The sequence below is a fragment of the Desulfomicrobium salsuginis genome (genome assembly GCF_054657795.1).
Genome location: NZ_BAAHYA010000001.1, coordinates 1 through 226,377, shown reverse-complemented (window position 1 = coordinate 226,377; position 226,377 = coordinate 1). Strand labels below are relative to the sequence as shown.

General features: G+C 62.8%; 195 protein-coding genes, 2 tRNA genes and 1 pseudogene (1 of these 198 only partly in view). 96 read left to right on the top strand and 102 right to left on the bottom strand.

What is annotated here, in order from left to right; genetic code table 11:
- The 4 genes in view from ACYQ3G_RS00990 to ACYQ3G_RS00975 are tightly spaced (at most 46 nt apart) and all read right to left on the bottom strand, a layout consistent with a single transcriptional unit that may run on beyond the window.
- Positions 1–1,040 carry the 5' portion of a sigma-54-dependent transcriptional regulator gene (locus ACYQ3G_RS00990; RefSeq protein WP_459821516.1) on the bottom strand. It extends 301 nt beyond the left edge of the window, so 1,040 of the gene's 1,341 nt are visible here — the first part of the coding sequence; its start codon is at positions 1,038–1,040; the stop codon falls past the left edge of the window.
- Positions 1,037–2,347 (bottom strand): sensor histidine kinase, encoded by a 1,311-nt coding sequence (locus ACYQ3G_RS00985; RefSeq protein WP_459821514.1) that lies wholly within the window; start codon positions 2,345–2,347, stop codon positions 1,037–1,039. The genes ACYQ3G_RS00990 and ACYQ3G_RS00985 overlap by 4 nt, the downstream gene beginning before the upstream one ends.
- A 46-nt stretch (positions 2,348–2,393) precedes the next feature.
- On the bottom strand, positions 2,394–3,185 hold the full coding sequence (locus ACYQ3G_RS00980) for an ABC transporter ATP-binding protein (RefSeq protein ID WP_459821512.1): 792 nt from the start codon (positions 3,183–3,185) through the stop codon (positions 2,394–2,396).
- On the bottom strand, positions 3,182–4,066 hold the full coding sequence (locus tag ACYQ3G_RS00975) for an ABC transporter permease (RefSeq protein WP_459821510.1): 885 nt from the start codon (positions 4,064–4,066) through the stop codon (positions 3,182–3,184). Before ACYQ3G_RS00975 ends, ACYQ3G_RS00980 begins: the two co-directional genes overlap by 4 nt.
- 323 nt (positions 4,067–4,389) lie before the next feature.
- On the opposite strand from ACYQ3G_RS00975, the gene recQ reads away from it, so the two are divergent.
- The 3 genes from recQ to ACYQ3G_RS00960 are packed head-to-tail and all read left to right on the top strand — an operon-like array spanning position 4,390 to position 8,749.
- Complete coding sequence (gene recQ, locus ACYQ3G_RS00970) at positions 4,390–6,651, top strand: DNA helicase RecQ (protein ID WP_459821508.1); 2,262 nt, start codon at positions 4,390–4,392, stop codon at positions 6,649–6,651.
- On the top strand, positions 6,651–7,796 hold the full coding sequence (locus ACYQ3G_RS00965; RefSeq protein WP_459821506.1) for a tRNA nucleotidyltransferase: 1,146 nt from the start codon (positions 6,651–6,653) through the stop codon (positions 7,794–7,796). The genes recQ and ACYQ3G_RS00965 overlap by 1 nt, the downstream gene beginning before the upstream one ends.
- Entirely contained in the window at positions 7,793–8,749 is a 957-nt protein-coding gene (locus ACYQ3G_RS00960) for a TolB family protein (protein WP_459821504.1), read from the top strand. The genes ACYQ3G_RS00965 and ACYQ3G_RS00960 overlap by 4 nt, the downstream gene beginning before the upstream one ends.
- On the opposite strand, the gene ACYQ3G_RS00955 is transcribed toward ACYQ3G_RS00960, so the two are convergent.
- On the bottom strand, positions 8,703–9,167 hold the full coding sequence (locus tag ACYQ3G_RS00955) for a hypothetical protein (RefSeq protein WP_459821502.1): 465 nt from the start codon (positions 9,165–9,167) through the stop codon (positions 8,703–8,705). The two genes, ACYQ3G_RS00960 and ACYQ3G_RS00955, sit on opposite strands and share 47 nt — an antisense overlap.
- A 10-nt stretch (positions 9,168–9,177) precedes the next feature.
- Positions 9,178–9,927: a hypothetical protein gene (locus ACYQ3G_RS00950; RefSeq protein WP_459821500.1), complete on the bottom strand. Its 750-nt coding sequence runs from the start codon at positions 9,925–9,927 to the stop codon at positions 9,178–9,180.
- A gap of 189 nt (positions 9,928–10,116) precedes the next feature.
- Between ACYQ3G_RS00950 and deoC the strand changes: the two genes are divergently transcribed.
- From deoC to ACYQ3G_RS00930, 4 genes are all read left to right on the top strand, one after another.
- Entirely contained in the window at positions 10,117–10,881 is a 765-nt protein-coding gene (deoC, locus tag ACYQ3G_RS00945) for a deoxyribose-phosphate aldolase (protein WP_459821498.1), read from the top strand.
- A complete protein-coding gene (locus ACYQ3G_RS00940; protein WP_459821496.1) occupies positions 10,863–12,104 on the top strand; it encodes a phosphopentomutase in 1,242 nt (413 codons plus the stop codon). Before deoC ends, ACYQ3G_RS00940 begins: the two co-directional genes overlap by 19 nt.
- 9 nt (positions 12,105–12,113) lie before the next feature.
- A complete protein-coding gene (locus ACYQ3G_RS00935; protein ID WP_459821494.1) occupies positions 12,114–13,286 on the top strand; it encodes an AI-2E family transporter in 1,173 nt (390 codons plus the stop codon).
- A 78-nt stretch (positions 13,287–13,364) separates the two neighbouring features.
- Positions 13,365–13,781: a response regulator gene (locus tag ACYQ3G_RS00930; RefSeq protein ID WP_459821492.1), complete on the top strand. Its 417-nt coding sequence runs from the start codon at positions 13,365–13,367 to the stop codon at positions 13,779–13,781.
- A 352-nt stretch (positions 13,782–14,133) separates the two neighbouring features.
- Here ACYQ3G_RS00930 and ACYQ3G_RS00925 read toward each other — a convergent pair whose 3' ends face one another.
- From ACYQ3G_RS00925 to ACYQ3G_RS00900, 6 genes are all read right to left on the bottom strand, one after another.
- Complete coding sequence (locus ACYQ3G_RS00925; protein WP_459821490.1) at positions 14,134–14,514, bottom strand: response regulator; 381 nt, start codon at positions 14,512–14,514, stop codon at positions 14,134–14,136.
- On the bottom strand, positions 14,511–15,935 hold the full coding sequence (locus tag ACYQ3G_RS00920; RefSeq protein WP_459821488.1) for an ATP-binding protein: 1,425 nt from the start codon (positions 15,933–15,935) through the stop codon (positions 14,511–14,513). The genes ACYQ3G_RS00925 and ACYQ3G_RS00920 overlap by 4 nt, the downstream gene beginning before the upstream one ends.
- Positions 15,925–17,163 (bottom strand): GspE/PulE/PilB domain-containing protein, encoded by a 1,239-nt coding sequence (locus tag ACYQ3G_RS00915; RefSeq protein ID WP_459821486.1) that lies wholly within the window; start codon positions 17,161–17,163, stop codon positions 15,925–15,927. Before ACYQ3G_RS00915 ends, ACYQ3G_RS00920 begins: the two co-directional genes overlap by 11 nt.
- The gene (locus ACYQ3G_RS00910) at positions 17,153–18,715 is read right to left on the bottom strand and encodes a DUF202 domain-containing protein (RefSeq protein ID WP_459821483.1); all 1,563 of its coding nucleotides are present in this window, start codon (positions 18,713–18,715) and stop codon (positions 17,153–17,155) included. The genes ACYQ3G_RS00915 and ACYQ3G_RS00910 overlap by 11 nt, the downstream gene beginning before the upstream one ends.
- Positions 18,716–18,980: 265 nt before the next feature.
- Positions 18,981–20,198 carry a TFIIB-type zinc ribbon-containing protein gene (locus ACYQ3G_RS00905; protein ID WP_459821481.1) on the bottom strand — a complete coding sequence of 406 codons (1,218 nt, stop codon included), beginning with the start codon at positions 20,196–20,198 and terminating at the stop codon, positions 18,981–18,983.
- 2 nt (positions 20,199–20,200) lie between these two features.
- The gene (locus tag ACYQ3G_RS00900) at positions 20,201–21,340 is read right to left on the bottom strand and encodes an SPFH domain-containing protein (RefSeq protein ID WP_459821479.1); all 1,140 of its coding nucleotides are present in this window, start codon (positions 21,338–21,340) and stop codon (positions 20,201–20,203) included.
- A 104-nt stretch (positions 21,341–21,444) separates the two neighbouring features.
- On the opposite strand from ACYQ3G_RS00900, the gene pyrR reads away from it, so the two are divergent.
- On the top strand, positions 21,445–21,975 hold the full coding sequence (gene pyrR, locus ACYQ3G_RS00895; protein WP_459821477.1) for a bifunctional pyr operon transcriptional regulator/uracil phosphoribosyltransferase PyrR: 531 nt from the start codon (positions 21,445–21,447) through the stop codon (positions 21,973–21,975).
- A gap of 77 nt (positions 21,976–22,052) precedes the next feature.
- Here the strand turns inward: pyrR and dapA are convergent, their stop codons facing one another.
- The 10 genes from dapA to ACYQ3G_RS00845 form a co-directional block, all read right to left on the bottom strand.
- Positions 22,053–22,931, bottom strand: a complete 879-nt coding sequence (dapA, locus tag ACYQ3G_RS00890; RefSeq protein ID WP_459821475.1) for a 4-hydroxy-tetrahydrodipicolinate synthase — start codon at positions 22,929–22,931, stop codon at positions 22,053–22,055.
- Between the two features lie 48 nt (positions 22,932–22,979).
- The gene (gene dapF / locus ACYQ3G_RS00885) at positions 22,980–23,819 is read right to left on the bottom strand and encodes a diaminopimelate epimerase (protein ID WP_459821473.1); all 840 of its coding nucleotides are present in this window, start codon (positions 23,817–23,819) and stop codon (positions 22,980–22,982) included.
- A gap of 74 nt (positions 23,820–23,893) precedes the next feature.
- Positions 23,894–24,745 carry a UshA-like (seleno)protein family 2 gene (locus tag ACYQ3G_RS00880; protein ID WP_459821471.1) on the bottom strand — a complete coding sequence of 284 codons (852 nt, stop codon included), beginning with the start codon at positions 24,743–24,745 and terminating at the stop codon, positions 23,894–23,896.
- Positions 24,746–24,753: 8 nt separating this feature from the next.
- Complete coding sequence (locus ACYQ3G_RS00875) at positions 24,754–25,560, bottom strand: MinD/ParA family protein (protein ID WP_028577651.1); 807 nt, start codon at positions 25,558–25,560, stop codon at positions 24,754–24,756.
- Between the two features lies 1 nt (position 25,561).
- Positions 25,562–26,416 (bottom strand): GGDEF domain-containing protein, encoded by an 855-nt coding sequence (locus ACYQ3G_RS00870; protein ID WP_459821468.1) that lies wholly within the window; start codon positions 26,414–26,416, stop codon positions 25,562–25,564.
- Positions 26,403–27,513, bottom strand: a protein-coding gene (gene prfB / locus ACYQ3G_RS00865; RefSeq protein WP_459821466.1) for a peptide chain release factor 2 whose coding sequence is annotated in 2 segments (ribosomal slippage) — positions 26,403–27,437 and positions 27,439–27,513 — 1,110 coding nt in all. Because the reading frame shifts where the segments join, the coding sequence is not laid out codon by codon here. Before prfB ends, ACYQ3G_RS00870 begins: the two co-directional genes overlap by 14 nt.
- 13 nt (positions 27,514–27,526) lie before the next feature.
- Positions 27,527–29,089, bottom strand: coding sequence for an apolipoprotein N-acyltransferase (gene lnt, locus ACYQ3G_RS00860; RefSeq protein ID WP_459821464.1), 1,563 nt, complete (start codon positions 29,087–29,089; stop codon positions 27,527–27,529).
- Entirely contained in the window at positions 29,046–29,861 is an 816-nt protein-coding gene (locus ACYQ3G_RS00855; protein ID WP_028577653.1) for a hemolysin family protein, read from the bottom strand. The genes lnt and ACYQ3G_RS00855 overlap by 44 nt, the downstream gene beginning before the upstream one ends.
- A 51-nt stretch (positions 29,862–29,912) precedes the next feature.
- The gene (locus ACYQ3G_RS00850) at positions 29,913–30,959 is read right to left on the bottom strand and encodes a PilZ domain-containing protein (RefSeq protein ID WP_459821461.1); all 1,047 of its coding nucleotides are present in this window, start codon (positions 30,957–30,959) and stop codon (positions 29,913–29,915) included.
- A 140-nt stretch (positions 30,960–31,099) separates the two neighbouring features.
- Positions 31,100–31,981, bottom strand: coding sequence for a radical SAM protein (locus ACYQ3G_RS00845; protein ID WP_459821459.1), 882 nt, complete (start codon positions 31,979–31,981; stop codon positions 31,100–31,102).
- A gap of 196 nt (positions 31,982–32,177) precedes the next feature.
- Between ACYQ3G_RS00845 and ACYQ3G_RS00840 the strand changes: the two genes are divergently transcribed.
- Both ACYQ3G_RS00840 and ACYQ3G_RS00835 read left to right on the top strand, forming a co-directional pair.
- Positions 32,178–33,671, top strand: a complete 1,494-nt coding sequence (locus tag ACYQ3G_RS00840; RefSeq protein WP_459821457.1) for a DUF2868 domain-containing protein — start codon at positions 32,178–32,180, stop codon at positions 33,669–33,671.
- A complete protein-coding gene (locus tag ACYQ3G_RS00835; protein ID WP_459821455.1) occupies positions 33,668–35,071 on the top strand; it encodes a GTPase/DUF3482 domain-containing protein in 1,404 nt (467 codons plus the stop codon). The genes ACYQ3G_RS00840 and ACYQ3G_RS00835 overlap by 4 nt, the downstream gene beginning before the upstream one ends.
- 17 nt (positions 35,072–35,088) lie before the next feature.
- Here the strand turns inward: ACYQ3G_RS00835 and ACYQ3G_RS00830 are convergent, their stop codons facing one another.
- From ACYQ3G_RS00830 to ACYQ3G_RS00820, 3 genes are read right to left on the bottom strand one after another with little or no spacing between them, the layout of a single operon-like run.
- Positions 35,089–35,811, bottom strand: coding sequence for a 16S rRNA (uracil(1498)-N(3))-methyltransferase (locus ACYQ3G_RS00830; protein WP_459821453.1), 723 nt, complete (start codon positions 35,809–35,811; stop codon positions 35,089–35,091).
- A complete protein-coding gene (gene gcvT / locus ACYQ3G_RS00825; RefSeq protein WP_459821451.1) occupies positions 35,811–36,893 on the bottom strand; it encodes a glycine cleavage system aminomethyltransferase GcvT in 1,083 nt (360 codons plus the stop codon). Before gcvT ends, ACYQ3G_RS00830 begins: the two co-directional genes overlap by 1 nt.
- A 32-nt stretch (positions 36,894–36,925) precedes the next feature.
- Positions 36,926–38,638: a hypothetical protein gene (locus tag ACYQ3G_RS00820; RefSeq protein ID WP_459821449.1), complete on the bottom strand. Its 1,713-nt coding sequence runs from the start codon at positions 38,636–38,638 to the stop codon at positions 36,926–36,928.
- 201 nt (positions 38,639–38,839) lie between these two features.
- On the opposite strand from ACYQ3G_RS00820, the gene ACYQ3G_RS00815 reads away from it, so the two are divergent.
- Positions 38,840–39,871, top strand: a complete 1,032-nt coding sequence (locus tag ACYQ3G_RS00815; protein WP_459821447.1) for a GAF domain-containing protein — start codon at positions 38,840–38,842, stop codon at positions 39,869–39,871.
- Between the two features lie 15 nt (positions 39,872–39,886).
- On the top strand, positions 39,887–40,912 hold the full coding sequence (gene mreB / locus ACYQ3G_RS00810; RefSeq protein WP_028577658.1) for a rod shape-determining protein: 1,026 nt from the start codon (positions 39,887–39,889) through the stop codon (positions 40,910–40,912).
- Here mreB and ACYQ3G_RS00805 read toward each other — a convergent pair.
- The gene (locus ACYQ3G_RS00805) at positions 40,905–41,423 is read right to left on the bottom strand and encodes an NUDIX hydrolase (protein ID WP_459821444.1); all 519 of its coding nucleotides are present in this window, start codon (positions 41,421–41,423) and stop codon (positions 40,905–40,907) included. The two genes, mreB and ACYQ3G_RS00805, sit on opposite strands and share 8 nt — an antisense overlap.
- A gap of 33 nt (positions 41,424–41,456) precedes the next feature.
- Between ACYQ3G_RS00805 and rimI the strand changes: the two genes are divergently transcribed.
- From rimI to ACYQ3G_RS00710, 19 genes are all read left to right on the top strand, one after another.
- Positions 41,457–41,918 carry a ribosomal protein S18-alanine N-acetyltransferase gene (gene rimI / locus ACYQ3G_RS00800; protein ID WP_459821442.1) on the top strand — a complete coding sequence of 154 codons (462 nt, stop codon included), beginning with the start codon at positions 41,457–41,459 and terminating at the stop codon, positions 41,916–41,918.
- A 50-nt stretch (positions 41,919–41,968) separates the two neighbouring features.
- On the top strand, positions 41,969–42,454 hold the full coding sequence (locus ACYQ3G_RS00795; RefSeq protein WP_459821440.1) for a peptidylprolyl isomerase: 486 nt from the start codon (positions 41,969–41,971) through the stop codon (positions 42,452–42,454).
- A 3-nt stretch (positions 42,455–42,457) separates the two neighbouring features.
- On the top strand, positions 42,458–43,444 hold the full coding sequence (locus ACYQ3G_RS00790; RefSeq protein WP_459821438.1) for a YheT family hydrolase: 987 nt from the start codon (positions 42,458–42,460) through the stop codon (positions 43,442–43,444).
- A 135-nt stretch (positions 43,445–43,579) separates the two neighbouring features.
- A complete protein-coding gene (locus ACYQ3G_RS00785) occupies positions 43,580–45,001 on the top strand; it encodes a DegQ family serine endoprotease (RefSeq protein ID WP_459821436.1) in 1,422 nt (473 codons plus the stop codon).
- A gap of 43 nt (positions 45,002–45,044) precedes the next feature.
- Positions 45,045–45,929, top strand: coding sequence for a 4-(cytidine 5'-diphospho)-2-C-methyl-D-erythritol kinase (gene ispE / locus ACYQ3G_RS00780; RefSeq protein WP_459821434.1), 885 nt, complete (start codon positions 45,045–45,047; stop codon positions 45,927–45,929).
- A gap of 94 nt (positions 45,930–46,023) precedes the next feature.
- Positions 46,024–46,099 (top strand) — tRNA-Gln (locus ACYQ3G_RS00775).
- 20 nt (positions 46,100–46,119) lie between these two features.
- Positions 46,120–47,064: a ribose-phosphate diphosphokinase gene (locus ACYQ3G_RS00770; RefSeq protein ID WP_028577663.1), complete on the top strand. Its 945-nt coding sequence runs from the start codon at positions 46,120–46,122 to the stop codon at positions 47,062–47,064.
- A gap of 50 nt (positions 47,065–47,114) precedes the next feature.
- Positions 47,115–47,705 carry a 50S ribosomal protein L25 gene (locus ACYQ3G_RS00765; protein WP_028577664.1) on the top strand — a complete coding sequence of 197 codons (591 nt, stop codon included), beginning with the start codon at positions 47,115–47,117 and terminating at the stop codon, positions 47,703–47,705.
- A gap of 79 nt (positions 47,706–47,784) precedes the next feature.
- Entirely contained in the window at positions 47,785–48,381 is a 597-nt protein-coding gene (gene pth, locus ACYQ3G_RS00760; protein WP_459821431.1) for an aminoacyl-tRNA hydrolase, read from the top strand.
- Positions 48,382–48,477: 96 nt separating this feature from the next.
- A complete protein-coding gene (locus ACYQ3G_RS00755; RefSeq protein WP_028577666.1) occupies positions 48,478–49,008 on the top strand; it encodes a CarD family transcriptional regulator in 531 nt (176 codons plus the stop codon).
- Positions 49,009–49,263: 255 nt separating this feature from the next.
- Positions 49,264–50,511, top strand: a complete 1,248-nt coding sequence (gene rho, locus ACYQ3G_RS00750) for a transcription termination factor Rho (protein ID WP_028577667.1) — start codon at positions 49,264–49,266, stop codon at positions 50,509–50,511.
- An 8-nt stretch (positions 50,512–50,519) separates the two neighbouring features.
- A complete protein-coding gene (nadE, locus tag ACYQ3G_RS00745) occupies positions 50,520–51,422 on the top strand; it encodes an NAD(+) synthase (RefSeq protein ID WP_459821428.1) in 903 nt (300 codons plus the stop codon).
- A complete protein-coding gene (locus ACYQ3G_RS00740; protein ID WP_459824150.1) occupies positions 51,422–52,837 on the top strand; it encodes a beta-barrel assembly-enhancing protease in 1,416 nt (471 codons plus the stop codon). The genes nadE and ACYQ3G_RS00740 overlap by 1 nt, the downstream gene beginning before the upstream one ends.
- An 81-nt stretch (positions 52,838–52,918) precedes the next feature.
- The gene (gene yajC, locus ACYQ3G_RS00735; protein ID WP_459821426.1) at positions 52,919–53,269 is read left to right on the top strand and encodes a preprotein translocase subunit YajC; all 351 of its coding nucleotides are present in this window, start codon (positions 52,919–52,921) and stop codon (positions 53,267–53,269) included.
- 149 nt (positions 53,270–53,418) lie between these two features.
- Positions 53,419–55,014, top strand: a complete 1,596-nt coding sequence (gene secD / locus ACYQ3G_RS00730) for a protein translocase subunit SecD (RefSeq protein ID WP_459821424.1) — start codon at positions 53,419–53,421, stop codon at positions 55,012–55,014.
- Between the two features lie 10 nt (positions 55,015–55,024).
- Positions 55,025–56,098: a protein translocase subunit SecF gene (gene secF / locus ACYQ3G_RS00725; RefSeq protein WP_028577671.1), complete on the top strand. Its 1,074-nt coding sequence runs from the start codon at positions 55,025–55,027 to the stop codon at positions 56,096–56,098.
- A 369-nt stretch (positions 56,099–56,467) separates the two neighbouring features.
- Positions 56,468–57,760: a sulfite exporter TauE/SafE family protein gene (locus tag ACYQ3G_RS00720; RefSeq protein WP_459821422.1), complete on the top strand. Its 1,293-nt coding sequence runs from the start codon at positions 56,468–56,470 to the stop codon at positions 57,758–57,760.
- Between the two features lie 49 nt (positions 57,761–57,809).
- Positions 57,810–58,340, top strand: coding sequence for a hypothetical protein (locus ACYQ3G_RS00715; protein ID WP_459821420.1), 531 nt, complete (start codon positions 57,810–57,812; stop codon positions 58,338–58,340).
- A gap of 112 nt (positions 58,341–58,452) precedes the next feature.
- Positions 58,453–60,159: a PEP/pyruvate-binding domain-containing protein gene (locus tag ACYQ3G_RS00710; RefSeq protein ID WP_459821418.1), complete on the top strand. Its 1,707-nt coding sequence runs from the start codon at positions 58,453–58,455 to the stop codon at positions 60,157–60,159.
- A 66-nt stretch (positions 60,160–60,225) separates the two neighbouring features.
- Here ACYQ3G_RS00710 and nadB read toward each other — a convergent pair whose 3' ends face one another.
- From nadB to nadC, 3 genes are read right to left on the bottom strand one after another with little or no spacing between them, the layout of a single operon-like run.
- The gene (gene nadB / locus ACYQ3G_RS00705) at positions 60,226–61,812 is read right to left on the bottom strand and encodes an L-aspartate oxidase (RefSeq protein ID WP_459821416.1); all 1,587 of its coding nucleotides are present in this window, start codon (positions 61,810–61,812) and stop codon (positions 60,226–60,228) included.
- Between the two features lie 10 nt (positions 61,813–61,822).
- Complete coding sequence (nadA, locus tag ACYQ3G_RS00700; RefSeq protein WP_459821414.1) at positions 61,823–62,842, bottom strand: quinolinate synthase NadA; 1,020 nt, start codon at positions 62,840–62,842, stop codon at positions 61,823–61,825.
- On the bottom strand, positions 62,839–63,711 hold the full coding sequence (gene nadC / locus ACYQ3G_RS00695) for a carboxylating nicotinate-nucleotide diphosphorylase (RefSeq protein ID WP_459821412.1): 873 nt from the start codon (positions 63,709–63,711) through the stop codon (positions 62,839–62,841). The genes nadA and nadC overlap by 4 nt, the downstream gene beginning before the upstream one ends.
- Before the next feature lie 176 nt (positions 63,712–63,887).
- Between nadC and ACYQ3G_RS00690 the strand changes: the two genes are divergently transcribed.
- The 7 genes from ACYQ3G_RS00690 (at position 63,888) to tnpC (ending at position 72,073) form a co-directional block, all read left to right on the top strand.
- A complete protein-coding gene (locus ACYQ3G_RS00690; RefSeq protein ID WP_459821410.1) occupies positions 63,888–66,491 on the top strand; it encodes a tetratricopeptide repeat protein in 2,604 nt (867 codons plus the stop codon).
- 64 nt (positions 66,492–66,555) lie between these two features.
- Positions 66,556–68,088 (top strand): glycosyltransferase family 9 protein, encoded by a 1,533-nt coding sequence (locus ACYQ3G_RS00685; protein ID WP_459821408.1) that lies wholly within the window; start codon positions 66,556–66,558, stop codon positions 68,086–68,088.
- Between the two features lie 61 nt (positions 68,089–68,149).
- Positions 68,150–68,767: a DUF8043 domain-containing protein gene (locus ACYQ3G_RS00680; protein WP_459821406.1), complete on the top strand. Its 618-nt coding sequence runs from the start codon at positions 68,150–68,152 to the stop codon at positions 68,765–68,767.
- Positions 68,760–69,110 carry a hypothetical protein gene (locus tag ACYQ3G_RS00675; protein ID WP_459821404.1) on the top strand — a complete coding sequence of 117 codons (351 nt, stop codon included), beginning with the start codon at positions 68,760–68,762 and terminating at the stop codon, positions 69,108–69,110. Before ACYQ3G_RS00680 ends, ACYQ3G_RS00675 begins: the two co-directional genes overlap by 8 nt.
- A gap of 691 nt (positions 69,111–69,801) precedes the next feature.
- On the top strand, positions 69,802–70,128 hold the full coding sequence (gene tnpA / locus ACYQ3G_RS00670) for an IS66 family insertion sequence element accessory protein TnpA (protein ID WP_459821402.1): 327 nt from the start codon (positions 69,802–69,804) through the stop codon (positions 70,126–70,128).
- On the top strand, positions 70,122–70,472 hold the full coding sequence (gene tnpB / locus ACYQ3G_RS00665) for an IS66 family insertion sequence element accessory protein TnpB (RefSeq protein WP_459821400.1): 351 nt from the start codon (positions 70,122–70,124) through the stop codon (positions 70,470–70,472). The genes tnpA and tnpB overlap by 7 nt, the downstream gene beginning before the upstream one ends.
- A gap of 47 nt (positions 70,473–70,519) precedes the next feature.
- Positions 70,520–72,073 carry an IS66 family transposase gene (gene tnpC / locus ACYQ3G_RS00660; protein WP_459821398.1) on the top strand — a complete coding sequence of 518 codons (1,554 nt, stop codon included), beginning with the start codon at positions 70,520–70,522 and terminating at the stop codon, positions 72,071–72,073.
- 154 nt (positions 72,074–72,227) lie between these two features.
- Here the strand turns inward: tnpC and ACYQ3G_RS00655 are convergent, their stop codons facing one another.
- Together ACYQ3G_RS00655 and ACYQ3G_RS00650 are read right to left on the bottom strand one after the other, a co-directional pair.
- Positions 72,228–72,965 (bottom strand): purine nucleoside phosphorylase YfiH/LACC1 family protein, encoded by a 738-nt coding sequence (locus ACYQ3G_RS00655; protein ID WP_459821396.1) that lies wholly within the window; start codon positions 72,963–72,965, stop codon positions 72,228–72,230.
- Positions 72,962–73,558 (bottom strand): 5-formyltetrahydrofolate cyclo-ligase, encoded by a 597-nt coding sequence (locus tag ACYQ3G_RS00650; protein ID WP_459821394.1) that lies wholly within the window; start codon positions 73,556–73,558, stop codon positions 72,962–72,964. Before ACYQ3G_RS00650 ends, ACYQ3G_RS00655 begins: the two co-directional genes overlap by 4 nt.
- A gap of 66 nt (positions 73,559–73,624) precedes the next feature.
- Between ACYQ3G_RS00650 and ACYQ3G_RS00645 the strand changes: the two genes are divergently transcribed.
- Genes ACYQ3G_RS00645 through ACYQ3G_RS00635 form a run of 3 tightly spaced genes read left to right on the top strand, consistent with a single transcriptional unit; the run spans position 73,625 to position 75,668 of the window.
- Positions 73,625–74,293 (top strand): metallophosphoesterase family protein, encoded by a 669-nt coding sequence (locus ACYQ3G_RS00645; RefSeq protein WP_459821392.1) that lies wholly within the window; start codon positions 73,625–73,627, stop codon positions 74,291–74,293.
- The gene (locus ACYQ3G_RS00640) at positions 74,290–75,060 is read left to right on the top strand and encodes an exodeoxyribonuclease III (RefSeq protein ID WP_459821390.1); all 771 of its coding nucleotides are present in this window, start codon (positions 74,290–74,292) and stop codon (positions 75,058–75,060) included. The genes ACYQ3G_RS00645 and ACYQ3G_RS00640 overlap by 4 nt, the downstream gene beginning before the upstream one ends.
- A 32-nt stretch (positions 75,061–75,092) precedes the next feature.
- Positions 75,093–75,668: a TetR/AcrR family transcriptional regulator gene (locus tag ACYQ3G_RS00635; protein ID WP_342663420.1), complete on the top strand. Its 576-nt coding sequence runs from the start codon at positions 75,093–75,095 to the stop codon at positions 75,666–75,668.
- A gap of 181 nt (positions 75,669–75,849) precedes the next feature.
- Here the strand turns inward: ACYQ3G_RS00635 and ACYQ3G_RS00630 are convergent, their stop codons facing one another.
- Positions 75,850–76,200, bottom strand: coding sequence for a DsrE family protein (locus ACYQ3G_RS00630; protein WP_459821387.1), 351 nt, complete (start codon positions 76,198–76,200; stop codon positions 75,850–75,852).
- A gap of 199 nt (positions 76,201–76,399) precedes the next feature.
- On the opposite strand from ACYQ3G_RS00630, the gene ACYQ3G_RS00625 reads away from it, so the two are divergent.
- From ACYQ3G_RS00625 to ACYQ3G_RS00615, 3 genes are read left to right on the top strand one after another with little or no spacing between them, the layout of a single operon-like run.
- A complete protein-coding gene (locus ACYQ3G_RS00625) occupies positions 76,400–77,815 on the top strand; it encodes an RtcB family protein (protein ID WP_459821385.1) in 1,416 nt (471 codons plus the stop codon).
- A 9-nt stretch (positions 77,816–77,824) separates the two neighbouring features.
- On the top strand, positions 77,825–78,934 hold the full coding sequence (locus ACYQ3G_RS00620; RefSeq protein WP_459821383.1) for an aspartate kinase: 1,110 nt from the start codon (positions 77,825–77,827) through the stop codon (positions 78,932–78,934).
- Entirely contained in the window at positions 78,931–79,629 is a 699-nt protein-coding gene (locus tag ACYQ3G_RS00615; protein WP_459821381.1) for a TVP38/TMEM64 family protein, read from the top strand. Before ACYQ3G_RS00620 ends, ACYQ3G_RS00615 begins: the two co-directional genes overlap by 4 nt.
- Before the next feature lie 48 nt (positions 79,630–79,677).
- On the opposite strand, the gene ACYQ3G_RS00610 is transcribed toward ACYQ3G_RS00615, so the two are convergent.
- The 5 genes from ACYQ3G_RS00610 to hybA all read right to left on the bottom strand — a co-directional run bounded on the left by ACYQ3G_RS00610 (position 79,678) and on the right by hybA (position 87,081).
- Positions 79,678–80,544 (bottom strand): universal stress protein, encoded by an 867-nt coding sequence (locus ACYQ3G_RS00610; RefSeq protein ID WP_459821379.1) that lies wholly within the window; start codon positions 80,542–80,544, stop codon positions 79,678–79,680.
- Positions 80,545–80,632: 88 nt separating this feature from the next.
- Entirely contained in the window at positions 80,633–82,738 is a 2,106-nt protein-coding gene (locus ACYQ3G_RS00605; protein ID WP_459821377.1) for a transglutaminase-like domain-containing protein, read from the bottom strand.
- A gap of 101 nt (positions 82,739–82,839) precedes the next feature.
- Positions 82,840–85,026: a tetrathionate reductase family octaheme c-type cytochrome gene (locus tag ACYQ3G_RS00600; protein WP_459821374.1), complete on the bottom strand. Its 2,187-nt coding sequence runs from the start codon at positions 85,024–85,026 to the stop codon at positions 82,840–82,842.
- Positions 85,023–86,186, bottom strand: a complete 1,164-nt coding sequence (gene nrfD / locus ACYQ3G_RS00595; protein ID WP_459821372.1) for an NrfD/PsrC family molybdoenzyme membrane anchor subunit — start codon at positions 86,184–86,186, stop codon at positions 85,023–85,025. Before nrfD ends, ACYQ3G_RS00600 begins: the two co-directional genes overlap by 4 nt.
- Positions 86,187–86,190: 4 nt before the next feature.
- Positions 86,191–87,081, bottom strand: coding sequence for a hydrogenase 2 operon protein HybA (gene hybA, locus ACYQ3G_RS00590; RefSeq protein WP_459821370.1), 891 nt, complete (start codon positions 87,079–87,081; stop codon positions 86,191–86,193).
- A gap of 124 nt (positions 87,082–87,205) precedes the next feature.
- Between hybA and ACYQ3G_RS00585 the strand changes: the two genes are divergently transcribed.
- The 4 genes from ACYQ3G_RS00585 to ACYQ3G_RS00570 all read left to right on the top strand — a co-directional run bounded on the left by ACYQ3G_RS00585 (position 87,206) and on the right by ACYQ3G_RS00570 (position 91,638).
- A complete protein-coding gene (locus ACYQ3G_RS00585) occupies positions 87,206–87,877 on the top strand; it encodes a Crp/Fnr family transcriptional regulator (RefSeq protein WP_459821368.1) in 672 nt (223 codons plus the stop codon).
- Positions 87,878–88,010: 133 nt separating this feature from the next.
- A complete protein-coding gene (gene murJ, locus ACYQ3G_RS00580) occupies positions 88,011–89,546 on the top strand; it encodes a murein biosynthesis integral membrane protein MurJ (protein ID WP_459821366.1) in 1,536 nt (511 codons plus the stop codon).
- Between the two features lie 75 nt (positions 89,547–89,621).
- The gene (locus tag ACYQ3G_RS00575) at positions 89,622–90,845 is read left to right on the top strand and encodes an LL-diaminopimelate aminotransferase (RefSeq protein ID WP_459821364.1); all 1,224 of its coding nucleotides are present in this window, start codon (positions 89,622–89,624) and stop codon (positions 90,843–90,845) included.
- A gap of 1 nt (position 90,846) precedes the next feature.
- A complete protein-coding gene (locus tag ACYQ3G_RS00570; RefSeq protein WP_459821362.1) occupies positions 90,847–91,638 on the top strand; it encodes a tRNA1(Val) (adenine(37)-N6)-methyltransferase in 792 nt (263 codons plus the stop codon).
- 33 nt (positions 91,639–91,671) lie between these two features.
- On the opposite strand, the gene ACYQ3G_RS00565 is transcribed toward ACYQ3G_RS00570, so the two are convergent.
- The 3 genes from ACYQ3G_RS00565 to ACYQ3G_RS00555 all read right to left on the bottom strand — a co-directional run bounded on the left by ACYQ3G_RS00565 (position 91,672) and on the right by ACYQ3G_RS00555 (position 93,491).
- Positions 91,672–91,812: a hypothetical protein gene (locus ACYQ3G_RS00565; protein WP_156902583.1), complete on the bottom strand. Its 141-nt coding sequence runs from the start codon at positions 91,810–91,812 to the stop codon at positions 91,672–91,674.
- Between the two features lie 93 nt (positions 91,813–91,905).
- Positions 91,906–92,571 carry a CBS and ACT domain-containing protein gene (locus ACYQ3G_RS00560; RefSeq protein ID WP_028577694.1) on the bottom strand — a complete coding sequence of 222 codons (666 nt, stop codon included), beginning with the start codon at positions 92,569–92,571 and terminating at the stop codon, positions 91,906–91,908.
- 107 nt (positions 92,572–92,678) lie between these two features.
- Complete coding sequence (locus ACYQ3G_RS00555) at positions 92,679–93,491, bottom strand: carbon-nitrogen hydrolase family protein (protein ID WP_459821359.1); 813 nt, start codon at positions 93,489–93,491, stop codon at positions 92,679–92,681.
- A 26-nt stretch (positions 93,492–93,517) separates the two neighbouring features.
- Here ACYQ3G_RS00555 and larC point away from each other — a divergent pair, with 26 nt between their 5' ends.
- On the top strand, positions 93,518–94,678 hold the full coding sequence (gene larC, locus ACYQ3G_RS00550) for a nickel pincer cofactor biosynthesis protein LarC (protein ID WP_459821357.1): 1,161 nt from the start codon (positions 93,518–93,520) through the stop codon (positions 94,676–94,678).
- A 62-nt stretch (positions 94,679–94,740) separates the two neighbouring features.
- On the opposite strand, the gene ACYQ3G_RS00545 is transcribed toward larC, so the two are convergent.
- From ACYQ3G_RS00545 to ACYQ3G_RS00525, 5 genes are all read right to left on the bottom strand, one after another.
- Positions 94,741–95,208: a YaiI/YqxD family protein gene (locus ACYQ3G_RS00545; protein ID WP_459821355.1), complete on the bottom strand. Its 468-nt coding sequence runs from the start codon at positions 95,206–95,208 to the stop codon at positions 94,741–94,743.
- On the bottom strand, positions 95,205–96,461 hold the full coding sequence (locus ACYQ3G_RS00540; protein ID WP_459821353.1) for a peptidase U32 family protein: 1,257 nt from the start codon (positions 96,459–96,461) through the stop codon (positions 95,205–95,207). Before ACYQ3G_RS00540 ends, ACYQ3G_RS00545 begins: the two co-directional genes overlap by 4 nt.
- A 2-nt stretch (positions 96,462–96,463) precedes the next feature.
- On the bottom strand, positions 96,464–97,333 hold the full coding sequence (locus ACYQ3G_RS00535; protein ID WP_459821351.1) for a PHP domain-containing protein: 870 nt from the start codon (positions 97,331–97,333) through the stop codon (positions 96,464–96,466).
- 104 nt (positions 97,334–97,437) lie between these two features.
- On the bottom strand, positions 97,438–97,656 hold the full coding sequence (gene infA / locus ACYQ3G_RS00530; protein ID WP_028577699.1) for a translation initiation factor IF-1: 219 nt from the start codon (positions 97,654–97,656) through the stop codon (positions 97,438–97,440).
- 115 nt (positions 97,657–97,771) lie between these two features.
- Entirely contained in the window at positions 97,772–99,946 is a 2,175-nt protein-coding gene (locus ACYQ3G_RS00525; protein WP_459821348.1) for a response regulator, read from the bottom strand.
- A 441-nt stretch (positions 99,947–100,387) separates the two neighbouring features.
- On the opposite strand from ACYQ3G_RS00525, the gene ACYQ3G_RS00520 reads away from it, so the two are divergent.
- On the top strand, positions 100,388–103,006 hold the full coding sequence (locus ACYQ3G_RS00520) for a PAS domain S-box protein (protein WP_459821346.1): 2,619 nt from the start codon (positions 100,388–100,390) through the stop codon (positions 103,004–103,006).
- 135 nt (positions 103,007–103,141) lie between these two features.
- On the opposite strand, the gene ACYQ3G_RS00515 is transcribed toward ACYQ3G_RS00520, so the two are convergent.
- Positions 103,142–104,620 (bottom strand): protein adenylyltransferase SelO, encoded by a 1,479-nt coding sequence (locus ACYQ3G_RS00515; protein ID WP_459821344.1) that lies wholly within the window; start codon positions 104,618–104,620, stop codon positions 103,142–103,144.
- Between the two features lie 180 nt (positions 104,621–104,800).
- Here ACYQ3G_RS00515 and ACYQ3G_RS00510 point away from each other — a divergent pair, with 180 nt between their 5' ends.
- The 3 genes from ACYQ3G_RS00510 to ACYQ3G_RS00500 all read left to right on the top strand — a co-directional run bounded on the left by ACYQ3G_RS00510 (position 104,801) and on the right by ACYQ3G_RS00500 (position 108,731).
- A complete protein-coding gene (locus ACYQ3G_RS00510) occupies positions 104,801–105,082 on the top strand; it encodes a hypothetical protein (protein WP_459821342.1) in 282 nt (93 codons plus the stop codon).
- Between the two features lie 249 nt (positions 105,083–105,331).
- Entirely contained in the window at positions 105,332–107,125 is a 1,794-nt protein-coding gene (locus ACYQ3G_RS00505) for a diguanylate cyclase (protein WP_459821340.1), read from the top strand.
- A 79-nt stretch (positions 107,126–107,204) separates the two neighbouring features.
- Positions 107,205–108,731: a mercuric reductase gene (locus ACYQ3G_RS00500; RefSeq protein ID WP_459821338.1), complete on the top strand. Its 1,527-nt coding sequence runs from the start codon at positions 107,205–107,207 to the stop codon at positions 108,729–108,731.
- Positions 108,732–108,766: 35 nt separating this feature from the next.
- On the opposite strand, the gene ACYQ3G_RS00495 is transcribed toward ACYQ3G_RS00500, so the two are convergent.
- From ACYQ3G_RS00495 to ACYQ3G_RS00475, 5 genes are all read right to left on the bottom strand, one after another.
- Positions 108,767–111,274 (bottom strand): response regulator, encoded by a 2,508-nt coding sequence (locus ACYQ3G_RS00495; RefSeq protein ID WP_459821336.1) that lies wholly within the window; start codon positions 111,272–111,274, stop codon positions 108,767–108,769.
- A complete protein-coding gene (locus ACYQ3G_RS00490; protein WP_459821334.1) occupies positions 111,264–113,063 on the bottom strand; it encodes a sensor histidine kinase in 1,800 nt (599 codons plus the stop codon). The genes ACYQ3G_RS00495 and ACYQ3G_RS00490 overlap by 11 nt, the downstream gene beginning before the upstream one ends.
- A complete protein-coding gene (locus ACYQ3G_RS00485) occupies positions 113,047–113,748 on the bottom strand; it encodes a cobalamin B12-binding domain-containing protein (RefSeq protein WP_459821332.1) in 702 nt (233 codons plus the stop codon). The genes ACYQ3G_RS00490 and ACYQ3G_RS00485 overlap by 17 nt, the downstream gene beginning before the upstream one ends.
- A complete protein-coding gene (locus tag ACYQ3G_RS00480) occupies positions 113,732–114,148 on the bottom strand; it encodes a hypothetical protein (protein WP_459821330.1) in 417 nt (138 codons plus the stop codon). The genes ACYQ3G_RS00485 and ACYQ3G_RS00480 overlap by 17 nt, the downstream gene beginning before the upstream one ends.
- A gap of 263 nt (positions 114,149–114,411) precedes the next feature.
- Positions 114,412–115,305, bottom strand: coding sequence for a YitT family protein (locus tag ACYQ3G_RS00475; protein ID WP_459821328.1), 894 nt, complete (start codon positions 115,303–115,305; stop codon positions 114,412–114,414).
- Positions 115,306–115,786: 481 nt separating this feature from the next.
- Here ACYQ3G_RS00475 and yjjJ point away from each other — a divergent pair, with 481 nt between their 5' ends.
- The 3 genes from yjjJ (at position 115,787) to ACYQ3G_RS00460 (ending at position 117,992) form a co-directional block, all read left to right on the top strand.
- Positions 115,787–117,106: a type II toxin-antitoxin system HipA family toxin YjjJ gene (gene yjjJ / locus ACYQ3G_RS00470; protein WP_459821326.1), complete on the top strand. Its 1,320-nt coding sequence runs from the start codon at positions 115,787–115,789 to the stop codon at positions 117,104–117,106.
- 248 nt (positions 117,107–117,354) lie between these two features.
- Positions 117,355–117,681: a type II toxin-antitoxin system RelE/ParE family toxin gene (locus ACYQ3G_RS00465; RefSeq protein WP_459821324.1), complete on the top strand. Its 327-nt coding sequence runs from the start codon at positions 117,355–117,357 to the stop codon at positions 117,679–117,681.
- A complete protein-coding gene (locus tag ACYQ3G_RS00460) occupies positions 117,678–117,992 on the top strand; it encodes a helix-turn-helix domain-containing protein (protein WP_459821322.1) in 315 nt (104 codons plus the stop codon). Before ACYQ3G_RS00465 ends, ACYQ3G_RS00460 begins: the two co-directional genes overlap by 4 nt.
- A 128-nt stretch (positions 117,993–118,120) precedes the next feature.
- Here the strand turns inward: ACYQ3G_RS00460 and ACYQ3G_RS00455 are convergent.
- Positions 118,121–118,197, bottom strand: a tRNA-Arg gene (locus ACYQ3G_RS00455).
- A 172-nt stretch (positions 118,198–118,369) separates the two neighbouring features.
- On the opposite strand from ACYQ3G_RS00455, the gene ACYQ3G_RS00450 reads away from it, so the two are divergent.
- The 4 genes from ACYQ3G_RS00450 (at position 118,370) to cmk (ending at position 122,986) form a co-directional block, all read left to right on the top strand.
- A complete protein-coding gene (locus ACYQ3G_RS00450) occupies positions 118,370–119,596 on the top strand; it encodes a bifunctional folylpolyglutamate synthase/dihydrofolate synthase (RefSeq protein ID WP_459821320.1) in 1,227 nt (408 codons plus the stop codon).
- Positions 119,597–119,758: 162 nt separating this feature from the next.
- Positions 119,759–121,165, top strand: a complete 1,407-nt coding sequence (gene selA, locus ACYQ3G_RS00445; protein ID WP_459821318.1) for an L-seryl-tRNA(Sec) selenium transferase — start codon at positions 119,759–119,761, stop codon at positions 121,163–121,165.
- A gap of 62 nt (positions 121,166–121,227) precedes the next feature.
- Positions 121,228–122,343, top strand: a complete 1,116-nt coding sequence (hisC, locus tag ACYQ3G_RS00440; RefSeq protein WP_459821316.1) for a histidinol-phosphate transaminase — start codon at positions 121,228–121,230, stop codon at positions 122,341–122,343.
- On the top strand, positions 122,321–122,986 hold the full coding sequence (gene cmk, locus ACYQ3G_RS00435) for a (d)CMP kinase (protein WP_459821314.1): 666 nt from the start codon (positions 122,321–122,323) through the stop codon (positions 122,984–122,986). Before hisC ends, cmk begins: the two co-directional genes overlap by 23 nt.
- Before the next feature lie 396 nt (positions 122,987–123,382).
- On the opposite strand, the gene mazG is transcribed toward cmk, so the two are convergent.
- Both mazG and ACYQ3G_RS00425 read right to left on the bottom strand, forming a co-directional pair.
- Positions 123,383–124,162 (bottom strand): nucleoside triphosphate pyrophosphohydrolase, encoded by a 780-nt coding sequence (mazG, locus tag ACYQ3G_RS00430; RefSeq protein ID WP_459821312.1) that lies wholly within the window; start codon positions 124,160–124,162, stop codon positions 123,383–123,385.
- Positions 124,149–124,721, bottom strand: coding sequence for a CvpA family protein (locus ACYQ3G_RS00425; protein ID WP_459821310.1), 573 nt, complete (start codon positions 124,719–124,721; stop codon positions 124,149–124,151). Before ACYQ3G_RS00425 ends, mazG begins: the two co-directional genes overlap by 14 nt.
- Before the next feature lie 168 nt (positions 124,722–124,889).
- Between ACYQ3G_RS00425 and ACYQ3G_RS00420 the strand changes: the two genes are divergently transcribed.
- The gene (locus ACYQ3G_RS00420; protein ID WP_459821308.1) at positions 124,890–125,237 is read left to right on the top strand and encodes a hypothetical protein; all 348 of its coding nucleotides are present in this window, start codon (positions 124,890–124,892) and stop codon (positions 125,235–125,237) included.
- 89 nt (positions 125,238–125,326) lie between these two features.
- On the top strand, positions 125,327–127,873 hold the full coding sequence (locus ACYQ3G_RS00415) for a TIGR03960 family B12-binding radical SAM protein (protein ID WP_459821306.1): 2,547 nt from the start codon (positions 125,327–125,329) through the stop codon (positions 127,871–127,873).
- A 36-nt stretch (positions 127,874–127,909) separates the two neighbouring features.
- Here the strand turns inward: ACYQ3G_RS00415 and ACYQ3G_RS00410 are convergent, their stop codons facing one another.
- Positions 127,910–128,302 carry a Ros/MucR family transcriptional regulator gene (locus ACYQ3G_RS00410; protein ID WP_028578663.1) on the bottom strand — a complete coding sequence of 131 codons (393 nt, stop codon included), beginning with the start codon at positions 128,300–128,302 and terminating at the stop codon, positions 127,910–127,912.
- Positions 128,303–128,462: 160 nt separating this feature from the next.
- Between ACYQ3G_RS00410 and ACYQ3G_RS00405 the strand changes: the two genes are divergently transcribed.
- The gene (locus ACYQ3G_RS00405) at positions 128,463–128,945 is read left to right on the top strand and encodes a hypothetical protein (protein ID WP_028578662.1); all 483 of its coding nucleotides are present in this window, start codon (positions 128,463–128,465) and stop codon (positions 128,943–128,945) included.
- An 87-nt stretch (positions 128,946–129,032) separates the two neighbouring features.
- On the opposite strand, the gene ACYQ3G_RS00400 is transcribed toward ACYQ3G_RS00405, so the two are convergent.
- The 8 genes from ACYQ3G_RS00400 to ACYQ3G_RS00365 form a co-directional block, all read right to left on the bottom strand.
- A complete protein-coding gene (locus tag ACYQ3G_RS00400; protein WP_459821303.1) occupies positions 129,033–129,530 on the bottom strand; it encodes a hypothetical protein in 498 nt (165 codons plus the stop codon).
- Between the two features lie 16 nt (positions 129,531–129,546).
- Positions 129,547–130,143, bottom strand: a complete 597-nt coding sequence (locus ACYQ3G_RS00395) for a hypothetical protein (RefSeq protein WP_459821301.1) — start codon at positions 130,141–130,143, stop codon at positions 129,547–129,549.
- A complete protein-coding gene (gene thrB / locus ACYQ3G_RS00390) occupies positions 130,140–130,661 on the bottom strand; it encodes a homoserine kinase (protein ID WP_459821299.1) in 522 nt (173 codons plus the stop codon). Before thrB ends, ACYQ3G_RS00395 begins: the two co-directional genes overlap by 4 nt.
- Before the next feature lie 72 nt (positions 130,662–130,733).
- Positions 130,734–131,459 (bottom strand): ABC transporter ATP-binding protein, encoded by a 726-nt coding sequence (locus tag ACYQ3G_RS00385; protein ID WP_028578659.1) that lies wholly within the window; start codon positions 131,457–131,459, stop codon positions 130,734–130,736.
- Complete coding sequence (locus ACYQ3G_RS00380; protein WP_459821297.1) at positions 131,456–132,223, bottom strand: ABC transporter ATP-binding protein; 768 nt, start codon at positions 132,221–132,223, stop codon at positions 131,456–131,458. The genes ACYQ3G_RS00385 and ACYQ3G_RS00380 overlap by 4 nt, the downstream gene beginning before the upstream one ends.
- A gap of 1 nt (position 132,224) precedes the next feature.
- On the bottom strand, positions 132,225–133,241 hold the full coding sequence (locus ACYQ3G_RS00375) for a branched-chain amino acid ABC transporter permease (protein ID WP_028578657.1): 1,017 nt from the start codon (positions 133,239–133,241) through the stop codon (positions 132,225–132,227).
- 3 nt (positions 133,242–133,244) lie between these two features.
- Positions 133,245–134,171, bottom strand: coding sequence for a branched-chain amino acid ABC transporter permease (locus ACYQ3G_RS00370; RefSeq protein WP_028578656.1), 927 nt, complete (start codon positions 134,169–134,171; stop codon positions 133,245–133,247).
- Positions 134,172–134,244: 73 nt separating this feature from the next.
- Positions 134,245–135,411 (bottom strand): ABC transporter substrate-binding protein, encoded by a 1,167-nt coding sequence (locus tag ACYQ3G_RS00365; protein ID WP_459821295.1) that lies wholly within the window; start codon positions 135,409–135,411, stop codon positions 134,245–134,247.
- 439 nt (positions 135,412–135,850) lie between these two features.
- On the opposite strand from ACYQ3G_RS00365, the gene ACYQ3G_RS00360 reads away from it, so the two are divergent.
- From ACYQ3G_RS00360 to hemC, 3 genes are read left to right on the top strand one after another with little or no spacing between them, the layout of a single operon-like run.
- The gene (locus tag ACYQ3G_RS00360) at positions 135,851–136,474 is read left to right on the top strand and encodes a D-sedoheptulose 7-phosphate isomerase (RefSeq protein WP_459821293.1); all 624 of its coding nucleotides are present in this window, start codon (positions 135,851–135,853) and stop codon (positions 136,472–136,474) included.
- 10 nt (positions 136,475–136,484) lie between these two features.
- Positions 136,485–136,727, top strand: a complete 243-nt coding sequence (locus ACYQ3G_RS00355; protein ID WP_028578653.1) for an FmdB family zinc ribbon protein — start codon at positions 136,485–136,487, stop codon at positions 136,725–136,727.
- 16 nt (positions 136,728–136,743) lie between these two features.
- Positions 136,744–137,679, top strand: a complete 936-nt coding sequence (hemC, locus tag ACYQ3G_RS00350; RefSeq protein ID WP_459821290.1) for a hydroxymethylbilane synthase — start codon at positions 136,744–136,746, stop codon at positions 137,677–137,679.
- 51 nt (positions 137,680–137,730) lie between these two features.
- Here hemC and cobT read toward each other — a convergent pair whose 3' ends face one another.
- Positions 137,731–138,795: a nicotinate-nucleotide--dimethylbenzimidazole phosphoribosyltransferase gene (gene cobT, locus ACYQ3G_RS00345; RefSeq protein WP_459821288.1), complete on the bottom strand. Its 1,065-nt coding sequence runs from the start codon at positions 138,793–138,795 to the stop codon at positions 137,731–137,733.
- Between the two features lie 67 nt (positions 138,796–138,862).
- Between cobT and ACYQ3G_RS00340 the strand changes: the two genes are divergently transcribed.
- The 3 genes from ACYQ3G_RS00340 (at position 138,863) to ACYQ3G_RS00330 (ending at position 140,084) form a co-directional block, all read left to right on the top strand.
- Positions 138,863–139,324: a 2-thiouracil desulfurase family protein gene (locus tag ACYQ3G_RS00340; protein ID WP_459821286.1), complete on the top strand. Its 462-nt coding sequence runs from the start codon at positions 138,863–138,865 to the stop codon at positions 139,322–139,324.
- Between the two features lie 80 nt (positions 139,325–139,404).
- Entirely contained in the window at positions 139,405–139,731 is a 327-nt protein-coding gene (locus tag ACYQ3G_RS00335; RefSeq protein WP_281168298.1) for a PilZ domain-containing protein, read from the top strand.
- Between the two features lie 17 nt (positions 139,732–139,748).
- Entirely contained in the window at positions 139,749–140,084 is a 336-nt protein-coding gene (locus ACYQ3G_RS00330) for a hypothetical protein (protein ID WP_459821284.1), read from the top strand.
- Here the strand turns inward: ACYQ3G_RS00330 and ACYQ3G_RS00325 are convergent, their stop codons facing one another.
- The 9 genes from ACYQ3G_RS00325 to ACYQ3G_RS00285 form a co-directional block, all read right to left on the bottom strand.
- Positions 140,085–141,161, bottom strand: a complete 1,077-nt coding sequence (locus ACYQ3G_RS00325; RefSeq protein ID WP_459821282.1) for a hypothetical protein — start codon at positions 141,159–141,161, stop codon at positions 140,085–140,087. It lies immediately after the preceding gene.
- The gene (locus ACYQ3G_RS00320) at positions 141,158–142,483 is read right to left on the bottom strand and encodes an ATP-dependent 6-phosphofructokinase (protein WP_028578646.1); all 1,326 of its coding nucleotides are present in this window, start codon (positions 142,481–142,483) and stop codon (positions 141,158–141,160) included. The genes ACYQ3G_RS00325 and ACYQ3G_RS00320 overlap by 4 nt, the downstream gene beginning before the upstream one ends.
- 106 nt (positions 142,484–142,589) lie before the next feature.
- Positions 142,590–143,495, bottom strand: a complete 906-nt coding sequence (locus tag ACYQ3G_RS00315) for a TIGR01777 family oxidoreductase (RefSeq protein WP_459821279.1) — start codon at positions 143,493–143,495, stop codon at positions 142,590–142,592.
- A gap of 17 nt (positions 143,496–143,512) precedes the next feature.
- Entirely contained in the window at positions 143,513–144,115 is a 603-nt protein-coding gene (locus ACYQ3G_RS00310; protein ID WP_459821277.1) for an iron-sulfur cluster assembly scaffold protein, read from the bottom strand.
- Entirely contained in the window at positions 144,116–145,300 is a 1,185-nt protein-coding gene (locus ACYQ3G_RS00305; protein ID WP_459821275.1) for a cysteine desulfurase family protein, read from the bottom strand. It abuts the gene before it with no gap.
- Between the two features lie 44 nt (positions 145,301–145,344).
- Positions 145,345–146,100, bottom strand: a complete 756-nt coding sequence (locus tag ACYQ3G_RS00300) for an arginyltransferase (RefSeq protein WP_459821273.1) — start codon at positions 146,098–146,100, stop codon at positions 145,345–145,347.
- Between the two features lie 89 nt (positions 146,101–146,189).
- Positions 146,190–147,860, bottom strand: a complete 1,671-nt coding sequence (locus ACYQ3G_RS00295; RefSeq protein WP_459821271.1) for a glutamine--tRNA ligase/YqeY domain fusion protein — start codon at positions 147,858–147,860, stop codon at positions 146,190–146,192.
- A 9-nt stretch (positions 147,861–147,869) separates the two neighbouring features.
- Positions 147,870–148,472 carry an NUDIX domain-containing protein gene (locus ACYQ3G_RS00290; protein ID WP_459821269.1) on the bottom strand — a complete coding sequence of 201 codons (603 nt, stop codon included), beginning with the start codon at positions 148,470–148,472 and terminating at the stop codon, positions 147,870–147,872.
- Positions 148,469–148,990, bottom strand: a complete 522-nt coding sequence (locus tag ACYQ3G_RS00285) for a nitroreductase family protein (RefSeq protein ID WP_459821267.1) — start codon at positions 148,988–148,990, stop codon at positions 148,469–148,471. Before ACYQ3G_RS00285 ends, ACYQ3G_RS00290 begins: the two co-directional genes overlap by 4 nt.
- A 134-nt stretch (positions 148,991–149,124) precedes the next feature.
- Here ACYQ3G_RS00285 and ACYQ3G_RS00280 point away from each other — a divergent pair, with 134 nt between their 5' ends.
- A complete protein-coding gene (locus ACYQ3G_RS00280; protein ID WP_245578374.1) occupies positions 149,125–149,568 on the top strand; it encodes a DMT family transporter in 444 nt (147 codons plus the stop codon).
- 11 nt (positions 149,569–149,579) lie between these two features.
- Positions 149,580–149,924, top strand: coding sequence for a cytoplasmic protein (locus ACYQ3G_RS00275; RefSeq protein WP_459821264.1), 345 nt, complete (start codon positions 149,580–149,582; stop codon positions 149,922–149,924).
- On the opposite strand, the gene ACYQ3G_RS00270 is transcribed toward ACYQ3G_RS00275, so the two are convergent.
- On the bottom strand, positions 149,914–150,114 hold the full coding sequence (locus ACYQ3G_RS00270; protein ID WP_459821262.1) for a DUF2905 domain-containing protein: 201 nt from the start codon (positions 150,112–150,114) through the stop codon (positions 149,914–149,916). The genes ACYQ3G_RS00275 and ACYQ3G_RS00270 overlap by 11 nt on opposite strands.
- Before the next feature lie 66 nt (positions 150,115–150,180).
- Between ACYQ3G_RS00270 and yjjX the strand changes: the two genes are divergently transcribed.
- The 7 genes from yjjX (at position 150,181) to ACYQ3G_RS00235 (ending at position 154,449) form a co-directional block, all read left to right on the top strand.
- Positions 150,181–150,696, top strand: coding sequence for an inosine/xanthosine triphosphatase (gene yjjX, locus ACYQ3G_RS00265; RefSeq protein ID WP_459821260.1), 516 nt, complete (start codon positions 150,181–150,183; stop codon positions 150,694–150,696).
- A 38-nt stretch (positions 150,697–150,734) separates the two neighbouring features.
- Positions 150,735–151,145, top strand: a complete 411-nt coding sequence (locus tag ACYQ3G_RS00260; RefSeq protein ID WP_028578636.1) for a hypothetical protein — start codon at positions 150,735–150,737, stop codon at positions 151,143–151,145.
- Positions 151,146–151,181: 36 nt separating this feature from the next.
- Positions 151,182–151,628 (top strand): DUF3124 domain-containing protein, encoded by a 447-nt coding sequence (locus ACYQ3G_RS00255; protein ID WP_028578635.1) that lies wholly within the window; start codon positions 151,182–151,184, stop codon positions 151,626–151,628.
- Between the two features lie 25 nt (positions 151,629–151,653).
- The gene (locus tag ACYQ3G_RS00250) at positions 151,654–152,064 is read left to right on the top strand and encodes a hypothetical protein (RefSeq protein WP_459821257.1); all 411 of its coding nucleotides are present in this window, start codon (positions 151,654–151,656) and stop codon (positions 152,062–152,064) included.
- A 57-nt stretch (positions 152,065–152,121) separates the two neighbouring features.
- The gene (locus tag ACYQ3G_RS00245) at positions 152,122–153,102 is read left to right on the top strand and encodes a glucokinase (protein WP_459821255.1); all 981 of its coding nucleotides are present in this window, start codon (positions 152,122–152,124) and stop codon (positions 153,100–153,102) included.
- A gap of 122 nt (positions 153,103–153,224) precedes the next feature.
- A complete protein-coding gene (locus tag ACYQ3G_RS00240; protein ID WP_459821253.1) occupies positions 153,225–154,175 on the top strand; it encodes a hypothetical protein in 951 nt (316 codons plus the stop codon).
- Positions 154,176–154,197: 22 nt separating this feature from the next.
- On the top strand, positions 154,198–154,449 hold the full coding sequence (locus tag ACYQ3G_RS00235) for a hypothetical protein (RefSeq protein WP_459821251.1): 252 nt from the start codon (positions 154,198–154,200) through the stop codon (positions 154,447–154,449).
- 4 nt (positions 154,450–154,453) lie between these two features.
- Here ACYQ3G_RS00235 and ACYQ3G_RS00230 read toward each other — a convergent pair whose 3' ends face one another.
- Positions 154,454–155,734, bottom strand: coding sequence for a 4Fe-4S binding protein (locus tag ACYQ3G_RS00230; protein WP_459821249.1), 1,281 nt, complete (start codon positions 155,732–155,734; stop codon positions 154,454–154,456).
- Between the two features lie 182 nt (positions 155,735–155,916).
- Here ACYQ3G_RS00230 and ACYQ3G_RS00225 point away from each other — a divergent pair, with 182 nt between their 5' ends.
- A complete protein-coding gene (locus tag ACYQ3G_RS00225; protein WP_459821247.1) occupies positions 155,917–156,714 on the top strand; it encodes a sulfite exporter TauE/SafE family protein in 798 nt (265 codons plus the stop codon).
- Between the two features lie 106 nt (positions 156,715–156,820).
- Here ACYQ3G_RS00225 and ACYQ3G_RS00220 read toward each other — a convergent pair whose 3' ends face one another.
- The 6 genes from ACYQ3G_RS00220 to ACYQ3G_RS00195 all read right to left on the bottom strand — a co-directional run bounded on the left by ACYQ3G_RS00220 (position 156,821) and on the right by ACYQ3G_RS00195 (position 163,806).
- Entirely contained in the window at positions 156,821–157,555 is a 735-nt protein-coding gene (locus ACYQ3G_RS00220) for a 3'-5' exonuclease (protein WP_459821245.1), read from the bottom strand.
- A gap of 5 nt (positions 157,556–157,560) precedes the next feature.
- Positions 157,561–159,474 (bottom strand): DUF294 nucleotidyltransferase-like domain-containing protein, encoded by a 1,914-nt coding sequence (locus ACYQ3G_RS00215; protein ID WP_459821243.1) that lies wholly within the window; start codon positions 159,472–159,474, stop codon positions 157,561–157,563.
- 48 nt (positions 159,475–159,522) lie between these two features.
- Positions 159,523–161,298, bottom strand: coding sequence for a sodium:solute symporter family protein (locus ACYQ3G_RS00210; RefSeq protein ID WP_459821241.1), 1,776 nt, complete (start codon positions 161,296–161,298; stop codon positions 159,523–159,525).
- A gap of 24 nt (positions 161,299–161,322) precedes the next feature.
- A complete protein-coding gene (locus ACYQ3G_RS00205; RefSeq protein WP_028578624.1) occupies positions 161,323–161,574 on the bottom strand; it encodes a DUF4212 domain-containing protein in 252 nt (83 codons plus the stop codon).
- Positions 161,575–161,969: 395 nt separating this feature from the next.
- Positions 161,970–163,124, bottom strand: a complete 1,155-nt coding sequence (locus ACYQ3G_RS00200; RefSeq protein ID WP_459821239.1) for an HD domain-containing phosphohydrolase — start codon at positions 163,122–163,124, stop codon at positions 161,970–161,972.
- Positions 163,125–163,137: 13 nt separating this feature from the next.
- Complete coding sequence (locus ACYQ3G_RS00195; RefSeq protein WP_028578622.1) at positions 163,138–163,806, bottom strand: response regulator; 669 nt, start codon at positions 163,804–163,806, stop codon at positions 163,138–163,140.
- 1,228 nt (positions 163,807–165,034) lie between these two features.
- Here ACYQ3G_RS00195 and ACYQ3G_RS00190 point away from each other — a divergent pair.
- On the top strand, positions 165,035–165,511 hold the full coding sequence (locus ACYQ3G_RS00190; protein WP_459821237.1) for a tetratricopeptide repeat protein: 477 nt from the start codon (positions 165,035–165,037) through the stop codon (positions 165,509–165,511).
- On the opposite strand, the gene ACYQ3G_RS00185 is transcribed toward ACYQ3G_RS00190, so the two are convergent.
- The 5 genes from ACYQ3G_RS00185 to ACYQ3G_RS00165 all read right to left on the bottom strand — a co-directional run bounded on the left by ACYQ3G_RS00185 (position 165,477) and on the right by ACYQ3G_RS00165 (position 171,870).
- Positions 165,477–166,259 carry an Hpt domain-containing protein gene (locus ACYQ3G_RS00185; RefSeq protein WP_459821235.1) on the bottom strand — a complete coding sequence of 261 codons (783 nt, stop codon included), beginning with the start codon at positions 166,257–166,259 and terminating at the stop codon, positions 165,477–165,479. The genes ACYQ3G_RS00190 and ACYQ3G_RS00185 overlap by 35 nt on opposite strands.
- 58 nt (positions 166,260–166,317) lie before the next feature.
- On the bottom strand, positions 166,318–166,980 hold the full coding sequence (locus ACYQ3G_RS00180) for a response regulator (RefSeq protein ID WP_459821233.1): 663 nt from the start codon (positions 166,978–166,980) through the stop codon (positions 166,318–166,320).
- Between the two features lie 511 nt (positions 166,981–167,491).
- Complete coding sequence (locus ACYQ3G_RS00175; RefSeq protein ID WP_028578619.1) at positions 167,492–168,148, bottom strand: response regulator; 657 nt, start codon at positions 168,146–168,148, stop codon at positions 167,492–167,494.
- Positions 168,149–168,202: 54 nt separating this feature from the next.
- A complete protein-coding gene (locus ACYQ3G_RS00170; protein ID WP_459821230.1) occupies positions 168,203–169,654 on the bottom strand; it encodes an HlyD family type I secretion periplasmic adaptor subunit in 1,452 nt (483 codons plus the stop codon).
- Between the two features lie 2 nt (positions 169,655–169,656).
- Complete coding sequence (locus ACYQ3G_RS00165) at positions 169,657–171,870, bottom strand: type I secretion system permease/ATPase (protein WP_459821228.1); 2,214 nt, start codon at positions 171,868–171,870, stop codon at positions 169,657–169,659.
- A 338-nt stretch (positions 171,871–172,208) separates the two neighbouring features.
- Here ACYQ3G_RS00165 and ACYQ3G_RS00160 point away from each other — a divergent pair, with 338 nt between their 5' ends.
- From ACYQ3G_RS00160 to ACYQ3G_RS00115, 10 genes are all read left to right on the top strand, one after another.
- Positions 172,209–172,592: a response regulator gene (locus ACYQ3G_RS00160; RefSeq protein ID WP_459821226.1), complete on the top strand. Its 384-nt coding sequence runs from the start codon at positions 172,209–172,211 to the stop codon at positions 172,590–172,592.
- Positions 172,593–173,151: 559 nt separating this feature from the next.
- The gene (locus ACYQ3G_RS00155) at positions 173,152–173,502 is read left to right on the top strand and encodes an Hpt domain-containing protein (protein ID WP_459821224.1); all 351 of its coding nucleotides are present in this window, start codon (positions 173,152–173,154) and stop codon (positions 173,500–173,502) included.
- Positions 173,503–173,543: 41 nt separating this feature from the next.
- Positions 173,544–176,342, top strand: a complete 2,799-nt coding sequence (locus ACYQ3G_RS00150) for a hybrid sensor histidine kinase/response regulator (protein ID WP_459821222.1) — start codon at positions 173,544–173,546, stop codon at positions 176,340–176,342.
- Positions 176,335–179,136, top strand: coding sequence for a hybrid sensor histidine kinase/response regulator (locus ACYQ3G_RS00145; RefSeq protein ID WP_459821219.1), 2,802 nt, complete (start codon positions 176,335–176,337; stop codon positions 179,134–179,136). The genes ACYQ3G_RS00150 and ACYQ3G_RS00145 overlap by 8 nt, the downstream gene beginning before the upstream one ends.
- 371 nt (positions 179,137–179,507) lie before the next feature.
- The gene (locus ACYQ3G_RS00140) at positions 179,508–188,405 is read left to right on the top strand and encodes a cadherin-like domain-containing protein (RefSeq protein ID WP_459821217.1); all 8,898 of its coding nucleotides are present in this window, start codon (positions 179,508–179,510) and stop codon (positions 188,403–188,405) included.
- 225 nt (positions 188,406–188,630) lie between these two features.
- On the top strand, positions 188,631–191,492 hold the full coding sequence (locus ACYQ3G_RS00135; RefSeq protein WP_459821215.1) for a hybrid sensor histidine kinase/response regulator: 2,862 nt from the start codon (positions 188,631–188,633) through the stop codon (positions 191,490–191,492).
- Between the two features lie 241 nt (positions 191,493–191,733).
- On the top strand, positions 191,734–193,152 hold the full coding sequence (locus tag ACYQ3G_RS00130; RefSeq protein WP_459821213.1) for a TolC family outer membrane protein: 1,419 nt from the start codon (positions 191,734–191,736) through the stop codon (positions 193,150–193,152).
- A gap of 250 nt (positions 193,153–193,402) precedes the next feature.
- Positions 193,403–194,638 (top strand): glycosyltransferase, encoded by a 1,236-nt coding sequence (locus tag ACYQ3G_RS00125; RefSeq protein WP_459821211.1) that lies wholly within the window; start codon positions 193,403–193,405, stop codon positions 194,636–194,638.
- A gap of 563 nt (positions 194,639–195,201) precedes the next feature.
- The gene (locus ACYQ3G_RS00120) at positions 195,202–202,278 is read left to right on the top strand and encodes a cadherin-like domain-containing protein (protein ID WP_459821209.1); all 7,077 of its coding nucleotides are present in this window, start codon (positions 195,202–195,204) and stop codon (positions 202,276–202,278) included.
- 327 nt (positions 202,279–202,605) lie between these two features.
- Positions 202,606–204,048: a TolC family outer membrane protein gene (locus tag ACYQ3G_RS00115; protein ID WP_459821207.1), complete on the top strand. Its 1,443-nt coding sequence runs from the start codon at positions 202,606–202,608 to the stop codon at positions 204,046–204,048.
- 710 nt (positions 204,049–204,758) lie between these two features.
- On the opposite strand, the gene ACYQ3G_RS00110 is transcribed toward ACYQ3G_RS00115, so the two are convergent.
- From ACYQ3G_RS00110 to ACYQ3G_RS00045, 14 genes and pseudogenes are all read right to left on the bottom strand, one after another.
- Entirely contained in the window at positions 204,759–204,965 is a 207-nt protein-coding gene (locus ACYQ3G_RS00110; protein ID WP_459821205.1) for a hypothetical protein, read from the bottom strand.
- An 809-nt stretch (positions 204,966–205,774) separates the two neighbouring features.
- On the bottom strand, positions 205,775–207,427 hold the full coding sequence (locus ACYQ3G_RS00105; protein ID WP_459821203.1) for a diguanylate cyclase: 1,653 nt from the start codon (positions 207,425–207,427) through the stop codon (positions 205,775–205,777).
- 410 nt (positions 207,428–207,837) lie between these two features.
- A complete protein-coding gene (locus tag ACYQ3G_RS00100; RefSeq protein ID WP_459821201.1) occupies positions 207,838–208,299 on the bottom strand; it encodes a hypothetical protein in 462 nt (153 codons plus the stop codon).
- A 56-nt stretch (positions 208,300–208,355) separates the two neighbouring features.
- Positions 208,356–209,453 carry a tyrosine-type recombinase/integrase gene (locus tag ACYQ3G_RS00095; RefSeq protein ID WP_459821199.1) on the bottom strand — a complete coding sequence of 366 codons (1,098 nt, stop codon included), beginning with the start codon at positions 209,451–209,453 and terminating at the stop codon, positions 208,356–208,358.
- Positions 209,454–209,507: 54 nt separating this feature from the next.
- On the bottom strand, positions 209,508–210,065 hold the full coding sequence (locus tag ACYQ3G_RS00090) for a tyrosine-type recombinase/integrase (protein WP_459821197.1): 558 nt from the start codon (positions 210,063–210,065) through the stop codon (positions 209,508–209,510).
- 275 nt (positions 210,066–210,340) lie between these two features.
- Complete coding sequence (locus tag ACYQ3G_RS00085) at positions 210,341–210,700, bottom strand: hypothetical protein (RefSeq protein WP_459821195.1); 360 nt, start codon at positions 210,698–210,700, stop codon at positions 210,341–210,343.
- 1,238 nt (positions 210,701–211,938) lie between these two features.
- Positions 211,939–212,184 carry a hypothetical protein gene (locus tag ACYQ3G_RS00080; RefSeq protein ID WP_459821193.1) on the bottom strand — a complete coding sequence of 82 codons (246 nt, stop codon included), beginning with the start codon at positions 212,182–212,184 and terminating at the stop codon, positions 211,939–211,941.
- A gap of 26 nt (positions 212,185–212,210) precedes the next feature.
- On the bottom strand, positions 212,211–213,707 hold the full coding sequence (locus ACYQ3G_RS00075) for a hypothetical protein (RefSeq protein ID WP_459821191.1): 1,497 nt from the start codon (positions 213,705–213,707) through the stop codon (positions 212,211–212,213).
- A 104-nt stretch (positions 213,708–213,811) separates the two neighbouring features.
- Positions 213,812–214,699, bottom strand: coding sequence for a hypothetical protein (locus ACYQ3G_RS00070; protein ID WP_459821189.1), 888 nt, complete (start codon positions 214,697–214,699; stop codon positions 213,812–213,814).
- Positions 214,700–214,746: 47 nt separating this feature from the next.
- Positions 214,747–215,880 (bottom strand): hypothetical protein, encoded by a 1,134-nt coding sequence (locus ACYQ3G_RS00065; protein ID WP_459821187.1) that lies wholly within the window; start codon positions 215,878–215,880, stop codon positions 214,747–214,749.
- Positions 215,881–216,003: 123 nt separating this feature from the next.
- Complete coding sequence (locus tag ACYQ3G_RS00060) at positions 216,004–217,923, bottom strand: sigma 54-interacting transcriptional regulator (protein WP_459821185.1); 1,920 nt, start codon at positions 217,921–217,923, stop codon at positions 216,004–216,006.
- Between the two features lie 89 nt (positions 217,924–218,012).
- Positions 218,013–218,192 (bottom strand): hypothetical protein, encoded by a 180-nt coding sequence (locus ACYQ3G_RS00055; protein WP_459821183.1) that lies wholly within the window; start codon positions 218,190–218,192, stop codon positions 218,013–218,015.
- A 495-nt stretch (positions 218,193–218,687) separates the two neighbouring features.
- Positions 218,688–219,581: a LamG domain-containing protein gene (locus ACYQ3G_RS00050; protein ID WP_459824147.1), complete on the bottom strand. Its 894-nt coding sequence runs from the start codon at positions 219,579–219,581 to the stop codon at positions 218,688–218,690.
- Positions 219,582–219,788: 207 nt separating this feature from the next.
- Positions 219,789–220,211, bottom strand: a pseudogene (locus ACYQ3G_RS00045) (flagellin N-terminal helical domain-containing protein); the annotation flags it as partial.
- Between the two features lie 193 nt (positions 220,212–220,404).
- Between ACYQ3G_RS00045 and ACYQ3G_RS00040 the strand changes: the two are divergent.
- Complete coding sequence (locus ACYQ3G_RS00040; RefSeq protein WP_459821181.1) at positions 220,405–220,734, top strand: helix-turn-helix domain-containing protein; 330 nt, start codon at positions 220,405–220,407, stop codon at positions 220,732–220,734.
- Here ACYQ3G_RS00040 and ACYQ3G_RS00035 read toward each other — a convergent pair.
- Both ACYQ3G_RS00035 and ACYQ3G_RS00030 read right to left on the bottom strand, forming a co-directional pair.
- Positions 220,715–220,942 (bottom strand): hypothetical protein, encoded by a 228-nt coding sequence (locus ACYQ3G_RS00035; protein WP_459821179.1) that lies wholly within the window; start codon positions 220,940–220,942, stop codon positions 220,715–220,717. The two genes, ACYQ3G_RS00040 and ACYQ3G_RS00035, sit on opposite strands and share 20 nt — an antisense overlap.
- 1 nt (position 220,943) lies before the next feature.
- On the bottom strand, positions 220,944–221,324 hold the full coding sequence (locus ACYQ3G_RS00030) for a DUF6573 family protein (RefSeq protein ID WP_459821177.1): 381 nt from the start codon (positions 221,322–221,324) through the stop codon (positions 220,944–220,946).
- 417 nt (positions 221,325–221,741) lie between these two features.
- Here ACYQ3G_RS00030 and ACYQ3G_RS00025 point away from each other — a divergent pair, with 417 nt between their 5' ends.
- The 5 genes from ACYQ3G_RS00025 to ACYQ3G_RS00005 form a co-directional block, all read left to right on the top strand.
- A complete protein-coding gene (locus ACYQ3G_RS00025) occupies positions 221,742–222,134 on the top strand; it encodes a hypothetical protein (RefSeq protein WP_459821175.1) in 393 nt (130 codons plus the stop codon).
- 171 nt (positions 222,135–222,305) lie between these two features.
- Complete coding sequence (locus tag ACYQ3G_RS00020; protein WP_459821173.1) at positions 222,306–223,043, top strand: class I SAM-dependent methyltransferase; 738 nt, start codon at positions 222,306–222,308, stop codon at positions 223,041–223,043.
- Positions 223,040–223,999 (top strand): phosphoribosyltransferase family protein, encoded by a 960-nt coding sequence (locus ACYQ3G_RS00015; protein ID WP_459821171.1) that lies wholly within the window; start codon positions 223,040–223,042, stop codon positions 223,997–223,999. Before ACYQ3G_RS00020 ends, ACYQ3G_RS00015 begins: the two co-directional genes overlap by 4 nt.
- The gene (locus tag ACYQ3G_RS00010) at positions 223,996–225,498 is read left to right on the top strand and encodes a lipopolysaccharide biosynthesis protein (protein WP_459821169.1); all 1,503 of its coding nucleotides are present in this window, start codon (positions 223,996–223,998) and stop codon (positions 225,496–225,498) included. The genes ACYQ3G_RS00015 and ACYQ3G_RS00010 overlap by 4 nt, the downstream gene beginning before the upstream one ends.
- A 302-nt stretch (positions 225,499–225,800) precedes the next feature.
- The coding region (locus tag ACYQ3G_RS00005) for a glycosyltransferase family protein (protein WP_459821167.1) at positions 225,801–226,377 on the top strand (577 nt) is incomplete at its 3' end.

Genomic DNA, 226,377 nt, shown 5'->3' with positions numbered 1-226,377 from the left:
CCGGGCCAGGGGTGGTTCTGCAGGGCCTGCGCCGCCGCGCGGGACAGGCGTCGCGCCTCGGCGGCCCCTTTGTTCAGGAAGAACCTCGCCAGGGGGGCGATGTCCTCGGGGCGTTCGCGCAGGGGGGGGATGTCGATGGTGATGACGTTCAGGCGGTAGAAGAGGTCCTGGCGGAAGCGGCCCTGCGCCACGTCCTCCTCCAGGTTGCGGTTGGTGGCGGCGATGAGCCGGCAGTCCACGGCGACCTCCCGGTCCGCGCCCACGGGCGTGATGCGCCCCGTTTCCGTGGCGCGCAGCAGGGACGCCTGCAACTCAAGGGGCATGTCGCCGATCTCGTCGAGAAAGAGGGTGCCTTCGTGGGCTTCGCGGAAAAATCCCTTGCGCTTGGCCACGGCGCCGGTGAAGGCGCCCTTCTCGTGGCCGAAGAGTTCGCTGGGCAGGAGGGTCGGTGCCACAGCCGCGCAGTTGACCGTGACGAGGGCCTTGTCCCGCCGCGCGCTGTTCACGTGGATGAACTGGGCCACGACTTCCTTGCCGCTGCCGCTTTCGCCCGTGAGCAGCACCGTGGCGTCGCTGCCGGCCACGCGCCAGGCGTCGCGCAGCACGGCGCGCATGGCCGGGCTCTCGGCCACGATGCCCTCCAGGGCCGAGGCCGGCACGTCCGCGTCGCCGTCCCCGTGCACGCCGAGGGCGTCCCGCACGGCGGCCAGCAGTTCGTCAAGATCCACGGGCTTGGCCAGATAGTCCACGGCGCCGAGCTTGAGGGCGTCCACGGCTTCGCGCACGTCGGCGTAGGCCGTGACCAGGAGGAACGGCAGGCCCGGCTGGTCGGCCCGGGCGCGGCGCAGGAGGTCCAACCCGCTGGCGCCGGGCATGCGCACGTCGCTGACGACCATGGCCGGTGCATCCTTCCCGATGGACTTCAGCGCGGCGGCGACGTCCTCGGCTTCCAGGACATCGAACCCCGCGTCCCGCAGCACGCGGGCATAGAGGTCCCGGTAGCGGGCCTCGTCGTCGACAATCAGGATGGTCGTGTTCATGCGCGCTCCTGGGCGTTTCTGATTCCGGAAATGGTCATGGCGGTGCCTCCGGCCGGGACGGAGGACGCCTGGATCTTCCAGCCGTGGGACTCCACCAGGCGTTTGACGATGGCCAGCCCCAGACCGTGGCCCGAGGCCGAACCCGACACGTAGGGCTTGAAGATGTTGGGGAGCAGCTCCGGCGCGATGCCCGTGCCCTGGTCCTCGACGACGAGCTGCCACCGGCGGCCCTGGCGCTGCATCCGGATGCGCACGACGGTGCCCGCGGGCGAGGCGTGCAGGCTGTTCAGCAGCAGGTTGACGAGGATCTGCCGCAGCAGGGCCTCGTCGGCCAGGACGACGGCCCCGGGCACAATTGATTCCAGTCCCACCCCGGCGAGGTCGAAGTCGGGCCCCATGACTTCCGTCAGCTCCCGGCAGAGGCGGTCCACGGCCACGGGACCGGGGTTCACGGTGCGTTGCCGGGCGAAGTTCATGAAGTTGCCGAGCCTGGAGGTGGTCTTGTCCACCTCGTCCATGATGTGTTCGAGCATCGTCCGGCTCTCGGCCGGGATGTCGCGGCGGGCCGCGATCTGCTGGGCCATGCCCATGATGATGCCCAGCGGGTTCTTGGTCTCGTGGGCCAGGCCCGCCGCGGCCAGGCCGAGCTCTTCCAGGTGGGCGCTGCGCAGACGTTCGGCGGCGAGTTCACCGGCCAGAAGCCTGCGCCGGTTGCCCGCGATCCACGCCGCCGTGACGGCCAAGATGCAGGCCAGGGCCAGGGCGTAGATGGGCGCCTGGCGTTGCCAGTACCAGGAGGTCGAGAAGGTTTCGGTGCGGCTGCGGAAGCCCAGGTACATGACCGGGTTGCTGCGCATCCAGAGCCCCAGGCCGAAATGCGGGGATTCGAGGGCCTCGGCCCAGGTGGACGGCAGGTTGACCTGCTGCAGCGGGGCCCAGACGATGAGCATGGACTCCGTGGCCATTTCGCCGCGGTCGCCGCCGGTCACCAGCAATTCCGGGACCTCGCCGGTCTGGACCAGGCGCCCGTGCCGTGCTTCGACCACGACGAAGGCCGTGCGGGAGTCGCGGGTGATGCTGGCCAGGACGCGCTCGATCTGCTGCCAGTCCGTCAGCACCCCGTTGCTCATGGTGGCGATGATGGCGTTCAACGTCTGAAATGTCTCCTGGGCGCGCTGCCGACGCCACTCCAGGGACCGGTCGCTGTAGCCCTGCCAAGACCACAGGCCCCAGAGGGAGAGGGCCAGGATCATGGCCGCCGCGGCCAGCAGGGGCGCGCGGTAGATGCTGCGGGTGGCGTGCTTCATGTGTCCTCCTTGCGGGCTATCGCCAAGCAAAGAGCGTGCTGGATGTTCAACCCAGGAGCATGCGGTCCGAAATTTCGGCGTCTTCCTGGCCGTGGAATTTCTGCAGCAGGTCCTCGACCCTCAGGGCCGCCTTTTCCTGGCCGCGGACGTCGAAGATGATGCGGCCGCGGTGCATCATGATCAGCCGGTTCCCCAGGGCCAGGGCCTGCTGCATGTTGTGGGTGACCATGAGGGTGGTCAGGCCGCCGGCCGTGACGATGTTCTCGGTCAGTGCGAGGATCTGGGCAGCGGTCTTGGGGTCCAGGGCCGCCGTGTGCTCGTCCAGGAGCAGCAGTTCCGGGCGCACCAGGGTGGCCATGACCATGGTCAGGGCCTGGCGCTGGCCGCCCGAGAGCAGCCCCGCCCGGTCCTGGAGCCGGTCTTCGAGGCCCAGGCCCAGCACTTTCAGGTGTTCGCGGAAAAGCTCCCGGTCGGAGGGCTTGACGCCGCGCGACAGGCCGCGCCGCTGTCCGCGCCGCAGGGCCAGGGCCATGTTCTGGGCGATGGAGCCGCCGGCGCAGGTGCCCATGAGCGGGTCCTGGAAGACGCGGCCGATGAAGCGGGCGCGCCGGTGCTCGGGCCAGCGGGTCACGTCGGTGCCGCCCACGGCGATGGTGCCCGAGTCCAGGGCGTGGGTCCCGGCCAGGCAGGACAGGAAGGTCGACTTGCCGGCCCCGTTGGAGCCGATGATGGTGATGAAGTCGCCCTGTTCGATGTCGATGGACAGGTCTCGGATGCTGTGCACTTCGTTCACACTGCCCCGGTGGAAATACTTGTTCAGTCCGGTGGCGCGGATCATCGTGCGAACCTCCTTTTGATCATGGGCAGGCTCAGGGCGATGATGACCAGGAAGGCGGTGATGAGATTCAGGTCGCTGGGCGTGAAGGAGAAGCCGCCGAGGTCGAGGCCCAGGGCCAGGGCGATGGCCGTGCGGTAGACCACGGAGCCGACGATGACGGCGATGCAGGCCCGGGCGATGGTCGCCTTGCCGCAGATCGTCTCGCCGAGGATGACCGAGGCCAGGCCGGCGACGATGGTGCCCACGCCCATGTTCACGTCGGCCGCGCCCTGGTTCTGGGCGATGAGGGCGCCGCTGAAGGCCACCAGGGCGTTGGACAGGCCGACTCCGAAGATGATGACGTTGTCCGTGTTCACGCCCAGGGCCGTGATCATCTGGCGGTTGTCGCCCGTGGCCAGCATGGCCTGGCCGTACTCCGTGTGCAGGAACCAGATGAGGGCCGCCGTGACGGCCGTGGCCACGAGGAAGAAGAAGACCGGCGTGACCTGGAAGAGGGGCAGGCTAAAGGCCTCCAGGTCTGTCAGCACCGAGGGCGTGCCCAGCAGGGCCACGTTGGGGCCGCCCATGATGCGGATGTTGATGGAGTAGAGCGAGATCATGGTCAGGATGGAGGCCAGCAGGTGCAGGATCCTGAGCTTGGTGTTCAGGAGCGCCGTCACGGCCCCGGCCGCGAACCCGGCCGCCGTGGCCAGGGCCAGGGCCAGGTAGGGGCTGTGCCCGGCCGTGATGGTCACGGCGCTGACCGAGGCCCCCAGCGGCAGGCTGCCGTCCACGGTCAGGTCGGGGAAATCGAGGATGCGGAATGTCAGGTACACCCCGAGGGCCATGATGCCGTAGAGGAAGCCCTGTTCCAGGGCGCCGAGCAATGCGTAGAGGGTCATGTCGAGTCAGTGGTAAGAATGATACGGGAAGACGCCGCGCGTCCGATGTGCGGCACATACATGGGGCCGGCGGCGAGGACAAGCCGCAGGGTGGGGTGGCGGCAGTCCGGTACCTTGCCCGCCAGGGTTTCCCCCGGCGGGGTTCGCTACGGACTCTGTCGCCGCAGCATGCCCCGCGAACTCCGGCCGACTCCCGAGCCGGAGGCGGCCGCACATCAGGTCGCATCGGCATTTTTGGAGCGCGCCGTCTGCCCGCTTTGACAGACGCTTCGCGCTTCCTGTAGGCCAAGGCCCGATCCCAACAGTCTTCCCGAGGTTTTTCCATGCCCACGCCCCTTGAAGTCCTCCGTTCGGTTTTCGGCTACGACGCTTTTCAGGGCCCGCAGGAGGCGGTCATCGAGACCGTCCTGGCCGGCCGGGACGCCGTGGTCCTCATGCCCACGGGCGGGGGCAAGTCCCTGTGCTACCAGATTCCGGCCCTGGTCCGTCCCGGCACGGCCGTCGTCGTCTCTCCGCTCATCGCCCTCATGCGCGACCAGGTGCAGGGCCTGACCCAGAACGGCGTGCGCGCGGCCTGCCTCAATTCCTCCCTGGACCCGGCCCGGGCCCGCGAGGTGGAAGCCGAACTCATGGCCGGGCGCCTCGACCTGCTTTACGTCGCCCCCGAGCGCGTCTTCGCGCCGGGCTTTCTGGACCGCCTCGCGCGCGTCCCCCTGGCCCTCTTCGCCATCGACGAGGCCCACTGCGTGTCCCAGTGGGGCCACGACTTCCGGCCCGAGTACACCCGCCTGGGTGAACTGGCCGATCTCTTCCCCGGAGTGCCGCGCCTGGCCCTGACGGCCACGGCCGACGACATGACCCGCGCGGACATCATCCGCCAGCTGCGTCTGGACTCGGCCCGCGTCTTCGCCTCGGGCTTCGACCGGCCCAACATCCGCTATCTCGTGACCCTCAAGGACCGGCCCGAACAGCAGCTCCTGGCCTTCCTGCGCTCCCGCCCTGCGGGTGAGGCCGGCATCGTCTACCGCATGTCGCGCAAGAAGGTCGAGGCCACGGCCCAGGCCCTGGGCGCGGAAGGGTTCACGGCCCTGCCGTACCACGCCGGCCTTTCCGCCGCCGCGCGCGAGGCCAACCAGGAGCGGTTCATGCGCGAGGAGGGCGTGGTCATGGTCGCCACCGTGGCCTTCGGCATGGGCGTGGACAAGCCCAATGTCCGTTTCGTGGCCCACGTGGACCCGCCCACGAGTCTGGAGGCCTATCACCAGGAAACGGGACGCGCTGGCCGCGACGGCCTGCCCGCCGTGGCCTGGATGACCTACGGCCTGGGCGACATCGCCATGCTGCGCCGCCTGGTGGCCATGGACGACGCCTCCATGCCCGCGTTCCAGGGCGACGGCGAGGCCCGCAAGCGCCACGAGCGCCTCAAGCAGCAGAAGCTGACGGCGCTGCTGGGCTACTGCGAAACGACAGGCTGCCGGCGTCAGGCGCTGCTGCGCTACTTCGGTCAGGATCTCCCGCAGCCCTGCGGCAACTGCGACACGTGTCTGGACCCCGTCGAGACCTGGGACGGCACCGTGGCGGCCCAGAAGGCCCTGTCCAACATCTTCCGCGTGCGCGAAGGCTTTGGGGTCGGGCACCTGGCCGACGTGCTGGCCGGCAAGGCGACGCGGGCCGTGGAGCGCTGGGGGCACGCGCAGCTCTCGACCTTCGGCGTGGGCACGGAGCTCTCAAGGGCCGAATGGCTGAGCGTCTACCGTCAGCTGGTGGCCGCGGGCCTGGCCGACGTGGACCTCGAAGGCTACGGCGCGCTGAAGCTCAACGCCCGCAGCTGGGAGGTCATGAAGGGCCGCCTGCCGGTTCACCTGCGCCGTGACCCCGTCCCGGCCGCACGGAGCCGCAAGGCGGGCGCCGCGCAGACCGGCCCATCCGGCGAGTCGCCGGCCGGAGGGTCGCAGCCTGCCTCAGAGGAGGAACGGACCCTGTGGGAGAGTCTGCGCGCGTTGCGGCTGCAGATATCCAGGGAGCAGGACGTGCCGCCCTACGCCGTGTTCGCGGACAAGACGCTCCTGGAGATGGTCAGGTACAGGCCCGGCAGCATCGAGGATCTGCTGTGCATTGCCGGCGTCGGACGCATGAAGCTCTCGGCCTACGGGGAACGATTCGTGGAGGCCTTGCGACTGCACGAGGACGGGCACGGCCGACCGGAAGGGCTCCCGCCCTTGCCTGCGCCGCGCGTGGAGAAGGTCCGGGTCCGGGAGGAAGGCCTCTCCTCAACGGAGCAGGCCAGCCTGGACTGCTTCCGGCAGACCGGGTCCGTGCAGGGCGCTGCGGACCTGCGGGGGCTCAAGCCCGGCACGGTCTACGCCCACCTGACCAAGGCCGTGTCCCTGGGGCTCGCTTCGGCCGCGGAGGTCACGGCCTTGACCAGGGCGCAGTTATCCCGCATCGAGGAAGAACTGGAGTCCCCGCGGCGCAAGGGTTACGGTGGGCTGTCGCAAGTGGCCGAGGCCCTGGGCGGCGAGTTCGATTTCGACGTCCTGCGCTGCGTGCGCGCCGGGATGCAGCGGGAACGCGCGGAGGGTTGATGCGGATCTATCTCGTGGGCGGCGCGGTGCGCGACAAGGTCCTGGGGCTGGCCCCCGTGGACCTCGACTATGTGGCCGTGGGCGGGACCGAGGCCGAACTCCGGCGGCGTGTCCCCGGCCTGACGCGGGTCGGGCAGGGCGTCCCTGTCTTTGTGCGCGGCGGCAGCCAGTACACGATCTCCGAATATCCGACCATCGAGGAGGACCTGGCCTCCCGCGACCTGACGGTCAACGCCTTGGCTGAGGACGAGGGGGGCCTTCTCCTGGCCCATCCCCTGGCCCTGGCCGACCTGCGCGACGGCATCCTGCGCCCCGTGGCCCAAGCCAATTTCCTGGCCGATCCCTTGCGCGCCATCCGTGCGGCCCGGTTCGCCGCCGCCTTTCCCGGTTTTTCGGTCCATGCGGATCTTCTGACCGCCATGCGGACCGTTTCGGCCGAACTGGGGCGGGTCGCGGCCGAGCGCGTCGGGCAGGAGGCCTTGAAGGCCTGCGCCGCGCCTGCGCCGGGCAATTTCCTGCGCGTCCTGCGCGATGGGCGCTGTCTCGGGCCGTGGCTGGCCGAATTTCTGGATGCCGACGCCATCCCCGCCGGGCCGCCGGCCTTCCACGAAACGGACGTGCTGGAGCACACGGCCCGCGTCATGGACCGCTGCGCCGGCGAAACCCTGGCTGCGTGGATGGCCCTCTGCCACGACCTGGGCAAGACCCTCACCCCGCCGGACACCCTGCCGCATCATTTCGGGCACGAGGACACGGGCCAGGAACTGTCCGAAGCCCTGGCCCTGCGCCTGCGCCTGCCGAACCGTTTCCGCGCGGCCGGGCGCCTGGCCGCGCGCTGGCACATGGCCGCGGGGCGGTACGGTGAACTCCGGGCTTCCACCAGGGTGCGGATGCTCCTGGAACTGGACAAGGCGGGGATCGTGGAACCGTTCTTCAGGCTGGTCGTCGCCGACGGTGGCGGGGACGTGCGGGCGCGGGCTGTGGCCGACCTGCACCTGATCAAGTCCGTGCGACTCCCGGAAAAGCACCGCGACCAGGGCCCGAAAAGCGCCGAAGTGCTGCTGCAACTTCGCTGCGAGGTCCTGACGCGAGCTGTCGGCGACGCAGACGACGGGCCGGCATTGCGTTCGGGGGAGGAGATATGAGCGTGAGAATGGCGGCTCTGTTCATTGCTTGGCTGGCCTGCGCAGGGCTGCTGGCCTGGCCGGGCGATGTCCGCGGCGGGTCGGGGGCGCAGCGGGATGTGCTGGCGTTCGCCCGTGCGGGATCGATCTGGGTGTGTTCCGGCGACGGCGGCGGCAGGCGGGAGCTCTGTCCGGGCTTCCTGCCGGGTGTCGGTCCAGACGGTCGTACCGTGGCGTTCTTCAGGTCCGGCGGCGGCAAGGGCCAGGACTCGGCGGACGAACTCTGGCTGCACGATCTGGTTTCGGGCGGGGAACGCAGGCTGGCCGCCGGCCTTGCAGCGTACTCGCCGCCGGTCTGGTCCCCGGACGGGCGGACCGTCGCCGTCCTGGCCCGCGACGGGCGGGGCATGACGCAGATCGTTGCCGTGCGCGCCGACGGTTCGGGGCGGAGGGCCCTTTTTGCCGAGGGGGACGGCGGTGCAGGCTTTCTCTGCTCCCTTTCCTCGAGCCCGGACGGCGCCCTGGTGACGCACGACATGGTCGCGGCCTACTGGATCGGGCCGGACGGGGAGTTGAAGGAGCGGGTGCCCCTGGACAAGATAATGGGGAACCTCGCGGGCGGGGTCACCAGCGCGCACCGTCTGGCCGTTTGTCCGACGGACCCCGGACTGCTGGTCTTCGGCCACAGCGCACCCGGTACGCCGCAGTTCGAGCGCGTCATGCGCGAGCCGAACTCGGCCCTTTCCGTCCATGACCGCTGGACCGGCAAGGGCAAGAACATGCGCATCACCCCGCCTGAAATCACGGCCTTCGACCAGGTCTGGTCCATGGACGGCAAGCGCGTCTATTTCATCGGCTACAGGGATGCGCAGGCCGCCGAGGCGGATTTGTTCAGGGTCTGGCGGGTGGAGCGTTTCGGGGGCGGGCTCAGGGAGCTGACCCTCGGGGAGAACGTGAGCGCCGGCGCGAGGTGAGGCCCGGGCCTTTGAAGGCCACGAAGCACAGCAGTGCTCCGGCGGCCACCATGACGGCCTTGCCCAAGTCCGGACGGGTGTCGCGTTCGAGGGCGTTCACCCATGGCAGGGACGGCAGGTAGTGCGCGACGGCTGGGCCTTTGGCAATCCCGGCGCTGTAGGATGACCCGATGACCTTGGTGTTTCCGTGCACCACCGTGCCGCCGGGCAGGACGAACTCGTAGCCGACGGCCCAACTGTAGCGGTTCGCCATCGGGTCTTGGCGGTCGCCCAGTTCCCGGCGCACCGTGGTGATCTCCGCCTCGGTCCGCGCTCCTGCGAACGGCAGGATGGGCATGACGACGCCGTAGAGGACGAAGGCCGTTCCGACCAGGAACAGCATGGACCGCGCCGCCAGACTTTTCGTTTCCGAGGACATGGGATGCCCCTTAGCGCTGGTAGACTCTGGGCATGGGCAGCTTCCATTTTTCGTAGATGGGCAGGAGCTTCCCCTGTTCCGCCAGGGCGCGCATCCCCTGTTCGAAGGCGTCCCGCAGTTCCCGACCGCGCGGGCTTGCGGAGAAGACGGGGGCGTATTGGCGGAAGCCGACGGACTCGATGCGGAAGTTTCCGGAGTCGAGGGGCGGCTGGTAGGCGTTCACGGTTTCCGTGATCAGATGGTAATCGTCGATGTAGCAATCCGAGGATTCGCGGACCACCCGCTTCAGGGCCTCGGTGCCGGTCGTGGTTTCGTCGAACTGCACCGGAACCGGAAAATCGTGCGGCGAATAGTAGCCCAGCCGCCACACCAGCCGTTTGTTCTCCAGGGACGCCACGCCGTTCCAGTGCGGAAAGGTCCTGCTCAGGAACAGGGCGTGGAACTCCCCCTCGTACATGGGCAGCCGTGCGAGTTCGAGACCGTCCTCGGCCTTGGCCTGGCAGGTGTAGATGTCGGCCTGCCCTTCGCGCACCATGATCAGCCCCCTCTTGGCCGGTGTCTCCAGGTGCCTGACCGTGTCCCCGCGCCGGGTGAAAACGGCGTTCATCAAATCATGGTAGAGACCCCGGCCGTCGGGTCCCGTAAAGCCTTCCCAATACGGCGAGACGGTGATTACCTCCCCGGCGAAGGCGCTGAACGAGGGAATCAGGGCGAACAGGACGGCGGACAGGAGCAGGGCGTGGAGGCGTGGTCTGGTCATGGGACAGCACCATACCCGACCGCAGCGCTCCGAACAAGTGAAAACAAGGCGTTCGGCAGGGAATGCGTACGGGCTTGCGCCCGAGGGCGCTCCGTGTTTTTGTCGCTGTCGGTGGTCACGGCATAGGCGCATGCATGAAGCCTTGTTGGCCCGACCGGAATAATCAACCATACGCCCGGGAGGGCATCCATGCGGGACAGATATGAGCGGGCCGTGCAGATTGTATCCCTGTTGGACCTGACCTCGCTCTCCGGAACCGAGAGCGAGGCGGACATCGATGCGCTCTGCGCCAAGGCCGTCGGGCCGTGCGGCCATGTGGCCGCCCTGTGCGTCTTCGCCAGGCACCTGCCGCGCGTCGCGGAGAATCTGATCCGGATGGGCCTGATCGGCGTCGAGGCTGCCACGGTGGTCAATTTTCCAGCCGGCCGGCTTGATCCGACGGTCGCCGCGGATGAGATTCGAGCGGCATTGGGACTCGGCGCCACGGAAATCGATCTCGTTTTCCCCTACGCCGCCTTTCTCGAAGGACGCGAGTCCGACGTGCGCGGCTTTATGGTCGAGTGCCGCGCGGCCTGTCCCGTGCGGCTCAAGGTCATCCTGGAGAGCGGGGTCCTGGCGCGGTCGGACGTGATCCGGGCGGCCAGCCGTCTGGCCCTGGACTGCGGCGCGGATTTCCTGAAGACATCCACGGGCAAGGCGGCGGTGCACGCCACGCCCGAGGCGGCCATGGTCATGCTCGAAACCATCGCCGAGAGAGGCGGCACGGCCGGATTCAAGGCCTCGGGCGGGTTGCGCACCATGGCCGACGCCCTGGCCTATCTTGAACTGGCCGAGGACATCCTCGGCCCCGGCTGGGTCGGCCCGCGCACGTTCCGCTTCGGGGCCAGCGGCCTGCTGGACGACGTGCTGGCCGTGGCCGCCGCGGGAGGGGCTGCGTGCGCCGCGCCTGCCTGATTGTGCTCGATTCCCTGGGCGTGGGCGGGGCTCCCGACGCGGCCCGCTTCGGCGACCAGGGGGCCGACACGCTGGGGCACATCGCCCGGGCCTGCGCCCGCGGGTTGGCCGACGATGGCCGCTTAGGGCCCCTGCGCCTGCCGAACCTGTGCGCCATGGGGCTGGGCCTGGCCGCAGGGCTTGCCACGGGATGCGTCCCCGACGGCCTGGCCCCGGCCGGTTCCGTCACGGCCGCGTACGGCTGCGCCACCGAGATCAGCCGCGGCAAGGATACGCCCAGCGGGCATTTCGAGATGACGGGGGCCCCCGTGCTCTTTGACTGGGGCTATTTCGAGCCCGCCGAGGAGTCTGTCCCGCTGGCGCTGTTGGACGAACTTTCGTCGCGCGCGGGCCTGCCCGGAGTGCTCGGCAACTGCAAGGCCTCGGGCACCGAGATTCTGGTTCGTCTGGGCGAGGAGCACCTGCGCACGGGCAAGCCCATCGTCTACACGTCCGCAGACTCGGTCCTGCAGATCGCGGCCCATGAAACCCGTTTCGGGCTGGAGCGGTTGCTGGCGGTCTGCGCCGTGGCCCGGACCCTGGTCGACGGCCTGCGCATCGCCCGCGTCATCGCCCGGCCCTTTGTCGGCGAGGATGCGGCGACGTTCAGGCGCACCGGCAATCGCCGAGACTTCTCCATCCCGGCCCCGACGCCGACCCTCCTCGACGGTCTGGCCGAGGCCGGCGCAGCGGTCTTGTGCGTGGGCAAGGTTGCGGATATTTTCGCCCATCGCGGCGTGACGCGCAGCATCCGCGCCCACGGCCAGGACGGCCTCATGGACGCGACCCTCGCGGCCTGGGACGGGGCCGGGGACAGGACCCTCGTGGTGACGAATTTCGTTGATTTTGATTCCGTTCACGGCCATCGTCGGGATGTGGCCGGGTACGCCCGCGCGCTGGAATCCTTCGACGCCCGCCTGCCCGAGTTGCTCCGGCGGCTTGCGCCCGGCGACCTGTGCATCCTGACGGCGGACCACGGCTGCGACCCCACCTGGGCCGGCACGGACCACACCCGCGAGCGGGTGCCAGTTTTGGCCACGGCCCCCGGAATCGCATCCGGGAGCATCGGGGTGCGCCCCACGCTGGCCGACATCGGCGCGACGCTGGCCGGCTTTTTCGGTCTGTCCGGCACCGGTTACGGCAGGCCGTTTCTCGACGGGGACGGCCTGCGCATACTCCCTTGAGGTATCTTCATGAACTTGCAGTGCAGTCCCGACCCGTGCAGCCTCTCCGAGAGGGCCAAACCCACGCTCATCAGGATCATGGTCTGGGGCGGCGTCTTCGGGGTGGTTTTCATCCTGCGGTCATTTTTCCTGCTGCTCTTTTTGACCTTCGTCTTCGGCTACGTGCAGAACCGCGGCGTGAACCGCCTGCAGAACCTGATTCCGCACCGCGCCACGCGCGTGGTGCTGGTCACGACGCTCTTTCTCGGTGTGCTGGTTGCCGTTGGCGTCTTTCTCGTGCCCCGAGCCAAGGACCAGACGGTCCTTTTCGTCACGCAGCTGCCGCAGTACGTCCAGCGCCTGGACCAGGAACTCGGAGCCCTCGGTGAACGCTACCCGCTCATGGCCAACGCCATCCCGGAGCTGGGAGCCAGCGGGGAACACGGCACGTCGGTCATGGGCAAGTCCAGGGTCGCGGCCCTGCTGCAGCAGGTCTTCAATCTGGCCGAGCACCCCGAGGGACAGAACAAGGTCAACCAGCTCCTCGACCTCGTGCGGGGCGTGGGCGGGCGCGTCGCGGCCATCGCCTCGGCCTTTCTGCTGGCCTTGCTCTTTTCCTTCCTCATCGTCCTCGATCTGCCGCGCCTGAGTTCCAGCGTGCGTTCCCTGGAGACATCCAGGCTCGATTTCGTCTACCGGGAGGTGGCCGGCAGCATCCGCGATTTCGCCACGGTCCTGGGCAAGTCCCTGGAGGCGCAGTTCGTCATCGCCGTGTTGAACGCCATCCTGACGGCCGTGGGCGTGTCTTTGCTGGGACTTGGTTCGAGCATGGCATTTCTGACGGTCATCGTCTTTCTGTGCAGCTTCATTCCCGTCCTGGGCGTTTTCATCAGTTCCGTGCCCATCTGCCTCATCGCCCTGCAGGCGTCGGGCCTGACGACCATGCTCCTGGCCATCGTCATGATCACGGTCATCCACCTCATCGAGGGGTACGTGCTGAACCCGAGGATCTACGGCTCCTACATGCGCATCAACCCGGTCATCGTGCTCTTCATCCTGACCATCGGGGCCAAGCTTTTCCATATCTGGGGACTGATTCTGGGCGTGCCCATCTGCACATACATCTTCGGGCACGTCATCCAACGTTCTCAATCAGACGAAAAGGTTGCCGAGTCGGCGCCTTCGGAGCCGGCGCAGGGCTGAACCCCCGGCAATGAACCGGTCCTGTGCGGCGAGCGCCGCGGACCGCAAGGACATGAACACGATTTGCAGGAGGAGAGCGTGAACAAGGGGCCCATCATCGTGATCGTCGAGGAGGCGTGCCTGTCCCGCAATGTGCTGGTCAAGGCCTTGCGGGCCTGGGGGTACGGCTGCGCGCTGGCGGAGTCCGAGGAAACGGCCTGGGCCGCGCTCAAGGCCGCCGCGGAACCGAGGATCGTCCTGGCCGACTGGCACGCCGACTTTCTGGACTGCGAGGAGTTTTTCAGCCGCCTGCGCTCCGACGAGTCCCTGCGTGGCGCCTTTGTCATGGGCGGTGTGCCGCGCGGGGCGGTGGGCGCCATCCGGCGCTGCATCGCCGCCGGAGCCGACGACTACGTCTCCAGACCCTACGATCTCGACGATGTGCGGCTGCGGCTGCACAACGCAGCGAAGATGATGGGACGTGCCCCCCGTGGGCCCGTTTTCCCTCAGGACTGAGACCTTCCCGGGATCGAGCAGCCGGCCGGCGCCACGTCGGCAGTCACGACCGTCCGCTTCCACGACACGTCAACGCCAAGCCGCAGCGATTCGGCCTGCGCTGTGAGAGTGCCTTTCGCCCTCCTGACTTTCATCATTTGAGTCCAGGCCTTTCATGATTTATGTGTTGACGTCTTCCGTGCCATAGCCGCGTCATGCGCTTGGCAGGAAAATCCGATGCGCGGGCGGGCCTTATCCGCACACGGGTGGCGGAGGAGCACCACGATCCCCGCTCCGTTCCCGTTGCGGGGAACGTGGCTGGCGTTGGGGCGGGCAGAACTTCCTCATGCCCGCCGTTTCGATTCGGTACGTGTTATCCTTGTTGTGGGGCGCATTTCAGGGCGCGGTGGATGGACGCAATGAGGTCCTTGACCTTGAACGGCTTCGGGAAGAAGTCGTGCACATCCCCACGGAACGCCTCCATGGCCGTATTGAGGTGCGCGAAGGCAGTGATCATTATGACGCGAACGTCCGGGTGCTTCTCCTTGATGGAGCGCAGGACTTCCATGCCGTCAATGCCTTTCATTTTCAGGTCCGTCACGACTACGTCGAAGGGGGTCTCGTCGAGACGTTCCAGTGCCGGAGCGGCGCTCAGGAACGTCTCCACGGCAAAGCCTTCGCGCTGCAGGTGCATTTTGGTCACATCGACCACGATCTTCTCATCGTCGATGACCATGATTCTCGGGGTGCTCATTGCTGATCCTCCTGTGACGACGGCGCGTTCATCTTGTGCGACGGGAGGTCGATGGTGAAGATCGAACCCCCGCTCGGAGCGTTTTCGGCCCTGATTCTTCCGCCGTGGTTTTTGATGATGCCATAGCTGACGGAGAGGCCGAGCCCTGTGCCGTCCACTCCTTTGGTACTGAAGAACGGATCGAAGATGTGCGGCAGCAGTTCCGGCGGGATGCCCTTGCCCGTGTCGCTGATCCTGACGGCCATGAAATCATCGGTTTCCCCCCGCCGCGTCGCGATGCGCAACCGCCCGCCCGGCCCCATGGCTTGTATGGCGTTGGTGATGATGTTCACGAGAACTTGATGAATTTGGTTCACATCAACGAAGACGGGCAGGAGGGTGTCGTCCAGGTCGAATTCGACTTCGATGTTGGAGACATCGAGCATGTTCCGCACCAGGCGCATGGTCCCGGTCAGAATCTCGTTCAGGGAAACCATGCGCTGATCCGCCTTCTTCGGTTTTGAGAAATCCAACAGCCCGACGACTATCTGCCTGATCCGTTCGACTTCCATCCCGACCTTGCGCATGAAATCGACATGATCCTCCGGGCTGAGGTCCCCGTACAGCGTCTCGAACGTTTCGGCGAGCATGGAGATGTTGTTCAGGGGGTTGGTGATCTCGTGAGCCACGCCTGCGGTCAGCGTGCCAATGGACGCCAGCTTCTTGGATTGAAGGAGCTCGCTTTCCCGGGAACGCAACTCCTCGGACATGGAGTTCATGGCATGGATGACCGAGCCGAGTTCGTCGTTGGGAACCGGACCCTCGATGCGTCGGAAGCGCCCCCTGGAGATGGAGCCTGCCAAGTCCGCCACCGCTCGCAGAGAGCGCAGGATGCGAGAGAAGACCAGCGGGCCGGCGAGAACCGCCGTGATCAGGATGGCCAGGAACGAGACGAACATCCGTTGCTTGGAGGCGTTGATGATACGGTTGACGTCCTCCCGTTCTACCCGAATCAGGTGTTCGGAGAACTCCCGCAGGCGTCGTCCGGCTTCGCGCAGGGCCGTTTCCGCACTTTCGTCCCGTGCGCCGGCGTGGGCCGTCGCATCGGCGATGTTTGCGTATTCGGCGAGATAGGTGCGTAGCGTGGCGATGTTATCAGGTCCCGTCGGACTGAGGATGTCGGGTTTGACCTGGTCAAGGATGCTCTTGATGCTCCGGGTCTTCTCCGTGATCTCGTTCAGGGCCCGACTGTCGTCGAACAGCAGGTAGTTCTTTTCGGCCAGGCGCATTTCGAGGAAGGAAGCGTTCAGATCGTCCGCCAGTTCCACGAACTTCAGCCTGGCGATGACGGCGTTCATGTCGTGGGCCGCGAAGGCCGACATGAGGATGATGAGACCAATAGTCAGCACGGCACTGCTGACGAGCTTCTGTTTAATCTTCATCGCCCCCCCATTCGATGCATCGCGGGGTTCCCGCCTGCTCGAACCTGACCGGCCAGTACCATGCCGTTCCATCGCAGATCATGAGCAGGCCCGAGATGATGAGGATCGCATCGAAGAAAGTCAGTGGCCCGATGTCGAAATAGCGGAGCAGACCGATACCCAGGCAGGATACGCTGACGCCGGTGCGCAGGAGCGACAGCCCGGTTCGCGCCCGCGCCGCGACTGTGCGGTAGCAACCGCAGACCGTGCGCTGGGCTGCCAGGACATTGCGTTCGCGGGCGAGGTGAATGCGTTCCCGGAAACCCGATTTCGTGTCGAGGATCGTCGAGTGCAGAGTCAGGAAGTCCCCAAGTCGGCCGAGCATGGTGGGCTTGTCGGGCTCGAACGGTGTGAAGGGGACCGCCGGCTTTTCCTCGATGTCGTGAAAGGTCTCCAAAAATTGGATGGTGGCAGCGGTCGTCTCGACCAGCGTCTGGAGTGGCGGGAGCGAAGATTCGGGCCTTCGTACCTGGAAATAGGACCAGAAGCTTGCGCCTGCGACGGCCAGGCCTGCGGCCAGAGTCGCCCAGAGCACGAACTGTGGGGCGTGGGCGCCGGGGGTGCGCATCAGCGCGTTGGACAGGGCGACCAGGCCGAGGCCCCAACGCATGATGTTGAGGCTGGTTCGTGCCCTGGCCATGTCCGTGCGGTAGCAGGCCATCTTGGTGCGCCAGTGGGCCATGGTGTTTCGCCAGAAAGCGAGCATGGTGCGTTCGGCACCGATCTGTTTTCCGGAGGAGCGTCGAAGCAGGTCTTCTACGAACCAGCGAATGTCCCGGCGCAGGGCGACACGCCACTGGATTTCCTTGCCTGGGAAATGCTCGGCGACTTCCTTCGCGGTGCAGGGATCGCCCGGGGCGCAGGATGCGACGACGACGGCACCTCCGTCCGTAACCGCGCAGGGGAACCAGCGGCCGTCGGCGAGCAGCGCGTGGTCGATCTCCCGGACCAGTTCGGGAGGAACACATAGGCGCTCGTCGTAGGAGACGGAGGCGAGTCCGTGATGGCGGGCCAGGGCTTCGAGGATGTCCGAGGCGGGAACGCCCGCCTCAAGGAGGGCGTCACCGAGGTCGCGGCCGCAGTCTGTCTGCTCCATCAGGGCGGACATGGACCGTGTATCGAGCCTGCCTGCTGCCAGCCCGGCGAAGGGTTCGGGGATGTGCCTCGTGCGGGGGGTGTCAGTCGGCATCGCTGAAAACCGCCTTCGGCCATTCACAGACCGGTGTCGCGTAGTCGGGGAGGGCGATGTCCATATCGGCGGAGCAGTACGGCAGCCGCTTTCTCATCCGGTCCGAAGGGATATACCAGTACAACCCATCGGCCACGAGCAGGACGCCCAGGACGAGAACGAATGTTTCCAGGATGGTCCAGTAGGGATTGGCCGTCCCGAAGGAGGCCAGAAGACCCAGTCCCACCGCGGTGAAGTTCATGCCCGTGCGGATGAACGACAGGCCGGTTCTGGACCTGGCCAGGTGGGTGCGCAGTCGGGCCATGACGTTGCGGCGCTCCGCCAGGAGCGTACGCTCCAGGGCCAGCCCGGTGGAGCCCCAGATGCCGGGCTTGCCGCCGGACAAGGGTTCGGGCCTGACGTTGTTTTCCGCGTTCTCCGGTTTGTGGGGAAGGACCAGACTCCATGCCGTGTCACGGCATTCGGCGCCCCGAATGGCCGCGATGCTTTCGCGGCCGGCTCGGCGTCCGGGGAAATACCAGTACAGACCCTCCAGGGTCATGATCACGCCAACAGCGATGAGCGACAGGGCGAGGTAGTCCCATTGCCCCTGATGGAACTGTCGCGCCAAGGCGGAACCGATGCCGGCCAGAGCTACGCCCGTGCGTCCCAGGGCCATGCCCGTGCGCGACTTGGCCATGAGGGTCCGGAAGTAGGCCAGAAGGGTGCGCTCCTCGGCCAGATTTGTCCTGTCCAGGGCCAGAAAGCGGCGGCGCATGACCGGGGTCAGGGTGTCCCAGGAGGAGCGCATGGCCTCGGCGCCGGCGACGGGCGCAGAACGTTCGAAGACAGGAAGCATGTCTACCAGCTTCACACCGAGGACCGTAACGCCGCGCCCGGGATCGGGTAGCCCGCGCGTCAGACGCCGTCCTGACAGCCGTCTCGCGGGGAGGTACCAGAGGAACCCTTCGATCATCAGGAAGACGCCCGCGCAGAGGAGTGCAAGTTCGATGAAGGATGTCCAGCCGAGCCCGAAGACGCGGATCAGGAGCAGCACGGCGGTGACGAAGGCCAGACCTGTGCGGAACATGGCCAGGCCGGTTCGCCCTTTGGCGAAAACAGTGCGGCGGCTGACCAGCAGGGAGCGCCTGTTGGCGAGGTACGTTCTGACCTTGGCCAGGGTGGTCCTGTTGGCCGAGGATGGGAAGCCCGGATTGACGTCCTCGTTGTTATAGATGGTCTTGGCGAGGTCTTCAGGGGAGATGCGCACAAACTCGATTTGTTCGGCGTCGAGGGTGCGTCGGATATTTTCGCCCACGGCGGGGTCCTCGGGCGCAATCGCCGCAACCCTTGCCGTGCCGTCCTGCATGGACAGGGGCACCCATCCCTCGGTTTTCAGCCGTTCCAGATCGACGCGGCAGAGCAGGGCGCGGGGGATGAGCAGTGCTTCATCGTAGACGATGGTCCTGACGTCGTCGGGGACAAATCGGCGCGGTTCGAGCCTGGCGTCCCGTTCCCGGTGCATGGCGGTGCCGCCCGACAGATCGAGGTAACTGAGTGATTTTTCTTCCATGATGATAGTGTGTCGTTGAGCAAGGGGCCGCTGGAATCCGTTAGCCGAAAGTTGTTGGCGCGGGGTCCGTTGGCGTGTGCGCAGGCCGACCCTGCGCGTTTGTTTGCTCCTCGCATCGGGACATGTCAATGAATCTGGCGGGATGGAGGCCGCGTATGCTTCATGTCTGGATACTGCGCGGGCTCGTAGCGATCGTTTTCGACCAGTCCAAACGATGTTCGTAAGGTGGATGTTTTTCGACGTTTTGACGTGGCAGGGTGAAATTTCAGAGCGTCGCTGACCAGAAGAGGGCGTTTTTCTGGATGGCCATGTTCATTTCCGGCTGTATGAACTCGTGGCCCGCATCGACAAAGGGCAGGTATTCGATGTTCGCCTCCAGGGGGTGCAGCGAGCCGCCCCGGATTTTGGGGAAGAGGTTCTTGCGGGCCGGGGCGAGGCGGCCGAGGACTACGGGGACGGCCTGGAAAGCTTCTTTCTGCGGCAGTGTGACGGGATGCAGCGGGGTCTTCGGCAGCGTCTCCAGCACCGGGGCGTCGGGCTGGTAGAGGCTGACCTGGGCGCTCAGGTTCAGGAAGAGTTCCGGCCTGATCTTGAAGGCCGGGACCCGGAAGGAGAAGGCCGTTGATTCCATCCAGGGCAGCAGGGCCCTGGGCAGGTTGGTCAGCCGGATCAGGTCGGCCCAGGTCTCCAGGCGGAAGCCCTTGGCGCGGAAGCGCAGGTTCCAGAAGGGCAGGTACAGGGCCGGCTGCTCCGGCGTCTGCAGGAAGTGCGGCGTGACGCGCGACCCGCCCTCGGGGCCGGGCTCCCAGGCCGTGTCGCAGTGGGGGCAGGTCTGGACCAGGCTGCTGCGCTCGCCGACCAGATCCCAACCGCACTGGGGGCACAGCGTCGAGGAGAAGCGCAGGTGGCTGCACGCCTTTTCGAGCCGGGTCTCGTCGATGCAGGCCGGCCCGAGGAGCTTGCCCGTGAGGCCGTCCACGAGGTTCTTGCCCTGGAAGACCGGCAGATGGATCAGGGACATGACATCGCCGACGCAGGCCGTGAGGCTGGGGCCGGACGCCGTGGCCAGGCCGGGAACGGCCTTGAGCAGCCTGGCCTTGAAGTCTCCGTTGCCGAAGGCCGGCGCCAGGAAGAGGCCAAGCGTGGTCGGTTCGACAAAGGACAGTTTCATGGCCTGGGTGCGCAGGCCCAGGGACGGGGGCAGGGCCGGCATGTCCACGGCCAGCAGGCTCGAATCGATGATCTTGTGGCGCAGTGCCTGCGGGTCGAGGACGAAGGCGTTGCCCCGGAAGCGCCAGTATGGGACGTAGACGAGTGTGTCCGGGCTTTCGATGCGCGGCTTCATGCAGTAGCTGAAAGGCCCGTCCGAGTGGATGAAGAGGCGGACCTGACAGAACGGACAGGCAAAGATCCTGTCCGTTTCGTCAAGCTCGACCGGCGCGCCGCACTGCGGGCATTGATGGGAGAGCAGGGCCTCGGTCATGCTCAGGCCATGCGCTCACCGCAGTGGTTGCAGAACGTGGACGAGGCCAGGTTCTCCTGGCCGCAGGACGGGCACTTGACCGTCTCGCGGGCGCTTCCGGCCGGCTGGCCGCAGCGCGGGCAGAAGCGCGTGCCCGGCGCGAGGTTCTTGCCGCAGCCGCGGCACTGCTCGAAGACCACGAGCTGATGGCCGCAGGACGGGCAGAATCTGTCGTCCTGGCGGATGGGCTGGTGGCATTCGGGGCACTGCAGGCCCGGGGCCTGCGGCGCCTGGGGCGCCTGCGCCGTCTGGCCGGCCATCTGCATGGCCTGGGCCATGAGGGCCGGCATCATGAAGCCCACGCCCATGCCCATGGCATCCCCGGACGCGCCGGGGTTGGCGGCGGCCTTCTCCATGGCGCTGGCGGCCTTGAGCTGCATGAGCTTGTTCATGTCCTCGAACATGCCGAGCTTGGTCTTGTCGTCCATGGCCTTCTGGACTTCGGGCGGCGGCGTGATGGCGTTGATGTAGAGCTGGTTCAGGGACAGGCCGAAGTGGCGGAAATCATCCTGCAGGCGCTGGCGCAGGCCGTCGGACCACGACTCGTAGCGGCTGGGCAGGTTCAGGATGGTGTCCATGTTCTCGCCGAGGAAGTCGTTGAAGCGCGAGACGATGACCTTGCCGAGGTATTCGCTCAGGTCGGCCACGGAGAAGGAGGCCATGGTGCCCACCAGGGAATTGATGAACAGCAGGGGCTGCACGACCTGGATGTTGAACATGCCGTAGGCCCGCAGGCGGATGAGCCCCAGTTCCGAGTCCTTGAAGGCCACGGGCTCCCGCGTGCCCCACTTCAGGTTCGGGAAGACCTTGGTGTTGATCATGTAGGCTTCGGCCCGCAGGGGACTTTCCAGACCCCAGGGGATGCCCATGATCTTGTTCAGGATGGGGATGTTGGCGGTCTTGAGGGTGTGCCGGCCGGGGCCGAAGACGTGCACGGCCTTGCCGTTGTAGAAGAAGATGCCGGCCTGGGACTCGCGCACGACCATCTGCGCGCCGTATTTGATCTCGCCGGACCCTTCCTGGGGGAAGCGGCGGGCGATTTCCTGTCCGCTGTCGTCAAACCATTCGATGAGTTCAAGAAAGAAGACATTGTTGGCGCCCATGGGCCCTCCGTGGCTGCGGTGTCGATCGGGCTTCCTTAGGACGAATCCCTTGCAATTACAACTTGGGACCCTTAGTGAACAGGGCACAATCCATGGAGGTCTTCATGCACACCGGCAAGGAAATCATGTCCGCGGCCGACATCGAGCGCTGCCTCGACCGCCTGGCCTGCCAGATCCTGGAACAGGTTCCCGAGCACGAATCCATCGCCCTGGTGGGCATCCAACGCCGCGGCGCGGACCTCGCGGCCAGGCTGTGCAACCTGCTGTCGGAGCGCGCCGGCCAGAGCCTGCCCTGCGGCGAGCTGGACATCAACCTCTACCGCGACGACTGGACCACATCCAAGTCCACCCCGAACATCAACGCCACGCGCATCGATTTTCCCGTCGAGGACAAGACCATCATCCTCATCGACGACGTCCTCTTCACCGGCCGGACCATCCGCAGTGCCCTGGAGGCCATCCTCGACTTCGGCCGGCCGCGGTGCGTCAAGCTCCTGGTCCTCATCGACCGCGGGCACCGCGAGCTGCCGATCCAGGCCGATTTCACCGGCAAGACCGTGTCCACCGAGCGCGACCGCCAGATCAACGTCTTCCTCAAGGAACGCGACGGCCTGGATCAGGTCGTGCTGAACTGATCTCCCTTCCGCCGCAAACAACGAAGGCCGCCCTCCCTTGTGGGAAAGGCGGCCTTTTTTGCGTGGAAACGACCGGGCTAGATGAGTCCCTTGCCGGCCAAAAAGGCGCGCAGGCTCTCGGCGTTGGCCGGGCTCATGGGCACCAGCGGCAGCCGCAGCTCCAGCTTGATGCGACCCATGAGGGCCAGGGAGGTCTTGGCCGGGATGGGGTTGGTCTCCAGGAACATCATGCGCGAAAAGGGCGCCAGTTCGAAATGCAGCTTCTGCGCCGTGGGCAGGTCGCCGGCGAACCAGGCCGCGCACATGCCGCTCATCTTGTCCGGCAGGATGTTGGAGACCACGGAGATGACGCCGCAGCCGCCTACGGACAGGAGCGGCAGGACCGTGAAGTCGTCGCCCGAGAGAACCTGGAAGTCCGGGCCGCAGTATTCGAGCACCTGGGAGACCTGGTTCAGGTCGCCCGTGGCCTCCTTGATGCCGATGACGTCCTTGATGTCCTTGTTCAGGCGGGCCACGGTGGCCGGCAGGAGGTTCACGCTGGTGCGGCCGGGCACGTTGTAGACGATGAAGGGCATGGACACTTCGGAGGCGATGCGCTTGAAGTGCTGGTACAGGCCCTCCTGGGTCGGCTTGTTGTAGTAGGGGGTGATGAGCAGCGCCCCGTCGGCCCCGGCCTCCTTGGCGTACCGCGTCAGCTCCACGGCCTCGGCCGTGTTGTTGGACCCGGCCCCGGCCAGGACTGGCACCCGCCCTTTGACCTGGTCCACGCAGATGCTGATGACGCGCTTGTGCTCCTCGTGGCTCATGGTCGCGGATTCGCCGGTGGTGCCGCAGGGCACGACGCCGTTGATGCCGCTCTGCACCTGCCATTCGATCAGCTGCCGGTAGGCTTCCTCGTCGATCTGGCCGCCTGAGAACGGAGTGACCAGGGCTGTGAAGGCTCCTTTGAATTGCATCGTTTCCTCCCGGGTTTGGGCTGTGGTTGTTGCGTGTGCCTGGGGGCTTCAGAGGCCCATGGCGGCGGGGCTGAACTCGCCCTGGTAGACGACGGTGGCCTTGCCGCGCAGGAAAATGTCCGATCCGTTCACGGTGATCCCGAGCACCTCTCCGCCGGAGGTGGTCACGCGGGCCGTGGCCCCGCACAGGCCCAGGGCGTGGGCCACGGCCACGGAAGCCGCGGCGCCCGTGCCGCAGGCGTAGGTCTCGTTCTCCACGCCGCGTTCGTAGGTGCGCAGCAGAAGTTCTTCGGGGCCGACCACCTGGATGAAGTTGGCGTTGGTCCCGGCCGGGGCGAAACGCTCGTGGTAGCGCACCTTGGCGCCCAGGCCCCTGACGTCCAGGGCCTTGACGTCGTCCGTGACGATGACGGTGTGGGGCACGCCGGTGTTGGCGAAATGGGCGGTCCGGGTTTCGTCGCCGAGCTGCAGCGGGAAGTTCAGGGTCAGGTCCCGGGCCGGGGTCAGCTGCACCTCGACCTCGCCGGCTTCGGCAAAGACCTTGGCGTGGACGGGGCCGGCGTCGGTGAGCATGAAGTGCTCGGCCGGGGCCATGCCCAGGCGGTGGGCCAGCAGGGTCGCGCAGCGCGAGCCGTTGCCGCACATCTCGGCGCGCGAGCCGTCGGCGTTGAAGAAGTGCCAGCGCGTGGCGGCGCGGCCCGAGTCGTCCGCTTCGAGAAAGATGATGCCGTCGGCGCCGATGCTGAAGGCGTGGGGGCACAGGGCCCTGGCCCAGCCGGGCATGGCGTCGGGGGATATGGAGCGGGCGCGGTTGTCGATGACGATGAAGTCGTTGCCGCTGCCCTGCATCTTGTAGAAGGGCTGGGTGGGCCCGGAGAAAATGGACATGTCGTATCCTTGGGGCAATCTATTATGAGTTTTCCGTTAGGGGGAATCGGCCGAAAATGCAAGAAATTGGCGTGTTACTGGCTGAAGATGGCCTGGATGTCCGGGGCCGAGGCGATGTTGTCGCCCAGGGGCTGGGCCAGGGTCCGGACGGACTGCTCCGGCGCCCACACGACCTTCTCCCCCGGAGCGGGCAGGGCGGGGATGGTCACGGTGTGCACGTTCTTGCCCTTGGTGAAGGCTCGCACCCACAGCACCCGGTTGTCCCGCAGGTACAGCCCCGAGTAGCCCGGGCCTTCGCCCGAGCCCAAAATGATGTCGAACACGGGTTCGACCTTGTCGATGAAGGCGTTTTCCCGCGCCGCGCCCCAGGTGCTTACGCCGATGACGAGGTTGTACTTTCCCTTGGCTCGCAGTTTTTTTGCGTAATCGACCAGCCGCTCCTCCATGGCCGGGTCGGCCCGGCCCGAGTCGGGGAAGAGGACGAAGGCCAGCCGCCCGCCTGGCACGTTCCGTTCGACCAGGGCCGGCTCGTCGAGGGGCGGATGCCATGTGCGCGGGGCCTGCACCTTCGTGCCGCTCAGCACCGCCGCGTCGGCCGGGCTCAGCAGGAAGATGTCGTAGCCCAGCTTGCCGTAGGCCTGCTTGAGCTGTTCCACGGCCGCCGGATGCCGGTCGCCCTCGGTGCCGGGGACTGCGAATTCGTATCCGCCGTCGATGAACACCGCGCCGCCGTTTTCACGGACGGTCTTGAAGAAGGTGGCCCGCCGGGCCAACCCGCCGTAGGACTTGCCCCCTCAGGAGGGGCAGGGCGAGTGCTCGCCGTAGGTGTTGGCGGTGAAGACCAGGGCGGTTTCGGTCCCGGCCGTGGCGGAAAGGGGGGCGGCCGCCATGACCATGAGCAGCGCAGCGAGGAGGAGGTGTTTCATGGGCGTGTTCACATGTTTGATTTGAGGATGGGGCTGCGGGAGATGAGGTCCCGCAACCGGTCGCGGCGCTCCAGAATCTTGCGGGCGATCTCGCGGATGTCCTGGGCGGCCTGGCAGTTGGGGGCGAATTTGAGCAGTGGCACCTGGTGCCGCACGGATTCCGTGACCATGGGGTCGCGGTGGACCGCGCCAAGAAAGTTGACGGGCAGGTTCAGGAAATGCTCGCAGGCCTGGGACAGCCGGGTGAAGGCGTTCTTGGCCTCCTTGTCGGACTCGGCCATGTTGACGACGATCTGGAAGTTGCGGATCTGATGCTGGGTGCAGAGCACCTTTATGAGGGCGTAGCTGTCCGTCAGTGACGTGGGCTCGGGCGTGATGACCACGATGCGCTCCTGCGGCATGGCCGCAAAGGACAGCACCGTGGGGCTGATGCCCGCCCCGAGGTCCAGGAGGAGGAAGTCGTACTGCCGAAAGAGCGCGTCGAGCTTGTCCAGGAGCAGACTCTGCACGTCCTCGTCCAGTTCGACCAGTTCGGCCACGCCCGAGGCCGACGGCAGGAAGACGAACCCGTCCTTGGCCAGGGGTACGACGACGCTCTCTGCGCTCGTGCCGGCCAGGAGGTCCTGGATGTTCTTCTCCGGTGAGAGGCCCAGCAGGACGTCGAGGTTGGCCAGGCCCAGGTCCGCGTCCAGCAGGACCAGGGTCTGCCCCAGTTCGTGCAGGGCGAAGCCCAGGTTCAGGGTCAGGTTGGTCTTGCCCACGCCGCCCTTGCCGCTGGCCACGGAAATGCTGAAAGTCTTGTTCGAGTCGGTCATGTCAGTCCCTGTCCTCCCCGGTTTGCGGGGACGGAGCGAAGAATGAGGAGAAAAGGAAGCGCTTCTCGTTCTGGTGGACCAGGGAGCGGTCCTCGCCCAGGGAGAGGTCCAGAATCGGGGCGGTCTCGATGCGGTTCTTGCCCGCCCGCTTGGCGCGGTACATGGCCTGGTCCGCCTCCTCCATCAAGAGGGTCGCGTCCGGGACCTGCCGGCCGCGATAGCTGGCCACGCCCATGGACATGGTCACGGACAGCGCCGCATCGCCGCAGTGGATTCGGGACGAGATGATCGCGGCCTGAATCCGCTCCATCAGTTTGCAGGCCCGGAGCAGACCCGTTCCGGGCAGGAGTATGGCGAACTCCTCGCCGCCGATGCGGGCCGTCGTGTCGATCAGGCGCGTCTCGGCCTGCAGGACCGAGGCGATGGCCTTCAGCACCGTGTCCCCGCAGATGTGGCCGTAGGTGTCGTTAACGGCCTTGAAGTCGTCGAGGTCCATGACGCACAGCGTCAGCGGCGTCCTGAACCGGCCGCTGCGCTCCACCTCCAGGGCCATGGCCTGGTCGAATCCCCGGCGGTTGACCAGTCCGGTCAAAGGGTCCTGGCCCTGCAAGGTCGCCAGTTCCTCCATGTGCCGCTTGAGTTCCGCCAGCGCGGGGTACGCGCCGTCGTTCAGGGGCAGCACGAACCACTGCTCCATCCGTTTGCGCCTGAGCGCCTGGGGCCAGGCCGGGTCCGAGCGGATCAGCCGGACCAGGGCCGAGACGTCCCCGCTCGTGGCGTGCAGCCGCAGTTCCCGTTCCAGGGTCTCCAGTTCGCCCAGGAGCGCCTCGTCCGAGGGCAGGTCAGGCAGAAGCATGGAGGTGCAGGAGGTAATTGTGGATGAATGCGTCGATGTTGCCGTCGAGCACCGCGTCGACATTGCTCGTCTCCGTGCCCGTGCGGTGGTCCTTGACCAGCCGGTAGGGCTGCAGCGTGTAGGTCCTGATCTGGGAGCCGAAGGCGATGGCGCCCTTGGCCACGTACTCGGCCTGCCGTTCGCTCGCGATCTTCTGCAGTTCCAGTTCGTAGAGGCGGGCCTTGAGGACTTTCATGGCCGCCTCCTTGTTCTTGTGCTGGGACTTCTCGTTCTGGCACTGGGCCACCAGCCCCGTGGGGATGTGCGTGATGCGCACGGCCGAGTCCGTGGTGTTGACGGACTGGCCGCCGGGCCCGCTGGAGCGGAAGATGTCCACGCGGATGTCCTCGTCGCGGACCTCGATCTCGATGTCCTGTCCCGCGTCGGGGTAGACGTCGACCGAGGCGAAGGACGTGTGCCGGCGGCCGCTGGAGTCGAAGGGCGAGATGCGGATCAGGCGGTGGGTGCCCTTTTCGCCCTTGAGCTGTCCGTAGGCGTAGGGACCGTGGATGTGCAGGGTCACGCTCTTCACGCCGGCCTCGTCGCCGGGCAGCAGGTCCAGGAGTTCGACCTTGAAGCCCGTGCGTTCGGCGAAGCGGCGGTACATGCGCAGGAGCATCTCGGCCCAGTCCTGGGACTCGGTGCCGCCGGCGCCGGGATGGATCTCCAGGATGGCCTCGCTGACGTCCTCGGGGTCGCTCAGCAGGGTGCGCATCTGCGCGCCCTCGAGCTTGAACTCCATTTCCGACAAGGCGTCCTCCAGGGCTTGGAGCATCTCCTCGGTCTGTTCGCCGCCCGCCATCTCCACCCATTCCTGGGAGTTGTCGCGAGCGCGCGCCAGGGCTTCCCATTCCTCCACCCGGCCTTCGAGCTGGGTCTTTTCCTGCAGGACCGGGGTCAACAGGTCGGGCTTGTCCCAGACCCCGGGCGTGGAGAGCTGTTTTTCGATCTGCGCCAGGCGCTCCTTGTGGCCGCGAAGGTCAAAGACGCCTCCAGAAGTCGGTGAAGCGTTCGTCGAGCTGGGCTGCCTTGGCCTTGAGTTCCGAATATTGCAACATGGTGTGTGTCCGATCAGTGTCGTTTTCTGCCCCACTTGAGCCAGGCCAGGGTCAGCAGGACCAGGCCCAGGATGGGGAAGGTGGTGTGGATCAAAAGCATATGCTCGTGGTAAAAGGTCGTCTCTGTCAAGAGCGGCACGGCAGGGTCGTGAACGACCAGCGTGGCGAAAAGTTCCGAGGCCCCCTTGAGGCTCCCGTCGGGGCCGATGACGACGCTCACTCCCGTGTTCGTTGCACGGATGATGGCGCGGTTCTGCTCCACGGCGCGCAGCACGGCCATGTGCAGGTGCTGCAGCGGGGCCGAGGATCGCCCGAACCAGGCGTCGTTGCTGATGTTGACGAGCACGTTGGCCCCGGACTCGACCCTGGCCTGGGCCAGTTCCGGGAAGATGGCCTCGTAGCAGATCAGAAGGCCCATGGCCATGGCGCCCGATGACAGGGGCGCGGAGTTGATGCCCGGCCGGAACTCGAACTGTCCCGGCACCAGCTTGGTGATGAAGGGCAGCCACTCGCCCAGGGGTACGTACTCGCCGAAGGGCACCAGGTGCTCCTTGTCGTACCAGGAGACGACCTCGCCCCCCCGGTTCAGCAGGTAGGCGCGGTTGTGCAGCACGAACTGGGGGGCGCCGGGCTCCGTGGGCACGGAGTAGGCCGGGGATCCGGCCAGAAGCGGGACGCCTGCCTGCTTCACGGCCGCACGCACGGCGGTGGAGAAGTCCGACGGATCCTGGAAATAGATCGGCATGGCCGTCTCGGGCCAGACTACGAGATCCGGAGCGCTGCGTTCCACAGCTTCCCGGGTGAGTTTCACGTAGGTCGACAGGATCGAGGCCTGCAGGCTTTCGTCCCATTTGAGGCTCTGGTCGATGTTGCCCTGGATCATGCTGACCGACGCCGTGCCCGCGGGTTCGGCCGGCGTGCGCAGGTAGGCTGGCAGCAGGCACAGGGCCAGGAGCGGCAGGAAGGCCAGGCCGGTGCGCAGGCGACCAGACGCCAGGACGTGCCCCATGGCGGCGACGACTCCGGACAGGCCGAAGCCGCCGATCCAGGCGGCCAGTCCCATCGTCGCCGGCCACGGGGCCAGGGCCGAGGCCAGGGTGATCCAGGGGAAGCCCGTCAGGAGGTGGTTGCGCGCCAGTTCCAGCGACGCCCAGAGGAGCCCGCCCAGCAGCACGGCCAGGGGCGTGTGCAGCCGCGTGCGGACCACGTACATGGCCATGCAGAAGAGCCCGGCGTAGGCGGCCAGCACGGCGCCGACAAGGACCGGGCAGGGCAGGGCCAGGGCCCAGGGCAGGCCGCCGAAGTCGTGAACCGGAATGGCCAGCCAGTAGAGGCTGGCCGCGTACCCGGGCAGCGCGGTCAGCAGGCCCGTGCGGAAGGCGTGGCCGTAGCCGCGCGCCCTGGACGTCGCGAGGATCAGGGCCGCCGGCAGGAGCAGGACTGCCGGCGGGAAATGCGCCAGGGGGTTGGCAAAGCCGAACCACGCGCCGATGAGCGCCAGGCCCGCCGGTCCGAAACGGTACAGGAAGGAATCAGGACGGCTTGGTGACGAGAACCCACTGGATCTGTTTGACATCGGCTTCCTTGATGAGAAACGTGTGACCCTGCAGCTCCAGGGATTCGCCGGCTTCGGGGACGCGGCCGAGTTGTTCGCTGATGTATCCGCCGACGGTCTCGACCTGTTCGGACTCGAGCCGGATGGAGCATTCCTCGAAGAGGTCCTCCAGGCTCGTCCGTCCGGAAACGAGATAGGAACCGTCCTCTGCGGGCTGGATTTCCTCGGGGCGGACGGGGTCGTATTCGTCCTCGATGTCGCCGACGATCTCCTCCAGGACGTCCTCCAGGGTCAGCAGGCCGGCTGTTCCGCCGTACTCGTCCAGGACGATGGCCATGTGCTGCTTGTTGGTCTGGAAGTCCAGGAGGATGTTTTTGACGTTCTTGGTCTCCGGGATGAAATAGGGGGTGCGCAGGACCTCGCTCATGCTTTCGGGGTGCTCGGCGCCCACGAAGAAGCGCAGGAGCTCCTTGCAGTGCAGGATGCCGACGATCTGGTCCTTGGTCTCCTTGTAGACGGGCATGCGCGAGTGCCCGCTCTCGAAGAATTTCGTGGCGACCTCGGTGATCGTCTCGTCGATTTCCGCGCAGACGATGTCCGTGCGGGGGATCATGATTTCGTATGCCTGTTTGTCATCGAGCTGCAGCACGTTCAGAAGCATGGACATTTCGTCGTTCTGCAGTTCGCCGTCGTTCTTGGCCTCCTGGATCGCCTCTTCGAGATGGCATTCGCCCCTGCGCGAGAAGAGGCGCCGTAGCGCGGTCCAAAGTCGACTGTCCGAGCCCTCATCCATAAATACGTCGTCCTCCCAAAATCAGGTTTCAGAGTGAAAAACGTCTGGCCTCTAAACGATTTCGCGTTCCCGGTAAAGCTCCAGATGCCGCTTGAAAACCCAGGTGACCAGCTCGTCGATGCCGTTCTCGGGCTCGATCTTGACCCAGTCGATGGTCTCCCCGCCGTCCGAGGAGCAGCACTCCACGAACTCGTAGCCGAGCATGTACTGGCCGTTGTCCAGGTCCTGCGTCTTGGTGCGCAGGCGCGCGGCCAGAAAGTAGGGGGGGACGGACAGGCCGCCGACGGGTTCGAGTTCCAGGCGCATGAAGAGCACAGGGTGCTTGGACACGAAATCCTCCAGCCCCGCGTAACGCGTCGGGTCGAAGGACAGCTTGATGCCGCCGCCCGAGAGATCCAGCACGTGCATCCCGTCGTGCTCGCCGCGGATGTACGTTGCCAGGGGCGCGGGCCATTTCTGCGGGTCCGGCTCGAAATGGAAGGAACCGTCCTCGGCGGCGGGCCAGACCCGGAAATCCTTGATGTCGCGCGGCGGCAGTTCCAGGCGCAGGTGGCGGCGCTTCTGGCCGAGTTCCACCCTGGGCGGGATTTCGAGCACCAGATGATGGAACTCCCCCTTGCGGTGCACGGCCTTCACCTCGGACACGAAGGTGTAGAAATAGGGTTCCCTGTTTTCGCGCGGGATGCGGAAGTAGCAGGCCATGAGCCTGCCGATCCAGCTGGACGACGGCGTCACGCCCAGCGGCATCTCGAGGGTGACGCCGTCGGGGGCGAGATCGACGAGGGAACAGGAGATGGTCTGGCGGGATGCGGCGATGGGGTGGAAGCTCGCGTCCACGCGGCTGCGCATGAGCAGGGCCTGTTCGAGGATGGCCGAGATTTCCCGCGGGGCGGTGGTGATCCCGGAGCGCTGCCTTCCGCCGTCCGCGCCCCCGCGACGCCGCCACAGGGCGTAGCCCAGGAAGGCCGCCGCCACCAGCGCCGCCGTGGTCATGAGGAAGCTGCCCTCCGGCTGGTGCCCGCCGGGTTCCATCGCGTTGGCGGGAAACTGCCGCATCAGGCCGTCTGTCGAGGCCTGGAGAAAGTGGAGGTCGATCATCGTTTCAAGCTCGGTGGAGGTTGTTCCGGACGGCGGTCCGGCTTTTCGCCCAAGGACACGTCTTCATCGTCTACATGAAGGTCGGCCGAAGAGAAAGAGGCCATCCGACCGTCCTCCGGATTCGTCCGCTGTCAGGCATATCAGAGCAGGGGGGGCATGGGGCCGGGGCCTGAAGCGTCCAGCACGTCACAGCCCAGCAGTTCGTCGAGTTCGGCCAGCAGGGCGTCCCGGTCACGGGGCAGCCGTCCGGCCATGGGCAGGACGTTCGAGCCGTGGTCCGCCCGGAAGACCGTGCGCCGCAGGTCGAGGCCGGCCAGGATGGCGCGCGTCTCGCGCACGGCCTCTTCCTCGGTCAGCTGCCGGAACCGGCCGCTTTCGATGCGCCGTTCAAGGGGCGTGCCCGGCACCGGGACCAGCCGCAGGAACGACAGCAGGTCGGGCTGCATGGCGTTGACGGCCGCGGCGGTCTCCCGCGCGTGGACTACGGACAGGTCCCGCCCGCCGAGTCCCACGAGCACCATGGCCGACACGGCCAGACCCGCCTGCCGGGCCCGCTTGCAGCCCCGGACCATGTCCGCGACGGTCCCGGCCTTGGCCATGTTTGCGAGCACCTGCGGCGAACCGCTTTCCAGGCCCAGGTAGATGGTGTGCAGGCCCGCGCGGCGAAGCCCGGCCAGTTCGGCATCCGTTTTCGCCTCCAGGGCTTGGCCCGAGGCGTAGCAGTTGACGCGGGCCAGGCGCGGGAAGGCGGCATGCAGCCTGTCGAGAATGAAGGCGAGGGTCGGCGCGGGCAGGGCCAGGACGTCGCCGTCGGCCAGGAAGACGCGACGGGCGTCGGGCCGAAGCGTGGCCGCCTGCGCGACGGCCGTCTCGATCTCGGCCGTGCCGTGCTCGCGGTAGGGCACGCCCCGGTACATGGCGCAGAAGGCGCAGGATTTGTGAGGGCAGCCGTCGGCCACGCGGATGAGGACGCTGGCGGCTTCGGCCGGGGGGCGGAACATGGTGTGTCCGGAATTCGTCATGGCGTCGTCCGGGCCGTGCGGCCGCGGCAACGGCGGCGCATGGCCATTTTCGGGGATTGATCCCGGTGGGACGCTGGAAGTCGCCGCCCTGCCGGCAGGCCAGTGCTAGCGGTTCGCACGTGTGTTGACAAGGTCCGGCCGGAGCGCCTTCGTCTGCTTTTGCCAACCCGGCTCCGTGCTGGTATGGCTGACCGTCATGAAACACGGCATGCGCCTCGGCGACTTTCTCGATCTGGAATGGTTCCTGGAACAGGACCGGCTGGCCGACCCCGCCGCGACCTTGCGGCGCGACCGCAGGCTCGGGCTGGAGGCCCAGGCGGCCTCCGTGCCTGCGGAAGGCTTCGGCATGTTCTGGCTGCTCCGCCGCCGCGCCGACGCCGGGACGACGCCGGCGTCGGTCCTGGCCTCGGGACTGAACGTCCTGCGCCTCGTCCTGGCCGTGGCCGGACTGGCCGCGGGGGTGTCGCTGGTCAGGGGCCTGCTCGCGTACGCCGGCGCGGAGCCCGTCAACGTCTCGGTCTTCCTGCTTCTGGCCGTCTTCCCGCAGGCGGGGCTCTGCCTGCTGGCCGCGCTGCTTCTGGCGGCCAGGGCCATGGGGCTGGGGCAGTTCCGCATCCCGGCCCGACCGCTGTTCAGCCTGCTGTGGCGCAGGCAGGGGCGGCTCGGGGCGCAGGCCGGTTTCCTGCGCACCCTTTTTCTGGGGCAGGGCTGGCCGGCGCGCATGCTGGCCTGGGAATGCCTGGGACTCCTGCACCTGGGCGGGCTGAGCCTGGCCATCGGCTCCCTGGCGGCGCTGCTGGTCGGCGTGACGGTCACGGACCTGGCCTTCGGCTGGCAGTCGACCCTGCAGGTCGGGGCGCAGGGGATGCACGCGCTGGTGTCCCTGTTTGCGCTGCCGTGGTCCTGGCTGCCCGCGCAGTGGGGCCTGACGCCGACCATGGGGCAGATCGAGGGCAGCCGCATCGTCCTCAAGGAAGGCATCTCGACCCTGGCCAGCGCGGACCTCGTCGCCTGGTGGCCGTTTCTGGCCATGTGCCTGCTGACCTACGCCCTGCTGCCGCGGCTCGTCCTGCTGGGTTTCACCCGCCGCGCCCTGCGGCGGCTGGAAAGGGGCTTTGCCCACCCCGCCCTGGGGCGCATCGCGGACCGCATGCGTTCACCCCTGGTCGCAACCCCGGATTCCGCGGAGGCCGTGTCCAAGGCGCTGCCTCTCCGGACCGCGACGCCCGGAGATGGTGTCGCGCCCGACGGCCAGGCCGGAGCTGACGGCGCCGGATGCGTGTTTCTGCTGCCGCCCGAGCTGGAGGGGCGCGTCGCCGGGGAGGACCTGGTCGCAACGGCGCTGCGCGTCGGCGGCGAAGCCCCGGTGCGCATCGTCTCCGCCGCCCTGGAGAGCGGCGACGTGCGGCGGGTTCTGGCCGAGTGCGCCGGGTTGGAATGGACCGGCGGCCGTGAACGCTACGTCGTGCTGGTGGAGGCGTGGCAGCCGCCCATCAGGGAGAATCTCCAGGCCCTCGAAATCCTGGGGCGCGACGAGGGGGGAGGGCGCAGCCTGACACTCGTGCTCTGCGGCCGCCCCGCCAAGGGCCGCTGGCTGACCGCGGCGTCCGCGGTGGACCGGGAGGTCTGGTCCGCGGCCGTGGAACGCCTCGCGCCGCTCAGAATCGACATCTTCGGAGCTGAAAGATGAGCGACATGCCGGTATTCGCCGTCATCGGACACCCCAACGAAGGCAAGTCCTCGGTGGTGGCCACCCTCGTCGAGAACGACGCCATCCGCGTGAGCCCAAGGCCGGGGGAAACCGTGGAGGCCAAGGCCTACCCGGTGTCCATCGACGGCCGGGAGGTCATCACCTTCGTCGACACGCCGGGCTTCCAGAACCCCGTGCAGACCCTGGGCTGGCTGCGCAAGTTTTCTGGTTCCGAGTCCGAACTGCTGCCGGCCTTTTTGGCCGAGTTCGCCGACGACCCGGGCATGGCCCACGAATGCGAGCTGCTGACGCCGGTCATCGCAGGCGCCGGCATCATCTACGTTCTCGACGCCTCGCGGCCCATGCGGCAGGTGGACAAGGCCGAGATGGAGATCCTGCGCCTGACGGGCCGACCGCGCATGGCCATCCTGAACTGCAAGACGGGCGAGGAGGAATTCCTGGAGGAGTGGAAGGCCGAGCTGCGCAGGCACTTCAACATGGTCCGCGTCTTCAACGCCCTGCGGGCCACCTTCGCCGAGCGCCTGCGCCTCCTGGAGAGCCTGCGCGCCCTGGAGCAGGACTGGGAGGGGGCCCTGGGCCGGGTCGTGGACGCCTTCGCCCGCGACTGGAAGCGGCGCAATGCCGAATGCGCGTCCCTGGCCGTGGAATTTCTGCGGCGTGTCCTGACCATGAGCGAGTCTGCCCCCTTGGCCGAGGACGAGGACCGGGCCGACAAGGAGGCCGTGCTGGCCAGGCGGCTGGAGGAACGCATCCGGGCCGAGGAGGGGCGGCTGCACGACCAGGTCTGCCTGCAGTTCCGCCACGACAGGCGCTCCTTCGCCCTGCCGGAGCAGTCCGTGCTGCGCGAGGACCTTTTTTCGACCACCACCTGGACCGTCTTCGGCCTGAGCAGGACCAGGCTCGTGGCCGCGGCCGTGGCCGCCGGCGGCGCGGCCGGGGCGGCCCTGGACCTGGCCACCCTGGGTCACAGCCTGGGGCTCTTCGCCGGCGTGGGCGGCGCGGCGGCGGGGCTGGCTGCACTGTTCAAGGGGGAAGGGCTGGTCAGGGGGCGGCTCATGGGCATGGGCATCGGTCGGCGGCGCGTGCAGGTCGGGCCTCTGGGGGCGGTGCAGTGGGTCTACATTCTGCTGGACCGCCTGCTCATGCACTACTGGTACGTCATCCACTGGTCCCACGCCGTGCGCGACAAGGATTTCCTGCCGGTCCCGGCAGACGGCGGCAAGCAGGGCCTGACCGGCACCTGGGACCGCGAGGCCCGGGCCCTGTGCGCGGAGTTCTTCAAGGCGGTCAGGGACGGCGGCACGGACAGGGCCATGGACCTGGAGGAGGATTTGCGCAGACTGCTGGAGGGGGAACTGGACCGGATGTCGCGGCTGTAGGCCACGGCGGGCGGGGGCTATCTTCTGTTGGCCGCCCAGAGATGCAATGACATGACGAAGGTCGCGGCGGTCTCGAAGCGCAGGATGCTCGGGCCCAGGCCGACCGGGGTGAAGCCGTGCTCCACGAAGGCGCGGGCCTCCGTGTCCTCCAGTCCGCCCTCGGGTCCCAGAACCGCCACGCAGCCCCGGGGGTGGATCAGCGCGTCGGGCTCCACGAGGCGGCTGTCCTCCTTTTCCCAGCACAGCACGTTCGAACCCATGCCTGCGGCGGCCAGGGCAACGTCCCCGGGTCCGGCGAAAGTCCGGATCTCGGGCAGCCAGGCCGTGCCGCACTGCTTGGCCGCGGCGATGAGCTGGCGTTCCCAACCTTCCTTCCCGTCCTCGGGAACCTCGCCCTGGGACCTGGCGGCCTGCCAGAACCACACGGCCGCCGCACCGAGTTCCACGGCCTTTTCCAGCAGAAAGCCCCGCCGCAGCCCCTTGGACCAGCCTACGGCCAGGGTCAGGGGAAAGGCCGACGCGGGCGCGGCATGCTCATCGACGAGGACCAGGCCCGCATCCCGCTTGCCGATCCGCTCGATGCGGAAGATCCCCCACCGTCCGCAGCCGTCGAAGAGGCGCACCGTGTCGCCGACCCTGGCGCGCAGCACGCGGGTCAGGTGGCGGGCCTCCTCGCCGTCCAGAACGAAAGGCTCCCGCCACAGGGCGGGAGCCAGATGGAAGGAGTTGAGGCGCGACATCAGCCCAATTTTCTGCGGGCCGTGCCGGCGGTGAAGAAGGGCATGTCGACGCGCTCGGCCTCAAGGCTGGTCCGCGCGCCCTTGATGGTGAAGGCCGTCTGCTCGGCCATGTCGGCGCGCACGTAGGCCATGGCCACGCAGCAGCCCAGGCTCGGCGCGATGGAGCCGCTGGTGACGATGCCGACCTTGGTCTCGCCGACAAAAACCTCGTCGTAATGACGGGCGCTACGGCGTCCCTCGATGCGCAGGCCGATGAGCCTTTCACGCACCGTATCGAGCCCCGCCTTGCCGATGAAGTCGGCCTCGCTCTTGAGCATGGCCCCGTAACCCGCCTCGACGGGCGTGTGCTCGGTGTCCAGGTCCTGGCCGTAGAGGGGCAGGCCCACTTCCAGGCGCAGGGTGTCGCGGGCGCCAAGGCCCGCGGGGCGCACGTCGGGGTCGGCCATGAGGTGGTCCCACAGGACCTGCGCCTTGGCCCAGGGCAGGTAGAACTCGTAGCCCAGCTCGCCCGTGTAGCCCGTGCGACTGACGATGAGCCTGAAGCCGTCGACCTCCGCCTCCCGGAAGCCGAAATAGCCCAGAGTCGCCCAGTCTCCGGGGATGACCCTGGACAGGACGTCGAAGGATGCCGGGCCCTGCAGGTCGATCTTGGCGATGCCGAAGCTCTGGTTGACGAAGGTCAGGTCCTTGGGGAGATGCGAACCGATCCAGGCGAAGTCGGAGTCGATGCAGGCGCCGTTGACCACGAGCATGTACTTGTCCGTTTCCAGACGGTAGACGATGAGGTCGTCCAGCACGCCGCCCTTCTCGTTCAGAAGGAAGCCGTAGCGGCACTTGCCCGGGGCCAGGGTGGCCAGGTTGTGGGTCACGATCCGGGCCAGGGCGTCGGTGGCGCCGTCGCCGGCCAGGAGAAACTCGCCCATGTGGGAGATGTCGAAGATGGAGGCGGCGGCCCGGGTGTGCTTGTGCTCCTCGAGGATGCCCACGTACTGGACCGGCATGTCCCAGCCCGCGAAGGGGACCATCCTGGCGCCGTTGTCCTTGTGCCAGGCGTGAAGGGGGGTGGTCAGCAATTCGGACATAGGTGTATCCCGCTGTTAAAGGATGAGGAAAATCATGTTTCGGCCCTTGTTTTGCGTATGGCCCTCAGTTCGTCAACCAGGGAGACGAGCCTGCGGTAGAGCTTCTTGATGCGCAGCCCGTTCTCCGTGAGTTCCTCGTCCTTTTCCCGGACGTAGGTTCGGATCAGGTAGCGGTCGTTGAGCATGGCTTCGGCGAAGTGGATGGCCTGGTTGATGAGGGGCTCGAAAAAGGTCGCGAACTCGAACTTGAGCTCCGAGATGAGCGTCGTGACCAGGGTCAGCGCCTCAAGATACGAGATTCTCCTGCCCTTGTGGAGCCGGTCCTTGAGGTCTTCGAGCTGCTTGATCTTGCGGGCCTGCTTGATGAAGCTGTAGGACCCCCAGACCTCCTGGTAGAGGTCGCGCAGGCCCTCGAATTCGTCGGTCAGTTCCGGGTCGGCGAGGTAGCCGTCCAGGACGTGCACGATTTCGGCGTAGAATTCGTCGGAGTAGGCGATCATGCGCCGCTGGTGCTTGCAGAGCCACGAGTGCAGGAACTTCAGGCGGTTCGCGTGGCTCTCGGTGTTCTCCACGAGCTCGTTGCGCTTGTACACGGCCGTGCCGACGAACTCGCCGCGCACGATGTCGTTGAGCTTGAGGCTCATGGTGTAGGTGTCCTTGACCAGGTTGACCGACGTGCAGACCCGGCCGGTCAGGGGGTGCACGATCTCCTGCCGCAGCACGGACAGGGCGCGGTCCTGGCGGACGTTGTTGGGGTCGAACTTGTGCTGGCTGTAGACCACGCGCAGGATGACCGCCCGTTTCCTGCGGTCCAGGAAAAACCCCTCGCTTTCGAGGAAATCGAGGGTCTCCGCGGCCTTGGTCTCGACCGGCACCAGGGCGACCTTCTCCACCTGCGGGTAGGGCTGGCCCGGCCCGGTGCTGAAGATGGAGGTCAGGGTGCGGTCCGACTGGCCCAGGGCCTTGATCAGGAAGCGTTCGCCCATCTTGTGCAGGCGCCGGGCGAAGATGGCGGCCGAGGTCTTGCGCTCCGAGGAGATGGGGTAGCCGTACAGCTCCATCAGGAACTGGTACACGAACTCGCGGTTGCGTTCGTACAGGACGTTGTCGTCGGGACGGAACTTGCGCGCCTTGAGCCCGAATCGCTTGAGCTCCGTGTCCAGGTCCGAGGGCAGGGACGCGTAGATGCCGGAAAGATAGAACTGCCCTTCCCGGTCCAGGGACATGACATGGGCGCGGTCCATGCGCGAGAGGTAGCCGACGAGCAGGCTGTAGCTGGCGATGTCCGAGATCTGGCGGTCCTGGGTGTCGGCCTGGAACTGTTCGCGCAGTTCACGCGGCAGATGGTCCAGGAACGCGTCCAGGTTGCTGCCGTGCAGGGGGCTTTCCAGGACGCAGGTGTCACCTGTCGCCCGAAGGTCGGGGTCGCGGCAGGTGTGCAGGAGGTCGAACTGGAAGACCTCGTTGAAATAGTCCAGGGGGCGCTCGAAGGCGACCATGGAGAAACCCGGGAGCTCGGGGTATTCCGTCAGGTTCGGTTCGAAGGAGGGGAGCAGGTCGCGTGCGTAGACGAGGGGATAGTTGCGTTGTTCGGCATACGGTTTGAGCAGGCAGTGCCGGATGTGAACGTAATCAAGAAAAGTCCGCAGTTCACCCAGGCTGCGTAGGGGTGCTTTCGGCAGCAACTGTCCGTTCTTCAGGGCGGCCAGGGACGGAATTTTCGAGAAGGCTTTGTGCCAGGACATGCGGACGTCCAACTATCCCATTGTGTTTGTTACCGTTGTGTGTAGACTGTGTGGCATGTTTTGCCCTGTCCGTAAACTGGATTTTCCAGATGATCCGACCCGTGCCGGCATGGTTGCCGCCGGTCACGTTTCCCTCTATGTCCGTCTGACCGGACTCGCGTCCGGCTTCGTCCCGGAACGCAGCACGAGCGTACGCATCACATGACCACGACAAAATATCCGTCCCTGAACAGGCTGCTGGAAAGCATCGGAAGCGTCTTCGACGCCTATTCCGTGGTGCTGTTCTGCCGCAATTCCGAAGGCCGCTTCGACCTGAGCGCGTCCTTCAGCCTGGGGGATTCCATCCGCAAGGACTTGTGCATCGACCCGGGGTACGGCCTCGTCGGCTGGATCCTGAAGAACAACGCGCCCCTGTCCGTGGAGAAGTTCGACGAGAAGAACACGTTCCTGGGCTATTACGGCTCGGAGCAGGAAGAACAGATCAAGGTCTTCGTGGGCTGCCCCCTGCCCGGGGGCTTGGGCGCCCTGTGCATGGACAGCAAGAAGACCTACGCCTTCACCTCCAAGGACCAGCGCGTGCTGTCGCTGTTCGCCGGGGTGGTCGCGGCCATCGTCGACGACGTGGGCGCGGCCGGGGTGTCCAGCCGCGAGCAGGCCCTCTACGGCATCCTGCAGAAGGTCTACGCCCTGCGCGAGCAGCACCCTCGGTGGTCGGACTTTCTGAACCGCTACCTGGCCCTGCTGGCCGGGGCCTGCGGCTACGAGTACTCCTTTCTCGTGGTCAGCGACGAGTGGGGCGACAACTATCTGCTCGAAGGCAGCAACAAGCCCTTCATGCCCGAGAACGTGGCCGCCCGGCAGACCTTCAGCACGGGCAGCGGTCTTCTGGGCTGGGTCTTCAAGAAGAACCGGTCGATCTTTTTCGGCGACGGCAAGAGCGAGTTGGGGCGCACCCCGCTTTTCGGGCGCGACGTCCCGGGCCCGGCCCTGAACACGCTGCTGGCCCTGCCCCTGAAGGTGCACCGGCGCTGCCGCGGCGTGCTGGTCTTCGGCGACCGCGAGTGCCGCGTCATCGACGAGGAAATCCGCGCCTTCGCCAGGATGGCGGCCGACTACCTGGCGCTTTTCCTGGAGAACCTGTATTTGAAGAACAAGGTCAAGCAGCTCGCCCCGCCGATCCTGGCGGAATTCGACGAGCCCTCCGAATCCGACAACCCCGACTCACATCCGTAAGCAGGTAGGGCCTTCATGTTTTTCAGCAAGCTTTTCGGCTTTCTCGGCAAGAATCTGGCCATGGACCTCGGCACTGCCAACACGCTTCTCTACTCCCCCAAGGACGGCATCGTGCTCAACGAGCCCTCGGTGGTGGCACTCGACGTGCGCAACGACTCCATCCTGGCCGTGGGCCGTGAGGCCAAGGAATACCTCGGCCGCACCCCGGACCGCATCAGGGCCGTGCGCCCCTTGAAGGACGGCGTCATCGCCGACTTCGAGGTGACCAAGGCCATGATCTCCTATTTCGTGCGCAAGGTCATCACGGGCATGCGCATCGTCAAGCCGCGCATGGTCATCTGTGTGCCGGCCGGCATTACCCAGGTCGAGAAGCGGGCCGTGGTCGAGTCGGCCCTGCAGGCCGGCGCACGCGAGGTCAAGCTCATCGAGGAGCCCATGGCCGCGGCCATCGGCGCTGGGCTGCCCATCCACGAGCCGCGCGGCAACATGGTCGTGGACATCGGCGGCGGCACCACGGAGGTGGCGGTCATCTCCCTCTCGGCCGTGGCCTACTCCGAGTCCGTGCGCATCGCCGGCGACGAGCTCAACGACGCCATCCAGCGCTACGTGCAGGACGAGTTCCAGCTCCTGATCGGCGAGAACATGGCCGAGGCGGCCAAGATCCAGATCGCCTCCGCCGTGCCCCTGGCCGAGCCCCTGCAGTACCGCGTGGCCGGCAAGAATCTCGTGGACGGCAACCCCAAGTCCGTGGTCCTGACCGACTCCCATGTGCGCGAGGCCATCAAGGAGCCCGTGGCGGCCATCGTCGCCGCCGTGCGCCGGGCCTTGGAGAAGACGCCGCCCGAACTGGTGGCCGACATCGCCACCAACGGCCTCCTGCTGGCCGGCGGCGGGGCGCTCCTCAAGGGTCTGGACAAGCTCATCACGCAGCAGAGCGCCCTCATGGTGCACATCGACGACGACCCGCTGACCACGGTGGTGCGCGGCACGGGCCGTTCCCTGGAGGACGAGGCGACCTTCTCCAAGGTCTACATCAACTAGGCGCGTTCGTGAGGCGGGTCCGCCAGACCGTCAGCAGGTCCGGCGAGAGCTGTTCGGGGAAGGAGGAGACCAGGGCGTCGAGTTCGTCCCGGTCCACGAAGAGGAAGGAGAGGTCCCCGGCGAGGGCCTGGACGGCCTTGTCCGGCAGTTCGGCCTCGAAGACCTCGACGATCTCGGCCCCCGTGCCGGCGCCAGCGTTCAGCGTGCGCACGTGCCGCAGGCTGTCCCCCAGATCGGCCGCGGCCGCGGGCAGACGGTTCTGCGCCGCCTCCTCGGCCGCCTCCTCGGCGCCGATATGGCCGCTCCCGGCCACGTCCCAGCGCCCGGGATGCAGGGGATGGTCGGCCGGCAGCCTGCGCAGGGCGAGGCGCCCGCGGCGGTCCGTGAGCAACAGCAGGACGCCGCGGTGCGCAAGACCCTGCGCATGGACCTCCTCGGGGGACATGATGGCCAGGGGGCGGTTCTCGGCATCCACCACATAAATCCTGTCCGGACTCGATTCCGTCGACATGGGCACCCGCACTTTTTTTCAGGATTGAACACGATGCACGAATCCGGCCTGCACACCCGCCTGCTCGGACCCGAAGACGCCCTGGCCCTGGCTGGCCTGGAATCCTCCGTCTTCGACGACCCCTGGGACGCCGGGCGGTTCGAAACTCTCCTGGGGCAGGACCGCTTCTTCGCGGTCGGGGTGTTCGAAGGTCCGCGCATGGTCGCCTATCTGACCGCCTACATCGTGGCGGGCGAACTGGAAATAGTCAACGTTGCCGTGGACTCGTCCCGCCGCGGGCAGGGAATCGGCGGGACGCTCTTGCGGTACTGCCTGGATCGGGCGCGCCTTCTGGGCGCGCAGCGCGCGGTGCTGGAGGTTCGCAGCGGCAACGCGGCGGCCCGGGCCCTTTACAAAAGCTGCGGTTTCACGCAGGCCGGGCTGCGCAAGGGCTACTACGCCGACAGCGGCGAGGACGCCCTGGTGCTGGAGTGGTCGGCCCCGCACGCGCCCTGAGGCGCCGGGTCGGCGTGCAACGAGCGAAACACAATCAAGGAGAAACCATCATGATAGTCATGGAAACGTCCATGGGGACAATGAAGATCGAACTGTTCGAGGACAAGGCCCCCATCACCTGCGAGAACTTCCTGAACTACGTGCGCGACGGGTTCTACGACGGGACCATCTTCCACCGCGTCATCCCGAACTTCGTCCTGCAGGGCGGCGGCATGACCGAGGGCATGCGCGAGAAGCAGACTGGAAAGCCCATCAAGAACGAGGCCGACAACGGCCTGAAGAACCTGCGCGGCAGCCTGTCCATGGCCCGCACCCAGGTCGTCGACAGCGCGACCTCCCAGTTCTTCATCAACCTGCGCGACAACGCCTTCCTGGACCACGGCGCGCGCGACTTCGGGTATGCCGTGTTCGCCCGCGTGACCGAAGGCCTGGAGGTCATGGACGCCATCGCCGCCGTGCCGACGGGCAATCACGGTTTTCACCAGGACGTGCCCAAGGAACCGGTCCTCATCACCCGCGTGTATATAGAGGAATAGGCCGTGGTGCGGCTGCGGACCGCCTTCCCCTTTTCCAGCGGCCACGTGCAGACGCTTTTCCCGCACGTTTTCCGGGTCCGGGCGCGGGTGCCGTACGAGCGCCAGCGCCTGGAGACGTCGGACGGGGATTTCGTCGATCTGGACTGGTCGCGGACGGGGTCGGACCGGCTGACGCTCGTCCTGCACGGTCTGGAAGGGCATTCGCGCAGCAAGTACGTGCTCGGCATGGCCAGGGCCGCCAGGCATCACGGCCTGGATGTCCTGGCCATGAACCACCGCAGCTGCGGCGGCGAGCTCAACCGCAAGCCGACCATGTACCATTCGGGATGGACCCGGGACCTGCATGAGGTCCTGCTTATGGTCGAGTCCCTGGGGCGCTACCGCAGCGTCGACCTGGTGGGCTTCAGCCTCGGCGCCAACGTCGTGCTCAAGTACCTGGGCGAGGACCCGGCGCAGGTCCCGGGTATCGTGCGCCGGGCGGTGGCCCTGTCCGTGCCGTGCGACCTGGAGGACGCGGCCGGGGCCCTGGAGCGCCCGGAATGCGCCATCTACATGCGCTACCTGCTTGACCTGCTGCGAAAGAAGATTATCCGGAAGAGTCGGGTCTTTCCCGGCGTGTTCGACCTGACGGACATGCACAGGCTGCGGACCTTCCGCCAGTTCGACGACAGGTTCACGGCGCCCATGCACGGGTTTCGGGACGCCCTCGATTACTGGCGGCGTTCCAGCTCCAGGCAGTTTCTGGGCAACATCGAGCACAGGACGTGCCTCATCAACGCCGCCAACGACCCCTTCCTGGGTCCGCGCTGCTTTCCCGTGGACGAGGTCCGCGCCAGCCAGACCGTGTCCATGGTCATGCCGCAGACCGGCGGGCATGTCGGTTTCGTGGGTTCGGGAAGTCCTGGGTGGATGTACTGGTCGGAGTGGATGGCCATGCGCTTTGTGCAGTACCCGGATTGTCCTGATGTGCAAAATTGCGTCGTCCGCTGACGCGCTGAGACGAATTTGTGCACTATTGTGCGCATTCGTGCGCGTCGGCTGATGCGCTGCAGTGTGCGGCCGGGCAATGGAGAAGATGGCACGCCCTATGCTTTCGCCTTCACCTCGTAGCAACGGAGGTATCTCATGAAATACGCGATTCGTTCTCTGGCATTGCTTTGCCTGATCCTGGCGTCGGCCGCCACGGCCGCCCAACTGCCGGACTTCACGGATCTGGCCGAGACATCGGGCCGGGCCGTGGTCAACATCAGTACGGTCAAGGTGGTCAAGGGACAGCCGAACATGCAGCAGTTTTTCCGGCAGGCCCCGCGCGGCCAGCACCCCTTCGGCGACTTTTTCGACCAGTTCGAGCGCTTTTTCGGCGAGCAGGGGCGGGTGCCCCGCGAGCAGCGCTCCCTGGGTTCGGGCTTCGTCATGTCTGCCGACGGGTACATAGTGACCAACAACCACGTCGTCGAGGGCGCCGATTCCATCAAGGTCAACCTGCGCGCCGACGGTAACGGCGAGGTGTCCTACGACGCCGAGGTCGTGGGCACGGACAAGGAGACGGACCTGGCCCTGCTCAAGATCGCGCCAAAGGGGACCCTGCCGTACCTGGCCTTCGGCGATTCAGACGTCCTCAAGGTCGGCCAGTGGGTCATGGCCATCGGCAACCCCTTCGGCCTGGACCACACCGTCACGGCCGGCATCGTCAGCGCCAAGGGACGGACCATCGGCGCAGGCCCCTACGACAACTTCATCCAGACCGACGCGTCCATCAACCCCGGCAACAGCGGCGGGCCGCTCATCAACCTCGACGGCCAGGTCATCGGCATCAACACGGCCATCATCGCCTCGGGGCAGGGCATCGGTTTCGCCATCCCCAGCAGCCTGGCCCGGCAGGTCATCGACCAGCTCAAGGAATACAAGACCGTCAAGCGCGGCTGGCTCGGCGTGTCCATCCAGGACGTGGACGCCAACTCCGCCAAGGCCCTGGGCCTGAAGGACGCCAAGGGCGCTCTCGTTTCCTCCGTCACCCCCGGCGACCCGGCCGACAAGGCGGGAATCAGGGCCGGCGACGTCATCACGGCCGTTGACGGGGCCCAGGTGGCCGATGCCGGCGACCTGACCCGCAAGATCGGCGACCTGCTGCCCGGCGCCAAGGTCGGCGTGACCGTGTGGCGCGACGGCAAGACCGTGAAACTGACCCTGGTCCTTGGCGAGCGCAACGCCGAGAAGGTGGCCCAGGCCAGCCCGGGCGGCTCCCCCGAAGCCCCCGGCGAGGCCGTGCTGGGTCTGAGCGTGCGACCGGTGACCGAAGCCGAGGCGGGTGCCCTGGATCTCGATCGCGCCATGGGCCTGCTGGTGGTCGAGGTGGCGGAAGGTTCTCCCGCTGCCCAGAGCGGCCTCGCCCCCGGCGACGTCGTCCTCGAGGCCAACGGAAAGCCCGTGAACACCACCAAGGCTCTGCAGGACGTCATCGCCGGCGACGCCAAGGACAAGGGCGTGGTCATGCTCCTTCTCAAGCGCCAGGGACGCAACGTGTTCCGGACCATCCCGTTGTCATGACAGCACAAAGCGCCCGAAAGGGCGCTTTTTCGCGAGGACGGACATGACGCAGGAACTCACGGCCGGGTGCAAGGTGAACCTCTACCTGGACATCGTCGGGGTGCGGGAGGACGGCTACCACGAGATCGAAAGCCTCTTCTACCCGTTGCCCGCGCCCTGCGACGTCCTGACGGTGAGCGAGGGCGGGGAGGGCTTCCGCCTGACCTGTTCGGACCCTTCCCTGGCCGCGGGGCAGAACATCCTGACGCGGGCCTACGAACGCTTTGCCGCGGCCACCGGGTTCGCACCCGGCCTGGCCGTGCACCTGAACAAGGGCATACCCATGGGCGCGGGCCTCGGCGGGGGCAGCAGCGATGCCGCGACACTGCTTACATGGCTCAATGGCAGGGCCGGCCGCAAGGCTCTGGGCTCGAATGCACTGGCGGAACTGGCCTTGACCCTGGGGGCCGACGTGCCCTTTTTCCTGGCCAACGTTCCGGCCTGGGTCACGGGCATCGGGGAAGGGCTCGAACCCGTGCCCATGAACCTGGACGACTACGTCGTGCTGGTCGTCTGCCCGCAGGTGCACGTCAACACGGCATGGGCCTACAGGCGTTACGACGAGATGCTGGCGCAGGGACTGGTGCAGTCAAGAAAAGAGTTGACACTGAATTTTAGCCCTATTAAGAATCTTTGCTTCACGAAACCGCCCGAGCTCTGGAATAGCTTTGAGAAAGTTGTTTTTCAAGAATTTCCGGTGCTTTACGGTATCAAAGAGCTGATTCTGGATGGTTTTGCCGAAGCATGTGTCATGAGCGGCAGCGGCTCCAGCTTCGTGGCTCTTTTTTCGTCTTCCGGGAATGCCGCGCGTTGCGCCGGCAGGCTGCGCTCCCTCGGGCACGCCTGCTACGGCATTCATTCCGGGAGGCCAGTGCGGCTGGATTCGTGAGGGTTTTCTGGTCGGGCTGCGGGTCCACAAACCTGGCGGTCTTTTTGTTTTACTCGGGGGAGCCGTAGGCCTGACAAGGCCGGGCGACCTGTGTTGGGGCGTCGCCAAGCTGGCAAGGCAACGGGTTTTGGTTCCGTCATTCGGAGGTTCGAATCCTCCCGCCCCAGCCATACACTCTGAAGGAAAGACTATGCCACGCGTCGGTGAACTGAAAATCGTCACGGGGACCGCGAACCCCGCCCTGGCCGCCCGCATCTGCGATCATCTGGGCTGCAAGATCACTCCGTCCCTGGTCGACGTTTTCAGCGACGGCGAGATTCGGATCGAGATGGGTGACAACGTGCGCGGCGACGACGTATACGTGGTCCAGTCCACGTGCTACCCGGTCAACCACAATCTGATGGAACTGTGCCTCATGCTGGACGCCTTGAAGCGCGCCAGCGCAGGTCGCGTAACCGCGGTGGTGCCCTATTTCGGGTACGCCCGGCAGGACCGCAAGGTCGTGCCCAGGGTGCCCATCAGCGCCAAGCTGGTCGCGGACTTCATTTCCGTGGCGGGCGTGGACCGCGTGCTGACCATCGATCTGCACTCGGGACAGATCCAGGGATTTTTCGACAAGCCCGTCGACAACCTGTACGCCGCCCAGGTGCTGCTCGAATACATCCGCAAGCTCGGCGACAACCTCATCGTCGTTTCGCCGGACGCCGGCGGCACGGAGCGGGCCAGGGCATACGCCAAGCGCCTCGGCGTCGGCCTGGCCATCGTCGACAAGCGTCGCGAAGGTCCCAACAAGGCCCACGCCATGCAGCTCATCGGTGACGTGAAGGGCAAGATCGCCGTGGTCCTGGACGACATGATCGACACGGCCGGCACCATGACCGAAGCCGGCAACCTGCTGGCCGAGAACGGCGCCGAGGATGTCGTGGCCTGTGCCACGCACCCGGTCCTGTCGGGTCCGGCGGTGGAGCGCCTGATGAGTTCGGCCTTCTCGCAGGTCATCGTCACGGACACCATCCCGCTCAACCCCAAGGCCGCGGCGAGCGACAAATTCAAGGTTATTTCCGTTGGCAGTCTCATTGCCAAGGCGATTCACAATATCCATTCCGAATCTTCGGTGAGCGTGCTGTTCAGCTGAACCCGTTCGGAAAAGACCTATTTTTTAGTTGATGAATAAAGGAGAAAAGCATGTCTGAAGTCACTAGTTTGCAGCTGAAGCAGCGCGAGGAAAGGGGAAAAGGCCCGTGCGCCCGCTTGCGTTCCAATGGGTTGGTTCCCGGTGTTTTCTACAACTCCAAGGGTGAAAACATCTCCTTTACCGTAGACAACATGGCTTTGGGCAAGGTTTTCGAGAAGGTTCGCTACTCGAAGATGCTCGAACTGCACATCGATGTCGATGGCCAGGTCGAGAAGCGCAACGCTCTGTTCAAGAAGCTGGTCTCCCATCCGGTCAAGCGCCGCTACGATCATGTGGACTTCATCGGCATCGAACTCGACAAGGAAGTGCAGGTCACCGTTCCGGTCGAGACCGTCGGACGCGCCAAGGGCGTGGTCCTGGGCGGCAAGCTCGAGATCCTCGAGGAGCGCGTCATGGTCCGCTGCCTGCCGACCATCATCCCTGACTCCATCGTCGTCGACGTGGCCGATCTGGACATCGCCGAGAAGGTCTTCGTCGAGCAGCTGGTGCTGCCCGAAGGGGTCAAGGCCGTTTACGACCGCAACTTCCCCGTCGTCACCATCCAGGCCGGTCGCGGCGCGAAGGCCGGCGAGGAAGAATAGTCCGTTCATTCCGGAGGCCCTGCCCGGCAGGGCCTCCGTTCTCTCCGTCCAGTCCATTTCTCTCCCCTGACGGTTCCCCATGACGTACGACGGCCTGATTGTCGGGTTGGGCAACCCGGGTCCAAAGTATGCCCGGACCCGCCATAATTTCGGTTTTCTCCTTGCCGACCGCCTCGTGGCCCATTGGGCCTCCGAGCCCGGCGCGTCGTGCGAAGCCAGGGGCGTGCGCTCCAAGGCCGAAGTGTGGGACGTGAGCGAGAATTATGGGGCCAGGCGATGGCTCGTAGTCAAGCCGCAGACCTTCATGAACCTGAGCGGCCAGTCCGTGGGCGAGCTCTGCCGCAAGAACGGCGTCACCCCGGAGCGCGTCCTGGTACTGCACGACGAGCTGGATCTGCCACTGGGCACGGCGCGCTTCAAGTTCTCGGGCGGGCTTGCCGGTCACAACGGCCTCAAGTCCGTGGCCGCCCATCTCGGGACCCGCGATTTTGCCCGGCTTCGGCTGGGCATCGGGCGGCCCGAAGGTCCGGAGGCCATGGCCGACTACGTGCTGAAGGGCTTTCTTCCCGCCGAGTGGGAGCAGGTCGGCCAGGTTCTCGAAGCCGCCGTGACGGCGGTCCTGCAGTATTGCCGCGAAGGCCTGGACGCCGCGACGGCCCGTCTGCACGCGCGCTGACCACTGGCTGACTTCAGAGCTTAGTGGACGCCGTTTTGTTTTTGCGCTATTCTTTTTTTTCCATGCAGTCCGATTTCGTTATTGTGGAGGTCGCTTGTGTTTTCAGTTGATGAACTTGTCGTCTATCCCGCGCAGGGGGTCGGTAAGGTCGAAAGGATTGAGACCCAGGAGATCGGCGGCGTAGCCACGGAACTCATCATCGTGCGTATTCTGAGCAACAACGTCACTCTGATGGTCCCCGTGCGCAACGCCAAAAATGTCGGGCTGCGCGGCGTCTACACCTCTGCCCAGGCCGAGGAGATCCGCGAGTACCTGCAGGACCGCTCCGATTTCACTGGCTATTCCGGCCAGAACTGGAACCGCCGCTACCGGGAGTACTCCGAGAAGCTCAAGAGCAGTGACCTCAAGGACGTGGCCTACGTCCTCAAGGAACTCATTCTCATCGGCAAGGACAAGGAACTGTCCTTCGGCGAGCGCAGGCTTCTCGAACAGGCCATGGGGCTCATTTCCCTGGAGCTGTCCTTCGCCCTGCAGCAGGATCAGGCCGAGGTGAAGAAGTCCATCGAGGCGCTGTTCGCGGACATCCTCCAGGCCAAGGCCGAGGAAGATGAAGTCGAGGGCGATTAGCCGCCCTTGGCCCCTTGTTTTTTTCGATACGTTCAGATATTTCATTGTTCCATCCCTGCCAGACACTACAAGTCCTCAAGCAGAAACACATATTGTCCGTGCGATCTCCTGAAAGGGTTTTTTACATTCATACCAGAGCACTTTTCTGACCCATCATTTTTCGAAATTCACAATACATAATTTTCGACCGTTAGGTCTGTTTCTTATCACCTCCGCTCACAGGCATAAGCCATTTCATTGTTACGAGGTTTCGTTATGAATCTTTCCGAGTTGAAAACCAAATCCATGGCCGAACTCATGGATATCGCCGCGGAGTATCAGATCGAAAACGTGAGCGGCCTGCGCAAGCAGGAGCTCATCTTCGCGCTGCTCCAGGCCTGCGCTTCCCAGAACGGGTCCATATTCGGCGAGGGTGTCCTGGAGATCCTGCCCGATGGATTCGGTTTTCTGCGTTCGCCCACGTCCAGCTACATGCCCGGTCCGGACGACATCTACGTCTCGCCCTCCCAGATCCGGCGTTTCGCGCTGCGCACGGGCGACGTCGTCTCCGGCCAGATCAGGCCGCCCAAGGAGGGGGAACGCTATTTTGCGCTGCTGCGGGTCAAGGAGATCTGCTTCCGCGAACCCGAGGAGGCCAAGCGCATCGTCCTCTTCGACAACCTCACGCCCATCTATCCCGACGAGCAGTTCCGCCTCGAGATCGCCGACAAGAACTACTCGACGCGCATCGTCGACCTCATGACCCCCATCGGCAAAGGCCAGCGCGCCCTCATCGTGGCCCCGCCGCGCACCGGCAAGACCATGCTCATGCAGGCCATCGCCAATTCCATCAGCATCAACCACCCCGACGCGTACCTCATCGTCCTCCTGATCGACGAACGCCCCGAGGAAGTCACGGACATGGAGCGCACGGTCAAGGCCGAGGTCATCAGCTCGACCTTCGACGAGCCGCCGACCCGTCACGTGCAGGTGGCCGAGATGGTTCTGGAGAAGGCCAAGCGCCTGGTCGAACGCAAGGTCGACGTGGTCATCCTGCTCGACTCCATCACACGCCTCGGGCGCGCCTACAACGCCACGACCCCGTCCTCCGGACGCGTGCTGTCGGGCGGCCTGGACGCCAACGCCCTGCAGCGGCCCAAGCGCTTCTTTGGCGCGGCCCGCAACATCGAGGAGGGCGGCAGCCTGACCATTATCTCCACGGCCCTGGTCGACACGGGCTCGCGCATGGACGAAGTCATCTTCGAGGAGTTCAAGGGCACGGGCAACTGCGACATCTACCTCGACCGTCACCTCGCGGACAAGCGCGTCTTCCCGGCCATCGACCTGAACCGGTCCGGCACCCGCAAGGAAGAGCTGCTCCTCGAACCCGACGTCCTGAACAAGGTCTGGATTCTCCGCCGCATCATGGGTCCCATGAACTCCGTTGACACCATGGACTTCCTGCTGGACAAGATGCGCGGCACCAAGAGCAACAAGGATTTCCTGGACATGATGAACTCATAGGAGGAGGCATGGCCGCTTTGCCCCGCATGGAATGTCCCTGCGACGACGACTTCGATCTGTGGCTGGAGCTTCTGGAGGTCAAGGCCTCCGCGGGGCTCCTGGACGCCCTTGGCGATTTTCTGCAGGACTACCTGCGGGCTTCGGGGCTCAGGCTTTACGTCATGGGCCTCTCGGGCGGGATCGACTCGTCCTTCCTGGCGGCCCTGCTGCATTCCAGAGGCATCCCCTACCTGGGATTCTGCCTGCCCATCGCCTCCAACACCCCGGCCGAGATCGAGCGCGGGACGCGCGTGGCCGAAGCCTACGCCATGGCGCCCGAGGGCGTGGCCCTCACCCACAAGCATGACCTCACGGACCTCTATCGGCAGATATCCGCAACCTTCGCGGGGATCTATCCGAACACGAATCCCGTGGCCGAAGGCAACCTCAAGGCCCGCACCCGCATGCTCTTCCTGTACCACGTGGCCCAGCTTCACGGTGGGTGCGTCCTGTCCACGGACCAACTCGACGAGCTGCTGACCGGCTTTTGGACCTTGCACGGCGACGTGGGGGACGTGAGCCCCATCCAGCTCATCCCCAAATCCTCGGAGTACGATCTGGCGCGCATGCTTTGCGCCCGCCTGGCCGACCCGGCGCCCCTGCAGGCGGCCATCGAGGCCGTACCCACGGACGGGCTCGGGATCAGCCATTCGGACCTCGACCAGCTTGAGGCCGAATCCTACGCCCAGGTCGAGGACATGTTCCGCGAATATTTTCGGCTGCGCCGTGACGAGCGCGACAGCGGGCTGGCCGCCGAGCAGGCGGCCCGCAAGGCCGTCCTCGAAGGGTCTGGTCCTGTCCGCCGCTTTCTGGCCAGCGGGTTCAAGCGCAACGGCGCGGTGCTGGTGGACCCGAGGGGTGCGCGGACGTGATGCGCACCCGCGGCACAAGGGCGACTGTGTGGCTGCTGGCCTTCCTCATCGCCTGGACCTGCCCTCGCAGCGCCGCGTACGCGTTCGGCGAGTTCACCATCCGTGACGAACTCGAACTGGCCCGCAAATTCGACCTCATCATCGAGACGCGCTTCCCGGTCATCGAAGACACCCGCATCACGGGCTACGTGCAGACCCTCGTCGACCGCCTCGTGGCGGCCATGCCCCCCCAGCCCTTCCCCATCAAGGTCACCGTGGTCAGGAACGGGGCCCTGAACGCCTTCGCCTCCGCCGCGGGCCACATCACGATTTTCACCGGGCTCATCACCAATCTGGCCGGCGAGGACGAACTGGCCAGCGTCATCGCCCACGAACTGGCCCATGTCTCCGAGCGGCACATCGCCAAGTCCATCGAGCAGGGCCAGCTGGCCGGGGCAGGATCGTTGCTGGGCATCCTGGCCGCCGTGCTCGTCGGTTCCCAGGGGGGAGGCGAGGGCGCCAGCGCCCTGGCCCTGGGCTCCGTGGCCGGCGCCAAGGCCATGCAGCTCAAGTACACCCGCGAGAACGAGACCGACGCCGACCAGTACGGGCTTGGCTTCCTGGTCGACGCGGGCTTCGGCCCAAGCGGCATGACCTCGGCCTTCGAAAAGATCCGCAAGCTGCAGTGGATTTCCGGGGGCGGGGATGTGCCGTCGTACCTGTCCACCCACCCCGGCGTCGACGAGCGCGTGGGCTACATGCAGGAGCGCGTGGCCAGGCTGCCCAAGGCGGTGCGCGAGCGGCGCTCCGACAATGCGGAATACGAGCGCGTGAAGATGCTCGTTCAGGCCTGGTACACGGATGCGAATTCGGCCCTGGCCCTGTTTTCGGCGCCACCCAAGCCGACGTGCCGGGACCGTCTGGGCCGGGCCATCGCCCTGAGCCGCCTGGGGCGCGCCGAGGAGGCCGGCAAGGCCTTTTCCGAGGCCATGGTCTGCAACCCCTCGGACGTCCTGTGGAAGCGGGAGTACGGCCGCTACGCCTTCGAGTTCGGCGACCTCGCCACGTCGGTCAAGCTGTTGCAGGAAACGGTGCTGCGCGATCCGAACGATCTCTACGCCCTCTTTTTCTACGCCCGGGCCGTGGCCGAGCAGGGCAATTACGCAGCCAGCGTTTCGGCCATGGAGCGCGTTGCCAAGGATGTGCCGCGGGACTCCGAGGTGCTGGAGAACCTGGCCCGCTACCAGGCTGCCATGGGCCGCGGGTTCGACGCGCATCTTAACTACGCCAAGGCCTTTGCCTACAAGCGCCAGTTCACGAAGTACGCCTTCCACATGGAGAAGGCCGAGGCCCTGGCCGCCGGCGGCAAGGACCGGGAAAAGATCGGCCAGGTGCGGAGCGAGATCGCCGAGTACAGGGAGATTCTGGGCATCTAGACGGTTTGGTCTTGAATTTCGTGCTGCCGCAGGGTAGCCAACGCGCGAACAACGCGACATCACGTCAACGGAGGAAACATCATGTTTTTTGAAAGTATCGCCCACGCCATGGGACAGGCTCCCGCGGCCGGAGGCCAGCCCGGCGGGCCCCTCATGACCTTCATGCCCCTCATCCTCATGTTCGTCATCTTCTACTTCCTGCTCATCCGCCCGCAGCAGAAGAAGCAGAAGGAACACAAGCAGATGCTCGACAACCTGTCGCGCGGCGACCGCGTCATCACCGCCGGTGGCCTGTACGGCCGGGTGGTGGAGGCCAAGGACGAGATACTGACCTTGGATCTGGGCAACGACATGCAGGTGCAGGTCGGCCGCGCCTTCATCTCGGCCGTGATCACCGCCGACGCCGCCAAGGCCAAGGACAAGAAAAAGTAGCCTTTTGGCACGTCATACGCTAAGGCAGGCCTGTTTCCGCAACCGGGAACAGGCCTTGTTTTGTACGCGTTGCCGGAGGTTTCGCCCCCGGTGCGTGCTTTTTGTTGACGACACCCCTAACCTGTTTGCCTTGGATAAGGATGACGCTCATGGGTAGTTTGCGCTGGAGGGCATTGCTTGCCGCGTTCGTGATTGTGGTGGCCTTGATTTACGTCCTGCCGTCCATTCCTTCGATTCGCACTTCTTCGCTGGGGGCCGTGCTGCCGTCCGAAGAAATCAACCTCGGTCTGGACCTCAAGGGCGGCATCCATCTGACCCTGGGCGTGGATCTCGACACCGCCCTGGCCAACGCCATCACCAGCGCCGGCCAGGATTTGAGGGTCGAGGCCCGCGAAAAAAAGGTGCTGGTCCTGAGGCCTCGCCTGCTGGGCACGCGCCAGCTGGAGTTCACCCTGGTCAAGAAGGAGCAGCAGCCTGAGATCGACGACCTGCTCAAGGCGCGCTTCGGCAGCTTCGATGTGACCACGCGCGAGGACTCAGGCAACGGTCAGATGCGCTACGTGCTGACGGCCTCGGAGAAGTACATCAAATATCTCGAGGATCTGACCATGGATCAGGCCCTCAAGACCATACGCAACCGCATCGACCAGTTCGGCGTGGCCGAGCCCGACATCCGCAAGCAGCAGGACAACCGCATCATCGTCCAGTTGCCTGGCCTCGACGACCCCAAGCGGGCCATCAACATCATCGGCCGCACAGCCCATCTCGAATTCAAGCTGGTCGACGAGGGTGCCGACGTCCAGGCCGCCGTGGCCGGCAAGGTGCCCGCCGAGAGCGAACTGGCCTATCTCGTCGACAAGCGCGGCGGTGCGGAGGTCAAGACCCCCATCGTCCTCAAGTCCGAGGTCGTGCTCACGGGCGAGTACATCACCGACGCCAACGTGCAGTTCGATTCCTACGGGCAGGCCTATGTCGGCATGAATTTCAACGCCCGCGGGGCCCGCATCTTCGAGGACGTGACCGCTGCCAACGTCAAGAAGCGCCTGGCCATCGTGCTCGACGGCACGGTCCACTCCGCCCCGGTCATCCAGGACCGCATCGGCGGCGGCCGCGCCTCCATCACCGGCCACTTCACGACCGAAGAGGCCCACGACCTGGCGGTCGTCCTGCGGGCCGGCTCCCTCCCTGCGCCCGTGACCATCCTCGAGGAACGGACGGTCGGTCCTTCCCTCGGGCAGGAATCCATCGACGCCGGCATGATCGCCGCGCTGATCGGCGGCGTGTTCGTGGTTGTCTTTATGTCGGTCTACTACCGCAAGGCCGGACTTATCGCGGCCTTCGAGGTCGTCCTCGACATCATGCTGATCCTGGCCGGGCTGGCCGCTTTCGGCGCGACCCTGACCCTGCCTGGCATCGCCGGCATCATCCTGACGCTGGGCATGGCCGTGGACGCCAACGTGCTCATCTACGAACGCATCCGCGAGGAACTGCGCCACGGCGAATCCGTGGTGTCGGCCATTGGCAACGGCTTTTCCCGTGCGACCGTGACCATCCTCGATTCCAACCTGACCACGGTCATCGCCGCCGTCATCCTGTACCAGTTCGGCACCGGGCCCGTGCGCGGCTTCGCCGTGACCCTGACGCTTGGCATCCTGGCGTCCATGTTCACGGCGATCTTCGTGTCCCGCATCTTCTTCGACGCCTGGCTGGCCAGAAGGCAGCCCGGAACCCAACCGAGCATTTAAGGAGCCGACCATGTCCTTTGAACTGATCAGACACGACACGAATGTAGATTTCGTCGGGCTACGCAAATACGCCTACATCCTCTCCGCGGTGCTGCTCATCGCCGGTACGCTGTCCCTGCTTTTCAAGGGCGGGCCGCAGTACGGCATCGACTTCGCAGGTGGTTTCAACGTCCAGGTGCGCTTCACCCAGGATGCCGAACTCGACAAGATCCGCACGGCGCTCAACAGCCCTGTTCTGCCCGGTCTCGTTGTGCAGGACTTCGGCGACGCCGCCGACCACGAGGTGCTGCTGCGCGTCTCCTTCGCCGACCAGTCGACTAATCAGGTCCGCGACGCGGTTTCCGCCGGACTCGACGCCCAGTTCGGAGCCGGAGCGCACGAGATCCAGCGTCTGGAAATGGTCGGGCCCAAGGTCGGCGCCGACCTGCGAGAGAAGGCGCTGCAGGCCATCTTCTACGCCGTACTGCTCATCGCGACCTACATTTCCGGACGCTTCGAGCAGAAGTGGATGGTCGCCGGCTTCATGGCCGCCGGGCTTTCCGCGGTGGTCTATGTCCTCGACCTGCTGAACGCACCCACGAGCATGTCCGTCATCGCGGCCACCGTCGCCACGCTGGTGCTGTGCGTGGTGCTGCGGCTCAAGTACGCCCTGGGCGCCATGGTCGCCCTCATCCACGACGTCATGATTCCGCTGGGGTTCTTCTCCCTCATGAACAAGGACGTCGATCTGACCATCATCGCGGCGCTCCTGACCATCGTCGGCTACTCCCTGAACGATACCATCATCGTCTACGACCGTATCCGCGAAAACCTGCGGGCCAAGGTTGCGCCCTCGCTGGATACGGTCATCAACCGTTCCGTGAACCAGACCCTGTCCCGGACCATCATTACCTCGGGCACGACCTTCCTGGCTGTCCTGGCCCTCTACATCTTCGGTGGAGGCGTGATCCACGACTTCGCCCTGTGTATGCTGCTGGGCGTCCTGGCCGGAACCTACTCTTCCATCTATGTCGCCGCCCCCGTGCTTGGCTTCTTCAAGCCGCGCATCGACGTGGAGGATGCTCCCAAGGCCGCTGCAGCCTGAGTCCGCTTCGGCTTCATCGTATTCAAGGCGCTCTTCGGAGCGCTTTTTTTTGTAAAAAAACGGGCTGTTACAATGTTTTTGCACCGGTTTTGAACGAAAAGGGCGGAGTGTGACGGCGTATATTGTGAAATTTATAACTATGTGATGGTCAAAATGACAGGAATCTGATCCTTCATTTGGTGAAAAATGTGACAAAAGGTGCAAGTGCCGTTATCGGCACGCGAAAGTTGCCAATTTTTCCGGAGTGGTGGTAGAGGGGGCTAACAATTTTTGCATGTTTTCGTCTCCAAAGGCGCACTGTCGACGATGGCGAGGAAAATTTTCGGTCTGAACCACATTTTTGTACAACGGGAGAGAAAGGGAGGTTTTATGAAACGTTTTTATGTCATGATCGTAACCGCACTTGTCGCTCTGGCGTGCGTATCCGCGCCCCTGTGGGCCCAGGACAACGCTTCCGCCCCGCAGGCCGCGCCCGCGGCTGTCGAACAGGCCGCCACACCGGCCGCAGAGGCTCCCAAGGCTGCCGAACCGGCCGCCGCTCCGGCCGCCGCCCCTGCCGCCGAAGCGACCACGGCCGCCGCTCCTGCCGGCAACAAGCTGCAGCAGGCCATCGCCAAGGCCCCCGTGGGCACCGAAAAGGGTCAGATCGACCCGGCCAAGCCCGCCGGCTTCCTGGGCATTCCCGGCGCGCCCAACGTCAGCGTCGTCGTCGCTCTTCTCTGGGCGGTGTGGGTAGGCTGGATCTTCTCCACCGTCGGCGCCTTCGGCGGCGTCATGGCCGGCGTCGGCCACATGAGCGTGTTCGGCTTCGGCGAGTATGCCGGCGCCTTCAAGAAGACCGCCCCGGACCTCGGCAAGACCATGACCGACTCCATCAAGGCCTCGAACCAGTTCCTGGTCGGTACCTCCGCCCTGATCAGCTCCATCAACTATCTGAAGATGAAGCGCCTGGTCCTGCCCCTGGCTATCAGCCTCGGCCTGGGTTCCCTCCTGGGCGCCTTCGGCGCCGCCACCCTGTCCGCCGGCAAGCTCGATTTCAAGTCCTACCAGGGCTACTTCGGTCTCTTCGTCCTGGCTCTGGGCGCGTACCTGATCTATGAAACCTCCCCCGCCGGCCAGGCCAGCAAGAAGACCGCCAAGGCCGCGGCCAAGGCCTTCGAGGACAACGCCAAGAAGATGCGCAGCGGCGAAAAGGTCGACCTCAACGCCGGTCTGAAGATCGAACAGTTCACGCCCTTCGTCTGTTCCTTCACCTTCTTCGGCGTCCCCTTCAAGTTCAACCCCCTGATCCCCTTCCTTGGCGGCATCGTCATCGCCGCAGTGGCGGCCTTCCTGGGTGTCGGCGGCGGCTTCCTGCTGGTGCCCTTCCTGACCAGCGTGACCCAGCTGCCCATGTACCTGGCCGCCGGCACGTCCGCCCTGGCCGTCCTGATCAGCATGATCACCAGTATCCTGACCCTTATGACCAAGGGCGTGCCGATCGACTGGGTCCTGATCGGCACCGAACTGGTGGGCATCACCATCGGTTCCATCATCGGCCCGCGCACGACGCAGTACTTCTCCGACATCATGCTCAAGCGCCTCTTCATCGTTCTGGCCCTCTACGTGGGTGTCGGCTACTTCCTGGCCGGCTTCTTCGGCATCAAGCTGCCCGGCGTATAACTCCGATCACGAAGCTCCCCCGGCCTTCCGGGGGAGCTTTTTTCATCTTATGCTCGAACTCATCATCTCCGGTTTAGACGCCTGGCTCATCGCTCCCTTCCGCTGGTTCGATTCCTCGGAAGCAGGTTTTTTCTTCGGCATTTTCGCCTTGGCGCTGCAGAGCGTGGCCATCGGGCATGTCCTCATGTCCGTGATGGGCCGGATGCAGCATTCCGTCATGCACAAGCACCAGTCCGAAGCGGCGCGTCGTTCTGAACTGGCCATGCAGGCATTGCAGGTTCACGACAAGACGGCCTACATCGCCCAGAACAGGCTGGCCAAGGACGCTTACGGGCACGCCATGGCCCTCGGGGTGGGGAAAGTCACCGCTTCGCTGTGCCCGGCCGTTGGGGCTCTGGGCTGGCTCGATCTGCGCTTCCGAGGCGTGCCTCTGGACCTGCCGTTTTCCGTTCCCGGACTCGGCGACTCCGTATTCTATCCTTTCTATTTCATCCCTGCCTACATCCTTGTCCGGTTTTGCTGGGGTTACGCCTGGAGGCGCTACCGTCGGTCCCGTATCCTCCTGGAAGCCTCTGCATAGTCCCGATCTTCGGGGCTGAGGCTTTTCTTGCGCATGAGAATGATCTATGCGGCTCTCTGGGCGCCGACCATCCGCTAACCCAGAAGGCGCATCGCAAAGCTCAAGGAGCCCCATGGACGATTCCCGGCTATTCACCCACTGGACGTTCGAATCCTTTGCCCCGGGATCGATCCCTAGGCAGAAATACAACGCCTTCCGGCAGCTGCACCGCAAAACGGAAATCTGCTTCGAACTTCTGGCCCGCTTCGAGGAATTATCCGCAGGAATTTCGGTCATAGACTGGTGTCGTGTGTCGAAACTGGTCGGGAGCCTGAACGGACAGATCCGGGCCCTGGTGGACCTCCTGCAGGCCATGAATCCCGTTGAGTTCATGGATGCGCACGACTGGTTCACCAAGCTCGCCTTCTACGCCAGGATGTCCACGGAACATGCGGCCATCGCCGCGACCCCTCCCTATCTCGAAGCCATTGCCGGCGTCCGTCCGGGGCATCCGCTGGCCTGGGTCCGCATGCATCTGCCCGATGCGGTCGGCGAGTCCGGGCTCGTCATTACGCCCGCCCTGTACCAGTATCTCGTCGAGGCCAACGACCTGCGTCCGCGACTCGACGCGCTGCTGCGCCAGCTCGACCTTTCCGACGAGGCCCTGGTCGAGGCCGTGAGCGAAAAGCTCGTGTCCATGCTCCTGTCCGCAAGACTGCCCGAACGCCTGCGCGCGGAACTGGAGATCGAGGCCACGGAGCTGACCACGGGGGGTGAACTGCTGGACGTGCTGGTGCTGGTCGGCAGCGGCGAGGATGCGGTGCTCATCGGCAGGCAGAGCGGGGTGCGTGCGGCCGACTTTTTCACGGCCTGGATCGGTGCGGTGTGCTGCAAATTCTCGCCGTCGTCCCTGACCCTGCGCCTTGGGCTCGGCCTGGCTGACGAGGAGCACCCCCTGACGGTGCTGGTCTATCCGGGCGGAAAGGATGCGGCGAAAGCCTGCGATCTGTGGCGGGGGAAGCCGGACGCCGGGGCCCTGTTGCGCCGTGTGGGGCAGATCGTCCCGCGAATCAGCCAGCTGCATGTCTTCCGCGCCCAGGGCGAGGCTCTGCGGCCCGAACAGTGCCGTTCCCTGCACGATCTGGTCTGCCTTTGCCTGGAACGCGGACTGTCCCAGATTTTCGCCTTCGCCGGCGAGCCTGCGCGCGGCCTGAGCGGCATCAAGCAGATGCGTCTGGAGATTCCGGTCGTCATCAACTCCTTCAACCTCGGAGGCGGCCTTTTTCCCACGGCTGCGGAACGGGCGGTCATCTCCATGGAGGACGTGCGTTCCATCCCGGCCTGGTCCTTCCTTATGGGCCTCGTCAACCCGGTCGTGACCTGGCCCGTGTCCGAGCACGGCGAAGCCCCGCACGGCGAGGCCTCGGCCATGCCGCACTACAGCAGCTACGCGGTCCTGGCCCAGTGCTTCATGCACTGCACCCTGCGGCTGGAGCAGAATCTGTATGTCGTGGAGTGCCGGTGTGAGGACGAAACCCCAGGTTATATCCAGTTCCGCTGCATGTTCGGCGGGCCGGGCGCCAGGGAGCGGGTCCGGCTGGTCGAGACTGTCCGTGCCATCCTGGAGGCGGAGGGGTTCGCGGTGGATTCGCGGGGCAACTATCTGACGGCCGTGCGCAGCGGCGTGGAGGACGTGTTCATCCAGCGCAATCTGGTCGGTCTGGGGCTGTTGGTGGCCTGGCTGCAGGTCAGGGGCGCGGAAGTGGCCGCCATGGACGCGGGGGAGGGGGCGGCCGCCTTTCGCCGGCTGGTCGTGGAAGCGCGTTCCAACCCCCTCTGATTCTCCCGGTCCCGTCCAGCCGACTGTTGAAAATTCAGGATGAGCAGGTCGTTGAAAAACGGCCCGTTAATCCTTGCGGTAGTGGCAGCCGCGCGTGGTCTTGTTGCGCAGCGCCGCCGTGGTCACGATGTAGGCCGTCTGGCAGCCGTGGAAGAGGTCCACGGATTCCTTGCATACGCGGATGGAGCGATAGAAGGTGTGCAGCCTCTTGTTCAGGTTGCGCAGGTCCTCGAAGGCGCGTTCCAGGCGCGGCGTGGTGCGCACGATGCCCATGTAGTTCCACATGGTGCTGCGGATGGTGGCCCAGTCCTGGTTGATGAGGGCCGGGTCCTCCATCTCGGTCTTACCGGAGGTGATCCAGTCCGCGATGGAGTCCTGCAGGCGCTGGCACAGGGCGCACGAATTTTCCGCATAGCGCTGGTTGATGTCGTCGGCCGCGCTCATCCCCCACAACACCCCTTCCAGCAGCGAGGTCGAGGCCAGGCGGTTGGCCCCGTGCACGCCCGTGCAGGCGATCTCGCCCGCCGCGTACAGCGCCTCCAGGGTGCTGCGTCCGCGCCTGTCCACCAGCACGCCGCCGCAGGAATAATGCGCCGCCGGGACCACCGGGATGGGGTCCTTGGACATGTCGATGCCGATTTCCTTGCACTTGGCGTAGATGGTCGGGAAGCGCTTGCGCAGGTTCTGATCCACGAAGTTGGCAGCGTCCAGGAAGACGCAGTCCTCCCCGCTTTTCAGCATCTCGTCGACGATGGCCCGGGCCACGATGTCGCGTGGGGCCAGTTCCATGCGCTCGTCGTAGCGGGCCATGAAGCGCTCGCCCTTGACGTTGAAGAGCCTGGCGCCCTCGCCGCGCACAGCCTCGGAAATGAGGAACTTGCGGTCCGAACGGTGGAAGAGGGCCGTGGGGTGGAACTGGATGTACTCCAGGTTCATGACCGTGGCCCCGGCGCGGTGGGCCATGGCCATGCCAGAGCCGATGGACGAGGACGTGTTGGTCGTGTGCAGGAAGATCTGCCCCAGGCCTCCGGTGCACAGGACCGTGAAGTCGGCCAGGATGGTGTTTGGCTCGCCCGTCTCGCCGTTGAAGACGTAGGCCCCGACGCACTGGTTGTTCAGTTGGTAGCGGTATTCGAGTTTTGTGGAGTGGTGGCGGGTGGCCAGCAGGTCGATGGCCGTGCGGCGGAACAGGACCCGGATGTTGGGGTGGGCCAGCACGGCCTTGACCAGGCTGTCCTGGATGGCCCGGCCCGTGTAGTCGGCGCAGGTCAGGATGCGGTGCACGGAGTGGCCGCCTTCCCGGGTCAGGTAGAAGTCGCCGTTCTCGGTGCGGTCGAAGGGCACCTGCACGCGCTCCAGGAGAATGCGCTCCACCGCCCGCGGCCCTTCATCGCAGAGATGGCTGACGGCGTCGGCGTAGTTGAACTCCCACCCGGCCTTGGTGATGTCCCGCGCCAGCTGTTCCGGCGTTTCCTCGGGGTTTTTGTAGATGATGCCGCCCTGGGCCAGGGCGGTGTTGCCGTTGTCGAGGGTGGAGCCGGAAGAGAGCAGGGTCACTTCGCGTCCCTTGTCGGCCAGGCACAGGGCCGCGGTGCAGCCGGCGATGCCCGATCCGATGACCAGGACCTCGGTTTTCATGCGAGAGGATGTCATGACATATGTCCTATCGGCAGGCGTCGAGCATGCGCTGCAGGGCTATGCGCGCGGGCTGGGCGATGTCGTCGTCGACCCGCACGGGCTTGGCCGTGTCCAGGGCCGTGAGAGTGCGGGCCAGGTTTTCTTCGGTGATCTTGGCCATGTTCGAGCACAGGGCCGTGCGCAGCGGACGGACGGTCCTGTCGGTGTGGCGCAGCGCCAGGCGGTTGACCAGATTCCACTCGGTGCCGACGTAGATGGTACTGCCGGCCGGGGCCTCGGCCACGGCCTTGATGAGGTAGGAGGTCGAGCCCGCGCCGTCGGCCATGGTCACGACCTCGGGGCTGCATTCGGGGTGGACCAGGACCAGGGCGCCGGGCTCGTCGCGGCGGATGGCCGAGACGTGTTCGGTGTGGAACAGGGCGTGGACGGCGCACAGGCCGGGCCAGAGGTAGATGCTCGTCGACGGGTCGGCGGCCGGCACGAAGCGTCCCTGGCCGCGGATGTCGAGGCGCATGGTCCGGGCAGGGTCGATGCCCAGGGCGCGCGCCGTGTTCCGTCCGAGATTGGCGTCGGGCATGAACAGCACGCCGTCGCCCTGGCCCAGGGCCCAGTTCATCATGGTCTTGGCGTTGGCCGACGTGCAGACGCTGCCGCCGTGCCTGCCGCAGACGGCCTTCACGGCGGCCGAGGAGTTGACGTAGGTCAGGGGGATGATGCGCGCCCCGTCCCGGTTGAGGGCCGTCAGGACCTTCTCCGCCAGGGCCGCGGGCACCATGTCGGCCATGACGCAGCTGGCGTTTTCGTCGGGGATGTGCACCTTCTGCCCTGGTCTGGCCAGGATGGCCGCGGTCTCGGCCATGAAGTGCACGCCGCAGAAGACGATGTGCTCGGCGTCCAGGCCGTCTATGCGTCGGGCCAGTTCGAGGGAGTCGCCCAGGATGTCCGCGTGGCGGACCACGTCGTCGGCCTGGTAGTGGTGGGCCAGGATGCAGAGCTTCGTGCCCAGCGCTTCCTTGCGTGCGGTGATGGTCCGGGTCGGCGTCATGCGTGCCCCCTGTGGGTTGATGTCAGGCGCATGGAAAAGTCCGCCACGGGTGCGGAGTGGGTGATGGCGCCGGTGGAAATGAAGGTCGGCCGGAGTTCGGCCAGGGTCCTGATGTTCGAAAGCGTCACGTTGCCGCTGATCTCGGACTCGATGTGCGCCGGGACGAGGGCCAGGGCCCGGGCGGCCATGTCGGGCGGCATGTTGTCGAGCATGATGCGCTCCGGGGCCAGGGCCACGGCCTCGCGCACGTCGTCGAGGGTCCGGCACTCGATCTCCAGGGGCGGGCAGACGGCGTAGGCCGCCCGCACCCTGCGCACGGCCTCGGTGATGGAGCCGGCCTGGTCGATGTGGTTGTCCTTGAGCATGAGCATCTCTTCGAGGTTGGCCCGGTGGTTGTGCCCTCCGCCCATGCGCACCGCGTACTTTTCCAGGTAGCGCTGTCCGGGCGTGGTCTTGCGCGTGTCCAGAACCCGCACTCCCGTGCCTTCGACGGCCTGCACGAAGCGCCGCGTCGCGCAGGCCACGCCCGAGAGGTGGCAGACGAAGTTCATGATGACCCGTTCGGCCTTGAGCAAGATCGATGCCGGGGCCAGGATGCGGGCCACTTCCCGGCCGCTTTCGACCGTGTCGCCGTCGGACGCCAGCAGGGTCACGACAGGGTCGGCGCAGCCCATGCGCCCCAGCACCACGGAGATGAGGGGCAGGCCCGCCATCACGGCGTCCTCCTTGGCCACGATGGATGCCTGGAGCATCGACGCCGACGGGAAAAGGGCTTCGGAGGTCAGGTCCCGCCCGTCCTCCTCCAGGGCCAGGTCCACCAGTCGATGCAGCATGGCCAGGCGGTCGTTGCAAAAGAATTGAGAAAACATGCGCGTTCCTTGCATGGGGGGTGTTGCGGTCAGGGTTTTTGACTAGGAAAAGCGCCTTCCGCCGTCAAGCCGCAATGGTTCGCCACGGGTTGCGCTCGGCGGGGCCGCGTGTCATGTTGGCCCATGGAGTGTATCCGAATGAACCGTCCTCGCAGTCCACGCAGCCGGAGGAGCGCATGACCTGCATCGAATCCCTGCTGACCAGGGTCACGAAGAACGTGAAGCCGCGGCTTCTCTGCAACGGCTATGCCTGCTGGCTCGTGCATGCCCAGGCCGTGCCCGTCAGCTTCTTCCAGTCCCTGACGGACATCGGGGGCTGGTCCCTGGCGACGGAGAGTACGCAGTCCCTGTGGTTCTTCCCGGCCCCGGAGGTCATGCTCGGCCTGGCCCGCCTGCACAACTGGGCCCGGCTGCACCCCATGGCCACGGCCATCACGGTCTTCGAGGCCAGCCTGGTCGTGGACGAGCATCTGGAGCAGTCCCTCAAGGTCAAATCCGAGCTGCAGCGCCTCTGCGCGGAGTTCCCCAAGCGCCTCACGGTTCGCGTCAGCGCCCGTCTGCGGGAGGTGGGGCGCAGCTTGGCCGGCCTGTCCTTCAAGCACGTCCAGAACCCCGACGGCCTTGCCGGGGACTGGTTCGAGCTGGACGCCAACGACCAGGTCAGCGTGTCCTTCAGCATGAGCTGGCTGTGGGTCATCCGCCCCCAGGGAGTCCGCCAGGACAAGCTCTTCTCCAAGGGCTGGCGCGGGTACTTCGAACGGGTCGAGAGCATCCTGTCGCAACTGAAGATTTCGTATCTGCACGCCGAGGACCAGAACATCGTCCTGCGCGTCCAGTCTCCCCGCGTCATGGCCCGCCTGACGCAGGAGCTCTTGACCCTGCTCGAGGACAAGGAGCACCCTCCGTGGCCGTGCCAGTACATGGCCGTGGAGGCGGGGGACCAGTCCTTTTCGCCGGATTTCGCCTCCAAGGTCCGCTACATGCTGGAGCCCCTGGAAGCCAACACGCTGCATATGCCCCTGTCCACGATCTTTCAGATCGCGGACCCGCGGATCAGCCCCGGAGACTCGCGGCAGTCCATGGAGAGCTCGAAGATTTCGGACCTCTTCCAGGTCCGCTTCCAGTCGGGCAAGGGCGGCCGCAGACACGGCCGTCTCAATGTCTTTCTGCCGACCAGCCTCGTATCGGGTTCAGAGAGTCCGTGTTTCTACTGCGGCCTGCGTTCGCACATCCCCCGCAAGTGCCCGACCAGGGTCTTGCAGCCCGGCAACGTTCACGTGTCCGAAATGTCCCGCTTCGCGCGCATCGATCTCGACGCCCTGCCGGGCGTCATGACGGCCCTGGAAAAGGAGCTCGCGCCCGACGTCCTGCGCGGGCTCACGGCTCTCGTGGCCGAAAAGGGCGATCACGCCCTGACGGTGCAGGCCCTGTTCGAGGTCAACCTGGTCTGCCAGCTGCGCATGATGGCCATGGTCTGGAAGGCCAGGGGCAAGGAGTGGCCGCGCGGCATCGAGGACCAGCGCCCCCAGGTCGACGAGGACCTCCGCGACGCCCTGGACGGCATGCGGGCCGGGAACCAGGAACGCGCCATGGAGAAGCTCGACCGTTTCGTGCTCAAGTCCGCCAAGAACTACCAGCCCCGGATTCTGCTGGGCTTCATGGCCATGGAGCGCGACGAGTTCAAGCGCGCCGCAGGGTTCTGGGAGGAGGCCGAAAGCCTGGCCTACACCGGGCTGCAGCGTTCCTACATTCAGGTGCTGCAGGGCCGCCTGAGGGAGGTTTCGGGCGACTTCCGCGAGGCCATCCGGCTCTACAGCCGGGCCTGCAACGAGTCTCCCGGCCTGACCAGGGCCAGGTACCGGCAGGCCGTCTGCCTCATCAAGTCCGGCTATCTGAACGAGGCCCAGGCCGTGATCCGCGATCTGATCAGGGACGACCCGGACTATTTCAGCGTCGTCCTGCTGGACCCGGAACTGGAGTCGGGCCGTTCCCACCTGCTGGGCGACCTGTGGGAGGTGTGGGACGAGGCCCGTGCCAAGGCGGCCGAGGTCATCGGCTCCGTGGAGCATCTGCCGGACCTCCTGGCCAAGTGGCTGCCCGTGGACCACGACGCCTACCAGTCCTTCCACGAGCGCATCGAGGAACTGAACAGCTACGCCGGGGTCAACAACTACGCCTCCATGGCCAGGCTTTTGCGCGGCACCATCGTCATCCGCGCCGACATCCAGGCCAGGGTCAAGAAGGACATTCAGGGACTGTCGGCCCGGCGCAAGACCATCCTGGAGCGGCTCAAGTCCATCCAGCGCGAGGCGTCCTGGTTCCCGTTCCCGTCGATGCTCGGGTCCTTCAGCAAGTTGTTCAACGCCTGCGGGGAGAAGCTCAGCCTCATCAGCCATCTGGACCTCTACGTGCCCGAGAAGTTCCGGCAGGGGCACGAGGCCATGCGCGAGGCCGAGCAGGGGCTGGCCGTCCTCGAAAAGAAGCTCCTCTTCCTGCAGGGCGTGCGCAACGGCATCCTCTTCCTGTTGCTTTCGGGCAAATACCTGCTCATCTTCGAAATCGCGGCCCTGGTGCTGGCCGGCGCACTGTCTGCCGCATTCTACTACCTGGTGCCCGACCAGAATTTCATGGGCCGCGACCTGCGCCAGGACAGGTGGCTGATCCTGAACATCTCCCTCATCTTCTTCTCGTTCCTGGCCTTCGTCGGCACGGCCATCCGGGCCGCGTCCCGGTTCGAAGCCTACAAGAACGAGATTCTGGACAAGGACGAGGCCGGGTAGGGCCGTTCCTGCAGCCGGGCAGGGGCGCACATGTCTTGGCACGCCTTTTGTTTGATCCTCTCGCATGCACATCCAGGTCATCAATCTGACCCGGTTCGGCGATCTTCTGCAGACCCAGCCCGTTTTCAGCGGGCTCAAGGGTCGAGGGTCCATAACGAGCCTGGTCTGCCTCGACGCTTTCAAGGGCGCGGCGGCATTGCTGCGCGACGTCGACGGCGTCCGCCCGCTGCCGGGCGCCAGGCTTCTGGCGCGCCTGGACCAGGACTGGACCCTGGCCGCAGCGGAGCTGTGCGCCTGGCTGGACTCGGCCGCGGCCGACGCCCCGGACAGCGTCCTGAACCTCACGCCGACCCTGGCGGCCCGCCTTCTCGGGCGCGCCTCCCATGGCGGCGACGTCCAGGGCTTCGGCCTGGACCGCGACGGCTTCGGGCAGTACTCCACGCCGTGGGCCGTTTTCCTGCAGGCTGCCTCGACCTATCGCGGCTGCAGCCCCTTCAATCTGGTGGACCTTTTCCAGCGCGTGGCCGGCCTTGCGCCCGGCGAGTTCCGGTTGCGGGCTCCGGACCAGGCAGCCCTGGCCCGGGCCGCCGATCTTTTGGCGGACACTCCCGGCGGTCATGTGGCCTTCCAGCTCGGCGCCAGCCAGGACTATCGGCGCTGGCCCGTGGAGGCCTTCGTCCGCGCGGGGCGCGTCATCCTGTCGCGTACGGGCCGCACGCCGGTGCTCCTGGGCACGGCGGCGGAAGGGCACCTGGCGCGCCGTTTCGCGGAACTGGCCGACTACCCCTGCACGGACCTGACGGGCCGCACGGACCTGCCGACCCTGGCCGCGGTCCTCTCGCGCATGGACTTCCTGCTGACCAACGACACGGGCACCATGCACCTGGCAGCCGGCCTCGGCGTGCCCGTCTGCGCCATCTTCCTGGCCACGGCTCAGCCCTTCGACACGGGTCCCTATCTGGAAGGCTCCATCAGCCTGGAACCGGACCTGCCGTGCCATCCGTGCTCCTTCGGCGAGCGCTGCCCCCGCGGGCTGGCCTGCCGGGAGGCCGTGGACGGCGGTGCCGTCGGCGAACTGCTGGCGTCGGCCATGTCCGGCGACCGGACGGTTCCGGCCGGGTTCCCCGCCAGGGTCTGGACGGCCCGCCGCGACGGGCGGGGGTACATGGACCTCGTCTCCCTGTCCGGGCATGGGCACGAAGACCGCAGCCTCTGGATCGGGATTCAGCGCGACGTCTATCGTCAATTTCTTGACCGGAGCCAGGACGAAACCTGTCCGGCCTGGCCCGGCCGGGACTCCGATTTCCGCCGCAGCCTCGCCGCGGAACTGGAGCGTTGCGCCCTCATGCTGACCCTCCTGGAGGAGCAGGGGCGCCTGCTGGCCCTGCGTCCGGATTCGTCCGTCAAGGCCAGATTCCTGGCCAACTGCCGCAATCTCGAGGATATTTTTGCAGGCAGCCCCTCTCTGGGGGTGCTCAATCCCATGTGGCGATACCAGTCGCGGGACCAGGCCGCGGACATGCCGACCTTTCTGGCCCAGTGCGCGGCCTACCGCGAACTTCTGGCCGCCTTCGGACGTCGGCTCGCGCTGGCATGAATGTTGATTAGCCCCTAGGCATCCGGAAAAATTATCCCCTGTCACTGCGGAGGACAGCACAATGATCATCGTAGACGGCCAGCGTACCCCCTTCGAGGTCCACAATTTCGAGAACCTCGAACAGATCATCGAAAAAATCATGTCGGACACGTCGATGCAGAGCCGCATCGTGACGGACGTCCTGGTCAACAACGAGGCCTTTTCGGAGATCTATCCCCATCAGGCCGAGGACATGGAAGCCTCGTATATCGACCGGGTCGAGATCATCTCCGTGCACACGTCGGAGATGGCCCAGAGCATCACCCGCGAACTCTACAAGGTCGTGTCCCTCATGGCCACGGCCGGACGGCAGGTCGCCGACCTGTTCCGGCAGGCCGACGATGCACAGGCCCTGGAGCTGTACTCGGACCTGCTGGAGGTCAACCGCGACTTCATGAACATGGTCGGCGTGCTCAGAAACGAATTCGTGGCCGATTCGTCGATGGATTTCGAAGAATCCCTGGGCGATCTCTCATCGCTCTTCTCGGAGATGATCGAGATCCAGGAGAACGAGGACTGGATTCTGCTGGCCGACCTGCTGGAATACGAGTACCTGCCCCTCGTCGAAAAGACCAAGGCCATCGTGGCCCAGCTGCGCGAGTCCGTGAAGGCCTCGGTCAAGAAGAACAGCCATGGCTGAGGCAGGCGAAGGCTACGAGCGCATCATGGGGCTGTGCCGGGAAGAGTTGGCCAGCATCGGGGAGCGGGACACGGAGCGCCTGTGTTCCGTGCTCCTTGAACGCGAGCAGGCCATCGGCATGTACGTGAGCGACGAGTCGGCCAGGCAGGACGAGGCGTTTCTCGACAAGCTGGAGCAGATCCGGGACATGAACGCCATGCTGCGTCACGAGGCGCGCAAGCTGCATCAGTCCCTCAAGGAAGAGCTTTTGAAGCTGCGCCGGGAAAACAAGCGCATCACGGGCTACCGCAACGGCGCCATGGTCACCCCCCTGGGCAGCAGCGTGGTCAGCCGCAAAGGCTAGGCGATTGCCGTGGGATGATGAGATCGGCGGTGCTCAATTCGAAGCCCCCAAGGATGATGATATCCGAGGGGGCTGCGTTTTTTTTGCGGGGAGCGCGTTCCGTCGCGGACCGGGCAAGGTCTGCCGGAACTTCCTCGCGGGCCTCGTAATGCTTCCCGGCCTTGAGTTTTGGGCAGGGTGCGGTGCGTTGGGCGTTTGACGGCCGGGAAGCAAACGATGCCTGACTCGGTCGGACAGCCGACAGCCCTTGCCCGGCCCGCGACGAAACGCTTGGAGTGGTATGGAAGGGTTTGAGGAAAGAAAGAGACGAACTGGGTGCAGGGGATGTGGCTCTGTAAGTTGTCGACTTCTCATCTGGGCGTCATCCCCGCGAAGGCGGGGATCCAGAATTATTGGGCGATGGTGTACTTCGGGAAACGCGTTTCGTCGCGGGCCGGGCAAGGTCTGTCGGAACTTCCTCGCGGGCCTCGTAATGCTTCCCGGCCTTGAGTTTTGGGCAGGGTGCGGTGCGTTGGGCGATTGACGGCCGGGAAGCAAACGATGCCTGGCTCGGTCGGACAGCCGACAGCCCTTGCCCGGCCCGCGACGAAACGCTTGTGGCGATGCGAGAGGGATGTAAGCGCTCAGCGAAGCCCATCTTCCAATAATTTCAAGCTATGAGATAAAGGACCTTCAATCCAAGGAGGTCCTTATGAAATCTCACATCCGCCAGAACCGCGCTGCCCGATGGCTCGCTCATGTTGAGCATTGGCGGCACAGCGGCATGAGCAAGGCCGCGTATTGCACGGCGCACGGCCTGAATTTCAGCTCATTCCGGTACTGGCTGCGTAAATCGCGCTCGGCATCAGTGGACGTGTCCGCCTTGCCGCCCGCAATCGTCCCTCTCCCATTCACCCTGGCACCGAAGGCTCCGTCCATCGGATTGATGGTCGGCACCCGTTACGCCCTCGATATCCCGGCCGACTTCGACGAGGTCACGCTGACCCGGCTGTTATCCGTGCTGGAGCCCCGATGCTGAGGATGCCCGCGGCCAAGGTCTATCTCGCTCCCGGCACCACGGACATGCGGGCCGGTATCGACAGGCTGAGCATGATGGTCCAGGGAATCCTTGATCTGGATCCTTTCTCCGGGCACCTCTTCGTCTTCTGCAACCGCAGGCGCGACGCCATCAAGGTGCTGTATTGGGACCACAACGGATTCTGTCTCTGGTACAAGCGCCTGGAGAAGCATCGTTTCTGCTGGCCCGAGCGGGTGTCCGAGGTCATGAACGTCACCCCGCAGCAGCTCGGCTGGCTCCTTGATGGACTCACGCTGACGCCGCAAGGAGCCCATCAAAGACTATACTACAAATCGGTTCTCTAGCAATAAAATCCTTGCTATTTCAATGCATTATTGCTAAATGCATTTGCATGGGAGACATTGAAAACCTTCCCGACGACGTCGGGCAACTCAAGCATCTGGTCTGCGACTGCTACCAGCAGATTAACCATCTCCAGGACCGCGTGGCCCTGTTGCAGGCCGCCCTGTACGCTCCCAAGTCCGAGAAATCCAAAGACCTCTACCAGGGCATTCTGCCGCTTCCCATCGTCAGGATCGCAGAGGCGAAACCGGTAGAAGTACCCGTCGTCGAGGTCCCGGCCCACACCAGAGCAAAGCGGGGACGTAAGCCCCTGCCGGACAATCTGCCGCGCATCGAAATCACTCACGATTTGCCCGAGGACCAGAAAGTCTGCGCCTGCGGGACCTGCCTGAAGCGCATCGGCGAAGAAGTCTCCGAAAAGCTCGACTACGTCCCGGCCATCATGCAGGTCGAGCGCCATATCCGGCCCAAGTACGCCTGCCCGGCCTGTGACGGCGAGGAGGGCATGCCGGTGGTGCGCATTGCGCCCATGCCGCCGCAGATCATCCCCAAGGGCATCGCCACGCCGAGCCTGCTGGCGCAGGTCATCACCGCAAAGTTCGTCGATGCCATGCCGTTCTACCGCCAGACCAAGCAGTTCGCCCGCCTGGGCGTGGACATTCCGCGCCATTCCATGTCCGGATGGGCCATGGCCGTGGCCAAGGCGCTGGAACCGCTCCATGAACTGTTCCAGGCGGAGATCCGATCCGGCCCGGTCATCAACATGGACGAAACCACCCTGCAAGTCCTCAAGGAGCCTGGACGATCCGATACCTCGACGTCGTACCTGTGGCTCTTCCGTGGCGGCAACCCCGAGCGGCCGACCGTGGTCTATCGTTACGATCCGTCCAGATCGGGTTCCGTCCCCAGAGAGTATCTGGGCGAGTACAAGGGCTACATCCAGACCGACGGCTACTCCGGGTACCAGACTCTCGGTGAATCGGATGGCATCATCCATGTCGGCTGCATGGCCCACATCCGTCGTAAGTTCATGGACGTCCAGAAGGCGACCTCGAAAAAGATCATGCACGGGACGGCCAAGGAGATCCTGGATCTCATCGGCCTGCTCTACAAGGTCGAGCACAACATCAAAGAACTGGAGCCGGAGGAAAAGGTCGCCAAACGCAGGGAACTGGCTGTACCCATCCTCGACGCGATACGGACCATCCTCGATGAGCGCATCGATCACGTCCCGCCCAAAAGCCTGCTCGGGCAGGCCATGACCTACGCCCGAAACCAGTGGCGCCGGGTCGTGCGCTACGTGGACTGCGGCCTGCTCACGCCCGACAACAACGCGGCCGAGAACGCCATCCGCCCCGTGGCCCTGGGTCGGAAAAACTGGCTCTTTGCCGGCGCCCCCAAGGGCGCTGACGCCAGCGCCATGCTCTTTTCCCTGGTGGAAACCGCCAAGGCCAACGAGATCGAGCCCCAGGCCTACCTGAAATTCCTCTTCGAACGCTTCCCCGCAACGCAGACCACGGAAGACATGCGGGCGCTCATGCCGCAGCACGTGGACCGATCCCTTCTCCCAAGCCTCCCCAAGCCCAAACCGCGCAAAAAATAGGGTATTTTTCCTTCATGCCTTATCGCAGATCATTTGCCACCATGGAAGATGGGGGCGATTGAGCGGTTACAGAGGGATTGAGGAAAGAAAGTGATGAGCGGCGGGCAGGGGACGTGCCCCCTGCCCGCCGGAGGCGTTTTTTCCGAAACCGTGGCTATTCGATCCAGATGATGCCGGCCTGGCGGCCTGTGATCTTGTCCCTGCGGTAGGAGAAGAACTGCGGGGACGAGGCGGTGCAGATGTCGAGGGAGAAGATGTTGGCGGGTCTGACGCCGGCGGCGGCGAGTTGGTCGCGCGTCAGGGCCCAGAGGTCCATGCGGCGGGTGGCGGGGTTGAACCAGGGGGTGAAGGTTGGCCCCCATTCGGTCTCGAAATTGACGAAGTCACTGTGGCCCGGACCCAGGCTAGGACCGCGAACAACGAGCACGTCGGCGGGCGAAAGGTTGTAGCGTCCGCAGAATGCGCCTACGCCCGTCGCTGGAAAATTGACGGCGTTACCCCTCCACCCGCAGTGCAGGGCGGCCACGTGGCGTCCTGTCGTGTCCGCCATGAGCAGGGCCTGGCAGTCTGCGGTCTTCATGACCAAGGCATGTCCGGGCCTGTTCGTGCACAGGCCGTCCCCCTCCAGGACCGCGCCCCCGATGAAGTCGTCCTCCAGGTCGAAGTGCATGGCCTGGCCGTGCACCTGCCGCAGCTCCTGCCAGACATTCAGACCCAGATTCCGGCGCAGTTCCTGACGGTTGGCCCGCACGGCGGCCTCGTCGTCACCCACCTCCAGGGAGAGGTTGGCCGACGCCCAGGGGCCGGCGCTGCGGCCGCCGCCTCTGGCGGTGAAGATGCAGCGCACCCTGTCCAGGCCGGGGAAACGGAAGTCGATGTGGTCGATGCTCATGGCTGGGGCTCCGCGAGGGTGCGGAGGGTCTCCGCCGGGGTGATGACGAGGTGGACCGGATGGTCCCAGGGCTCCGTCGGAAGCGTGTCCACGAGCTGGAAGGCGTAGGCGGGGCCGACGAGCAGGGGGCGGCAGGTCAGGGTGGGCAGGAAGCGGTCGTAGTAGCCGCCGCCGAAGCCCAGGCGGTAGCCGCGCCGGTCGAAGGCCAGGGCCGGGACCAGGACGGCCTCGGGCTGCGGGTCGGGCACGCGCAGGGCCGCCTCGGGCAGGGGTTCCACCAGGCCGAAGCAGCCCGGGCCGAGCTCGGCCCGCGAGGACACGGCGAAGGCCTCCATGATGCCCGGCCGGCCGTCGCAGCAGCGCGGCAGCAAGACTTCGCTTCCGCGGGCCCAGAAGTGGTCGAGCAGGGGCCAGGTGTCGACCTCGTTTCGGGCGGGCAGGTAGAGCATGACGGAACGGGCCAGCCGGATGCGGTCCTCGGACATCAGCCGTTCGAGGATGTGTGCGCTGTCCGCCAGCACCGTCTCGGGGGGCAGGCTCTGGCGCCTTTGGCGCATGTCGGCGCGGAGAAGGGTTTTGCTGGGCTCTTGCATGACGGTGGCCGCTCCTTTACCATGATGTGCGCATGGACACGTACTCAAAGTGAGGATGGGAGGCAAATGGCAAACCGGTTCTGGATCGTTTTCGGCGACATTCATGAGCGCATCTCCGCCGTGGAGCGGATTGACGATATCGGCCGGGCGGAAGGCGTCTTCCTGTCCGGCGACCTGACCAACCTGGGGACGCGGGAGAGGGCGGCCGGCATCGTCGATGCCGTGGCGGCCATGAACCCGCGCGTCCTGGCCCAGATCGGGAACATGGACACCCAGGCCGTGGACCGTATCCTGACCGAGCGCGGTCTGAACGCCCACAATCGGGTCACGGACCTGGGCGGGGGCGTCTGCCTGGCGGCAGTGGGCTACTCCACGCCGACGCCCTTCGGCACTCCGTCCGAGGTCGCCGACGCGCAGATCTGCCAGTGGGCCCACGACGCCCTGGAGGTGGCGGGCGCCTTCGCGCACGTCATCCTCATGATCCACACCCCCCCGCGCGGAGAGGTGGTCGACAGGCTGCCGTCGGGCGCCCATGTCGGCAGCCCGGGCGTGCGCGCCCTCATCGAGAAATACCAGCCGGCCGTGGTCGTCACGGGCCACATCCACGAAGGCGTCGGCGAGGAGCGGATCGGCCGCTCCCACGTACTGAACCCGGGGGCCTTTGCCGCCGGCGGCTACGTGCGCATCGACGAGACCCCCGAAGGTCTCGTGGCCGGCTTGCGGGGCGTGTCGTGAGCCTGCGTCTCTATTCCTGGAACGTGAACGGTTTCCGCGCGGTCCTGGGTAAGGGTTTCGCGGACTGGCTGGTGCGCACCGCGCCCGACGTGGTGGGGCTGCAGGAGGTCAAGGCCGACGAGCACCAGGTAGGGGAGGACCGGCTGTTCGACGGCTACCGCTGCTACTGGAACGCCTCGCGCGGCAGGAAGGGTTATTCCGGCACGGCCTGCTATTCGCGACTCGAACCCCTGGTCGTGCAGTTCGGCTTGCCCGACGACCGCTTCCGGGGGGAGGGGCGCGTCATCCGCCTGGAATTCGAGAAATTCCACTATTTCAACATCTACTTCCCCAACGGCCAGATGAGTCAGGAGCGCCTGGACTTCAAGATGGGCTTCTACGACGCCTTCCTGGCTCACGCCCAGGACCTGCGCCGTCACAAGCCCATCGTGGTCTGCGGCGATTTCAACACGGCGCACCGCGAGATCGACCTGAAGAACCCCAAGGCCAACGAAAACACCTCGGGCTTTCTGCCCATCGAGCGGGCCTGGATGGACCGCTTCATGGCGCACGGCTATCTCGACACCTTCCGCCTGCGGCACGGCGACATCCCCGACGCCTACTCGTGGTGGACCTACCGCTACGGGGCCAGGTCGCGCAACGCGGGGTGGCGCATCGACTATTTCTTCGTGTCCGAGGAACTGCGCGGAGCGGTCCGCGAGGCCTGGATCGAGTCTGAGGTCATGGGGTCGGACCATTGCCCGGTGGGGCTTGAACTCGACGCGTAGGGGGTGGTGATGCACAATCTCGACAAGGATGGATGTTCGTGAGCAAACGTGACGAGATTCTGGCTGCGGCGCAGGCCCTTTTCGCCGAGTACGGGTACGCCGGAACGACCATGCGCATGATCGCCCAGCATGCCGGCGTGGCCTTCGGCCTCGTTTCCCATTACTTCGGGAACAAGGAGAAGCTCTTTCTCGTGGCCGGCCAGGAGATGATCGACGCCATGCTGGCCCTCATCCGCAAGGACATGGAGCGCGCCCGCAGCGGCCTGGAGGCAGTGGACATCTTCGTCTCGTCCTACCTGTCCTACACCCTGGCCAACCGCGCCACTTTCCCCACCCTGATCCGCTGCTCGCCCTTCAGCGACGACAACCCGCACCTTGACCGGCAGAAGATCGGGGCCAAGTTCCGGGAACTCATCGAGGAGATCGAGAAGATCCTCGAACGCGGCATCGCCGACGGGACCGTCGCCGAGGTCCCGGTCCGGGACTGCGCCCTGATGATCTACGCCGCCATGGTCGGCGCGGTGCGCACGGTCTTTCTCAGCCCCTTCGGCGACCCGGCCCTGTTCGACGAGACCCGCAGGTTTATCCTGCGGTCGCTGCGGAGATAGCCCGCGGCCGGTCCCGGGCCGTGACGTGTTTTCCGGTAAAGACCACCGTTCGGAAAGACGATGGATTCCCGCCTTCGCGGGAATGACGGAAATCCTGCACTCTCTCAATGTCATTCCCGCGAAGGCGGGAATCCATCATAAGTGCGGCCACGGTCGACCGGGAGCCGGGGCGGCGTCACTCCTAGAAGTTGAACACCTTGGATTCGGCCGCCATGTCGATGAGGTGCGGCCCGCCGTCGAGCAGCATGTTCGGGTGGAAGCGCGCCTCGTCCAGGCCGCGGTTTCTGGCGCAGGGCGTGCAGACGCCGATCTCCACCTCGGATTCCACCAGATAGGGCAGATAGTCCGCCGGGCAGTCGCCGGTGGTGGTTTTGACCGTCAGGTCGCGGGCAGTGTCGGCCCAGGCCACGCCGCCGTCGATGAGGAACAGGTTGACGTGATGCCCCTTGCCGTGGGCGATGCGCGCGAACTGGAAACAGCGCGTGGCCGATTCGTTGTCGTCCCTGCTCAGGATGAAGAGAAATTTCGCCATAAGGTCCTCCCAAGTTTCTTCGCCACTGCCTCACTAGAATGATTCGTTCGGAAGATCAATATGTTCGGAGAATGACCGTTTGTTTCGGCCGCATTTTGTCGTTCGTCGTTCGGTATCCGTCCGCAGGCTGAATCCGGCCCGGTTTTCCATCCCGGCGGATTGTCTTGGAGAAACGGGAAAAAGGGGCTAGACTTCCGCCATGTCCGCCAAGCGCAAACAGAACGACCTGCCTTTCCGGCTCGCGGCCTTGGGCATCCCGGAGGAATTGCTGCCCGTGGTCCGCGGGTGCGTGCGCGAGCTGGAGGAAGAGGGGGTGCGCGGCAAGGCCTTGCGCCGACTTTTCAACCGCCTTGCGGACAGGCCCGAATCTTTCGCCGACCACCCCATCCTGGGGGCTTTGGCTGGGATGCTGCGTTCGGGGGCGTCCCGCGGGGCGTCCGGGGATGGCGTCCCGGCTGCCGCCGCGCGCGTGGAAGAAGTCCCCTGGCGGTCCTGGGGCGAGGACCTCGACCCCCAGGCCGTGAAGCAGATGCGCGACGGTGCGAGCCTGCCCGTGGCCGTGTCAGGGGCGCTCATGCCCGACGCCCATGTGGGCTACGGCCTGTCTATCGGCGGCGTCCTGGCCGTGGACAATGCCGTCATCCCCTACGGCGTGGGCATGGACATCGCCTGCCGCATGAAGATGAGCGTCTTCGTCGTGCCGCCCGACCTGGTGGACGACCATGCCGACGAACTGGCCCAGGCCCTGGAGCGCGAGACGTGCTTCGGCGTGGGCGGGAAATTCACGGCCCGCAAGGACCACCCCGTCATGCACGAGGACTGGGGTTTCTCGCCCGTCACCGCGCGCATGCGCGACACGGCCTGGGGGCAGCTCGGCACGAGCGGCTCGGGCAACCATTTCGTGGAGTGGGGCGTGCTGGACGTGCCCCGCGCCTTGCCCGGACTGGCCGAGGGGCGCTACCTGGCCCTGCTGTCCCACAGCGGCAGCCGGGGCACGGGCGGGGAGGTGGCCAAGTACTATTCCTCCCTGGCCAGGCGGCTGCACCGCGAGCTGCCAAGAGAGCTTGGGCACCTTGCCTGGCTGGGCCTGGACACGGATCCGGGCCGCGAATACTGGGCCGCCATGGAGCTCATGGGCCGCTACAGCGCGGCCAACCACGCCCTGATCCACGCCGCCGTGGCCGGGCATCTGGGACTCTCACCCGTCTGGGGGGCCGAGAACCACCACAATTTCGCCTGGAAGGAAACCCACGGCGGCCGCGAGGTCGTCGTGCACCGCAAGGGCGCCACGCCGGCCGGGGCCGGGGTCGTCGGCATCATCCCCGGGACCATGATCGACCCGGCCTATGTGGTCGAGGGACTGGGCAACCCCCTGTCCCTGTGCTCGGCGGCCCACGGGGCGGGCCGGGCCATGAGCCGCCAGGAGGCGCTGAAGCGCTTCCGGCGGGGGGATCTGGAACACGTGCTGCGGGAACACGGCGTGCGGCTGCTTTCGGGCGGCCTGGACGAGGTGCCCATGGCCTACAAGGACATCCGCGCGGTCATGGCCGCCCAGGCCGACCTGGTGCGCATCCGCGCGACATTCACCCCGCGCATCGTCAAGATGGCGCCGTAAGGAGATAAAATGGCTCTGGTCGTTCAGAAATACGGAGGCAGCAGCGTGGCCACTCCGGAGCAGATCCGGGACCTGGCCCGGCGCATCGTGGCCCGGCACGAGGCCGGGGACAAGGTGGTGGTCGTGGTCTCGGCCATGGGCAAGAGCACCGACGCCCTGGTGCGCCAGGCCCACGAACTGGCAGAGCGCCCGGACCCGCGGGAGATGGACATGCTCGTCTCGGCCGGGGAGCGCATCTCCATCGCCATGATGAGCATCGCCATCAACGGGTTGCGGCCGGGGCTGGCCGTGTCCTTCACGGGCTCCCAGATCGGCCTCATCACCGACTGCAACCACGGCGACGCGCGCGTTCTCGAAATAAGGGGCGATCGCCTGCGCCAGGCCCTGGACGAGGGCCGGATCGCCGTGGTGGCGGGCTTCCAGGGCGTGTCCACGGCCCGGGAGATCACCACCCTGGGCCGCGGCGGGTCCGACACCACGGCCGTGGCCGTGGCCGCTGCCCTGCAGGCCGACGTCTGCGAAATCTACTCCGACGTGGACGGCGTCTACACCTCGGATCCGCGACTGGCCCCCTCGGCCCGGCGCCTGGACACGGTGGACTACGAGACCATGCTCGAAATGTCGGCCGCCGGAGCCAAGGTCCTGAAAGACGACGCCGTGGAGTACGCCCGCCGCCTGGGCGTGCGCATCGCCGCCGGTTCGAGCAGCTCGGGCCGCATCGGGACCATCGTCTCCAGCGAGAACCTGAACCGCGATACCCTGCAGTCCATGGTCTATTACGACCGGCTGCGCTGGATCGCCTTCGGCGCCGGCGTGCCCCTGCCCCCTGATTGCCGCCTGTGCCAGTCCGTCGAGGGCCGTACCGTCGTGGTCGTGGACGAAAAGCACGCCGCGGCCATGGAAGGCGTGCCCTGCGTCAGCCTGTCCCTCATCGGCTCGCGCGTGGCGGCCCAGCGCGAGCGGGTCGACGCGGTACTGGGGATGCTCGAGGAGGCGGGCAACAGGGTCCTGGCCATCAGCAGCACGGCCTCCAAGTACGAGATATTCCTCGAAGACCCGCTGCCCCAGCCCCTGGTCTCCGCCATCCACGACGCGCTCTTCACGGCTGACGGGCAATGAGGAAGAGACTCTGGCTGGGCTTGGGCGTGCTGGTCGCCGTGGCCCTGTTCTTCGCCCTGGACCTGCAGCGCTTCCTGAGCCTTGCGGCCGTGCAGGGTTCCCTCGGTTCCCTGCGGGAGGCCTACGCCCAGCACGGGGCGCTCATGGTCGGCGGGTATTTCCTGTGCTACGTGCTCATGGCTGCCCTGAGCCTGCCCGGGGCCACGGTCATGGGCCTGGTCGGCGGGGCGGTCTTCGGCTTCTGGGTGGGCACCCTGGCCGTGTCCTTCGCCTCAACCATCGGCGCGACCATGGCCTTCCTCATGTCGCGCTACCTGCTGCGCGACGCGGTCCAGCGCCGCTTCGGCGACAGGCTCGCGGCCGTGAACGATGGCGTGGCGCGGGAAGGGGCCTGGTACCTCTTCACCCTGCGCCTCATCCCGGTCTTCCCCTTCTTCGTCATCAACCTGGTCATGGGCCTGACGCCCATGCCGGCGCGGACCTTTTACTGGGTCTCGCAGCTGGGCATGCTCGGCGGGACCATGGTCTACGTCAACGCCGGCAGGGAACTGGGGCGCCTTGAGTCCCTGTCGGGCATCCTCTCCCCCTCCATGCTTCTGGCCTTCGCCCTGCTCGGCCTTTTTCCTTTGGCGGTGAAAAAGGCCGTGGCCCGGGTCAGGGCGCAAAAAAAGGGGCGCATCGCGCCCCTGTCGTGAAATTCCCGCAGAATTGAAGCCGACGGGCCTCAGGGTTGTTCTTACGGCCTAGTGGCTGATCCACAGCGTCGCCGATTCGAGGTGCTTGAGCAGGTTCATGCTGACCGAGCCGAGCAGGTGCAGGCTGCGGGTTTCGCCCCGGCCCGTGCGTCCCGTGGCCAGCACGCCGTAGCCGCCCTCGCGGGCCACGCGCAGGATGGTGTCGGCGGTGTTGACGCCTTCGACGACCTGCTGAGTGATGCGGTCGGCGGCGATGCCGTTTTCCTCGAGCATGCGCCGGGTGGCGGCCAGGGCCTCGGCGGGCACGGCCGAGGAGGCGTGGGCCACGACGTGCAGCAGGTCGATGCGGTGTTCCGGCTCGTTCTTGAGCATGAACCCGACGTGGTCGGCGCAGCGCAGGCTGGCCGGGGACCCGTCCGTGCAGAGCAGGATCTTGGGATCCGGCTTCTCGTGGCCGCGGCAAACCCACAGGGGGATGTCCATGGGCGTGGTGAAGACCTGCTTGCTGACGCTCTCGTCGATGAGTTCCTCCAGGCGCGACAGGCCGCGTCGGCCCAGGGCGATGGCGTCGTACATGCCGGTGATGCCTTCCTGGATGATGTCGTTGGCCGTGCCGAGCTGCTTGAAGGCGATCTTCCGGTGGATGTTCTCCTTGGGGAAGCGCTTCATGATCAGGATTTCCTCGGCCTTGTCCAGGGCCGTCTGGGCCAGGTTGCGCGTCTGCGCCTCCCGCCGGGACAGGTTGCCGTAATCCTGCAGTATTTCGGCCTCGGTCAGGCCGGCCTTGGGGTTGGGAGCGACATAGAGCAGGGTTATGTTCAGGTCCTCGAAACGGCTGAAGAAACCTGCCGTGAAACGGACGGCGAAAAGGGAACTGTAGTTGTCACTGACGGTCAGCAGGATGTGTCTGTTCATAGTCAAGCCTCGCGGGGTGGTGTTTCTGCCCATGATGTAGAGCAAACCGGGCGGGCTTGCAATGCGGCCGGCCCGGTTTGTCCGGATGTCACTGGCCTGCCGCGTTCACGCCCTGGACGGTTTCATCGGTCACGGCGTCGGCGGTGACGGAGAACTCCTTGAGACGGACCGTGGCGCGCAGCCCCTCCCGGCGCGGCAGGACGAGCAGGTACGGCCCCGGCTGCAGGGCGCAGCGCAAGGCCTCCCCGTCCTGTTCCCACGGCAGGTCGTCCAGGGGGCGCAGGTGTCCCTTTTCGACCCGGGCCACGCCGAAATCGAGCAGTGGCCTGAGTTCCCCTTCTCCCGTCAGCCGCAGGGCCCCGCTGGCCGGGGCGCGGGGCTCCAGTTCCCAGAAGTTCCATTTCGCGCCGTCGAAGTATTCCAAGCCGTCGAAGTCGGGCTGGTAGCGGGCCGGCACGCCCAGGGCGCGCAGGGCGGCCGTGGCCAGGACGCCCTTGTCCATGGACGTGGCGAGGTAGCCCGCGGCGTGGGTCTGGGCCGGTGTGAGGGGGGAGCCCATGATGGACGGCTCCAGCTTTTCGAGCTTCTCGACCCGCTTGCGCACGGCCTCGACCTTGGACCGTACGGGTTGGGACAGGGAACCGCCGAGCCAGGGCAGCAGATCCGAGCGCCAGGGCGACCACGGTTCGAGATGGATGCGCGGGGAGAGGACGAAGCGCAGGAACGTCTCGTCGTCCACGGCAAGGCCCGCCTGTTCGGCGGCCCGCCGGGCTTCGAGGGCCAGCTCCGTCTCCCGGGCCAGAGCGTCCGGGTCGGCCTGCAGGAGGTCCTTGTCGTCCAGGGCTTCGAGCAGGGGGAGGGTCCAGGGCGAAGCCGGCTCGGACCTAAGAAGCCGCAGCCAGCCGGCCGCGCGGTCGCCCGCCAGGGCCAGGTTCTGGCGCAGGGGTTCCGGCAGACCCTGCAGCAGCGGGTCCCAGCGTTTCGCGCGCTCTTCCCGCAGGCGCCCCAGTTCCGGGCTGGGCGTGGCGTCGAAGGGCTCGGCGGACGCCTCGGGCGACGCGAATTGCAGCACGTCGGGCAGGGGGCGCGGGGAGTCCAGGGACAGGCGGATCTCCATGTCCTCCATGTCGCGGGTGTCGAGCATGGTCCAGGCCAGGAACTCGCCTGCGGAGCTTGAGACGAAAAAGACGCCCGGACCGAGGGTGGTCGCGGCCAGGCCGCGGTCGTCGGTCACGGCTTTGGTCACGGGCCGCACGCCGCCCAGGGAGTAGACGGAGAAATAGACATCGTGCCCCGGCACCGGTTGGTCGTGGGCCACGGTCACGCGGACCCGTACGGGCACGGGACGGACGTAGGGGGCCGTGTTGTCGGCCAGGGAATAGCCGGGACCGGTGCGGTACACCGAAGGGTCCGAGGACCGGCCGAAGACCAGTGCCGCCACCTTGGGCATGCGCGGGGCCTGGGCCGCGAACCAGGTTCGGTTCAGCTCGGAGAACTCCGTGCCGCTTTCCAGGAATTTCCAGCCGTCCTCGGTCCAGGCCTCGACCCAGGCGTGGTTGCCGTCGGCGTGCTGCCACCACGGGACCATGGCCTGGCGCACGGGCAGGCCGGCGGCCCTGGCCGCGGCGATGAACAGGATGTTGGTCTCCTCGCAGCGCCCCCACCCGGCGTCGAGGATGGACCGCACGCCCAGGTCGCGGCGCGAGGTTGGGCGGTACTGCGCCTTGGCGGCACACCACGCCCCCACGCGCGACAGTGCCTCCTCCATGCTTTCGGCCGTGGCGCACAGAGGCCCGAGCTCGCGGAAGAGCATGGCCCGGTTGGGCTGGAACGGCTCCTGGCTGGTGCGGTGGGGCAGGACGTAGTGCAGGAAGACGTCCCACGGCACGCGGGAGCCCCAGGGCATGAGGCTGCGGGCCAGGAAGGCGTAGTCGACGTTTTCGCGCAGGTCGGCGGCGGTCATGGACAGCCGGTCGGACAGGGGCAGGTTTTCAAGAAGGAAGGCGGCGGCCCTGGCCTGGTCCGAGCCCTCCGGGTAGGCCCGTGCGAAGGCGGCCATTTCCGCGGCGTTGGGGTTGGCGGAATCGGGGATGGCGGCGAGGGCAGTGGCGTCATGGGGCCTGGCGGAGGGCTTGGCGCAGCCGCCTGCCAGCAGGACGAGGACGAGAAGGGCCGGAAGGATTGCGGTTTTCATCATCCGGCGTGTACCGGCTTGTGTGCCGTGCTGTCCAGGTTTCCGGGACTGTTTGCGGGACCGGTCTGCGGAGCCTCAAGGCTCCGCAGGCCGACCGCGGATCACGGTTCGATGCGCCCCAAAGGCAGCTTCTTGAAGCGTCCGCCCTTGAGGATCGGATCCCCCTCGTAGCCCAGGGCTTTGAAGTCGATGTAGTCGGTGGCGTTGACCAGTCCGGCCACGTCACGCCCCTCGGCGAGCATTTTCGGGAAGTCCGTGCCCGCGCGGGTCAGCTTCCTGAAGTCGATGTCGCGCCTGTCCTGGTGGCAGCGGTCGCAGGTCTTCTCCCCGTCCAGGCTCTCGTGGCACTGTACGCAGGACAGGGCCATGTCCTTGGGCATGACCTCGTGCTTGATGCCCCAGTACATGTTCGTCCGGACCCATTTGTATTCTCCGCTGTAGGGCAGGCCCGCGGCCTTCATGCCGTCGACGAAGGCCTTCTGCCAGTCCAGGTTCTTCCAGTAGGCCGTCGTGTCGTCGGGCGACGTCGGGTAGAGGTGCGGGGCCAGCAGGTAGCCGTGCACGGCGTCGGCTGGCTGGATGCCGTCCATGAGTTTGAAGGGGAAGATCTTCGACGACGGGTCCTTGATGCTGCCTACGGGCGCGGTGATGTTCGTCCCCTTCATGCGCCGCTTGGCCTCGGCGGACGGGTTCTCGCCCGGAGCGAAACTGTCGGCGTCGGGCCTGATGGGGTCGCCCAGGAGCAGACGCTCCATGTAGCCGTTGTACCAGGCGTAGACGGGCTTCTTGGACTCCTTCCATTCGAAGCTGCCCTTCATCCAGTTGTAGTCCTCCATGCCGAACTTGTCCTTGACGGGCTGGCGGGACTTGTCGCCGGCCTCGGACCAGTCCCACCAGGTCTTGGTCGCCTTGCACTTGGAATAGACGGGCGAGTGGCAGGTGTTGCAGGCCACGGAGTCGGTATGCTTGTTGAGATGGAAATCGAGGATGCCGTTGCCGTAGTGGGGCCTGTTGGTGTGACAGTCCTCGCAGGTCCTGGAACCCTCGGCCACGGGCAGGGAGGTGCTGCGGCCCTTGATCTTGTGGTTCACGGTCTTGTGGCAGTCGGTGCAGGCGAAGTCATAGCCTCCCATGTGCACGTCGCAGTTGCGCTGGGGGTAGCGCAGGACCTCGCACATGTCCGCGTGCTTGACCGCGTCGCCGCCACCGCCCTGGAAATGGCAGTTGCCGCAGGTGTTGCGGTTCGTCTTGCCGACGTTCTCGGCCACGAACTTCAGGTCCACCTCGGGCGCGGGCATGCCGGCCGCAGGGGGCGCCTTGTGGTAGCTGTCCGTGGTGTCGTGGCAGACCAGACAGTCCACCCTGGTCATGTCCGTGAAGTCGAAGGTTTCGTCCTTCCAGCCGTAGCCCGCATGGCAGGAAGTGCAGCGGGGCCAGTTGGACGGCAGGGAGATGCAGAAGTTGTTCATGGTGTCCGTGGCCTTTCCGCTCATGACCTTCTTCTCGCGCTCGACGGTGAAGGGCGAGGGCCCCTTCCACAGCCAGTGGGCGCTTTTGATCATGTCCTCGCCGGCCTGGGTGTGGCAGCGCAGGCATTCCGTGGTGACCTCGATGGGGGACGGGTCGGCGGGCAGCTTCACGAGCTCCTTGTGGTCCGGGACGCGCTTGGCGTGGCAGCCGACGCAGTCCACGGGTCCGCGGTTCATTTCCTGGTGGCAGCCCATGCACTGCTGATGATACGCCGCCTTGAGACCGATGCGTTCCGGATGGGCCGGGTTGAAGGCCTCCTGGTGGCAGGACCTGCAGGCCACGGTCTCGGACAGGCGGTCGGTTCCGGCGTCGGCCCCCTCGGGGCTGGCGTGGTGGCACAGGGCGCAGTCGCCGTTCAGGCTGGCCGCGTGCTTGGAATGCATGAAGCGGGCCGGGCCGTAGAGGTTTTCGAAGGTGTTGACCAGCGGGCTGTCCAGAATCATGTACGAGAATTTGATGTCCCCTACGCCCAGCCCCAGGTCCTTGAACCTGATTTGGCGTAGCTTGGGATCCTCGAGTCGGACCTTGGCCACGAAGTCCCGAGGCGCCCTGGCCCGTTCCAGGGCGGCGGAATGATCCGGAGCCGTCCAGCCGTCGGGCCGGGGGTTGGCCGGGGTGCGGATTTTCTCCGCCGGCCCCAGAGGCTTGGCCGTCTCGGGCGCCGTGGTGGCCGGGCCGGGCAGGAACACGGACAGGGCCAGGACGACGGCCGCCCCGATGACGGCCGTAACGAGGCGGGTGGGTGCGGTTGTCTTCATCGCGCCATTTCCTCCTGCTTGGGTGCGGACAGGACCGGGGCGTGGGTGGCCAGCACCCGGTACAGGAACATGATGGTGGCCACGGCCCCGGCGGTGACGAGGATTTCGCCGATGGACGGGAAGTACGGGATGGTCTGGGTCTGGGGCCTGTAGGACACCAGGAAGACGTTGACCCGGTTCAGGAGCACGCCGCCGACCACGAGCAGGGCGGCGAAGAAGAGGCCGCGTCTGGAGCGTCGCACCGCGGGGAAGAGGAGCAGGGTCCAGGGCAGGATCACGCCGAGGCCGACCTCGGCCAGGAAGCTGTTGGCCGCCAGGGATCCGTCGAAGGCCAAAGGCAGGGCGCCGCGATGCAGCAGGTCCCAGAGCTTGAGGGCCATGTACAGCCCCAGGGTCACGATGGTGAAGCGTGACAGGGGCGTCAGGACCTCCATTTCATGGTGCAGGGAAAGGGAGGTCGTGGCCAGGTTCGTCTCGACGATGACCATGGGGTACCCCACGGAGAAGGCCGAGAGAAGAAAGAGCAGGGGCAGGAAGGGTGTGTACCACAGGGGATGGACCTTGGTCGGGGCGATGACCATGAGGGTGCCCAAGCTCGACTGGTGCATGCAGGACAGGACCACGCCGAGGATGATGAAGATCCACATGAAGGCCGACAGCCTGCGGTCGAGCCAGCCCAGCAGCGGGATTTTCGCGCCCCATTTTTCGGCCAGGATCGGGACCATCTCGATCCAGAGCACGCTCAGGTAGACCATGACGCACATGGCCACTTCGAACAGGGCGGAATTGTAGTTGTGGAAGAAGACGGGCTTCCAGATAGCCCAGGAACGGCCGATGTCGATGAACACGGCGAAGGCCACGAACGTGTAGCCCAAGGCCGCCGTGAGCAGGGCCGGCCGCGTCACCGCCTCGTAGGCGTGGCGGCCGAAGACGTGGGCCAGGGCCGCAGTGGTGAAGCCGCCGGCGGCCAGGGCCACGCCCGAGGCCACGTCCAGGCCGATCCAGATGCCCCAGGGGTTGGTGTTGGACAGGTTGGTGGCGTATCCGAGGCCGTAGACGAAGCGGACCGCGAGGGCCGCGCAGCCGGCGATCATGAATCCGAGCATGACCAGCACGCCCGGGGACCAGAAGGGACGCTCGATGGGTCGGGGGTGATGCATGTGTCTACTCCTTGTCCTTGTGCCTGGAGGCGATGGTCTTCATGCTCAGGGCCAGGGCTCCGAACAGGACCACCGGCGACCAGAGGTAGCTGAACAGGGCGTGCTGGATGGTCTCGCTGCGCCGGGGCAGGGGCTCGTCGGGCACCGCGGGGAAGCCGAGGCGCTCGAAGGGCTGGCCCGCGATGTACAGCCAGCTCGTGCCCCCGGCTTCGTGTTCGCCGTAGATGTGGTTCTCGTACCGGGCCGGGTCGCTGTCGATGCGCTCCCTGGCCAGGCGCAGCAGCACGGAGCGGCGTCCGAAGGTGATGGCCTCGGTCGGGCAGATGGACGCGCAGCCGGGCATCTTGCCTTCCTCCAGGCGTTCCAGGCAGAAGGTGCACTTGCGCACCTGGGGGGTGAGGGGGTCGTGAAAATCGTAGGCCGGGATCTCGAAGGGGCAGGCGACCATGCAGTAGCGGCAGCCGATGCAGCGCGTGACGTCGTAGTGCACGGTGCCGTTCTCCAGCTTCGACAGGGCCCCGGTGACGCAGGCCGAGACGCAGGCCGGGTCCTGGCAGTGCATGCACTGGATCTTGACGAAGACGGGCGTCAGCTGCCCGCGATCGTTCAGGGCTCCTGGGTAGTAGCGGTTGACGACCGTGTAGGCGCCGGCGGTGGGGCGGCGCTTGGCGTCGAGCACGCGCATGTCCTCGAAGGGGGTTGCCGGTTCGGGCAGCGAGTTGACCTGGTTGCAGGCCAGTTCGCATTTGCGGCAGCCGATGCAGCGGGTCGCGTCCACGAGACAGCCCAGGGGGTCGTCCGGGGCCTTGGACTCCCAGGCATGGGCCGGCCCGGCCGCCATGGCCGCGATGCCGAGGCCCGCGGACTTGAGAAATTGCCGGCGGGGAATGCTCATACGTTCCTCCTTTTCGGTCGGGCGCCGCAGCTCTGCGGCCGCCAGGGTTTTGCAGTCTTGTACGGACACGGTATCCCGGGTACTGACAGTGTGCCTTGATGACGATCAAGTTGGGGAGGAAAATGTGGAAATCGTGCAGGCCATGGCAGGCATGGGACTTTTCGAGGGGCTCTCGGAGAGGGAGCTTTCGCAGCTGAGCCGGGGTGCCGGCTGGAGGACGTACGGCCCGGGGGAGTTCGTCTTTCATCAGGGCGAGGATGCCGACAGCTTCCACGTGCTCTACGCAGGCGTCCTCAAGCTCTTCCGCAGCACGGCCGAAGGGCGGGAACAGACCGTGTACCTGGCCGAGGACGGGGAACCCTTCTGTCTCTGCACGCTCTACGGTGCCAGGTCGCTCCCGGTCAGCGCCCTGACCATGGCTCCCTGCCGCGTCCTCGTCTTTGCCTGGGAACGCATGGAGGAACAGTTGCGCAGCTCCCCGCGCGTGCTTCTCAACATCGTGCGGATTCTCAACACGCGGCTCATGCATTCCTACCAGATGATTGAGGATCTGGGCCTGCGCAGCATCCACCAGCGTGTGGCCTCCTTTCTCGTGCACTCCGCGCGGGTTCGCGGCCAGGATGCGGCGCGGGTCACCCTGTCCGTCTCGCGGCAGGAAGTGGCCAAGATTCTGGGCACCACTCCGGAGACCGTTTCCAGGGTCTTGGCCCGCCTGTGCAATGACGGCCTGATCGAGGCCCGGGGCCGCGAGATTTCCATCCTGGACCTGCCGGCACTGACCGAAACCGCCGGGTAGCGGACGTCCGGGCCGGGCCCGGAGGAGCGGGGCACGTCCCTGTGGACGCGGCGGCGCGCTGCGGATACAGAGGGGCGGTTCCGGGCGACGAGCCGGAATCGTGCCGCATCGCCTTCAGCCTCCGGGGAGTTACGTGTCCACCAACAGAACTATCGTCAGAAACGCCTCCATCGTCTCCGGCGCGACCATGCTCAGCCGCGGGCTGGGGCTCGTGCGGGACCTGATCATGGCCTATACCCTGGGCGCGTCCGTGCTGGCCGACGCCTTCTTCGTGGCCTTCCGCGTGCCCAACCTGCTCAGGAGCCTCTTCGCCGAAGGGTCCCTGACCATGGCCTTCGTGCCGACCTTCGTGCGCGTGCGGCAGGAGCAGGGGGACCGGGCGGCCTTTGTCCTGGCCCGCTCCATTCAGTTCTGGCTGGTCGTCATTCTGGGACTCCTGACTCTCCTTGTCCTGCTTTTTCCCAAGGCCGTGACCCTGCTCATCGCCTCGGGCTTCGCGGCCAAGCGACCCGATATGTTCGAGCTGACGGCTTCCCTCGTGCAGATCTGCTTCCCCTACATCCTGTTCATTTCCGGCGTGGCCCTGTGCATGGGCGTGCTGAACAGCATGGGCCACTTCCTCGTGCCCGCACTGGCGCCTTGCATCCTGAACATCGTGCTCATCGCGGCCAGCCTCCTGGCCATAGCCGTGGGCGGGAACGTGGCCGTGTACCTGGCCTGGGGCGTGCTCGTGGCGGGCCTGGGACAGTGGCTCCTGCAGCAGCCCATCCTGCGCGCCAAGGGGTTCTCCTGGGCCGGGCCCGTGGAGCCCCTGAGCCCGGGTGTGCGCCGCATCGGCGTCCTGATGCTGCCGACCATCCTGGGCTCGGCCGTGTACCAGATCAACATTCTCATCGGCACCGGCATGGCGTCCTTCCTGCCCGAAGGGTCGGTCTCCTACCTCTACTACGCCGACAGGCTTTTCCAGTTCCCCCTGGGCGTCTTCGGCGTGGCCGTGGGCGTGGCCACCCTGCCGTCCCTGTCCTCCCTGGCCGCGCCCGAGCGGCGGGAGGAGTTCAGGGACACGCTGGCCTCGTCCCTGGGCCTGACGCTGTTCGTCAACCTGCCTGCGGCTGCCGGTCTGGCCGGGCTGTCGCTACCACTGGTGGAGCTGCTCTTCGGTCGCGGGCAATTCTCGGAGGCCGCGGTGCACGGGACGGCCCTGGCCCTGCTGGGCTTCGTCATCGGCCTGCCCGCCTTTTCGAGCGTGCGATCCCTGGCCTCGGCCTACTACGCCCTGGGCGACACGCGGACCCCGGTGCGCGTGGCCATGGGCTGCCTTGTGGTCTACGTCGCCACGGGCTTCGTCTCCATGCAGTATCTGGGGCACGTGGGACTGGCTCTGGCCTCGTCCATGTCGGCCTGGGTCAACGTGCTGCTGCTGGGGTATTTCCTGCGCCGCCATCTGGGGCCCTGGTTCCGGGTGGGCCGCGACCTCCTCGCGTCCCTGGGCCTGAGTTTCGCGCTGCTGGCCGGATGCTGGGCCAGCACGGGGCTTGGGCGCGTCAGCCTGCTCCTCATCCCGCTGTGGGCGGCGGCGTACATGGCCCTGGGCCTTGGCCTGGGCGTGAGCCAGGCCCGCCTTTTCGCCGACGTCCTGGGCCGCCGCCTGGGTCGCGGCAAGGCCTGACTTGAACAACGCCGGCTTTGCCGCTAGACGTTTCTTTTTCGACGAACCGCCAACTCCCCCAGAAGAGGACCGCATATGATCCGCATCAACGAGAACTACCTGAAGCTCAAGGCCTCCTATCTGTTCGCCGACATCGCCCGCCGCGTGAGCGCATTCCAGCAGGCCAACCCGGACAAGAAGATCATCCGCCTGGGCATCGGCGACGTGACCCAGCCCCTGCCGGGGGCCGTGGTGGATGCTTTCCACCAGGGCGTGGACGAGATGGCCGACGCCGCCACCTTCCGCGGCTACGGTCCCGAGCAGGGCTACGACTTCCTGCGCGAACTGATCGCCCGCGAGGATTTCCAGTCCCGCGGCGCCGACGTCGCGGCCGACGAGATCTTCGTCAGCGACGGCGCCAAGTGCGACACGGGCAACATCCAGGAGCTTTTCGCCGGCGACATCCGCATCGCCATCCCCGACCCGGTCTACCCCGTCTACGTGGACACCAACGTCATGGCCGGCCGCACGGGCGGCAGCGTGAACGGCCGCTACGAGGGCCTGGTCTACCTTGACGGCACCAGTGCCAACGGTTTCATCCCGGCCCTGCCCGACCAGCCCGTGGACCTCATCTACCTGTGCTACCCCAACAACCCCACGGGCGCGACCATCACCAAGGCCCAGCTCAAGGAGTGGGTCGATTACGCACGGCAGCACAAGGCCCTGATCCTTTTCGACGCGGCCTACGAGGCCTTCATCCGCGACCCCGAGCTGCCCCGGTCCATCTACGAGATCGAGGGCGCGCGCGAGGTGGCCATCGAGTTCCGTTCCCTGTCCAAGACCGCGGGCTTCACGGGCACGCGCCTGGCCTTCACCGTGGTGCCCAAGACCTGCATGGCCTGGGACGCGCAGGGCAACGCCCACAGCCTGCACGCCATGTGGAACCGCCGCCACACCACCAAGTTCAACGGCGTGTCCTACCCCGTGCAGAAGGCCGCTGCGGCCGTCTACTCGCCCGAGGGCAAGGCCCAGGCCACGGCCCTGGTGGATGGCTACCTGCGCAATGCCGGCATCATCCGCAATGAGATGACGGCCCTGGGCTACGAGTGCGTGGGCGGGGAGAACTCCCCGTACGTCTGGATCGACGGCAAGATGGGCTCGTGGGACTTCTTCGACATGCTCCTGAACAAGGCCGCCGTGGTCTGCACGCCCGGCGCCGGCTTCGGTGCCTGCGGCGAGGGGTATATCCGCATCTCGGCCTTCAACAGCCTGGCCAATGTCCAGGAAGCCATGGAGCGGCTGCGCTCCGTACTGAAGTAGGATGGACGGGGCGGCTGTCGGTCTGGCCCGGGAGCGGTTTCCGCGAGGGCTGTCCCAGCCGCCGCACGGATTCCGTTTTTCTCTCGACGCGCTCCTGCTGGCGGCCTTCGCCGGCCGGGAGCGGGTGCGGGGCCGGGTGCTCGATCTGGGCACCGGTTGCGGGGTGGTGGGGCTCGGTCTGGCCCTGGACCACCCCGATTTTTTTGGGGTCGGTCTCGACGTGAATCCGGGCATGCTTACACATGCCCGGGAAAACGCCCGCCGTCTGGGCCTTGCGGACCGCTTCGCCTTTCTGGCCGGGGATGTGCGCAGGCCCGCCTGCCTCGCGCCCGAGAGCGCGGATCTGGTGCTGTGCAATCCGCCCTACCGTGATCCGTCCAGTGGCCGGGTCTGTCCGGACGCGTTCAAAACCATGGCCCGGTTCGAGGCCGGGGCGTCCCTCGCCGACTTCGTCCGCGCCGCGGCATGGGCCGTGCGCAACCGCAAGCACTGCGCCTTCATCCACCTGGCCGAACGCGCCGACGAATTGCTCCATCTGCTGCGCCAGGCGCGGCTCCAGCCCAAGGAAATCCTCTTCGTCCACCCGACTCTCCACAGCCCCGCCCGTCTGGCGCTGGTCCGCGCCCTGAAGAACGGCGGCCCGGGCCTGACCGTGGCCGCGCCGCTCATCCTGCACGAAGGGGAGGGGGAGAGTTCCCGGCTGACAGCCGGCGCCCTGGCCTTCTGCCACCGCCTGGCCTGCAACGCGGGCGGCGGCGAGGGCGGGGCGCAGGGCAAAAAAAACCCCGCGTGACGCGGGGCCGGGAGGCGTGAAACGCGGCCGGAGCTATCTGCTCATGCGGCCGATGATGAACGAGATGATGGCCGTGGCCACCAGCAGCCCGATGACGTAGTCCGTGTCCAGGGCGATCTGCAGCGTGTTGATGATCTCGTTTAAGGTGTCCTTGATAGGGTAGTGCTCTTCCATGGGTTCTCCCGAAAGTTTCCTGTTTGCGCCGCTCACGAAACGAGGCCCGCGGATGCTTCCGCGGGCCTTTGCGTTGCGGGTGGTGGTTGCCGTCTAGTTGATGCTGTCCCGGACCCAGAACATGAGGTCGTACTTCTCGCTCAGTTCCTTCTTCAGTTCGTTCAGCACGGATTTTTCCATGTCCATGACGCGCAGGAAGACCTGCCTGTATCCGTCCTCGACCTTGTCGTAGGACGTCAGGATGGAGATGACCCTGGCCTTGTGGCCGCGCAGGCAATCGAGCACTTCCTTGAGGGTTCCGCGCTGGTCCGGCAGCTTGAGGCCGATCTGGATTCCGCCGTGGTAGATGCCGGTGATGCTCAGGAGTACCCGGTAGACCTCGTTCTGGGTCATGATGCCCACGAGTTCTCCCTGCTCGTTCAGGACGGGCAGGCCGGAGATCTTCTTGTCGTGCATGATGGCCGCGCACTTCACGACCGTGTCCGTGTCCAGGATGGTCAGCGGATTGGGGCTCATGATGTTTTTGACCTTGATCTCCGAGAGCAGGTAGTAAAGCTCGTGCACGTCCAGGGTCGTGGCCTTGGAGGGGGAAGCTTCCTTCACGTCGCGGTCGCTCAGCATGCCGACGACCTTGCCCTTGTCGTCGACCACGGGCAGGCGGCGAATGCCCTTTTCCTTCATCAGCTTGGCTGCGCGCATCATGGAGGTTTCGGGGTCCACCGTGATCACGTCCTTGGTCATCCAGTCCTTGATAATCATATTGTGTCTCCTTGGAAGCGGTGGTGTACGCCCTTGGTCAAGCGCGTGCGTACAAGGTCATGAATGCATGTAAGTAAGTGGATGCATAATGTCTTTTGATCATGTCGTCAAAGAATCTCTGCCGAATTGTCCGGAACTTCGGCATACACGTCCGGGCGCCGGTGGTTCAGCGCAGGTATCGTCCGGCGGATTTCAAGGACGGTCTGAAGATCGACGTGCCCGGGGACGAGCCCCTCGCTCCGCTCGTCCGCGACCGTGACTTTGCCCGTGGGGGTGACGAAGATCGAGCGGCCGCCGAAGGGGAAGGCGCCCTGTTTTCCGACCTTGTTCGCGCCCAGCAGGCAGCACTGGTTTTCCACGGCCCGGGCCACGCACAGGGGCTCCCAGACGCCGATTCGCGCGCGGGGCCAGGCTGAGGCCAGCAGCAGAGCGTGGCAGCCGGACAGGGCCATGGTCCGGAAAAGTTCGGGGAAGCGCAGGTCGTAGCAGACGGCCAGGCCGAAGCGCACCCCGTCCAGGTCGAAGGTCACGAGCTTGCGGCCCGGGATGAAGACGCGCGTCTCGTCGGCGTCGTCGCCCTTGAACAGGTGGACCTTGCGGTACTGAGCCAGGATGGTCCCGCGGGGGCCGAAGGCGACCAGGGCGTTGAAGAGCCCGTCCTCCCCGGGCAGGCAGACGCCGCAGACCAGACAGACCCCGCATTCGGCGGCCAGGCCGAGGAGGCGTTGCCGGACCAGGGGCCACGAGCTGCCTCCGAACTGGCCGATGGCGGGCATGTCGTACCCCAAATCGGCAATTTCGGGGAAGAGCAGGAGCCGGCAACCGGCCTCGGCTCCGGCGCGGGCATGGGCGGCGATGGCGTCCAGGTTGCCCTGCACGTCGCCGGGGATTGTGGCCATTTGAACTGCGGCGACTTTCATGGCATGCACCCTCCGAGCAGCACAACGTGAACCTGGGGAGAAACATGCCCGAGTTGCATCTTGATTGTCCAGTCGGCATTGCCGGCGACATGTTCCTGGCGGCCATGGCCGGTCTGGGCGTTGATTTTGAGCCCCTGGCGGAGGCCTTCGGTCGGGCCGGGCTGGAGGTGTCCATCGTCGCCGGGGAGGCGCGGGACAAGGGTGTCGTGGGCAAGCGCATGGAGATCGGTTCCGCCGGGGAGCAACCTCTGCGCCATCTGCACGACCTGACGGACATGGTCCGCAGGATGCCCCTGTCCGAGGCGGTCAGGAGCGGGGCCGAAGCAGCCTTCGTCCGCCTGGCTGAGGCCGAGGCCGCGGTCCACGGCTGCGGGCTTGAGGATGTTCACTTTCACGAGGTCGGGGCCGTGGACACCCTGGTCGACGTGGTCGGCGCCTTCTTCGCCCTGGAAGCCCTCGGCGTGACGCGCGTGACCTGTTCGAGCCTGCCCTGGTTCACGGGCACCGTGCGCTGCGCACACGGCCTCATGCCGCTGCCAGCACCGGCCACGGCCGTGCTCCTGCAGGGCAAGCCGGTCTATCCCACGCAGTTCGACAGGGAGATCGTCACTCCCACCGGCGCGTTGCTGCTGGACCGCCTGGTCGACGAGTTCGCCGAGGGGCCCACGGGCCGCCTGCTGGCCTGCGGCCTGGGACTGGGAAACATGGAACTCGGGGTGGTCAACGGACTGCGCGCCTTCCTGCTGGAAGCCGGCGGCCCCGTCATGGAGCGGATCATGGTCCTGGAGACAAACGTGGACCACCTGACGGGGGAGGAGATCGGCGGGGTGTTCGGGGAGTTGCTGGCGGCCGGGGCCCTGGACGTGCTCTTCCTGCCCGGCGTGATGAAGAAGAACCGCCCCGGAGGGCTGCTGCAGATTCTGTGCAGGCCCGAGGATCTGGCGCGCATCCGGGACCTGGCCTTTGCCCAGACCATGAGCCTGGGCCTGCGCATCACCGAGACGCGCCGGGCCGTGCTGCCCCGCGCCGCGACCACCCGCCCCACTCCCTGGGGCGACCTGCCCGCCAAGGAAACGACCGTGGACGGCGAACGCTACGCGCGCCCGGAGTTCGAGGCCCTGCAGGCCCTGGCCCGCCGCACGGGCCGCTCCGTGACCCAGCTGCGCTACCTCCTGGGCGAAGACTGAACGTCCATCCCGTCCATTTCGTCCATAAGGTCCATTCCGTCCAACAGGCCGGTCCCCGCCGCTCAGTACCCTCGCGCCCGCAGAAGCCTGTCCAACTGGTTGGAAAACTCCTGCCGGTCCTTGGGCCGCAGGGCCGACGGCCCGCCCGTCATGACGCCGCTGCCGCGCAGCTCGTCCATGAAATCGCGCATGGTCAGGCGGCCGCGGATGTTCTCGGAGGTGAAGACCTCGCCCCTGGGGCTCAGGCCCGTGCCGCCCTTTTCGATGACCCCGGCGGCCAGGGGGATGTCCGTCGTGACCACCAGATCCCCGTCCCCGGCCAGATGGATGATGGCCTCGTCGGCCTTGTCGAAGCCGGAGCCGACCTGCAGAAATTCGATGCGCTCGGATTTGGGGACCGCGAAGCGGGAGTTGGCCACCAGCACGAGACTGACCCCACGCTTGTCGGCCGCCCGGTAGAGGATGTCCTTGACGATTCGGGGGCAGGCGTCTGCGTCCACCCAGATGCGCATGGCGGGGGCGTCGCTCATGTGCCGCGGATTCCGTAGGCTTCGGGATGGGCGGCGCGCAGGAACAGGCCCGGTTCCAGGTCCGGATGGCCGCACCTGAGCGTCACCCGCATTCCGCCGTGGGCCGTGTCCAGCTTCAGGCCCTCGGCGTTCTCCACGCCGTAGTCGCCGGGGCGCAGGACCGGACGCCGCAGGCCCGACAGCAGGAGCTCCAGGGGCGCGCCGGTTTCGAAGCGGTGCTTGACGTCCATGATCCAGCCGTCGTCCCCGGCGGGCTCCACCAGCCGTCCCACGATGTTCTTGGTCAGCTCGCGGGACAGGGCCGGGCGCAGCGTCACGGGTTCGGGCGTGAAGAAGGCCGAGGACAGGGGGCGGGTGGCCAGCTGCTGCAGTTCCTCCAGGTAGAGGCCGGGGCGAAAGGTCCCGGCCGCGAGGTCGTCCAGGGCTGTGCGGTACACGTCCGTGACCTGGGCCAGGTAGGACGGGGTCTTCATGCGGCCTTCGATCTTGAGGCTTGTGATCCCGTTTTGGCGGAACCACTGCAGGTACTTGATCAGGCAGAGGTCCTCGGCAGCCATGACCTGGCTGAACTCCCCGTCGCACCTGACCTCCCACGTGTCCCTGCCGGGGCGCAGGCGCTCCTCCAGCCGCACGGCCGTGACCGCGTAATCGTAGCGGCAGGGGTGAGTGCACTGGCCGAGGTTGCCGGAGCGGTCCGTCAGGTGGGCGGAGAGCAGGCAGCGGCCCGACACGGCCATGCACATGGCGCCGTGCACGAAGACCTCGAATTCGAGGTCGGGCACCTTGGCGACCATGGCCCGGATGCGGGACGCGTCCAGTTCGCGGGCCACGTTGACGCGGCGCGCGCCCAGGTCGCGCCAGAAGGCGGCCGCGGCGGAATTGGAGGTGTTGGCCTGGGTGGAGATGTGGATGGGGATGTGCGGCGCGCGGCGCCTGGCCATGGCCGCGATGCCCGGGTCGGCGATGATGACGCCGTCCACGGCGATGTCCGCCAGTTCCTCCAGGTAGGCCTCGACTCCGGCCAGATGCTCTTCGCGGGCCAGGAGGTTGAGGGCGAAATAGACCTTGGCGCCCTTGCCGTGGGCCAGTTCCACGGCGCTGCGCAGTTCCGGGAAGGAGAAGCCTTCGGTCTTGGCGCGCAGGCTTAGGGCGCGGCCGCCCAGGTACACGGCGTCGGCGCCGTAGGCCAGGGCCGTGGCGAGCTTGTCCGGGTTGCCGGCCGGGGCGAGAAGTTCGGGGAGCGGTTTGGGCATGGTCAGGAGCAGGACGGAAGGGTCAGACCCTGCGCCGCGCGACGTTCCTTCATGCGCCGCACCAGTTCGTAGGACGGGCGCAGTCCGCCCTTGCCGCGTCCCAGGGCGATGCCGGGCTTGTTGTCGCCGTGAAAGTCGGACCCGGCGCTCGGCAGCAGGTCGAGCCTGCGGCAGAGGTCGGCGTAGGCGTTGGTCTGGGCCTGGGTGTGCATGGAATAGAATACCTCCACCCCGTCGAGCCCCCAGTCCTTGAGCTCCCTGACCACCTCTTCGAGACTCCTGCCCTGCGGGCGCAGGGTGCAGGGGTGGGCCAGAATGACCGTGGCGCCTTCGCCCTTGAGCAGTTCGATGCCCTGGCCGGGCAGGAGCTTCTCCTTGGGGGCGTAGCCTTTGGTCCCCGGCCGCAGCCAGTTGAGAAACGCGTCCTGGAAGTTGACGGCCACTCCCTTGGCCACCAGAAGCTGGGCGATGTGCGGCCGCCCGACGCTGCCGCCGGCGATCGCCTCCAGTTCGTCGTAGGTGACCTGTACCCCGTACCTGTTGAGGTTGCCGATGATGGCCTCGTTGCGCTGTCTGCGCAGCACGGTCAGGCGGTCCAGGGCCGCCTGGAGCCTGGGCGACCGCAGCGGGAGCCACAGCCCCAGCAGGTGCATGCTGCCGTGCTCCGACTCGACGCTCAGCTCGCAGCCGCCAATGACCTCAAGCCCCAGTTCGCTCCCGGCGGCGCAGGCCTCAGGCAGCCCCTCGACCGTGTCGTGGTCCGTCAGGGCGATGGCCTTGAGGCCGGCCCGCACGGCTGCGGCGATGAGTTCCGCGGGGCGGAGGGTGCCGTCGGAGGCGGTGGAGTGGGTATGCAGATCTATTTCAGCCATGGGTACGGGGTACGGCAGGTGTTGCGTGATGACAAGGCGGAAGTGGACAATAAAAAACCGGCACGCACCGGAAAGGCGCGTGCCGGGAACTCGTGCGCGGGGGATTACTTGAAGCGGTAGGTGATTCTGCCGCGGGTCAGGTCGTACGGAGAAAGCTCGACCTTGACGCGGTCGCCGGGCAGGATGCGGATGTAGAACTTGCGCATCTTGCCGGAAATGTGCCCGAGCACCTGATGTCCGTTTTCCAGACGTACCAGGAACATGGCATTGGGCATGGCTTCCTCGACGACACCTTCGACTTCAATTGACTCTTCCTTGGCCATATAAAACGAATACCTTCTTACGTGTTTTCAGGAGTTTTTGGTTAAAGCCAGCACTCCTTACCCGCTTGATGCGCAAATGACAAGGCCGGATATGCCCCGGCCCGGCCGGTGCCCGTCAACGCGGCACCCTTCGGGAGCCGGTCGCGTTCTCGATGGCCGCGGTCAGGGCGTGGAAGTCCATGGGCTTGGCGATGAAGTCGTTCATCCCGGCCGCCAGGAAGCGCTCCCGGTCCCCGAGCATGGCGTTGGCGGTCACGGCGATGATCGGGGTTTCGGCATGAGCCCGGAATTCGGGCGCGTTGCGGATGATGCGGGCCGTTTCCACCCCGTCGAGGCCGGGCAGGTGGATGTCCATGAGAATGCAGTCGAAGCCCGATTCCTGCAGCGTGTGCAAGGCCTCCAGGCCCGTGTCGGCCACGCTCACGGCGTATCCGGATTTTTCGAGCAGGGCTTTGGAGGTCTTCTGGTTGAACAGGTCGTCCTCCACGAGCAGGATGCGATGCCCCGACCGTTTTTCCGCACCGGTCGGCAGTGCCGGCGCATCCTCCTGTTCGTCGGCCAGGCCGAAGGGCAGGGTCACGGTGACGGCCGTGCCTTCGCCCGGCCAGCTCCGGGCTTCGATCCGGCCGCCCATGAGTTGGACCAGGCGGCGGACGATGGCCAGGCCCAGGCCCACGCCGCGGTTGCAGGCCTGGGTGAGTTGCTCGAATGGCTCGAAGATGACGCCCAGCTTGTCCTCGGGGATGCCGCAACCGCTGTCGCAGACGCGGAAGGCCACGTTCAGCCTGCTGCCGGCATCGGAACCCAGGAGCATCGCCTCGACGCGCACGAAGCCGCGTTCGGTGAACTTCAGGGAATTGCCGATGAGGTTCAGGAGAATCTGCCGCAGGCGCGTCTCGTCGCCGACAAGGCGGTCCGGCAGGAGCGGGTCGAGTTCGAAGCTGGTGCGCACGTCCCTGCGGGAGCTGACCGGCTTGAAGATGTCCAGGACCGAGCGCCTGACCTCGCTCATGGAAAAGGGGGATTCCTGCAGGGTCAGCTTGCCGGCCTCGACCCTGGAGAGGTCGAGGATGTCGGACAGAAGCCGCGTCATGCGCCGAGCCGCCTGGGTGGCCATGTGTATGTATTCGCTCTGTTCGGCGTCCAGACTCGTGGTGTTCATGAGCTGTAGCATGCCGAGTATGCCGTTTAAGGGGGTGCGGATCTCGTGGCTCATGTTGGCCAGGAATTCGCTTTTGGCGTCGCTGGCCGCCTGGGCCTTGAGGCCGGCCAGCCGCAGGGACTCCTCGACTTCCCGGCGCAGGCCGATGTTGACGAGCATGCGCGCGAACATGGCCAGGAGGGTGTACTCGTCCTCGCAGAACGGCCGGGCCTGCCGGACGGAGTCGAAGCCGACGCAGCCGATGCACTGCTCCCCGCGCAGCAGGGGCACGGTCATGAGGCTCCTGATCCCCTGCGGTTCGAGGGTGCTCCGCAGGGGCCCTGGGGGCAGGGCCGCGACGTCCTCGACATGGTGGGGCCGGCCGCGGGTCAGCTCCGCCAGGCCTTCGCCGATCCGGTCCAGAGGCAGTTCCCGCAGGTTCTGGATTTGGGCGTGTATGCCCTCGGCGCACCATTCGTGGGTGTTGACGGCGATGCCGCGGTCGAAATGGAACTCAAAGATGTAGGCCCGGTCGGCGTCGACGAACCTGCCCATCTCCTCCAGGCAGCCGTGGATGGCCGCGTCGACCTCGTCCAGGGGGATGTTGATGCAGGTGGCGGCGACATTGACCAGGATGCGCTGGAAGAGAATCCGCCTTTTGGCGCTCTCTTCAGCCAGCTTGCGGGCCGTGATGTCGCGGACCACGACCAGCACGCCGCTGCATCGGTTCTCCTGATCGAAAAGGGGGCTTTTGGTCGTGCTGACCCAGATGGGCTGTCCGGAGCCTTTGGCCTGTTCCTCGATGTTGCGGGGGGCGAGACCCTCCATGACCTGCGCGTCCAGAGCCTGGTACGCGGCGGCCAGGTCGGGCGGGAACAGGTCGAAATCGGTGCGTCCGAGGATCATCGCCTCGGGCTTGCCGAGAAACCGGCACATGGCCGGATTGACGGCCCTGTAGACGCCGCAGGTGTCCTTGATGGCCACAATCTCCTGCATGGCCGCCAGAATGGCCCTGCCGGAAAGGTTGCGGAGCGTGCTCGACGTGTCGGCCCCAGCCGCCGGGCCGCCGGGTCCGGGCCACCTCGTGCCTTTGACGCCTTCTCCGGTTTCGGATTGGTGCAGTTTGCCCGGGTCCGTCTCGAATGCCATGCTTCCCCCCCACTGAAACTGCGACGCAATGTGTCGGGATGTCCGTACTCGGCATGCGCGTATGACAACATCTTCCGCAAGTGTGTGAAAAGAGCCGGTCCGGCAAGTTTTGGGAAAATTGTCATACGACACTCATGTACCATGAGCATTACAGCAATACACGTCGGGTTTCAATGCAGACGATCATGAAATGGTGCATTTTGATCAGGTGCATGAACGCTGAAGCGTCATTCCCTTCCTCGGGAAGTGCGCATGCACTGTGCCTCTGTTCCTGTCGCGGGGACGATGCGCCTTTGCCGGTCTGGGCCTGCGGGATGAGGATTTTTCTCGAAAAGAAAAGATTTTTGCGGTACAAGGGCACTGTGCCGCTGCGGTGTCCCGCCTGGGCTTTCGGGGATGACCGCGGGCATGAGACGCATCCCGTACGGACCGGAGCCATACATGCCTTCTCCCGTTGCGCAGCCTTCCTTGTCCAACCGCCTGTCCCTGTCCCTGGGCATCCTCAGCACGGGTATCGTGCTGGTCGTCACGGCCATGGTCTTCCTGTTCCTGACCTGGCGGGTCGGGGTACAGATGGAGGAACGGTCCGAGAGCACCATCGCGTTTCTGTCCAGGTCGCTCGAAACGCCGTTCTGGACCCTGGACAAGGACAGCGCCGTGGCCGTGGCCCAGGCCACGGTCATGAATCCCGCCGTGGGGCTGCTCGAACTGCGCGACGGGCGGGGAGAGACATGGTTCGTGCACGACGGCGGAGGCAAGCTGTTCATCCTCCGCGAGGCCGACGTGCGCTACGAAGGTCAGGTCATCGGCCACATCCGTCTGGGTCTGGACGAGTCGGACAGGATCAGGACCGTGACGAGCATCGGCCTGGCCGGGGGCGGGATCGCCCTGTTCATCATCGGCGTGCAGTACTTTCTGGCCGCGCGCCTGCTGCGGCGCTATTTCCGCGGCCCGTTCGGCGCCCTGGACGCGCTGGTCGGCGCCTATGCCAGGGGCGCGTACGATGTCCCCCCTCCCGACGTGGAATATGCCGAATTCGTTCCCTTGAGGCGGACCTTCCTGGGTATGGGGCGGACCATCGAACGGCAGATGGCCCAGTTGCGCGAAAGCGAGGAGCGATACCGGGCCATTTTCGACAACTCCCCGGTCGGCATTTTCCGGACGACCTTCGAAGGAGCCCTGCTCGAAGGGAACCCGGCCCTGGCACGGATGTTCGGCTACGTCGACCAGTATGAGTTCCTGGCTTCGGACGACGCCAATGTCCAGTCCGTCTACGCCGACCCCGCCTCAAGGCGGCATTTCCTGCAGACGGTCCTGCAGTCGGACAGGCCGGTCAGCATCGAGACCGCGTTCGTGCGCAAGGACGGGACCGCATTCGAGGCGGTTCTGACGGCCTCGGTCCAGCGGGACGACGGCGGGCGGCCCTTCCTGCTCAACGGCGTGGTCGAGGACGTCAGCGCACGCAAGGAGGCCGAAAGGTCCCTGGCACGGGAGCGCCAGCTCATGGCCGCCATCTTCGAGAGCGTCCCGGGCCTCCTGTTCCTGTACGACAGCCATGGGCGCCTCGTGCGCTGGAACAGGGCCCACGAGGTCATGACGGGGTATTCCTCGCAGGAGATATCGGGCAGGACTCTTTTCGACTGGTTCGTCGGTCCCCGGGAGAATGTCTCCCGAGTGGTCGATGCGCTGCGCCGAGGGAAAAAGGACGGCGCTGCCACGGTGGAGGCCGAGATGACGGCCAAGGACGGCCGCAGGATACCGATGCTCTTCTCGGGCGTCGGGGTGGACGTGGATGGCGAACTGTTCCTCACGGGCATCGGCATCGACATCACCGAGCGCAAGGAGGTGGAGGAGCGGCTGCGGCAGTCCGAGGAGAAGTTCTCGCGCCTCTTCCGTCTGTCCCCCGACGCCATCGTGCTCTTGGACCTCGACCATGGCCGCATCGTCGACGTCAACGAGGCCTTCTCGCGCGTCGCCGGCTACTCCTGGGAGGAAGCGGTGGGCAGGACCGCCAGCGACCTGCTGCTCTACGGACGGCCCGGCGATCGGGACGCGTTGCGTCAGGCCGTCCGGGAGCGTGATCTCGTCGAGAACGTCGACTTCGCCCTGGGCCGCAAGGACGGAAGCGTGGTCGCGTGCGTGCTCTCGGCCCAGCGGGTCCAGCTGGAGGGGCGCGAGTGCGTGCTGTGCGTGCTGCGTGATGTCACGGAGCTCAAGCGCATGCAGGACATGATGATCCAGACCGAAAAGATGATCTCCGTGGGCGGCATCGCCGCGGGCGTGGCGCACGAGATCAACAACCCCCTGGGCATCATCATGGTCACCAGCCAGAACCTCGCGCAGCGCACCAGGCCGGATTTCCCGAAGAACATCGAGGTGGCGCGCGGCATCGGCCTCGACATGAACCTGCTCGACCAGTACATGCGGGCCCGCGGCCTGTACGGGTTCATCGAGAACATCCAGCAGGCGGCCCTGCGCGCGGCCGACATCATCCGCCACATGCTCGACTTCAGCCGGCGCAGCGAGTCCAAGCGCAGGGTCTGCGACCTGCGCGCCATCATCGAACGCTCCCTTTTCCTGGCCGAAAGCGATTACGACCTGAAGAAGAACTACGATTTCAGGAAGATCCGGATCGTCTGGGAAAGCGACAGCGGCCCCCATCTGGTCAACTGCACGGAGACCGAGATCGAGCAGGTCTTCCTCAACCTGCTGCGCAACTCGGCCCAGGCCATGGCTTTGGCCAGGCCGGAGATTGCCGAGCCGAGCATCACGATCCGGCTTTCCGCCCACGACGGCAGGGTCGCGGCGCAGGTCGAGGACAACGGGCCGGGGATGCCGCCGGACGTCCAGCGCAGGGCCTTCGAACCCTTCTTCACCACCAAGCCGCCCGGCGTGGGCACGGGGCTCGGCCTGTCCGTGTCCTACTTCATCATCACCCGCAGCCATGACGGCTGCATGAGCCTCGAATCGGCGCCGGGCCGGGGGGCGAAATTCACCATCGACCTTCCCGCCCTCGGGCAAGAGCAGACACGGGAGGAAGCGTGCGCCCAATTGTCATGACCATCGCCGGGGGCGCGTAACTCCGCACGAATACTGCCGCGGGACAATGAACCACGGCTCCGGACCGGCCGGAAAGACGGCGGCCCGGTGGTGGCGGAAATTCCATCCGCAGCGTGACGGACGGGGTTGACGGCGTCATGTCCCGCAAAACGTCCTGTACTGTGCGTTCGAGGTCGCAGGTGGCGCGGCGAAGGCGGCGTGGGCCGGGTTGTCCTCGTAGGGTTTCTCCAGGGCCCGCAGGAGCCGCGTCATGGCCGTCATGTCGCCGTTTTCGGCGGCTTCCAGGGCCTCCTCCACGCGGTGGTTGCGCGGGATGACGGCCGGGTTGCGGGCGAGCATGAGGCGCCTGGCCTCGTGCAGGGGTTCGCGCTGCCGCGTGAGACGCGCCTGCCATCTGTCGTGCCAGACTTTGAAACCTTCGCCGCGGAAGAAGGGTGTGTCGGGCAGGGGGTCGCGGCAGAGGTCGCGCAGGGTGCGCGTGTAGTCCGCCCCATCCTCGCGCATGAGCGAGAGCAGCGCCTGGGCCAGGTCTGCGTCGCCGTCCTCGCGGCCGAAAAGGCCCAGCTTGGCGCCCATGCCCTCAAGCCAGAAATCGCGGAACACGGCCGGGAACGTTTCGAGCACCGCCGTGGCCATCTCCACCGCCTGGTCCTCGCTGTCGTGCAGCAGCGGCAGCAGCGTCTCGGCGAAGCGCGTCAGGTTCCACTGGGCGATGGACGGCTGGTTGCCGTAGGCGTAGCGGCCCTCGTGGTCGATGGAACTGAAGACCGTGGCCGGGTCGTAGGCGTCCATGAAGGCGCAGGGGCCGAAATCGATGCTTTCGCCGCACAGGGACATGTTGTCGGTGTTCATGACCCCGTGGATGAACCCGACGTGCAGCCACCTGGCCACCAGGGAGGCCTGGCGCGCCAGGACCGAGGCCAGGAGGGCCGGGATGGGGTTTTCGGCCTCGCGCAGTTCCGGGAAATGCCGGTCGATGGTGTACAGGGCCAGGGTGAGAAGGTCTTCGGGGTTGCCCTGCGACGCGGCGTATTCGAAGGTGCCGACCCGGATGTGGCTGGCCGCCACGCGGGTCAGTATGGCGCCGGGAAGTATGGTCTCGCGGTGGACGTGTTCGCCCGTGGCGACCACGGCCAGGCTGCGCGTGGTGGGAATGCCCAGGGCGTGCATGGCCTCGCTGACGATGTACTCCCGAAGCATGGGCCCCAGGGCCGCGCGCCCGTCGCCGCGGCGGGAGAACCTGGTCCGGCCCGAGCCCTTGAGCTGGATGTCGAAGCGCTCTCCGTGCGGCGTGACATGCTCTCCCAAGAGGATGGCGCGGCCGTCGCCGAGCATGGTGAAATGCCCGAACTGGTGCCCGGCGTAGGCCTGGGCAATGGGCAGGGCGCCTTGGGGCACGCTGTTGCCCGCGAACACGGCCGCGCCGAGGGCGCTGTCCAGGGCGTCGGCGCCGAGGCCCAGTTCGGCCGAAAGCGTGCGGTTGAGGATGATCAGGCGCGGGGCGGCCACGGGGACGGGATGGGTCCGCTCGAAAAAATGTTCCGGCAGTCTCGCGTAGGTGTTGTCGAAGTTGAAGCCCAGACCGGCCGGGGCAGAGGAGATCGTTTCGCTCATGGGGTTTCCTTATTTTTGAGAATGATTACTGTTTTTTCTCGATTTCGCAATCGTGGCCGAAAAAGAAATCCGTCACGAGCATGGCGATGACTTTTGCGCTTTGTCATTGTGCCGCGCTTCTGGCACACAGATATGCAGAGTGGACAGTTTGTCGAGTGAACGAAAACCCTGGAGGCGAGCATGAAAGTCAAGGCCAGCCAGCTGATTGAGAAGATCAGGGAGATTCACCCTGAAATCGAGAAGAACGGCGTGCAGGTCACCTGCTACTTCGAGGACGCGACCCAATCCTGGGTGGTGGGCCTGAGTTTCGGGGACCATGAATTGGAGACCCGCCTGGACAAGGCCGACGCCGAGGACTGCCTGGGCGGACGCAAGTGCGTGCACCTGGGCGTGCAGATCGGGCGTTTCGTGGAAAATTACTGCCTGCGCGAGGACGTCTGCCCCACGGGCGTCAGGAAGTGAGGTCCGCCTTAGGGCCGGTTCGGCCGGCGGCGTTTTTCCGCTTCCCTCCGTGCACTGCTTTATCCGGCGGGCCGGCGAGGGCTGTTGCTTTCCCGAGACTGTGGTGATGTAATGCGACGTCCCTGAACCGGAGGCTGACCCATCCGCCGTGTTGCCATCCGTCCAGCATGGGTGGGAATGGATGTCGTCCTTCGGCCAACCTTCACGTGTTCCGCAGAATCCGGGCGACCGGCTCGTCAAGGAGAGCGCATGCTGCCGCGCAAGCAGTTCCATTTGTCCGACGTGATGCGTTGCCGGAAAACATTGGTCTGGCTGCTGGTCATCGCGTTTTCGGCGGCCTGCGCGGATTACGCCATGTGCCGCCTGCTCGCGCGGCAGTTCCGCCAGGACCAGGAAATAGCCGTGACCCTTGAGCTCGGGGCCTTCCGGGCCAGGCTGGAGGAGCGGATCAACACGAACCTCTATCTGGTCCACGGCATGGCGGCCAACATCGCCGTGCGGCCGGACATGTCCGCCAGGGAGTTCGACGATTTGGCCCGCGCCCTTTTGAGCACGCGAAATTCACTGCGAAACATCGGGGCCGCGCCGGATTTCATCATCCGCTTCATGTATCCGCCGGAGGGCAACGAGAAGGCCCTGGGGCTCGATTACAGGACTGTCCCGGACCAGTGGGACAAGGCCCTGGCCGCCAAGGAGAGCGGCCAGATGGCCGTGGCCGGCCCGCTGAACCTCGTGCAGGGCGGCGTGGGGCTGGTCGCACGGGTCCCGGTTTTCCGGGATGGCGACGGGGACTTCTGGGGACTGGTTTCGGCGGTCATCGATCTCGATACGCTGCTGGAACTCGCCGGGGAGGGCGCCCTGGCCGCCAGGCTGGACCTGGCCATGCGGGGCCGGGACGGCAAGGGTCTGCGGGGAGAGGTCTTTAGCGGCACGGCCGCGCTCTTCGACGAAGGCGCGCAGGCCGTGACCATGAACGTGTCCCTGCCTTCGGGGTCGTGGGCCATGGCGGCCGTGCCCAAGGGCGGATGGGCGACGGGGTCGCCCTATGCCTGGGCGGTCCACGCGTCCGTGCTCCTGCTGGCCGTTGTCGGCTGCTTCGCCAGAATCCAGAGCAGCTGCAACCGGCTTTCCCTGGCCGAAAGCGAGAGCCGCATGCGGGCCATGAGCCAGGCCAGCCACGACGCCCTGGTCATGATCGACGCCGATGACCACATCACCTTCTGGAATCCGGCGGCCGAGGCCATGTTCGGCTATGCCGAGGCGGAGATGCTCGGCCGGAACATGCACGACGTCATCGTCAAGCCAACTCAGGTCGAAACGGCGAAGCATGCCATGGCGCGGTTCGCGAAGACCGGCACCGGGCCGGTCGTCGGCCGCGTCATGGAGATGGAAGGCGTGCGCAAGTCCGGGGAGATCTTTCCGGTGGAGAGGTCGGTGGCTGCCGTGCAGCTTCGCGGGCAGTGGTTCGCCGTCGGCAGCATGCGCGACATCTCGGCGCGCAAGCTGGCCGAGCGGCGGCTGAGCGAACTGGCCACGCTGGACGAGCTCACGGGGCTCGCAAATCGCCGTCATTTCATGGTCCTGGCCGAGGCGCAGCTCCGGCAGGCCATCCGCTACCGACAGGATTTCTGTTTTCTGATGTTCGACCTCGACCACTTCAAGACCATCAACGACACCTTCGGGCACGACATCGGCGACGAGGTGCTGCGCCGCGTGGGACATGTCATGCGGCAGGTCATGCGCGGCACGGACATATTCGGCCGGGTGGGCGGCGAGGAGTTCGCGGTGGCCATGCCCGAGACGGATCTGGCCGCGGCCCGCAGCGTGGCCGAGAGGCTGCGCGAGAAATTCATGGAGGTGACGGTCGACGCCTGGGGTAAGACCGTCGGCTTCACCGTGAGCATCGGTCTCGCCCGTCTGCAATCGCCGGAGACGGTGCTCTCCCAGCTCATGAAACGGGCGGACCTGGCCTTGTACGAGGCCAAGCGCGGAGGGCGCAACCGGGTCGTCAGCGATGAGGACGGGGATCGGCAAGACGCCTGACCGGCCCGAAGAGGTCGGCGTCGCCGGGGTCCGCCTGTTGCGGCGGCGTCCGGAATCATGACATAGAAAGGAGCCGCACATGCCTCAGACCACGCGCCGCAATGCGACCATGGAGCCCCGGGACGAGCACAACCAAAGGCTTTTGTCCCTGGTCCACCCCCTTGACTGGACCAATCCCGCGCCCAAGTCCCGCTACAACCTCGTGGTCGTCGGGGCGGGCACGGCCGGGCTGGTCTGCGCGGCCGGTGCGGCCGGGCTCGGGGCCAGAGTGGCCCTGGTGGAACGGGACTTTCTCGGCGGCGACTGCCTGAATTTCGGCTGCGTTCCGTCCAAGGCGCTGCTGGCCGCGGCGCGCGCCGTCGCCGCGGTGCGCGGAGCCGGGGAGTTCGGCGTGCGCGTCTCCGGGGAAGTGGAGGTCGATTTCGGGAAGGTCATGGAGCGCATGCGCCGGCTGCGCGCCGACATCGCGCCCAACGATTCGGCCCGGCGCTTCCGGGACCTGGGCGTGGACGTGTTCCTGGGGCAGGGGCGTTTCCTGGACGCGCACACGCTTGAAGTCGGCGGGGCGCGCCTGTCCTTCGCCAAGGCCGTCATCGCCACGGGGGCGCGCGCCGCGGCCCCGGCCATGGAGGGCATGGACGGACTGCCGTACCTGACCAGCGAGACGGTCTTTTCCCTCACCGGGCTTCCCCGCCGGCTGGCCGTCATCGGCGCCGGCCCCGTCGGCTGCGAACTGGCCCAGGCCTTCGCCCGCTTCGACTCCGAGGTGCTGCTGTTCGAGTCCGCGCGCGGCGTCCTGCCCAAGGAGGACCGCGAGGCGGCCGCCATCGTGCGCGCGGCGCTGCTGAAGGACGGGGTGAGGATTCTGGGCTGCGGCAGGAGCCTGCGGGCCTCGGCCGCCGAGGGCGGGGGGATCAGGCTGCAGTCCGCGGGCGAGGGCTGCGACGTGGTCGTGGACGAGGTGCTGGCGGCCGCCGGGCGAAGGCCCAACGTCGAGGGGCTGGGCCTGGAGGAGGCGGGGGTGGAGTATTCGGACAAGGGCGTCCGGGTGGACGACCACCTGCGCACGACCAACCCCGACATCTTCGCCGCCGGCGACGTCTGTTCGGCCTACCAGTTCACCCACGCCGCGGACTTCATGGCCCGCATCGTCCTGCGCAACGCCCTGTTCAAAGGCCGGGCCCGGGCCAGCGCCCTGACCATCCCCTGGTGCACCTACACGGAGCCGGAGCTGGCCCGCGTGGGGCTGACCGAGGCGCAGGCCCTGGACAAGGGCGTCGCCGTCGAGACCTTCACCCGCGAACTGGCCCACGTCGACCGTTCCATCCTCGAAGGCCGCACCGACGGTTTCGTGCGCATCCATGTGCGCAAGGGCACGGACAGGATCGTCGGCGCGACCGTCGTGGCCGAAAACGCCGGCGACCTGATCGCTGAAATCTCCCTGGCCATGACCAATGGAATCGGCCTGAGCCGCATCGCAAACACCATCCACCCGTACCCCACCCGCGCCGAGGCCATCCGCCAGACGGGCGACGCCTACAACAGAGGCCGGCTGACGCCGCTGGTCAGGTGGCTGTTCGGGAAGTGGCTGTCCTGGAAACTGTGAGGGCGCAGGAGACAGGGGACTGAGCCCGACGGATTTCAGCCCCTGGGCAGAAGGATCCTGCCGTCCCTGTCCACGCCGCAGCGCACGATGGCCTCCACGACATCCTCCATGCGGACCGGTTTGGCGATATGCATGGTTACGCCCGCCTGGGTGAATCGGTCGGTCTCGTTGGCGTAGGCCGTGATGGCGACGATCGGGATGTCCGACTTGCCGTGAAATTCCGGGCTTGAGCGGATGATGCGGGTGGCCTGGACGCCGTCCAGGTATGGCATCTGGATATCCATGAACACGATGTCGAAGTCCCCCTCCACGAGCTTTTCGAGGGCGGCCCGGCCGTTGTCCACCTCCGTGACGATGCAGCCAAGGCGCTGCAGCATCCTGGTCGCGGCGAACCGACTGACGGGGTCGTCCTCGGCCAGGAGCACGCGCAGTCCCAGGTCGTTGCAGGCGGCCAATTCCCTGATCCTTTCGGCCCGACCCTCCTCCGTAGGGACGCATCCGAAGGGCAGGCAGACCCCGATCTCCGTCCCTGTGCCAGGTTCGCTGGACACGCTCAGGCTTCCGCCGAGAAGGCGGACCAGCTTCTTGGTTATGCTCAGGCCGAGCCCGGCGCCCTGGTATTGCCTGGTGAAGCCCTGGGCCACCTGGGAGAAGGGCTCGAAGAGGTCCGCGAGCCTGCCGTCCGGGATGCCGATGCCCGTGTCGGCAACGGTGAAAAGGATGCGGCAACGGCCGGAGGCGTCGGGGGGCATGGCCAGGGCCTCCAGGGACACGGCTCCCGATTGCGTGAATTTGATGGCGTTGCCGACGAGGTTGTTCAGAATCTGCAGGAGCTTCGTCATGTCTCCGACCACCTTTCCGGGCAGGGCGGTGTCGGCGTGCAGAGAAAGCCCGAGACCCTTTTCCCGGGCGGCCGCGGAAAAGAGCTGGGTCACGGTGTCGAGGGCGTCCCGCGGGTCGAAGGGCAGGGCCGCCGCGTTCATGCCTCCGGCCTCCAGTCTGGCCAGGTTCAGGATGTCCGAGAGCAGGCCCGTCAGGCGGCGGCAGGCCTGCGTGGCGAACTGCGCGTACTCCTGCTGTTCTCGGTCCAGTTCCGTGGCCTGCATGAGCTGGAGCATGCCTTGGATGCCGTTCAGGGGTGTGCGGATCTCATGGCTCATGTTGGTCAGGAATTCGCTTTTGGCCCTGCTGGCCGTCTCGGCCTGCTCCTTGGCCCGCTGGAGGTCCCTGGTGTTCAGCAGGCGGTTGACGGCCAGGGCGAAGAGGTCGGCCAGCACGGTCACGTCGCGCAGATCTTCCGGCGTGTAGTTCCGGCCCGGGTTGGCCAATGCGATCTGGCCCAGGACCTGTCCCCCGTGGAGCGCGGGCACGGCCAGAAATTGGATGATGGGCGCATGGCCGGCTGGCTGGCCCGTGAAAGTCGCATGCTCCGATGGGGAGTTGGTGAAAAAACCTCGCTGCGTCGACAGGGTCACGCCCAGAAGCCCTTGGCGTCTGCAGACGCGCGCCGTCGGGTCTACCGTGCAACTGGCGGACGAGACCGAACCTGACGTTGCGTGGTGCGTCATTTCGCCGCTCGCCGGATCGATGGCGACCGTGAATCCGAGGGAACTGCCCGTGATGCGCATGGCCCACTGCTGGATGGCCCGGGCCAGGTCCTCGAAGCCGGAGTCCCCGGCGGCGAGGACCGCAACGAGACCGGCCTGGGCCTCGATCATGGTCGAGCCCCTGCGGAGGCGCTCCTCGGCCCGTCGCTTTTCGGTCACGTCGTGGCTGATGCCGAGCACCGTACCTACTCGTCCCGTGTCGTCGAATTCCGGCACCAGACGCCATTCGTGGATGACGGGGCCGGATCTGCCGTTGAAGGATATCTCCGTCTGCACGGGTGCACCCGTGGACACGGTCTTCCTGATTGCCTCTTCCCACGCTGCAGCGGAACGCCCCGGATATCCGAATTCCTTCACGGACCTGCCGATGAACTCTCCCGCCTGGACATCGGCCACCCTGCCGACGTTCTCGGAAACGAAAAGATAGTTCCCCGCCGAGTCGAAGCGCATGATGACGTCCGGCAGGGCCTCCAGCAGCGCCCGCCGCGTTTCGACGCTCTCCCGCAGCTCCCTGCGGGCCAGGGCCAGGGCCTGGGTTCGCAGGCTCTGCAGTTCAAGGTGGTTGAAGACCTTGCGCTTGAGGAATTCAAGCTGAAAGGGCTTGGTGATGAAATCCAGGGCGCCGCCTTCGAGGGCCTTGATCAGGCTCTCGCGGGAGTCCAGGGAAGTGATGAAGATGACCGGGATATCGCGTGCCGACGGCAGGTTCCTGATCCTGCGGCATGTTTCGTACCCGTCCATGTCGGCCATGAGGATGTCGAGGAGGATGAGGTCAGGCGTTTCGAGTCTCGCCTCCAGAAGCTCCAGGGCTTCCAGTCCGCTCAGGGCCACTCTGACCCGCGAGAACGGGGACAGGGCGGCGCCCAGTTCGTGGAGCGTGGCCGGGTCGTCGTCGACGATGAGGACGATGGGGAGTTCGGGGGCGTCAGGAATCATGGATGCCGTCCGTGTCGAGGTCGTCTCCCATGGCCCGATTCAGCATTGACGCCGCCGAAGCGAAATCGAAGGCGTCGAGGGCGCGGGAGATGCGCTCGAACAGCCGCCTTTCGGGCGATTCCGGCGCGCTTTGGCGCAGGAGGGCGTCGGCCAGGGTGACGGCACTGTACGAGTGCAGGGCGATTTCGCGTTGCAGGGCGTCCATGGGCGCACGGTCCCCGGGTCGGGGCGAGGCCAGCGGCGGGGCCGGCCGCCGTGGGGTGTCGTCCACGCGGTTTTGCCCTCGGCCGCCGGCCGCTGCGGCGGTACGGGCATGGTCGGCCGTGCGGAGTTCGACTGTCACGGTGGTGCCGCGTTCCTCGCAGGTTTCCATGCGGATGTCGCCGTCCAGGGTTTGGGCGATGAGTCTGGCTGAATACGTGCCGAGTCCTGTGCCGTGGGTCTTGCCGCTGGTGACGTATTTTTCGAAGAACGAGGCCCGGATGTCCTCCGGCACTGCGCCGGAGTTGTGGATGGCGGCGCAGGCCCTGCCGTTTCGGGACAGATCGACGGCCACCAGGCCTCCCTGGGGCGAGGCCTCGATGGCGTTGAGCATGAGGTTCGAGAACATGGAGTAGCACAGGTTGGGCTCCGCCAGGGCCAGGAAAGCGTCCTGCGGCAAGGCCGGGCTCCCTTCCAGCGCGATGCGCACGAGCACCTTTTTGGACCTGGCGCGATCGGACAGGTCGGCCAGGATGTCCCGGAATGTGCCGACGAGATCCACTGGTTCGGCCGTGAACTCGAAGCTGCCGTTCTCCATTTTGTAGAGGTTCAGGGACAGGCGGATCATGTTCAGCATGCGCATGCCTGCCGTGGAGATCATGCCCAGGATGCGCCTCTGGTCCTCTGTGATGTTGGCGTCGTCCATGAGCAGCTGCGGCAGGGAAACGATGGGGTTGAGCGGCGAGACGAGGTCGTGCTGCAGGATGCGGCCCACGTCGTCCTTGATCTGCTCCATCTGCTTGCGCTCGGTGATGTCGCGCAGGGAAAAGAGGGTGGCGGATTCGCCCTCCCACGTGACGTCCGTGTGGCGGATCTCCACGCAGGTCCGGTCGGTGGCCGATTTGAGGCAGAATTCCTTTTCGCCGCGCAGGTCCAGGGCGAAGACCGAGCCGATGGCCTTGCCGCCCGCCAGGCCGAGGATGCGTTCCGCCGCGGGGTTGAAGAACAGGACGCGGCCGCGGTCGTCGAGGACGATCTGGGCGTCGGGGTTGAAGGTCACCAGGTCCCGGAAGCGTTTTTCCTGTCCCTGCAGCGCCAGGTGCGCGATGGACAGCTCGCGCTGCATGTTGGCCAGTTCGTTGTTGAGCTTCATGAAATCGTCAAGGAGGCCTTTGTCCTCGGCACAGATGCGGCTTCTGGTCTGGGACGATTTTTTCTGCTCCTCGCGCAAGCTGCGCGCCTGCTCGTTGATCATGGCCATGAACTCGTCGTAGATGAGAAAGATCTGTTTCGGCGACTGCACGGCCAGCAGGCCGACCCGGCCGCTCTTGGCCATGCCGAAAAGGGAGAACGCGAATTCGCGTCCGTCCCTGGTCAGGACGATCTCCCTGCACAGGGAATGCCCATTGGCCAGAACGTCCTCGAGAAACTGGCGGAAGGCGGCCAGGGATTCGTCCGCCATGAGGCCCAGGATGTCAGGCTGGCCGCCGTGAAAGAAGCCGCGTGCGTCGTGCAGCATGTCGAGGATGGTGCCGCCGGCGTCGCAGGAAAAGGCCAGGGCGTGGTCCTGGCTAGATCTGCGCAGCATTGCGGCCTCCCTCGTCAAAGAGCGAGGCAGCCACACTCAGGGCCCGTCGCGCGTCGGGGGCTGTGGCGTCGGCGCCGACGGCGGCGCAGAGTCCGGGGTTGATCACAAACGGCAGTCCTCCGACCATGATGCGCGGAGGCGCGTCCTGGGCCGTGTCGCGCAGACTGCGGATCAGGTCCCGGATGCGCGGCAGGCCGAAGGCCATGGTGGCCGAAAGGCAGACGAGGTCGGGTTTTCGGGACTGGATGGTCTTGAGCAGGCTCTGGCCCGGTGTGACGGCCCCAAGGAAATAGGTGTCCCACCCCGTGAATTCGAACAGGTCGCAGACCATGCGCATGCCCATCTCGTGCAGTTCGCTGCCGAGGCAGGCGCCGACCAGGCTGCGGGCGATGCGGCGGTTGGGCAGAGCCTTGGGGAACAGCCTGGCCATGAGGAGCTGGGTCGCGGCCGTGACGTAGTGCTCTGTGGCAATGTCTATCTCGTCGGCCTGCCACAGCCTGCCCACCTCGTACATGACGGGCTGGAGCACCTCGACGTACACCGTTTCCACCGGCAGGCCGTCCTCGACCCGGCAGGTCACGGCCTGCATGGCGTCGAACCTGCGCCCATCGAGCAGCAGGTCGAGATACTCCAGGCCAAGGTCCGAGAGGTCCGATCCGGCGATATGATCAGCGGCCATGCCCATGCAGGCCCCCCATCCGCTCGTACGCGGAATCCTCCGTCTCGCTGAGCCGCGCGAAGGCCTGGATGTTGGACTGCAGCCAGTCGTAGAAGGGACGGACTTGCGCGAAGTGCCCGGGTTCGAGGCGCCGGCCGAGGATGTCCGTCGCCTTGGGCAGCATGACGTCCCAGTAGCGCACCGAGAATCCCCTGGCCCGGTAGGTGCGCAGCACCCACAGCACCGTTTCCACGAAGGATTGCGGGTCGAAAAGCGCCGCAGTCGCGCTCATGTATCTGAAATGGTTGCCGTGGTTCGTCTCCATGACCTCCGTGTTGCCTTGTCCGACAAGGCCTTCCAGATCGGGTTCGCGCCGCATGGCCGTGGTCAATTCCGCCGCACACGCCTCGACGATGTCCTCGAACATGGAGGCTGCCTGGGGGGAAATTTCTTTTAGATGAGAGACAGACTGTATCAAGTCGGATTTATCCATACGCATCCAATCTTATGAAAAGCGGTGAATGGGGAATAAAAATTCCCATAAACAGCAAAGAATGTAAATATGCTTCGAAATCAAGGCTATAGGTAAACATAAGTTTACTGTGTCCGCGAGACATGCGGATTGCCGCAATACCGGAGGTGTTTTGCCTCGCTGCCGGCGCAAGGCCCGCGGCTGTCGGCCCGGCAGATTCAGTAGATCTTGCGTTTGGAGAAGCTCGATCCCAGCACGGTGAAGGTGTTTTCGACGATGAACAGGGCCTGGGGATCGTGGGTGAAGGTGATTTCTTCGAGCTTTTTCAGTTGGATGTTGTTGATAACCGTCATGAGGACGTTTTTCTCGCGCTTGCTGAAGGCGCCCATGCCCCGCAGGAAGGTGGCGCTTTGCTTCATGGAGTCCAGGATGGTCTGGGCGATGTCCTCGGAATGGTCGGAAACGATGAATACGACCTTGCGCTGGGAGAACAGGGACAGGGTCTGCTCGACCATGACCGACGAAATGAAGACCATGATCAGGGAAACGATGACCTGGTCGATGGGCATGATGGCCAGGCAGAAGAGATAGAGGGCCGCGTTGAAGGCGAAATAGACCTTGCCGACGCCGATGTTGAAGTTCTGGAAGAGCCAGACCGCGATGATGTCGAGGCCGCCGCCCGAGCCCAGGGAGCGCAGGATGAGCCCGCCCCCGAGGCCGTTGAGCACGCCGCAGGCCACGGCCGCGTGGAGCTGTTCGCGGATGTCCAGGGTGGCGTCGATCAGCTCGTAGCAAACGGACGTCGCCATCATGGCGTAGAGGCTGTAGAGAACGAAGCGCGGGCTCAGCTTGGTCCAGCCCAGGACAAAGGCGGGCAGGTTCAGCAGGAAGAAGAATATGCCCGGCGAGAGCCAGCCCGTGGTATAGTAGATGATTGAGCCCACGCCGAAGAACCCGCCGGGTATGAACTGCTGGGGCAGGGCCACGGCCTTCATGGCGAAGGAGTAGAGGATGGCGCCGGTGGTGATCAGTAGCAGATTCCAGCGGACGGAGTAGGTGAAATCGAATCGGGTGCGCTTCGTTGCCTGCGTCGATGTGTTTGAACCGAACATTCCTGCTCTCCGGATCGCCCGTGGTCTGGGTCTTGGGCATGGAGCCCGCCAGGGCGGAGGTCTGCCGGGAAGGAAACCCGCGGCCATGTTGCGGCGCGGGCGAGGGTGAAGGCTGTGCGGGGCCATGCCGCGTCCCGAGTGCGGCGCGGGCTGGCCCATTCGTTGTCCCGTCCGTGTTCAGCTCCCCCTGGAGGGGACGGGCACCTTTCCCGGCCATTGAAAACCTACAGGTAGCCCACACACAGGTGCACTGTCGAGCACAGGCCGTCCGGGCTTCGATGTGACGCGAGGCGACAGGGCTATGACCGGGTTTCTTGCCTTGGTTGACAGGGAACATGGCAGGTTTTATTTTACAAAAAAGTCTAGTCAATATTTTATTTAATTTTCACTATATATATTTGATTAATAATTATATTTTTATAAAAATACTATGCATTATTCTAGGCAAATCTAATTCGAATCCGAGTCAGAAGGTGAGGCTATGGCGCTGTCGCTAGCGGAATTTCTCGAGCACGGCCCGGCCACGTCCAGGGAGATCCAGGACGCGACAGGGTTGTCGCAGGCTGCCGTGTCGCGGCAACTGAGGAAGATGAGGCCTCGCGTCGTGACAATCAGGCGCGGCAGGACTCCGAGATATGTCCTGACGCGAAACGCCTTCGGTGGAGGGGACCGGCTGCCTTTGGCCGTGGTCGATGCGCGTGGCGACGCCGTCGTCGTCGCTCATGTCCGTCCCTTGGTCACGGGAGGTTTCCATGTCGAGCCGATGCCGGGGATGTCTTCGCTGCTGTTGGGTGACAGGGGCGACGGGTCGTATGATGATCTTCCGTATTTTCTGCAGGACATGGGGCCCCAGGGATTTGTCGGGAGGCAGATCGCCAGGGCGATGAGCGCTCGTTTCCCGGAATTCCCGGATGATCCAAAATGGTGGACGACACATCATATAGGAAGATTTCTGATATCCAATGGGGACGATCTCCCCGGCAACTTCACGTTCGGGGAGCAGGCGCTGCTTCGCGTGCGCCGCAGGCCTGACGCCGTCGAAGACGCTGAGTATCCTCGCCTGGCGGACAGGGTCATGGAAGGAGAGGTGCCGGGTTCATCGGCCGGAGGGGAGCAGCCGAAATTTACCGCGTTCAGCGGAAAGAGCATGTCGCATGTCATCGTCAAGTTTTCGCCGCCCGGCAACAGCGAGATGTCGAGACGGTGGCGTGACGTGCTCATTACGGAATATCATGCCGCTGTGACATTGCGTGAGCACGGTTTTCAGGTTGCGGAAACGAGATTGCTCGAGACGGGCGGACGGCTGTTTTTGGAGTCGCGACGGTTTGACCGGGCCGGAGAATACGGCCGGATGTCGATGATCTCCCTTGCGGCCGTCGATGCAGAGTTCGTCGGGTCAGGCTCAAGCTGGCCGCGCGCGCTCAAGGCGCTGGCCGGAAGAGGGCTGATCGCCCCGGAGCATGTGGTTGCTGCCGAGTCGTTATGGTGTTTCGGGAAACTCATTCACAACACGGACATGCACTTGGGAAATCTGAGTCTGGCCATGGATGGGGACGTGTTCAGGCTGTTGCCCGTGTACGACATGTGCTCCATGGGCTTCGCCCCGCGAAGCGGCGGGGAAGCTCCGCCATATGCCTTTGGGCCGCGTCATCCGCAGCGGCTCGTCATCGATGACGAAACATACGGCGCAGTCCGGCGAATGGGGGCCGGTTTCTGGGGCAGCGTTGCCCAGGATGGAAGGATATCCGATGAATTTCGGGAATTCCTGCGCCAGGGCAACCCTGCGGAAATGATACGGTGATCCGGGAGCGCGGGCCGTCTGGACTCGCGATGGGACGTGTCGTGGTAAGGTCGGCGCCTCGTGCATGACAGCCGCTCGGCACGGGCCGTTCGGGACCCTTTTCGGGCTTTCTTACTGCTCACCCGTTTTGTCCTTGTTGGGATTGCCGGATAGGCAATAACAACTTTGGAAATTGACTTCCTCTACATCAACAGAGGTGAAAGTGATATTACGGCGTCACTGGACAGATAATAACTCTAGAGTTATACATGGATCCATGGAAGGTCGAATTTTTGGATGAGGCCCTTGGGGAGTTCAAAAATCTTCCCGTCGAGATCCGAGCCCGGTTCCAGCGAATTTTTGGGCTGGTGTCGGACATTGGACAAGACGCGCTGTGCATGCCTCATGCGCGGCATGTCCAGGGTCGGATATGGGAGATGAGGGCCAAGGGCCGGGACGGGATTGCCAGAGGCCTTTATGTGACGGTGACGAGTCGGCGCGTGGTTGTTGTCCGATTTTTCATCAAGAAAACGCAGAAGACGCCGCTGAATGAAATCCGGCTGGCCCTGAAACGATGTGGAGAAAATGAATTATGATCGACGCCAAGACCGTACATGCACAGATGGTGCAGGATGACCCGGAATATGCGCGGGAATATGACGCGCTGGAACAGGAATTCGCGTTCATCAAAAAAATGATCCTGGCCAGGAAGCGGGCGGGCATGAGCCAGGCCGACGTTGCTCGGCGTATGGGTATCAGTCAGCCGCGCGTGGCCAAGATCGAAAGTGGCTCCAATATCAGCCTGGATATCCTCAGACGCTACGCCAAGGCCACGGGCAGCGATCTGGTGATTGATTTCGCTGTGCGGGGGAATGATCGGCGGGCACAGGCTTCTTGGGATCTGTAACTGTGGGTTGTGTCGAATAGCGCGCAAATCTGCGCCAAACGCTGCGCGCTTACAGAATAATGCTGGGTTAGGAGTTTTTGCATAAACGAAAGGGGCTGGATTTTAACATCCAACCCCTTGTTTTCTTGTGGCGCGCCAGGGAGGACTCGAACCCCCGACCGATTGCTTAGAAGGCAATTGCTCTATCCGCCTGAGCTACTGGCGCGCGTGAGAGGAAAACTGGGTATTGATTGCGGCTCTGAAAGTCAAGCGGAGGCTTGCGGGATTTCAGTTGCCGCCGGGTGGGGAACCTTTTATGAAAGCTGCCCGGGCGGAGAGTGGCGGCGGGCTGCGGGCCGCCGGAGCGTGTTTTTCACTGTTGGAGCCTGTGAGCGGTCATGAAGTTCGTTTCTTTTGCCGGGTTCGAGGAGTATCTCGACGGGCTGGGGCTTTTTTCCATGCAACTGGGCCTGTCGCGCATGCACGAGGCTCTCGGGCGGCTCGGCCTTGGGCGGCCCGGGCGGCTGGTCGCCCATGTGGTCGGGACCAACGGCAAGGGGTCCACGTCCGGGTTTCTGGAAGCCCTGGCGCGCGGGCACGGGCTGTCGACGGGGCTGTACATCTCCCCGCATCTGGTCGGGGTGCGCGAGCGCATCCGCGTCCGGGGGCACATGCTGTCCGAGGAGCGCTGGCTGCAGGAGGCAAATGCGGTCATGGATGCCTGTGCGGATGTCGGGCTGACCTATTTCGAGCTGCTGACGGTCATGGCCCTGTGCATTTTCTGCCGCGAGGGGCTCGACTTGGTCGTGCTGGAGGCCGGGCTCGGCGGCACCCATGACGCGACCTGCGCCGTGGCCGCCGATCTGGCCGTCATGACGCCGGTGGGCATGGACCATGAGCATGTCCTTGGTCCGACCCAGGCCGACATCGCCCGCGACAAGGCCGGCGCCCTGGGGCACTGCCCGGCGGTGACGGGTCCGCAGGAGCCTGAGGTCATGGACATCTACCGTGCGGCGGGAGCGGGGCGGGATTTTCTGTGCCTGGACGATTGCCGCGTCGAAGGCGGGTTCCGCATCCCCACGGAATCCGGGCCTGTCCTGTTGACCCCGGACCTGCTGCCCGGCCACCCGCCGTACCAGCTCGGCAACGCCGCCTTGGCCCTGCTGGCCTGGAGCCGGCTGGCGCGCAGCGGAGGCTGGCAATTTGACGCGGGTCTGTGTACACAACTCCTTGGCAGGACGCGTTTTTCCGGGCGATTCCGTCGTCACGGCAACATCCTCGTGGACGGCGCCCACAACCCCATGGGCCTGGCCGCCCTGTGCGACGCCCTGGAAGCTGCGGGGGAGCGCTTCGAGCGCCTCGTGTTCCAGGCCATGCGCGACAAGACCCTGGAACCGGCCATTCTCGCCAGGCTGCGGGGCCTCGCGGACGAGATCGTCGTCCCGAAGCTCGCCCTGGAGCGAGCCAGCGATCCCGAAGACCTGGCCGCGCTCCTCGGGCCTCGGGCGCGGGTCGCGCCGGACCTGGGCGCGGCCGTGCAGGAGGAGGCGAAGACCCTCGTCTGCGGTTCCCTCTTCCTTGTCGGCGCGTACTACGAGCTTCATCCGGAACATCTTGAACCCTAGCTGGCTGAATAATTCGAAGTTTTCAGGCCGTTCAAAAATGGTGAGATGCAAGGAAGCGAAAAAAGCCAGACCGCTTACGTATGCGCAATACACTGCGCGTACTGCCTTTTTTCGCTGACGCAGCCGATCGCCGTTTTGGGGCGGACTCCTAAGGAGACCCCGGTGTCATCACTCTTTCGGCACATCCCCTCGGTGGACCGCTTTCTGAATGAACTTGAGCAGGACCAAAGCCTTGCCGGCCTGCCGCGTCCGCTGCTCAAGGATCTCGTGGGCGAATTTCTGGACCTCTGCCGCGAGGAGATCCGCTCCGGCGCCATTACCGCCGAATCCGACCTGGCGCTGCCCGCCCTGTGCTCCAGGGCCCGCGCCTACGCGCGTTTCGCCTCGCGTCCGCATTTTCGGCGCGTTCTCAACGCCACGGGCGTGGTCATCCACACCAACCTCGGGCGCTCCATCCTGGCCGACGAGGCCGTGCAGGCCGTGACCCTGGGCTGCCGGCACTATTCCAACCTGGAGCTGGCCCTGGAGACGGGGCAGCGCGGCAGCCGCTATTCCCACGTCGAAAAGCTGCTCTGCCGCCTGACCGGGGCTGAGGCGGGGCTTGTGGTCAACAACAATGCCGCGGCCGTGCTCCTGGTCCTCGACACCCTGGCCAAGGGCCGCGAGGTCGTGGTCTCGCGCGGGCAGCTCGTGGAGATCGGCGGTTCCTTCCGCATCCCAGAGGTCATGAAGAAGAGCGGGGCCGTGCTGCGCGAGGTCGGGGCCACCAACCGCACCCACCTGCGCGACTACGATGAGGCCATCGGCGCCGAAACCGCCATGCTCATGAAGGTCCACACCTCCAACTACCGCATCATCGGTTTCCACAAGGAAGTGGACGCGGCCGATCTGGTGGCCCTGGGCCGTGAGCGCGGCCTGCCGGTCTTCGAGGACCTGGGCAGCGGCAACCTCTTTGATTTCTCGCCCTACGGCTTCATGCCCGAGCCCACGGTGCAGCAGGTGTTGAAGAGCGGGGTGGACGTGGTCTCCTTCAGCGGCGACAAGCTCCTGGGCGGTCCCCAGGCCGGCATCATCGTCGGCTGCAAGGAGTTCATCGACCGCATCAAGAAGAACCAGCTCAACCGCGCGCTGCGCATCGACAAGATGACCCTGGCCGCCCTGGAGGCGACCCTTCGCCTCTACCTCGACCCGGAACTGGCCCGGCGCAAGGTGCCGACCCTGGCCATGATCACGGCCGGGCGGGACGAACTGCTCGGACGGGCCCGGCGCCTGCGACGCAGGCTCTCCAAGGACTTGGCCGGGCTGGCGACGGTGGGGGTGAAACCCGGATTTTCGCGAGTGGGCGGCGGCTCCTTCCCGGAGCAGGACCTGCCCACCGGTCTGGTGACGGTCGCGCCCGTCGCCATGGATGTGGAGGCCCTGCGCCAGGGGCTCCTGGCCACGGACATCCCGGTCATCGGCCGGGTGGAGGACGGGCGCTTCTGCCTCGACCCGCGGACCCTCATGGATGAGGAGTTCCCGCTCGTGGCCGCGGCCGTACGGTCGGTGATGGCCGCGGATACGGACTGAAGAATGGCAGGATACGTGACACTGCGCGCCGCATGTCCCGTGCGGCGCATCAAGGAGAATATATGACCAAGGTTCCTGTGCGGCCGGAGATGGAGGGCTTCAAGCCCTATTCGCCGGGCCTGAGCATCGACGAGATCAAGAAACGCTACGGGCTGTCGCGGGTCGTCAAGATGGCCAGCAACGAGAACCCGCTGGGCACGTCGCCCGTGGTCCAGGCGCGCCTGGCCGCGTCCTCCCCCCTGGCCTTCCGCTACGCCCAGGCCGGCTCCCCGGCCTTGAGCGAGGCCCTGGGCGCGCATCTGGGCGTGCCCGCGTCCTGCGTGGTGGCCGGCAACGGGTCCGACGAGATCATCGACCTGCTGCTGCGCGTGGTGGCCAGGCCGGGCATCGACAACGTCGTCGCCTTCAGGCCGTGCTTCAGCATCTACGACGTGCAGTCGCGGCTGTGCGGCCTCGAGTTCCGCCAGACTGATTTGAGCGCCGACTTTTCCTTTCCCTTCGACGCGCTTGTGTCACTGACGGACGAGAACACGGCCCTGGTCTTCGTGACCAACCCCGACAACCCTTCGGGATACGCCTGCAGGGCCGACGAGCTGGTCGCCCTGGCGGCCAAGCTGCCCTCCCGGGCGCTGCTGGTCGTGGACGAGGCCTACGTCGATTTCGCCGAGCCCCTGGACGAGTTCACCATGCTGCCGCACTTCGGCAAGATTCCGAACCTCGTCATCCTGCGCACCTTCTCCAAGATGTACGGCTTGGCGGGGCTGCGCCTGGGGTACGGCGTCATGCCCGAGTGGCTGGCCGACCTGCTGCTGCGGGTCAAGCTGCCCTTCAGCGTGAACATCCTTGCCGAGCAGGCGGGGCTGGCGGCCCTGGAGGACGATATCTTCCTGTCCGAGACCCTGCGCGTGGTGCGAGAGGGGAGGGAACTGCTGACGCGGGAGCTGACGGCCATGGGCTGCACTGTCCGGCCCTCCCAGGCCAACTTCCTGATGTTCGACCCGCCCATGGACGCGAAGACCCTGTTCGAGGGGCTGCTGCGGCGCGGGGTCATCATCCGGCCCCTGGCCAGCTACGGCATGCCCGGGAAGCTTCGGGTCAGCATCGGCAACGAGGACGAGAACCGTGAATTTCTGGTCAAAACAGCGGAGGTGCTGCGTGATAACCATCGTCACTCTTGACGGGCCGGCCGGGGTCGGCAAGACCACGCTGGCCACACGGCTGGCCGATCTCCTGGGCATCGCCTACCTGGACACGGGCGCCATGTTCCGCTCCGTGGCCTTTTCCTTCGGGGAAGGCGCCTGGGAGCGGCCCGTGGACCAGCTCGTGCCGGAGCTCAATCGCCTGGATTTCGATCTGGAGGGGGTGGGGAAGAATTCGGAGCTGCTGCTGAACGGCTACCCGCTTTCGCCTCAGATCCGCAGCGAGGAAGTGGGGCTGTGGGCCTCGCACCTCGGCCGCATCCCCGTGGTGCGCGACTTCCTGCGCCGCAACCAGCAGGCCATCGGGCGCATGACGTCATTGGTGGCCGAGGGGCGCGACATGGGCAGCGTGGTCTTCCCCGAGGCCAGGCACAAGTTCTTCCTGGACGCGTCCATCGACGTGCGCGCCAAGCGCCGCTACTCCCAGCTCAAGTCCATGGGCATGGAGGAGGACCTGGAGCGCATCCGCGCCCAGATCCGCATTCGCGACGACCAGGACCGCAACCGCGTGGTGGCGCCCCTGAAGCCCGCGCCCGATGCCGTGATGGTCGACACCAGCGCCCTCGACGTGGACCGGGTGCTGGAGAAGCTCGTGGCGCACATCAAGGAAAAGGGTTTGTAGGAGGCCGTCGGCCGGGATTGTGTCGTGGCGCGATGCGGTCGGACGAGCAGGCGGAGGGCCGCGTTGCCTGCGTTTCGCATCGCCGCGGAGTCATCCCCGCGCAGGCGGGGATCCTCTTCGGGTTTGCGATATCCGGTTGGAAAGGCATGGATTCCCGCCTGCGCGGGAATGACGTGATGGTGTTGCGGATGTCGGAGATGCGGTCGGGCGCAGTGCCGTCATCAGTATCGCCCCATCCGGATTCGCGAAGTCCCGGTTGGAGAAGGATGGCGTGAAACCGTCAGGAGACCGCTGAGGATCGATTCTGGACTGCGTTGCTCACCGATTTTGAAGGGCTCATGGAGACGGCTACACTTCGCCCTTCAAAATCGGTTCACGCCTTGCCACAATCGATCCTCAGCGGTCTGCCTTTATTTCGTCCCAGAGCTTGTCCATTTCTGCCAGACTCATCCGGTCCAATTCCAGGCCGCGTTCGACGGCCAGCTTTTCCATGGCCTCAAAGCGGCGCAGAAACTTGGCGTTGGCCACGGCCAGGGCCGAATTGGCCTTGATGCCGCGTCTGCGGCCGTACTCCACCAGCGAAAAGAGGTAGTCGCCGAACTCCTCCTCACGGGCCGCGGCGTCGTCCACGGCCAGGGCGTCCTGAAGCTCCCGCCATTCCTCGGCCAGCTTGGCCTCCTGGTCCGCGTCCGTGGGCCAGGTGAAACCGGCGCGGGCGGCCTTGGAGTTGATGCGGTAGGCGCGCAAAAGCGGCGGCAGGCTGGCAGGCAGGGAGGCGAAGACGCCCGGGTCCTTGTCCTTCTCGGCCTTCTCCTGCTTCTTGATCTTCTCCCAGTTGGTGATGACCTCGGCCACGTCGGCGGCCTTTTCGCCGTAGACGTGGGGGTGGCGGCGGATCATCTTGGCCACGTTGTTCGCCAGGGCCGTCTGCAGGAAATCCGGTATCCCGCGGTCCATGTAGCGGCCGATGAAGAGCAGGAGGAAAAGGACGTCGCCCAGTTCCTCGGCGATCTCGGCCGGGTCGTTCTGGCGGATGGCCTCCACCAGTTCGAAGCACTCCTCCACGAGGTAGTCGCACATGCTCTGGGGGGTCTGTTCCTTGTCCCAGGGACAGCCGTTTGGTCCGGTCAGGGTGTCGATGACCTCGACGATGCGGTCGAAATTATGTTTTTGCACCTGTGTTTCCTTTGATATCCTTCAGTTTTTCCTTGACGTTGCGTTCCCATTCAAGCTGCAGTTCGCGGCTCTTGAGCAGGAACTGGTCCCGCATGTCCTTGGGGAGCGTCTCGGCCAGCATGGTGTTGAACATGTTCACGTACGGCACCAGCTGCGACTCCGTCAGGATCGTGGCCTTGGACGGCAGGAAGGCCGTCAGGGCCAGGACGATGATGCTGCACAGCAGCGCCCCCTTGAAGAAGCCCAGGAGGCCGCCGCCGATGCTGTCCAGCCAGCCGAGCATGATGAGCTTCAGGATCTTGCGGATCAGAGCGGCCGTTAGGAAGACCACGGCCACGGTGCCGAGGAAGATGCCGAGGTAGGCGGCCAGATTGGCCAGGCCGGGGCCTCCCAGGGGCTTTTCGAGAAGGGGCGCGAGTTCGCCGTGGAAGACGTTGGCCAGGATAAAGCCCAGGATCAGGCCCAGGATGGAGGCCACCTCCTTGACCAGGCCGCGGAAGATGCCGCGCAGGCCCAGAAAGCCCAGAATGACGCAAAAGACGATGTCGAGTGTGTTCATGTCCGTCCCCTCGCAGTGTTGGCCCCGGCTACCACAAAGCATCCCGGGGGGGAAGGGCGGGAGGGGGGGGCGACCTTGACAGTGCCCAGCGCAGCTCTTAATCATTTCATCTTTGGCCCAGCGCGCGTTTCGTGCGGTTGCGGGCCCCAAAAACTCGACGAGGTGACAATGTACGATATCAGATTGGTCAAGCTGGTGAACGGCGACATGGTGCTCGGCAAGTGGGATCAGGACAAGGGCCTCATCCAGGACCCGGCCGTCCTGCAGACCATCCCCACCCAGCAGGGCGGCGTGCAGATGCTGCTGCTGCCTTTCGGCTACCCCTTCGACCAGAACATTGAAGGCGAGATCGACCAGCGGCACGTCATCTTCCAGTACAAGACCGTGCCCGAGGAGCTGAAGACCAAGTATCTCGAAGCGACCACCAACCTGACCCTTTCGGCTCCCGGCGGCCTGCGCAACCTGGGCGGCATGGGCGGCGGCGTGTCCGACTTCAGCAAGTTCCTGAAAAAATAACCCCGGGGCGGGGGTATGGAAAAGAGGGTGGAGCGGCCACGCGTGGCGCGCCACCTTTTTTTTCTGCCCACCCGGCCCTCCAAGGACCCATGAAGGCTCTGCTTCCCCTCTTTTCGCGGCCCAGCCACTATCTCGGCACCGAGATCAACAGCGTGCACAAGGACCCGGCGACGGTCCGTGCCCACGTGGCCCTTGCCTTTCCGGACCTGTACGAGGTCGGCATGTCCTATCTCGGCCAGAAGATCCTCTACGATATCGTCAACGCCGACGAGCGCTTCTACGCCGAACGCGTCTTCGCGCCCACCGAGGACGTGGCCGCGGTGCTGCGCAAGCACGGCGCGCCCCTGGCCACCCTGGAGAGTGACACGCCCCTGGGCAGCCTGGACGCCGTCATGTTCAGCATCACCCACGAGCTGTGCTACACCAACATCCTCTACATGCTCGACCTCTCAGGGATACCGCTGCGCGCGTCCGAACGCGGCGCAGGGCACCCCCTGGTCGTGGCCGGCGGCGGCTGCACCTTCAACGCAGAGCCCATCGCGGCGTTCATGGACCTCATGGTCCTGGGCGACGGTGAGGAGATCCTGCCGGAGATGCTCGCGGTCATGGCCCAGGCCAGGGAAGAGGGCGTCGATCGGGCCGGGCTGATCCGTCGTCTGTCGGTGCTCCCCGGCGTGTACGTGCCGTCCGATTTCGAGGACGACGGCAGCGGAGCCATGCGGCCTGTTCACAACGGGGCGCCCCGCGTGGAGAAACGCGTCGTGGCGGACATGAACCGCACGACCTTCCCGACCCGCCAGATCGTGCCCTTCGGCAAGCCCGTGCACGACCGCTTTTCCGTGGAGATCGCGCGCGGTTGCACGCGCGGCTGCCGCTTCTGCCAAGCGGGCATGATCTACCGCCCGGTGCGCGAGCGCGAGGTCGACGTCCTGGCCTCCATCATCGGCCGGGGCCTGGCCGATACGGGCAGCGAGGAGCTGTCCTTTTTGTCGCTGAGCACCGGCGACTTCAGCGCCCTGGAGGCCCTGTTCCTGTCCTCCTACAGCCACTGCCGCCAGGAGCAGGTCTCCATCTCCCTGCCGTCCCTGCGCGTGGGTTCGGTCTCCGAGGACCTCATGCGCCTCATGGGCAAGATCCGCCACACGGGCATGACCCTGGCCCCCGAAGCCGGCACCCAGCGCCTGCGCGACGTCATCAACAAGGGCGTGACCGAGGAGGAACTCCTCGACCACACCGGCAAGGCCTTCCGCCTGGGCTGGCAGCAGGTCAAACTCTATTTCATGATCGGCCTGCCCACGGAGACGGCCGAGGACCTGGACGGCATCCTGGACCTCTGCCTCAAGGTGGCGGCCAGCGCGGGCCGGGGCGCCAAGCGGCTGCAGATCACGGCCGCGGTCTCGCCCTTCGTGCCCAAGCCGCACACGCCCTTCCAGTGGGAGCGGCAGATCTCCATGGCCGAGATCGAGGAGCGCCTCGGCTACCTGCGCGGCATCTTCAGGCCTTACCGCAAGCTCAAGCTCAAGTGGCACCATTCGCACATGACCTGGCTCGAAGGCGTCTTCTCCCGCGGCGACAGACGGCTGGCCCCGGCCGTAGAGGGGGCCTACCGCAAGGGCGCGCTCTTCACCAGTTGGACCGACCACCTGCGCCTGGAGCCCTGGCTCGAAGCCTTTGCCGAGGCCGGCGTGGAAGCCGAAAGCTACCTCGCCGCGCGGGATCCGGAACAGCCCCTGCCCTGGGATCACCTGACTTCGGGCGTGAGCCGCAAATTCCTGCTGACGGAGCGCCGCCGTGCCCTGGACGGCTCGATCACGCCGGACTGCCGTTACGACTCCTGCCGGGCCTGCGGCGTCTGCACCCTGGACGGCCGCCCCTCGGAGTTGGCCGGCCAGGCCGCGGACCACGACATCGTGCCGGTCATCAACCGCGCCACGCGCGACCAGGAGGAGTCCGGCGAGGTCGAGGAGGCCCTGGCGCCGTCCGTGGACCTGCAGCACAAGGAGCAGCGCTTCCGGCTGTGGTACACCAAGACCGGCCCGGCCATGTACCTGAGCCAGTTGGAGCTGCAGCGCATCTTCGAACGGGCCTTCCGGCGCGCGCGGCTGCCCCTGGCCTTCAGCGGCGGGTTCCACCCCATTCCGCTCCTGTCCTTTGCCCGGGCCCTGCCCGTGGGCGTAGGTAGCGTGTGCGAATGGATGGACTTCTTCGTGCGCGAGCGGCTGGATGTCGAGGGGCTGCCGGCGCTCCTCAACGCGGAACTGCCTCACGGCATGCGCGCCGCGCGCGTGGACGAGCTGCCCTGCCAGCGGCGGGCGCCCATCTCGAACCGCGAGCGGTTTACCCTGTCCTTCGGCCAGGCGGCAGACGGCGAGCGGTTCGCGCAACGCCTTGCGCCGTTCATGGCGGCGCAGGAATGGAAGGCACCCAAGCTGACCAAGAAGGGCGAACCGGGTGAGGTCGACGTGCGGCCCATGGTCAGCTCCGTGGAGAGGACCGACGACGGGTATGTCATTGATTTTGATTGGCAGGCCTTGTACGTCAGCCCGGTGTTCGTGCTGCAGGCCGTGGATGCGGACTTTTCCCTGCTGCAGGGGCGCCTGGTGAAGACGGCGCAGTTCTTCGAGGTGGGAGAATGAGAAAGGGCGAAGCACTCGCTTCGCCCTTCCGGTGGTCTACTTCTTGACCCGTTTCTCCCAGAGTTTCATGTCCTGCATCTTCTTGCGGCGGTCACGAGCCAGGGACTTTGCCACCAGGGACGTACCCTTCTTGTAGCCCCATTTCTCCCGGTATTCCTCGGGAGTGAGGCCGTGGGTCGCCAGGTGGCGCTTGGTCAGGACCTTGAAGGATTTTTCGCATTCCATGCAGATGATGCTCTTTTCGCGGATGGCCTTCTTGGCGTCATCGGCGGAAGGAGCCTTGACCGGCTCGGGCTGCGTTCCTTCAGCGACATTCTTGATTCCTTCGGTCAACGAACGAACCATGGATGTCAGCTCTTCCTCGGTCATGTTGCGCACACTGGCTTGTGCTTTGACGATTTCGAGGGCTTGCTTGACATAATCTTCCATGTAAACCTCCAACTATCGCGTATTTGTAATGTGCAGTATTACAGTCGACAAATATTTTTGTCAACAATCCTCGCGATACGTATTCTTGCTCTGCTTTGCCGTACTCATAATTGATTTTTCACAGATGTTTTCATGATCACCAAGGTACAGGGAGAAGAAAATGGCTATTCCTCAAGATGCTCTGATCGACACGGCTAACGTTTTCCATTTCGAGTTCTGGCTCCGTTATTATTTCATCGAAGAACGGGACGGAAAACTTTTCATTGCGCTGACCGACGAGCAGCAGAAACAGATGCAGGCCCAGTTTGCGGATTACTGGGAACTCGTGGAGCGGGTGAAAGACCGGCCCCTTTCCCCTGAATTGTCGCAGCAGTCCGTGGTCGAATTTCTCCAGCTCAACCTGGAAGGCAAGAAATTCCCTGCCAACACCGTGATCAGGGTGCTGGACAGCAAGGAGTTTTCAACTGAGATGTATCTCTTCGATACGTGGGCCAACCTGCATGAGGAGCAGCTCATGCAGAAGATCTACGGTTTCGATTATTGGATGCACGCCTACGGGGAGTGGAAGGAGTCCGACAGGGCCAGACAGCTGGCGCAGTCCCTCCAGGTCCAGATGCAGGGCGAGCGCGGCACCATGAACTGACCGACCGTTTTCCGGTACGGAAATGACAGAACGCCCCCGGGAGCATGCTCCCGAGGGCGTTCTGTCGTCTGGGCCGGTTCGGGGCGCCTACTGGAACAGGGCGCCCTGGCTGGCGAAGAATACCTCGGCCTTGTTGGCGGTTCCCTGGGTGCTTTTTTCGGCAGTCAATTCCATGCGATAGCCGAAGGAGATGTAGAGGGGGCCCGATGAGCCGAGGGATTCGGGAGTGAGGTGGAATTCGAAGGGCACGCCTTTGTCGCGATCCAGCCCGGTCGGGAGGTAGAGGCGCAGGTCCTTGGCCAGGACCCGGCTGCTGTCGTCGGAAAGATAGATCTGCATCCAGAGGTCCTGAATCCATGTGGCCCACACCGGGATGGCATCGGCCACGGGTTTGGCTGTGCCCGTGACGATCAGCCTGTTGTCCTCCAGGCGGCTGGTGTAGGTGAACTCCCAGTAGCGCATGGCCAGGGTTTCCTGCTGGCCCAGGGTCCAGGGCTTCTTGTCCAGGTGAACGACGCTCAGGTGCGCGCAGGACGCCACCAGCAGGGTCAGCAGGACGAGGGCCGTCTTCAGGCGAGGATGCATGCCGGTCTCCGTGGTTTCACGATTTGGGTGTGCCTTGGACTATCATTTCGGCCAGGGTCAGATCAACCCGCGGCAGGGAACGGATTCTGGCCGGCCCCACGAACTGCACCTCGAGCTCCATGAGCCGGGTGTAGAAGGCCGTGCGGTCCAGGACGGGAAAGGAATCGGCCGACGCGCAAAGCTCCTGGCTGCGGAAGCAGCCAGGGAAATCCACGCTGCGCCCGTTGGGGTAGCGCAGGCGGTTGGGCACGCCGTGCAGCCTGCAGATCATCAGACGGTGCATGTACACGCCGCAGCGGCCGTCGTCGTTCAGGGGGCACATGATGTGCGGCCGCTCCCCCCGGGCCAGGGCGTCGCCGGCCTCGCGCACGTACGCGCGGGCCCGCTTCTCGTATTCGGCCCGGCGCTCGGGCGGCAGTTCGGACAGCCCCTGCAGGAGAAAGGCCCACTCGATGCGCGTGTGGTGCTGGAAGTAGCTCGTGCAGCAGTTGTCAGGACAGTTGTCGCAGGTCAGGCCCAGGGTCTGTGCGTGCCGGACATAGGCGTCCTGCATGTCGGCATACAGGGCGGCCAGCTTGCGGAAGGCCTGGGCGGGCAGAAGTTTCTTGGTCACGACGGGTTCTCGGTGTTTCCGGATAGGGCTTGGATGATGGCGGCACAGGTCTGGTCGGGGTCCTGGCCGTCGGTGCGCACCCGCACCTGGGCGTAGCGTGCATACAGGGGGACGCGCTCGTCGTAAAGGTCCCGGATAGTCTGTCCGGGCGCGATGGCCAGCCCCCGGGAGCAGGGGTTGGTCAGCCGGCCGGCGATGTCCTCGAAGGACGATTCGAGGTACACGATGCGCCCGAGGGTCGCCAGGTGCTGCATGGCCAGGGCGCTGTAGACCACGCTGCCGCCCGTGGCGATGACGCATTTTTTGAGGAAGGTGCGCCTGATCTGCTCGGCCTCGGCCTGCACGAAGGCGTCGCGGCCGAGGTGGTCGCTGACGGCCTGCAGCGGGGCGCCCCACCAGGCCTCCAGGAGCAGGTCCGTGTCAACGAAGGCCCAGCCCAGCTCCCTGGCCAGTCTCCTGCCGACGGTGGACTTGCCGGCCGCGGCCATGCCGATGAGGATGATGTTGTCGTAATCCATGTTCTGGTCCGCCAAAAAACGAAGCCCAAGCGGAGCGCCCGGGCTTCGTTTGAAAACAGGGTGGTGCCGGGCTCAACCGCCCAAGTATGCCTTCTTCACGTCGGGGTTGTCCATGAGTTCCCGGGCGTTGCCCGAGGCCACGATGGCCCCCGTGTCGAGCACGTAGCCGCGGTGGGCGAACTGCAGCGCGATGCGCGCGTTCTGCTCGATCAGCAGCAGCGTCATGCCCTGGGAATTGAGTTCCTTCAAGGCCCGGAACATGTCGTACATCAGAAGCGGCGCCAGGCCCATGGACGGCTCGTCGAGCATGATGAAGTCGGCCCCGGTCATCAGCGCCCGGCCCACGGCCAGCATCTGCTGCTCGCCGCCGGACAGGGACTCGCTGCGTTGCTTGCGGCGCTCCACCAGGCGCGGGAAGAGTTCGTAGACGCGTTCGTAGTCGCGGCGCACGTTGCCCATGTCCGTGCGGGCGTAGGTGGCCAGGGTCAGGTTCTCCTCCACGGTCAGGTTGCCGAAGATGTGCCGGCCTTCGGGCGCCAGGGCCATGTTCATCTTGGAGACGATCTCGTGCGGAGGAACGGGAAGCAGGCTCTGGCCCTTGTAGGTGATGTCGCCCTCGACGATCTTCGGCCCCTCGGGCGGGCCCAGGCGGGCGATGGACAGCAGGGTGGTGGTCTTGCCGGCGCCGTTGGCGCCGATGAGGGTCACGATCTCGCCCTTGTCCACGGTGAAGGAGATGCCGTGCAGGGCTTCGGTGTTGCCGTATCTGACTTTGAGATTGGTGACGGAAAGCATCAGATGTTCTCATCTCCCAGGTAGGCCTTGATGACCTCCGGGTTGTTGCGGATTTCCTCCGGCGTGCCCTCGGCGATGGTCGCGCCGAAGTCGATGACCTTGATCCACTGGCACAGGCTCATGACCACGGTCATCTGGTGTTCGATCATCCAGATGGCCAGGTCGAACTCCTTGTGGATCCACTCGACCAGCCTGATCAGCTCCACCACGTCGGTGGAGGGCAGGCCCGCGGCCGGTTCGTCCAGGAGCAGGAGCTTGGGCTTGATGGACAGGGCGCGGGCGATCTCGACCTTGCGCTGGGTGCCGTAGGGCAGGTTGGGCGGCACCTCGTCGGCCAGGTCGCGCATGCCCATGAACTCCAGGAGCTCCATGGCCTCGTGGTCGATGGCCTTCTCGCGGTCGGCGTAGCGCCGGGTGCGCAGCAGGGAGTCCACGAGGCTGTAGCCGAGGCGGTAGTGCTGGGAGACCTTGATGTTGTCCAGCACGGTCATGTCGTTCCACAGCCGGATGTTCTGGAAGGTCCGGGCCACGCCCAGGGACGTGACCTGGTGCGGCTTCATGCCGCGCGTGTCGACGCCGCCGATTTTGATGGACCCGGACGTGGGCTGGTAGAAGCCGCTGACCAGGTTGAAGACTGTCGTCTTGCCGGCGCCGTTGGGTCCGATCAGGGCGCACATCTCGCGGCCCTCCAGACGGACGGAGAACTCGTTGACGGCCAGCAGACCGCCGAAGCGTTGGGTCAGGTCGGTTATTTCGAGCAGGGCCATGTCATTTGAACCTGTAGAAGCGCTTGAGTTTGGGGAAGATGTCCGAAAGCTCGCGATTGCCCATAAGGCCCTCGGGGCGGAACTGCATGAGAACGATGAGAAGCATGGGGATGGCCACCCATTTGAGCTGCTCCAGGGGCTTCAGGAACTCCAGCAGGATGGTGAAGATGCCCGCCGCCAGGATGGAGCCCGTCAGGGAGCCCATGCCGCCCAGGTAGACCATGACCAGGCACTCGGTGGAGCGCAGGATGGTGAAGGAGGCCGGGTTCACGAAGCCGATGAGATAGGCGTAGAGGCCGCCCGCCAGCCCGGCCAGACCCGAGGAGAGCATGAAGGCCACGAGCTTCATGTGGTTGGTGTTGACGCTCATGATCTCGGCCGCGACCTCGTCCTGGTGGATGGCCATGACGCCCTTGCCGTAGGTCGAGTAGACGAAGCGGCGCAGCAGCCAGATCGTCAGCACCACGCCGATGAAGATCCAGACGAGCATCCAGGGCACGGTGAAGCTCTCCTCGATGGACAGCACAACCTTCTTCATGCCCATGAAGCCGCGGGGGCCACCGACGATCTCGATGTTCTCCAGGGCGCTCTTGACGATGTAGCCCGCGGCCAGGGTGATGACGGCCAGGTAGTCGCCGCGCGTCTTGAAGGACGGGATGGCGACCAGCAGGCCCACCAGGGCCGCGGCCGCGAAACCCGTGGCCAGGATGAGGGGGAATGCCAGGGGGGCGAGGCTCATGGGCAACAGCGCCGGGCCGAGGTGCTCGTCGCCGACGAAGAGGATGACGCCGACGATGGAGGCCGTGTAGGCCCCCACGGCCATGAAGCCGGCGTGGCCGCAGCTGAATTCGCCCATGTAGCCGTTGACCAGGTTCAGGCTGGCGGCCAGGATCATGTAGATGCCCATGGTGCACAGGAAGGTCTGCGCGTACTGGCCGAGGAGGCCGGTCTGCGTCATGGCGACGAGGCCCAGGAGCATGGCGCAGAGCGCCGCTGGTGTGGTGAGGCGTGGACTCATGGTTCAGATCTTCGTGGTTCTGGGCTTGCCGAAGAGCCCGGTTGGTTTCCAGGAGAGAATGCCCAGCAGGATGGTGAAGGAGATCAGGTCGCGCAGCTCGGAGCTGAAGGTCGCGGCCACGGCCACCTCCAGGAAGGCCAGCAGGAACCCGCCGATGAAGGCGCCGCGGATGTCGCCGATGCCGCCGACGACGGCGGCGATGAAGGCCTTCCAGCCCACCAGGGCGCCCATGAACGGGTCGAGGACCGGGAAGTTCATGGCGTAGAGCAGCCCGGCCAGGCCGGCCATGGAGGAGCCCAGGAAAAAGGTGAAGATGATGACGATATCGAGCGGTATGCCCATCAGCGGCACCGCGAACTTGTCGAAGGACACCGCGCGCATGGCCATGCCGATCTTGGTCCGCGTCACGATCCACTGCAGCAGGCCGAAGACCGCGAAGCTGGTGAAGATGGCGGCCAGTTTCAGGCTCGTGACCGTGGCCCCGCCGATCTCGAAGATGGCGCGGGGCACCAGGGTCGGGAAGGACTTGCGGGTGGCGCCGAGCATGGCCAGGTTGCCGTACTCCAGCACGATGCCCATCATCAGGGCCGTGATGACCACGTAGAGGCGGTTGGCGCCCTTCAGGCGCAGGGGCCGGTAGGCCACGCGCTCGATGAAGACGCCCACGCCCGAGGTCAGGAGCATGGTCAGGGGCACGGTCAGGGCCAGCACGATCCAGCCGGACATGCCGGCGTCGAGGACGCCGTACTTGCCCATGAGCGCCGTGGCGCAGAAGAAGGCGATGTAGGCGCCGACCATGAAGATGTCGCCGTGGGCGAAGTTGATAAGCAGGAGCACGCCGTAGACCAGGCAGTACCCCAGGGCGATGAGGGAGTAATAGCTGCCCAGCTGCAGGGCGTTGATGCCCTGTTGGATGAAAGTTTCGAGCATGTTCTGGTCCGGAATCGGTTGGAATGTCACAAGGCCGGAGGGCGGGTGCCCGCCCTCCGGAAGTCAGCCAGGGTTACGGGCAGACGGTCTCGTGGAACGTGAACTCGCCGGCGTCGTCGATCTTGACGATGACGGCGCACTTGGAGGGATCGCCGCTCTTGCCGTCGTAGCTCATGGTGCCGGTGATGCCTTCGAAGCCGGTCATGGAGGCCAGGGCGGCGCGCAGGCCGTCGCGGTCCTTGGCGAGGTCGCCGGACAGGGCGCCCATCTTCTGGATGGCGGCCAGGGCCATGTTGGTGGCGTCCCAGGTCAGGGCGCCGACGTCATCCGGGATCTGGCCGTACTTGGCGTTGAAGTTGTCGATGAATTCCTTGGTCGCGCCCTTGGCGCCGGCGGCGGCGTAGTGGGTCACGAAGTACTGGCCCTTGCAGTCGTCGCCGCACAGGCCCATGAGCTCGGCGGAGCCCCAGGAGTCGGAGCCGAGGATCGGGCCCTTGAAGCCCAGTTCGCGGGCCTGGCGCACGATGAGCGGCACTTCGTTGTAGTACTGGGGGGTGAAGAGGACGTCGGGCTTGGTTTTGATGATCTTGGTCAGCTGGGCCGAGAAGTCCACGTCCTTGGTGGTGAAGGTTTCGTAGGCCACGACGGCGCCTGCGCCGTGCAGTTCCTCGAAGCTCTTCTTGAAGAATTCGGACAGGCCCTTGGAGTAGTCCTGGGCCACGTCGAAGAGGACGGCGGCGGTCTTGGCCTTCAGCTGGTTGGTGGCGAACTTGGCGGCCACGGGGCCCTGGAAGTCATCCAGGAAGCAGGCGCGGAAGACGTAGGGGCGGTCCATGGTGGTCTTGGGGTTGGTGGACCAGGGGGCGAGCATGACGGTCTTGAGGTTGTTGGCCACTTCGCCCGCGGGGACGGCGCGGCCGGAGCCCATGGGACCGACCATGGCCAGGACCTTCTCGCCTTCGATCAGCTTGAGGGCCGCGTTGACGGCGGATTCGGGCTTGGTCTCGTTGTCCACGTAGACGAATTCGAGCTGGTACTTCTTGCCGCCGACGTCCAGGCCGCCCTTGGCGTTGACCTGCTCCTTGAGCATTTCGGCGGACTGCTTTGCCATCTCACCCACTTTGGGAATGTCGCCGGTCATCGGGATGTTGAAGCCAAGCTTGATGGTCTCGGCCCCCGCGGCCGCAGTAAAGAGCAGCACGCATACCAGGGTCAGGAAAACACGAGCAAATTTCTTCACAAACAACCTCCATGAGTAAGTGTTACAAAGTGACGGTTTTCTAAATGAGAAAACCAAAAAAAGAAAGGTATTTGAGGGGAGTGCGCCCTGTTTTGTAAGAAGTCGCGGCGCTTCGCAAAGAAGCGCGTGATTCAAGCCCCTTAGATGCGGTTTGATTGTGCAATCATCGTGCCTTCTGCGGTCAGGCGGAGGCGGAGAATTATCGACGGAGTTCGGAGCCGTTGCGCTGCGTTAATTCGCTCCAAGCCTGAGTTTACGAGTGATTGATTGTGTCACTGGTTCGGATTCCGAAATTGTCAAAGCTTCGCGGTTCGCGCAGCTCTGATTTTGCAAATTTGTATAATGCGCCGAAGGCGGTGGGGGAAGAAACCCTTGCCAAAGGGCAGGTGGGAACTTACAAACCATGGTCCTGTTCAAGCAATGAGGGGAGGGCCAGGCCATGACCGACAAGGTGCTGCGGATCATCACGACCCACGCGGAGGATGGAGCCGCGCTGCGCACGGCGTATTTCGCCGCTCACGCCCCCCAGGTCGCCGCCGCGGCCCGGGCCATGGCCCTGTGTCTCACGGGCGGGGGCAAGATCCTTTTCTGCGGCAACGGGGGCAGCGCGGCCGACGCCCAGCATTTCGCGGCCGAACTGGTCAACCGCTTCATGATGGAGCGTCCGCCGCTGCCGGCCATCGCCCTGACCACGGACACCTCGGCCCTGACGGCCATCGGCAACGACTATTCGTTCGACCAGATCTTCAGCAAGCAGGTTCGCGCGCTGGGGAGGCCGGGCGACGTGCTGGTCGGCATCTCCACGTCGGGCAGAAGCGCCAACGTCAACGAGGCGCTGCGGCTGGGCATGGAGAACGGCCTGGTGACCGTGGGGCTGGGCGGGGGAGACGGCGGGGACATGGCGCTGCACTGCCACCACGCCCTCATCGTCCCGGACACCAGGACGCCCCTCATCCAGGAGACCCACGCGGCCATCGGCCATCTGCTCTGCGGCCTGATCGACTACTATCTTTTCGAAGCGGTTGCCGAACTCGAACCGTTCCTGGGTTCGGAACAACCGTAAAGGAGGACATATGCCCATCTTCGAATACGTCTGCAACACCTGCCACAAGGAGTTCGAGGAAATCGTCCTCGGCGGCGAACAGCCCGTGTGCCCGGCGTGCGGCTCCGGCGACACCGCCAAACTCATGTCCCGGGGCGTCTTCCGCACCGGAGGGCCCATCGTCGCCGGCTCGCCCAGCGCGAGCGCCATCACCACCAGGGGCAAGAGCGGCTGCGGTTCCTGCAGCGGCGGCAACTGCTCCAGCTGTGGTTAACTTTCAAGGATCATTGATGAAGAATATTCGCATCGCCACCCGCGGGAGCAAGCTCGCCCTGTGGCAGGCGCACCACATTTCGGGCCTTCTCAAGGCCCAGTACCCCGGCATCGACGTCGAGCTGAACATCATCAAGACCAAGGGCGACAAGATTCTCGACGTCCCCCTGGCCAAGATCGGCGGCAAGGGGCTGTTCGTGAAGGAGATCGAAGAGGCGCTCTTGGCCGGTGAGGCCGACATCGCCGTGCACTCCATGAAGGACGTGCCCGCCGAACTGCCCGAGGGCCTCAAGCTCGGCATCATCCCCGAGCGCGAGGCGCCCACGGACTGTTTCCTGAGCGCGACCTACCCCGACGTCGCCTCCCTGCCGGCCGGCGCCCACGTCGGGACCAGCAGCCTGCGCCGCCAGACCCAGCTCATGGGCCTGCGCCGGGACCTGTGCATCGTCTCCCTGCGCGGCAACCTGGACACCCGCGTGGGCAAGCTCATGGCCGGCGAGTTCGACGCCATCATCGTGGCCATGGCCGGACTCAACCGACTGGGCCTTGGCGCTCCGCACATGCAGGAACTGGCCCCGCCGTCCTTTTTTCCGGCCGTGGCCCAGGGGGCGCTCGGCATCGAATACCGCACCGACCGGCCCGAGCTGGACGAGCTGTTGGCCTTCCTCGACCACGCGTCTACCAGGGCCTGCGTCGAGGCCGAGCGGTCCTTCCTTTTTGGTCTGGACGGCGGCTGCCAGGTGCCCATCGCCGGCTTCGCCACCCTGTCCGGGTCGACCCTGACCATGACGGGTCTGGTGGCCGACCTGTGCGGCGAGCGGGTCATCCGTCAGGAAGCCTCGGGCCCGGCCGCCGAAGCCGTGGCCCTGGGCGCCGGAGTGGCCCGGGCGGTTCTGGAGCGCGGCGGACAGGAGATTCTGGACGCGGTGTACAGGAGCGGCGCGGCCGTCTGAGCCGAGATGCTCGCGACATGAAAGGGCAGGCGGTTTTCCGCCCGCCCTTTTTCAATGTCCGGAGTCTACCCCGGCCGAGGAGAACGTGGCCATTTCGTTGTAGATGTTGGCCGCGCAGCGCAGGATGAAGACGGCCATGGCCGCGCCCGTGCCTTCGCCCAGACGCATGCCCAGGTTGAGCAGCGGGGCGCCTCCGAGGCCGTCCATGACCGCGGCGAAGCCCGGTTCGGCCGAAGCGTGGGCGAAGAAGGCGTATTCGGCCACGGCGGGGTGGATGGCCCTGGTAGCGGCGAAGGCGCTGGAGGAGATGAAGCCGTCGATGACGATCGCCATGCCCAGGCTCGCCCCGCCCAGGATCATTCCGGCCAGGGTGGCGATCTCGAAGCCGCCCAGGCAGGCCAGGATGTCGATGGGGTCGCCCGTGGCCACGACCGGCGCGTGCAGGGCCAGGGCACGCTCGATGACGCGGATCTTGTGGCGGATGCCTTCGGCGTTCAGGCCCGTTCCCGGCCCGGTGATGGCTTCGGGTTCCAGGCCCAGGAAGGCGCAGAACAGGGCCGTGGCCGGCGTGGTGTTGGCGATGCCCATCTCGCCCGTGCACAGGGTTTTCACCCCGTCTTCCCGCGCGGAGCGGGCCAGGCGCACCCCGTTTTCCAGGGCGGTCAGGCACTCCTGGCGCGTCATGGCCGGGCCGGTCGTGAAGTCGCGGGTACCGGGGGCGACCTTGCACTGCACCAGGGCCGGGTGCTCGGGGAAGGGCCCGCCCAGGCAGCCGGCGTCCACGACCTTGAGATCCACGCCGGCTGTGCGGGTCAGGACGTTGATGGCCGCGCCTTCACGCACGAAGTTTTCGACCATCTGTCGTGTCACGTCCTGTGGAAAGAGGCTCACACCCTGCGCCGCTACGCCGTGGTCGCCGGCGCAGGTGTAGACGCGGGCGGGGTCCACGCGAGGCGCATCGCCATCGGCCAGGGCCACCAGGCGGCAGGCGATGCGTTCCAGGGTGCCGAGGCTGCCCTTGGGTTTGGTCTGCGAGTCGAGATGGGCCTGGGCCTGTTCGAAATATGTCGGGTCGAGAGGACTGATGCGGTCGAGGGTGGATTGCAGCATGGACATGAAGCCTCCGGAATGTCACGATTTTTTTGGTAATTGCGAGCTCAACGGCTACAGGATGGAGGGCTGGATGACAAGGGACGATTTCCAGGAAAAAGGTCGGCAACCGCTGCTGGTCAGCGCCTGCCTACTGGGCGTGTACTGCCGCTACGACGGCCGCATGGAGACCGACGGGCGCGTCGCGGACCTGGCCTCGCGCTTCACGCTCATTCCCGTCTGTCCCGAACAGCTCGGCGGGCTGCCCACTCCCCGCGATGCCGTGGAACTGAGCGGGGACAGGGCCCTGGCCCGCAGCGGCGCGGACGTTACCGAAGCCTTTTACCGCGGCGTGGAGCAGGTCCTGCGCATCGCCTCCCTGACCGGCGCCCGGGCTGCGGTGCTGCAGCCGCGTTCGCCCAGTTGCGGCATCGGCGTGATCTACGACGGCACATTCACCGGGGTGCGCATCGAGGGCCACGGCATGCTGGCCGGGCGGCTGGCGGAAGAGGGTTTTTTCCTGTGCACCCCTGACGGGCTCGACCGCCTGGCCTGAAGCCTCTTTTCATTTCCCCGCAAAGGACTATAGGATCAGAAGAGATTCCTCCATGGCCATGGGGGGATGGGGAGGCAACGATGGAAGACGGTTCGCGGAACAGGCGCGCGTTCCAGCGTGAGCGCAAGGAAAACAGCGTGAAATACAGCAGGCTGGACAGCGACGAGTACTACGACGCGAGGCTCGTCGACATGGGCGAGGGCGGTCTGTGCATGGAAACCCGCTCCCCGCTGCGCACGGGCGAGATCATCTACCTTCAGCTTTTGAACCTTCACCCCGAAAAGCCGGGGCTGGCCGCACACCGGAGCTTCCAGGGCCGGGTGCGCTGGACCAGGGATCTGGGGTGCACCGACAGGACGCGCTACGGGATCGGCGTGCAGTACACCCGCCCCGTCTCGCACCCATGACACACCCAGGAAGGATCATGTCGACATTTGAACAGGAACTCGAGGCCAGCTCCGATCTGCTGAAATGCGGAAAAATTTCCAAGGAGCAGGGGAGGGCCCATGCCCGCTCCCTGGTCTGGTTCCGGGCGCACGCCCCAGAATTGGCCGAATCCGGCTGGAGCGTGACCGAACTCTACCGCATCGGAACCCTGTCCTTTCCCTATTCGGAATGGGGGCCCGGCTGGCTCACACTCTGGAACAACGAAAAATGCGAACCCCGGCTGGGTGCCCGGGGTTCCATAGAGTTCGTCCTGCATGAAGCCGGGGGGGACGTCGTGCAGACGTGCCGGCTCGAAAAGTCCTTCCTGTCCTGACTACTGCCCCGCCTCGGCGGGATCGCCCGACGTGGCGTTTCCGCCGGTTTCCGTCCACGGCTGGCGCGAGCGCTCCTCCACGGCTTCGGCGACCTTGGTCAGCAATTCACCCGCCTTGCCCGCGGCTCCGGCCCATTGCCGGTTTTCCTCGCTGCGGCGGTATACCCACTGCGCAAGATAGATGAGCTCCGAAGCGTCCAGACCCTGGGGGGCGGCCGAGCTGACGATGGCCTGCAACAGGCGTTGGCGCGAGATCTCCCGCGTCTGGATCGTGGTCTTGATGCGTGCGCTGGCCTCGTCGCGGGCCGCGGGCGACGCCTTGTCGCCCTGCAGGTTCCAGAAGGCCAGGTGGGCCTGGCCGACGTTGTCGATGTCCTGAAGGTATTTGGCCACCAGCGGCTTGATGGTGTCGGTCCTGGCCAGGACGGCTACGGTCTGGCCCACTGTGCGCAGGCGGGAGGCCAGCAGGGTCAGCATTTCCGCACGCTGCGCTTCGGTCACGGGCGCACTCTGGCCAGAGGCCAGGGTGTGGGTGGCGGTGCGCAGCGACTCGTCGAGGCTGTCCAGGAAGAGGGGCGTGTAGGCGGCGTGCAGGAAATCAAGGGTCGGGCCCTGCAGCACATGGCCGAAGATGATCTTGCGCGCGCCCAGCGTGTCGGCCGGGTCCACGTTCAGACCGGGGAAATCCACGCCGTAGCGGATGTTCACGGATTTGACGTTGAGGTCGAAGCGGCCCTGCACACCCGGGTTCTTTTTGGTGCCTCCGGGGAGGTAGCGGGCAACGAGGTACGCGCTGACATTCTTGACGAAGTCGTGCCGGACGATCTCGTCCACGGGCGTTTCGGGGGCCGTGGCGTTGGCCGTTGCGTTCGTCTCGACGCTGGCGTTCGTCGCGTTGGCGGGCAGCATGGCCGTGGCGTTGGACGGCTCCGTCACCTTGCCCGTGCCGATCTGCCACCGCTGGGGCGCCACTTCCCTGGCCTCGGGCTTGGGAAAGAGCCGTTCACGGTTCTGCAGGAACCAGTAGGCTCCCCCGGCCAAAATCAGGATGACGAGAACGATGAGAACGCGTTTCATGACCTATCCGCCTTGTTCGTGCAGTTGAACATGGATTGGGGCTGTCCGGTCGATTCCATCACGGACCGCCAATAGTTGGAGAGAATGTTCAGTTTGCGGCGCTTGGACGTGACCAGGTGCAGGGGCAGGTGGATGTAGCGGTCCTGGAGCTTGGACACGACCATGCCCGTCTTGCCGGCCATGGCGGCGTGCACGGCGTGCTGGCCGAGGAAGCCGCAATAGATGCGGTCGTTGGAGTTGGCCGGTATGGACCGGATGATGTAGCTCGGGTCGATGTACTTGAGCGTGTACGGAACGTTCAACTCACTAAAATATTTTTTGATTTCTCTGCGCAGCACGTCGCAGATGTCGCCGAGGATGGGGTTGCCCGACAGGTCTTGCCCGTTGTCCGCGCGGCACAGGTCCTGGCCTGCGCCCTCGGCCACGACGATGACGGCGTGCTGCCTCTGTTCGATGCGTTCCTTGAGCTTGGCCAGGAATCCTTCTGGTCCGTGCAGTTCGAAGGGGGCCTCGGGCACGAGCACGAAGTTGACCTCCTTCAGGGCCAGGCTGGCCTGAGCCGCGATGAACCCGGACTCCCGGCCCATGAGCTTGACCATGCCGATGCCGCCTGGCGCGCCCAGGGCCTCGACGTGGGCGCAGCGGATGGCCTCGGTGGCCTTTTCCACGGCCGTGTCGAAACCGAAGGAGCGGGTCACGAAATTGATGTCGTTGTCGATGGTTTTGGGGATGCCGACCACGCCGATCTTGAGCCCGCGCCGCAGGACCTCCCGGGTGACCATGTCGGCCGCCTTCATGGTCCCGTCGCCGCCGATCATGAACAGGATGGAGACGTTCATGCGCTCCAGGGCGTCGACGATCTCCTCGGGCGGCTGGGGCCCGCGCGACGAGGACAGGACCGTGCCCCCGAACTCGTGGATCTCGGACACACTCTCGGGCGTGAGTTCCATGATGTCGTTCTTGAATTTGGGGATGAAGCCCTGCAGTCCGTAGCGGATGCCGAAGGTTCCGGACACGTGGTAGTTGTGGTGGGCGCTCATGACGATGGCCCGGATGACGTCGTTGATGCCCGGACAGAGGCCGCCGCAGGTCACGATGGCGCATTTGGTCTTGGGCGGGTCGAAATAGATCATCCGCCTGGGGCCTGCCTCCTCGAACTCGCACAGCGCGTCGGATCCCGATGCGTCCTCGATGACGTCTCCTGACAGGAACATGCGCATCTTGGCGGTGTCGTCGATATGGTGGCAGTAGGGCAGCGGGTTGTCGACCTTGCAGGGGCCCAGGCTGGGGATGGCGGTGTCGAAGATGGGCGCGTTGTCCATGGCGTCTCCTTGGGGTGAGTGCGGACAGCCGAAAAAAGCTCCCTGTCTGGTAAGCCAGGGAGCCTCAAAAAACAAGGAGCACGGGTTCGGGGGCAAATCGGCGGCGTCAGCCTTTTTTCAGGGCGGGGACGATGTCGGCCAGAGCCCTGTCCAGATTCGGGTGTTCGAAGGCGAAGCCCAGGGCTTGCAGAGCCGCCGGGACGCAGCGCTGTCCTGACAGGAGCATGGCCGCCGCCTCCCCCATGACCAGCCGCAGGGCAAAGGGCGGGACGGGCAGGACGGCCGGGCGCTTCAGGGCCCGGGCCAGGGAGGCGGTGAAGCCGGCGTTGGTCACGGCTTCGGGCGCGCAGGCATTGAAGGCCCCGCGGGCCGCCGGGTTTTCCAGCAGGAAACTCATGGCGCGGACCAGGTCGCGGATGTGGATCCAGGGGAACCACTGCTTGCCGTTGCCGAGGCGGCCGCCCAGGCCCAGGGAAAAGGGCAGGTGCATCTTGGCCAGGGCCCCGCCGTCGCCGAGGACAACGGAGATGCGTGGCATGACCACGCGGTGCCCGAAACTTTCGGCGCGTCGGGCCTCGGCCTCCCAGGTCGCGGCCACGTCGGCCAGGAAGCCCGTCCCGCGCGGCGCGTCTTCGGTCAGTAATTTGTCCCCGCCGTCGCCGTAGTAGCCCACGGCGCTGGCACAGAGGAAGGTCTTGCCCGCGGTGCGCGACAGGGCGTCCACGATGTTGCGGGCGCTGAGCACCCTCGATTCGAGGATGCTCTTCTTTCCCGCTTCGTCCCAACGGGTCGTGACGGGTGTGCCGGCCAGGTTGACCACCGCGTCGAACCCCGCGACCAGATCCTGCCACGGGCCCGGCGCGGTGGGGTCGGCCTTGAGCACGACCACGGGCGGGGCGAAGCGCGCCTTTCCGGAGCGGGCCGCCACGGTCACCTCATGGCCGCGTTCCACGAGATGGGGCACGAGGTGCTCCCCCACGAAACCCGTCGCGCCGAAGGCCAGAATCTTCATGGCGGCCCTCCTTGGGGTTACAGTCCGAAATGCTTCTGGATGTAGCCGGACATGACGGCCTGTGCGTTCTCCTGGCACTCGCCGCAGCCCGTGCCGATCTTGGTCATCTCCTGCAGTTCGTGGAAGCTGCGCGCCCCCTCCAGCACGGCGTGCTCGATGTCCTCGTCCGTGACCTGCATGCATTCGCAGACGATCTTGGCGCCCTGGGTCTTGATGCGGTCCTCCATCCCGTTCCGGCGATAGTAGTCGTCGATGGCGGCCCGCAGGGCCTTGTCGCCGAGCACCGAGCAGTGCACCTTGTTGTCGGGGAGGCCGTCCAGCTCCTTCAGAATGTCCTTGGCCGTGATGCCGTAGGCCTGGTCCAGGGTCATGCCGATGACCATCTCGGACAGGATGGAGGTGCTGGCGATGGCGCTGGCGCAGCCGTACGTGCGCCACTTGCAGTCCGTGATGGTCAGCTTGTCGGGGTCGACCTTGATGTAGACCATCATCTCGTCGCCGCACTTGATGTTGCCCGTCTGCCCGATGCCGTGGAAATCGGCCTCTTTCTCCTCACGCAGGATGTTGCGCGGGTTCATGAAGTGATCCTTGACCTTGTCGGAGTATGTCCATTTGGCCATTTATCTTCTCCTGTACGCAGTGGACATGGTCCGTATGCGGTCGATGATGGGTGGGAGGTGGTAGAGCATGTACTGCACGTCTTCCATGGTGTTCTCACGGCCCAGGCTGATGCGCACCGAACCGTGGGCGTTCTCCACGGGCACTCCCGTGGCCAGGATGACGTGGGATGGGTCCAGGGAGCCCGAGGCGCAGGCCGAACCCGTGGACACGGCGATGCCGGCCAGGTCCAGGTAGAGGAGGATGGACTCGCCCTCGGCGCCGATGAAGGACGCGCTCAGCGTCCCGGGCAGGGAGTGCTCGGGGTGGCCCATGAAGAGCACGTCGGGGATGGCCTTCTCGATGCCGTCACGCAGGGCTTTCTTCAGGTGCAGGAGCCGACGTTCCTCGGCGTCCATCTCGATGGCGCGCATCTCGACGGCCTTGCCCATGCCGATGATGCCCAGGGAATTCTCCGTGCCCGCACGGCGGCCGTTTTCCTGATGGCCGCCCAGGATCAGCGGGCAGTAGGGCACGCCCTTCTTGACGTACAGGGCGCCGATGCCCTTGGGGCCGTAAATCTTGTGTGCGGACATGGTCAGGAAGTCCACGTCCAGGTCGCGCACGTCGACGGGGATCTTGCCCACGGCCTGCACGGCGTCGGTGTGGAAGAGGGCTCCGGCCTCGTGGGTGATGCGGGTGGCCTCCCGGATGTCCTGGATGGTGCCGATCTCGTTGTTGGCCATCATGATGGAGACCATGCCGACCTTGTCGGTCACGGCCCGTCGCAGGTCATCGAGGTCGATGCGGCCGTGCCTGTCCACGTTGAGATAGTGCACGCCATGCTTCCTGCGCCCCAGGCTGCGGGCGGTGTTGAGCACGCAGGGGTGCTCGATGGCGGTGGTTACCAGATCGTGACGTCCGCTCAGGGAGCAGGAGCAGGTGCCGCTGTCGCAGTTCAGCAGAGACAGGACGGTGTTGTTGGCTTCGGAGCCGCTGCCGACGAAGAGGATCTCGTCGGGCTTGGCGCCGATGAAGGAGCCGACCGATTCACGGGCTTCCTCGATCCTTTCCCGGGCCTCGCGGCCGAAGGAGTGCATGCTGGAGGGATTGCCGAATATCTCAAGCCCCTCGACCAGGGCCTTCTTGACTTCCGGGTGCAGGGGCGTTGTGGCGTTGTTGTCGAAGTAAACTGTGCGATGTTCCATGAAAAGCTCCTTTGTTCTCTATCAGAACGAACACTTTGTAATGTCTAATCCGGACCTGTCCACCCCGAAAAGAGCGGAATCATGCCCGGTGACGGCGGTTCCGGAATACTGCCGGCCTCGTGCCAGAGTTCGTCGTCCCAGTGGTAGAGCTGGTGGGGGGCGAATCCGGCCTTGTAGGCCATGCGCTCGCACCCCGGGACGAGGTACCCTAGATAGTAGTGCTGCAGCCCCAACCGTGCCGTTTCCCGGATTTCGCGCAGCACGCTGAAGATGCCGAGGCTCAGGCGCGAGACGTCAGGGTCGAAGACGAAGTACACGGAGCTCAGCCCGTCGCTGCTTCGGTCGAGGTATCCCGCGCCTACGAGGCGCCCGTCCTCCTCGTACCGCGAGAGCACCGCCGGACAGGACGGCGAGTGGAGGCTGGCGGCGAAATCCTCGAAACTGTGTTCTTGTCCGAAACGGACCAGCGAATGTCTCTGATATAGGTCAAAAAGCGGGCTTTCGTAGCGCAGGGGGCCAAACGACACGCGGATATGGGCGCAGCGGCGCAGGACCCGCTCCTGGCTTCGGCTCGGCCGGAAGCGGTCCACGGGCACGCGCAGGGGGATGCAGGCCCTGCAGCCCGGACAGGCCGGCCGGAAGAAGTTGTGGCCGAATTTGCGCCAACCCCTGGACAGCAGCCAGGTCAGTTCGCGGCAATCCAGGCTGTCTGCGTAGAAAGAGGCGTAGACCAGCACCTTCTCCGGCAGGTAGGGGCACGGCATGGGCGACGTGAGCTCGGGCCGCGTGTACAGGATCACGCCCGCCTCCGCCAAAAAAAAGAACGGCACGCCCGGTCCATCCCGTCCATGCCGTCCAGATCGTCCATTTCGTCCATCGCCTGCAGATGCTAGCCCGCCACCTTGGCCCAGGAGTCGCGCAGGGTCACCGTGCGGTTGAAGACCGTCCTGTCCGGCGCGTGGTCGAAGCGGTCGGCGCAGAAGAAGCCCTGGCGCTCGAACTGGAATCGGTCCTCGGGGGCGGCCTCGGTCAGGGATCGTTCGACCTTGCAGCCCGTCAGGGTCTCCAGGGAGGACGGGTTGATCTGATCCAGGAAGTCCGCGTCCTTTCCGGGGAACTCCGCGGTGAAGAGGCGGTCGTAGAGGCGCACCTCGGCCTCGGCGCAGTGCCGGGCGCTGACCCAGTGCAGGGTGCCCTTGACCTTGCGGCCGTCGGGGGCGTCGCCGCCGCGGCTGGCGGGGTCGTAGGTGCAGAGTACTTCCCTGACCGTGCCGTCGTCGTTCTTGACCACGCCCGTGCAGGTCACGAGGTAGGCCCCGCGCAGGCGCACCTCCTTGCCTGGTGCCAGGCGGAAGAACTTGGCGCAGGGGTTCTCCATGAAGTCGCTGTCCTCGATGAAGACCTCGCGGGAGAAGCCGACCTTGCGGCTGCCCATGTCCGGGTTCTTGGGGTGGTTGGCCAGTTCGAAGAATTCCTCCTGGCCTTCGGGGTAGTTCTCAATGACGAGTTTCACGGGCCGCAGCACGGCCATGGCCCTGGGCGCCGTGGCGTCGAGGTTCTCGCGCACGCAGTTCTCGAGCACGCCCATGTCCACGCAGCTGTCCGAGCGGCTCACCCCGATGCGCTCGCAGAAGTCCCGCATGGCCGCGGGCGGGAAGCCCCGGCGGCGCAGGCCCGAGATGGTGGGCATACGCGGGTCGTTCCACCCGGCCACCACGTCGCTTTCGACCAGGGTCTTGAGCTTGCGCTTGCTGGTCACGGTGAAGTTGATGTTCAGACGGTTGAACTCGTACTGCACGGGCCGGCTGGGCACGTCGAGCTGGTCGAGGAGCCAGTCGTAGAGGGGCTTGTGGTCGGCGAACTCCAGGGTGCAGATGGAGTGGGTGATGCGCTCCAGGGAGTCCGACAGGCCGTGGGCAAAGTCGTACATGGGGTAGAGGCACCATGCGTTGCCCGTGTTCTGGTGCTCCTGGTGCAGGATGCGGTACAGGGCCGGGTCGCGCATGTTCATGTTCGGCGAGGCCATGTCGATCTTGGCGCGCAGGATGTGCGCCCCCTCGGGGAATTCGCCGGCTCGCATGCGGGCGAAGAGGTCGAGGTTCTCCTCCACGGAGCGGTCGCGGTAGGGGCTGTTCTTGCCGGGCTCCGTCAGGGTGCCGCGGTACTCGCGGACCTCTTCGGCCGACAGGGAGCAGACGTAGGCCTTGCCCTTCTCGATGAGTTCCACGGCGAAGGCGTAGAGCCGTTCGAAATAGTCCGAGGCGTGATAGAGATGGTCGCCCCAGTCGAAGCCGAGCCAGTGCACGTCCTCCTTGATGGAGGCCACGTAGACCGGGTCCTCCTTGCCGGGGTTGGTGTCGTCGAAGCGCAGGTGGCAGCGCCCGCCGTAGTCACGAGCCAGGCCGAAGTTCAGGCAGATGGACTTGGCGTGCCCGATGTGCAGGAATCCGTTGGGCTCGGGCGGGAAGCGGGTGAAGACCCGTCCCTCGTTCTTGCCGTTACGTAGGTCCTCTTCGATGATGGCGCGCAGAAAATTGGATGGGGTGGATGGCGTGTCCATGGTGGTCCTTCAGTCTGTCGTGGTGGTGCGGGATGTCCCGGGTTCGTGTGCAGCCGCTGTGAATACGGTCAGGGGCATGGGTTGGCAAGACCTGCCCTGCAGGTGCGCCAAAAGCGCGTCGCGGGTGCTGGGAAAGGCCAGTTTCGACCAGGGGATTGCCTCGGGGGCGAAGAGGGCCAGGTCCTCGGTCTCCTCGCCGGGGCTGGGTGCTGCCTCGTCCAGGCGGGCGCTGTAGACGACGATGACCGGCGGCCACCCGGCGTAGGAAAAGACGCCCACCAGCCCTTCAAGCCGGACGTCGAGGTTCACTTCCTCCCGGATCTCGCGAACGGCGGCCAGCTCGACGGGCTCGCCCTCGTCCACGTAGCCGCCGGGCAGGAGCCATTTTTCCGTGTCGTCGGGGCGCTTGCGGCGTATGAGCAGGATCTTGCCCCCGATTTCGAGGACGACGCAGGCCACGACCTTGGGGTCGAAATAGACTACGCCGGAGCAGGCGGTGCAGATCAGGCGGTCCGGCCCGTCGGCGTGGACGCGCCCTGGTTCGAGGGGGGCGCCGCAGGCCGGGCAGAAGCGGTAGCGGTCATGGCGGATGGGGCCGGTGGTGGGGGTCATGCGTAGGTGTCGGTTTTGATCGTGCGATCCTTGAGGTTTTCGCGGGGATGCCCTTTGTGGGCCTTGGCCGGGTATCCGATGCTGATGATCGATTCAACCCGCAGGTGGGCCGGGATGTTCAGGATCTCCCGCACGCGGGCTTCGGCCGAGGCGGATTCGTCGCAGGCGCGCATGCGTATCTGCACCCAGCAGCTCCCGAGGCCCAGGCTCACGCCGGCCAGCTGCAGGATGATGGAGGCGATGGAGCAGTCCTCGACCCAGGTATCGGCTTTGCCCTCGTCGCCGAGGACGACAACGCCCAGGGCCGCGTCGCGCAGAAAGTGGGCGCCGTGGGGCTTGGCCGTGGCGAGCCTGGCCAGCAGGTCCTTGTCCGTGACGAAAATGAATTCCCAAGGGTCGAGGCCGCGGGACGACGGCGAGCGCAGCACGGCCTCCTTCAGCTGGTCCATGACATCGGCCGGAATGGGCTGCGGCGTGTAGTGGCGGACGCTGCGTCTTCTGCGCAGGATTTCGAGCATGTTTCCCCCTTCGTCGCCCGCTGTGGAGGCGGGTCGGCAGAGTTTCCCGCGCTTCTTGATCAGCGCGGACGCATACCGTATCAAAGCCGTCAGTGGGCGGCAATTGTCTATTCCCGGACCGCCCCGGAGGAATGATGGATGGACTGATTCTCGCCTTGACAGCACTGGCCGGGTGTCTCATGCCGGTCCAACCGGCCGTGAACGCGGTAACCGCCGTGTACATGAACAGTCCGTACCTGGCCTCGTTCTTTTCGTTCCTGACGGGCACCGTGGCCCTGGGCCTGCTCTGCCTGGCCCTGCGCCTGCCCTGGCCCGGCGGCAGGGTCGTGGCCGAGCTGCCGTGGTGGGCCTGGACGGCCGGCGCCATGGGCGCGTTTTTCGTGACCATGACCATCGTCGCCGTGCCCCGCCTGGGGACCATGAGCGTCATGGCCCTGCTCATCGCCGGCCAGATGGCCGCGTCCCTGGTCATGGATCACTACGGCTGGCTGGGCGTGGCGTCACAGCCCATCTCCCTGGGCAGGATCGCGGGCGCGGTGCTGCTTTTCGCCGGGGTGATCCTCATCCGCAAATTCTAAGGAGGCGGTCCGTGAAAACAGCCCTTTTCGTCTTCAACGGCGACCCCATGTGCTTCATCCACGTGCTGCTGAACGCCCTGGACCTGCAGGCCAGGGGCCACGAGGCGACCATCGTCATGGAGGGGGCTTCCGTGGCCCTGCCGCCGGCCTTGGTTAAGCCCGACCATCCCCTGGCCAGGCTTTTCGCCCAGGTCCGGGAGAAGGGGCTCTTGGCGGGCGCCTGCAAGGCCTGTTCCGTCAAGCTGGGCGTGGCCGCCGAGGTCGAGGCCGCCGGCGTGCCCCTCATCGGCGACATGAGCGGGCACCCGTCCATGGGCTCCTACATGGAAGCCGGCTGGCAGGTTGTCACTTTCTGAAGAGCCAGGCGATGAAGCTCAGCACGATGCTGATGAGTATCCCCGTGGTCAGCGGGAAGAAGAATTTGAAGCCCGGCCGGTCGATGACGATGTCGCCGGGCAGCCGCCCCAGGGGCAGCTTGCCGATGAGCGGCCAGGCCAGCCCCACGGCGAGGATGACGAGTCCGATGAGGATGAGGGCGCGTTGCATGGGTTCCTCCTGCCCGGTCTGTGGCAGAGGGGGCGAGGCTCTGGCAAGGGGCCGCGGGAGGTTTTCGTGATCATCAACGTCGGGTCCATGAACCCGGTCAAGCTCGGGGCCATCCGCGCCGTCATGGAGACGCGCTTCCCCGAGGCCGACTTCGTGCCCGTGAGCGTGGATTCAGGCGTGTCCGTCCAGCCCATCGGACTGGAGGAGACCCTGCGCGGGGCCAAGAACAGGGCCCGGGCGGCCTTTGCCGGGTGCGAGTTGTCCGTGGCCCTGGAATCGGGTCTGGTGCCGGTGCCGGAAACGGCCACGGGCTACATGAACCTTACGGCCTGCGCCATTTTCGACGGCGAGGAGATGCATCTGGGCCTGGGCCCGGCCTTCGAGCTACCGGCCGAGGTCACGCGTCTGGTGGTGGAGGATGGCCTCGAACTGGACCCCGCCGTGCGCCGCGCCGGACTGACGGACAACGACCGCATTGGCTACGCCCAGGGCATCATCGGCATCCTGAGCAGGGGGCGCGTGACGCGCATGGACTACAGCCGCCCGGCCGTGTCCATGGCCCTGGTGCGCATGGGCCTTTAGAATTTTCATTTCGCAACACTTACGACAACGAGGAAAGCATGTCCCGAGCATATCTGGTCTATCGCTGCAAGGAAGGAGAGGTGCTGAAGAAGCCCGAAGCCGTCATCAACCTGTGGGCCGAGGACGTGCCCAGGTTCTCCGAGATCCTGGACGAGGCCACCGCCTCCAGGGCGGACAAGGCGCGCAGGCCCGGCGAGTACTGGGAGATCGTGACCAAGGAGCAGGCCGACCCCTATGACTGGGAGAAGGTCGTGGGCCCCATCAAGAACAAGGAGCACGACCCACTGGGCGACATGTGGCGGGAAAAGGCCAAGATCGAGAAACTCATGGCCGAAGGCGCGACCCTGGAGCAGGCCCTGGAGGTCATGACGCCCTTCAGCCACACCTTTCGCTACGAGTCCGAGGGCCCCAAGAATCTCATCCCCAGCATTGACGACGTCAATTCCTAGCCTGGGCGGGGCCACGGCTCCGCCACGGAGGACCTCATGCGCTGGCTGTTTCTTCTCCTGTCCCTCATTCCCGCCGCGGGACTGTGCGGCGGGCCGGAGCTGTCCTCCGGGCAAGCCCTCTACGTGCCGGTCTATTCGCACATCTACACCGGCGACAAGGAGCGTCCCTTCAACCTGGCGGTGACCCTGTCCATCCGCAACACCGACCCGAGGTCCGGCTTGCGGCTGACGGCCGTGGACTACTACGACACCGAAGGGCGTATGGTGCGGAGCTATCTCGACGCGCCGCGGGAGTTGGGCCCGCTGGCCTCCATCCGCTACGTCGTGGCGGAGCGGGACGTCGAAGGCGGGTCCGGGGCCAACTTTCTGGTGCGCTGGGAAGCGGCGCAGCCCATCAACGCCCCGGTGGTCGAGTCGGTCATGATCGGGGCGCAGTCCGGGCAGGGCATTTCCTTCACCTCGCAGGCCAGGGAAATTCGTTAATTCTTCCAAGCTAAGGAGCGATCTTATGGAAAATTCGGTGGCGGAACTGGAAGCGTTTCTTGCGGACTGGGAGTCCTGCGACTCCAGGCAGGCCTTTCTCGCCTGCAGACAGGCTCTCGAATCCGTCGAGGGCGTGGTCCTGGGCTTCAAGGCCCGGCCGGGCATCACCTATTCCCTGCGCGGCACCCACCCTGCCCAGCAGGGGCGCGACCTTTTCGCGCTCATCGACGTCATCGACGACGACCCCGAGCAGCGCTGGCTGTCGGTCTGTTTCTACGATGACATGATCACCGATCCCGACGAGCAGGGCGACTGGGTGCCTGGAGGCCTCATGGGCGAGGACGCGCGGTGCTTCAATGTCGACGAACTCGACGAGGATCTGGTGGCATACGTGGCCGAGCGCATCCGCGAGGCGGGGACCAGCGCTACGAAGTAGGAGAAGCCGGGCTTGACCCGGCTTTTCGTTGTGACGGGCAGAGGGGAGGGGGCTGTCATGGCGACGATCCTGGCGGCGGACATAGGCGGCACGAACAGCCGATTCGGGCACTTCGAGGCGGTCCGGGGATGCGAGGCGGAACTCGTCGAGTCGCGGAGCTTTCCGACGGCTTCGGCCGGTTCCCTGCCGGAACTGCTGCGGATGCTGGCGGAATCGGGTTTCGGCCTGACACCCGCGGCCGCGGACCGAATCGTCCTGGCCGTGGCCGGTCCCGTGCTGGACGGAACCCGCTGCCGGCTGACCAACGCGCCGTGGGGCATCGACCTGGACGACCCGGCCGCCGGACTGCCCCGCGCCCGCACTGTGCTGATCAATGATTTCGTGGCCCAGGCCCTGGGCTGCGCGACGGCCCATGCGGCGCGGACCGCGCTGGACGTGCAGGCCGGGAATGCGCGCTCCGGAGAGGCGCCCCTCGGGGTCACGGCCGCCCTCGGCGCAGGGACTGGCCTCGGGCACTGCGCCCTCGTCCCCCTGCCCGGCGGCGGGGTTCTGCCCGTCCCCTCCGAGGGCGGACATGCCCCCCTGGCCTTCGTGGACGAGGAAGAGTTCGCCTTTCTGGCCTTTCTGAAGAAACGCACGGGACTCTCACACGCCTTCGGGGACATCTTGGTTTCGGGGTCCGGCCTCTCCAGCCTGCACGAATTTCTGACCGGCAGGCGCCTGACGCCGGCCGAGGTCGCCGCCGAGATCGGCCCGGACAGCGAGACGACGCGTTGGTTCGCCCGGTTCTTCGCGCGGGCCTGCAGGGCCTACGCGCTGCACGTCCTGGCCTGGGGCGGGCTCTTCCTGTGCGGCGGCCTGGCGGCCAAGAACCCGTTTCTGGTCATGAACCCAGAATTCCTGAGGGAATTCCGGGATTGCCCGGCCTACGGCGCACAGCTCGCCGGGATTCCCGTACGCCTCGTCACTGCGCCGGACACCGGCCTGCACGGCGCGGCCCGCCACGGCGGGATGCTTCGCGCAGACCAGCCGACATAACCCACGTTTTTGTCGCGTAGCCTGTGACGAAAATGTCGGGCAACCTTTCTTGAATCCCCAGTATTCCGGCAGGATGCATATGGCATGAGGTCTGCTTTGCTTCTCGCAACGAGGAGGCCGCCATGCCAATCATCATCACGCCTTACGGGCCCGTCGAGGCCCTGCCCGGAGCCGAGTTCCACCCGGACGGCTCCGTGCGTTCCTGCATCCCCGCCATCGCCTGCCCCCTGAACACGCCCCTTGGCGTCCTCGTTCCGCAGTTCACGGCCAACACCCAGCGCAAACGGCACTTGCCGGCCATGCTCTTCCATCCCGGAGGGAGGCTTCGCAACCTGCCGCTGGAGGAGCAGACCGTCGTGCCGACGCCGCTGGGACCGTTGCCCGCCGAGCAGGTCACGTTTTTCGAAAGCGGCGCCCTGAAGCGTCTCTTCCCCCTCAACGGTACCTTGAGCGGTTTCTGGACCCAGGAGGACGAGGCAGCCCTGGCCGCGCCCCTGGCGCTGGACACGCCCCTTGGCCCCGTGGAGACGGCGGTCATCAGCCTGAACTTCTCCGGGCAGGGCGGGCTGCGCAGCCTGACCCTGTGGCCAGGCCGGACCCTGGAGGTGCCGTGCCCCCTGGGCGCCGTGACGGCCCGCATCGGCGTGTCCTTTTACGACAGCGGGGCCATCCGTTCGCTTGAGCCCGCCGCGCCCACGGCCGTGCCCACGCCCCTGGGGCCGCTCATGGCGTTCGACCCCGACGCCGTGGGCATCAGCGGCGACTCCAATTCCCTGCGTTTTCGCGAGAACGGGTCCCTGCTGGGCCTCGTCACCGCGGCCCACGCCTTCGACGTCGTGCAGGAGAACGGCAGGGTACGGCGGATCGAGCCTCCCCTGCGGCGCAACCCGTGTGACGGGCAGTCTCTGGAGGTCGGACCTCTGGCTCTGGAATTCGCCTCCGGACGCGTTTCCATCGGCAGGCCGGGGCAGCCCAAAATTTCCGCTGCGGTCACCGACGTGACCGCGGTCCCCTTTCACCTACCGCTTCCCTCCATGCACCGCCTCTGCACCATGGGTGCGGGCGCATGGTAGGGCCGGCAGCAACGGAGAACGCATGAACGTCAATTGTCTGGAAAAAGTCGTCGAATACGCATCCATGCCCCTGCACGGCACCCTCTCGCGCAAGCTGCGCAAGGGCCTGAAGATTCAGATCAACGAAGGCCGGGTCTACGAAAAGGCCGCGCTCTTCCTGGGAACCGACTTCCTGCGCGTGACGGAAAAGGAGGACGGCCAAACCGTCAACACCTACTACGGCTGGGAGGAGATCGCCTCCATCCGCACCTTCAGTTCGGAGCCTGAGGAGTAGCCTTTCAGCCCGCCAGCCTGCGCAGGGCCGACAGGAAGCGTGAGCGCAGCTTTTCGCCCAGCAGGGCGCGTTTGATCGGTGGCAGTTTCAGAAAGCCGCCCACCAGGGCGCGCATGAATTCCTGGGTGCGGCTTTCGGGGTTGTCGAAGAGGAAGGTCTGAAAGGTGTCGCGCTCCAGGGCCTGGAGCATGACGCGCTCGAAGCTGTCTTCGGGGTGATGGACCCTGTTCGGGCGGGGATGGAGTTTGAGGGCCCCTGTGGGGCATTTCAGGGCGCAGACGCCGCAGCCGAGGCAGGACGGGTCGACCTGCGCGACCTTTGCGGGCGTCCGGGGAGCTGCTCCGGGCGCCTTGGCGCGCATGGTCGCGAAGGACACGGGGCAGGCCTTGGCGCACAGCCCGCAGCCGATGCACAGGTTCTCGTCCACCACGGCCACGAAGCTCGATGTGACGAGGATGCCCGTGTAGCCCGTGTCGCGCACGCCCTGCAGCAGGTTGCAGCAGCAGCCGCAGCAGTGGCAGATGAACCCGGCGTCGCGCCGCACGTTGTCGGCGGACAGGACCAGCCCCTCGTCGCGGGAGCGGGCCAGGATGTCTCGCATCTGCATCTTGTCGATGGGTTTGGCGAAACCGTTGCGGATGAGAAAGCGCGCCCCGGTGCCCATGGAGGTGCAGGTCTCCATGGGCGTGGGGCAGGGCGCGTGCCCGAGATGGTGCTTCTCGTGGCGGCAGGAGCACAGGCCAAGGGAAAATTCCGTGTGGTCCTCGATCAGGGCGGAAGCTTTCTCGTAGTCCAGGATCTCGACGTGTTCGCCCAGGGCCTCCTCGTGGGGCAGGGCGCGCATGACCGAGGTGCGCTGCCCGTCCCCGAAATTGGCGTGCAGGAAATCCTTCTCCCCGAACATGTATGCCTGGAAGAGTTCGGCCCAGCGGACGTGCGGCAGGTCCGGCCCCGTACGCATCATGGTGAACTCGAAGAAGCCGATGACGATGGGGCTGACCATGTAGAGGTATTGGCGGCCGTCCCAGATGTCGAGGACCAGCCCCTTGGAGCACAGGCCTTCGAGCATGGGGCGAAGGACGGCCTCGGGCTCGCCGAGCATGCGGCCAATGCGCGCAAGGCTTGCGGGCCGGTAGGGCAGCCTGGAGACGATCTCCGCCTCGGGCCTGGAGTAGAGAGATTCCACCAGTTCCCGAAAGACCGGAGTCCACGGCGTGCGCACCGGCGCCTGATCCAGGCGCCGGCCCAGTTTTCGGTAGATGTCCTTGCCAACGATGTGTCCCATGCCGTCCTCGCGTCGAGATTTTCCTGCGTCTGCACATTCATCGCCCGGCGCAGAATTGCAAGCTTCTTTGTGGCGATTTGCGAACAGGACATTGACAAGCGCGCCGGAGTGGTTCAGAAATTGGTCCTACCAATTTTGCTGGCCCCGGGTCATGACCGCGCGGCCGTCACCAGGGAGGAATCATGTTGGAAGTGCTGGCTTTGTATCTTGTCGTGGGCGCCATCGCCGGAGTGCTGGCGGGCCTGCTGGGCATCGGCGGCGGCCTCGTCATCGTGCCCATGCTCGTGTTCTGCATGGAACTGCAGAACCTTCCCAACGAGCTCATCATGCATCTGGCCCTGGGTACCTCCATGGCCAGCATCGTCTTCACCTCGGTGTCGAGCTTCATGGCCCACCATAAGCGCGGCGCGGTGGAGTGGGTCGTGGTCCGGCGCATCGTGGCCGGCATCCTGGTCGGCACGTTCCTGGGCACCTTCATCGCGGCGGGGTTGAGTACGGGCTGGCTCAAGGCCTTCTTCGTTTTTTTCCTTTACTTCGTCTGCTACCAGATGCTGTCCGGCAGGAAACCCAAGCCTTCCCGGCAGATGCCTGGCATGGCCGGGATGTTCGGGGCGGGGGGCGTCATCGGCGTGGTGTCGAGCCTGGTGGGCATCGGCGGAGGGACCCTCTCGGTTCCCTTCATGGTCTGGAACAACATCCCCATCCACAGGGCCATCGGCACCTCGGCCGCCATCGGCTTTCCCATCGCCGTGGCCGGAACCCTCGGGTACATCACCAACGGCTGGGGCGTGGAGAACCTGCCGCCCTATTCTCTGGGCTACGTGTCGCTGACGGCCCTCGTGTCCATCGCGGTCATGAGCGTGCTGACGGCGCCTCTGGGCGTGCGTCTGGCCCACAGCCTACCCGTGGACAAATTGAAGCGCGTCTTCGCCGTGATCCTTTTCCTGGTCGGCACCAAGATGTTCTTTTCCCTGTTCTGATCTTCGGGACACGCGGCAGCGCACCCGATGCGGCCAGGGCCGGCGTCCTCCACATGTCTGGAGCGCGCCGGCCCTGGCCGTTTGTGCGTCCGAAGAAAAGATGAAGCTACATGTACCAGCGCCAGCTCTGGCCGGCTCGGAACAGCTCCCGCAGGGTGAGGGGGGTGTTCCGGGCTATTTTTTTGGCCAGGTAGACGAAGAGGTAGGCGGTCTGCAGGGCGTCGCCCAGGGCGTCGTGGGCCGTGAAGCGGGGCAGGTCGAACTCCTCGGCCAGGTCCGTCAGGACGTAGGAGATGTTCAGGCTGAAGCGCTCGTAGTGGGCGGGGCTGCGCTTCTCGCGCCAGAGCATGGCCATGCGCATGGTGTCCAGGCAGGGGTTGGCCAGGGGCAGGCCGTGGCGCCTGCGGCAGGCACGGTTCAGGAAGGACATGTCCAGGCCGATGTGGTGCCCGACGATGAGGGTGCCTTTGCAGAACTTGATCAGTCCGGGCAGGACCTCCTCCAGCGGCGGGGCCTCGGCGATGGCCTCGGGCGTGATGCGGTGGATGAGGGTGCTGACCTTGGGCAGGGGAATGCTCGGCCGCACCAGGCAGGAGAAGCTCTCGCCCGGCACGATGGCCAGGCCCCGCACGCGCACGGCCCCGACGGACACGATCTCCTCCTTGCGGGCCGAGAGGCCCGTCAGTTCCGTGTCCAGGACGGTGTAGACGTAGTCGGTCAGGGGGCGGTCCTGGTCCAGCTCCCGGCAGAGGCGGTTGTTCTCGTCCAGGGCGGGCAGGTTCGAGGCTTCCGGGGCGAGGCCCAGAAGGCGGCGCAGGCTGCCAATTTCGAAAGGGGCCATGTCCGTCACCCCATGTTCAGGCGGAAGGTTTCGCGCAGCACGCCGTGCAGGGCGGAAATGACCCCGAAGGCCTCGCGCAGGGTGCGCTTTTCGAGGGACGAGAGGGTGCCGGGGTCGATGCGGTTGTCGGGCTTCGTACCGGCCTCCATCTGTTCGAGCTGGTGCATGAGGCGGGCGTGGAGCAGGAACTCGAAAGCCTCCCGCGCCTCGTGGTACAGGTCGCGCGAGAGGTGGCCAGCCTGGTGCAGGAGGTCGAGCCTGGTCAGGGTGCCGGTCTCGCGGATGCCGTGATAGAGGGACATGACGCGGGCGAAGTCCATGAAGGGCAGGAGCCCCCGGGCCTTGATGTCCAGAGTGTTCCTGTGCTCCCCGTCCTTCTCGACCATGAAGTTCTTGAAGAAGGTCAGAGGCGGGCGGGCGTTCAGGCAGTCTGCCGCCAGGTAGCGCAGGAAGAGGTCCTTGCCGGCGCAGGCGCTGGTGACGTGCTGGCGCAGGTTCTCGGCCAGGTCCTTGTGGCCGCAGACGCCGCGGAAGTCGAAGAAGACCGAGCTTGCCAGCACGCGCTGGGGCTCCGGCGCGGCGACCCACGTGTCGACCCGTCCCTTCCAGACGTCGAGGGTGCCGCGCCAGACGGGGTTGGAGGCCATCATTTCGCCTGGACAGCGCGGGAAGCCGCAGTTGATGAGATGGCCGACCATGCGCTCCGTGAAGGCCGAGAAATACGTCTCCGCCGCCCGCTCCAGGAAATCCACCCCGCAGTTCTCGATGATCAGAGCGTTGTCCTGGTCCGTGGCGAAGGTCTGTTCGCGCCGGCCCTCGCTGCCCATGAGCAGCAGGCAGAACTTGACCGGCGGCGGCCCCAGTTCCCGCAGCATGAGTTCGATCAGGCGCGTGATGATCTGGTCGTTCAGGATGGCGATCATGCGCGTGATGTTGCCGGCCTTGGCACCCTGCTGGACCAGGGTGCGGATGACCGGGGTGATGCTGTCGTGCAGGGGGTAGAGGCCGGCGATGGTCGTGCGCGAGGCGATCTCCCGGAACACGGACATGGGCGAGCGGCCCTGCAGGAGCATGATGTCGTGGGAGCTGATGACGCCCTGCACCTTGTTATGGCTCTTGACCACGAGGTGGTGGATGTTCCGGGACATCATGGTCATCAGGGCGTCGAAGCACACGGCCGATGCGTCGATGCTCTCCACGGGCGTGGACATGATGGTCTCGGCCGGGGCCTGCAGGTCCAGGCCCAGGGCCATGGCCTTGCGCAGGTCCGTGTCGGTGACGATGCCGCAGATCTCGCCCGACGGCTCCCGGAAGAGCAGGGACCCGGTGTTGTGCCTGATCATCTCCCTGGCCGCGGCCTGGATGCTGAGGCCAAAGGGCACGCTGACGGGCTCGCGGCTGACCAGGCCGCCCACGGGGTTGCTGAAGAGGTGCAGGCTGTGGTCCTCGTGCTGGGCCGCGGGCTTGCAGCGCATCTCCTCGAAGGCCTTGGACAGGAAGGTGTCGGCGAAGGACTTGAGGTAGAAGCGGGGGATGGAAGGGTTCAGATGCACGGCCTCGAAGAACTTGTCGCGCGGGATCTTGATGAGGAAGGTGTCCTCGACGGTCTCGGCGTCCAGGGCCGCCTTTTCGCCGTTGAACAGGGACAGGGCGCCCAGGGACGCCCCGTCGGTGCGGATGTCCACCAGGACGCCCTCGTCCTCGTGAAAGAGGCGGATGGCCCCCTTCTGGATCAGGTAGAGCCCGTCCACCTCGCTCACCCCCCGGCGCAGGAGCCGGGTCCCGGCCGGGAAGAAGTCCACCAGGCAGTGCCTGGCGATGCGGACCAGGCTCGGCCGGTCCAGTTCCGAGAAGGGTAGGGTGCCCTCCAGGAAGGTGATGATGCTGTCGTACCCCGCAGGCTGGATTCCCGCGTTCATGGCGCCGTCCTTGTCCGGGGGCCGGTCGCCCGGCCCCCGCGTCAAAGGTTAGTGGTCAACCGCGGCGCCGGCCCCGCGGGGGATGCGCACGCTTTCGACCATGTCCTGCACGGCGGCCGGAGGCGCTGCCGTGCACAGGGACACCAGGATGGTCACTGTGAAGTTGATGATCATGCCCACGGTGCCGATGCCCTCGGGGCTGATGTTCATGAACCAGGGGGCCACGCCCATGAACTTGGTCTGGACGATGTAGAACATGGTGAAACCGATGCCCGTGACCATGCCGCTGATGGCGCCTTCCCTGGTGGCCCGCTTCCAAAAGATGCCGAGCACGATGACGGGGAAGAAGGACGCCGAGGCCAGGCCGAAGGCGAAGGCCACCACCTGGGCCACGAAGCCGGGCGGGTTGATGCCGAAGTATCCGGCCACGAGCACGGCGATGCCCATCATGATGCGGCCGATGGCCAGGCGTTTTTGCTCCGAGGCCTCGCGGTTGATGATGCGGTAGTAGAGGTCATGGGAGATGGCCGAGGAGATGACCAGCAGGAGCCCGGCCGCCGTGGACAGGGCCGCGGCCAGGCCGCCGGCCGCCACCAGGGCGATGACCCAGTTGGGGAGCTGCGAGATCTCGGGGGTGGCCAGGACCATGATGTCGTTGTCGATGTACAGTTCGTTGGCGTTGTCCGTGGCCTCGTTCCTGAGCAGACGCTGACCGACGCTTCCGGTTTCGCCGCTGAAGATCGGTTTGCCGTTGAAGGGTGCGCCGGCGCGGTAGGTGATGACGCCGTCGTTGTTCTTGTCCACCCAGGCCAGAAGGCCCGTCTTCTCCCAGTTCTTGAACCAGGACGGGGCCGCGGCGTAGGTGGTGTCGCTCAGTACGTTGGTCAGGGTGTAGCGCGCGAAGGCGCCCAGGGCCGGGGCCGTGGTGTAGAGGATGGCGATGAAGATCAGGGCGTAGAAGGCCGAGATGCGCGCCGCCCGCACCGTGGGCACGGTGTAGAAGCGGATGATGACGTGAGGCAGCCCGGCCGTGCCGACCATGAGGCACATGGTGATGGCGAAGACGTCGATCATGGGCTTGGCTCCCGCCCCGAAGGCCGAGGTGTATTCGGCGAAGCCGAGGTCCGTTCCGATCTGGTTCAGGGTGTCGAGCAGGTATTTGCCTGAATGCGGGCCGTCGACCAGGGTGCTGCCGAAGCCGATCTGGGGCAGGAAATGTCCGGTCAGCTTGGCGGAGATGGCGATGGCCGGGACCAGGAAGGCCGTGATGAGCACGCAGTACTGGGCGACCTGGGTCCAGGTGATGCCCTTCATGCCGCCGATGCCGGCGTAAAAGAAAACCAGGACCATGCCGATGATGACGCCCGTGTTGACGTCCACTTCGAGAAAGCGGCTGAAGACGATGCCTACGCCGCGCATCTGTCCGGCCACGTAGGTCAGGGAGACGAAGATGGCGCAGATCAGGGCCACCACGCGCGCGGCCGAGGAGTAATAGCGGTCGCCGACGAAGTCCGGCACCGTGAACTTGCCGAACTTGCGCAGGTAGGGGGCCAGGAGCAGAGCCAGGAGCACGTAGCCGCCGGTCCAGCCCATGAGATACATGCATCCGGCGTAGCCCATGAAGGCGATCATGCCGGACATGGAGATGAAGGACGCCGCGCTCATCCAGTCCGCGGCCGTGGCCATGCCGTTGGCCAGGGGCGGCACGCCGCCGCCGGCCACGTAGAAGCCCTTGGTGTCCTTGACCCGCGCGCTCCAGGCGATGCCGATGTAGAGCGAAAAGGTCGCCCCGACGATGAGATAGGTCCAGATTTGCAGTGACATATGCGTTCCCCGTGATTGCGTAGGTTATTCGTGCACGTCGAATTTCTTGTCCAGTCGGTCCATGAGCAGGAAATAGGCGAGGATGAGGATGACGAATACGTAGATGGACCCTTGCTGGGCGAACCAGAAGCCCAAGGGGAACCCGCCGAGATGGAATGCGTTCAGTTCGTTCACGAAAAGGATGCCGAAGACATAGGAAACCAGTGCCCATATGGTCAGCAGGATGACCATGTAGGTCAGGTTCGCTTTCCAGTACCGTTGCATTGATGTCTGCATTTCGTCCTCCCTGCCTTGCGGCGTCGCTGCTTCGAAGTTGATGATGGTTCTTTCTGACACGCTTTTTAAGGTCGCGCATCCCATTTCCGGTGAATGGACATGGATTCCGGTCATTGGTTTGTCCGAAGGCGTCGCGTGCTACCGGGATGGGGGATCGGCCGCTTGGCGGCCGAATCGCGCCGCTTATCCGTCGGGTCATGGTTTGTCGTGCGCGCAGGCGGGGTGCCCGCTGATCCGGATCGGCTCCGGGATGAGCGGACCTGCAGGGAGCGTGGAGGTGGGAAATCACGGATGAGCGACGTTCAATGGGCGGTAAGCGGTCATGCGCACCGCCGTGCCTCCTTCGGCTAGAACATCGCATCGGTCAGGCTGCCGGAACCGCGGCAGGAGGATGTTCAATCGGAAAAAGCCGTTGCGACGTTTTGAAACTCCGTAATATTGGCGAGAAAGATGTCCACGATGGCCGGGTCGAACGCCTGACCCCTTTCGGATCGAATGATCTCCAAAACCTTTTCGAGGGGCATCGGCATTTTGTAGGGCCGCTGCGCAAGCATGGCGTCAAAGCTGTCGACAATGCTCACGATCCGGGCCTCCATGGGAATTTCAAGGCCTTTGAGACGGTCTGGATACCCTTTGCCGTCCCATCTTTCGTGATGGGACCGCGCAATGGTCTGCGCCAGCTGGATGAGCTTGAAGCGGCTGTTGGCAAGGCTCTGGGCACCGATGACGGTGTGGCTTTTCATGATGACCCACTCATCGGCGTCGAGCTTGCCCGGCTTGAGCAAAATGCTGTCGGGGATACCGATTTTTCCGAGGTCGTGCATGGCGCTGGCCAGGTAGAGCAGCTCGACGTGATCCGCGGGCAGGCCGCATTTGCGCCCCAGCAGCGCCGAGTATTCCTGAATGCGGCGAATGTGCATCCCCGTTACCTTGTCCCTGAGTTCGGCCGCCAGGCAGAGTCTGAGGATCGCTTCGTGCTGCACTTCATTGATTTCATTTTGCTTTTCTTGAATTTTTCTGGTGCGCTCTGCAACTTTGATCTCCAGGAGGTGGTTTTGCTCCCGGAGCGCGTCTTCCGCGGCCTTGAGCCGCAGGTGCGTTTTGATGCGCGCCCTCACTTCCTGGGATGAGATCGGTTTCGTGATGTAGTCGACGGCACCGATGGCGAAAGCTTTGCTGAGAGTGGCCGCATCTGATGCCGACGTGATGAACACAATGGGAATATCGCAAAAATTACCTTCGGACTTGATGATTCGGCAAAATTCGAATCCGTCGATCTCCGGCATGAAGAGGTCGAGGATGATCATGCTCGGCTTCTCCAACGCAATGCTTTTGAGCGCGATCGAGCTGTCCTGTGATGCTGAAATCTTGTAGCCATCGCCAAGACAGTAAGCGAGAATGTCGATGTTTATGCTGACGTCATCGACAATGAGAATCGTCTTTTTTTCATCAAGTGCATGTCCGCTTTTGTCGATGTTTGAATTTGCATTCTTGTCGCTTATTCTAGAATTTGAGTATGAATTTATCGAATTATCTGTTGTAGAATACATCAGGCACCCCTCCCTATTTTTTTGACTTGCTGTTGTCTAATTCATCAAAAAAGTGGATGCTTCCTCTGCGGAGTTCGTTGCAGCTATTCATGCCTAATTTTCCAAGGATATTCGATCTGTGTTTGTTTACAGTTTTTATGCTAATGTATAGTATGTCCGCAATATCTTTGCTTCTTTTTCCGTCGATTATGTATTTAACGACTTCTTTCTCTCTGGATGTGAGATTATGTAGTGCTGGTAGAGTTTTCCTCTGTCTGTTGACGAATAAATAATCTTTTACAATTATTTTTGCGAGTTTTGGGCTAATGAATAGTTCATCTGCCAATGCATATTTTATGGCTAGAAAAAGTTCTTCAGGGTTTGATCCTTTCAAAATGTACGCGTTGGCGCCATATTCCAATGTTTCATATATCAATTCATTGTCGTCGTATGAAGAAAGGATGATTATTTTTATATCAGGAATCGTTTCCTTAATTTTTTTCATCACAACAGTTCCTGGCTCGTCAGGGAGGTGCAAGTCGAGTATGACGACGTCCGGAGCGCTCTGCCTGCAAATCTGAACGGCTTCCGTGCCCGTTGCGACATGTCTTTCGACAGCATACTCTCCCTGCATTTCAAGCATCGATTTGAGTCCTACGCGCAGAAGGTTGTCGTCCTCGACGAGCAGAATTTTGTGAAGCATCACACATACCCCTCTTTGTATAAATGATTTTGTCGCGATTAGAAATGCTTTCCATGTTTCTTCATATCCGTAATGAATCTTTACGACATTCATGCTTTTCGATTAATTGAAATTATTAAGTATTTGTTGCTTTATTTACTAAGTATTTCTTTGTTTGTCTGTTTTGTTTAATGCTCATGCATGAGTAAATTTTGTTGTGTTGAGTACGCATAAGTGCGTATTTGTTTTTGAGTACAATGACGTTTCCCTTGACGATGCTTGATCGTTTTTCTTCGGAAATGATTTTCAATATAAATTCATATATTTATATATTGTGTCACAGGCGTTTTGCTGCCCACTCTTGCCGCAGACTCATGAAGCGCCCCCTCTTTTTCCTTCTGCATTTCCTTGATGACTGAGGATTTCATAAGAGTCTCGTCCCCTGAATTTCCTGTAAAAATCGCGCACGACCCAATGCGTCGTACCCGCGCAGGCAGGGTTCCGCATTGTTTTGGATGGTCAGCGCGGCATGAACTCCCGTCTTCATGGGGACGGCGAGTTTTTGCAGCGGCGTTCCATCTGGCTGGTCATGATGCACTCGGGTTTCTCTCCTCCCCCCTGCGTCATCGCCGCCGGCGCTGCTTCCATGTGCGCCCTCGCATTCCCGCAAGCTCCCTTTCTCTGCCCGTTTCGGATTTCCTGCGTATCAGACGCCGCTGTCTTGTCCGCCCCTGACGAGAGCCGGCCTTTTTTGCCGCGAGGCATGCGCGCATGTCCTCTCGGTGAGGCAGGAATGGCCTGGTTCGTTCGCGCGGGTTTTGCCATGGCGATGTCGTTTTGCTGTCGAAGCCTGGTGATTCCGCATCTGCCTCTGCGCGACGTTGTACCGATCATGTGTCATGTATAATGATGGCACGTGATATGCTTATTTTTTTATATTGGTGAATATGAGTATTTAATATTTAAATTTATACGTAGTATGTATTTATAAATTTGACATAGGCATATATGAAAATATGTACATGGAGGAAGCGTCATGGCTATGTCGGAGAGACTGTGCGCATGTTTGTGCTGTGTTGTCGTGGTTGCCCTGCCGTTGGCCGGGGTTGCTGGAGATATGCCGGTCTTGGGGGGCGGGGATGCCGGATTGATTTCGAGTCGGTCCAGAAACTGTCCTGACAACGTGGGTGGGCAGGGACGCAAGCCTGGCGGTTGGGTTGGGGCTGACGGCTCTTCAACCGCTGCCGCCATGGAGGTCGGATCCGCGGCCGTCCATTTTAGGCTTGCCGAGGAATTGTTCCAGGCCGGGCGTCTAGATGCGGCCCTTTCGAGCTATACGCTGGCCATCACTCTTGAGCCGAACCACGCCGGGGCGTTGCAGGGCCGGTGGAAACTGTGCTCGCGGCTTTCGCTGCATCGTCAGGCATTGAAGGATCTGAGCAGGTTGATCGAACTCATGCCGGGCAGGGCCGACTTTTATTACGAACGTGGACGGATGCTGCTGAAATTGAACAGCGTCAGGGATGCGTACCGGGACTTCCTGCGGGCCTATGAACTCGACCGGAGATATCCGCGCCCGACGCTGCTCGAGGACGAGGCACCGACGGGCAAGGTTCTGGTTGCGAAACGAACCCGTTGGACCGGGGATGCACTGTGGCCGGTTCCGAAATCATCCGGAGGGAGAACTCGATTCAGGATTCCCGGAAGAGCCTGTGCTGACGCGTGATGCAGGCGTCAATGCTGTGGTTTGTTCTGTGGATGAGCGCTTCGAGGCGTTGCAAGAGGTCTGCGCTTCGTCCCGGGGCGGGAGATTGGGTGCACGAAGACTCGATCTGTTTGGCCAGGGCATGGATATCCAGCGCCCCTATCATGGCGGAAGATCCTTTCAGACTGTGGGCGAGCCTGCGGCACTCCCTCGTGTTCGACTTGGCCGCGTTCAGGGTGAGGTCGTCAAGGAGTTTGCGGCTGTACTCCGGAAATGCGCGCAGTGTCGCAACGTACGACTGTTCCAGTCCCATGAAGTTTCGAATTCCGATCGGTATGTCGATGCCGTCGATTTCCGGATATTCCGGGTTTTCGGCCGGGGCTTCGACGTCATATCGTTCTTCGGATGCGGCGGCGGCCAGAAAATCGAGCACCTCGTCCGCTTGGAGAGGTTTGCTGAAAACGCGCAGCCGAGTCGCCGGGACCGGACTCGAACCATCGGGACCGCCGGCGGTAAGGAGGGTGATTTTCTCCGTCAGAGATCCGTCGAGGGCGATCATGATGCCTGCCAAGTCAATTCCGTTCACGTTAGGCATGAACAGGTCGAGCATGATCAGGTCGTAGCGGTTTTCGCCGACCAGGCGCATGGCATCATCAGGAACCGCCGCGAGATCGACGGTTGCTCCAAGGTGCGTCAGGATTTCGGCGGCCACAAGACGGCTTATTTCGTCGTCGTCAACGAGAAGGATGCGTCTGCTGCTTAGCGTCATGCCTGCTAACCCCATGTGTCCAACGGGTTGATCGGGAACTGGCCGTCATGGCTGCCGGCTATTCAGCCTGCTTCATGAAATCAAGCAAATACAACCCGCCCTGTCGCAATTCATTGAAATTGTGAATGCCGATCTTCTGCAGAATGTTCGAGCGGTGCTTGTCGACGGTCTTGATGCTGATGGAGAGCATGTCGGCTATTTCCCTGCTTTTTCTGCCGTCGAAAATGTACCTGACCACTTCCAGCTCTCTCGGGGTCAGGCATTGCAAAGTCGGGAAGCCCTTGCGCTGGCGTGTGGCGAAAAGGTAGTCTTTGACGATTGTTTTCGCCAGCCTCGGGCTGATGAAAAGATCGTCGTTCAGGGCGTATTTGATGGCGAGAAAAAGCTCGTCGGGATTTTCTCCCTTGAGAACGTAAGCATTCGTGCCGTACTCGAGCGTCTCGAAGAGCATTTCGTCGCTGTCGCAGGCCGTGAGCACGATGATCTTCACCGTCTTGTCCTTTTCCCTCAGCCTTTTGAGCACTTCGGTGCCGGGCATGTCCGGCAGGCGCAGGTCGAGCAGGACAATGTCCGCATGCTGCTGGTTGAAGGCCTGGATGCCTTCCCTGCCAGTGGCCACGTCCGCGTCGACGACGTAATCCTCTTTCATGCCGATCATGGATTTCAGTCCCATGCGCAGCAGATTGTCGTCTTCGATCAAGAGAACCGTGCTTTTCGGCATGATAGTTCGCCCCTGGATGGAGTGTGTTGAGGTTGCCGCAATCCCAGATCTACGGGGCCGTTGCGAGTCGGCGTGGCCGAGGTCCACGCCCGCTCGGCGTCAATCATGTCCGGCGCGTCTGGCCGGGGTAGCGGCCGGTGCCGTCCGACGTGTGGCCCCCTGTCGTCCCGCCGCAGAGGTTTCGGTGTCGCGCGATGGGGAATGCGGAGCGAGAGGCAACGCCATGTTCATGATGTGTACGGTCTGCCCTGTGGAGGCTGACTGAGCGGGCCGTTTTACGGATGTTCGGCAACCTGGGTGAACCAACCATCAGTCTGAGGCCGACTTCGAAGATGCGGGCCTCAGACTGATGGTATTTCTTGAGGAAGTAGCTGAGGGATGAGCGCTCAGCAACTGGTGTGATTATGTATTTTGGTGGGATCTTATAATGGAAGATGCGTATGCGGCTCGTGTTTGTTGGTGTGGATTGCCGAAATGTTCCTGTTTGCGCTTGTTGGTGCGTTTGTTGGAGTTAGTCTGTCAACATGTTGTCCAGAATGTACATTTTTCGATGGCGCAGGTCAGCCAAGCTGCTTAGCCCGAGTTTTTCGAGGATGTTCGAGCGATGCTTGTGAACCGTCTTGACGCTGATGAACAGCACGTCGGCGATTTCCTGGCTTTTTTTGCCATCGATGATGAGCCTGACGATTTCCTTCTCTCGCGATGTCAGATCGTTCAGAGGCGGCAGGGTCTTGCGCTGGCGGTTGACGAAGAGATAGGCGTCGACGATGACCTTGGCCAGTTTCGGGCTGATGAACATTTCATTCTGAAGTGCGTAGTGCATGCCCAGAAAGAGCTCTTCGGGCCCGGCGCCTTTGAGTACGTAGCAGTTGGCCCCCAGTTCCAGCGCATCGAAGAGCAGGTCGTCCTCTTCGTGGGCCGTGAGCACGATGACGGGGACGTTTGGCGCGGTCTGTTTCATGGTGCGCAGGACGTCGATCCCGGAGATGTCCGGCAGCATGAGGTCCAGAAGGACGATGTCGGGGCTGGTGGTCTTGAAGAGTCGGACGGCTTCCTTGCCGCTCCCCGTGTCGGCCTCGATGGCGTATTCCTTGCGGGCTTGCACCATGGCTTTGAGCCCCAGGCGCAGCAGATCGTCGTCTTCTATCAGAAGGATGCGTTTTTTCATGGCAGACTTCCCCCCTTGGGACGTCTGCCATGTAGAGCGTGGGAATTCAAGCCCCTATCTTTCGTGCAAAGCTCCCCTCGTCGTTTTGATGATGGGTTTCAAGATGTACTCGAGCACCGTCTTCTTGCCCGTCAGCACGTCCACCTCGGCCACCATGCCCGGAATGATGGGTAGTTCCTTGCCGTTCCTGTCCGTCAGCGAGGCCGTTTTCGTGCGCACTTTGATGAGGTAGTAGCTGAGCTTCTGCTGCTCTTCCGTGATGGCGTCGGCGCTGATGTGCTCGACGGTGCCGGGCATGCTGCCGTAGATCGAGAAGTCGTAGGCCGTGATCTTGACCTGCGCGTCCTGCCCAGGGTGCAGGAAGGCGATGTCCTGGGGCAGGACCTTGGCCTCGACCAGCAGGGTGTCCTCCCGGGGTACGATTTCGAGCATCTCCTTGCCCGCGCCCACGGCCTCGCCGATGGTCGTGACGAAGACCCGCTTCACGGTCCCGTCCACGGGCGAGCGGACGCTGGTGCGGTCCATCTGGTCCTCCAGGGCGGGGAGCTTTTCCTTCCGGCCTTCCATTTCGGCACGTACGGCGTTCATTTCCTTGAGGATTTCCGAGCGATGCTTGCTTTTTTCCTCCTCGATGCGGTGCGCCGCACCGTCCAGGGCCGCGGCCACCTTGGGGATGGCGATGCGTGAGTCGGCAATCTGTCCCGTAAGTTCCGTCAGTTGCCGGCGGGCGCGCAGCAGTTCCATGTCCGAGGCTGCCCCCTTGGCGACCATGGTCTGGATCATGTCTACCTCTTTGGTCAGCAGCGTGTACTGACGTTGCTGGAAGTCGAGCTTGTTGCGGAGTTCCTTGAGCTCCTGGGACCGCTGCTCTCTTGTCGTTTCCAGCACCGTCAGGGCCGAGCGGCGGTTGTCGTTGCGCGATCGAAGGAGCTGGCGCTGGCTGTCCAGCACATGGGGCTTCTCGTCCTTGACCTCGGCGGGAAAATCGATGTCGTTCTTACCGGCGAGTTCCGCTTCCAGCCGGGCGATGGACAGAACCTGGTCGAGGTAGGTCGACTGCTGCTCCCTGAAGCGCGAAGCCATCTGCGTCTGATCGAGGAGGACGAGGACCTGCCCCTTGGTCACGCTCTGGCCTTCGCGCACCAGGATTTCCTTGACGATGCCGCCCTCGAAGTTTTGGATCCGCTTGATCTCGGTGGACGGAATGACCTTTCCCGCGCCCCGGACGGACTCGTCCAACGGGGCGTTGGCCGCCCAGATCAGGACGACGGCGAAAAGGACGGCGATGGCGATGAGCATGAGGTTGGCGGAGATGCGGCTGCTGCTGGTGATGTCGTTCAGCTCCGTGGAGAAATTCTCGTACGGGGCCTCGGGACGTGCGCACGACGTGCCGAAGGAGGTGACCCCGGAATTGGCGTTTCCGCAGGTCTGGCCGCCGGAAGTCTGTTCCTGCTGCATGGGCCGGCCGGCCGCTTCCGGCCGTATTTCAGCGGAGGTGGTGTTCATGTTCATTGTCTGGCCTCCATGTTCTCGCGCGGAGTCTGGTTGGTGGAGATGCCTCCCGTCTGGAGTTGGCGCATGATCGCGTCCTTGGGCCCGTCGGCCACCACCTGTCCGTCGTCCATGACGATGATGCGGTCCACCAGGTCGAGCAGCGACGGGCGGTGGGTGATGAGCAGAAGGGTCCGGCCGTTCAGGAAGGTCTTGAGCCGTTGCACCAGGAGCGCCTCGGACTGGGAGTCCATGGAACTCGTGGGCTCGTCCATGATCAGGATGTTCGGGTCGCGGACCAGGGCCCGGGCAATGGAGATGGACTGGCGCTGCCCGCCGGACAGAGTGGCGCCCCGCTCGCCAACGTGCAGTCCGTAGCCCAGGGGGTGGGTGCGCATGAAGTCATGGGTGCCGGACAGTTGCGCCGCGCGCAGGATGTCCTGGTCCGAGGCCTGGGGGTGGGCCATGCCGATGTTCTGCCGTACCGTGCCCTGGAAGAGGGACACGTCCTGGGGCATGTAGCCCGTCCAGCGCCGCAGGTCCGCAGGGTCGATCTGGCGCAGGTCCGCGCCGTCCACGAGCACGGAGCCCTGGTCCGGCGCATAGAGGCTCAGGGCGAGCTTGCCCAGGGTGGACTTGCCGGACCCGGTCCTGCCCACCACGCCGATGCGTTCCCCCGCCTTGATGCGGATGCTCACGTCCTTGAGGGCGGGCAGTTTGGACCCGGGATAGGAAAAGGTCACGTTCCTGAATTCCAGGCTGCCTTCGAGTCTCGGCCTGTGCAGGAAGGCGCCCGTGTTCTCGCGTTCCACGGGCAGGGCCATGACGCGGTCCAGTTCCTTGTAGGCGCTCATGGTGTGGTGCAGGCGCGTGATGAGCTGGGCGATCTGGGCGAAGGGGCCCATGACCCTGCCGCTCAGGATGGAGCAGGCTACCAGTCCGCCGGTGGTCAGGTGGCCTTCCTTGATGAGATGGACGCCGACGATGATGATGATTACGTAGGCCGACTGCTGCACGAAGCCCGTCAGGTTCATGGCCAAGTGGGACAGGGAGCGGGAGCGTACGGCGTGCTTGGCGCTGTCCGCGGTGTCGCGCATCCAGCGCTTGCGCATGGCCGCCTCGCAGCCCAGCCCCTTGACGGTTTCGATGTTGCCGAGGGTCTCCACCAGCACCGCGTGTTTTCCGCTGCCCATGGCCATTGCCGTTTCGACGGAGTTCCTGATGGGTACGTGAATGGCCAGGCCGATGAGGATTGTGATGGGCAGCACGGCCATGAAGACGAAGGCGATGGGCCCCCCGATGTACCAGAACATGGCGATGAAGATGACGATGAAGGGCAGGTCCACGAAGCTGACCAGGGTCGCGGAGGTGAAGAAGTCGCGCAGCACCTCCAGCTCGCGCAGCAGGTTGGCGAAGGAGCCCACCGATGCCGGCCTGTCCTTGAGGTGCATGTTCAGCAGTTGGTCGAAGAGTCTGCCTTCCAGTTCGACGTCGATCTTCTTCCCGGTGTTATCGATGAAATGTGCGCGCAAGGTCTTGATGACGAAATCGAAGGTGAAAACGATGGCCACCCCGATGGCGAGCACCCAGAGGGTCTCCAGGGCGCTGTTGGGCACGACCCGGTCGTAGACGTTCATGACGAAGAGCGGCGAGGCCAGGGCGATCAGATTCAGTATGGTCGCGGCCACGGCGACCTGGGCGTACGCCTTCCCGTTTCGCAGCAGCGCGTCGCGGAGCCAGTGTCCCTTTTCCCTGAGAGGGGCGTCCTCGCGCGCCGTTCCGGTCCTGGCCGGCATGAGATACAGTACGTGCCCTTCATAGAGCTCTTCCAACTCATGCCATGGTACGGCCTTCTCCCCTCCGTCGAGAGCCGGGTGGGTGATCGTCGCCGTCTCCGCATGCATGTCGATGAGCACGCAGGTCTGGCCATCCTTGAGGAAGAGCACCGCCGGCAGGGCGAAGCGCGCGATCTGTTTGAGCGGACTGCTCACGATCCGGGCCGAGAGGCCGGCGTTTCGCGCCGCGGCCTGCGCCATACGCGGGGTCAGCCTCCCCTGTTCGTCGAGTGGCAGGCCGGCGAGGAGCGACGCCGGCGAGAGATTGCGTCCGTGGTGGCGGGCGACGAAGAGAATGCCCTGCGTGAGGGCGTCGGCGGCCGGCGCAACCGGGTCATGCCCGCCGTCCTGGACGTGGGTGCCGTCTCCCAAGGCTGTTTCCGTCAAGTTCAACATGAGTTCCCCCCTGTGTTTGTTCGTGATGATGCCGTGGCCTTGGCGCCCGCTCGGTCGAAAAGCCTTGGGGCTCGGTAGCCGTTTTCCGCGCATGACTACCTGCTACCGGAGAGAGGGTATGAGAATAATTCATAGTGGAACGTATTTTGGCAGGGTAATTATACTTAATTATGTACATAATATTTTTCGACATCGACCGAATATTGTATATATGGTGAGGCATAATCGTACGAAGTTCTTGCCCTGAACATGGGCATGGACGTTCAATGCACGGAACCGGGCCGGATTGTCGGCCTCCGTTTTCTGCCGTGTGACGGGCGTTTCGGGAGAAAGCTTAAGTGATAGAGCAAAGAAAATCGCGCGTGCTGCTGGTCGATGACTCCGAGTTCAATCTCGATGTCATCGGAAGTGTTTTGTCCGCAGCCGGAGTGGAGGTGGTGACGGCGGGAAGCGGGGTCGAAGCTCTGGATCTCCTGGCCTCCGCCCAGACCTTCGATGTCGTCCTTCTCGACGTGCAGATGCCCCGGATGGACGGCCGGGAAACGGTCAGAAGAATCCGCAGTGACGGTCGCTGGCCCGATCTTCCGGTCCTGGCGGTGACGGCCTCCACCGTTGAGGGCGAGCGGGAGAAATGCCTTGAGGCTGGAATGAACGACTTTCTGACAAAGCCCGTGAATTTCGAGGCATTGCTCGAGTCGCTGGCCCGGTGGACTCGAAGATAGCCCGACATGGCCGCAGGCTGCCATCGGGAGGGGCGCCGGGTCCACGGATGTGTTTTATCAGGTGGACGGTGGCTTTGCCCGCATTCGGTGAAGAATCTAATTTCCCTGTATATTTTCTCTGTTGCCGCTGCTCTGTCTGGACCGATGTATTGCAAAAGAGGTCCAAGGTAGTGTAGGGATATTTCGCGCCTTACATTTTTGTCGGGCGATCCTGCTCGCGCTTCGTCCGATCCTTGATATCAATCAGTTTTGTGGCCGTTTGACGTCTTACGCTTTCATCCCGGATGCAGGCCCAAAGGGCGCTTGCGAATGGCGTTTGTGAGCCTGGCAGGGACGGCTCCCTGCTCCGTGGGGCGTCAGCGGTGCTTCTCCAGACTGACCGGTGGCATTCTTCCTGAGGCTGTCGGCCTATATACGGATTTCCTCGTATGTTATCGCCGGTCGCGGTGAATGCTCATGCGCATTGACCGTGCGCTCCTCGGGCTGCAGTGGGAGCGGACCGATTGCAGCCTTCCTTTCCGAAATCGTGCAGCCCTTCGAAAGATTCCTGGAGGATGCCATGGCCGAACAATTCGTGACCCTTGATGTCGACGAGGCTTTGCAGAGGTTCAGCGGGAACAGGCAGATTTTCAGCCGGTTGCTGCTGCGTTTTCTCGAACTCAACGCCGATGTCGCGGGCAGGGCAGAGGATGTCGTCGGGCGCGGCCAACGCGACGAAATCGCGCTTTTCTTCCATTCCATCAAGGGCGGTGCGGCCAACCTCTCCGCCAAGAGGCTCGCCGCCAAATCGGGGGACCTCGAGCATTCCGCCATCAAGGGCGACATTGACGCCGTGAGGGCGGAACTGCCGGTGTTCACCGACCTCTTCGCGCAGTTGAGAGCCGTGGCCGCCGATATCGGCAATCCCTGAATGTCCTCGCGAAGCCGGAATGTGACAGGGTGGGGGAGGGCATGACCGCGCACGGATTCCTGTCCGCGCGCGTCCTGGTATTGGTTGCGCTCGTCGTGTGCTGGGCGCTTCCGTCCGCGGCCACGGGTGTGGGAATGTGCGTCCTTGAAGGTTCCGTGGAGGAGTACGACCTGCGGCCGTACATGCTCTTCCTGGAGGATCCCGGCGGGGACCTGACCATCAACGACGTCGCGTCTCCGGAACTGGCCGGCCGTTTCGGGCCGCCTCCCAAGGGCCACTTCAATTTCGGCTTCACCTCCTCGGCCCTGTGGTTCCGTTTCACCATCGTCGACGGGGAACCGGGCCTCGCAGGCGGCAAGCAGCCGCCGCTCTGGATTCTGGACCCGGGCTGGCATCTGTACGACACCATCCATCTCTACGTGCCGCGCCCCGAGGCCGAGGGCGGATGGCAGGTCTATGCCGTGGGGCGGCTGCTGTCCGTCCCGGGCGAAGGGGAGAAACGGTATTTCCAGCTTCCCCCGGCCTTAAGCGACCCCGTCACGTGCTACCTCCGCGTGGCCGGCATTCGGCCGCTCATGGTCGCCCCGACCGTCGCCACCCTCGACCGCACCCTGCGCGTTAACGGCTTCAAGACCCTGGGGACATCCCTCCTGCTGGGCTTCTTCGCCACCCTGGTGATCGGCAACCTGGCCATCTACCTCTATACCGGCAACGGCAAGTACAAGTGGTTCGTGCTCAGCAACCTGACTTTCGCCAGTTTCGTCGCCACCGCCAGCTACCAGCACCTCATCGCAATCAGAAACCTTCCGACCGTCATCATGACGATCGGTCTGGTGGGCCAGGCCATCGTCGCCACGACGGTCAGGACGTTTTTCGAGTTTCGTCGGCACAACAGAAGACTCAACATGGTCCTCCAGGCCGCCGTCTGGGCTGTCCTGGGGGCTGCCGCCTCCGCGCTCGTCCTGCCCGAGGAACTCCACCCGAAGCTGTCCATCTACGCGGTCATGCCCCTGACCCTGGTTGTCTTCTTGGCCTGTTTCGACAGTCTGAAACGCAGCCGTGTCCCTGCGCTTCTTTTCTTGTGCGCGTGGGGCCTGACGACGCTGCTGGCCTTCTCCTACAACTGGGCTCTGAAGGGCGGCCTTCCCTTTGCGCATCCCAGCTACATGTGGGTCGCCTTCGTGGGAGAGGCAATCTGCATGTCCATCCTGCTGGCCTACAACATCGAGACCATCTCGGCGCAGCGCCAGGCCGCCGAGGCCATGGCCAAGGCCCGGTCATCCTTCCTGGCCGGCATGAGCCACGAGATCCGCACACCCATGACCGCCATCCTGGGGTTCCTGAATCTGTCCCTGCAGCTGGGGGCCGGCGGGCAACTGCGGCAGTACCTGCTGCGGATCGAGGCCGCGGCGAAGCACCTGATGGACATCATCAACGACATCCTGGACCTGGCCAAGATCGAGGCCGGCAAGGTGGAACTGGAGGCCGGGCCCCTGGACCCGGAGGACCTGCTGCATGAAGCCGCGGACATCCTTGTCGCCCGCGCCTTCGAGAACGGCAACGAACTGGTGCTCTCGCTCGAACCCGGGCTGCCACGCAGCGTGACCGGGGACGCCCTGCGCCTGCGGCAGGTCCTGATCAACCTGGGCGGCAACGCGGTCAAGTTCACCCGGGGCGGCACCGTCCGGCTGGCGGTGTCCAGGGCCGAGGACGCCATGCCGCGGCAGGACCTTGTGCGGCTTCGTTTCGAGATCAGCGACACAGGCATCGGCATCGACCCGGACGTCCTGCCGCGCCTGTTCCAGTCCTTCGAGCAGGCCGACTCGTCCACGGCCCGGGTCTACGGGGGCACGGGCCTGGGCCTGAGCATCAGCCGGCGGCTCGTGCGGCTCATGGGCGGGGACATCTCGGTGCGAAGCCGGCCCGGGAAGGGCTCGACCTTCGGGTTCACGGTGCCCCTCGGTCTCGATCCCGACGCCGTTTTCCCGGAAGGTCCTCCGGCCCCGGAGCACGGGGCGCTGAAAGTGCTGGTCGTCGAGGACAACCCGGAAAGCCTGGCTTCCCTGGAGGCGATCCTGTCCGCCATGGGCCACGCGCACGCAGCGGCGGGCTCGGCGGCCGAGGCGTCTCGTCTGGCCGCGTCGGAGCGTTTCGACCTGGTTCTGCTGGATTGGGATCTGCCGGACATGGCCGCGCCGGAGTCCGTGCGTCTGTTGCGCTCTTCGGAGGGTACGGAGGGAACGCCGGTGGCGCTCATGACCAGCCCTGCACGGCCCGAGGTCGAGCAACTGGGCCTGGGCCAGCTGGGCGCCCAGGGAATACTGGCCAAGCCGTTCACGGCCTCGTCGGTGGAAGGGCTCTTCAGGCAGATCCTGGATGGCGGGGCGGCCGTCGCGGTTGATGCATGCACGCCGGCCGATGCGCCGTGCGATATGGAGCGCGCCCGTGGCCTGCGTATCCTGCTGGTGGAGGACAACCTGTTCAACCAGGAGCTTTTGGGCGTGATCCTCACAGAGGCCGGGGTGGAACTGGAGGTCGCGGACAACGGCGCCGAAGCCGTGCGCCGGGTGACGGAAGGGGAGGCCCCGGACGTGGTGCTCATGGACGTGCACATGCCGGTCATGGACGGCTTCGCGGCCACGCGGGCCCTCCGGGGCGACGGGCGTTTCGGAGCCCTGCCGGTCGTCGCCATGACTGCCGACATCACTCCCGAGGACAGGTCGCGGTGCCTGGAGGCGGGCATGAACGACCATCTGACCAAGCCGGTGGACACCGGGGAGCTTTTCAGCGTCCTGGTCAAGTGGGGGCGCCAGGCCCCGCAGGAGGCGCGTCATGAGTAGCGGTCCGACCCCTGCGCTCGCGGCCCGTGCTCCGCGCCGGGCGCTTTTCGTCCTGCTTGCGGGCCTGCTGCTCGTGCACGTGTGGAGTTCCCGGGCTTTTGCCGTCGGCGTGTGCGTGCTGGGCGGGGAGAGTGACGAGTACGACCTGCGGCCCTACATGGAATATCTGGAGGATGCGGACAGGCAGCTGACCGTGGATCAGGCGGCCGCGTCTGAGACCGATTCGCGGTTCGGCCCGCCGCCAAATGGGCGCTTCAATTTCGGGTTCAGCAACTCGGCCCTGTGGTTCCGGTTCACCGTCAGGGAACTGCCTTCGGACGGGGGCGGGCTGCCCCGCTACTGGATTTTCGATCCGGGCTGGAATCTGTACGGCACCATCGAACTCTTCGTGCCCGACTCGAGCGTTCCCGGCGGATGGAGAACATACGACTCCGGCTATCTGCTCTCGACCTCCGGCGACCAGGAACGTCGGCAGTTCCGCCTGCCTACGGGGCTGACGGCCCCGACCACCTGCTACATCCGGGTCACGGGCGTCCGGCCGCTGGTCCTGAGTCCGCACATCACGACCATCGACCGCGCCATATGGGTCAACGACGTGAAGGTTGCGGGCACGGGTTTGGTGCTGGGCTTTTTCTGCACGATGATGATCATCCATCTGGCCATCTACCTATACACCGGAAACGGCAAGTTCAAGTGGCTGGTCCTGGGCAACCTCTCCTTCGTCGGTTTCGTGGCCCTGACCAGCTATCAGCATCTTGTCACCTTCAGGGACATGCCGGCGGCCATCATGATGGCCGGCCTGGCGGCGCAGGGTTTTCTGGCCTGCGTGATCAGGGAGTTTTTGGAGCTCCGGAAGCACAACAGGAGGATCGATGCGGTCATGCTTTTCTGCATCTGGTCGGTTTTCGCGGTGGCCGCCTGCGCCTTTTTCCTGCCGCCGGGAATGCAGGGAAAATTTTCCATGAACATGGCCGTGCCCCTATCGCTGATGGGGGCGTTGGCCTGCATCGTCAGCCTGAAGCGCGACCGGGTGGTTCCAAGCATCTTCCTGATCGCATGGGGCGGAGCGGTCACCACCATTTCCTTCTATAACCGGGCCGCTCACGGGGCCTTTTCCTTCGCGCACCCGTCTCTCATTTGGGCCGGGTTCGTATGCGAAGGCCTGGCCATGTCCATCCTGCTGGCCTACACGGTCCAGAGCATGGCCGTGCAGCGCCAGGCGGCCGAGGCCATGGCCCGGGCCAAGAGTACGTTTTTGGCCAGCATGAGCCACGAGATCCGCACGCCCATGACCGCCATCCTCGGATTTCTGAACCTTTCCCTCCAACTGGAGGCCGAAGAGAGGCTGCGTCAATATCTGCTCAAGATCCGCGCCTCGGCCGATCATCTCATGGGCATCATCAACGACATTCTGGACCTGTCCAAGATCGAGGCCGACAAGGTGGCGCTGGACCTCAGGCCCTTCGATCTGGACGCGATGCTGGACGAGGTGGGGGACATCCTGGCGCCCAAGGCCTTCGCGAACGGCAACGAACTGGCGATCTCCGTGCTGCCCGGCCTCCCGTCCCGCCTGGTCGGCGACCCGTTGCGGCTCAAGCAGATTCTGGTCAATCTGGGCGGCAACGCCATCAAGTTCACCCATGACGGCACGGTCCGTCTGGCCGTTACGGGCGCCGAAGACCCGACGACGCCCGCGGGGAAGATCGCCCTGCGCTTCCAGGTCGTGGACACGGGCATCGGCATCGACGAGGCCGTGCTGCCCCGCCTGTTCGATTCATTCGTCCAGGCCGACGCATCCACCGCCCGCAACTTCGGCGGCACGGGCCTGGGCCTGAACATCAGCCGCAGGCTGGTGCACCTCATGGGCGGGGACATCGCGGTGCGCAGCCGGCTGGGCGAGGGCTCGACCTTCGAGTTCACGGCGGTGTTCGACCCTGACCCGGAAGGCCCGGCCGCGGGGCGTGCCATGGCCCCGGGCATCGGCCCTGTGCTGGTGGCGGAGAGCAGGCCCGCAAGCCGGGATGCCGCGGAACATGCGGCGGCGCGCCTGGGCCTTTCGAGCGTGTGCGCCGGTTCGGCGGAGGAAGCCGCCCGCATGGCGTCAACAGAAGATTTCGGCCTGATCCTGCTGGACTGGGACCTTCCGGACATGAGCGGACCCGAAGGCGCGGACCTCCTGCGCGGGGCGAAACCCGCGCCCCAGGCGCCGGTGGTGCTCATGACCAGCCTGGCCCGGCCCGAGGTCGAACGGTTCCGGCCCGAGGAGCACGGTGTCCGGGGCGTGCTGGCCAAGCCATTCACCGCGGCGTCTCTGGGAGACATGCTGCGGCGGGCCAGGGGTCTTGGCGGACCTGTTGAACGGGACATGAACGGCATGTCCGCCGAGGAACTGCGAAACCGCGAGCTGTCGCGCGGCCTGCGCGTCCTCCTGGCCGAGGACAATCCGGCCAACCAGGAACTCATCGGCCTGATCCTGTCCCAGGCCGGAGTGCTGGTGGACGTCGCGGGCAACGGCGCCAAGGCCGTGGACCGCGTTCTCGACGTGTCGCTTCCTCCCCTGGACGCCGTGCTTATGGACATCCACATGCCCGAGATGGACGGGTACGAAGCCACGCGGGCCATCAGGACCCACCAGCGGTTCGCCCGACTGCCCGTCATCGCCCTGACCACCAACGTCCTGCTAGGCGACAGGGAACGATGTCTGGATGCGGGCATGAACGCGCATCTGGCCAAGCCCGTGGACGCCGCCGAGCTTTTCAGAACACTGGCCGCTCTCGCGGTCCGACCCTCCTGACGCATACGTCGCCGCGCCTTCCGCTGCCGCATCCATATATTCCTCGCATGTCGTGTTTGAAATGTGATTGATTGCCTGACGCCCTTGAGGCTCGCCATCCGTCGTCGGCGCCCGTGACGTCGTCCCTTTCCCTCTGCCGTTTTCTTCTCTCCCTTTTTCGATCCCCGCCGCTGCCTTTCGAAGATGTGCCCGTCATGGCTTACGGGGGGCGTTTATTAGTGTAAAACCTTATGATTTTTTATTTTGCATGAGCTTATTGCTGTAGAATCTGCATTGAAAATTAGGTGCGCATTCGCATTATACTCTACTTCGAAAGCATCTATCTGTTTCGGAATGTTTAAATTGGTACAACTCGAATATGGGGGCAGGCCATGTTGAAGAATAAGGTGCTCGTTCGTCAGGCGGATGGTTCGATTCGTGAAGTGCATGTTTCCGATGGCGGCAAGGTGTCGTTGCGCGGCAACGAACAGCTGCTCATCGCGGCTGCGCCGGAGCAGGCCGAAGTACGGTCCGGCGGAGAGGGGAAGGTTGCGATCCGGCTGGAAGGGATCGGCGAGTTCACGGTTGAATCCGAGGGATTGCCACCCGAAGCCCTGGCCATGGGGCCGGACGAGTCCCCGGTATTCAGGGGGCAGCCTGTCATCGTGTTCGAGCGGGCCGGAGCAGGCGGTGAAGAAGGGGCCGTGACGCATGAGCCCCTGGGGGTTCACGAGGCGAGCGTAGCCGACACGACGTTTCTTGACCAGCAGACGGGCGAGGACTTCGGCATGGGACGACTGCTCGGCATGGCCGCCTTCAGTGCCGAGGCCGGAGGCGGGTTGGCGAAGGGCAAGGTCTTCGCAGGGAAGGACGAGGACGGCCTGCTGGCCGACGCACTGTCCGGGGATTCCGCCCCAGGCAACCTGAACCTCCCCCCGGTCATCGACATCAACAATATTCTCCTGGTTGATGACGACGCCATGGAGCCCCTGACGGGCCACCTGCGTGTCACGGACCGCGAGAGCGGCCCCGGTGACCTGCTGTTCAGGATCAGCCAGGGGCCGGCCTCCGGCACGCTGTACATCGACGGCAAGGAAGTGGAAGCGACCAAGGTCACCTTCACCCAGGCCGACATCGACTCCGGCCGGGTCACCTTCCGCTTCGATCCTCACGCTCAGGACGGGGTTCTGGTGCTGGAGGACGACACCTTCGTCTTCACGGTCACGGACGGCACGCATACCACAGGTCCGGCCACCTTTCACATCCAAAATTCCACGGTCCAGGTCTGGGGCACGGACGAGTCCGACGACCTGACCGGCGTGGCCCATTTCGACCGCGACGGCGTGAAGTTCCACGTTTACGGTTTCGAGGGCAACGACATCCTGCGCGGCGGCTCGGGCGCGGACACCCTGGACGGCGGCGGGCATTCGTCCACGGGTGTTTCCTATAGCGTGGGGACGGGCGAGTGGTGGGAAGCCGGCGTGACGGTTCCCGGCGCGACGCCAGGCGGTGACACCGTGGACTACGGCGCCAGCAATGCGGCCGTGGACGTGGATTTGCAACGCGCCAGGCAGTTAGGCGGCCATGCCGAGGACGACGTGCTCCGGGGCATCGAGAACGTCGTGGGCTCCCGCTACGCCGACACCCTGCGCGGCGACGGCGGCAACAACGTGCTGGCCGGCCAGGCCGGGGCCGATCTTCTCGATGGCCGTGGCGGGCTCGACACGGCGGACTACCGCCGGAGCGACGCGGCCGTGGACGTGGACCTGACCAGGACCGGCACCCAGTCCGGTGGCCACGCCGAGGGCGACACCCTGGTCTCCATCGAGAACGTCATCGGCTCGGCCTTCGCCGACAGCATCGCTGGCGACGTCGGCGACAACTTCCTCGACGGCGGCGCGGGCGATGACACCCTCCTGGGCGGCGCTGGTTACGACACCCTGCGCGGCGGGTCCGGGGCCGACTCCCTGGACGGCGGTGCCAATAACCGCGATCTGGCCGACTACAGCACCAGCGACGGCGCGGTGAACGTTGACCTTACCAGGACCGGCGCCCAGTCCGGCGGTCATGCCGAGGGCGACACGCTCGTCGGCATCGAGGACGTCTTGGGCTCGCGATTCAACGACGTCGTCACGGGCAATGACTCGAGCAACCTCCTCTTTGGCGGCGACGGCGACGACACCATCTTCGGCGGGGGGCGCAACGACACCATCTCTGGTGGCGCGGGCAACGACTGGATCGCCGGCGGCACCAGCGAAGACGACTTGTACGGCGGCGCCGGCAACGACACGATCTTCGGCGGCAACGGCTACGACACCATCTTTGGCGGCGACGGCGACGACTATCTGGTCGGCTACAATCCCGACGGCAGCGCCGACACGGCGATGGATTTTCTCGTCGGCGGCGCGGGCAACGACACCTTGGACGCCAGCCACGAGACCCGCGGCAGCAGATATAAGTCCACGCTCATCGGTGGCATGGGCGCCGACATGCTCATCGGCAACGGCACGTCCACCATCGCCAGCTACGAGCTGACCGGGCACGTCAACTACGAATTCAACTTCGGGCCGGGCGTCTATCTGGACCTGCGCCGCCAGGGCAAGGACGCGGACGGCAACTGGCTGGCCCAGATCGACCCCGAGGGCCGCGAAACCGACGCCGTGGGCGACACCCTCATAGGCATCGTCAACGTCATAGGCACCTGGACCCACGACACGCTCATCGGCAACCACCAGGACAATGTGATGTACGGCCTCGACGGCAATGATCTGATGATCGGCAACGAGGGCAACGACACCCTGTGGGGCTATGACCACAACGACACGCTGGAGGGCGGCGCGGGAGCGGATTACCTGTGGGGCGGCCAGGATTTCGACATGGTCAGCTACGAGCACGCGTCCCAGGGGGTCAGCATCGACCTGCGCAACCAGTCCAACTACGGCTTTCAGTCCGGCGCTCCCGGCGGCGAGGAGGTCGGGGACCAGCTCTGGTACGTGGACGGCGTGATCGGTTCGGCCCACGATGACACGCTCATCGGCAGTTCCGTGGGCGATGATGAAGTTGCCGCGCAGTACGGGTACAGGCCGTTTCGGTTTGCGGCCAACCGGCTGGAAGGCGGTGCGGGCGACGACCTGCTCATGGGCCTCGGCGGCGCGGACACCCTGGACGGCGGCGAGGGCAAGGATACCGCGGATTACAGCCTGAGCGAGGCCGCGGTGTATGTGGACCTGAACCTGCAGGACAGCCACACGGCCCAGACCGGCGGCGGCGCGGTCACGGTCACTCCGTCCACCATCGACGACGGGAGCAACCCGGGGATCCTCTACGGCGGCAACCATGCCTATGGCGACGTGCTCATCTCCATCGAGAACCTCACGGGCTCGGCCTATCATGACACGCTCATCGGCAACGGCGAGGACAACGTGCTCTCCGGCCTGGCCGGGGACGACAGCCTGATCGGCGACGGCGGAAACGACACGCTGATAGGCGGAGCGGGCAATGACACGCTCCAGGGCGGCGATGGCGCCGACCTGATCCGGGCCGGCGCGGGCGACGTGGTGGACGGCGGCGCGGGCCATGACGTGCTGGTGTCCGAGGACGAGTACCTCGACGTGAACTCTTCCACAACCATCACCGGCATCGAGCGCATCGACCTGGCGGGCGCGTGCAAGGGGCTGACCGTGAGCGGCGCCGCCATCCTGTCGAACGGCGTGGCCGACCCGGCGGGCAGCGGGCTCATGGCCCTGATGGTGACCGGTGACGCTGGTGACTCCGTGGCCAGGCTGGCGGACGGCGGCTGGACCTGGACCCAGGCCGCCCCGGAAGTGACCGTCGATGGACAGACTTATGTCCTGTACGAAGCCGCGAAGGACAGCCAGACGGTGCGGCTCTACGTGCAGACCGGCCTGAACGAGGCCGAGGTCGCGGGCGGCGTGATCCAGATCTGGGGCACGGAAGGGGCGGACGATCTGACCACGGCCTGGGATTTCAACGATCCCCGTTACACGTTTCAAGTCTACGGCCTGGACGGCAACGACACCATGCGCGGCGGCTCTGGCGCCGACACCCTGGACGGGGGCGGGCACGCGTACGCAGCGCTCACGCCCTGGCTGTACACCCAGGAAGGCGGCGACACCGTGGATTACGGCGCCAGCACCGCGGCTGTGGACATCGACCTCACCCGCGCCACCCAGTCCGGCGGCCACGCCGAGGGCGACGTGCTCATCGGCGTCGAGAACGTCATCGGCTCGGGCTACGGCGACAGCATTACCGGCGACGCGGCGGCCAACCTTCTTGCCGGCCTTGGCGGCAACGACACGCTGCTCGGCGGGGATGGCAACGACACCCTGCGCGGCGGGGCCGGGGCCGACCTGATCGACGGCGGCCTTGGCCTGGATTTCGCCGATTACCGCGACAGCGCGAGCTGGGTGGCCGTGGATCTGAACATCCAGGACGGGACAACGGCCCAGTCGGGCGGCGGGACGGACAACGACGCCCTTGGCGATACGCTGATCGGCATCGAGCATCTCATCGGCAGCAACAACGCTTCCCACGGCGACGTGCTCACGGGCAACGCCGCGGGCAACCATCTCATCGGTCTGGACGGCGACGACACCCTCGTCGGCGGCGCGGGCAACGACACTCTGGTGGGCGGGGCCGGGGCCGATGTACTTTCCGGCGGCTCTGGCACCCGCGACCTGGCGGACTACAGCGCCAGCACCGCCTGGGTCAACGTGGACCTGACCAGGCAGGACGGGACCGCGGCCCAGACCGGTGGCGGCGCGGGCAACCACGCCGAGGGCGACATCCTGACGGGCATCGAGGACGTCAACGGCTCGGCGTACGCCGACTCCATCCTCGGCAACACCGCCATCAACGTCCTGTACGGCTACGGCGGCAACGACACCATATTCGCCGGAAACGGCAACGACACCGTCCATGGCGGCGATGGCGACGACTTCATCGACGGAGGCCGCCACGCGGACGAACTGTTCGGCGACAGCGGCAACGACACGATCTACGGCGGCGACAGCATCGACACGCTCTTTGGCGGCGCGGGCGACGACGTGCTCTACGGCTACAGGTCCGACGGCGGCAGCGACGGCAACCAGGACCTCCTCCTCGGCGGCACGGGCAACGACACGCTGGTCAGCCTTTCCACAGTCCGCAGCAAGCTTGTCGGCTGCCAGGGCGCGGACCGCATCATGGGCGGCGGCATCGACTATGTCAGTTACGAGCTCACCGGCGACGACTTCACGGTCAACCGCGGCGAGTCCGTGTACGTCGACCTGCGCATCCAGGACGGTGTCACGGCCCAAAGCGGGGGCGAGGATGGCAACGACGCCATCGGCGACGTCCTGACGGGCATCCGGCACATTCTGGGCACGTACGGCATGACGGGCGACACGCTCATCGGCAACGACGAGGCCAACGAGATCTACGGCCTGGACGGCCATGACCTGCTTGTCGGGGGCGGCGGCAACGACACCCTGTGGGGCAACGACCACAACGACACCCTGGAGGGCGGCGCCGGGGCGGACATGCTGTGGGGCGGCATGCACTACGACATGGTCAGCTACGAGCACGCGTCCCAGGGGGTCAGCATCGACCTGAGCAACCAGTCCAACTACGGTCTCCAGTCCGGCGTGTCCGGCGGCGAGGAGGTCGGGGATCAGCTCTGGTACATCGACGGCGTCATCGGTTCGGCCCACGACGACACGCTCATCGGCAGTTCCGTGGGCGACGAGGCGTTCGCCCCGCTGGACTCGTGGGCGTGGCGCGCGGCGTCCAACCGGCTGGAGGGCGGTTCGGGCGACGACCTGCTCATGGGCCTCGGCGCTCCGGACACCCTGGACGGCGGCGAGGGCATCGACACCGCGGACTACAGCCTGAGCGAGGCCGCGGTCTATGTGGACCTGAACCTGCAGGACAGCCATACGGCCCAGACCGGCGGTGGCGCGGTCACGGTCATGCTGTCCACCATCGACGACGGGACGAACCAGGGGGTCCTCTACGGCGGCAACCATGCCTATGGCGACGTGCTCATCTCCATCGAGAACCTCACGGGCTCGACCTATAATGACACGCTCATCGGCAACGGCGGGGACAACGTGCTCTCCGGCCTGGCCGGGAACGACAGTCTGGTCGGCGGCGGGGGGGATGACACCCTCGTTGGCGGAGCGGGCAATGACACGCTCCAGGGCGGCGACGGCGACGACCTGATCCGGGCCGGCGCGGGCGACGTGGTGAACGGCGGCGCGGGCCATGACGTGCTGGTGTCCGAGGACGAGTACCTCGACGTGAACTCTTCCACAACCATCACCGGCATCGAGCGCATCGACCTGACGGGCGCGTGCAAGGGGCTGACCGTGAGCGGTGCCGCCATTCTGTCGAACGGCGTGGCCGACCCGGCGGGCAGCGGGCTCATGGCCCTGATGGTGACCGGTGACGCTGGTGACTCCGTGGCCAGGCTGGCGGACGGCGGCTGGACCTGGACCCAGGCCGCCCCGGAAGTGACCGTCGATGGACAGACTTATGTCCTGTACGAAGCCGCGAAGGACAGCCAGACGGTGCGGCTCTACGTGCAGACCGGCCTGAACGAGGCCGAGGTCGCGGGCGGCGCGATCCAGATCTGGGGCACGGAAGGGGCGGACGATCTGACCACGGCCTGGGATTTCAACGATCCCCGTTACACGTTTCAAGTCTACGGCCTGGACGGCAACGACACCATGCGCGGCGGCTCTGGCGCCGACACCCTGGACGGGGGCGGGCACGCGTACGCAGCGCTCACGCCCTGGCTGTACACCCAGGAAGGCGGCGACACCGTGGATTACGGCGCCAGCACCGCGGCTGTGGACATCGACCTCACCCGCGCCACCCAGTCCGGCGGCCACGCCGAGGGCGACGTGCTCATCGGCGTCGAGAACGTCATCGGCTCGGGCTACGGCGACAGCATTACCGGCGACGCGGCGGCCAACCTTCTTGCCGGCCTTGGCGGCAACGACACGCTGCTCGGCGGGGATGGCAACGACACCCTGCGCGGCGGGGCCGGGGCCGACCTGATCGACGGCGGCCTTGGCCTGGATTTCGCCGATTACCGCGACAGCGCGAGCTGGGTGGCCGTGGATCTGAACATCCAGGACGGGACAACGGCCCAGTCGGGCGGCGGGACGGACAACGACGCCCTTGGCGATACGCTGATCGGCATCGAGCATCTCATCGGCAGCAACAACGCTTCCCACGGCGACGTGCTCACGGGCAACGCCGCGGGCAACCATCTCATCGGTCTGGACGGCGACGACACCCTCGTCGGCGGCGCGGGCAACGACACTCTGGTGGGCGGGGCCGGGGCCGATGTACTTTCCGGCGGCTCTGGCACCCGCGACCTGGCGGACTACAGCGCCAGCACCGCCTGGGTCAACGTGGACCTGACCAGGCAGGACGGGACCGCGGCCCAGACCGGTGGCGGCGCGGGCAACCACGCCGAGGGCGACATCCTGACGGGCATCGAGGACGTCAACGGCTCGGCGTACGCCGACTCCATCCTCGGCAACACCGCCATCAACGTCCTGTACGGCTACGGCGGCAACGACACCATATTCGCCGGAAACGGCAACGACACCGTCCATGGCGGCGATGGCGACGACTTCATCGACGGAGGCCGCCACGCGGACGAACTGTTCGGCGACAGCGGCAACGACACGATCTACGGCGGCGACAGCATCGACACGCTCTTTGGCGGCGCGGGCGACGACGTGCTCTACGGCTACAGGTCCGACGGCGGCAGCGACGGCAACCAGGACCTCCTCCTCGGCGGCACGGGCAACGACACGCTGGTCAGCCTTTCCACAGTCCGCAGCAAGCTTGTCGGCTGCCAGGGCGCGGACCGCATCATGGGCGGCGGCATCGACTATGTCAGTTACGAGCTCACCGGCGACGGCTTCACGGTCAACCGCGGCGAGTCCGTGTACGTCGACCTGCGCATCCAGGACGGTGTCACGGCCCAAAGCGGGGGCGAGGATGGCAACGACGCCATCGGCGACGTCCTGACGGGCATCCGGCACATTCTGGGCACGTACGGCATGACGGGCGACACGCTCATCGGCAACGACGAGGCCAACGAGATCTACGGCCTGGACGGCCATGACCTGCTTGTCGGGGGCGGCGGCAACGACACCCTGTGGGGCAACGACCACAACGACACCCTGGAGGGCGGCGCCGGGGCGGACATGCTGTGGGGCGGCATGCACTACGACATGGTCAGCTACGAGCACGCGTCCCAGGGGGTCAGCATCGACCTGAGCAACCAGTCCAACTACGGTCTCCAGTCCGGCGTGTCCGGCGGCGAGGAGGTCGGGGACCAGCTCTGGTACATCGACGGCGTCATCGGTTCGGCCCACGACGACACGCTCATCGGCAGTTCCGTGGGCGACGAGGCGTTCGCCCCGCTGGACTCGTGGGCGTGGCGCGCGGCGTCCAACCGGCTGGAGGGCGGTTCGGGCGACGACCTGCTCATGGGCCTCGGCGCTCCGGACACCCTGGACGGCGGCGAGGGCATCGACACCGCGGACTACAGCCTGAGCGAGGCCGCGGTCTATGTGGACCTGAACCTGCAGGACAGCCATACGGCCCAGACCGGCGGTGGCGCGGTCACGGTCATGCTGTCCACCATCGACGACGGGACGAACCAGGGGGTCCTCTACGGCGGCAACCATGCCTATGGCGACGTGCTCATCTCCATCGAGAACCTCACGGGCTCGACCTATAATGACACGCTCATCGGCAACGGCGGGGACAACGTGCTCTCCGGCCTGGCCGGGAACGACAGTCTGGTCGGCGGCGGCGGAAACGACACACTGATCGGCGGCGACGGCAACGACCTGGCCGTCGGCGGCTTCATGGATTCCGTTGACGGCGGAAACGGATTCGACACCTTCCGCCTGGATGGCCACGCCGGCACCGGCAGCGCCCTTGACCTGACGGCCATGAACGTCGCGGGCCGGATCACGGGTTTCGAACGCATCGACATCGCCGGCGATGCCGACGACGCCAACACCCTGACCCTCAAGGCCTCGGACGTGCTGGACACCACGGGCGGCACCGACACCCTGTGGGTGCACGGTGACGGGAACGACACCGTGACGACCACGGATACCGGCTGGACGCATGTCGGCGTGGAGACCGGGGCCGACGGGCAGCAGTACGACCATTACTCTGGGAACGCGGGTTCGATCCTGGTCAACCTGATGATCGACACGGACATCGCCAACCAGAACGTCATGCACGCCTGATCGCGGTCCCGGTTTCCGTCGGGAAAGGGGGCGTGGATGGAGCGCGGGGGAAACAGGCAAATCGTGGAGTTCGGGTCGCGCAGCGACGAAGGGAACGGGAATTCGAAGGGTCGGCGGACCCCTTGCGGAGATCCAGGCCTGGATTCTCCGAGAAATTGGGAGACGCAGAAGAAAAACTCAGGGCCGACGGGGGGAGCCCCCCGTCGGCCCTGTCATGGGTTGAGCGTGACCGTTCGGAAGGTCGGCTCCTGGACGGTCATGGCGCTCTGCGCCGCCCTCGTGGTCCTGGCCTGTCCGTCCATGACCAGGGCCGCCCCCCGCGTCGCGTGGATTGCAGAGTCCGAACCGGACCCAAAACCCCCTGTGTCCGGGGAGTTGCTGGTGCTGGAGGCGTCCCCGCCGCCCGGTCAGTCGCTTCTGGCTCTGGGGCCCTATCTGGAGGTGCTGGAGGACGGAACCCACACCCTGAAGGAAATCGGGCAGGTGGCCGGTTCGCCTGCCTTCCGGCCTGTGCTGGACACGTCCTTCAATCTCGGCATGGCGGACTCCGTATGGTGGTTCCGCTTCACCCTGCGGCTCGATCCCGGCACGGACTGGTATTTCGACCCTGACTGGGCCTACGTCCGGACCCTTGATTTCTTCTCCCCGCTGCCACGGCCCGGCCCGGACGGCAGCCTCTGGCAGCGCACCTCCCACCGTTTCGGGTCCACCGGCGAGGGTCGGCTCATCCCGCTCATCGCCGACGGGCAAAGCCACACCTACTACTTCAGGGTCTTCAGCGAACGCGTGACCTTCGTCAGACCGTCGCTGTGCGAGCGCAACCGCTGCCTGTCCGAAAACAATCTGCGCAGCCTGGCCTTCGGGGCCTTCGTGGCCGTGCTGTTGGCCATGATCGTCTACAACTTCGTCATCTTCCTCTACCTGCGCGACCGCTCCTACCTCTGGTTCGTGGTCTTTCACGTCGCCCTGCTGGGCTACTTCTCCAACAAGATGTGGACGCCGTTTTTCAGCTACGAAGGACAGGCCCTGGTCGCGGCCACGTCCATCAACATCTGCGCCATGGCCATGTGTCTGTTTCTGCGGGATTTTCTGGAGACGCGCCGGGACCATCCCGTTTGGGACAAGGTGCTTCTGGCCTGGGCCTTCCCCACGGGCGCCCTCGTCGTGCTCGGGCCGCTGCTGCCCTCCTCGCACATGCACACGATGTTCAACCTCGTCTTCAACGTGGCGGTCTTCCTGATGGGCTTCGGCGTCAGCCTGTCCAGCTGCTTCAAGGGGCGTTGGCCCGGATGCATTCTGCTCATGGCCTGGAGTCTCGTTTCCGTGCTTTTCTTCATTTTCGCCGCCACGGTCGTCGGATGGAGCAGCCTGGGCTATTCCATGGGTTTCAATCTGGCCCTGGCGGCCGAGGCAGTGCTCATGTCCCTGCCCCTGGCCTACCGCATCCGCCAGCTCAAGCTGGAGCGGGAGGCCTCGGCCCTGGCCGCTCGGACCAAGAGCCTTTTCCTGGCCCGCATGAGCCATGAGATCCGTACGCCCATGACCGCCATCATGGGTTTCACCGATATCGCTCTGAACGCTTCTTCTCTCGGCCAGATCCGGCAGTGCCTGGCCAAGGTCAAGACATCGGCCGCCCATCTGCTGGGGCTGATCAACGAGATTCTCGATCTGGCCAAGATCGAGGCGGGCAAGCTCGACGTGGAGCGGAAGCCTTTCGATCTGCTCTGCCTGATGCGGGAAGTGTGCGAGATTGTTGCGCCCACGGCACGGAAGAACGGCAACGAGCTGCTTCTCGACCTGGAACAGAACATGCCCGTCCAGGTGCTCGGCGATCCCATGCGCTTGAGGCAGATTCTGGTGAACCTCGCGGGAAACGCCGTGAAATTCACCGTGAACGGCGAAGTCTGGATCAGGGCGGGCCTTGTTCCCGGGATACAGGGGGACGCGTCCGGCGGGCGGAGGTTCCGTTTCGAGATCGCGGATACGGGGCCGGGGATTCCGGCCGCCCTCAGACCCCGGTTGTTCGAGCCGTTCGAGCAGGGCGGCGGGGATACGGCCAGCCGATTCGGAGGGACCGGGCTGGGGTTGAACATCAGTTCCAGGCTTGTCGGCCTCTTGGGCGGGGTGATCGGGGTGTCGAGCGAGGAAGGCCTGGGCTCGACGTTCAGGGTCGAACTGGATTTGGGCCTGGACGGGAAGCCTGTTTCGGCAAGGCCGGAACTCCCGAAGGAAATGCAAGGCCTGGCCGTTCTCGTGGCCGACGACAACCCGGCGGCGCGGGGCAATCTCGCTCTTGCCCTGGCCGGCCTGGGCTTTGCCTGCGAGGCTGTGGAATCGGGCCTGCAGGCGGTGGCGGCAGTGCAACGCAATCCCGATCGTTTTTCTCTGGTTATCCTGGACTGGGACATGCCCGGCCTGGACGGGCCCCAGACGATGGAGCGGCTGCGGGCCGCGGGGTTGCCGAAAGACGTGCCGGCCCTGTTGGCGGCGCTTCCGTCGCACGAAGACCCACAGGGACGGGACCCAGAGGATATCGGAGTGGCCGGTTTCGTGGTCAAGCCGGTCACGGCGGACGGAGTCCTCGATGCGGTAATGGCGGCCATGGGCCGCTGCAGGGACAGGGGCGACAGAGAGGCTCCGGAGAAACGGGATGCTTTGCCCGGCAGCGTCATGAGGGGCCTGCGCGTGCTGCTGGTCGACGACAATCAGTTCAACCAGGAGGTGGCGCGGGCCATCCTCGACGAAGTCGAGGCGGACACGCAGGTGGCCTGCAACGGGTTGGAGGCGTTGCAGCGGCTGGAAGAGACCGAAGAGGCGTATGACGTCGTGCTCATGGACATGACCATGCCGGTCATGGACGGGCTCGAAGCCAGTCGCCGTATCCGGGCCATGGACAGGTACAGGCAGTTGCCCATCATCGCCATGACCGCCAACGCCATGAAGGGCGACCGGGAAGCGTGCATCGCTGCCGGCATGAACGACCATCTGGCCAAGCCCATCGATACCCGGGAACTGTTCGGCGTCCTGGAAAAGTGGGTCGGCGGCGCGCAGGGGCGCCATCCGGACGAGCCGGCCTTAGGCGTCTGATGAGTCCGGTACGAATCGAGGGTTTTCGGGGAGGTGAATACGCATCATGGAGTACTTGAAGGGTGCCAGTCGGTGCCGGATTAAGTAAGTATAAGTACTTAATATACATGGGGGTATGGATTCAAAGGACAGCGTTTCCTCCACTAAACAGGACTCAACCGAGGTTGCTCAATCGAGGTTGCAGTGTGGAACCGGGCGGAGCCGGATTTTCCGGGGGCCCGATAACGAAGGGGGAGACGAGATGAACGGACTGGGGATCGCATACCGTGGCGTTTTGTGGGTGTTGTTCGCGCTGTTGCTGGTGCCGAAGGTCGGACTGGCGCAGGGGTTTGACACAGGCAAGGCGGGGATGAGTCCGATCGGGGCGTCGGGCGTGGAGGCCCTGCTGGATGACGTGTCGGGAGGCGAGGTGTCGCTGAAGGCCGCCATCCAGTCGGCCATGGACGACAATCCCGAATTTCTGAGCGGCAAGCACGCCGCCGCAGTGTCGCACGAGGCCTATCTGCAGTCCTACGGGGCGCTGCTGCCGCAGTTGGATTTTGTCGCCCGCGGCGGGTACGCGTTGCGGCACAACGACACGACGGAGGCCATGTATTCCGGCGGCGACGGCGACGCGTGGACCAACGAGGAGCGCGTGGTGCTGTCACAGCTGCTTTTCGACGGCGGCCTGACCTCTTCCAAGGTGGCGGCGGACAAGCTGCACTCCGAGTCCCGGCGCGAGGAACTGTTCAACACGGCCGAGGACGTGGGACTGAGCGCGACGCAGTACTTCATGGAGGTGATCCGCACCCGGGCCGTGGTCGAACTCTGTCTGCGCAACATCGCCGAGCACGAGAAGCTGGCGGAACTGACGCGCATCCGCCAGGAAGGCGGCGGCGGCACCCAGGCCGACGTGACGCAGGCCCAGGCGGCCCTGGAAGAGGCCCGGTCGCGCCTCGTACAGGCCACTCAGGCCGCGGAGGATGCCGAGGCCGGATATATCCGCTTCTTCGGCGCCAAGCCCGGCGCGCTGGCCATGCCCGACCGCCCCGCCCATGTCGTTCCGCAGGGCGAGGACGCCGCGGTGAGCCAGGCCGCTGCCGGCAATCGCGCCCTGAAGGCGGCGCGCCTGGCCGAGCAGCAGAAGGAGCGCGAGGTTGATTCGGCCAAGGGGCGGATGATGCCCAAGGTGCAGGTCAAGCTCGCCGCCGGGCGCGCGGACAACACGGGCGGCTACACCGCGGATTACTACGACGCCTCGGCCATGCTGGAACTGAGCTTCAACCTCTTCAGCGGCGGCTCCGACGCGGCGGCCATCCGCAAGGCCAAGGCCGACAGGCTCAAGGCGGAGCAGGATGCCCTGGGCGTGCAGCGCGAGGTGGAGGAAGACATGCGCACGGCCTGGAGTTTCTACCGCGCGACGGGCAGGCTGCTGTCCGTGCTGCGCAGCCTCACCGACGAGAATGCGCAGGTGGTGACGAGCTACACCGACCAGTTTCGCATGGGGCAGCGCTCCCTGGTGGATCTGGTCTCTGCGCAGAAGAGCCTGTTCAGCTCGCAGCAGGTCTACCTGAACGGCATGGCGGCGCACACCTTCTCTCACTACCGGCTGTGCGCACCCGCTTCCCGGCTCATGGAAACCCTCGGCGTCGATCTCAGGGTCGAGGAGATTGCGGATTGAGGGCCGGCTGCTCGGGCGCCCGATCCGTCCGACTCTCCCGGCGTCCCGGCTTGGGAGGATCGGACGGATCGGACCGGGGATGACGCGAGGATGGGCTTGACGCAGCATGAAAGCGACGCGTTCCGGCTGGTGCAGGCGATATCTGGAACAGGAAGGTGAGCCGGTTCCAGCCCCGGATTCCGGACGCGACCACGGCTCGACAGAATGACGCCGGTGAATGGCTCAACGACGATGCGGACACGGAGGCAGAATGCGCATTCTTTTCGTACACGTGAATTTTCCGGCTCAGTTCCGCAATGTGGCCGCGTTTCTCGGGCGCAACTCCGCGAACGAGGTGGTTTTCCTCACGCAGGAAGACCGTCCTGATTGGGAGATACCCGGTGTCCGCAAAGCGATTTACGCTCCGGACATGAAGACGGCCGATCCCATGGGCGGTCTGATGGGGAACTCGGGAAACGTCGCCCGGCATGCCGGGGCGGCCATGCGCAGGGCCGTGCGGCTGCGTTCCGAAGGGTTCGTGCCGGACGTCATCTGTGGCCATTCCGGGTGGGGACCGACCATGCTGCTGCAGGACGTCTTTCCCGAGGCGGCCTTTGTCGGGTATTTCGAATGGTTTTACGGCTCCGACAGCGCGGACATGCGTTTTTCCGGGCAGCCGTCGACTCTCAAGTCGAGAACTTCGGTGCGTGTCAACAATCTTCCCATCATCAGCGACCTGCTCGGCTGCGATCTGGGCATCTGCCCGACCCGCTGGCAGCTCGAACAGTTTCCCGTGGAATTGCGCTCCAAGATTTCCGTGGTCCATGACGGCGTGGACACGGAGTATTTTTCCCCCGATCCGGCCGCCCGCATGACCCTGCCGGGCCTGGACCTGTCGGACGCCACGGAAATCGTGACCTACGCCACGCGCGGCATGGAGCCGTACAGAGGCTTCCCCCAGTTCCTGGAGGCTGCGGTGGAGGTGGTCAGACGCCGGCCCCAGTGCCATGTGGTCATCGGCGGAGAGGACCGGACATGCTACGGCTCACCCCCGGAACCGGGCAAGACCTGGAAGCAGGTCCTGATGGAACGCCTGCAACCGGACCCCGAGCGCATCCATTTCGTCGGGACCCTGCCGTACGGCCAGTACCGTACGCTCCTGCGCGCCTCATCCGTTCATGTCTACCTGACGCGGCCCTTCGTGCTGTCCTGGTCCTTTCTCGAAGCCATGTCCTGCGGCTGCCTGCTGGTGGCCTCGGACACGGAACCGGTGCGTGAAGTGGCAATCGACGGCCATAACGCCCTCCTCACGGATTTCCATTCCCCAAAGGCCATCGCCGAGCGCACCATCGAGGCGCTGGAGAATCGCGACCGTTTGCAGGTCGTGCGCGAACGGGCCAGGCAGACCATCATCGACAATTACGATCTGCAAAAACTCCTGCCCCGCAGGCTCGCCTTGCTGGGGGAGGCCGTCAGAAGACGACGCCAGAAAAAGGCGAATTCATGACCGTGCGCGCTCGATGCCTGGATGCGTATCGATCCCGTACAATCGGACGCGTACGCAAGCGCAAGCCATGCTCCTGAAGTTGCCTGGAGCGGACGTTCCCGATTCCGAAAGCAGTTGATCGGTCCGCCACCCGAGAATGCATCGCTTTCACGCGGCGCGCGTTCAGCCACTCCTGAACGCGCGCCGCGTTTTCTCGTGACCAGCCGCTTTGGTCCCGTTCACCCGGCATTGACGGTCGATCTCATGGCCTATGTTGGCATGAGACGGCGTCGCCTCCATTCCTCCTGTCCGCATGATCTCTCCTGCCTTGAAACGGGCCCGGTGCAGCCTCGGGCTCCAGGCGATCAGCCCGCACGCCTTCTGAAATCCATGGTTATCGGCATGAATGAGGCGTTTGGCGTGCGTGATGTACGAATTTGTTGGTGATTCCTTTTCGGGTTACCCCTTAAATTGAGTAGGTATTACATACGTAAATTATTCAGGCGTGCGTATTACTCGGCACATGGAATCTCGCTAGGTTGGGCTCGAACTCTAGTACCATAACAAGCTTGAGGAGTAATTCCATGTACGCAATCAAGGTGGGCGTTCGTCAGGGCAGTGGCGGTTTTCTGGAAAGGCATGTGGCCAACGGTGGCAAGGTGAATCTTGCTCAGGGTGAGCGTCTGGTACTCTTCGAACCTCCCGAAAATGTCGAGGTAACGCTCGGGGCGCATGGGGAATACTCCGTACGCCTGAAGGGAGGAGGGGAACTTGTCGTGGCTTCGGCAGCCTCCTTGCCGGAACTGGCCGTGCCGGGTTCCGAAACGAAAGAGTCCCTGATTGTTTTCGCGCCCCAGGCAGCCGTCGAGGAGGGGGACGCGCATGTCGGCGAACCTCTGTCCATCCACCAGGCCAGCGTGGCCGATACCGGCTTTCTGCATCGGGATGCCGGCGGAGATTTCGGCCTGGGTCAGCTCCTTCAAATGGCGTCCTTCAGTGCCGAATCCGGGGAAGGCTTGTCCGCCAGCAAGAATCCCGACTTTTCGGAATGGGAGGCGCCGGCGCCGGTCATGAACGGAGATGACGGGGGGGAGGCAAACAACGTCTCGCCAGTGGTGGACGGTGTCGTAGACCTGGGTTCCATGAGCGAGGACGGCAGCCTGAGCATCACCGCTGCGGAGCTGCTGGCGCATGCCTCGGACATCGACGGCGACGCCCTCTCGGTGACGGGCCTGACGGTGGCCTCGGGCAACGGTGTCCTGACCGACAACGGTGACGGAACGTGGACCTTCGCGCCCGCGGCCGACTGGAACGGGGCCGTATCCTTCGACTACACGGTCAGCGACGGCCAGGGCGGCACTGCTCCGGCCACGGCGGCATTGACGGTCGATCCGGCCAACGACGCACTGGTGGTTGCCGGTTCCGTAGATTTGGGTTCCATGAGCGAGGACGGCAGCCTGACCATCACCGCCGCGGAGCTGCTGGCGCATGCCTCGGACATCGACGGCGACGCGCTCTCGGTCACGGGCCTGACGGTGGCCTCGGGCAGCGGCGACCTGACCGACAACGGCGACGGCACGTGGACCTTCGCGCCCGCGGTCAACTGGAACGGGGCCGTGTCCTTCGACTACACGGTCAGCGACGGCCAGGGCGGCACGGCCCCGGCCACGGCGGCATTGACGGTCGATCCGGTCAACGACGCGCCGGTGGTTGCCGGTTCCGTAGATTTGGGTTCCATGAGCGAGGACGGCAGCCTGACCATCACCGCCGCGGAGCTGCTGGCGCATGCCTCGGACATCGACGGTGATGCGCTCTCGGTCACGGGCCTGACGGTGGCCTCGGGCAACGGTGTCCTGACCGACAACGGTGACGGCACGTGGACCTTCGCGCCCGCGGCCGACTGGAACGGGGCCGTATCCTTCGACTACACGGTCAGCGACGGCCAGGGCGGCACTGCTCCGGCCACGGCGGCATTGACGGTCGATCCGGTCAACGACGCACTGGTGGTTGCCGGTTCCGTAGATTTGGGTTCCATGAGCGAGGACGGCAGCCTGACCATCACCGCTGCGGAGCTGCTGGCGCATGCCTCGGACATCGATGGCGACGCGCTCTCAGTCACGGGCCTGACGGTGGCCTCGGGCAGCGGCGACCTGACCGACAACGGCGACGGCACGTGGACCTTCGCGCCCACGGCCGACTGGCACGGCTCCGTGTCCTTCGACTACACGGTCAGCGACGGCCACGGCGGCACGGCCCCGGCCACGGCGGCATTGACGGTCGATCCGGTCAACGACGCGCCGGTGGTCGAGGTCAATTCGCTCCTGCTGGTGAACGAACTGGCCGCGCGATCCCTGACGGGTTCGCTCTCGGCCACGGATGTGGACAACGCCGCCTCTGATCTCGGGTACACCATCACTCAGGGCCCGGCCAACGGCGTGCTGCTGCTGGACGGCGTGGAAATCACCGACTTCTCGCAGCCGGTCTTCACCCAGGCCGACCTCGACGCCGACCGCGTCTCCTTCCGCTTCAACACTCCGCAGATCGGCGACGAGATCCGGGTCATCGAGGAAGATTCCTTTGTCTTCACCGTCGACGACGGCAGTCTGAGCACCGGCGAGGCGACCTTTCATATCCTGAACGGCACGGTGCAGGTCTGGGGCACGAACGAAGCCGACGACCTGACGGGCGTGGCGAATTTCAGCCGCGAGGGCGTGACGTTCAAAGTCTACGGTCTGGACGGCAACGACACCCTGCGCGGCGGGGCCGGGGCCGACCTGATCGACGGCGGCCTTGGCCTGGATTTCGCCGATTACCGCGACAGCGCGAGCTGGGTGGCCGTGGATCTGAACATCCAGGACGGGACAACGGCCCAGTCGGGCGGCGGGGCGGACAACGACGCCCTTGGCGATACGCTGATCGGCATCGAACATCTCATCGGCAGCAACAACGCTTCCCACGGCGACGTGCTCACGGGCAACGCCGCGGGCAACCATCTCATCGGTCTGGACGGCGACGACACCCTCGTCGGCGGCGCGGGCAACGACACTCTGGTGGGCGGGGCCGGGGCCGATGTACTTTCCGGCGGCTCTGGCACCCGCGACCTGGCGGACTACAGCGCCAGCACCGCCTGGGTCAACGTGGACCTGACCAGGCAGGACGGGACCGCGGCCCAGACCGGTGGCGGCGCGGGCAACCACGCCGAGGGCGACATCCTGACGGGCATCGAGGACGTCAACGGCTCGGCGTACGCCGACTCCATCCTCGGCAACACCGCCATCAACGTCCTGTACGGCTACGGCGGCAACGACACCATATTCGCCGGAAACGGCAACGACACCGTCCATGGCGGCGATGGCGACGACTTCATCGACGGCGGCGGCCACGCGGACGAACTGTTCGGCGACAGCGGCAACGACACGATCTACGGCGGCGACAGCATCGACACGCTCTTTGGCGGCGCGGGCGACGACGTGCTCTACGGCCACAGGTCCGACGGCGGCAGCGACGGCAACCAGGACCTCCTCCTCGGCGGCACGGGCAACGACACGCTGGTCAGCCTCTCCACCGTCCGCAGCAAGCTCATCGGCTGCCAGGGCGCGGACCGCATCATGGGTGGCGGCATCGACTATGTCAGTTACGAGCTCACCGGCGACGACTTCACGGTCAACCGCGGCGAGTCCGTGTACGTCGACCTGCGCATCCAGGACGGTGTCACGGCCCAAAGCGGGGGCGAGGATGGCAACGACGCCATCGGCGACGTCCTGACGGGCATCCGGCACATCCTGGGCACGTACGGCATGACGGGCGACACGCTCATCGGCAACGACGAGGCCAACGAGATCTATGGCCTGGACGGCGATGACCTGCTTGTCGGGGGGGGCGGCAACGACACCCTGTGGGGCAACGACCACAACGACACCCTGGAGGGCGGCGCGGGAGCGGATTTCCTGTGGGGCGGCATGCACTACGACATGGTCAGCTACCTGAACGCGGCCCAGGGGGTCAGCATCGACCTGCGCAACCAGTCCAACTACGGCGTTCAGTCCGGCGCTCCTGGCGGCGAGGAGGTCGGGGACCAGCTCTGGTACATCGACGGCGTCATCGGTTCGGCCCACGACGACACGCTCATCGGCAGTTCCGTAGGAGACGAGGCGTTCGCCGCGCCGGACTCGTGGGCTTACCTCGCGGCGTCCAACCGGCTGGAAGGCGGTGCGGGCAACGACCTGCTCATGGGTCTCGGCGCTCCGGACACCCTGGACGGCGGCGAGGGCATCGACACCGCGGACTACAGCCTGAGCGAGGCCGCAGTCTATGTGGATCTGAACCTTCAGGACAGCCACACGGCCCAGACCGGCGGCGGCGCGGTCACGGTCACGCTGTCCACCATCGATGACGGGACCAACCCGGGAGTCCTCTACGGCGGCAACCATGCCTATGGCGACGTGCTCATCTCCATCGAGAACCTCACGGGCTCGACCTATAATGACACGCTCATCGGCAACGGCGGGGACAACGTGCTCTCCGGCCTGGCCGGGGACGACAGCCTGGTCGGCGGCGGGGGAAACGACACGCTGATAGGTGGAGCGGGCAATGACACGCTCCAGGGCGGCGATGGCGCCGACCTGATCCGGGCCGGCGCGGGCGACGTGGTGGACGGCGGCGCGGGCCATGACGTGCTGGCGTCCGAGGACGAGTACCTCGACGTGAGCTCTTTCACGGCCATCACCGGAGTGGAGCGCATCGACCTGACGGGCGCGTGCAAGGGGCTGACCGTGAGCGGCGCCGCCATCCTGTCGAACGGCGTGGCCGACCCGGCGGGCAGCGGGCTCATGGCCCTGATGGTGACCGGTGACGCTGGTGACTCCGTGGCCAGGCTGGCGGACGGCGGCTGGACCTGGACCCAGGCCGCCCCGGAAGTGGCCATCGATGGACAGACCTATGTCCTGTACGAAGCCGCGAAGGACGGCCAGACCGTGCGGCTCTACGTGCAGACCGGCCTGAACGAGGCCGAGGTCGCGGGCGGCGCGATCCAGATCTGGGGCACGCCGGAGTCTGATGACCTGACCACGGCCTGGGATTTCAACGATTCACGCTACGCGTTCCACGTCCAAGCTCTGGACGGCAACGACACCATGCGCGGCGGCTCTGGCGCCGACACCCTGGACGGCGGCGGGCAGTCGTACGCCGTCAACTGGTTGTACACCCAGGACGGCGGCGACACCGTGGATTACGGCGCAAGCAGCGCGTCCGTGGACATCGACCTGACCCGCGCCACCCAGTCCGGCGGCCACGCCGAGGGCGACACCCTCATCGGCGTCGAGAACGTCATCGGTTCGGCATACAATGACAGCATCGTCGGCGACGCATCGGCCAACCTTCTTGCCGGTCTGGCTGGCGACGACATCCTGCTCGGCGGGGATGGCAACGACACCCTGCGCGGCGGGGCCGGGGCCGACATGATCGATGGCGGCCTTGGCCTGGATTTCGCCGATTACCGCGAGAGTGCGAGCTGGGTGGCCGTGGACCTGAACATCCAGGACGGAACAACGGCCCAGTCGGGTGGCGGGGCGGACAACGACGCCCTGGGCGATACGCTGATCGGCATCGAGCATCTCATCGGCAGCAACGACGCTTCCTACGGCGACGTGCTCACGGGCAACGCCGCGGGCAACCATCTCATCGGCCTGGACGGCGACGATACGCTCATCGGCAACTCGGGCAACGACACCCTGGTGGGCGGGGCCGGTGCCGACAGACTGAACGGCGGCTCGGGCACCCGCGACCTGGCGGACTACAGCGCCAGCACCGCCTGGGTCAACGTGGACCTGACCAGGCAGGACGGGACCGCGGCCCAGATCGGTGGCGGCGCGGGCAACCACGCCGAGGGCGACATCCTGACCGGCATCGAGGACGTCAACGGCTCGGCGTATGCCGACTCCATCCTCGGCAGCACCGCCATCAACATCCTGAACGGCTACGGCGGCAACGACACCATATTCGCCGGCAACGGCAACGACACCGTCCATGGCGGCGATGGCGACGACGTCATCGACGGAGGCGGCCACGCGGACGAACTGTTCGGCGACAGCGGCAACGACACGATCTACGGCGGCGACAGCATCGACACGCTCTTTGGCGGCGCGGGCGACGACATGCTCTATGGCCACAGGTCCGACGGCGGCAGCGACGGCAACCAGGACCTCCTCCTCGGCGGCACGGGCAACGACACGCTGGTCAGCCTCTCCACCGTCCGCAGCAAGCTCATCGGCTGCCAGGGCGCGGACCGCATCATGGGTGGCGGCATCGACTATGTCAGCTACGAGCTCACCGGCGACGACTTCACGGTCAACTACGGCCAGTCCGTGTACGTCGACCTGAGCATCCAGGACGGTGTCACGGCCCAAAGCGGCGGCGAGGAGGGCAACGACGCCGTCGGCGACGTCCTGACGGGCATCCGGCACGTCCTGGGCACGTACGGCATGACGGGCGACACGCTCATCGGCAACGACGAGGCCAACGAGATCTATGGCCTGGACGGCGATGACCTGCTTGTCGGGGGGGGCGGCAACGACACCCTGTGGGGCAACGACCACAACGACACCCTGGAGGGCGGCGCGGGAGCGGATTTCCTGTGGGGCGGCATGCACTACGACATGGTCAGCTACCTGAACGCGGCCCAGGGGGTCAGCATCGACCTGCGCAACCAGTCCAACTACGGCGTTCAGTCCGGCGCTCCTGGCGGCGAGGAGGTCGGGGACCAGCTCTGGTACATCGACGGCGTCATCGGTTCGGCCCACGACGACACGCTCATCGGCAGTTCCGTAGGAGACGAGGCGTTCGCCGCGCCGGACTCGTGGGCTTACCTCGCGGCGTCCAACCGGCTGGAAGGCGGTGCGGGCGACGATCTGCTCATGGGCCTCGGCGGCTTGGACACCCTGGACGGCGGCGAGGGCATCGACACCGCGGACTACAGCCTGAGCGAGGCCGAGGTGTATGTGGACCTGAACCTGCAGGACAGCCAAACGGCCCAGACCGGCGGCGGCACGGTCACGTCCACGCTGTCCACCATCGACGACGGGACCAACCCGGGGGTCCTCTACGGCGGCAACCATGGCTATGGCGACGTGCTCATCTCCATCGAGAATCTCACGGGTTCGGCCTATGATGACACGCTCATCGGCAACGGCGGGGACAACGTCCTCTCCGGCCTGGCCGGGGACGACAGCCTGATCGGCGGCGGGGGAAACGACACGCTGATCGGCGGCTTCACGGATTCCATTGACGGCGGAGCGGGGTTCGACACCTTCCGCCTGGAAGGCCACGCGGGCACCGGCAGCGCCCTTGACCTGACGGCCATGAATGTCGCGGGCCGGATCACCGGCATCGAGCAGATCGACATCGCCGGCGATGCCGACGACGCCAACACCCTGACCCTCAAGGCCTCGGACGTGTTGGACACCACGGGCGGCACTGACACCCTGTGGGTGCACGGTGACGGGAACGACTCCGTGACGACCACGGATACCGGCTGGACGCATTTAGGCGTGGAGGCCGGGGCCGACGGACATCAGTACGACCATTACACAGGATATGCTGGCTCGACCCTAGTCAATCTGATGATTGATACGGATATCGCTGTGCAGGACATTGTCCATCCATAATATCGATTCGAATCTCCGGCATCTGCCGGAGCTTTTCCCGAACGACGCGAAAGCAAGGCGTGTCCGGTCTGCTTGGCCGGACACGCCTTTTGTGTCCGTTCGCCGGGTTGAGCGGTCAGCGGGTTGTCCTGTGTGTTCCTCTTGCATAGCGATACCAATTTGTTTGGGGTGGCTACGGGTAATAATAAGTAGATAGGAATTTCAAATATACATTGTGCTCTGAATTCAGACTGTTGGCTATGCGCCTTAAGAGACTGTCAGAGAGGATATGTAGTTTGTTGATCAAAGAGGTTCCGCCCCATTTCGGTGCATAAAGGAGGAAAGGAGATGAAGTTCGGAAAATTGAGCAGGGATGTTTTGATGTGGATGTCTTATTCGCTTTTCGTTCTGTTTGCGCCGAGCCTGTCCTTTGGCCAGGCTGTCGTGATTGAGGAGCGTGGTCCGGGCATCAAACCGCTGGGGGCCGCGGGCGTTGAGTCGCTTCTGAACGATGTGTCCCGCGGTGGGGCGTCGTTGAATTCCGAGATTCAGGCTGCCATGGACAGCAACCCTGAATTTTTGAGTGGCAAGCACGCCTATGCCGCGTCCCACGAGGCATACCTGCAGAGCTACGGAGCTCTTCTGCCGCAGCTCGATTTCACCGCCCGGGGAGGATACGGGGTGCGCCGCAACGACACGACCGTGACCATGTATTCCGACGGCCAGGGCGAAGGGTTGAGCAATGAGCAGCGCCTTGTCCTGTCTCAGCTGCTTTTCGACGGTGGGTTGACGTCCTCCAAGGTGGCGGCCGACAAGCTGCATTCCAAATCCAAGAGGGAGGAACTCTACAACACCGCCGAGGACGTGGGCCTGAGCGCAACGCAGTACTTCATGGACGTTCTCCGCACCCGGGCCCTGGTGGACCTGTGCCGGAGCAACATCGCGGAACACGAGAAGCTGCTCGACCTGACGCGCATCCGGCTCAGCGGCGGCGGCGGGACGCAGGCCGACGTGACGCAGGCCGAGGCGGCCCTCGAGGAGGCCCGTTCCCGTCTCATCCAGGCAGACCAGGCTCTGGAGGGTGCCGAGGCCGGTTATGCCAGGTTCTTCGGTTCCAAGCCCGGAGCCCTGACCATGCCTGACCCTTCGCTACATACCATTCCGCAGAGCGAGGCCATAGCCCTTGAACTGGCTCGCGACGGGAACCGGGCCCTGAAGGCGGCCCGTTTTGCCGTACAGCAGAAGGAAGAGGAGATCGAGTTGGCCCAGGGTCTGTACATGCCCAAACTTTATGCCAAGGCTTCGGCCGGCCGTTCGGATAACACCGGCGGGTATGAGTCCACCTACCACGACGCTTCGGCCATGCTGGAGCTGAGTTTCAACCTCTATAACGGTCGTTCGGATGAGGCTGCGGTGCGCAAAGCCAAGAGCGACAAGCTTCGGGTTGAACAGGATGCCCTGAAGGTTGAGCGAAAGGTGGATGAGGACATGCGCACGGCGTACAGCTTCTACAAGGCGACGGGCAAGCTCATCCCGGTGCTGCGCAATCTGACGGACGAGAATGCGCAGGTGGTCACGAGCTACACGGACCAGTTCCGCATGGGGCAGCGGTCCCTGGTGGATCTGGTTTCGGCGCAGAAGAGCCTGTTCAGTTCCCAGCAGGTCTACCTGAACGGCATGACGGCGCACACCTTTTCGCGTTACCGGCTGTGCATGCCCATGTCCCAGTTGATGAACACCTTGGGCGTGGACTTGAAGGTCACGGACCTGAGCGAAGAGAAGAGCAAATAACCGGTCGTAGCTGTAGGGAAGCCGGGTGGAAAGAATATTTCCGCCCGGTGGGTTTATCCGTCATTCGGTGGCCGGTCACCCTACGTTCCGGCCGTGGAGAGCCGGAATTATCTTGGAATGATGTCATTTAAAAAAGTCGTCATGCCCTTGGAGAAGGGGCTGGCGACTTTTATAATGATTTGAAAAGAGTAGATTCCAGCCCTCTGGGGAATGACGCATGGGCTCGTTTGAGATTTTTTGCAGTGACTTCAAGGAATGATCCATTTTATGCACAAATTCCGAGAGCCCTCACGGATACGTGTGTGCATCTTCGAAGCGTCGGCTGAAAATTTGGAGATATTGTCTCCGCGATTCTCGGTTGCGACGGGGTGTTGCTGGAAATATGGATCATCCATGTTGAGGGTCCATGAGCCTGTAAGCCGCGACAGGTCAACTCTGGACGCGTTCGAGCAGGATGAATCAATGTGGAATCAGTCATTGCGAGGAGTCTTCGACGCGGCAATCCAGTTTTTCACGGTCTTTTCCGGTCGTATTCCAGTGTACGTCGAGGATGGATCTCGCGCGTTGCCCGACTAGGCCGCGCTGCGCTCGCGATGACGGGTCACTTGTGGTGATGCGCTTGGATCAACCTTCAACGACGTCAGTGGGCATCCGATGACGGCCTGGACGCTCTAAGCGGAAGAGCCGGAAAAATGCTGTTGAAACTGGGGTCAGCGCAGGAGAAATTGCAGTTCCTCTCGGGACAACAGTTTTGCGTACGTGCCGCTGGCGCATTTCAGGGGGCGGACGGGTATGTCCTGCTGTGTTCCCGTGGTCAAGAGTTGCTTGACTGCCTGGAGGAAACGTTCATGCCGGATGCGTTCCTCTTCGGAGGCATGGTCGATGGATGCATCGGATGCAGATTCGGTGACGGTCATGAATGTTTGTTAACGGGCTGGTGAGGTGCGGCAGCCGGGCCCGGGCCGGACTGTCGAATTCGGAGCCGCACGCTGATTGTCCAAACCGTATGTAAATTGGTGTATGCTGGGAACTGGTACGGATATGAATTTTTGTGCACCGGTGGGGGGTGGGTAAACAGTATGCCGGTGGCGTGTGATTCGGCGTGGCGTCACCCTCAAGCGCGCGGGCTGATTCAGGCTGGCGCTCAGGATGTTTGAGCAGGGCCGTGGGTTGCACTCCGGCAACGTTGCGGCCTGGAGGAACATGGGCCGCTCCATGGCGGCGTCCGACGCGTTCAGGCGGGCGGCGCGACCGAAGTCGGCAGACGTTGAAATAGTTTTCTTCGTCAGAGGATTGGAACAGCTCGCAGGTGGGCTCCCCGTCCAGTTTTCAGAAATTTCTGATCCGAATTCGAATGAAGGGCAGCAGAAAACAACCCCTTGAAAATTTTCAAGAGGTTCTGTTCATTTTGCTTCTTCTGGTGGGGAGGGATAGATCGTAGGCTGGCCCCTTCTGGGGGAGCCAACTTTTTTGTTTGGCGGGGGAAAACAGGAAAGCCGCCCTTTCGGACGGCTTTCAAGCGGCATTCAAGAATCATTTGAAGCGTTTATAAGTGGTGGAGCTGGACAGGATCGAACTGACGACCTCTTGAATGCCATACCTCAATAAATAAACCATATTATTGATATTATTAGATCTTTAGCCAAAACTGAATGTCATTTTTTGGCTGTATTTGGTCGAACAGTGGCGGGTCTGCCAATAGGCAGCCAAAGAGCCGCCAAAACATCTATATCAGTGTCGAGATGACACAGTTACGACCTTTATTTTTTCCGAAATAAAGCATTGCGTCTGCCTCCTTTATGATCTCATCTATGGATTTTTTTGGATCAAACGCGGAGACCCCAAGAGTCATTGTTACTTTCAGTGTAATGGTGTCAAAAGAAATTTCTTGGTGTTCAATTGCATTTCGTACTTTTTCAGCAAGAGAAACGCCGTCTGCTAAATCACAGGATGTGCCTAGGATAAGAAATTCTTCACCACCCCATCTAGAAATACTGTCTTCATTTCTAATATTTTTAGACATTATTTTCGATAGTTGTTTGAGGACGATGTCGCCGCACCCGTGTCCATGAGTGTCATTAATAACTTTAAAATGATCAATATCCCCAAGTATGATTACAAAGCTAGAATCATTTCTTGAACATCTTGAGTATTCCTCTGTAAGTCGTTCATACATTGACCTTCTGTTCCATAAGCCTGTCAAGTAGTCGAGGTATGCTACGTCTTTAAGTTTTCCAAAAGCTTTCTCGACCTTGTCCTTCTCTAGTCGTAAAGACTTTTCTTTAGCTTCTATTGTTTCAACATACGAACTGATCAGTCCGTTAATGTGCTTTTCAAATGCAACAAGAAAAATAAATGAAATTACAAGTATGCAAAAAATAACAATTCCAAGAATTTGAATTTGATTTTTATGCGTCTTTTCCATAGATTGTTGTTCATTAATTATTAAATTATCTACATCATCAAGATAGACGCCGGTTGCAATAACCCAGTTATAAGGTTTGTATAATTTTGCATATGTTAATTTGTGCGAAATTTGATCTGTATTCATTTTTTTAAAGTAATAATCAAAATATAAATCACCGTTGAGCTTCACCCCGTCGAGTTCAGTCTTGTATGGAAAATTTCCATTAATATCTTGTGTTTTCGTTGAAAGTTTAAGCCCTTCTGTATGCGGAAGATTTGGATGGACAAGACGAATTGCATAATCGTCCCCACCGTCATAATTGATTATTTCATTGATCCAGATATAGCCATCGTCTCCAAGTCGGACTGCTCGAATAAGATCTTTGATACGATTTTTTACATTTGTTTCAAAAGTGTCCCTAGAGACAAAGACATATATACTAAAGCCTTCATTCGAAACAACTGTTGCAACAGCAGGATAAAGTTCCCTGTTATTTGCATTTGAAGATACTGTTCTTGCAAATATTTCAGCTGCATTATCCTCTGAAGAACCAACTACTTGTGAATTTTTCGTATCGTAAACTATGAAACTTATGATATTATTTATATCTTTCCTGGTTGAATCCTGAATGCGCTCATTTTGAACATTCAGCAGAGACTCATCGAGGATCGGCCCCTTCCACGCATGTGAGCTAGACAAGAAATTAGAAACTGCGGCACAAATCTCGTTGTATTCTCGAGAAGTGTCTGTCTTTATAAATTCAATTTCTAAAATTGTTCTGTTTACCACATCGTACAAATGACGTTTTTTCTCTGAAATAATGCTTTGAGAAAGTTGCTCAATCTTTGACTGGTACTCTTTTTTCAAATTCAAAAAATAGGGCACACTCATTGACGCTGCAATGAATATTATCGCAACTATACCGCTGAGATAGTAATAAAAACGAATTTTTTGGCGAGCTATTAGTTTCATTTTTTGTTGCTGTTTTCCATAGGCTCAACTGTCCGTGACGGGGCATCCCAATTTGTCCAAATATCCAAACAGTCTGTTACCTAACAGTCCGAATTATTTCTTTCCGTATCGAACATTGCCCACACCTCGCACCTTTTGCAAGTACGAAATGGACGCCTGATTGTATCTCAAGCGTCCTTCAAGATACGTTAAGGCTAACCAGCAACCACGGCTGGCTGGAACTGAATTTTTAGGAAAAGGGGGAGGCGGATTCACAGGGTCCTGGGAATCCAGGTCGCAATTCTGTACGATCTCTACCGTTTTTCGAGTTCTCTTGCCTTGAACTGGTCAAACGAGATCATGATGTGATTGGATGAACGGCCAAATAGCCGTCCCCTATGATCATTTTTTATAATCTTTTTTAAAACTTATTATTTTCTATTTTTTTTAATCATTTCTTCGTAGATGCCTTTGCAGATCATGAACACAAGATGCGGATTGATTGTTAAAATTTCTTCGATTTCAGGTTCAAGCTCAATAATTTTGCGCCAGTTGTCTTTGATTAATCCGTAATTTTCTTTTCCATATTTATTCAGGCGAGGATAAAACTCGTTCTTAATTGCTTCAAGAGTCATGAAATACTGAGACTCAATCGGAGCTTCAAATACTTCTCCAGAATGAATGCAAGTTATCATTTTTGTTTTGGGGTGATTAAATAAGATATGCTTCTTATTTTCCCAGTCTTTTTTTAACTCAGTCGGTGTCACCAAATGAGCTACAGGAAGATAATACATTACAGTGCAATCAAAACAAAAAGTTTTCCAAGAATGTTTGGCTTCAACTTCAAATTCTTTTCCACAAATCCAGCACTTAATAATAACGTTTGGGATCATAGCAATCCCTCCTTAGGAGCTTCATCAAGAAGCTCCTTTTAATTGTTGACACGATTTCACAAAGAGATTTCTGGTAACAAGTTAATAGCTCTTTCTTTTTCTCCCTCCATGTAATGATAATAGGTGTCAGCGGTCATTTTCACCGTTGAATGGCCCATAAGTTTTGAAACTGCTGCTAAATCAGCATTATTTGTTAGCATTGTTGTGGCGAACAAATGACGAAGATCGTACATGCGAATTGGGTAATCAATTCCAGCAAGATCACATGCTGTCTTGAATGACTTTCTGATAGTTGTTACGGATTTTCCTCGAAATTCAATTATGTATTCCGAAGCTGCATGAGCTTTCATCATTTTGAGCTTTTCGAGAAATATTGATTTGACTGGAACGATCCGATAGGTGTTAGTTTTGCTAGCATAAATCTTCACCGTGGATCTTTCGAAATCTACTTGGTGCCACTTCAACGACAGGAGTTCAGACGTTCCAGGTCGTGTTCCCAAGTTAAAGCAGACTTCCATCGCCCACCGTACATGTGGTTCAGCGCAAGCCATGATCCGCTTCATGTCATCCACGGTCAGTTGAACTTCCCGTGGTCTTTCGCGAATTCTTTTCCTCATTTTCATTGGGTTAGAATTCATCAAACCGTTCTGGCAGCCGAAGTTGAAAATCGCATCAAGGTAATCGCAGTATCTGTTGACGGTTACTTTTGACCGTGGTTTGCCTGTCTGGGGACTATCTGCTTGAAAGTGCTTGATGAATGGCAGTATGTGATCGATGTAGGTCATATCATTCACAAGTGTATCCTTACCCAGAAGGGCAAAGAATGAATTCTTCAGCAGGACGGCAACGTTTTTGATGTGCTTCTCGGTTTTCCCAGAGGCCAGGAGATGATCCAGATGCATCCTGGAAAGTCGCCCAAACGTAATTCCTGTTGGACCAGTCTTTCCAATCTCCTCCTCCGGTTCTGATGTTTCTGGAGCAACAATCGCGTTGCCCAGAACCATTCCCGCCTCAACGGTGCATTGACGTGCAGCTTGATCAAACTTTTCAGCTTGCAGCTTCGCATCTTCTCCCCTTCCGAAAGATTTATCCCGCCTTCTCCCTTCTTCGAACCAATAAACGAGCCATCTACCATCACGTTGGTAAACTCCCATAGTTCCTCCATCAATATGAGTTATAAAAAGAATGGGGCTTATTCAGCCCCAGTTTCAAATCGTATGCATCAGGATTTCTTCGACTTCTTCTTCTTTTATCCCAAGATAACGTCGAGTTATCGATGGAGAAGAATGGTTGAGTCTCTTTGCGAGCACCTCCCAGCTTGTTCCGTGGATTTTCCTTTGTTGATAGCAAAAGGTCTTTCTTAATGTATGCGCCCCAACATGTGTTTTAATGTTGAGTTTTCTGCACCAATCTTTGATGTAGTTCATCACAGCATATGTTGTTAATGGAGCATTCTTTCCTTTTCGACTCTTGAACAAATAATGTTCTGGTGTTTTCGGAATATCATTCAGGTAATCCTCAAGTGCGCTGAAAATTTCAGAGTTGATGATTATGACATTGTCTTTTCCTGTCTTTTTCTCCTTGATTGAAATTCTTGATCCAACCTTGCACTCAAGCACGTCGCCTATTTTTAAGGCGAGAATGTCTTGTGCACGTAGGCCGGTGTTGATGCCTAAAATGAACAGCAAACGATCACGAGAATTGTCTTGCAACATTTTTTTGATACGCTTTATGTCTTTCGGTTCTGTTATGGCTTCAACTTTCATGTTTAATCTCCCAATTATTGTTTTCTAAAGAAAACCAAACGAAATCTGACATTCAAAACAAAGCTCAATCACCAAGAATATTCCTGGGACTTCTTATCCGCTTAATATCCTTGAAGATTGAGCTTGTATTTTATCGAATGTAAGTTTTTATGGAAAATCTTACATTTAAAATTGTATATCTTTATAGTTTTGTTGAAAATAACATGACTTCAACTTGCTCAATAAAGGAAAAGAAAAATGCCATGTTTTACCATGGCATGTTAAAGAAGGCTTCATTAGAGCTTTTCAAGGATGATTCGATTATCTTCAGAGTATACAGAGAACTCATCGTCTTCCTTGAATTCAAAATCACCCAAATCGTAATTCTTAAGAATCAGCTTGATTGTTCCATACTTTGTAACCTTCGCCTTAGAAGAACTGTTCATGTAAAGACCAGGAATTTCGTAAAATTGCTTGTCAGAACTAATCAGTTTCAAAACGTACTGCTTCAAAGTTTGCTTGTGCTTGATGTCCAGAATCTTCATGATTTGAACAGCATTGTTTCCGCCTTTAATTGCATCGCGTAACTTTGCTGCGTTGTACTTGCTTTCAATCCTCTTTTTCTTGGTCGTTGCTTCAGCTTTGGATTCGCCCATGATATTTCTCCTTATATGTTGGTGTAGTAAGGATAAATATCTGTATTTTGACCTCAAAAGTGACAGCTTTGAAGACACTTCACTAATCTTGAAGAAGGCTTTTGGGAGAATTCGCACAGAAATGGCCCAAGACGGGCTGTTATGGCGGTGGGTAGGTGTAATCCTCAGATTTTACTTCGGCGGCCCTCAGAATCGAAATATGGACGTCCAGCTTTTCACAGGCTCCTGTAAATTTTGGGCACAAAAAAAGCTCCCTGATCACTCAGAGAGCTGCCGTTATTCAATTCTAACATGACAGCCGCCCATGATTTCCAAGAATGATCCTTTGGAAACCATGGGCCATCGGTAGAATGGTCTGTCACCAGCCAAGCCCCGAATCACAACCGGACGTGCGGTTTTCCCGCATCCGGCTATCCCGAAATAACAACCCCAAAAACAATGTGTTCGAAAGAAAGACTGAATATATGTCGAATTTTGATTAAGCCCAAATTCAGGGGCATCTATAATTACAAAATTTTGATGTGTTTATTATTTGATAGAAAATACTTCTTCATCATCTTAATCGTCAATTTCTTACATTTATCTTTCCGAGGGTTGTTATTTCGGTGTACTCCTTACAAGTACTCAGCCACCCATTAAAAATGGGCTTCCCTTGGTCATTGTCGAATCCATTCAGAATCATCCAGCATATAATCGCTTGCATACATCCGTAAAAGGGATTGGTCTGAACCTTTTCCTGTGTTGAATCATAGATTCAACGACTTCAACTTGCCATGAGTCTCGTCTTATGTATGCGCCACCGTGATGTAGGCTAATTCCTCAGTCTCAGCCCCTCCCCCGTTATCGTTTCCTAAAACGGGTTGGCTGTTCTTCACAAAAAAGAACTTGGTATTTTTTGACTTCCATTCGTTCAGATACGAATGGTCCGCACAACAGCGGCACTTGGACTGGATCAACTGCAAGGCACCCATGACAAATATACTGTCTGTGATGTTTGAAATTGTCTTTCAGATAATGTTTCTGGTCTTTTGATCAAACAAAACGCCAAAACTTCTCATTATATGAAAGAAATATCTGTATCAAACGAATGAAAACTCTTCTCTTGATCAAGAAATGAATGTCAAAATAATATAGATATTTTTGAATCAATCATTGATTTGTTCAGTATTGTCGCGATTCGCCTTCCCCTTTATCGCCAAAAGCTCCGGTTACTTGAACGGCACAAAAGTTATTCAAAATCAAAAGAGTATGATTGTTATCAAAACTTGATTTGAACTTTTCTCAGTCTTCGCAGGTGACGCAGCTAAAGCAGCTAAATTTTCATGTATTTTTTTAATTTTTTTCAAAAATAATAAATAAATTGCTTGTTTTTCACCTTCGATGCCTGCTTCACCTGCGTTGACCATTGAAAAGGGAGGGGGGGGCTGAAGCCAATAATGACCAAGGGAAGGAAAAAATGAAATGCTCAACGAAAAAGGGGCCATTAAGACCCCTTATTTTGTACTTTCGATTAATCTTCAATAATGTAGTCGATGTAGTCTGTTGAATCATTGGTTGTAATGCGTCGAATGAAGTACTTCCTGCCGTTGCTGCCGTTCGATCCTGACATAACCTGAAGATTTGCTTGTTCAAGAATATCTTTGCAATCCTTCAAATTTCTGGACAAAATTGAAGGGTTTGAATTCACCAAATGAGGATCATCGGCTATATCCATAAGCTCGTTTTGAAGATCAATCATAGTTCCTTCCCAAAACTCGTTGTTTTCCATGAATTTGATCACAAGAGAAGCAACAGGGAAACTCTGTAATTTCAAAATACCCTTGGTTCTTAAATTGTTGGTCAAAGCTGTTTCGAATTGTTCTCTGGTGAATCCGAGTGCTTGAGCGGCGGCAATGCCTATTCTCTGGAAGTCTGCAAGTCTAATGTAGTCAGAAACTTCGATATCTCGATATGTTCTCAATGTTTCAACGGCAGCATCAAGGATTCCGCCAATGATCCTCGGCTTTTTTTCCTCAAATGCCTTCATGAGCATTTCTTCAGGAATTGTTTTTCTATCATTTTTGCTTTTTTCAATGACAATACACCTATCAAGAAGATCTGAAGCCGGATTTCCTAAAGAAATTGAGGCAAGAATGATCGGTTTTTTGATACTAAAGGTGAAGTCATCGTCATTGGTGTACTGCTTTCTTTTCGTAAAGTCTGTTCCAGTGAATGCAGCACAAAGCAGGTCAGATATTTCGATGTTAATCTTGGTGAAGTTATCAAAAAAAGGAACGGCGTGATGGTCAATGACCTGGGCCATCTCGCTTGTATTCCGGTACATGAAGTTGCCCCTGGAAACAGGGTCGATCAGTTTTTTGAGGCTCAGCGCCAGGGTAGTTTTTCCCGATCCCTTTTCTCCTACGAACCAAAGGTGGGGACGGGGCATGTTCGTAAACAGACTTGATACCAACCAGGTGCCGATCAGGATTTGCTCATCGGGATTAGTTATAGAAAAGATTGAAAACAGATCATCAAGACTTCCACCAGTTACCGGAGTTGGGATGCTGGTTTGGTGGGTAAACCGTTTGAAGATTACAGGGCTATTCTGAGTGATACTCCATTCTTCCGGTGTAATTTTGATGATGTCATCATTGGTGTTTTGTGTCTCAATGAAAATATCATCACCAAGTCGACCAATCCTATTATAAACCTCTACCTGTTTGCCATTGTTTAGCGCGAGGAGATTAAGGATTGGAATAAGATTTTTAATATCACTTTGTTTCAAGACTTTATAATATGCAGTTTTAAAATATGTTTGTACAAACGCGATGAAGTCTGATGATTCAATGGGCTTCCACTTTTTCTTATTTTGAATTTCTAGTTCGCAATACACAGTTTTATTCTGATCATAGCAATAATTCATCTGCTGAATGATCGTGCAGACATCATTGCTGTTCAACTTCGTAGAAGTTCCGGGTGCCGGCGGCATAATTTGATTAGGGATATGATTGTTATTTGTGTCCATGATTATCCTTGGCTTGACTGCCTATAAATGGGGGGGGCAGTGTTCGGCCCCCGGTTCGTTTGTGAGAAAAAATTCCCAGAGGTCTGTGAAATTTCTCTGGATGTTTAGAGGACAATTCCTTCCGAAATGTGGATGTCGGTTATAATCTGACTCAAATCGTTATAATAGACGGCATTTGCCAGCTCGCGGGAGAGCCCGGCTTTCAGTCCGAGGAAATCATCCATGGTCAAGTCCAGGCGTGCCTTTGTGAATGATTCAAAAACATCCAGATACTTGTAGTCATAGCGGGAGATCGTCCCATTCCGTTTTTGATCGAGGTAGTCCGGGAAGTAGATGATGTCGGTCTTGTTCTGTCCCTGCCGTTCAGGATTCCAAAACCTCACAACCCCTGTAGTTGCATCATCAAGCCATGACTTTGAATCGCATGAAAAGGCTGGACAACCGGCCAGCAAATCAAATTCCGTGATGCCAAACAGATGTACCTTCGCTCCATAATTGTTAAGATAATATACGGCAGGAAACAAATTACTCGGATTCGTTCGGCCTTTACACTGCCCGATAGCAATGTATTCAGGGTTATGTGACAGGTATGCTTCAATTTCACCATTGTTAAGGTTATGAATCACTGGTGCCACATCAATGCCCAGTTCTTCCATATCGAGAAAGTGTTCGTAATTCTTTTCGAATCCATCTGGACCAAATTCAAAATCTGGGCTGAAGATAATTTGATAACGATCTTTATGCTTCTCGCAGTGCTTCTTGAATTTGTGCAAAAGTTGACCTGTCGTCATTCCGATGTTCGAATTCAAGGCTGAAAACGCTCCATTGTCGAGAATAATCGTGCTGATGATTGATTCAAAATTCTTCAAAAACGCTTCATAGTTATTTGGCAAGATCGCCATGCTTACAAGGATATTCAGCCGAATTCCTTCGCATCTTAACATCAATTCCTGCATAAGCCTCTCTGAAGGCGAAGATAAATATACTTTCATTTTAGTATCCTGAAGCCCTCCCGATTTGTCGGGAGGGCTATTCTATGTTACTGCTTCAGTGTTTCTTTAGATGCTGTAAAGTTCTGGCGCAAAGCGGCCAGCGTATTGATAAGGGCATCAAGCTTTTCAAGGTCAAGATTGATCTTGGAAGGGGGGATGGTTAAAGCTTTAGATACGGTCTCACTCAGCTTTGTAATTTCTGCATTGACGTCCCGAATCTTTGGTTTATTGCTCTCGCTGCTTGCTTCAATAGTGATTGGATTGTTGTATTCACTATCTTTGTCGATATACTGGCGATAATCTACGCCGCTATTTTTCATCTCGATCATCTTGTCGATATCCTTCTTGTCAATTGACCTGCCATCTGCCAGTACAGACAAGATGTCGTTCATTGTAATTTCGTCAAGTCCAGATTTTTTAACTCTATAGTGCAAGATCGCTGCTTCACATTTTTCAGTGAAGTCATGAGCCACTCCCGTTGCCATGGTTTGATTGTCAATAGCGTCAATTATATCCTTGATGGGGTCTTCGTCATGAATCATTCCCCTTTTTTCAATTACACCTGCGAGCTTTCCAAGTCTGTCAATTCCAAGATGAAGATATGCTGCTACGTTATTAATTTGAGCAACTTTCGTATACACAGCAAGCGTATTTGGATGGATGTGTTTATCGAATTTTTCACGACGATACTGCAGCCATGCCTTCTTGCTAAGGTTGTTCATAATCACATCTTTTTTGATCAAATTTACAATTATACCAAGCTGCAAACCGACCGTGGCGATAAATTTTTGAGCCTTAGTGATATTGAACTGCGTCTTGTTGTGAACATCGACAAATTTATTGTACTTTTCATCCATGCTCATCTTGGAAACAGACTCATATAGAAGATGCATGGCCTTGACAGGGGTCACTTCCTTGGTCAGTGCTTCGTCGACGCTAGTAGGAATGCCGCCGATGCCGCCTGACCCTCCAATCATCACCTCAATAATTTCACGGTCGTTGTTGCGCAGTTCCTTTTCCAATGCTTCTTTGAAAGGATCAGTGTACGAAGGATGTGAGTCGGGATGAACGTGTGACTCTGATGACGGAGTGTTGCCAGGGCCTCCAGTAGACCCAGGCATGGAGAGGGGCGGGGCAAAAGGGTTCAGAAGGGCTGTAGGGGTGGAAATTTCAGAATCCATAAATACCTCCATAGGGTGGCGCGTCTTCCGGGATGGAAATGTTTGCGCCGTTAATAAACCCTAAAAAGGCAACCACCGTGCCAACAAAGGATGCGGTTATAATATGCAGATATTAAAGGTTTTTTAAGATTGAGGGTTGAGGAGAACCATTCTCTTCGATGGATTTTTGTTTGAATTTCGAAACTTTTCATCTACTTTTCGAAACGTTTTGTTTTTTGAGATTGACCCTTTTTTTCGACCAGCTATGTTGCCAACTTTTTCCTGCGTTGCTTTTCCGTTCCTCAAATGATGAAGGATTGTCTCGAAGTATAACTCCTCGAGGTCGTCCAAGGAAATTTTGTCTATAGGAATTTCTTGGCTTTCAAGATGGTTGATTTCTACTCCGTAAAAATGATCCAGAAAAATGTTGTCTTTGTTAGACGCATGCAAGTCTTTAAGTTGAAACTGCTCTGTAAGATTGATATGTTTTATTTTTGTTAAAAATTTAAGTGATTCGCAAAGACCTATTCGAAGGCACTCAGTCCATGTATAGCTGAGTTCTATGTCCGATTCATAAAATTCAAAACATGATTTTGAGTAGAGTGCTAAAATCATTTTTTTGTTTTTTAACAATTCTTTTTTCGTTTCATTGTCATAATTATGCTTATTTGGGTGTCCATTGCTCAGCGCATAGTCAAAAATTTTATCGGGGACATCTTTGTCGACATTGTCCGTTAGCAATATGAATGAATATAATCCATATATGTGAAAATGAAAGTAAAAATCATTATTGTAAGAATATATGTACAGAAGTGTCTTTTTTAAATCGTTAGAAATTTCTTTGCTAAAAGGAATGTCGTTTCTTTTTAATATTTCAAGGATGCCAGTCTGACCTCTCCGCTTTTCTATTTCCTTGCTTGTATGTTCTTTCATGTCAAAAATATCGTAGTTTGACTCTACATCTTGAAAGAACAATTTGCAAAAAATCAAAAAACCAGAATAGATAGTATTAATTTCAAGTATCTTTGAGCTTAAAAAATATTCTCCATACGTTTTCGATGATTTCGTAATTAACTCTTCAAATTCAAAATCCTTTCCAAAACCTTCTTTGTCATCATTCAAGCTAAGACCACTCGATAGCCAACACATTTCAAGATTTTCTATGTCGACTTCACTAGTGGCAAGTTTTTCTTTAAATATTTCTATATTGTTTAAATTTAAGTCTGTAAAATTTTTTTGTAATGAAAAGAATACACGTTGATCATAACAATCGATTTTTAAATTTTCTGTTAAAAAATTTGTGTTAAGACTATGTATTTCATTAAATATATATGATGCGTTTTGAATCAGTCCGCTACATACTTTTTCGATCTCCCGAACATTACCTGGCCAATTATAGGCCAACAGGCTAAATAGCATTTTGGGACTAAGAATATGTAAAATTCTTTCATTAAAGAATTTCATATAGTAAAGGATGTCAATTCTTCGCTTATGAATTGCTGGTATGGAAACACTGTCAAACCTGTACCATAAGTCATCCCTAAATTTTGTTTTTTGTACATTTGTTGTTGCGAGTATTTGGCACTCGAGTTTTATTGGCGTGACTGAGCCTAGTTTAGAGAAAATTCTGCTTTCTATTGCCAACAACAATTTTGCTTGCAGATGTTTTGGCATTTCTCCCATTTCTTCTAAAACGATTATTCCGTCCTTTACAGATTCAAAATATCCAATTTTATTTTTATCTGCTCCTGTAAATGCACCCTTAGTGTGTCCAAACAAAAGAGAATCAATTAGTGCCGAGGGTAATGCTGCACAATTTATATATGCGATATTAGGAGTTTTGCCTTTTATGTTTGTATATATAAATGCATAGTAGTCGACAAACATGCTTTTTCCTGTTCCTGTTGGCCCATGTATAAGCAATGGTCGACTGTCATTGTTAATATTGTTGATGCATTGAATTTCAAATCTTTTGATTGTCTCCTCAAGCCCTGGAGGGATGAGCCATGTATTTCTTGGTTTCCAGGGCAATCCATATTCTGTATCTTTGTTTTGAGTGACCATATTATGCTCTTGAAATAGTACTGTTTTGTTCAAAAATCAGGTTTTTTAGATTCATACAATGGATCATGAAATATCAGCAACCATTGGCTCTACCAATACGCATGGTTTAGAAACGGGCCTGTGGGTAAAATCAAATGACTAATGTTCCAGGCAACTGGTAAACAAAAAATGGTGTTTCGGTGCATGTATTCCCAGCACCTAATAACGATACGTTTGATGCGTTCAACGGCATCAATTTTTTCTTTGGTCTGTGAATTTTTCTGGTTCATGCCCATATCCTGCTAGTAGCAAGGAAAATAGGGGTTTGCCAAGTTGGCAAGCATCAAATCGATGAAATTTGAGTGGATTCAGAAAAGGTGATCCGGAATTCACGGGTGTCTGTGAATTTGAGACGGGAAAAATAAGACCAAAATGGCCAGTTTAGTGAAACTGGCTGAAATTTCGACTAATTTTACGATTCCGGTGGGGTCGTGGGAGATTTTTGGTCTTTGTTGGATTCTGATTGGTCCTGGCAGCTAGCACCGCAACGGTATTGTCTTGCTATTTCCATTGAAGGGGCTGTTTTTAGGTGTGGATGTCTCAAAACCGTAGGTTTTGACTTTTGGTTTTACCACTTATGGGGATAAATCAGCTATGATGTCACTGAAAATTACCACAATGAAGAATTGTTCGAAGGTGCAGATTAAAGAAGGGTTCAAAAAATCCCCCAATGGGGCGTCTGATCTGGAATATTCGCCAGATTGTCTTTGTAATACGGTCTATGTCTATCCCTGGATTAGTTGAAGCGCCATTTCTGGCAGGGCGTTGGCCTGAGCCAGCATAGCCGTTGCCGATTGTGTCAGGATCTGGCTTTTCACGAACTCTGTCATTTCCGTAGCCATGTCGGCGTCAGAGATGCGGGATTCAGCGGCCTGAAGGTTTTCTGCCTGAATCTCAAGGTTGGTGATGGTGTTCTCAAGGCGGTTTTGGGTAGCGCCAAGGGATGCTCGAATTTTGTCCTTATAAATAATTGCTTCTGTAATTTTATCCAGTGATTTTTGTGCTGATTCTTGTGTCGATATTTCAACATCATTAATCTGCATTCCTATTGTTGACGCGTCATATATTTTTATATGATATGAGTCGTTTTCTGTGTTTAATTTTCCAAAATGAATATTTATTTCTGTGCTAGCAGATAGTGAATCTCCTATTCCAGTATATAAAGCTCTTATTTCTTCGTCGTTAAGCCCTCTTGCGTATATTCTGACGTCATCAATTTTTCCATTCCAAAAAGATTCGTAGAATCCTCCTGTTCCTATATCCATCCTGCTTGATGAAAAGCTAAGTGTACCAGATACATCTCTTTCTGCAACAAGATTTCCGTCGTAGTAAATTCTTGATGTCGTTCCGTTGTTCGTGCCAACAATGTGGTGCCATTCATTGAATGTGACTAGGTCGCTGGACGTAGCTAGTCTGTCAGGTGGGAAACTTGAAAAAGCATCAAACATGATTGACTGGTATCCTCCAGGCCCAGTAGCATCTCCAACTTCGAGTTGAAATCCGAATGGGCCATTTACAATTTGATCATTATGCCCCTGTGATAATTGTTGTACCCATGCACTAATTGTTATTGCGGAATAATCCATGCTAAAGTTATTTACTTCAATTCCACTGTCAATTCCATTGAATAAATATGCGCTATCTGGATTATTAAATCTATCAGTTGTGAGTGTCGCGTTTACAACATTTGTTGGAAAGCCGTTCGATCCTGAATCGTCAGCATTTCCATTGAATTTTCCCCAAAAATGTAAATTACTGTTGAGATCAACACCGTTGACAAATAAGCTCCCCAGAGTCGGATTTTGTACTAGTGGGTTTGTATTATCGTTTATTGAAAGTAATTTTATTCCATTAAATTCTGTCGACGCTGCAATTCTTTCAATTTCTGCCTTCATTGCCTGAAATTCATCGTTGATGATTGCACGCTGGTCGGCGTTATAGGTTCCTGTCGCGGCTTGGGTAGCCAGTTCCTTCATACGGATCAGCTTTTCGTCGATAACCTGGAGTGCTCCATCCGCCACCTGGATCATCGAAATAGCGTCGTTGGCGTTTCGAATTCCCTGGCCGAGGCTTGCAATATCTGCCCTCATAATTTCACGAACTGCTAATCCGGCGGCATCATCCGCAGCAGTGCCGATTCGCAGCCCTGATGATAGTCTTCGGGTTGAAACCCCGAGGCTCCCATAGTGGGTAGATAAATTCCTGGCTGTGTTGATCGCCATCAAATTATGATTGATTGTCAGTGACATACAGCAAGTTCCATTGATTTTATGCTGATCTGTTTTTATGATGCGTTTTTTTCCTTTGGCTCACAGGAAACCTTTGTGGCCAAGCGGATGCGTCAAAAAACGCACTATAGCTGCTATTTTAGAGCAAAAAGTAAACCATGGTTGCTTAAAAGAAATTTTTACTGGGCATAAGCTATCCAAAAAGGATGGTCTTATGGTCAATCTTCTTGAATTATTTGGGAAAAGAATTCGAGGACTCAGACGCGCGAAGGAGTTGACCCAGGAGCAGCTGGCGGAAATTGCCGGGATATCCCTGCAGAATATGGGAGAGATCGAACGAGGCAAGGGGAATCCGACCTTGGTTACTGTGGAAAAACTTTCCGCCGCCTTGGATGAAGATCTATCCAGCATCTTTGATTTCGGTAGTTCTGTCCTGACGAAAGAAAAAGCCGTTCAAGAATTGGAGGACCTGCTTTCAGGTGCGACCAGAGAACAGGCCCAGGCAATTCTTGTCGTGGCTCAGATTATTCTTCAGGAGAAGTAGTCTGTTCCGGCGGGGTAGACCTAACCATCAGCCCTAGCCGTTCACGGAACCTCGCCGTTAAAACCATGCCTATCTCTGAACAAGCATAGACAAGCCTTTCCTCCCTTCCATCAACAGAACCCATCAACAAAAACAAATCTTCCAAAGAACGCAGACAACCAACCAAATCATCATAGCAAGAAAGCTTATCAAAATTTTGATTGGTCATTTTAATCATCCTCTGGAAGCATAATCGTCATTACTGGTTCTCGATCATCTCCTGGGCCAACATGAGCAATGATTGTTGGTCTGTCATATCCGCCTGATTCATTCAGAAACAAAACTTCGAAATATACTCGGTCAGAATCTTTGCTGTTTTGAGCAGCAAGATATGTCATCCAAAGAAGATCATGAAGACGACCCTCGAAGGATTGCCCCATATTTTTTAATTTTTCTGATGGTTCAAGGTATCTACCTAGGAGTGTTGCAGTAACAGCCGTAGGAAGGCGGAAGCCCCTTTGGGAAGCAAAGGCGGTGATGTCTATTAATACGCCGTCTGCAATTGCTTCATTTCTGCTGTAGCTGCTGATCAGCACCCATTCTTCGTCCATGTTGTCCTCCAATGATAAAAAGTGGTGAGATTTCGGAGAGATAATCTGGCTCATGGGGAAGGGTCACGGTGTCCAAGGGAAAAATCCCAGGACCCTGGAAATCGTACATTCCGAGTCTCCTGAGATTTTGGAGCCTGGGACTGCCCAATCATGGGAAACGGGGGGATCGGCCCAGGAAGGGGCTGTTTTGTCCCAAGGAGGGGGCTGGACGATGGTGCCGAAGTATTCAGACCCTAGTTCTAGGGCATGAATGATTGAAGTTTAAAACCAGAATTTTCATCATCTTCAAATCGATGATTTTATTATGAAGATAATCTGGTCAAGAGCCTGCTTGCCATGTCATCTGTTAATATGTATATTTGATAATGCGTAGTAATTGAAGCTAAAAATTCAAACATGAAGTGATGGAGGTTTGACATGGCTAAGGACACTCAAAAAAAAGAAGACAAAAAAAAGAAAATTGAAGAGATTGGAATAAAATTGCTTAAATTTGCACAGGAGAATTCGTCTGACAAAAAAGAGATCGATGTTTCCAGAGCAAAAAAAGAATTTAAGTGTTTTAGGAATGTCATACTTGAAGCATACGCGTTCGGACCAGTAGAACTCAAAGAGTACAAGATCATTGAAGGCAAGTCGCCTTCGCCATTAAAAGAAGTTGAGCCTCCATGCTTAAGTGGCAAGGGAACGATTACCATTAAGAAGTATTATGTTGACGAGTACAACGAGAAGTACTCAAACAATCAAATTAAACGTGAAAGTCCACTTGATGTAGCTTTCGAGGATGGAAAGATAATTCTTTCAAAAAAGTAGTTGTAGTTAATCAATTTTTAATAGTGCTGGGCTCCTTGTTGCTGTAGGCTGATTACAAATCGGGCTTGGTGGAATTCGTGGAATCCCGTCGAATTATCGAAAAGGTTATTGTCGCGCTGTTTCTAGAGACTCAATTACTGAGCATCTTTTTTTTGAAGGGTTAAATTTGAGATGTCTTTAAAAAATAAATTTATCATTTTTCTGAAAAATAAATTTAGTCCAAGTTCTATTAACAGGATTAAGGATTATTGCAGTTATGTGTTACGTGCTTTGTGGTTCGCTATGTATCCATATGCACGCTTTGTGTGCACACCATTAAATCTGCTCAAGAACAAAAGAAAAGATGAAAGAAGATTAGAAATTGGTCCGGGGCCAAGGCGTATTCCTGGATTTGAGACAATCAATGTTGTCTGGGGGAGAGACGTTGACTATATCGGCGATGCTTCAAAAAAGTTGCCATTTGCATCTGGAACGTTCGATCTTATTTATGCTAGCCATGTTCTCGAGCATATTCCATGGTATCAATTGCCGTCTGTTATTAAGGAGTGGGTGCGTATCTTAAAGTCGGGTGGATCTATTGAAATATGGATTCCGAATGGACTTCTAATTGCGCAAACATTTGTCAACGCAGAGCTTGGGATTAAAAATGAAATTGATAACGATGGGTGGTTTAAGTTTAACGAAGGGCGTGATCCATGCGTCTGGGCAAATGGTCGTATATTTTCATATGGGGATGGTACTGGTCGAAAAAATGATCCCAATTGGCACATGGCTGTTTTCTCGCCACGCTACTTGCGATCATTACTCACGGACTCAGGTCTGATTAATATTGACGAACTGAACAGTTCTGAGGTGCGGGGATACGATCACGGTTGGATAAATCTTGGCATGAGGGGATATAAGCCGTGAACTATCGGTCTGTCGCAGATTTATCGCATACCATACGCGAAAACCTGTACAAATTACCTTGTGATATTGATTTGGTTGTTGGCGTGCCTCGAAGCGGGATGCTGGCTGCGAACATGATTGCGCTTTCTCGTAATCTCAAACTAACCGATCTTGCAGGCTATCTGTCAGATAGCCCTTTAAAAATATTCGGGCGTACCCGTGAATGCCTGTTCGCCGAAGTTTTAAAACCAAGTGATGCCAAACATGTTTTAATTGTTGATGATAGTATCTGGTCCGGTGGTTCGCTGGAGAGAGTTCAGGCTCTGATTGCAGAACTCGGAAGGCCGCACGATCTCACCTATTGCGTTGTATATTCGACAAAACAATCCACTCACAAACCAGATATTTTTTTTGAAGTTGTGGAATTGCCAAGATTGTTTGAGTGGAATGTGATGCATAGACAGTTTTTGGAAAAGTGTTGCCTTGACATTGACGGCGTGCTCTGTTTGGACCCAACCGATTCTGAGAACGACGACGGACCGGCCTATATTCAATTTATTCACAATGTTCCTCCATTGGTTGTTCCTAGTTATCGTGTTGGACACCTTGTTACGAGTAGGCTGGAGAAATACCGCCTCGATACTGAACAGTGGCTTAAAAAGCATGGCTTTGAATATGGGCAGCTACATATGTTAAATTTGCCAGATGCCAAAACTAGGCGCAGATTGGGTTGCCATGCATCTTTTAAAGCCGAGATTTTTCTTAACCTTAAAGAAACCGAACTCTTTATCGAGAGTGAAGTCAGCCAAGCTGTAGAAATTGCTAATATGGCCGGCAAGCCTGTTCTTTGCTTTAGCACACAAAAAGTATATTACCCTTGTGCTTCCTATGCTTTAGTCGAGAATAAGGTACATACATTCGCAAGAAGAGTTTGCAATAAACTCATAAGAATCGCAAAGCGAGTGTCTCGGTTATGACCGAAGATAAAATAACGACTCGGCATGGCGTCACTTGGGTTGGGGTTTCACAGGTTGGGAAGGTGTTGATGCAGCTTGTGAGTATATTCACCTTGGCGCGGATCTTGCCGACCGAAGACTTTGGATTAATGGCCTTGGCGGCAACTGTTACCGCATTTGCTGGACTGATGCGAGATATGGGTACCGGAGCAGCCATTATACAGAAGCAGGATTTAAGTTTCGATTTGATAAATGCTGTTTTCTTATTCAACGTGCTGCTCGGTATTATAACTACAGTAATTTTGATAGCGGTTTCATCGTTGGTGTCAATTTTTTTTAAAGAGCCACGCTTGATTGATATTTTATTTGTTTTAGCACCTGTTTTTACAATCACATCACTTGGCACGGTCCACCAATCACTGCTTGAACGTGATTCACTATTCAAACATATTGCTAAAATTGAACTGACTTCTGGATTATGTGGACTAATTTTTGCAATAGTTGTAGCATGGCAAGGCGGTGGAGTATATGCGCTGGTAGTTCAAAGTATCGTGACAGCATCTGTAAGTACCATATTTCTGTGGATTGTCTCAGATTGGCGGCCAGTTTTTAAATTTAAATTTATGGCTTTGAAAGAGATATTTGGATTCAGCTGTAATATATTCTTGTTTAATTTTGTGAACTATTTTCATCGAAACTCAGACTCAATGCTGATTGGAAAATTTTTAGGCGTGGTAGATTTGGGTTTTTATAATGTTGCCTACCGTATTTTGCTTTTTCCTGTGCAGAATATTACATTTGTTATCAATCGCGCCATGTTTCCTGCTTATAGTCGTAAACAGAACAGTCGCTCATTAATTGAAAAACATTATATGGAAACACTTGAAACTATAGCCTTCATTACTGCACCGCTGATGGCCTTAATTTGGGCACTACGTGAACCGCTTGTCAGTGTTTTTCTCGGTGATCGCTGGTTACCTGCTGCGGATGTAATTGCTTGGTTAGCGCCTGTTGGATTCTTTCAGTCAATGGTTAGCACAAGCGGTTCTGTTTTGAATTCAATAGGGCGATCAGACGTATTACGCAATCTCGGGTTGATTGGAGTGCCGTTTCTGACAGCATCTTTTGTTGTTGGTTTGCCGTGGGGCATAGAAGGAGTCGCGGCAGCTTATTGTATTGCAAGTTTTTTTTGGATTTATCCTGTTATTAAAACCGTTCTTAAGTTGCTATGTGGTTCGTTTTTGGAGTTTGTCTTTGTCATTTTTAAGCCAACATTTTTGTCTATTTTTGTAGCATTGTTTGTTTGTTATTTTATAAGAAATATAATGACGAAAAATGATTTACATTTAGCGCATCTCTTTGCTGGAATATTTATAGGACTAGTCTCGTATTTGATATTATCATTATTTTTTATGCGAAAAACAGTAATTAGAATTTTTTTTACATTTCAAAAAAATTGTAATGAAGTTTTTTCATCTGTGAATAAATATATTTGTAAAATTTTGGTAAACTTGATATAGAAATATTATATCGTCAATTGGCAAGTAGTGAATTTTCCAACATAGAATATATAAAAAAGTGAATATTAAAGAGTTTTTGTTATAATTTTGGCAAGCTACACCAGTCTCAAGTCAGGTGGCAAGGTTTAGTCGATTAAAAAAAACAGGTTCCTGAGAGTATTATAGATGTACACGCATGCGACGGAGGGTGCTGTGAAGATAGAAATACAGTTTCAACATAAGTATGTGCAAGATTCTCTAGCGTAGATGGCGATGGCATATTTAATAGGTAGTTACACGATGAATGCAATTATGGGTAATTTATGAAGGTGTTGCATATTGTTGCTGGAGAGTTGAGTGGCGGCGCTGCAAGAGGTGCATACTGGTTGCATTGTGGATTGCGAGAAATCGGTATTGAGTCAAAAATACTTACTAATAGCCGCACAACTTTGGGCGATAATGGTGTTGTTTCTGTAACAAAAAGCAAAAAAGATAAAGCTTTTAATTTTTTTCGTTCTCATTTTGACCACATGCTTGCCGCTTTTTATGCAAAAAGGGAAAAGTTTATATTTAGCAGTGGTATAATTGGATATGATTTTACCAAAAATAGAGAATATGAAGAGGCGGATATTGTGCATCTTCATTGGATTAATGCTGGTTTTATAGATATGCAGCATTTGAAAAAAGTGAATAAGCCTATGGTATGGACTATGCGAGATATGTGGCCGATGACAGGCGGGTGTCACTACGCAATGGGTTGTGAAAACTATAAGATAGGCTGTGGGAACTGTAAGCAACTAAGAAGTGAATCAGGCTTAGACCTTTCGCGCTTTATTCTGTGGAGGAAGAAAAAATTCTTGCCTAAGTCAATAAAAATAGTTGGCATTAGTAATTGGTTGA

What these genes read in the sequence shown, in the direction of transcription:
- tnpB (WP_459821400.1), top strand. Translation starts at nt 70,122, where the DNA reads ATGCTGAGGATGCCCGCGGCCAAGGTCTATCTCGCTCCCGGCACCACG.
- ACYQ3G_RS00180 (WP_459821233.1), bottom strand. Translation starts at nt 166,980, where the DNA reads ATGCCGAAAAGCACGGTTCTCTTGATCGAAGACGACAATCTGCTGCGC.
- recQ (WP_459821508.1), top strand. Translation starts at nt 4,390, where the DNA reads ATGCCCACGCCCCTTGAAGTCCTCCGTTCGGTTTTCGGCTACGACGCT.
- ACYQ3G_RS00270 (WP_459821262.1), bottom strand. Translation starts at nt 150,114, where the DNA reads ATGCAACGCGCCCTCATCCTCATCGGACTCGTCATCCTCGCCGTGGGG.
- ACYQ3G_RS00740 (WP_459824150.1), top strand. Translation starts at nt 51,422, where the DNA reads ATGCGCACCCGCGGCACAAGGGCGACTGTGTGGCTGCTGGCCTTCCTC.
- ACYQ3G_RS00850 (WP_459821461.1), bottom strand. Translation starts at nt 30,959, where the DNA reads ATGATCGACCTCCACTTTCTCCAGGCCTCGACAGACGGCCTGATGCGG.
- ACYQ3G_RS00545 (WP_459821355.1), bottom strand. Translation starts at nt 95,208, where the DNA reads ATGAGCGACGCCCCCGCCATGCGCATCTGGGTGGACGCAGACGCCTGC.
- ACYQ3G_RS00025 (WP_459821175.1), top strand. Translation starts at nt 221,742, where the DNA reads ATGGCTAAGGACACTCAAAAAAAAGAAGACAAAAAAAAGAAAATTGAA.
- ACYQ3G_RS00570 (WP_459821362.1), top strand. Translation starts at nt 90,847, where the DNA reads ATGGACGGGGCGGCTGTCGGTCTGGCCCGGGAGCGGTTTCCGCGAGGG.
- ACYQ3G_RS00170 (WP_459821230.1), bottom strand. Translation starts at nt 169,654, where the DNA reads ATGAACACCACCTCCGCTGAAATACGGCCGGAAGCGGCCGGCCGGCCC.
- tnpA (WP_459821402.1), top strand. Translation starts at nt 69,802, where the DNA reads ATGAAATCTCACATCCGCCAGAACCGCGCTGCCCGATGGCTCGCTCAT.
- mreB (WP_028577658.1), top strand. Translation starts at nt 39,887, where the DNA reads ATGTTTTTCAGCAAGCTTTTCGGCTTTCTCGGCAAGAATCTGGCCATG.
- ACYQ3G_RS00285 (WP_459821267.1), bottom strand. Translation starts at nt 148,990, where the DNA reads ATGCTCGAAATCCTGCGCAGAAGACGCAGCGTCCGCCACTACACGCCG.
- ACYQ3G_RS00475 (WP_459821328.1), bottom strand. Translation starts at nt 115,305, where the DNA reads ATGTTCGGTTCAAACACATCGACGCAGGCAACGAAGCGCACCCGATTC.
- ACYQ3G_RS00460 (WP_459821322.1), top strand. Translation starts at nt 117,678, where the DNA reads ATGATCGACGCCAAGACCGTACATGCACAGATGGTGCAGGATGACCCG.
- ACYQ3G_RS00165 (WP_459821228.1), bottom strand. Translation starts at nt 171,870, where the DNA reads ATGTTGAACTTGACGGAAACAGCCTTGGGAGACGGCACCCACGTCCAG.
- ACYQ3G_RS00555 (WP_459821359.1), bottom strand. Translation starts at nt 93,491, where the DNA reads ATGAAAGTCGCCGCAGTTCAAATGGCCACAATCCCCGGCGACGTGCAG.
- ACYQ3G_RS00315 (WP_459821279.1), bottom strand. Translation starts at nt 143,495, where the DNA reads ATGAAGATTCTGGCCTTCGGCGCGACGGGTTTCGTGGGGGAGCACCTC.
- ACYQ3G_RS00620 (WP_459821383.1), top strand. Translation starts at nt 77,825, where the DNA reads ATGGCTCTGGTCGTTCAGAAATACGGAGGCAGCAGCGTGGCCACTCCG.
- ACYQ3G_RS00905 (WP_459821481.1), bottom strand. Translation starts at nt 20,198, where the DNA reads ATGACCGAGGCCCTGCTCTCCCATCAATGCCCGCAGTGCGGCGCGCCG.
- ACYQ3G_RS00405 (WP_028578662.1), top strand. Translation starts at nt 128,463, where the DNA reads ATGGCTATTCCTCAAGATGCTCTGATCGACACGGCTAACGTTTTCCAT.
- ACYQ3G_RS00065 (WP_459821187.1), bottom strand. Translation starts at nt 215,880, where the DNA reads ATGGATTCTGAAATTTCCACCCCTACAGCCCTTCTGAACCCTTTTGCC.
- ACYQ3G_RS00770 (WP_028577663.1), top strand. Translation starts at nt 46,120, where the DNA reads ATGCCACGCGTCGGTGAACTGAAAATCGTCACGGGGACCGCGAACCCC.
- ACYQ3G_RS00920 (WP_459821488.1), bottom strand. Translation starts at nt 15,935, where the DNA reads ATGAAGATTAAACAGAAGCTCGTCAGCAGTGCCGTGCTGACTATTGGT.
- ACYQ3G_RS00480 (WP_459821330.1), bottom strand. Translation starts at nt 114,148, where the DNA reads ATGTTCGAGGACATCGTCGAGGCGTGTGCGGCGGAATTGACCACGGCC.
- ACYQ3G_RS00600 (WP_459821374.1), bottom strand. Translation starts at nt 85,026, where the DNA reads ATGAAGACAACCGCACCCACCCGCCTCGTTACGGCCGTCATCGGGGCG.
- ACYQ3G_RS00380 (WP_459821297.1), bottom strand. Translation starts at nt 132,223, where the DNA reads ATGGCCCTGCTCGAAATAACCGACCTGACCCAACGCTTCGGCGGTCTG.
- ACYQ3G_RS00625 (WP_459821385.1), top strand. Translation starts at nt 76,400, where the DNA reads ATGTCCGCCAAGCGCAAACAGAACGACCTGCCTTTCCGGCTCGCGGCC.
- yjjJ (WP_459821326.1), top strand. Translation starts at nt 115,787, where the DNA reads ATGGCGCTGTCGCTAGCGGAATTTCTCGAGCACGGCCCGGCCACGTCC.
- secD (WP_459821424.1), top strand. Translation starts at nt 53,419, where the DNA reads ATGGGTAGTTTGCGCTGGAGGGCATTGCTTGCCGCGTTCGTGATTGTG.
- ACYQ3G_RS00765 (WP_028577664.1), top strand. Translation starts at nt 47,115, where the DNA reads ATGTCTGAAGTCACTAGTTTGCAGCTGAAGCAGCGCGAGGAAAGGGGA.
- ACYQ3G_RS00255 (WP_028578635.1), top strand. Translation starts at nt 151,182, where the DNA reads ATGCGCTGGCTGTTTCTTCTCCTGTCCCTCATTCCCGCCGCGGGACTG.
- ACYQ3G_RS00250 (WP_459821257.1), top strand. Translation starts at nt 151,654, where the DNA reads ATGGAAAATTCGGTGGCGGAACTGGAAGCGTTTCTTGCGGACTGGGAG.
- ACYQ3G_RS00510 (WP_459821342.1), top strand. Translation starts at nt 104,801, where the DNA reads ATGAAAGTCAAGGCCAGCCAGCTGATTGAGAAGATCAGGGAGATTCAC.
- ACYQ3G_RS00290 (WP_459821269.1), bottom strand. Translation starts at nt 148,472, where the DNA reads ATGACCCCCACCACCGGCCCCATCCGCCATGACCGCTACCGCTTCTGC.
- ACYQ3G_RS00575 (WP_459821364.1), top strand. Translation starts at nt 89,622, where the DNA reads ATGATCCGCATCAACGAGAACTACCTGAAGCTCAAGGCCTCCTATCTG.
- deoC (WP_459821498.1), top strand. Translation starts at nt 10,117, where the DNA reads ATGCGGGACAGATATGAGCGGGCCGTGCAGATTGTATCCCTGTTGGAC.
- ACYQ3G_RS00375 (WP_028578657.1), bottom strand. Translation starts at nt 133,241, where the DNA reads ATGAGTCCACGCCTCACCACACCAGCGGCGCTCTGCGCCATGCTCCTG.
- ACYQ3G_RS00245 (WP_459821255.1), top strand. Translation starts at nt 152,122, where the DNA reads ATGGCGACGATCCTGGCGGCGGACATAGGCGGCACGAACAGCCGATTC.
- thrB (WP_459821299.1), bottom strand. Translation starts at nt 130,661, where the DNA reads ATGGATTACGACAACATCATCCTCATCGGCATGGCCGCGGCCGGCAAG.
- ACYQ3G_RS00035 (WP_459821179.1), bottom strand. Translation starts at nt 220,942, where the DNA reads ATGACCAATCAAAATTTTGATAAGCTTTCTTGCTATGATGATTTGGTT.
- nadB (WP_459821416.1), bottom strand. Translation starts at nt 61,812, where the DNA reads ATGACATCCTCTCGCATGAAAACCGAGGTCCTGGTCATCGGATCGGGC.
- ACYQ3G_RS00835 (WP_459821455.1), top strand. Translation starts at nt 33,668, where the DNA reads ATGAGCGACATGCCGGTATTCGCCGTCATCGGACACCCCAACGAAGGC.
- ACYQ3G_RS00540 (WP_459821353.1), bottom strand. Translation starts at nt 96,461, where the DNA reads ATGCCCAAACCGCTCCCCGAACTTCTCGCCCCGGCCGGCAACCCGGAC.
- ACYQ3G_RS00105 (WP_459821203.1), bottom strand. Translation starts at nt 207,427, where the DNA reads ATGAAACTAATAGCTCGCCAAAAAATTCGTTTTTATTACTATCTCAGC.
- ACYQ3G_RS00195 (WP_028578622.1), bottom strand. Translation starts at nt 163,806, where the DNA reads ATGCTTCACAAAATTCTGCTCGTCGAGGACGACAACCTTCTGCGCGTA.
- yajC (WP_459821426.1), top strand. Translation starts at nt 52,919, where the DNA reads ATGTTTTTTGAAAGTATCGCCCACGCCATGGGACAGGCTCCCGCGGCC.
- ACYQ3G_RS00055 (WP_459821183.1), bottom strand. Translation starts at nt 218,192, where the DNA reads ATGAACCAGAAAAATTCACAGACCAAAGAAAAAATTGATGCCGTTGAA.
- ACYQ3G_RS00870 (WP_459821468.1), bottom strand. Translation starts at nt 26,416, where the DNA reads ATGCTTCTGCCTGACCTGCCCTCGGACGAGGCGCTCCTGGGCGAACTG.
- ACYQ3G_RS00565 (WP_156902583.1), bottom strand. Translation starts at nt 91,812, where the DNA reads ATGGAAGAGCACTACCCTATCAAGGACACCTTAAACGAGATCATCAAC.
- cobT (WP_459821288.1), bottom strand. Translation starts at nt 138,795, where the DNA reads ATGTCCATGCTGCAATCCACCCTCGACCGCATCAGTCCTCTCGACCCG.
- ACYQ3G_RS00310 (WP_459821277.1), bottom strand. Translation starts at nt 144,115, where the DNA reads ATGGCCAAATGGACATACTCCGACAAGGTCAAGGATCACTTCATGAAC.
- rimI (WP_459821442.1), top strand. Translation starts at nt 41,457, where the DNA reads ATGCACGAATCCGGCCTGCACACCCGCCTGCTCGGACCCGAAGACGCC.
- ACYQ3G_RS00960 (WP_459821504.1), top strand. Translation starts at nt 7,793, where the DNA reads ATGAGCGTGAGAATGGCGGCTCTGTTCATTGCTTGGCTGGCCTGCGCA.
- ACYQ3G_RS00415 (WP_459821306.1), top strand. Translation starts at nt 125,327, where the DNA reads ATGAAGGCTCTGCTTCCCCTCTTTTCGCGGCCCAGCCACTATCTCGGC.
- ACYQ3G_RS00175 (WP_028578619.1), bottom strand. Translation starts at nt 168,148, where the DNA reads ATGAAAAAACGCATCCTTCTGATAGAAGACGACGATCTGCTGCGCCTG.
- ACYQ3G_RS00225 (WP_459821247.1), top strand. Translation starts at nt 155,917, where the DNA reads ATGTTGGAAGTGCTGGCTTTGTATCTTGTCGTGGGCGCCATCGCCGGA.
- ACYQ3G_RS00505 (WP_459821340.1), top strand. Translation starts at nt 105,332, where the DNA reads ATGCTGCCGCGCAAGCAGTTCCATTTGTCCGACGTGATGCGTTGCCGG.
- ACYQ3G_RS00115 (WP_459821207.1), top strand. Translation starts at nt 202,606, where the DNA reads ATGAAGTTCGGAAAATTGAGCAGGGATGTTTTGATGTGGATGTCTTAT.
- ACYQ3G_RS00605 (WP_459821377.1), bottom strand. Translation starts at nt 82,738, where the DNA reads ATGAAAACCGCAATCCTTCCGGCCCTTCTCGTCCTCGTCCTGCTGGCA.
- ACYQ3G_RS00155 (WP_459821224.1), top strand. Translation starts at nt 173,152, where the DNA reads ATGGCCGAACAATTCGTGACCCTTGATGTCGACGAGGCTTTGCAGAGG.
- ACYQ3G_RS00685 (WP_459821408.1), top strand. Translation starts at nt 66,556, where the DNA reads ATGCACATCCAGGTCATCAATCTGACCCGGTTCGGCGATCTTCTGCAG.
- ACYQ3G_RS00495 (WP_459821336.1), bottom strand. Translation starts at nt 111,274, where the DNA reads ATGATTCCTGACGCCCCCGAACTCCCCATCGTCCTCATCGTCGACGAC.
- ACYQ3G_RS00965 (WP_459821506.1), top strand. Translation starts at nt 6,651, where the DNA reads ATGCGGATCTATCTCGTGGGCGGCGCGGTGCGCGACAAGGTCCTGGGG.
- nadE (WP_459821428.1), top strand. Translation starts at nt 50,520, where the DNA reads ATGGCCGCTTTGCCCCGCATGGAATGTCCCTGCGACGACGACTTCGAT.
- ACYQ3G_RS00010 (WP_459821169.1), top strand. Translation starts at nt 223,996, where the DNA reads ATGACCGAAGATAAAATAACGACTCGGCATGGCGTCACTTGGGTTGGG.
- ACYQ3G_RS00150 (WP_459821222.1), top strand. Translation starts at nt 173,544, where the DNA reads ATGACCGCGCACGGATTCCTGTCCGCGCGCGTCCTGGTATTGGTTGCG.
- ACYQ3G_RS00610 (WP_459821379.1), bottom strand. Translation starts at nt 80,544, where the DNA reads ATGAACAGACACATCCTGCTGACCGTCAGTGACAACTACAGTTCCCTT.
- ACYQ3G_RS00190 (WP_459821237.1), top strand. Translation starts at nt 165,035, where the DNA reads ATGGAGGTCGGATCCGCGGCCGTCCATTTTAGGCTTGCCGAGGAATTG.
- ACYQ3G_RS00710 (WP_459821418.1), top strand. Translation starts at nt 58,453, where the DNA reads ATGGACGATTCCCGGCTATTCACCCACTGGACGTTCGAATCCTTTGCC.
- ACYQ3G_RS00240 (WP_459821253.1), top strand. Translation starts at nt 153,225, where the DNA reads ATGCCAATCATCATCACGCCTTACGGGCCCGTCGAGGCCCTGCCCGGA.
- ACYQ3G_RS00085 (WP_459821195.1), bottom strand. Translation starts at nt 210,700, where the DNA reads ATGGGCGAATCCAAAGCTGAAGCAACGACCAAGAAAAAGAGGATTGAA.
- ACYQ3G_RS00520 (WP_459821346.1), top strand. Translation starts at nt 100,388, where the DNA reads ATGCCTTCTCCCGTTGCGCAGCCTTCCTTGTCCAACCGCCTGTCCCTG.
- ACYQ3G_RS00220 (WP_459821245.1), bottom strand. Translation starts at nt 157,555, where the DNA reads ATGGCCCCTTTCGAAATTGGCAGCCTGCGCCGCCTTCTGGGCCTCGCC.
- ACYQ3G_RS00330 (WP_459821284.1), top strand. Translation starts at nt 139,749, where the DNA reads ATGTCGACATTTGAACAGGAACTCGAGGCCAGCTCCGATCTGCTGAAA.
- ACYQ3G_RS00525 (WP_459821348.1), bottom strand. Translation starts at nt 99,946, where the DNA reads ATGGCATTCGAGACGGACCCGGGCAAACTGCACCAATCCGAAACCGGA.
- ACYQ3G_RS00465 (WP_459821324.1), top strand. Translation starts at nt 117,355, where the DNA reads ATGGATCCATGGAAGGTCGAATTTTTGGATGAGGCCCTTGGGGAGTTC.
- infA (WP_028577699.1), bottom strand. Translation starts at nt 97,656, where the DNA reads ATGGCCAAGGAAGAGTCAATTGAAGTCGAAGGTGTCGTCGAGGAAGCC.
- ACYQ3G_RS00845 (WP_459821459.1), bottom strand. Translation starts at nt 31,981, where the DNA reads ATGACGAATTCCGGACACACCATGTTCCGCCCCCCGGCCGAAGCCGCC.
- ACYQ3G_RS00535 (WP_459821351.1), bottom strand. Translation starts at nt 97,333, where the DNA reads ATGGCTGAAATAGATCTGCATACCCACTCCACCGCCTCCGACGGCACC.
- ACYQ3G_RS00125 (WP_459821211.1), top strand. Translation starts at nt 193,403, where the DNA reads ATGCGCATTCTTTTCGTACACGTGAATTTTCCGGCTCAGTTCCGCAAT.
- ACYQ3G_RS00325 (WP_459821282.1), bottom strand. Translation starts at nt 141,161, where the DNA reads ATGAAACGCGTTCTCATCGTTCTCGTCATCCTGATTTTGGCCGGGGGA.
- ACYQ3G_RS00060 (WP_459821185.1), bottom strand. Translation starts at nt 217,923, where the DNA reads ATGGTCACTCAAAACAAAGATACAGAATATGGATTGCCCTGGAAACCA.
- ACYQ3G_RS00100 (WP_459821201.1), bottom strand. Translation starts at nt 208,299, where the DNA reads ATGATCCCAAACGTTATTATTAAGTGCTGGATTTGTGGAAAAGAATTT.
- ACYQ3G_RS00210 (WP_459821241.1), bottom strand. Translation starts at nt 161,298, where the DNA reads ATGTCACTGCAAATCTGGACCTATCTCATCGTCGGGGCGACCTTTTCG.
- ACYQ3G_RS00785 (WP_459821436.1), top strand. Translation starts at nt 43,580, where the DNA reads ATGAAATACGCGATTCGTTCTCTGGCATTGCTTTGCCTGATCCTGGCG.
- ACYQ3G_RS00110 (WP_459821205.1), bottom strand. Translation starts at nt 204,965, where the DNA reads ATGACCGTCACCGAATCTGCATCCGATGCATCCATCGACCATGCCTCC.
- ACYQ3G_RS00070 (WP_459821189.1), bottom strand. Translation starts at nt 214,699, where the DNA reads ATGAAAGTATATTTATCTTCGCCTTCAGAGAGGCTTATGCAGGAATTG.
- ACYQ3G_RS00795 (WP_459821440.1), top strand. Translation starts at nt 41,969, where the DNA reads ATGATAGTCATGGAAACGTCCATGGGGACAATGAAGATCGAACTGTTC.
- ACYQ3G_RS00095 (WP_459821199.1), bottom strand. Translation starts at nt 209,453, where the DNA reads ATGGGAGTTTACCAACGTGATGGTAGATGGCTCGTTTATTGGTTCGAA.
- dapF (WP_459821473.1), bottom strand. Translation starts at nt 23,819, where the DNA reads ATGTCCATTTTCTCCGGGCCCACCCAGCCCTTCTACAAGATGCAGGGC.
- secF (WP_028577671.1), top strand. Translation starts at nt 55,025, where the DNA reads ATGTCCTTTGAACTGATCAGACACGACACGAATGTAGATTTCGTCGGG.
- ACYQ3G_RS00805 (WP_459821444.1), bottom strand. Translation starts at nt 41,423, where the DNA reads ATGTCGACGGAATCGAGTCCGGACAGGATTTATGTGGTGGATGCCGAG.
- rho (WP_028577667.1), top strand. Translation starts at nt 49,264, where the DNA reads ATGAATCTTTCCGAGTTGAAAACCAAATCCATGGCCGAACTCATGGAT.
- ACYQ3G_RS00925 (WP_459821490.1), bottom strand. Translation starts at nt 14,514, where the DNA reads ATGAGCACCCCGAGAATCATGGTCATCGACGATGAGAAGATCGTGGTC.
- ACYQ3G_RS00955 (WP_459821502.1), bottom strand. Translation starts at nt 9,167, where the DNA reads ATGTCCTCGGAAACGAAAAGTCTGGCGGCGCGGTCCATGCTGTTCCTG.
- ACYQ3G_RS00340 (WP_459821286.1), top strand. Translation starts at nt 138,863, where the DNA reads ATGACAAGGGACGATTTCCAGGAAAAAGGTCGGCAACCGCTGCTGGTC.
- ACYQ3G_RS00815 (WP_459821447.1), top strand. Translation starts at nt 38,840, where the DNA reads ATGACCACGACAAAATATCCGTCCCTGAACAGGCTGCTGGAAAGCATC.
- ACYQ3G_RS00485 (WP_459821332.1), bottom strand. Translation starts at nt 113,748, where the DNA reads ATGGGCATGGCCGCTGATCATATCGCCGGATCGGACCTCTCGGACCTT.
- ACYQ3G_RS00320 (WP_028578646.1), bottom strand. Translation starts at nt 142,483, where the DNA reads ATGGACAACGCGCCCATCTTCGACACCGCCATCCCCAGCCTGGGCCCC.
- ACYQ3G_RS00360 (WP_459821293.1), top strand. Translation starts at nt 135,851, where the DNA reads ATGACCGACAAGGTGCTGCGGATCATCACGACCCACGCGGAGGATGGA.
- ACYQ3G_RS00900 (WP_459821479.1), bottom strand. Translation starts at nt 21,340, where the DNA reads ATGGGCGCCAACAATGTCTTCTTTCTTGAACTCATCGAATGGTTTGAC.
- ACYQ3G_RS00675 (WP_459821404.1), top strand. Translation starts at nt 68,760, where the DNA reads ATGGCTGAGGCAGGCGAAGGCTACGAGCGCATCATGGGGCTGTGCCGG.
- ACYQ3G_RS00635 (WP_342663420.1), top strand. Translation starts at nt 75,093, where the DNA reads ATGTTCGTGAGCAAACGTGACGAGATTCTGGCTGCGGCGCAGGCCCTT.
- ACYQ3G_RS00145 (WP_459821219.1), top strand. Translation starts at nt 176,335, where the DNA reads ATGAGTAGCGGTCCGACCCCTGCGCTCGCGGCCCGTGCTCCGCGCCGG.
- ACYQ3G_RS00230 (WP_459821249.1), bottom strand. Translation starts at nt 155,734, where the DNA reads ATGGGACACATCGTTGGCAAGGACATCTACCGAAAACTGGGCCGGCGC.
- ACYQ3G_RS00855 (WP_028577653.1), bottom strand. Translation starts at nt 29,861, where the DNA reads ATGGATGAGGGCTCGGACAGTCGACTTTGGACCGCGCTACGGCGCCTC.
- hisC (WP_459821316.1), top strand. Translation starts at nt 121,228, where the DNA reads ATGACCAAGGTTCCTGTGCGGCCGGAGATGGAGGGCTTCAAGCCCTAT.
- ACYQ3G_RS00680 (WP_459821406.1), top strand. Translation starts at nt 68,150, where the DNA reads ATGATCATCGTAGACGGCCAGCGTACCCCCTTCGAGGTCCACAATTTC.
- ACYQ3G_RS00370 (WP_028578656.1), bottom strand. Translation starts at nt 134,171, where the DNA reads ATGCTCGAAACTTTCATCCAACAGGGCATCAACGCCCTGCAGCTGGGC.
- ACYQ3G_RS00655 (WP_459821396.1), bottom strand. Translation starts at nt 72,965, where the DNA reads ATGAGCATCGACCACATCGACTTCCGTTTCCCCGGCCTGGACAGGGTG.
- ACYQ3G_RS00500 (WP_459821338.1), top strand. Translation starts at nt 107,205, where the DNA reads ATGCCTCAGACCACGCGCCGCAATGCGACCATGGAGCCCCGGGACGAG.
- ACYQ3G_RS00650 (WP_459821394.1), bottom strand. Translation starts at nt 73,558, where the DNA reads ATGCAAGAGCCCAGCAAAACCCTTCTCCGCGCCGACATGCGCCAAAGG.
- ACYQ3G_RS00840 (WP_459821457.1), top strand. Translation starts at nt 32,178, where the DNA reads ATGAAACACGGCATGCGCCTCGGCGACTTTCTCGATCTGGAATGGTTC.
- ACYQ3G_RS00075 (WP_459821191.1), bottom strand. Translation starts at nt 213,707, where the DNA reads ATGGACACAAATAACAATCATATCCCTAATCAAATTATGCCGCCGGCA.
- ACYQ3G_RS00875 (WP_028577651.1), bottom strand. Translation starts at nt 25,560, where the DNA reads ATGACCGACTCGAACAAGACTTTCAGCATTTCCGTGGCCAGCGGCAAG.
- ACYQ3G_RS00720 (WP_459821422.1), top strand. Translation starts at nt 56,468, where the DNA reads ATGAAACGTTTTTATGTCATGATCGTAACCGCACTTGTCGCTCTGGCG.
- ACYQ3G_RS00830 (WP_459821453.1), bottom strand. Translation starts at nt 35,811, where the DNA reads ATGTCGCGCCTCAACTCCTTCCATCTGGCTCCCGCCCTGTGGCGGGAG.
- ACYQ3G_RS00040 (WP_459821181.1), top strand. Translation starts at nt 220,405, where the DNA reads ATGGTCAATCTTCTTGAATTATTTGGGAAAAGAATTCGAGGACTCAGA.
- ACYQ3G_RS00410 (WP_028578663.1), bottom strand. Translation starts at nt 128,302, where the DNA reads ATGGAAGATTATGTCAAGCAAGCCCTCGAAATCGTCAAAGCACAAGCC.
- ACYQ3G_RS00200 (WP_459821239.1), bottom strand. Translation starts at nt 163,124, where the DNA reads ATGTATTCTACAACAGATAATTCGATAAATTCATACTCAAATTCTAGA.
- ACYQ3G_RS00080 (WP_459821193.1), bottom strand. Translation starts at nt 212,184, where the DNA reads ATGGCCCCTTTTTCGTTGAGCATTTCATTTTTTCCTTCCCTTGGTCAT.
- ACYQ3G_RS00975 (WP_459821510.1), bottom strand. Translation starts at nt 4,066, where the DNA reads ATGACCCTCTACGCATTGCTCGGCGCCCTGGAACAGGGCTTCCTCTAC.
- ACYQ3G_RS00645 (WP_459821392.1), top strand. Translation starts at nt 73,625, where the DNA reads ATGGCAAACCGGTTCTGGATCGTTTTCGGCGACATTCATGAGCGCATC.
- ACYQ3G_RS00690 (WP_459821410.1), top strand. Translation starts at nt 63,888, where the DNA reads ATGACCTGCATCGAATCCCTGCTGACCAGGGTCACGAAGAACGTGAAG.
- pyrR (WP_459821477.1), top strand. Translation starts at nt 21,445, where the DNA reads ATGCACACCGGCAAGGAAATCATGTCCGCGGCCGACATCGAGCGCTGC.
- ACYQ3G_RS00355 (WP_028578653.1), top strand. Translation starts at nt 136,485, where the DNA reads ATGCCCATCTTCGAATACGTCTGCAACACCTGCCACAAGGAGTTCGAG.
- ispE (WP_459821434.1), top strand. Translation starts at nt 45,045, where the DNA reads ATGACGCAGGAACTCACGGCCGGGTGCAAGGTGAACCTCTACCTGGAC.
- ACYQ3G_RS00305 (WP_459821275.1), bottom strand. Translation starts at nt 145,300, where the DNA reads ATGGAACATCGCACAGTTTACTTCGACAACAACGCCACAACGCCCCTG.
- ACYQ3G_RS00490 (WP_459821334.1), bottom strand. Translation starts at nt 113,063, where the DNA reads ATGCTGCGCAGATCTAGCCAGGACCACGCCCTGGCCTTTTCCTGCGAC.
- nadA (WP_459821414.1), bottom strand. Translation starts at nt 62,842, where the DNA reads ATGACGCCGACCCGGACCATCACCGCACGCAAGGAAGCGCTGGGCACG.
- ACYQ3G_RS00185 (WP_459821235.1), bottom strand. Translation starts at nt 166,259, where the DNA reads ATGACGCTAAGCAGCAGACGCATCCTTCTCGTTGACGACGACGAAATA.
- ACYQ3G_RS00280 (WP_245578374.1), top strand. Translation starts at nt 149,125, where the DNA reads ATGGATGGACTGATTCTCGCCTTGACAGCACTGGCCGGGTGTCTCATG.
- gcvT (WP_459821451.1), bottom strand. Translation starts at nt 36,893, where the DNA reads ATGTCCGAATTGCTGACCACCCCCCTTCACGCCTGGCACAAGGACAAC.
- ACYQ3G_RS00980 (WP_459821512.1), bottom strand. Translation starts at nt 3,185, where the DNA reads ATGATCCGCGCCACCGGACTGAACAAGTATTTCCACCGGGGCAGTGTG.
- ACYQ3G_RS00090 (WP_459821197.1), bottom strand. Translation starts at nt 210,065, where the DNA reads ATGAAAGTTGAAGCCATAACAGAACCGAAAGACATAAAGCGTATCAAA.
- ACYQ3G_RS00425 (WP_459821310.1), bottom strand. Translation starts at nt 124,721, where the DNA reads ATGAACACACTCGACATCGTCTTTTGCGTCATTCTGGGCTTTCTGGGC.
- ACYQ3G_RS00120 (WP_459821209.1), top strand. Translation starts at nt 195,202, where the DNA reads ATGTACGCAATCAAGGTGGGCGTTCGTCAGGGCAGTGGCGGTTTTCTG.
- nadC (WP_459821412.1), bottom strand. Translation starts at nt 63,711, where the DNA reads ATGTTTTCTCAATTCTTTTGCAACGACCGCCTGGCCATGCTGCATCGA.
- ACYQ3G_RS00515 (WP_459821344.1), bottom strand. Translation starts at nt 104,620, where the DNA reads ATGAGCGAAACGATCTCCTCTGCCCCGGCCGGTCTGGGCTTCAACTTC.
- ACYQ3G_RS00215 (WP_459821243.1), bottom strand. Translation starts at nt 159,474, where the DNA reads ATGAACGCGGGAATCCAGCCTGCGGGGTACGACAGCATCATCACCTTC.
- ACYQ3G_RS00420 (WP_459821308.1), top strand. Translation starts at nt 124,890, where the DNA reads ATGTACGATATCAGATTGGTCAAGCTGGTGAACGGCGACATGGTGCTC.
- ACYQ3G_RS00020 (WP_459821173.1), top strand. Translation starts at nt 222,306, where the DNA reads ATGTCTTTAAAAAATAAATTTATCATTTTTCTGAAAAATAAATTTAGT.
- ACYQ3G_RS00140 (WP_459821217.1), top strand. Translation starts at nt 179,508, where the DNA reads ATGTTGAAGAATAAGGTGCTCGTTCGTCAGGCGGATGGTTCGATTCGT.
- hemC (WP_459821290.1), top strand. Translation starts at nt 136,744, where the DNA reads ATGAAGAATATTCGCATCGCCACCCGCGGGAGCAAGCTCGCCCTGTGG.
- nrfD (WP_459821372.1), bottom strand. Translation starts at nt 86,186, where the DNA reads ATGCATCACCCCCGACCCATCGAGCGTCCCTTCTGGTCCCCGGGCGTG.
- tnpC (WP_459821398.1), top strand. Translation starts at nt 70,520, where the DNA reads ATGGGAGACATTGAAAACCTTCCCGACGACGTCGGGCAACTCAAGCAT.
- ACYQ3G_RS00235 (WP_459821251.1), top strand. Translation starts at nt 154,198, where the DNA reads ATGAACGTCAATTGTCTGGAAAAAGTCGTCGAATACGCATCCATGCCC.
- pth (WP_459821431.1), top strand. Translation starts at nt 47,785, where the DNA reads ATGACGTACGACGGCCTGATTGTCGGGTTGGGCAACCCGGGTCCAAAG.
- dapA (WP_459821475.1), bottom strand. Translation starts at nt 22,931, where the DNA reads ATGCAATTCAAAGGAGCCTTCACAGCCCTGGTCACTCCGTTCTCAGGC.
- hybA (WP_459821370.1), bottom strand. Translation starts at nt 87,081, where the DNA reads ATGAGCATTCCCCGCCGGCAATTTCTCAAGTCCGCGGGCCTCGGCATC.
- ACYQ3G_RS00935 (WP_459821494.1), top strand. Translation starts at nt 12,114, where the DNA reads ATGAACTTGCAGTGCAGTCCCGACCCGTGCAGCCTCTCCGAGAGGGCC.
- ACYQ3G_RS00400 (WP_459821303.1), bottom strand. Translation starts at nt 129,530, where the DNA reads ATGCATCCTCGCCTGAAGACGGCCCTCGTCCTGCTGACCCTGCTGGTG.
- ACYQ3G_RS00715 (WP_459821420.1), top strand. Translation starts at nt 57,810, where the DNA reads ATGCTCGAACTCATCATCTCCGGTTTAGACGCCTGGCTCATCGCTCCC.
- ACYQ3G_RS00560 (WP_028577694.1), bottom strand. Translation starts at nt 92,571, where the DNA reads ATGATTATCAAGGACTGGATGACCAAGGACGTGATCACGGTGGACCCC.
- ACYQ3G_RS00030 (WP_459821177.1), bottom strand. Translation starts at nt 221,324, where the DNA reads ATGGACGAAGAATGGGTGCTGATCAGCAGCTACAGCAGAAATGAAGCA.
- ACYQ3G_RS00630 (WP_459821387.1), bottom strand. Translation starts at nt 76,200, where the DNA reads ATGGCGAAATTTCTCTTCATCCTGAGCAGGGACGACAACGAATCGGCC.
- ACYQ3G_RS00335 (WP_281168298.1), top strand. Translation starts at nt 139,405, where the DNA reads ATGGAAGACGGTTCGCGGAACAGGCGCGCGTTCCAGCGTGAGCGCAAG.
- ACYQ3G_RS00915 (WP_459821486.1), bottom strand. Translation starts at nt 17,163, where the DNA reads ATGCCGACTGACACCCCCCGCACGAGGCACATCCCCGAACCCTTCGCC.
- ACYQ3G_RS00820 (WP_459821449.1), bottom strand. Translation starts at nt 38,638, where the DNA reads ATGTCCTGGCACAAAGCCTTCTCGAAAATTCCGTCCCTGGCCGCCCTG.
- ACYQ3G_RS00985 (WP_459821514.1), bottom strand. Translation starts at nt 2,347, where the DNA reads ATGAAGCACGCCACCCGCAGCATCTACCGCGCGCCCCTGCTGGCCGCG.
- lnt (WP_459821464.1), bottom strand. Translation starts at nt 29,089, where the DNA reads ATGTCAAACAGATCCAGTGGGTTCTCGTCACCAAGCCGTCCTGATTCC.
- ACYQ3G_RS00295 (WP_459821271.1), bottom strand. Translation starts at nt 147,860, where the DNA reads ATGGACACGCCATCCACCCCATCCAATTTTCTGCGCGCCATCATCGAA.
- ACYQ3G_RS00910 (WP_459821483.1), bottom strand. Translation starts at nt 18,715, where the DNA reads ATGGAAGAAAAATCACTCAGTTACCTCGATCTGTCGGGCGGCACCGCC.
- ACYQ3G_RS00205 (WP_028578624.1), bottom strand. Translation starts at nt 161,574, where the DNA reads ATGCAGACATCAATGCAACGGTACTGGAAAGCGAACCTGACCTACATG.
- ACYQ3G_RS00130 (WP_459821213.1), top strand. Translation starts at nt 191,734, where the DNA reads ATGAACGGACTGGGGATCGCATACCGTGGCGTTTTGTGGGTGTTGTTC.
- ACYQ3G_RS00950 (WP_459821500.1), bottom strand. Translation starts at nt 9,927, where the DNA reads ATGACCAGACCACGCCTCCACGCCCTGCTCCTGTCCGCCGTCCTGTTC.
- ACYQ3G_RS00450 (WP_459821320.1), top strand. Translation starts at nt 118,370, where the DNA reads ATGAAGTTCGTTTCTTTTGCCGGGTTCGAGGAGTATCTCGACGGGCTG.
- ACYQ3G_RS00260 (WP_028578636.1), top strand. Translation starts at nt 150,735, where the DNA reads ATGTCCCGAGCATATCTGGTCTATCGCTGCAAGGAAGGAGAGGTGCTG.
- ACYQ3G_RS00615 (WP_459821381.1), top strand. Translation starts at nt 78,931, where the DNA reads ATGAGGAAGAGACTCTGGCTGGGCTTGGGCGTGCTGGTCGCCGTGGCC.